The organism is Massilia sp. Root133 (assembly GCF_001426525.1).
Taxonomy (GTDB): Bacteria; Pseudomonadota; Gammaproteobacteria; order Burkholderiales; family Burkholderiaceae_D; genus Telluria; species Telluria orientalis.
Map to the genome: position 1 here is coordinate 114,518 of NZ_LMEW01000034.1, position 230,686 is coordinate 345,203.

Sequence of the window (230,686 nt, forward strand, 5' to 3'; positions counted from 1 at the left end):
GCCCTGCCCGATCGGCAGCGCGGCCACCACCTTGCCCGTCGCCGGATCGAGCGCGACGAATACCGGGTGCGCGCCGCGGCAGCCGACGAACACGCGACGGCTCGCCTCGTCGTAATGGACGGCGACCGGCTGCTCGCACGGCCCGAGCGGCCAGGTCTGCTCGACCCGCAGGTCGGCGGCCGCCAGCTTCATGAGTACGTTGCGGTCGCGCAGCGGCGCGAAGACGGCACCCGCGCCATCCGCGGCGGGACGGTCCATCCTGCTGCCGTCGAAGACCGTACGGCCAATGACCTTCCCCGTCCGCGGATCGAGCGCGATCAGCGTCGACGATTGCCGGGCCGATCCCGCGACCGCGATCACGCGATCGGTGGACGGCTCGTGGAAGATGGCGTTCACGCGCGCAGAGGCGATCTGTTCCCACTTGACCAGCGTGAGGGTGGAGAGCGCGACCGTCGTCAGGGTGCCGTCGGTACCGGCGACGTACGCGCGGTCGTACCGGGGCACCAGCGCGACGCTGTCGGCGCCCGCCGTGCCCGCGACGTCGGCCACCACCTTGCGGGTGCGCACGTCGAAGACCGTCATGCCGTCGCCGTGGCGCGCCATGAACAGCCAGGAGCGGGCGGCGTCGAACGCGAGGGCGCCCCAGCCGGTGTCGGTTCCCGGCAACACCGTCGCCGCTTCCTGCCGGTACGGGTCCAGGGGCGCAGCCGCATGTGCGATGGAGCAGGCCAGGCCGGCCGCCAGCGCGATCTTGAGGTACGAACGCAACATGTCGCCCCTATGTATTTTTGATTTATAAAGTGCAATATACTCGAATCGGCGGGCCGGCACAACGGCATGTCGTGCACGCCGGTGTTTTGTACTCTCCAAATTGAGAGTGCAAGGCAGACGACGCGGCGCCAGGCCTTGCATGACCATGGATCCACTGCACCGCAATATTTCGGGATACATCGAGACAAAATACACAACAGTTCAAAAACAATCACAAGATTGTATTTGACAGACAAAAAAGACATCACTATTCTTACCTCAAGGAATGCGAAAAGAAGCAGATGCGCATTCTCCGGCGCCAGCGGCCACGTCGGCCGTCGCCGGCACCACGACTCGAACGCTTCAAATCCAGGGGACACCGCACCATGCAAACAGACTTCAAACGCAATTCACTTTCACTCAGCATCAGCCTCGCGCTGGTCTGCATGACCGGCCACGCCGCCGACGAGGCCGCGCCGCAACCGGGAGACACGCCAACGGCGGGCAAGCCGGTCCTGCAGATCGTTACCGTCAACGGAGAAAAGGACAAAGGCCTGAAGTCGAAATACGTGCAGGTGGGCGCGTTCCGCGACCAGGCGCTGATCGACGCGCCGTTCACCGTCAACATCATTCCGCGCGTGATGCTCGAAGCCCAGGATGCGCAGGGCGTGTTCGACGCGCTGAAGAATTCGGCCGGCGTGGCGCGTTCGCAGACCAGCGGCAGCGTCAACGACTCGCTGGCGATCCGCGGCATCTCGGTCGACGCGCGCACCAACTACCGCCTGAACGGCTCGCTGCCGGTCATCAACCTGATCGACCTGCCGATGGAGAACAAGGAGCGCGTCGAAGCGCTCAAGGGGTCGTCCGCGCTGTACTACGGCTTCTCGACGCCGGCCGGCATCATCAACCTCGTGACCAAGCGCGCCACCGCGGCGCCGGTGACCAGCTTCTCGGTCAGCGGCAACGAGTACGGACAACTGGTCGGCGCCGTGGACCTCGGCCGCAAGTTCGGCGACAAGGGCAAATTCGGCATCCGCGTCAACGCCGCCGGCGGCCGCCTGCGCAACGCCATCGAAGGCGGCAACGGCAACCGCACGTTCGGCAGCGTCGCCCTCGACTGGAAGGCGACCGAGGACCTGGCATTCCGCTTCGACGCCGAGAACATCCACAAGAACATCGTCGAGAACGCCGGCATCGGCCTGCTGCCCGCGGTGAAGGGCGTCATTGCCCTGCCGCCGGTGCAGGATCCGACCAAGCTGCTGTCGGGCCCGTGGTCGCACTACGACGCCAAGTCGCAGAACTACCTGCTGCGCACCGACTACACGATCAACGACGCCTGGGCCCTGACGGCGGAAATCGGGCGCGCCGAGACGGACCGCACCCGCCGCAGCTTCGGCCAGCTGTTGAACTACAACATCGCCACCGGCGAGGGCACGCTGCGCACGCAGTTCGTGCACGGCCAGGTCTACGTCAACAAGAATGCGCGCCTGGAACTGACCGGCCGCACCGAACTGCTCGTCGATCACGAGCTCACCATCGGCACGATGCAGAACAAGCGTTCGCAGAATGCGCCGAACCTGCAGACGGTGCTGTTCAAGCAGAACATGTACGAGCCGCGCGAGCTGGTGCCGCCGCCGCTGAACACCGACCTTACGTACAACCCGCAGGCGATCGACGACAAGGGCATCTACCTGTTCGACAAGATGCGCTTCACGCAGGCCTGGAGCTTCCTGGTCGGCGCCCGCTACAGCGACTACAGCAACGCCACCACCACCACGACCTACAAGGTCAAGAAGACGTCGCCGTCGGCGGGCCTGGTCTACAAGGTGCGCCCGGACACGACCCTGTACGCGACCTATCTCGAAGGCGTGGAGGAAACCGGCATCGCGCCGGCATCGACGGTGAATGCATTCGAAGCGATGCCGCCGGCGGTGAGCAAGACGCGCGAACTGGGCTTCCGCACCGAGGCGTTCGCGGGACTGATGGCGTCGGCCGCCTACTTCCAGATCGACCGTGCCTCCGCGTACACGAACGCGGCCAACCGTTTCGTCGTCGACGGCCAGTCGCACTACGACGGCCTGGAATTCTCGCTGAACGGCGCGATCACCCCGCAACTGCAGACGTACATCAGCGGCATGCTGCTGGACGCCGAGCAGCGCAACGCCGTCAATGCGAACGTCATCGGCAAGATTCCGGAAAACACGGCCAAGCGCACGGGCAGCGTCTTCCTGGAATACAAGACGCGCTTCCTGGAAGGGCTGAGCGTGAATGCGGGCGCGTACTACACCGGCCCGCGTGCCGTGAACAACGAGAACAATGCCTTCATTCCGGGCTATACGATCTACACGGCCGGCGTGCGCTACGCCACCCGGATCGGCGGCTATCCGACCAGCTTCCAGGTGAACGCGGAAAACCTCGGCGACAAGCGTTACTGGTCGGCCGCCGGCGGCGCCCTGCTGGCCTCGGGCATGCCGCGCATGTTCAAGGCGACCGCCAAGATCGACTTCTGATCGCAGCACCATCCAGGGATGCGCGAGACCCCGGTCTCGCGCCCTGCCCGCCGCACGGCACCCATGTCTCCTCCAGCTGGTCTTCGCGGCCGCCGTGGCCTGCCGGCGCGGGCGCACTCGAATTCGTCACCGGAAGAGGAAACAACATGAATGCAACACTGGACAAGGACGCCGCCCGGCGGCCCGTCACGCGCCGGACGTTCGACGACGTACTCGTCCCGACCTACGCGCCGGCCGCCATGGTCCCGGTCTGCGCGGCGGGCCTGGACGTGTGGGACCAGGACGGCAAACGCTACCTGGACTTCACCTCCGGCATCGCCACGCTCGGCCTGGGGCACTGCAACCCGGCGGTCGTCGCTGCCCTGACCCGCCAGGCCAACACGCTCTGGCACGTGGGCAACGGCTACACGAACGAGCCGGTGCTGCGCCTCGCGTCCGCGCTCACGGCGGCGACGTTCGCCGACCGCGCGTTCTTCTGCAACTCCGGCGCGGAAGCCAACGAAGCGGCGCTGAAGCTGGCGCGCAAGTACGCGCACGAGGCGTTCGGCGCGCACAAGTCGCGCATCGTGTCGTGCCATGCGTCGTTCCACGGCCGCACGCTGTTCACCGTGTCCGTCGGCGGCCAGGCCAAGTACACTGAAGGCTTCGCGCCGCTGCCGCCGGGGATCAGCCATATCCACTACAACGACATCGCGTCCGCCCGCGAGGCCATCACCGACGATGTCGCCGCGGTGATCGTCGAGCCGATCCAGGGCGAAGGCGGCGTGGTCCCGGGCGAGGCGGCATTCCTGCAGGCGCTGCGCGATCTGTGCGACAGCACCGGCGCGCTGCTCGTGTTCGATGAAGTCCAGTCGGGCATGGGCCGCACCGGCGCGCTGTACGACTACATGAACGTGGGCGTCACCCCGGACATCCTGACGTCGGCCAAGGCGCTGGGCAACGGCTATCCGATCGGCGCGATGCTGACGACGGACCGGATCGGCCGCCATTTCAGCGCCGGCTCGCACGGCACCACGTACGGCGGCAATCCGCTGGCGGCGACCGTCGCGCTGAGCGTGCTCGAACAGATCGACCGGCCGGCATTCCTGGCCCGCGTGCGTACCGCCGGCGCGGCGCTCATGGCGAACCTAGAACGGCTCGCGGCCGACTACCCGCAGCTGTTCGCGCGGCCGCGCGGCAAGGGTCTGCTGCTCGGTCTTCCGCTGGCACACGGCTACCGCGGACGTTCCAAAGACTTCACGAAGGCGGCGGAGCAGCTGGGCCTGATGCTGCTGATCGCCGGCCCGGACGTCGTCCGGCTGGCCCCCGCACTGGTCGTGTCGGACGACCAGATCGCGCAGGCCGACCGCATCATGCGCCGGGCGGCCAACGCCCTCCTCGCCGCCCGCTGATCCGGCCTCCGGCCAACCCGCCGCGCTCCGGCGCGGCATCCTCCTTTTTACCGAAGACACAGTCATGAATACCCGATTCAACACCACCCTGTCCAACCACATCGACGGCGCCTGGCAGGCCGGCGGCGGCGTGCCGCTCGTGACCATCGATCCCGCCACCGGCCGCGAAACCTGGGCCGGCACCGCCTCCTCGGCCGACGACGTCGACCGTGCCGTCCGTGCCGCGCGCGCCGCCTTCGAGGACTGGGCGATGACGCCGCCGGCCGAGCGCAGCGCCGTGTGCCTGCGCTTCCGCGACCTGCTGCGCGCGCATGGCGACGAACTCGCCGCGCTCATCGCCGAGGAAGTCGGCAAGCCGATGTGGGAAGCGCGCACGGAGGTGGCGACGATGGCGAACAAGATCGACATCTCGATCCAGGCGCACGCGGCCCGGACCGGCGCGACGGCAGCGAAGGTCGCCGACGGCCACGCCGTGCTGCGCCACCGGCCGCACGGCGTGTTCGGCGTGTTCGGGCCCTATAACTTCCCCGGCCACCTGCCGAACGGCCATATCGTCCCGGCCCTCATCGCCGGCAACACGCTCGTGTTCAAGCCGAGCGAATACGCGCCGCGTACCGCCATGCGCACGGTGCAGTTCTGGGTCGAGGCAGGACTGCCCGACGGTGTGCTGAACCTCGTGAACGGCGGCCGCGAAACGGGCGTCGCCCTGGCGCGGCATCCGGACCTGGACGGCATCCTGTTCACGGGCAGCAGCCGGACGGGCATCGCGCTGCACCGCCAGCTGGCGGGCCGCCCGGACAAGATGCTGGCGCTGGAAATGGGCGGCAACAATCCGCTGGTCGTGTGGGACCTGGCGCCGGGCGACATCGACGCGGCGGTGCACCACACGGTCATGTCGGCATTCGTCTCGGCGGGCCAGCGCTGCACGTGCGCGCGCCGCCTGATCGTCCAGGACGGCCCGGCGGCGCAGGCGTTCCTCGACCGCCTCGTCGCCGTCGCCCGCGGGCTGCGCGTGGGGCCGCCGCACGCCCAGCCGGAGCCGTTCATGGGTCCCGTCGTATCGGCCGCCGTCGCCTGGAACCTGCTGGAAGCGCAGGCCATGCTGGAAGCGCGCGGCGGCAACGTCCTGCTGCGCATGCGCCAGGCCGATGCGGACACCGGTTTCCTCACGGCCGGCATCGTCGACGTCACCGACGCGCAGACGATCCCGGACGAGGAGTGGTTCGGGCCGCTGCTGCAGGTCGTCCGGGTCGCCACGTTCGACGAGGCGCTGCGCGCCGCCAACGCCACCGAATTCGGCCTGGCCGCCGCCCTGTTCTCTCCCTCGCCCGCGTTGTGGCAACGCTTCGCCGTGAAGGTGCGCGCCGGCGTCGTCAACTGGAACCGTCCGACCACGGGCGCGGCCAGCTCGGCGCCGTTCGGCGGCATCGGCAAGTCGGGCAACCATCGCCCGAGCGCCTATTACGCCGCCGACTATTGCGCCTGGCCGGTGGCGTCGATCGAGACGCCGGACCTTGCGGTACCGGCCGTGCTGCCGCCCGGCCTGTCGCTCGACCGGCCATGACGGCGCCGTCGTTCGACACCCTGCCGGCGCCGCTGCGCGCGCTGGCCACGGGTGACGTAGGCGCGTTCGCCGCGCCCTTCGCCGCCGCCGGTTTCGTGGTGGCCACGCCGGCGCGCGGCGTACTGACGGTCCGCGCGCCCGAGGCGCACACGGGCCGGCCCGGCGTCCTGCTGTCGGTCGGCGTGCACGGCGACGAAACGGGGCCGGTCGAGATGGTCGCCGGCATACTGGACGCGCTGGCGCGGGCGCCGCACGAGCTGGCGGTCGACCTCATGCTGTGCGTGGCCCACGTCGACGCGATCGCGGCCGGCAGGCGCTTCATCGACGCGGACCTGAACCGCATGTTCCGCACCACGCGCCACGACCTCGTGAACACGCTCGAAGCGGCCCGCGCCGACGAACTGGTCGCCGCCACCTCGGCCTTCTTCGATGCGTGCGGTCCCGTGCGTTGGCACCTCGACCTGCATACGGCGATCCGCGCGTCGCGTTACCCCGCATTCGCGATCGTACCCGCGCTTGTCGCGGGGGCGGCACGCGATGCGCTCGTCGCCTGGCTGGGCACGGCGGGTGCCGAGGCCGTCATCCTGAACCGGGTTCCCGGCGGCACCTACAGCTACTGGACGGCGGAACGGCACGGCGCGGCGGCGAGCACCGTCGAGCTGGGGCGCGTCGGCGCGCTGGGCGGCAACGACCTCGCCCGGTTCGACGCGGCGCACCGCGCGGTCGCGGCACTGCTGCGCGGCCGCACCGTGACGGGCGCAGCGCCGCCCCTCGTCTTCGACACCGTCCGGACGATCACCAAGCTGTCGGAAAGCTTCTCGATGCGGGTCGGACGCGACACCGCCAATTTCACGCCGCTGGCACGGGGCGACGTCATCGCGACGGATGGCGGGACCGTGTACACCGTCGAGCAGGATGGGGAATACATCGTGTTCCCGAATCCCGACGTGCGCGTGGGCCTGCGCGCCGGGATCGTCGTGCGGCGCTGCGACGGCTGAGCCGTCGCGGCGCGTCAGTAGACGTCGCGGCGGTAACGCCCCGTCTCCGCCAGCGCGTCGAGCACCGGCGCGCCGAGGATGGCCGCGAGCGCGTCGTGCACGCCCTGCGCCATCGCCATGCCGCCGCAGACCAGCACCGTGGCGCCGTCGTCGACGATCCAGCGCCGCACGTCGGCCGCGTGCGCCGCGAGCAGATCCTGCACGTAGCGCGCCTGCGATCCGCCCTGTTCCCCGTCCGGGCGCGAGAACGCCAGGTCGACCCGCTGCAGCGTGCCGTCCGCCCGCCAGGCGTCGATCTGCTCCGTGTACCAGCGGTCCGAGCGCGCGCAGCGCTCGCCGAACACGAGCCAGGCCGGCGCCGCGGTGTCGCGGTGCGCGCCGCGGTGCCGCAGGTGGGCGAGCAGCCCGGCGAGGCCGGTGCCCGCGCCGATCAGGATGACCGGTTGTTCCAGCGCGGGCGGGTGGAAGCCGGTGTTGCGGCGGATGCGCAGCGGCATCGTATCGCCGACGGGGGCATGATGCGTCAGCCAGCCGGAGCCGAGGCCCAGTCCGCCGCCGGGCAGCACGGTCTTGCGCACGAGGAGCGCCAGCCTGCCGTCTCCCGGCAGCGACGCGATCGAATAACTGCGCACGGGCGGTTCGGCGGGACTCGCGTGCGCATGGCCCGGCACGATTTCCGCGATGTCGCCCGCGTGCCACGCCGGCGCGTGCCGGTCGGACGAATCCGGCGGATCGAGCACCACCTCCCACGCCTCGCCGCCGGGGCTGCCGGGATTGAGCAGGCGCCGTCCGGCCAGGCGCCAGTGCGCGAATGCGCGCTGCCAGCCTTCGTCGTCGCCGTGGGCAGCGCCCAGCGCGGCGAGCTGTGTACGCCAGGCCTGCAGCGCCGCCGCATCCTCGCGGTCCACGCTCAGGCAGGGGAACAGCGCTTGCGCCCCGCTGGCGGCGAGCCAGCGGTCCAGCGCCCGGCCGAAGCCGCAGAAGTCGGGATAGCTGCGGTCGCCCAGCGCCAGCACGGCGTAGCGCACCGCGCCCAGGTCCGCCGGCGCCGCCATCGCCGTCCGGGCGAAGCCGCGCGCCGCGTCCGGCGCTTCGCCGGCGCCGTACGTGGCCGCGACCACCAGCAGCATGCCGGTTTGCCGCAGTTCGTCCACCGTCAGGGCCGCCAGCGGGACGACGCGCGCCTGGCGCCCGCCCGCGATCAGCGCGGCCGCCGACCGCCAGGCCAGCTGCTCGGCGGTGCCGCCCTGGCTGGCGTAGGCGACCGGGATGGCGTCGCCGGCATCCTGCCGCCCGGCGCCCGCGCCGGCCTGCGTCGCCGCGGCCAGGTCGCGCGCGACGCGCTGCTGGCGGCGCCGGCCCAGGTACAGCAGCAGGCCGGTGACGGGGAACAGCACCAGCGACGCCGAGGCGAGCATGAACACGATCGCGCCCGGCAGGCCAAAGAAGGCACCGCGGTGCACCGCCAGCTTGGCGGTCACGATGCGCTGGCCCAGCGGCAGGTCGTCATACCGCGCCGCCTTCAGGATCGCACCGCTCTTGCCGTCGACCAGCAGCAGGTTGTAGGCCACGTCGTTGGGCGAGTCGTGGTTCAGGTAACGCAACCGGACCGGCTTGCCGCTGGTCTTGGGGATGGTGATGAGGACACTGTCGAGGTGCGCGCCGTCGTGCGCCAGCAGCGTTTTCCACGCGGTGTCGAGCTGCGGCAGTCGGCGCGGTCCGGCCGCTTTCGGCGCCGGGGCCGCGGCCGTCTCCAGCGGCGGCGCCTGCCCGGTCAACAGGGTGGTGGCGCCGCGCAGGTACCAGTCGTAGGCCCAGGTCAGCCCCGTCAGCGGCGCGATCAGGTAGATCACGCAGAACCAGGTGCCGGCCACCGCATGCAGCGACCAGTACAGGCTGCGGCCGCGCCGGGTCAGGTCCGGCTTGAGCCAGACCTTCCAGTCCAGCGCCCGGCGCGGCCAGCGCAGGTACAGGCCGGACAGCACGAACAGCATCAGGCACACGGCCGCTGCCGCCGTGATGTGCTTGCCCGGCCCCTGCTTCTCGTCGCCCAGCAACAGGAAGCGGTGCAGCCGGCGCACGTCGGCGAAGAACGCCTGGCCGTTGGCCATGCCCAGCATGCGGCCGGTGTAGGGGTCGAGGTAGCTGATGCCGGCTTCGGCGGTTTGCCGTCCCGGTACGCGGAAGGTCAGGCGCGCGGCGCCGCCGGGCTTCGGCGCCATGATCAGGAGGGTCGGCACGGCGCCGGGCTGCTGCGCCGCGAAGCGCGCCAGCAGCTGGTCCGGCGTCAGCGCCGGCAGCGGCCGCGGCGCGACGTCGACGATGCCGGGACTGAGCGCCTCCATGATGGGATCCTCGAATGCCATGATGGCGCCGGTGATGCCGATGACCGGCAGCACCATGCCGATCGTGATGCCGAGCAGCCAGTGGGTCTGGCGGATGAACGATTTGATCATGACGGCCATGGATCAGCGTTTTGCCGGCGCCGGCGTCACGCAGGCGAAGCTGGTCGCGGCGTCCTGCGGTCCGCCCACGTAGCGCGGCACGGCCGGATAGACGCAGACGGGCCGCTGGAACACGATCTTGCGCCGCGTCTTCGGGTCGTCGAAACGGGTCGCGACGAGTGCCTCCGGCGCCTTGCCCCGTTCGACCCATTCCTGGAGCGCCACCGCCATGTCGTGCCGTGCATCCTTCACCGGCGGCGCCGAATCGCGCGTGGCGCTGGAAAAATGGGTGGCGCCCGGGCCGCCCGCGCAGTGCGCCATGCCGGCGACCATGTACAGGCGCAGGAAGCTCTGCGTGGCGGCGCCGGAGACCGCCTCCACGTCGTTGTAGTAATTGATGGCTTCGGCCGGTGCGCCCACCGGATCCTCCCAGCCCATGAACATGATCATCCTGCCACCCCGCGCCCTGAAGCGGCCCAGGTCCGGATTGGTGGCGTTGAACAGCGCGCCGATCCTGGCGTCGACGGCGTCGATGTCCGAGCCCCAGTTGAACGACTTCCAGTTCCAGTCCGGCTGGTCGTAGACCCAGTACCGGAAGAAGTCCAGGCGCAGCGGCTCGTCCGGCTTCTTGTGGTTGGCCCAGTAGCCGCTCCAGCCCGGATAGGTGGCGTCCGCGCCGCCGACGATGCCCTCGCTGCCGATCGTGTAGCCGGGATAGATGTTCCTGCCGGTGCGGACGTCGACCGGCCCCGCGTACAGCTTGCGTACCACCTCGACCTGCTCGCCCGTCAGGCAGTCGGCCTGGTCGCCGGCCTTGCACAGCAGGACCGCCGGATCGAAACGGCATTCGCGCGGATCGTTGATCACGCCGTCCCCGACGCCGTCGGCCGCGTCGCAGGTCCGGGTCGCGGCCGCGGTGATCAGCGGCAGCTTGGATTGCGGCAGGATCGGATTCAGGTCGTCGCCCGGCCGGTGGTTCGCCTTGAAGTTCCACAGGAAGGCCAGGGTCAGGTTGACGCGGTTGTTGCCGGGCGCGCCGGCGATGATGCCGTCGAAATCGTCCGGATAGCGTTGCGCTTCCATCAGGCCCTGGTAGCCGCCGGTCGAACAGCCGCTGAAGTACGACCAGGACGGCGCCGCGCTGTAGAACGCCTTCGTCACCGCCTTCGCCGCCACCACCGACTCGTGCACGGCGCGGTGTGCGAAGTCGGCGATCGATTCCGGCTTGCCGATGGCGAAGGTCAGTTCGCTTCCCTTGTGGCCCGTGTTGGTCGCGACGGCCACGTCGCCGGTGCGCAGGCGCTCCACCATCTGCGCATACGAGATATTGGACGTATAGGCGCCATTGCCGATCATGTGCAGGCGCCTGGTCCAGCCGGCGGCCGGCAGCCAGACTTCGAACTCGATCTCCGATCCCTTGACCGGCCGCGCGATCCCGCGCACACGGCAGAACGCCGGCAGGTCCCGGTAGATCCGGCCGGCGCGCCCGATCGCCGTGTCCTCGTGAAAGACGCCGTCGCGCAGCCAGGCAGCCGTCGTGATCTCGACGTGGTCGATGGCGAGTTTCGCCAGGTCCGCGCATTCGTCGGCGCGGGCGGTACCGCCCAGTGTGAGGCCGGCGGCGAGCGCCACTGGCAAAAAGGTGCGGCGGAACCGGATGGCGTTTGGAATGGGCATGATGATCCTGATGGTTGACAATGGTGGCGCGGGCGCTTGGCCAAGCTGTGCCGCTCAGGATAAAATTGTCTTTTGTATTTGTCAAATACAATAACAGGGCTGCATTGTATCCGGACCGGGTCTGCCGCCATGGGCCGGGCCCGCCGGGCTACAATCTGCTGTCTGATCGGGAGCCGACCATGCCGACTGTTTTCATCCTTGCCTTCCCCGGTGTCCAGGCGCTCGACGTGACGGGCCCGCTGGACGTGTTCGCGGAGGCCAACAACTATCTCGAGCCGCCCCGCCAGTACCGCCTGACCGTACTCGGCACCGAGCCGGGCGCGCTGGCCTGCACGAATGGGATGCAGCTCCAGCCGCATGCCTGTTACCGCGACGTGGACGAGGCACCCGACCTGCTCCTGGTGCCGGGTGGACGCGGCGTGGCGCGCCAGCCGCCCGACGACGAGTTGTCCGCCTGGCTGCGGCGCATGGGCGAACGCGCCGCCCGCGTCGCGTCCATCTGCAACGGCGCCTTCCTGCTCGCGCATGCCGGGCTGCTCGACCGCCGGCGCGCCACCACCCACTGGCACGACGTGCAGAACCTGGCGGCGCGCTTCCCGCTCGTGACCGTGCAGCCCGACCGGATTTTCGTGCGCGACGGCCACGTCTACACGTCCGCCGGCGTCACCGCGGGGATCGACCTGGCCCTGCACCTCGTCTATGAGGACTGCGGCGCGGACGTGTCGCTGAACGTCGCCAAGCGGCTGGTCGTGTTCACCCAGCGCAGCGGCGGCCAGTCGCAGTTCAGTCCTTATCTCGCGCCGCATGCCGGCGAGACCTCCGCCGTACAGGAGGTCCAGCTCTACGTGCACGGCCACCTTTGCGAAGACTTGAGCGTGGAGCGGCTCGCCCGCGTGGCGGCCATGAGCGAGCGTAACTTCGCCCGCGTGTTCGTGCGCGAGACCCGCGTGACGCCGGCGGAATTCGTCGAACGGGCCCGGGTCGACGCCGCCCGCGTGCTGCTGGAGACGAGCGCGGCCCCGCTGAAGACCGTCGCGCACCGCTGCGGCTTCGGCAGTCCGGCCAGCATGCGGATGGCCTTCGTCAAGCATCTCGGCGTGACGGGGAGCCAGTACCGCCAGCATTTCGGTGCCTATATCGGACAGGCAAGCGAGCATGCCTGAAGGCGTCAGAACCGGTACGATTCGCCATCCCGCGGCACCAGCACGCGCCCGGGCGCCATGCCTGTTGCACCGATGTAGTCGCGCAGGTCCTGGCGCGTCTGCGTGCAATGGGCCAGCGACTCCATGTGGCTGGCCACGATCGTCGCGTCCGGCAGCGCCTGGTAGGCGCGATAGAGGTCTTCCTTGCCCATGATGAAGGAACCGTCGTAGCCGACGAGGCGCCCATAGCAGGCGTTCAGGATCATGACGTCCGGCCGGTAGCGCGCCACGGCCTCCTCCACGAACCGGTTCCACGTGGTGTCGCCCGCGACGTACACGGTCTTGTAGCCGGGCCGCTGGAACACGACGCCCGACACCTTGCCGAGCCGCTTGCCGCGTCCGGCGACCATCGCGTCGCTGCCGTGCTGGCCCTCGGTCCTGTTCAACATCGTGCCGCGGAAGTCGACCGGCCCCGCCAGCACACGCACGTCCTTGAAGCCGTCCTTGCGGATGCTGTCGGCATCCTCCTCGCTCTGGACGAAGATCGGGATATCCTTCGGCAGGCTGCGCCTGGCCTCGTCGTCCCAGTGGTCATAGTGCTGGGCATGCGTGACGATGACGGCATCCGCCCTGATCGCCTCGCTCAACGGCACGGGCAGGTCGACGAGCGGATTCCTCAGCTGGCTGTTGACGGTGCCGGGAAAGCCGGGGTAGGCGCCCTTCGGGGCCAGCATGGGATCGACGAGGAACGTCGTGCCGGCATACTCGACCTTGATGGCGGCGCTGCGGATTTGCGTGAACCTCACGGCGCCGGTGTGCGCGGGAACGGGCGTCGCCGTGCAGCCGGCCAGCAGGATGGCACAGGCCGCGAGTTGCAGGCGGTTCTGGATGTTCATGATGTCCTTTCGCGTAAATGCAATGGAACGATTATGAAATCGTGGCTGCATCATGAGCGGGAAATGCGGAGCGGATCCTGCCAGATGGCGTCGGGTTTCGGCCAGCGCCTGGAAACGATGCTGCATGCCGACCACGAGGCCGCGCTGGGTATCGGCGAAGCCCGGATCGTCCCGCGAGATGCTCACCTTCTGGCCATGCTGCGCCTTCGCGTCGGCCCTGACGCACCGGTCATCGACGGGCCGCCGGGCGCCGGATCTTCATCATTTGCTGAAGCCGCCCTCATGAAATGGTGAAGTTCGCCCGCGCGGCATCTGTGGCACTATTTGCCGATAACATCGATAAACACGCTGGAGACGTCGTCGTGGAGAACCCGCAGTTACCTTCCAACGAGGATCTGCTCGCGCAGATCCGTTTTGACCCTGACCAGGGCACCATCTGGCTCGCCGAGCAGCGCGTCATGCTGAACCAGGCCGCCGCGTGGGGCGCCCTGCGTGACGAACTGGTGGGGAGCATCGGCATCCAGCGCGCCCGCGCCCTCTTGATGCGCTTCGGCTACCAGACCGGCTTGCGCGACGCGGAACTGGCCCGCAAGTTGCGGCCGGACTTGCCGGCCGAGCAGGCGTTCATGGTGGGGCCGCAATTGCACAGTATCCGCGGCCTCGTGCACGTGCGGCCGCTGGAACTGGACTTCGACCTCGCCAAGGGCACCTTCTTCGGCCGGTTCGAATGGCGCAACTCGTTCGAGGCGCAGGTCTTCCTGCAGCACCACGACGTCAGTGCCGAACCGGTATGCTGGAGCCAGCTGGGCTATGCCAGCGGCTACACGACCTACTTCATCGGACGTCCCATCATCTACAAGGAAGTGGCATGCGCCGGCTGCGGCGACGTGCATTGCGAAATCGTCGGCAAGCCCGCGGAGGAATGGGACGACCACGCCGAAACGGAGCGGCTGCTGCTGCGCGACTCCATGGCCGAGGAATTGTTCTCGCTGCAAAGCCAGTTGAGCGAGCTGCAGGAGACGATACGGGCGCGCGACCAGGATACGCTGGCCAATTCGGTGGGCCGCTCGCGCGCGTTCCGCGAGGCCAGCCAGTTGATCCGCCGTGCGGCCGCGAGCAAGGCCAACGTCCTGCTGCTGGGCGAGACGGGCGTAGGCAAGGAAGTGTTCGCGCGCGGCCTGCACGCGAGCTCGCCGCGCGCGGACCGGCCGTTCGTCGCCGTCAACTGCGCCTCCATTCCGCCGGACCTGATCGAAGCTGAACTGTTCGGCGTGGAGAAAGGCGCCTACACGGGCGCCACCGTCAGCCGGCCGGGCAAATTCGAACGCGCCAACCACGGCACGATCTTCCTCGACGAAGTGGTCGAGCTGTCCGCGCGCGCCCAGGCCTCGCTGCTGCGTGTCATCCAGGAAGGCGAAGTGGAACGCGTCGGCGGCACGCACAGCCACCGGATCGACGTGCGCATCGTGGCCGCCACCAACGAAGACCTGAAGCTGGCCGTGACGAACGGGAAGTTCCGTGCCGACCTGTACTATCGGCTGAACGTCTATCCCGTCGCCATTCCACCGTTGCGCGAGCGGACGGAAGACATCGCCCTGCTGACGGAACACTTTATCGGCAAGTACAACACGCTGTACGCGAAGCGCATCCTCGGCGTGTCGGACAAGGCCATGCAGGCGCTGATGCATTACCAGTGGCCGGGCAATATCCGCGAACTGGAAAACATGATGGAGCGTGGCGTCATCCTCACGGACAACGGCCGGATGATCGATGTCCATACGCTGTTCCCGACGCTCACCGAGCCCGGCGGCATGAAAGCCATCGCTCCGTCCGGCCGCCTGCACACGCCGCCCGTGCGCGATGCCGGTCCTGGCCCGGACGCCCTGTGCGAGCAACTGCTCAACGAGGGCTTCAAGCTGGACCAGTTCGAAGCGCGCCTGATCCACACGGCGATGGCCAAGGCCGAAGGCAATGTCACGCAGGCCGCGCGGCTGCTCGGCATCACCCGTCCGCAACTCGCGTACCGGCTCGACAAACTCAAGGGCGTCAAGTAACCATACGCGCACGCCGCACTGCGTATTTGCTGAACCCCTCCTCCGGCACTTCATGAAATGGTGAAGTGCCGCTGCCGCCGGCGCCTCGCGGCGGCATGGCTTCTCCCTTCAAATCAACGACTTGGCCTCCTGGCATAGCCATTGCTATACCTCTGTTGCAGCAACAGAAAAAGGAGGAGACATGAATCCATTACCCGCCACGCCCAGCCGCTTCGTGCGCGTGACCTCGCGTGACGCCGACTGGGTCCAGTTCGAATTTTCGATCGGCGACCCGGACCTGTGCGTGGAGCTGACGATGCGTCCCGCGCAGTACGACGCCTTTCGCCGCGCACAGCGCGCCATCGTGCTGGCCCACCTCCCGATCGACCAGCTCGACCGCGCGCGGCGCCATTGGCACGACAGCGTGCCGGGCGCGCATCCCCACGACTAAAACAACCAGGAGACACACCATGCAAATCGACATACGGACCGATGGCGTCAAGCCGATCCGGCAGACGTTCGCCAACATCGCCCGCCGCCTGGGCGCGGACAAGCCGGCCACCCGCTACCAGGAAGCGATGTACGACCTGCAGCCGGAGACGAGTTTCCACTACCGTCCGCTGTGGCAGCCGCAATACGAGCTGTACGACAAGCGCCGCACGGCCGTCGTCATGGCCGACTGGTACGCGCTGAAGGATCCGCGCCAGTTCTACTACGGCACCTGGGTGAACACCCGCGCGCGCCAGCAGGAGTCGATGGAAAAGAACCTGGAATTCCTCGAGCAGCGCGCATTGCTGGCGAGCCTGCCGGCGGACACGAAGGCACTGCTCGCCGCGACGGTCGTCGTGCTGCGCCATGTGGAATGGGCCGCCAATATGAACAACGCGTCCGTCACCGCGTACGGTTACGGCTCCGCGATCACGGAAGCGGCCATGTTCCAGACGATGGACCGGCTGGCGCTGGCCCAGTACCTGACCCGCATCGGCCTGCTCATCGGCGGCAAGCCGGCGGTCGAAGCGGCCCGTAACGCGTGGCTGCACGACGCCACGTGGCAGCCCGCCCGCCGCGCCGTGGAGGACCTGCTGGTGCGCCAGGACTGGTTCGAGCTGTTCGTCGCGCAGAACCTGGTGCTCGACGGTCTCGTGTATCCGCTGTTCTACCAAAAGCTGGATGCGCAACTGGCGATCACCCATGGTCCCGCGTTTGCGCTGGCGACCGACTTCATGCAGGCCTGGTATGCCGAAACCGGCCGCTGGGTCGATGCAGTGGTGAAGACCGCCGTCCAGGAAAGCGCGGCGAACGCCGCCGTGATCGGCCGCTTCGCCTTCGCATGGCTGGACCGCTTCGAGGATGCGCTCGGCCCCGTCGCGAGCCGGCTGTTCGGCGCGGATGGCGGCGACGTGCTGGCGGCGGTCGCCGCGCCGCTGGAAAAACGCCTGGCCGCGCTCGGGCTGACGCGCGAAGGAGTGCCATCGTGAGCAACCAGCTCGTCTTCATCGCCTTGCAGTCCACCGACGACAACCGTCCCGTGATCGATGCGATCGAGGCGGACAACCCGCACGCCACCGTCCACCGTTATCCCGCGATGGTGAAGATCGACGCGCCGGGGCGTCTCGAGATCAACCGCGCCACGATCGAAGACCTGATCGGGCGCACCTGGGACATGCAGGAACTCCAGCTCGGCCTGATTTCACTGGCCGGCAATATCGAAGAAACCGAAGACCAGTTCGTCCTCGCCTGGCGCTGAACACAACAAGGAGACACGCAATGAACACTGCAACCAAGCCCGCACAGGGACAGGCGACGGGCAAGCCCGCGCCCAAGATGTCCATCAAGGAGAAATACGCCCTGCTGACGCGCGACCTCGGATGGGAAACCACCTACCAGTCGATGGACGCGGTCTTTCCCCAGGACCGGTTCGAGGGCATCGTCATCCACGACTGGGACGGCTGGGAAGATCCGTTCCGGATGACGATGGACGCGTACTGGAAATTCCAGTCCGAGAAAGAACGCAAGCTGTACGCCATCATCGACGCCTTCCAGCAGAACAATGGTCAGCTGAACGTGACGGATGCCCGCTACGTCAACGCCTTGAAACTGTTCCTGACCGGGGTCTCGCCGCTCGAATATGCGGCCCATCGCGGCTTCGCGATGGCCGGGCGTAACCTGCGCGGCGCGGGCGCCCGTGTCGCTTGCCAGATGCAATCCGTGGACGAACTGCGGCACTGCCAGACCCAGGTCCACACGATCAGCCAGTACAACAAGTTCTTCAACGGCTTCGCCGACTGGACGCACATGCACGACCGGCTGTGGTACCTGTCCGTGCCGAAGTCGTACTTCGAGGACGCGATGACGGCGGGGCCCTTCGAGTTCATCACCGCGATCTCGTTCTCGTTCGAATATGTGCTGACGAACCTGCTGTTCATGCCGTTCATGTCCGGCGCGGCCTTCAACGGGGACATGGCCACCGTGACCTTCGGGTTCTCCGCCCAGTCCGACGAATCGCGCCACATGACGCTCGGCCTCGAAGTCGTGAAGTTCATGCTGGAGCAGGACCCCGCCAACCTGCCCATCATCCAGAAGTGGGTCGACAAATGGTTCTGGCGCGGCTACCGCCTGCTCACGCTGGTGGCCATGATGATGGACTACATGCTGCCGAAGCGCGTGATGAGCTGGAAGGAGGCGTGGGAAATCTATTTCGAGCAGAACGGCGGCGCGCTGTTCGCCGACCTGGCCCGCTACGGCGTGCGCATGCCCAAGTACCACGAACAGGCGGCGCAGGAGAAAGACCACCTGTCGCACATCGCCTGGTCGATCTTCTACAACTTCAACCATGCCGCCGCGATCCACACCTGGGTGCCGGAAGAGCATGAACTGCAATGGCTGAAGGAACAGTATCCCGACACGTTCGAGCAATACCACCTGCCCCGCCTGCGCTACTGGCAAGAGCAGCACAAGGCCGGCAAGCGCTGGACCAATCCGGGGCTGCCGATGCTGTGCCAGATCTGCCAGATCCCGATGGCCTTCCCCGAGCCGGGCGACCCGACGCAGATCTGCTACCGCCAGGTCGAGCACAAGGGCGACACGTATCACTTTTGCTCGGACGGCTGCTGCGACATCTTCAAGGGCGAGCCGGAGAAGTACGTGCAAGCCTGGCTGCCCGTGCACCAGATCTTCCAGGGCAACTGTGGCGGCGCCACGCTCCCCGAGGTGCTCGACTGGTACCACCTGAAGCCCGAGGACAGCGGCGACTATGCCGACTCCGCCGACCGCGCCAACTGGGAGCGCTGGACCAACAACCATGACGCCGCCTGAGCGGCACGCGAGGAGACCGACATGCCTGTCATCGCATTAGCACCCAACTACGAGGGCGACGTTCGCGACCGCGTGGAGAACTTCCATGGCAACCAGCTCGTGTATTTCGGCTGGGATCGCCACATGCTGTTCTGCAGCCCGTTCACCCTGCCGCTGCCGCCGGATATGCCGTTCCGGACACTGGTGGGCGACGTACTGGCGCCGCTGCTGGCCGCGCATCCCGAAGGCGCCGCCATCGACTGGAGCGCGGCTGCCTGGCTGCGCGCCGGCGAACCGTTCGTCCCCGATCCGGATGGCAGCCTCGCCGCCAACGGCATCGGACACAAGACCGTACTGCGCCTGCAAACGCCCCAGCTCGCCGGCATCGGCGGCAGCGGCAATTGATGGAGGAAACGCCATGTGCTACCAACTGACGATCGAGCCCCTGGGCCAGACGGTCGACGTGGCCGAGGGCCAGACCATCCTCGACGCCTGCCTGCGCGCGGGCGTGTGGCTGCCCCACGCCTGCGGGCACGGCCTGTGCGGGACGTGCAAGGTCCAGGCGTCCGGCGGCGAACTGGATCACGGCGAGGCCTCGCCGTTCGCCCTGATGGACTTCGAGCGCGACGAGGGCAAATGCCTTGCCTGCTGTGCCACCGTGCAGTCCGACATCACCATCGAAGCCGACATCGACCCGGACCCGGACGCGCAATGCCTGCCGCTGATGGACTACCAGGCGCGCGTGTCCCGCATCGAAACGCTGACCCCGACCATCAAGGGGGTGTTCCTCGACATCGAGCATGGGGATGCCCTGCCCTTCCAGCCGGGCCAATACGTGAACGCCTGGTTCGGCGGCGACGCCGCGCCACGTGCATTTTCCATCGCGTCCGCGCCGTCGTCGCGTGAAATCGAACTGAACATCCGGCTCGTGCCGGACGGGAAAGTGACGCCTTATGTGCACGACCAATTGCAGGTCGGCGAACAGGTCATGCTGTCCGGCCCGCTGGGGCGGTTTTTCGTGCGCAAGAGCGACCCGCGTCCGCTGCTGTTCATCGCCGGCGGCTCGGGGCTGTCCAGCCCACGTTCGATGGTGCTGGACCTGCTCGAATCCGGCGACACCCGCCCGATCCGCCTGATCCAGGGTGCGCGCAGACTGGACGAGCTGTACTACCGGACCGAGTTCGAGCAGCTGGCCGCGCGCCATCCGAACTTCGAATACCTGCCCGTGCTGTCCAGCGAACCTGCCGATTCGCCGTGGACCGGCGCGCGCGGCTTCGTGCACGAACTCGCAGTACGCCGGTTCGAACACGATTTCCGCGGCTGGCGCGCCTACCTGTGCGGACCGCCGCCGATGATCGAGGCGAGCATCGCGGCCCTGATGCAGGGCCGGTTGTTCGAGAAGGACATCTTCACCGAAAAATTCCTGTCCGCGGCCGACGCCGGGCAAGCCGCGCGCAGCCCGCTGTTCCGTTCACTGTGAGGATGCCATGACCTACCCTGAAAGCAGGATCGAGCGTGTCGAGGTGCTGATCCTCGACGTGCCGACGATCCGGCCACACCAGCTGTCCGTGGCCACCATGCGGCAGCAAAACATGGTGCTCGTGCGCATACGCTGCGGCGACGGCATCGTCGGCTGGGGCGAAGCGAGCACGATCGGCGGCCTGGCCTACGGCGAGGAAAGCCCGGAGAGCATGCGTGCCAACATCGAGACGTACATGGTGCCGATCCTCGCCGGCGCCGACGCGGCCAATCCCGCGGCGCGCATGAACGACCTGCGCAGCCGCCTGCAGGGCAATCGCTTCGCGCTGTGCGCGCTCGAGACGGCGCTGTTCGACGCCCAGGCGCGCCGCCTCGGCGTGCCCTTGTCGGCGCTGTTCGGCGGCCGCGTGCGCGACAGCCTGCCCATCGCCTGGACACTGGCGAGCGGCGATACCGCGCGTGACATCGACGAGGCCGAACGGATGCTCGACCTGCGCCGCCACAACGTGTTCAAGCTGAAGATCGGCAAACGCCCCGTGCGCGCCGACGCCGCCCACGTGGCCGCCATCAAGCGCGCCCTCGGCGACCGTGCCAGCGTGCGCGTGGACGTGAACCAGGCGTGGAGCGAGACGGACGCCGTGCTGGGCATGCGCCTGCTGCACGACGCGGGCGCCGACCTGGTCGAGCAGCCCATCGCCGCCGCCAACCATGACGGCATGCGCCGGCTGCGCGCCATGAATCTCGTGCCGCTGATGGCGGACGAGGCGCTGCATGGCCCGCTCGATGCGTTCCGCCTGGCGGCGGGGCGCGCGGCCGACGTCTTCGCCGTCAAGATCACGCAATCGGGCGGCCTGACTGGCGCGCAGCACGTGGCGGCCATCGCGCAGGCGGCCGACGTCGCCCTGTACGGCGGCACCATGCTGGAAGGCGCCATCGGCACGATCGCGTCCGCGCAGCTCTTTGCCACGTTCCCGTCGCTGGCGTGGGGCACGGAACTGTTCGGTCCGCTGCTGCTGACCGAGGAAATCCTCGCCACGCCGCTGGAATACGCCGACTTCGCGCTGCGCCTGCCGGCCGGCCCCGGGCTCGGCATCGAACTCGACGACGACAAGATCGCCCGGCTGCGCCGGCGCACCTGACCATCGAGGAGACACCATGCTGTTCAAGGTAGCCATGACGGTCCGCCTCCCGCAAGACATGCCGCGGGCACAGGCGGACGAACTGAAATCGACCGAACGCGCCGTCGCGCAGCAACTGCAGCGCGACGGCACCTGGCGCCACCTGTGGCGCGTGGCGGGACGCTACGCCAACGTCAGCATCTTCGACGTGGCCGACGCGGATGAGCTGCACGCACTGCTGACCGCCCTCCCCCTTTTTCCCTACATGGACATCGAGGTGGAGGCCTTGTGCCGCCACCCTTCGTCGATCCATGACGACGACCGCTGAACCATTCACGACAACAAGGAGACAGACATGAACAAGCAAGCCATGGCCGCACTGCTGGACAAGATCGAGAGCACGGAAACCGCGAGCGGCAATCCCCGCGTACAGGCGGTGGTGAACCGCATCGTACGCGACCTGTTCGTCACGATCGAGGAGATGGACGTCCAACCCGACGAATTCTGGAGCGCCGTCGGTTACCTGACCGAAGCGGGCCGCAACGGCGAATGGGGCCTGATCGCCGCGGGCCTGGGTTTCGAACACTTCCTCGACCTGCGCATGGACGAGGCGGAAGCGCGCGCCGGCGCCGGCGGCGGCACGCCGCGCACGATCGAAGGTCCGCTGTACGTCGCCGGCGCCCCCGAATCGCTGGGCAGCGCGCGCCTCGACCAGGACGAGCAACCCGGCGAGGTCCTGTTCATGCAGGGCCAGGTCCGCGGCGCGGACGGCACACCGGTGCCGGGCGCCCTGGTCGAGGTATGGCACGCGAACCACCTGGGCGGGTATTCGTTCTTCGACCCGAGCCAGAGCCCGTACAACCTGCGCCGCACGATCCGCACGGACGCCGACGGGCGCTACCGGTTCCGCAGCAAGGTCCCCGTCGGCTACAGCGTGCCGCCGGGCGGCTCCACCGACAAGCTGCTGAAACTGCTGGGCCGCCACGGCACGCGCCCGGCGCACATCCACTTCTTCGTCACCGCGCCCGGCCACCGCAAGCTGACCACGCAGATCAACATCGACGGCGACCCTTACCTGTGGGACGATTTCGCCTTCGCCACCCGCGAAGGCCTGGTGCCGCCGATGCGCAGGATCGACGATCCGGCGTCGCTGCGCGCGCGCGAAGTCGCCGCGCCCTGCTATGAGATCGACTTCGACTTCGACCTGCTGGCCGCGCGCGACGGCCTGCCGGCCGACCGGATACTGCGCGCGCACTTCGAGGCGTGAGGGGAGCGGCCGATGCGACTACTGAACCCGGGCCCGCGCCAGCTGGCCTATGCGCTCGACGGTCCGGCAGGCGCACCGGTCGTGATGTTCTCGAACTCTCTCGGCACACGCCTGTCGTCATGGGAGGCGCAGGCCGAGGCCCTGTCGGGACGTTTCCGCGTACTGCGCTACGACAGCCGCGGGCACGGGATGAGCGGCCTGTTCGGCGTGGACGAGCCGGGCCGGCGCGGCGAGGGTTATACGCTCGCGCAGCTCGGCGGGGACGTGCTGGACCTGCTCGATGCCCTCGACATCGAGACCGTCGATTTCTGCGGCATCTCGATGGGTGGGCTGACGGGGCTGTGGCTGGCGATCCACGCGGAGCACCGGTTGCGTCGGCTCGTCGTCGCCAACAGCGCGGCGCGCATCGGCTCGGCCGGTGCCTGGACGGAGCGTGCCGAACTGGTGCTGGTCGAAGGGATGGCATCCGTCGCAGCAGGAGCGGCTGGACGATGGTTTACGCCGGACTTCATCGCACGCGCCCCCGCGACCGTCGCACGCCTGATCGAGGGCCTGCGGACCTGCGAGCGACGTGGATACGCGGCGTGCTGTCTCGCGTTGGCGGAAGCGGACCTGCGCTCGGAGATTGCTGCCATCACGGTACCGACGTTGTTGATGGCCGGCGCCCAGGATCCGGTTACCACTGTCGAGCATGGCCGCATGATGCACGAGCACATCAGCGGCGCTTCCTATGTCGAGCTTCCGGCATCGCATTTGTCCAACATTGAAGCGGAAACGGCATTCAACCGGCACCTGCTGCGGTTTCTCGACAGTTGATTGGTTCGATGCGCCGATTCCACGCGGCGTCGGCCGGCCGGCGGTGGCACGCCGTTCCTCGGGCAGGCGGGCAAACTGCCACCGCCGAATTGCAATAAAAAAGAGCTCGCCGAAGCGAGCTCTACAGTCCTAAACAAAAACAGTGCCGAAAAGGAAACTCACTCCCATTCGATGGTCAATGGCTGAGCTAAGCCTATGAAGTGACTAGCGTTTTTACGGCATTTTCGGCTCGGTACCATCCGCGATACCACGCAAAATTCATTGATCCGCAACTGGCAATAACAGGCATTCGGAGATTGGAGTTCCCGACCGTGTTCGCCGCCCCGCTTCGGACCATTACGTACATGGTACCGTAAATGGGATATGCCGAAGGCCCGCAAACGCTGCATGCAAGACGAGTTCGGTAGATGCCCGCCACACACAAACCCTGCGGTAACCGGTTCCTGAGCGGCGTTGTATCTTTCGATTTTCAGGCAGGCACAATCCCATCCGAGTTCAGCGACATGGCAAACAGCCTGACCCATTTACAGACCCTGGCATGACTACGACAGTCGAGTTCGAAGCGTTTCTTCGCCCGTTCCGGTCTCCACCAGGCCTCGTGGCGCAAACGAGACCCTACCACGTCCACTATCTTTTGATGCGTAAAGAACAGCATCTGCCACTGCCTTGAGTGACTCGATATCCAGACCGTTCTCGGGGCCTGCGCGACACCAATACTGGCGCCTACAGCACCATCAGGAAGGCCTTCATACGTAAGCGGCCAATCGTCCCACCTATGATTTCCTGATCGCCAAGGCGACTGGTGGTGGCAAACTACGATCGTGAACAGTTACCAGCTTAAGCGCGATCTGTATTGCGCTTAAGCTGGTAACGGGGCTCTTTTAACCGGCGCAGGTGAAGCGCCCGCGGCTAAACCGCACCGGCCGGAGGCGCCCGGATTATTTAACGTAGGTGCCGAGCTTCACTTTCAGCACCTGCGCCCTGTCGGTGAAATTCAATCCATCAACGGCCTGGTCGCCGTTCCACACGCGCAGCATGATCCATTTGCCATTCTCGAAACGCCCTTCTTCGACGCGGTTCAAAATCATGCCGCGATCTTTCAGATCGTAGGTCCCCAATTCTTCGCGCCCAGCGGGTAATTCGCATAACCGGCGTAATCGAAACCGAAGGGATCGAAGCCGATCGCCTGCTGGCCCAGCGCGCTGAAAATATAGCGTGCATAGATCTCCTTGTTCCCGCTCTCTGCTCGTCGGCGTATATGCCCGCGACGGTATATTCGTTCTCACGAAGCGCTTGCGCGGGAGGCGCTTACTCCTCCAGAGCGACCACCATCACGGCCTTGGCAGGCACCTTGACCGACAGCTTGCCGCCTGCGGCACGCGCGCTGAACGCCGCCGGCTTGATGGCCAGCGGATTCTGGAACGTATTGTGCGCATCCATGGCGGCCGAGGTCAGCACCTTGCCGGCCGCAGCATTGACCTTCGCGCCGGCAACGTCGACGGCGACTTCGACCGCCTGGTGCGGATCGGTGTTGACCAAAGCCAGGTATACCTTGCCGTCCCTGGCGCGTGCCGCCGAAGCACTCACGCCCGGAATGGTCGTTGCGCCCAGGGTGTAGCTGGTGTTGCCCTTGATTGCCAGTGGCAGCGACCTGGCATCCTGGAACGGCACATACATCTGGAACACGTAGTAGGTCGGGGTCAGGACCATCTTCTCCTTCTCGGTCAGGATCATCGCCTGCAGGACGTTGACCATCTGGGCGATGGTGGTCATGGGGATCCGCTCCGCGTGATCATGGAAGATGTGGAAGTTGAGGGCCGCCACGAGCGCGTCGCGCAGGGAGTTCTGCTGGTACAGGGCGCTACTACTGGCATCCGCATCGGCATACCAGGTGCCCCACTCGTCGACCATCAGCCCGATCTTCTTCTCGGGATCGTTCTTGTCCAGTACGGCCAGGTGATCTTTGATTATCCGATCCATTTTCAAGGTATTGGCGAGGGTCGAGATCCACTCGCCTTCCTTGAAGCCGAGGGCCGCCCCCTTGGTCTCCCAAGTCGCGCCCGCGATGGTGTACTGGTGGATGCTGATGCCGGTCGTGCGGCCCTTCAGTTCCCTGCTCAGGACGTCGGTCCACGTGGAGTCGCCGCCGCTGGCGATTATTTTCGGCTTGTTGTGCTTGGGCGCCCTCAGGAAGTTCTCGTAATTACTGTACAGGTTCGCGTAGTAGTCGGGCTTCAAGTTGCCGCCGCAGCCCCACAACTCATTGCCGATACCGAAGTAGGCGACTTTGAANGTTCTCGTAATTACTGTACAGGTTCGCGTAGTAGTCGGGCTTCAAGTTGCCGCCGCAGCCCCACAACTCATTGCCGATACCGAAGTAGGCGACTTTGAACGGCTTTTCGTGCCCGTTCCGGGCGCGCAGCCTGGCCAGGGGCGAGCCGCCGTCCGATGTCATGTACTCGACCCAATCGGCCATCTCCTGCACGCTGCCGGTACCGACGTTGCCGTTGACGTAGGCATCGGCGCCCAGCATCTCGATCAGGTCGAAGAATTCGTGGGTGCCGACGGCGTTGATCTCGTCTACGCTGTCCCCGTTGACGTTGTGCGGGCGCTGGTCCTGCGGGCCTATGCCGTCGCGCCAATGGTAGGTATCGGCGAAGCAGCCGCCCGGCCAGCGCACCAGCGGCACATGCAACGCCTTGAGCGCACCGACGACGTCATTGCGCCAGCCCCTGGTGTTGGGGATGTTCGACTTCGCACCGACCCATAGGCCTCCGTAGACGCCGGTGCCGAGGTGTTCGGCGAACTGGCCGTACACGTATTTGTTGATAACCGGGCCGGGTTTGCCGGCGTCGATGCTGATACTGACCTGGCTGGCGGCAAAAGCCGGTGCCGCGATCATGCCGAGAACGACGAGACTGTGTTTGATGATGTTCATGCAGACGTATTCAGACAGTAATTATTTAGAATGCAGCAAAGCCGCCATGGCCGGAACGAATCCCGGCGGAATGACGCGCCGGGTCAACGAAAGAGTGCACTTATTGGATTTTTCACTCTTCGCGGTGATGACGTCCAAGCGGTACGGAATTTTGATGTAATCGTCCGCACCAGTTCACCGTGGGAAATCCCTTCCGACCAATCTGTTCAACATTATCGCGAGCCGCGACAGCGTTCATTGGCGCGGAAGAGAAGGACTTCCACGCTACGCAAGGGAATCGTCGGATAAGGACTCCCTGCGCGCCGCGCGGCCGGCGCGCCCTATGGTTTCGCAGGGCCGGTCAGGAGCAGCATCAGCACGCTGTGCGGCGCCAGCCGCGCTTCCAGTTTGGCGCTGGTGTCGCCCGTCTTCTTGCTCCACAGGTCGGACCAGCGGTAGACGGTCTGCTTGAAATCGACCGACCGGTTGCTCAGGTCATCGATCAGGACTTGCTTCTTCCAGTCGTGGTGAACGTCGGCAGCCTGGTTGGAGCGGTTCAGGAACATCAGTGCCCACTGGCCGCCGTCGAGCGGCTTGGCATAGACCTCCAGTGGCCCGTCGGCCAGGACGCGCAGCGCCTGCACACCCAGCTTGTCCTGGTTCACCGCGATCACGCCGGGGTTGGTCAGGATGCGGCGGGTCGACTCGGACATCGAACGCAGATCGTTGCCCAGGATGAGGGGCGAGGCCATCATGGCCCAGATCGACAGATGGGCGCGGTCTTCATCCTCGCTCATGCCGTTCCCCACTTCGAGCATGTCCATATCATTCCAGTGGCCGGGCCCTGCGAACTTGCGCAGGTCTTTCTGCTTGTCGAGGATGCGCAGCACGCCCAGACCTGTCGAGAAACCGGGACTGAACTCACAGTCGAAGCAATTATAGATATCCGGCGTGGTGCGCCACGAATGGCCGACTTGGCCGGCCCACTCCCACGGCTTGCTCATGCCCCATTCGCATATGCTGAACACCATCGGACGGCCCGACTTGGCGATCGCGTCGCGCATCGTGGTGTAGGCCGGTTCAGCGTTCATGCCCGGGGTGTTGCACCAGTCGTACTTGACGTAATCGATGCCCCAGCTGGCATAGGTCCGCGCATCCTGGTATTCGTGGCCACGGCTGCCGGGACGGCCGCCGCAGGTGGTCGCGCCGGCGTCCGAATAGATGCCCAGCTTGAGTCCCTTGCCATGCACATAGTCCGCCAGCGCCTTGATGCCGGATGGGAAGCGCTTGGGGTCGGGCTGGATGGTGCCGTCGGCGTCGCGCTGGCCTTGCCAGCAATCGTCGATGTTCACGTACTGGAAGCCAGCGTCCTTCAAGCCCGACTTGACCATGGCGTCGGCCGTCTCGCGGATCAGACGCTCGTCGATTTCGCAGGCAAATTTGTTCCAGCTGTTCCAGCCCATTTGCGGGGTGCTGGCCAGGCCTTCCGCCTTTTGAGCCCAGCAATTGCCTGTCGCGCCAATGAATACGCTCAACGCCGTAGCGGCCGCCATCATTGCCGAACTCGAGAACAGCGGCTTGTGTGTTATGTGCTTTGTTTTCATTTCTAAATCACTCGCAAAAATGTGGGGAACATCGTACAAATCCATGACGCAAAAACATGCAAAAGTTTCAAATCATTAAGTCCAGCGGATTGTCTGGCTCCAGGTGCAATAGAGGCTGCGGATTGCGCTTATCTGACTTGAATTACGATTCAGTGCATTTTTCAGTGCGTTTTCTCGACGACGGACGTCGACCGACAGCCCGAGCATAGGTAGAGGGGCCAAGAGAATCTAACGATACAAGCGAAACCTCTATAAAACTGTAGAAATTGCGATCGGTCCTGTCAGGAGTGGAAGAGGGTCAGGGCGGACTGAATATCTCGCACGTCAGCCAGACGATGGATATCGGTGTGACGGCGATCCGCCGTTGGTTGACGCAGTACGAGGCCGAGCAAAGTGGGAAGCCCGGAGTCGGCAAGCCACTCACGCCCGAGCAGCAACGCATCCGCCGACTGGAGCAGGAAAACTGTCAGCTTCGTAGCGATGTGGGAAGATTAAAAGAGGCGTCGGCCTTCTTTGCCCGCGAGCTCGAGTGACCCATCCGCCCCATCGACGACGTGCACAAGAAGGCCTTTCCTGTCGCTCCGGATTTTATGAAGCCAGGCGGCGCGCTGAAGAACCGGCGATTTGCAAAGCAAGCGTACAAGGACGTGCCGCCTTTGGTCGTGGCCGGAATTACTCGACCGCTACAAGTCCGCCGCTGACTTCACCGCGAAATCCTCGACGGGCGCCGATTGTTGCGCCGAAATCGATCGAAACACTTTCGGGGTGCAGCCGTATTCTTCCTTGAACAACTTATTGAAGTAGGAAACATTGGCATAACCGACAGAATACGCAATCTCCAGGATCGCGGCGCTGCTGTGTTCGGACAGTAAGCGCGCCGCTTCCGTCAGCCGCAATTTATTCAGGTAGCCGGTGAAAGTCATGCCCAGTTCTGATTTCAATAGATCATTGACTTTGGTTCGGTTGATCCCGGTCGCGGTAACCACCGACTCCAAGACTAGGTTGGTATCGGTGTAATTGGTGGCAATATATTTCAGAAGCGCCGCCTTTTCCTTATCCTTATACGGTTCCAGGGTTAGTTGACGGTACGCAGACAAGGGAACATCTTTTCTCAGGCTGGTCGCCACGCTGGCAACCAGCGCGCGCGAATGGGCCCGGAAAAACCAGACCGCAAATACGGCCCAACTGGCCAACAGCGCCACGGCCAGCCATGCGAAAGAGTGATAGTCGCGACCATGCAGCACGAGTTCGCTGATTTCCACTTGGGAATCGACGTCCGGGGGACTATTCAAATTGGCGCCGAAGGAAACCTTTGCCACCTTGTCGAGGGCATAACCCTGGCTCGACAAGTCCAGCTTCATCTTCTTGAGCCACCAGTCAGGCAGGGCGAGCCGGGTAAGGTCCAGGGAAACGGGCACCCCGTTCTTATTGCAGGAAAAATAGGTGGCCGGAACTCGGTAGGTTTGGAAGTCGCCCTTCTTCGAGATCTTCTCGTCGAAGGTGGTCAGGGAAAATACCATCGAATTCGAGGGGGAGCATTTGGCCAGGAAGGTGATGCTGGTGTACTTCGACCAGTCCTCCAGCACCTGCTGTCCTTTCGCGTCGATGAGCATCAGGTCGGCAATAGCTGAAGGGAATGCCACCGCTTTCGTCAGTTTCATGTCGAAACGCAGTTTATCCGGCTGGTCATCGTAGATGCGGACGATCGAGGTGCCGCCCATCCCGCTATCCGTCCAACCGACCGCCTCCAGGCGAACCCCGCTTCCAGCCAAAGGCAACAGGGAAAGGGAGCGATAGCTCTGATAAGTAAAAAAAGACACCATCAGCGCATTCGCGGCCACGAGTAGGATAAATGCCAGCAGCGCCTTCTTATATATCTCTTGCATTATGCAATGTTGACTGAACTATCATGAAGCCCCGACGCCTGCCAAGCGCCCTGTCCGCATCATAGCAAAGTTTCATGCCGCCAAGTGCTGGATCGCGCCGACGATGCTAACCGCGATGGGCTCGACAGCATCCCGCCCGGGTCTTCGTCAGGATGCGTGACTGGCGCCAACAGCCTATTCCCATCAAGAAAAAAAAGCCCTGTAAAAACAGGGCCTTATGTCTGGCTCACAAGGTTCGGAGAAGTATTTCCAACGGAAAACTCACTCCCATTCGATGATCAATGGCTGAGCTAAGGCCATGAATTGCTTGGCATTTTAGTAGCGCTCCTGGCTCAGTACCATTCACGATACCATGCCGAGGTCATCGATCCTTGACCCGGCAACAGCGGGCACTACGTCAGTTTTACCCCTACCCGACCACGATCCCCGCCGTTGAGCCCTCCGCTCATGGTATCGCGAAGGTTCAGCGGTTGCTCTTACTGGGCATTGCAGTTATCCGGCAGCACACACAACCGCAGTAACTGCGAACGAATTGCAGATGGCGACGCCATTAGGTCGACGGTCGCGAAACGTATCGAATGGCCCTGGATCTCGACCTCCTCGTCAACCATCGTCCCAACCGCAGGGTGTAGCAGAATACCCGAAGCACTGTCCGCCAGAGGATCGCCAAGTCCGACCTGGGACTGAAGGTATGCGTACATCTGGTAAATGTAGCCGCTATCGAGCGTCCATTCGCGATGCCAGCCAGGAATGACGATAGATGTGAACTTGGTATCAATGACGATACGCCGCCCGGCTCCGGCGTGCTCGAGGACCACATCAGATTCCATGTTCGGAAGGATGGCTTCCAGCCCGTTCGTCTTCGGCGTCGCCTGCCAGAACCAGCGCCGCTTGCTGACTCTCCAGCCTTCCGGCTTCAGTACTACCTCATAGAATCCACGCACGGCCTTCTCGAACAAGTTGCGCACCCACGTGCCTTCTCTATCCGGCTGCGGCAACTCTCTGGTGCCGTCCTCGGTCGGGAGCGCCAATTCGAGCGCGAGCTTGGCCGATTCGACCATCACCCTGTCCTGGGCGTCGTTGCGCCCAAAACGCTCGGCCGCGATTTGTGTGCGCGTCGGCGGTTCGACGGAAACACCCATCGCCCGCATCGTGCCGGCCAAGCCGCGACAACGGCATCGCAGGTCCCGGTCCTTCACAAGTCGCGAGACTGACTCGAGTGCCGTGTGCACGAGTCGGTTTCGTGGCGTGTTCACCGTCAGTTCCTCAAAACGGCAGGCGACCATTCCGCGTTCCAGCAACCGTTGCCGGACGGTTTTAAGGACATCGATTCGTCCACGAACACGGTTCAGCACGGCATGACGCGGCTGGTATCCTTGGGTGAGATGGCGGCGAATCCTCTGTTCCACCGAATGCGCGAGGATCTCGGCCACGAGGTGCGGCAAGTCGTCCGGAGCCTCGTCGATGCCGCCCGGCCCCGCGCCCCGTACCTTGAAGAGGTCCGAAGCATAGAACATAAGCAGCCACAGGTTTCGAACCGGCACTCGTCCGATCCGGTAGCCGTCCGCCGGCGTGCCGTCTGGCGCATTGGGCAGACTGTCGCGGTCTTCGCTTACCATCCTTTCAGCAACTGCTCACACGCCTTCTGCGCTCGGCCCGGCGTATCAAACCAGTATTCGTCGAGCAGCGGACCAATTTCGGTCTCGACCACCTGCTGGAACCACTTGCGCGTGCCGCCCTCCTCCAATCGCGAAACCGGAGTCACGTAACTGTGGCCGATCCGGAATTGCTTGCCCAGGTTGTGATCCGCTTCGATTTCTTCGTTCAGTTTCATGAATCGCCGCTCGATTTCCTCGGCGAGCGGCTGCGCCATGTTGCATTTCCCGACTACCCAGTCACGCCACGCTTGCCCCAGCCGCGGCTCGAGCCCGACAAATGCGAATCGGCGGCGCAGCGCCAGGTCGACCAAGGCCAGCGAGCGATCAGCGACGTTCATAGTCCCGACGACGTAGACGTTTTCAGGTACGTACACCGGGCGTCGTTTACCATCCCTGTCCGGATAACACAGCTCGAGGGCTTCGCTTGGCGTACGCTTTCCCTTCTCCAACAGCGTCAACAGTTCACCGAAAATCTGCGCAGGGTTGCCGCGGTTGATTTCCTCGACCACGACGACAAATTTTTCGGCCGGGTGCAACTTGGCAGTTTCGACCACTTCCATGAACGTGCCGTTCGCAATCGACAGCTTGCCATCGGCCGTCGGGCGCCAGCCGCGCACGAAGTCCTCGTAAGACAGCGTGGGATGGAACTGAACTGGGCGAACTTTGCTCTCGTCTTTTTTCCCGATCAGTGCGAAGGCAAGCCGCTTGGCGAGCCAAGTCTTGCCGGTTCCAGGCGGGCCTTGCAGCACCAAATTTTTATTGTCGTGCAGGCGGTTCAGCAGCGCCACAATCTCATCCCGGCCGAGGAAGCAGCCCTGCTCGATAATGTCGTCAACGTTGTACGGTTCAAAAGCCTTGGCCACCACGATTTCCGTTACAGCGCTCGATTCCGGATCCGTCTCGGCCTCTCCGTCGTTGCTCAGGATCTGGACCAGATCATAATTCCATGCATCAACAGAAAGCTCTGGATACGAGTGCACGGGATAAGAGGATTCCTGAAAGTTGCGTTCCAGAACGTCCATCAACGCTAAGTAGTCGGCCGCGTTACAGCGTTTATTCGGTCCATGCAATCCGATAGGGATACCGAGTTTGTCTTGAATATATAGCTTCGAGTTGGAATCCAGGCTGATGAAAGACCACGGCCTCGCCCAGTAAAGACCCATGGTCAGGTTCCATCCGACCGAGGGCCGGCCATTGGCGTTGTCGAATGCCTTGGCAAACATAAATCGGCCGTCCTCGTTATCGGCGTCGGCGTACACCAGCGCCGCGGCGAACACCTCCCAAAGCGACTCGATATGGTCCGGTGTACGCTTCGCATCGTACGGAAAGAACCAAGACTTCAGGTTGTTCAGCAAGGGAATGCCTTCGAAAGTGTCAGGCACTGGTTCCTCGACCTGAAGGAACTTCGCGAGCTCGCGCGCGATGGCTTTGCGGTTTGCGTCGGTGACGCCTCTGTTAAACATGCCCATGACGGTAAAAGGACAGATATCCCGCAAAGCCCCGGTTGCGCCGTCCGCATACTGGTCCTCCTCCAGGTAACCGAGCCCGCTAACCCGCTCGGCCATCTGGCGAATGGCCGCGAGCAGCGCGGGCCGGTTGCCCCGATATTCGAGCAACGCATCGGCTATCGCCTCATAAAAGCTAGTCCAGGCGAAACGCTGGTCCTTCGCCTCGACAGTGCCGAAGCGTTCCCGCCAGTACGGTGCATTACGAAAACGGTCGATATCCTGCGGCGCCCCATCAAAGGCGAAGGCGATTAGATCCTGGTTCCTCCAGTCATCCGGCACCACTCGCCAGATCGTCGCTCGATAGGTGTAGAAGTACCACTCGCGCACCAACCGCTCCGGCCGCCACTCGACAATAACGCGTTCGCCGTTCTGCGGATTCGACACGATCGTTCCCACTGCTTTGATAGCAAGCACGGAAACATGAATTCCACGGTTGTCGAATGGCAGATCGCGCCGGCGCTTGCGGACATAGCTCGACTTAATGGCGATGCGGTCGCCCGGTTTCATCGAGCGTACCAGGGAGATTTCGTGCGGCGTCGGGTTCCTGAGCTCCCAGATACCTTCATCCAGAAAACGCTGTGTCTGATCGGACGAGCCGCCAAAACTGGCGCCGACAAACCACGCCACATCCGTTCTGCCTACGTCCCGTTGAATTTCCATCGTGCCTTTCTGTGTGCTGGATACGCTCGCAGCACCGTGCCGTTTCTAAAGTTTTCTTTAATGATCTTAACTTCGTCTTCCATTTTTGCCTAGAAACTATTACTCCTCCGCCACTAATTGAGCCCTCGTACGCGAGCCGCGCAGCGCCGGCTGATTCCTGACTCTCTGCGACGCATCCCGGGCAAGTACCGCCTTGGTCTCGCTGCTGACGTTCCGGTTCGCCGCGAGCTGTTGGCGCACCAGTTCGCAGGCGTCGCCAGCCAAGGTACACTGTGCCTCGCCTAACCGGCCTGCTCAGTCGTCGCCGCCAGTCGGCATCGGCGCCTGCCTCAAACCTGTATAGGCTGCTTTGCAGGCCGTTTTGGCTCTTACGAATCAAAGGATTAGCTCTGCACCCTACGTTACACTGCATGGGTTCGCTGGAGGATATCCGACGAAATCCAACTAGCGAACTTTGTAGTTGGTCCCGCTTGTTGAGTGCAGCCCGCTTTCGACCCGATGCGAACATTCGCGCTTTGAGGTTCGTTCATTGATGCACGAGGCGATGAGAGTTCGCGCCAAGCAGTTCAACGCCTTACACGCAGCTAATGGTCACTATTCATGTTTTGACATTAACATCGTCATGGACTTCGATGCCATGCTAGATCAGCTCAATCATGTCCATTGTGGTCTGCTCAGATCGCCTACCGCACAGCACAGTGATCAAGCAACATCAACGCCGAAGCGCTTGCACAACCCATAAATACCGTCCTCGAATGTTTCGGACGAGCGGTGCAATTTCCAGTCCGAGCCATGCCGCTGCAACATCAGCATCACCCGTCCACGGCTACCGACAGCGCCGTGCCCCGATTGCCAAGCGACCAGAACCTCGCCGCGCGCGGTATCGATCAGCTCGGTTGTAGAATCGACCGCTGGTAGACAGTGCTGCCGTGCAGCGTCGACGTTCATGCTCACCGTGACGGCGATCTTGTCGATCTCCGACGGCACTTGGTCAAGATCAATCTCCAGACTTTCGTTAGCGTGCCGCTCGCTGTCCTTGTTAATGCCACTGTTTCGCACCGAACCACAGGGCGAATGCCGCAATATTGCGTTGGTGTCGGGATCGGTTGCCCAGCTTGAGATGAAGTCTGCATCGCCACGCACTTGACCTGCAGGCGTCAACAGAAACGCACAGGTGTCGATGCCATACGGCGCCGCTGCACCGATCACAGACCAGCGGGTCCGCACGACCAGACGTGGGGGCATAAACGCTGCCAATTTAGCTTTCGCACGTTCTGCGTAAGCACCGTCGGAATGAGCGATCATGAAGGCAGTCCAACTTGCTTTGCTATCGGCACCGCATGCAGCGCGCCAAGCTAACTCCTCCGAGTCGACCGAGCGCGCTGCGGGCGCCAGCCGTGCAAGCGCAGAGCGGGCTTCATCAGCATGTCTACTGGACGGATGTGCAGCGAGAAAGGCCGAATAGGCCTCGCGTGAATCAAGTGCCTGCGCAGTCTGCCACGCTATATCGGCACGTGCTTCCGAAATGCCGGGGTCACGTTCCACTGCTGCAGGCGCAATAGCGGCTGGTGGCTTGTTAACGGGAGCACGCGCAGCGCTGGACATGGACCAGCGCACACCCTGTTGGACAGATCCGCCGCCCAGCGGATCGAGCTTAACGAGGTAGTTACTATTCTCGTCGAAATGTCTGGCCAGCGCTGACGGCAGCGGCAAGGTGAGCTGATCTTGGCCAGTGATATGGCCCTGCAGTTCAATCCAGTTATCAGCGACATCCCAGCCGTGCAAGTGCAGATAAGGACGGGGGTAACCCCAGCGCTTAAAGCATGCCCGTACTACGCCATTGACCAGGTTCGGCCCCGTAACGACGAGACCGACGCTTTGTTCTCCAAATTCGGTCTCTGACAACCTAATCCTATACATCACCATCGGCTCCCCGCTATGCGTGCGCACGCAGCGCAGTCAGGATGTCGCCTAAGCGCGCATTGGCCTCGACATTGCCTGAGACGCCGGCCAGATAGTCAGCGTTGGTGCGGACCGTTGCCTGAAGGCCTTGCAGCCAATCCATAAGATAGGGCTTTTCGTAGTCAGCCGAGGTTTCCGTTAGCGCTGCCATCGGCGTGGCCGTCTCAGGGCTCGCGAAAATGACTTGCCGGGTCCCTTGCAGCGTGTCGATGCCAACGCCGCCCGGATTGCATGGATAGTGCCCGGCAAGGTCAACAAAATGGTTCCAGCGATTGGTCACAGGGGCAATCTGGCGCCAGCGCCAGGTCCCGGTCTCGGCTCGGAAACTGCGATTCTTACGCACGTCTTCAGCAAGTTCGTCCACAAGGCCCGTCTTGCGCGCAGAGACTTCCAACTCGCGCGCAATGTCGAGTAAGTGCTGTGCCGCGACGCCGTAGTATTTCAACACTTGCGGTGCACGGGTCAGATCGGCAACCCCCGCCTGCCACGCAGCAATTACAGTCTCAACAAAAATATGCCCAAAATGGCGCTCTACTGCCACGGGACGCGGCGCTGCCTCGACCGGGGCGAGCCCAAGCAATGCCGCTGTTTCGGCATCGAGCTCGTCAGGTTCGGGGGGCGCTTGCGCCTTGTCGGTAGCGCGGTCTGGTATTGCAGCTTGCTCGGACTGATAGAACGCAGCACGCGCCGCCTCGTCGTCCAATTTAAGAGAGCCGATGAGTTCGCCCAGACGCTCACGCTTGAGCAATGGGGCAAGCGCAAGCAACAGGGTTTTGGCCAAAGTAGCCTTTTCGCTACGCAGTTCGCTGACGTCAGCGCTGATGTAATGGCGGCCCAACGCATTGGCGACTCTGCGCGCCAGCAGCGCCAATTGCTGCCGTACCTGATTTACTTTGACTTGTGGATGGCAGATGGGAACCAGCGCCATCACGATGCGCATAATGCCACCATCGTTGAGCAACATGGCCTCGTCCCAGGCTGCGGCTGGCTCGGCAAAATGCTCGTGCACAAGCGGATTGTCGAGGAACGCAGTGCGCAAAGTCGCGATGAACTCTTGCTTATCAGGTCGCAGCGAGGTTTCCTGTGCGTTCCCTGGGCCGCCATAGGCAAACAAGGCGTCTTGACGGAAGTTCGGGTTGCGCAGCCAGAAGGTATTCTTGAACTGGCCCCTGTTATCCCACTTTTTCACCCAGTCGGTACGGTGTGCATGCGCAGCGAAGGGTTTAAGAAGCGAGGCTTCGAGTCGCGTTGCCCAGCGCGTGCCATCCACGCCCTTGCCTGCGCTCTGCTCAAAGGCAGTATCAAATTTCGTCAGCACGAACAGCAGGGTGGAAGGTACTTGGCTGCGGTCTGCAGCAGTGGCCCCATGGGTCAATTCGATCCAGTTCTCGATGAGTTCACCTAAGCCGACCACTTCCTGATTCGACGGCCCGACGCAAAGCAACATCGCGGAGAGTTCACGCTCTTCGGCATACCGTTCGAACAGGTATGCGACTTTACCCCGAAGGAAATTCTCGGCGCGAATGTCGCGCTCACCTAAGCGCTGACGCGGCTGCGGCTGGCGCGAGCGTGCGCCAGGGAAGTCGAGTAGATCGGTGTGGGCGAAAAATGGGTGCGGACAATGCGCCAAGTTGATGCGCAGTTCCGACACAAGTGCCGCGAGCTCGGCGCGCTCCAACTGGACCGCGGTGCCGTTGGGTGCGACCACGTTCACCAAATCACCGGCTGCCTCCCCGAGCATGCTCAGGGTCGCGACATCGATAATGCTTTGGGTCGAGCGCTGCCAGTTGTCACCGCGCACATCGAACAACACCGCGGGTTCGCACGACGCCGAGCGCGCACCACCGAGTTGCATCAAGCGGCCTTGCAATCGTCGGTAAATATCCGTATAGCTGGGCAGTTGTTCCCACAGGGTCGAGAACAAAGCGACGCGCGCTTCTGGCCCAAGGGCAGGCCCAAGCTCGATCGCTTGCTGCCAGAACCCAAAGCGTCGCAGCGCCTTCATGCGTGTGTTGCTGCCCAGATGGCCGTTCACGTACGCTTCCAGGTCGTACACCGCTTCAATCGCGATGCCCGCCCCAGCCCGAACATGACCGCGCGCAGCAGCGATGGCCTGATCGATCTCGGCCTGATGCTGCTCAGGCTCACTATCGTCGGGATGTTGGACATCGGCGGCGAACGAGTTGGCGAGAATCTTGACGACATCGATCTCGGTCAGCAACCCAACCTGCACCGGAAAGGCTGGCGTTCCCAACACGCCTGGCTGGTAAGTAAAACGCGTGACCAAGCCAGTCGATTCCTTACCGCCTTCTGGATTGATCTTTGCGAGGAAGTCTTCTTGCCGGTCGCCAAACAAGGACAAGACGCTACCTTCTCGATCCCGTGCAAGTGCCGAGATCAAGTACGATTTGCCGGCCTGGCTTGGGCCAAACACCCCGACTGCCATTTTGGCGCCTGCGGCATACTGCAGCCGTTCGGCGCTGACCACGGCCATCCGCAGTTCGCGCGTCAGCAGCGCGTCAGCGCGGACTGCGTCATCGCCCGACTCGCTGCACCATGCAAGCGCTTGCTGGCAGGCGCGTGCCACCGAGGCGGCGGCATCCTTGAGATTGTCGTTGTACTCCAAGTGTGCTCCCGCTGTCATTGGCGCTCGAACAGACCGGTATCGATCCAGTGGCCGTGTTCGTCTTTAAGTGTCTTCAGTTGTAGTGTCAGGTCGCGTGCCGGGACCATATGGCCGTCGGCGGCGTTGATCTCCTCGATCTTGAACACGCCTTCATCAAACGTCGCGTTGTCCTCTTCGGTCACGGTGCCGGCTCGATTGCGCCGGTAGCTGAGTGTGACCCGGTAAGGTACGCCATGACGGATCGCCGTCTCTTTCGCACTTTGGCTTGCAAAGCTTAAGTAATAAAACGGCGTAGCCGTCCAACGCTCGAGAGGAAGCTGTCGAAAGCCGATAAAGATCGGGCCAACAAAGTCGAAGGTATGCTCCTGCTCCTGATCGGCCTGCGCGTCTAAGTCGATACCCGAAAAAAAGCGATCGGCGGCCAAAATCTGCCCACTTTTCTGCATGAGCCCGACGTGGCGTACGGTCGAGACTGGCTTGAGCTTCGATGTCGTGCAATGGAAGTTCAGCAGATCGCCTTCGGACAGTGCACACAGCATTGCTCCGACCACGCCGGTCGTCTTCGGGTCGGCAATGACGCCACCCGGGCTCCAGAACGGATACCAACGCTCGACCTGATAAGTGTTCATCGGCACGATGCGCGAAGCCGGCAATGGCGGGCGTCTCTGGACCACCGCCTTCACGGCGGGCAGACACGACGGCCGTCCCGACAGCAGTAGCACGTCACACGACCAAGCCGCAACGACCTCGCACAGGTCGCGCAGCACGGGCGTTACGACGTTTTCAATGGTGCGCGCCACCTCGGCCAAGTTGATTGGATTCTCCCAGTCGCGCAGCGGGAAGCCGGATAGGCCATGCTGCATGATCGGTTCGTCCAGATAGCGCAAGACTTCCGCGCGCGGCTGATTACTCCCGGCAAACACGTCGGCAAAACGAAGCGTAAACGGCGTCGTTGCTGCCTCGGCCAATGGCGTTTGTTCAGCTTGGCGCAAGATCGCAAGGCCCATCGGAACCGCATACTGCTGGGCAAATTGGCTACGCAGGTTACGGTCCTGTTCAGACAGTCCAGCGTAGTCACGGCACAGGCGCGACGTTAACACGGTCGCGGCATCGGCTAACCCACGCTCCGCCAGCGCCGCCTCCAGGGGCGCGAGCAAATGGTGCTCAATCACTGCTTTTAAAATATTGTCGCCGGCCAGATTAAACCCTTCGCGGAATTCTTGAACCGGTTCCAGCAGCGCGGCTGCACCGGCCGACTTATCGACGTAGGTTGTCACGATCAAGTCAGTCGTACCACCACCAATATCGATGCTGGCCACGCGGAAGCACGGCCGCTCACCGTGCGCGACGCGGCGCTGGCCAAACACGCTGAAATAAGCGCTGGCGTCACCTGCGTATTTTTCGGCGACTTCGTTATACACGTAGACCATCTGCGTCGTGCTGGCCTCGTCCCATTGGCAGCGCACTACAGGCGGCGCTTGGTACGCAAAGCGCACGTCGTGCGCCCCGTCTTCGTCAATCCAACCGAGCGCGCGCCACAAGGTTCCCACCGCCCAGTTGGCTGAGCGCTCAAAAATCTGCCGTTCGGCGATCGTCATCGCCGATGGCACCGTCAAAATCACGGTACGCAGACGACGTGCTAGGTCGCTGTTCTGCTTGATCGCGCGCTGGGCAGGCGAATTGATCTGCACGAGTGCGTGCGCCAGGATTTCACAGAGCAGAAAGCACATCAGCGAACTGCGCGAAAACATGGGCTCGGTAACCGGATAGGGCTCCTGGTCGCGTAGCAGAGGATCGCGCTGCGCGCGCGGATCCTCTAGCACATGCAGCGGGGTGCCCTGGTTATTGACGAAGCCAGCCAGCAAGCCGCTATTCACCGGGGGTTCCTCCCCGTTCGGCTCGTCGGGGTCAGGACAGTAACGCCACTCCTGCAGACGCGCGCCGCGGTCCCAAAGATAGCGCTTGGGGCTCGACATAGTGGTCTGACCCTCGTCACGCCGCGAACCCAATGCGACCCGCGCTGCCTCAGGCCCGACCCGCACCATCGATGGCCATTCGAAAGCGGCGCGCCGCCGCCCGCTGCCGCGCGCATGCCCATGCGGATCACCAAAGCGCATCTTAACGAACGCGAGGTTCGAGCCAAACGGTTCCGTATGGCGCCGCAGCGGATCAGACAGATCGCGCAACTGCAGCACCGCACTGTTCGACAGTGCCAATCCTTGTTCGGGACGGCGTTCGAGCAACATGCCAGCGGTACGCGAATTTCCGATATCGAGCACAAGGTCGACGTCAATCGGTTCGTTGCGGTCGGGATCAATCAGGCGCACCGAGGGAATCGAGCCAGCGTTGTGCAACAGGTCGACGAAGGTGATGTAGCGCGCGAGATGTTCCAGCTGATAATCGAACTCTTCAGTGCGTATCGGTCTGCCGGGGCGACGCCGCCGTAGCAGCGCGTAGTGCAAGTCGCGCAGCCATTCATGAACCCAGTCCTGTGCCAGGAACCAAGCACTCTGGCTGACATCAGCCACCAAGGCAAACTCGGCGCCGTCGCGCACGTCGCGCTCGCGCGGCGCTGGATACGTCTGTTCATCGCTGCCCTCGTGAGCGGCTTCCAGGTTGGTATCGAAGGCAATCGTCAGCTGGTGGGTGTAACGCCCCTCGGGATCGTCCCATGTGCAAAGACGAGCCCGTACCCAATTGCTCGGACCGTTGCGGAAGCGCGGGGTCTCGGCCCCTGCCATCACTTCGCGTCGGAAGAATGGCAGGGGTACCCATTGGTTCAGGAAGGGTTCAACGGCCTTCTCTGCACTGGTTGCGTAGGCTGGCTGGATCGGTTTGTCGCCTTGCCCAGGCCGTGGATCGGTTGCCGGCACACCTCTCGCTAGGTCGATGTAGCGACCATCTTCCTCTTTCAAGCACATCAAATGCCAGCGCCGCTCATCGCCAGACAACCCGTCGTGGTACTCCCAAAACTGGATCTGGCTCTTCGGGATGGCCTTCAGGTTCAGCCCAATGTCCAGAAATTGAAGCGTGCCACCTGGGATCAGCGCGACGCTGCCGCGATACTCCGGTAAATGATGTTTTTTCATTGTTTATTTTCCGTCGACGCGCAACGCGCCGCAATCTGGCCAGCCTGATCTCGCAGTGCCGCAATCTCGGTGCGCAACTGCTGCTCTTCGTTGTCGCCGGACAGGGCGAGGCTAGCCGGCACAGTGCTGCAGGCCCGCACCAAAAAACCAATCAGCAGGAGCGCAAGTATGAGTAGCAGCAGGTACCTCAGCAGGCTCCATAGACCGCCATCCCAATGGCCGTGCCAGCGTACGTCCCGATGGGCCGACATCTTGTACGCTGCATCTGCCGCAGTCGGCCTCCTCACTGTGGGAACCACGGGTGAAACCGGTGGCGTCACACGTACGGTCGGCTTGCGCGGCGGCGCCACTTCGAACACCTTGCTCGGCTCGGGCTGGGCTTGTGCAATCGGTTCATCTTGACGCACCGGGAGTGGCTCGCTGGCAGTCACAGGCTGCGGCTCAGGCGCCGGTTCGGGAGCGGCGGCCGGCACGGCAGGCTCGGTCGCCACCACAGGCGACGGCGCGTCTTCCGTGGGCTGCATCGGTTCGCTTTCTGCGCGGGCCGATCCTATTGTCCACAGATCGACGGACCGTTCGTCGCCTGTCACGAGACTGCAGCCCCACTCCGCCAGAACCGGCTGGCCACCGACCGAAAACAGGCAACGCGCCGGATCGGTCACAGTGAGCATCGCGCGGAAGGTGTCAGCACGCGTACCTGCAGTCTGTGCACCGCTCGAGATATAGCGTTCCGCCACACTTTTAATTTGCGCACGAAGCTGATCCAGCTGGTGCCACAACGCTTGCTGGACGTCGGGCGGCAGTTGCGCGACTGGCACGATTGGCCCGTCTGCCACCGTGTACCACGCGATTTCGCCGCGTACAGGATTGAGCTGCGGCTCGGCGAATACGTCACCGACCGCGCGACTGCCTGTATGTTGGACAAGCAAGCGCCGCATCTGCCCATACAGGTCGAGCACGGACTGCCCATACACGCCTCGGATATCAACTGCGGCGCGCGCTGTTACAAGGGGAAGTTTTCTCATCGCAGTGCTCTAGCAGAACAATGTTCGCTGGCTTCAGCAAAGCGTGCGCCGTGGGCGCGCAAGAATGTACTTAGGTCTGCCGCGCTCAGCGCGTAGAGGACGCGTCCGGCAAACTCGCTCGACTTGCTCACAAACGTGTTGACGCCTACGACACGCGCGCAGCGGTCCACGAGCGGGCCACCGGAGTTACCGGGAGAGATGTCGGCCGTGTGAATCACCAGTTTGACGCCATTGTCTTGGGGTTGGGTGACGCTGACTTCGCCAGGCGATAGCACCGTCTCCGGCGCTTCTCCGCCCTGCCCCTGTAACAAATTTGCCAAGCGCGGATCCGTGCGCATCACGAGACCTGGATAACCCGCTGCCACAACCGGCGCGAGCCGACTGGCATCATCAGCGATGGCCAACGGCATCGCGGCCACGGGCGCTGAAAGACGCAGTAAGGCGAAGTCAGGAGAACCTACCTTGCTCGTCGGCGTGGTTGCGACCACACGCGCCGGCAGCACCTTACCCAATGTGCGGCTGGTTACCCAGACGCCATCTGGGCCAGCGCTCTCAACCACATGACTATTCGTGACGATCAGCTCGGGCGTTACGAAGAATCCGCTCCCATGGGCATGCTTACTAATGATGAGCACAACTGCGGCGTCAAGCATGGCAGTCAGCTGTTCCGGCGAACGAGGCTGTCCATCCGTAGGGTTCACGGGCACCGTACCGCTCTGCGGGGGGATCGCGCGGTAGGCGTTATATTCTCTGCCCTGTGCACGCAAGTCGGCCGAGGTACAGCCGGCCGCAACAAGCGCACTAAGGCGATCGCGCTCGCTACGCAGCGATGCCAGAAGCAAGCCACGTTGTGTCGCCGCGGGACCCGACACACTGGCGCTTGCGCTGGCGCGCGTGAGCAGCAACACGGCCGCGAGCGCAGTGACCAGCGCAACGACGGTGAACCACCATACGCGCGAGCTCATTGCCGGGACACCCTTGGGTAGCAACTACCACTTCTGCCCATACACTTCACTTAGGTGAAAGCGAACTGGTACGCTCATTGTTGGCAACCAAGCCAAGCGCGAGTTCTTTTTCACGAATCACTTCCGATTCCGCGTTGAACAGCTTAGCCCGGTCAATCCATTTACGGGCAGCGACCGTGTCTTTCTGGGCAGCAGCATGGTCAGTCAGCGTCATGTATTGGCTGACGATGTTGGACACCAGCTCCTTGACTTCGCCGCCACGATAGGTACCGGCCGGGTCGACACGGTGGATCGCATCGAGGCACGCTTTGGCCGATTTTTCCGGCGGGTCAGTGAATTGCGCAGCCTCGGCGTACGAGCGTGCACGCCGGAGCTGATCGTCGATCTCAGCGCGATCATCTGCGCTCAGCTTCACATCCGTGGTGGCGCTCACAGTACGCAAGGCCGTGTCACCAAACTTAGCTTTAGACTCGCCTTTTGGCAACATGACGAATGCCCCAATTGCTACGACCGCGACCACGCTTGCTACCACGAGCGGCATCTTGAGCTTATTGCTTTCGGTGCTGCGGCGAATGCCATTCGCTTTACAAAAACTGGACACATAGTCCTCTGCCACGCGCGGGTCCAGGGCCGCCTTCTTACCCGGCGCTGTAATTACCACCTGATCAAGGCAATCTTTTTCTTCTTTCTTGTCGAGTACTTTGTCGTTATCAGTGGATTGGTGCAGCCATTTATCGAGGGTGGCGATCAGTTGCCGTTCCGAGACGGCACCGTACTGATCAAGCACTTTACGCAAAGTCAATTCGATTTCAGACACCGCGAAGCCACGCGCTGCAGCCTCCTCTTTGATGCCTTTCTCTTCGTCTCGATCTAAATAAAAGTCGTCTGCAACCGAGGCAGCGATGCGATTTTCGAGCCAAGCCTGTTCATTGTCGTTCATAGGATCCCTAATTAGCGGTAGTAGTGCGTGCAAAGACAGGGTCAGGGCACGGCCCAGGAAAATAGCCCAACCTTTTGTTTGACGTTATGGGCGCGGCAATAAGCCAAAATCGCCGCCTCTGCAACCTCTGTACGAAGCCCAGAGCGAAAGCCCGGGCGCGACTTGCAAACCAGTTGCAGAGCGTCCATTTTTTCTTTGGAATCGAGTTTGCGGTCGCTGGCGGTGAAGCGATGTAGCGCACCATCAAGCTCGGCAAGTAGTCGCAACTCATTGGCCGCCCCCATGCGCTCGAGCTCAAGGTCCACAGCGTGTTCGATGGTCGTCATATCTTGCCCGGTCGAGGTAACCCCGTGCTCAACAAAGGCGCGGTACTGCTCGACCGGGCAATAGTTATCAAAGACCCGCGCCGCGATATAGGCGCTGAAAGTAGCTAAGGTCTCTTGCGCTTTGGCAGGATCGTTCGGACGGGATAAATTAACGGCCATGAATTACACACTACATAAAATAGAATTGACGATCGACGTTGCGCGGTAACGTCGGGTCAGCTTGGCAAGGCCGCTGCCGCTTCCTGTCGTTTATGGACGATCGATGCCCACAGTGCTGCGCCGACAAAAGCGATGCCGATGAGCCCGGTGAACAGGTCTGGAATGTGATAACGCGCGCTGACCAGCATGATTACGGCTAGCAACCCGATCGCATAATGAGCGCCGTGTTCGAGATAGACGAACTCTTCGAGCGCACCTTGTCGGACCAAGTACACGGTCAGTGAGCGCACAAACATCGCGCCAATCGCCAGGCCGAGCATGATCAGGACAATGTCACTGGTGATCGCGAATGCCCCGATCACGCCGTCGAAAGAAAACGATGCGTCGAGCACTTCAATATAAAGGAAGGCGCCAATGCTGCCTTGTTTGACGAGCGCAACAGCACTTCCAGCGTTGGACTCGCCCTCTTCAGCATCATCGTTCTCAAGCAGGCCACCGAAAACGTCAACCGCAACATAGACAATGACACCCCATATGCCAGCGGCCATCACCGACGCACTTTGGTCAGGCTCGACCATCGCGCGGGCGGCCATCACAGCCGCCAAAGCCAACAAGGTCGGTACGGCACCGATGCTGCCAAGCGCGCTCAGCGGCCGCTCAATGTGACCGAGCCAATGCACATCTTTTTCGTCATCTATAGCGAAATTCAAGAACACGAGTAACAAGAATGCGCCGCCAAACGCTGCAATTTGGGGATGGTGACTAGCCAGCTGCGCTGCATATTGATCAGGCTGGTTCAGAGCCATCGCCCATACTTCTGCAATGTTCAAGTGTCCAGCCGTAGCGACGATAACTAACGGAAAGAGAAGGCGCATGCCAAAGACGGCAATTAAGACACCTAGGCTTAGGAACAGCCGCTGCCAGAAGGTATTCCATGTGCGCAAGATCGAGGCGTTAACAACCGCGTTGTCGAATGACAGCGACACTTCCATGATGCCGAGTACAGCAGCAACATAAATGGCTGCGACGGCGCCAGCTAATCCAGTGTGTGCAAAGCCCCATGCTGCTGCACAGGCTAGGCAAATAGCGGTGACGAAGAAGGATGTTGTGAAGTGTTTCACGGTGCCCAAGAGTAGAGGGGTGGATAGCCCGGCGCAAAACGCCTGAATTCTCACGAAAAATCACAATTCACATGTGCGAATTACGACCCTTGCATGAAAGATTTTATTATATATTTCTAGCAACAACGAGGATTATTGTTCCGAAATTTGTAGTGGTGCACAAAAGCAACATGAGATAGAATGCGCGACCAGTTTCGTCAGATAGCGATCCACTGTCGCGTCACCCCATCTCTCCCATGACATCGACACCAACCCGTGAGCACGCTTTCGAATCCGCTATCACAGCGGCCACCCGCGCCTTGAACGGCCAGTTGCCCCGTCCCTGGATGACGGATCTTACCGATCCCTTAGGCGCGCAAGTCTTCGTTGTCGGGCGTAACCAAGCGCGCGGCTATGACGCTACGACACTCGATCACACGCGTCACCTTGACGCGCTTTTCAACCGAAATGGGCAGTCCTGCCGTGCGCTTTACGACGAGCTCGTCGGCGCGCCCTCTCCAACCCGCCGCAACATCGACCTACTTCGCACCCTTCTATTGGATGCCGGGGTCGACCGGGTGCTCGAAACGAACGTCATCTGCTACTCGAGCCCGATGAGCGCCGACCTCGCCAAGCCGGCGCATACCGGTGGGCGCGAAGTGGGTACTGCCATCTTTCGTCTCGTACTGGAGCATGTGCAGCCCCGCGTCCTCATCGCGCACGGTGCCGGCACCATACGCGACGTTGCGGCAATTGTCGGCGCCGCCCTGCCGCCTGCGAGAAATGAGCCCGGCACTCCGGTCCACGTGGACGTCTCTGGCATGAAGTTGATACTCCTGCCTAGCTTGGCGCCGCCGGCTTGGAACCGCTGGCAAGGATGGGCGCGAGCGCACTTGGAGGCGACGGCAGAGATGGTGGCAGACACCCTTCGATAACGCGCTGGTCGATGTTACTTCTTTTGCAAAAACCTTCGACCACGACGCCCAGCCAATATGCCAGTTCGAGGTTGGGATGGCTGGGCACAAATACGTCGTTGCCCGCTCACGCATGCGCCATCCAGTCCCCTCGTCAGCTGAAGCGCAAGCCAGCCGCTTTCGTCGCTAGGTCCGGCTCGATATCGCTAATGCTCGTCGTTTCAATCGCGTTGGACGGTACCGCTAGTTGCCTGTCGCCGATAAGAAGCGCACCACCTGCGGGCTATCCACTCAGAGTGCGGAACCATGCCAAGGTCCACCGGCGTCACCCTCGCCCGCTATAACGAGCGCGACGATTATTTACGTACACCAATATATTGGCCCTCACGACCATGATATTTCCAACTGTTACGAGTTAAAATAACAACACAACTTACTCTATCGCCATACCGCTGAAGACCCGATGACCAATGAAGAACTGAAATCCGCGATCGCAGCGTGCGACTGCCCCGAGTGCCGCGCGCTAACGGGACTGCTCAACGAAGCCGGCGCGAAACTTCAGATTTCGACAGTCCGGGGCGGACGATTCTGTGAAATGGCTGTTGTCGCCGCCGCAGGTGAGCGTGGCCTCCCGGCCGGGGACATCGTGCCGCGACGACGTCGCTACGCAGAGCATCTTGGCATCCAGTTAAGTGGCAACACGCAAAACGACGACAAGCCCAATCACATCATGTGGGCGACAAAACATTCGAATCACCATCCGGACGCCAGCGACCCCGGCGGACGAATCAACCTTGGTCTCGCCCGGGCGGTCGAAAGGGATGGCAGTTTTTTCCTCACGTGGACGTCGAGCGACAAACCGCGCTTCGTCAAGGTGCCCTTCTATGTTGAGCAGGATGGCGGCAAGACCCTTTTTCTTCCCTCTTTGGCAACTACAAGCGGATTTTGGATCGGTCCCAAAGGCGAAGAGCGATGCGTGCCTAACTACTGGGACGCCCTGAACGAAGTCAGCGCAATGTCGACGCCGCGTTTTCGCCGGGAGAACGCGGCAGGCAACCGCGGCATTGTCGCCTGCAAAGCCGGCGACGTGGAAGAGGTCAAGGCCAGCTATATCGAACGCTTGATTGGACAACTGGGCAATGACTGACTCGGCGCTCTCCTGGCAAGACGCGGTCGGCCTGCTAGACGACCTGTTCGATTTCCGCAGCCCGGTGACATCCACCGATGGCGAGCGCACATACCGCGCCCGTCCGAACGGTCCGGCGTGCCGCCTATTTCGAACAAACGAGGGGCACATACAGATCGAGCGTGCTGGCGGGGCCGCAATCTCGATCGCGACGCTTGACCAACTCCAACGTGTGGTCCTTGGCATGGGTTCCAGCGTTTCCATCGCCACGACACCGACTGCTCCAGTCGAAACATCTAGCGCCATGACGAACCATCCTCTCAACACCATCCTCTACGGCCCTCCCGGAACCGGCAAGACCATCTCGACCTTCGCCCGCGCGGTCCGAATCTGCGATGGCAGCGTCCCTTCGACAGAGGCCGAAATCTTCCGACGTTACGAAGCGCTTCGCGACGATAACCGCATCGTGTTTGTCACGTTCCACCAGTCCTACGGTTACGAAGAGTTTGTCGAGGGGTATCGCCCGACCCGCGACGCGAACGGGCAAGTCGCATTCGAACTCAAACCGGGCCCGTTTCGCTTGGCATGCGAGGCGGCCAAACGCAAGCGTTGGCAAACGCCCGGATTGTCCGGCAAGCCGCTCGAGGATCGCGCGGTTTTCAAAATGTCGCTCGGTGCCCGGGGCAGCGAGCAAGGACGTGAAGTGTTTCAATATTGCCTGGAGCACGGCTGCGTTCTGCTGGGCTGGGGCGACGACATCGACTTCACCGAGTGCTCCGACGGCCAAGCGGTCCATGATCGCGCTGCGTCTGCGGAAAAAGACATCGGCCATCCCGATTCCGTGACCGAATACGTCGGCCGGTTTAAGCACGTGGTCAAGATCGGCGACATCATGATAGTCTCCGACGGCGCACAAGCCTTCCGCGGCATCGCCGAGGTAACCGGCGACTACGAATTCCTCGACGACGAGACGGTCGACTTCCATCAAATGCGGCGTGTCCGTTGGTTGGCGGTCTACGAGAAGGGCCGCGACCGCAGGCAAATCTACGAAAAACAGTTCGCGATGGCTGCGCTAGTCAAACTCAACGCCGAGTTACTGAACTATCCCGCCCTGAACGGCTTGCTGAACGAGGCTCGCCAGGAGGACAAGGCGCAACCCCATGTGCTCATCATCGACGAAATCAACCGCGCCAACATCTCAAAAGTCTTTGGCGAACTGATCACGTTGCTCGAGCCAGACAAACGCGAGCAAGCCAAGTATCCCGTCACCTTAAAGCTGGCGCATTCGGGCCACGATTTTTCCGTGCCCGGCAACTTGTATTTGATTGGAACGATGAACACGGCGGACCGTTCGATCGCCATGCTCGATACCGCGCTCAGGCGACGCTTTGATTTCGAGGAATTGATGCCGGATCCTATCCAGCTGCGAGGGCGCTTCATCGACGGGATCGACATGGAAGCACTGCTGGAGGCGCTCAACGAGCGTGTTGAGGCGCTCTACGATCGCGATCACACGATCGGCCATGGCTTTCTCATGCATGTGCGCTCCCTGCCCGACCTTGAGCACATATTCCGCCATAAGGTACTGCCGCTACTACAAGAGTATTTTCACGACAACTGGGCCAGCATTGTCCGTGTATTGAACGACTCGCGGCACCAAGATTTCGTGCGACGCCGGACATTGACGGTGCCCGCGTCCGATGCTGACGAGGAGGCGGAAGTCGAACGTTACGCGTACCGCGTCAATGACAAGCCGTTCCCGCCCGGCGCGTTCACGCGCCTGTACACGAAGGTGTAAGGGTGGGCGTACTCGTCCTGCGAGAATATGAGCGTCTCCGTAAGGGAGACCGCGCGGACTTCGCGAACCGTGTGGTCAGTCCGGCGCAGTACGCGGCGCTAGAATGTCTAGCGGAGGACTACACGAGGCGCTTCGGTGTACGGGTGCTGCAATACGGTCCGCGCAATACCCTAGTGGCCCAGAACTATGTCGGCGTGCTCAACTTGGGCGCCGACCAGGTGGAAATCCTGCCGAAGATCGATAGTCCGGAACACACGCTGCGGCAAAACTTCATGCGGATGCTAGCAGTGGCGCTGGAACTCGACCTGCACGGCAGTGACGTCAGCGCCGTGCAGCACAACGACGACAGCATCCTGGAGGCCGTAATCAGCTTGTTTTGCCTCTCGCTGCAACGCGAACTGCGCCGCGGCGTATTGCGCCAATACGTGCGCCGGGAGGCACAACTGTCGACCTTAAAGGGTCGCATGTTGTTCAGCCAGCACCTGCAAAAGAACATCGCGCGTCCCGATCGGGTTGTCTGCGAATTCGACGAGTTCACTGAAGACAATCCTGTCAACCGCATCCTACGCGCGGCGCTACGGATTCTTCGCCGGGCGTCGAAGCGGCCCGCGAACCAATCACGTATCGCGGAAATGCTATCGAATTTTCAAGACGTCGCCGACGTTCCGCTGGCCCGACTGCGCTGGCACGAGGCGTCGATCGACCGTAACGCGGCGCGTTATCAACCGGTCCTCACGTTGGCGCAGTTGATTATCCAGGGGTTAGCACCCGACATCTTGGCCGGGGCGCACAGCGGTTTTGCACTCTTGTTCGACATGAACGAGATGTTCGAGATGTACATTGGCGCGATGGTCCGTAGAATCGTCCGCGCCGAGGGTGTCAAAGTTCACCTGCAAGGTCCTTCCCTGCATCTGGCCCGCAAGGATGATGACCGTCCAGCGTTCCGGCTGAAGCCAGATATCGTGATCAAAGAAGCGGGCCGGGTCGCGCACATCTTGGACACAAAGTGGAAAAGACTCAATCCGGATCAACCCAACGACGGCGTCGCTTCGGCGGACGTATACCAGATGAATGCGTACGCCTCCCGCTACGAGGCGTCGGACGTCATCCTGCTCTATCCCCATCACGCCAACCTGGGTGAACACCCGGGAAGGCGCAACCAATACTGGCTGGCGTACCTCAACGAAGACACGAATCGACGTGGGATCGCGGTGGGTACGATCGATCTCACGGACCTTGGCACGGTCCCTCGTCAACTCGAAGCCTTGCTAGATGTACAGCGACCAATATCCGTAGCCGGTCGGACAGCGTTAGGTGCGTGAGCAGATTGCGGAGTGTGCCGGAGAAAGGAGCCACGCATCGTAGACGACAGTGAAGTGCGAACTCATCCGCTCATTACCATTCTTCGGATGCTACGGACTATTCGCTTCTCATCATAAAAATCGATCTGCTGGGTTTCGGTGCGCATCTGAAGCACCGTCGAAAGCACACGCCCGGGCTCCCGTGCAAGCGCGGTGTCCTCTTCCAAGGAAAAGTTTTAGGTAACTGGGGATTTAAGAAGGTCGTCTCGGGTGTCGACAGCTGGTCTGACGTTCACGGAACGTCCGCCTTGTGGCGTAAAATCCCGAAATGCAAATTGATAAGGAATGGCTTATAGCATGAGAGATCTGGGGGGATTGGGAGAAAGTGTTTTTAGCCAATGGTGCGCTAGCGCCGGACTTACCGCCAACGGTTCCAACGTTGATAAAACAGGTTGGGACTTCCTCGTCGAATTCGACTACCACTCGAAGCCTAGCTTGGAACTATCCACCGTCCACGAAGCGGCCTTCGAATGCAAAGTCCAAGTCAAAGCCACGGACAAGCAAGCGCGCAAGCTCTCGATTAAATTATCTAATTTGAAGCGCTTAGTAACCGCATCCATGCCGGCCTTCATTATCTTCATCGAATTCGACGGCAAAGAATCCCCGCAGCGCGCATTTTTGGTCCACGTGGACGAAGCAATGTCCCTCGAAATTCTCCGAAGATTGCACGACGCCGAGCACAGTGGCGAAACGCATCTGCTGCACAAAAAGACGATGACGGTAAAGTACGGCGAGTCTCACTTACTTGACAGTCCTTCTGGGGTATGTTTGAAGGGCGCAATGCTTGCACACATGGGCCCAAACATGTCGGCGTATGTAGCGAAAAAGAACGCCCATCTAAACGCGGCGGGTTTTGATGAGGGCTTCGCACAGTTGACGATATCGGCAGTGGGAACCGAGCAGATCTCGAAACTCATAGACATGTCGCTTGGACTCGCCGTGAACGCGGACATCTCGAGCATGGTGGCTGTCAAACAGCGGTTTGGCAAGAAAAATCGCATCCCCTTTGTCAGCGAAGAAAACGTCAAATTAGGAATGCCCGACCTCAAGCCAAAGCTTGAGGGATTTATCAAATTTAAGGCGGACAAGCTCGGACCTTCCTTGACCTTCCCCGCAAAGTTATATATTTCGCCCTTCAACACCATGGTTCCAGAGTCAATGCGAAGGGGACGGATCGCCGTCGAATTCTTAGATCTCGTTTTTAATCCGTTCGCGAACGAGTCGACTTACACTTTTTCATTCGATGACAAATCCTTGAGTTTACCAATACTACGGGATGGCTTGAAGTTAATGAAACTGTTATCAATTCCTGGGCAAACCATCTTCTCAGAACTAATAGTGAACCACACACCAGCGATGCAGTTTCAGATCGCTAGCCCCGGCACGCCGTTCCGGCTGAGTTCCGAGCTCGAGGCCGTTGAGGCCGGCGCAAATATACTTTCACTGCTCGACATTTCCAGCAGCATAATGATGTCCTTAGCGCAAGCATCGCGCAATGCCTCTCGGCTGATTGAAATGGACAATGTGCTTCGCGCAGAAGCCAACCAGTTCAAGCTCGACATCCCTCTCGACAACGCTCCTATCCCAAATGGCAAACGGTTGGCCTGCCTGTCATTCTTCAGCACCCCGATAGGAGATATTAACGTGGGTGTATTCGTAACCATGATTGGAAGGCCATTGCCAACTGACAGTGGATACACGCTCCTGTCAGAAGAAAAGAATATCGAACGTGTTGTTATACAAGAGCGTGGAGAAAAAATTGACAGCAGCGAACTTGTGAGCGCTGCCATCGCGATCGAACAGAAATACGCCGCAGAATATGAAGTAAGAACTCTCTTTGACAAAGCCGATTTCTAGGCTTTATGGGCAACGTACGCCAACATGACACCGTCAAAGCGCCCATGTCCGCAACAAAAATGACTGTCGGACGGCATGCATAACGAAGCGGCCCATTCGCGTCTTCAAACGCTTCGCAGCTCAGATTCAGTTCAAACGTGGGTCGCAGCTCGTCTATAAGCTAGAGCCATAACCTCCTAGTTAGCCCGACAATTGCCAGAACATCTGTGATGGCCGAGCTTGAGTAATCGCAGCAATTGTGGCTTCAACATCGTATAGACTGAAAAAGCTCGCCGAAGCGAGCCTTTTCAATTCCAAGATAACAATTTCCAGCAGAAAACCTCACTCCCATTCGATCGTCGCCGGCGGTTTCCCCGAAATGTCATACACGACACGGTTAATTCCGCGCACCTCGTTGATGATCCGGTTGGAGACCTTGCCCATCAACTCATGCGGCAGATGCGCCCACTGCGCCGTCATGAAGTCCAGCGTCTGCACCGCACGCAGCGCGACGACGTATTCATAGGTGCGGCCATCGCCCATCACGCCCACCGATTTCACCGGCAGAAACACGGCGAATGCCTGCGACGTCGCCTCATACCAGTTGGTCGGCGCCTTGCCGGCGTCGATGCCCGGCACGTGCGGCACTTCGAACGGGGTCTTGCGCAGTTCTTCGATGAAGATCGCGTCCGCTTCGCGCAGCAGGTCGGCGTATTCGCGCTTCACTTCGCCGAGGATGCGCACACCCAGGCCCGGGCCCGGGAACGGGTGGCGGTAGACCATGTCATGCGGCAGGCCCAGGGCGACGCCCAGCTTGCGCACCTCATCCTTGAACAGTTCGCGCAGCGGTTCCAGCAACTTGAGGTTCAGCGTTTCCGGCAGGCCGCCCACGTTGTGGTGGCTCTTGATCGTCTGGCCCTTCTTGCCCTTGCCGGCCGATTCGATCACGTCCGGGTAGATCGTGCCCTGCGCCAGCCAGCGCGCGGCCGTCAGCTGCTTGGCCTGTTCCTGGAACACTTCGACGAATTCGCGGCCGATGATCTTGCGCTTCTGCTCCGGATCGTTCACGCCGGCCAGGTGGCCCATGAACTGGTCGGATGCGTCGATGCGCAGCACCTTCACGCCAAGGTTCTTCGAGAACATGTCCATGACCATCTTGCCCTCGTCCTTGCGGAGCAGGCCGTGGTCGACGAAGACGCAGGTCAGCTGGTCGCCGATGGCGCGGTGGATCAGCGCGGCGGCCACGCTCGAGTCGACGCCGCCCGACAGGCCCAGGATCACTTCATCGCTGCCGACTTGCGCGCGGATCTTCTCGACGGCCTCGCTGATGTAGTCCGGCATGTTCCAGTCGCTCTTGCAGCCGCAGATCTCGTGCACGAAGCGGCCGATGATGGCTTCGCCCTGCGTCGTGTGCGTGACCTCCGGGTGGAATTGCAGCGCGTAGAAGCCGCGCTCCTCGTCGGCCATGGCGGCGATCGGGCAGCTCGGCGTCGAGCCCATCAGCTTGAAGCCCTGCGGCATGTCGAGGACCTTGTCGCCGTGGCTCATCCAGACCTTCAGCATGCCGTGGCCTTCGTCCGTGACGAAGTCGTTGATGCCGTTCAGCAGTTTCGTATGGCCGCGGGCGCGCACCTCGGCGTAGCCGAATTCGCGGACTTTGCCGTTCTCGACCTTGCCGCCCAGTTGCGCGGCCATCGTCTGCATGCCGTAGCAGATGCCCAGCACGGGCACGCCCAGTTCGAACACGGCCTGCGGGGCGCGCGGCGAATCGCCTTCCAGCGTGGAGTTGTGGCTGCCGGACAGGATCACGCCCGAGGCGCCGTAGTTGCGGACGAAATCGTCGCCGATGTCGTAGGGATAGACCTCGGAGAACACGCCGGCGTCGCGCACGCGGCGGGCGATCAGTTGGGTGACCTGGGAACCGAAGTCGAGGATGAGGATTTTCGAGTGCATGTAATTTGACGTTGTATGCAAAAACGCGGCCCGCAGGCCGCGTTGAAGGAACTTATTCGGTACGGTAGTTCGGCGCTTCTTTGGTGATCTGCACGTCGTGCACGTGCGATTCACGCATGCCGGCCGACGTGATCTCGACGAACTCCGCCTTCTCGCGCAGTTCTTCGATCGTCGCGCAACCGCAGTAGCCCATCGACTGGCGCACGCCGCCGACCAGCTGGTAGATGATCGCCAGCACGCTGCCCTTGTAAGCGACGCGGCCTTCGATGCCTTCCGGCACGAACTTGTCGGCCTTGCTCGACGCTTCCTGGAAGTAGCGGTCGGCGGAACCTTCGGCCATCGCGCCCAGCGAACCCATGCCGCGGTAGCCCTTGTAGCTGCGGCCCTGGTACAGGATCACTTCGCCCGGCGCTTCTTCCGTGCCGGCGAACATCGAACCCATCATGACGGTGTGCGCGCCGGCGGCCAGCGCCTTCGAGATGTCGCCCGAGTAGCGGATGCCGCCGTCGGCGATGCACGGCACGCCCGTGCCGGCCAGCGCTTCGGCCACATTCGAGATCGCGGTGATCTGCGGCACGCCCACGCCGGCCACGATACGCGTCGTGCAGATGGAGCCCGGGCCGATGCCGACTTTCACTGCATCGGCGCCCGCTTCCACCAGCGCGCGTGCGGCGGCGGCCGTCGCGATGTTGCCGCCGATGACGTCCACGTGCGGGTACGTCGTCTTGATCCATTTCACGCGGTCGAGGATGCCTTGCGAGTGGCCGTGCGCCGTGTCGACCACCAGCACGTCGACGCCGGCTTTCACCAGCAGGTCCACGCGTTCCTTGTCCTTGTCGCCCACGCCGACGGCCGCGCCGACGATCAGCTTGCCCTGCGCATCCTTCGACGCGTTCGGGTGCTCGTGCGACTTCAGGATGTCCTTGACGGTGATGAGGCCGCGCAGTTCGAACTCGTCGTTGACGACCAGCACGCGTTCCAGGCGGAACTTGTTCATCAGGCGCTTGGCCTCGTCCGTGCCGGCGTCTTCCTTGACGTACACGAGCTTGTCGCGCGGGGTCATCTTGGCGCGCGCCTCGGCGTCCAGGTCCTCTTCGAAACGCAGGTCACGGTTGGTGATGATGCCGACCACCTGCTTGCCCTCCACCACCGGGAACCCGCTGATGCCATGCTGCTGGGCCAGGGCCAGGACTTCGCGGATCTTCATCGTCGGCGGAATCGTGATCGGGTCGCGCAGCACGCCGGCTTCGAAACGCTTCACACGCGCCACTTCGCGCGCCTGGTCGGCCGGTCGCAGGTTCTTGTGGATGATGCCGATACCACCTTCCTGGGCCATCGCGATCGCGAGGCGGGCTTCAGTCACGGTGTCCATGGCGGCGGACAGCAGCGGAATGTTCAGCGAGATATTCCGGGTCAGCTTGGTGCGCAGTGACGTGTTGGCCGGGAGGACGTTGGAGTAGGCCGGGACGAGCAGCACGTCATCGAACGTGAGTGCTTTCTGGAGGAGACGCATAGTTTATTTCCTATAGGCGCAAAAGCGAATTATACAGAAACTCCAGGAAAACGTCGCAAGCTTGGCAAAAAACGACTGAAATCACCCATGACCGGCGATTGACAGTGGCCGTCCGGCATGGCGAAATCGGACCATGAACCGTTACTCTCTCCTGCTGCTGGCGGCCGTCGCCGTGTCCGCGCCCGCCCTCGCCCAGTACTCCTGGATCGACGACCACGGCACCCGCGTGTTTTCGGACCGCCCGCCGCCGCCCGGCACGCCGCCGGCGCGCATCCTGAAAACGCCGCGCGGCGCGGCGTCGACCGAGGCCACGCCAGCCGAGGCCACCAGGCCCACGGCCCCCACCCTGGCCGACCGCGACGCCGACTTCCGCAAGCGCGCGGCCGAGCGCGAAGCGGACGAGCGCAAGGTCGAGCAGGACGCGCAGCGCAAGGCCGACAACGACGCGCAATGCGCCGCGGCCCGCCGCAGCGAGGTCGTGCTGACGTCGGGCGTGCGCATCGCGGACATGGATGACAAAGGGGAGCGCGTCTTCGTGACGGACGAAGAAAAGGCGCGCCGGCTGGTGCAGGTCCGGCGCGTGCTGGCCGGATGCCGTTGACGCGTCAGGCAGCCGCCTGCTTCTTGGCCGCGCGCTTGCGCCGCGAATCCTTCGGGTCGGCCACGAGCGGGCGATAGATTTCCACGCGGTCACGGTCGCGCAGCGCGGTCTCCAGCGTCTTCTTCTTGCCGTAGATGCCCACCGGCTGAGTCACGAGATTGATGTCCGGGAACGCCGCCAGCACGCCGCTCTGCTCGATCGCCTGCCCGACCGTCGTGCCGGGTGCGACACGCAGCGGCCGGATGAACTCGTTCTGCGGCAGCGCGTACATGACGTAGACTTGCAATTCCGCCTGCTCAGCCATAGATCACCTCGGCACGCTTGCAGAACGAATCGACCATCGTGTTGGCGATCATGCCGAACACGGGTCCGACGAGCTGCTCGAGGATAATGCTCGAGAACTCGTACTGCATGTCGAAGTCGATCTTGCAGGCGTCGGCGCGCAGGGGCTTGAAGCTCCACGTGGCCTCCAGCATCTTGAAAGGGCCGTCGACGAGATGCATCTTCATCTGGCCCGGACGCTGGTTGTGATTCGATGTGGTGAAGCTCTGCTTGACCCCGTGGAAGTTGATTTGCAGGCAGGCCACCAGCTTCTCGTCGCTGTGTTCGAGCACTTTGACGCCGCTACACCAGGGAAGGAATTTCGGATAGTCCTCGACTTTTGCGACCAGATCGAACATCTGTTCCGCGCTGTACCCGAGGAAAACTGATTTGTGCACTACTGCCATTGGTCAACCGTTTGTTATGATGTTGGTTACGTTGCGTCGCGCTCGACATTTCAGAAGCGCGACGACGGTAGTTTAACCGACGCGCGGAAATTAGCGATTTCATGAGTATTATTGACAATAAAAAAGCCTTTTTCGACTACTTCATCGAGGACCGCTACGAGGCCGGCCTCGTACTGGAAGGGTGGGAAGTGAAGGCGATCCGCGACGGCCGCGTGCAGATCAAGGAAGCGTACGTCGTCGTGCGCAACGGCGAACTGTACCTGTTCGGCGCGCACATCAGCGCCCTCACGACCGCCTCCGCCTGGAGCCATCCGGAAGCCCTGCGCACGCGCAAGCTGTTGCTGCACAAGGCCGAGATCGACAAGCTGGTCGGCAAGGTCGAGCGGTCCGGCTACACCCTCGTCCCGCTCAACCTGCACTTCAAGGGCGGCCGTGTGAAATGCGAAGTCGGCCTCGCCAAGGGCAAGAAACAGCACGACAAGCGCGACACGGAGAAAGACCGCGACGCCAAGCGCGAGGTCGAGAAGGCGATGAAGCAGCATCGCCGCTGAGGCTGGCGCCGCGTGGCGCCGTCGCCCGGCCCACGCGTGCGTGCATTAGTAGTTCCGCCTGATATTGACGTTCGGCTCTGGCGTCGCGTCTACCCCGATCGATGTATCGTCGTCGGTCTTCAAGCGGCGGTCGTGTGACTTGTCCCGCATGATTTCGTTCTGCTCCTCACGCTTCTGCGCCTCATACCCTTTTTGCGCTTCTCTTTGGTTCCGGTCCTGTTCCTGCTGAGAGTAGGTTCTTTCATCCTTTGGAAAAATGTCGATTTTCGATCCGGACTGGGTCGATCCGGAGTCGCTGGATCCAGACTGGGCTGAATCGGAATTCGATGATCCAGACTGGGCCGGCTCGGACTGAGCCGGCTCGGACTGCGTACCTGATTCTGTCTGCGCGTTTGCAATACCCATCATTGCGAGCGACAAGACGAACACACCCCGTTTTTCGAGCATCATGACGTCCTCCTGTGATTGACCCGAATTAGACAGGCGCCGGTAATCCGCGTTCCCGACGGCGTCCTGGCCCGCGATCCCGGCCTTGAAAGGCCACCATGTCGTCGATATCGGAGCAGGTACGAGGGTTTGCCAGGCGCTGTTTAGTGCGGCGTTGCCTCCGGCATGGCCGACGAATGGTGGCTCGTGATCAGCCATTTCCCGCCTTCCCACCGATACGTGAACGTGTAGCGGGCATGGACCACCTGCCCCGTCGCGCCGAACGTGAACGTGTACAGGCCGGCGTCCACCGCCGTGTCGCAGGCGATGTCGACGAAGCGCAGGTCGATGACGCCGGACGGCCGGCTCTCCAGGAAGTGCCTGAAGTAGTCTTCCTTGTCGGCCGGCGTCAGGCGCGGCACGTTCGACACGGTCGGCAACAGGATCGAACGTGCAGCGTAATTGGCAACGACCTGGTGCGGATCGCCCGTCTTGAGCGATGCGTTCCAGCGGTCGAACAGCGCGATGATCTCCTGTTCGCTGGCACGCCGGCAGTGCCCGGGTTGCGCGTCCGGCGCGACCGCCGATCCAGCACAGCCCGCCAAGAAGCAACAGATCGCGGTCGGGATGCCGAGTCCAAAGACCCCGGACGCAAGCGCTTGGCGTGCGCAGACACGCATTGGATGCTCCTTTCGGCGACCATGCCGGTGCATGACAACCGTTGGACAGCACCGATGCTGATCCGTTCCGCGCCCGCGCAGGGCTTTACCGATAACTCTGCAATTCCCGCGATCCCGTCACCAGCGAGCCCGCGGCCGGCGTACCGCCGCTGTAGGCGATTGCCCGCACCATCTTGAGGGTGCGCGTGTCGCCGCCGGACGCATCGCGCCAACGCGTGGCGCTTTCCGTCCGCGTGATGCCGTTGACGGTCCAGGTCGTCGTCGACACGAACTTGTAGGCGCTGAACGTGCCCGCGGCGATCGTGATCGTCTCGATGCCGGACAGCGTGCCGCTCTGCGTGTAAGTCACACCGGCGCCGCCGTTGCAGGTCTCGGTGTATTGCGTGGCCCAGCCGGCGCCGACGGCCAGCGTTGCCGGTGCTCCCTGGTTGCCCTGGTACGTGCAGTGCGTGACGGCCGGGCCGTTATCGATCGTCATCGCGGCCACCTGTCCGGCCGCGTCGTACTGGAAGTCCGTCGGGTACAGGGTCTGGTCGACCGCGCCGGACACGACGCGGTTGTGCGATGGATCTTCTTCGTGCACGGCGAACGTGCCATCGGGATTGACCGCCGTGACGTCGTCGTCCGCCGTGCGGTGCAACGTGTTGTCCAGGGTGTCGGCCAGCTGGTCGGCATAGACGAGATGGGCGCCCGCTTTCGGCGGCACGAAACGGTAAGTGACCGTTGCCGCCGCCTGCGCCGCGGCGCCGCCGCTACTTCCTCCGCCCCCGCAGGCGCTCAACAGCGTCGCCGCAACCAGACCCGCCAATATCGTTCGCTGCATCGTTTCCTCATTCCACCAAGTCGAATGAGGGATTATTGCCGTGATGATCCCCGCCTGGCCACTTACGGATTGGTAACGTTGGTCAGGCCGCCGCCACGCGCTCCCGCGCCATCGCATTGCCCAGCTGGCACGCGCAGAAGCTGGCCACGAGCCCCACCGCCACGCCGCACGCGAGCTTGAAGGCGCTGTCGAACAGCAGCGGCGCGACGAGGCCGGACACGAGCGCGAACGACATCATCTGGATGAACGCCAGCATCGACGACGCGAGGCCGCGGTTGTCGGGGAACAGTCCGAGCGCACTCACCTGGATCGCGGGCATCGCGACGGCGAGACCGAACGTGTAGACCATCAGCGGCAGCACGGCCCACGGGATCGTCACCGTGCCGCCGGCGGCCGCCGTGTAGCCGACGTTCAGCACGCACGCGAGGAGCATCGTGCCGAAGCCGATGGCGCGCATGCGCGGCGCCGGGATGCGCGCGGCGCGCTTGCCGCCCCACGCGGAGCCGATCACCATGCCGCTGATCAGCGGGATGAACATCCACGCGAACGCCGTCTCGGGCAGGTGCAGGATCTCCATCACGAAGTTGGCGGCGGAGCCGATGTACAGCGACAGCCCGCCGAACGCGAGGCCCACGGACAGCGACAGCAGCACGAATTGCGGATGCCCCAGCACCTTCAGGTAGTTGCGCGCGATCGCCACGCCGTGGAACGCGTGGCGCTTCTCGCGCGGCAGGCTCTCGGGCAGCAACTTCCAGGTCGCGAGCAGCATGACGGTGCCGAACAGCGCGAGGAACACGAAGGTCGCGCGCCAGCCGAACGTCACGTGCAGCCAGCCGCCCAGCACCGGCGCGATCGCGGGCGCGAGGCCGAACACCATCATGATGTGCGACATGATGCGCTGGGCCTCGGCGCCCGTGAAGCGGTCCTGCACGATGGCCTGGCCGATGACGGAGCCGGCGCCCGCCGACATGCCCTGCAGCGCGCGGAACAGCAGCAGCCAGCCGAAGGTGGGCGCGAGCGCGGCGCCCGCGGAAGCCAGCGTGTAGACCGTCAGCGCGACCATGATCACGGGACGGCGGCCGAACGAATCGGACAGCGTCCCGTAGAACAGCATCATGAACGCGAACATGAAGAGAAAGACCGACAGCGTCTGCTGCACGGCCACGGGGCCGACGTCGAATGCCCGGCCGATGGCGGGAATCGACGGCAGATAGGTGTCGATGGCGAGGGCGCCGACCATGCCGAGGCAGGCGAGGATGACGGTGAGGAGTCTTTGCATATGCATGCCTTGAATAAAACATCGGCTCTGCAGGATGCGAGCGTCCGAAGGACGAAATTGTAGCGGGATTTACATCAACCGTGCAGCGCGCCGCCGTTCACGAGGCGGCGCGCCGGAACACCGAGGGCACGCAGGCGCAGCCAGTGCCGCCTGCGCGCACGCGATCAGTCGGGATGGTACAGCGACATGCCGAAACGCTCGGTGCGCGGCATCCAGTTGCCCTGGTAGTCGGCCGAGACGAGCACGCGTTCGGCGCGGCCCACGAGCAGCTTGCGCGGCACGAGGCCGATCACGCGCGAGTCGGCGCTGTTGTCGCGGTTATCGCCCAGCATCAGGTATTCGCCCCGCGGCACCGTGACGGGACCGAAGGTGCGCGGCGCCAGCACGTCCGGCATGATCTGGATGTGGCGCGGTCCGCGCGCGGCCTTGTCGCCCCACGTCTCGGCCAGCTGCAGCGCGCGCATCGCGGTGCCGCCGACGGAGTCGAGCGAGTGTTCGACGACGCGGTAGTCGGCACCCTTCCCGTTGATGTACAAACGTTCGTTGCGCATCTCGACGACGTCGCCCGGCAGCGCGACGACGCGCTTGATCAAGAGGGTGTTGTCGCGCGGGGAGCGGAACGTGACGATGTCGCCGCGCTGCGGCTCGCCCAGGTGCGCGAGCACGACGTTCGTCAGCGGCACCTTGAGGTCGAACGCGAGGCGGTTCACGAGCACCACGTCGCCTTCCAGCAGGTTCGGATGCATCGACGCGGACGGGATCGGGTTCCAGTCCGCGACCGCCGTGCGGAACACGCCGAACAGGACGAGAAACGCCAGAAAGCCCTTGTTGTTGCGCGCCCAGTTCTTCATTCAGGTCTCCCGCTCGTGGAATGTTCTTGTCGCTCTGCCGATGTTATACGCGCCTTGCCTTAACCGAGAATTAAGCCGCCCGTATGCATGCGCGCCGCGTCACCTGGATTTCGTGCGGAAGAAGCGCCACGCCTCGTCGGCGGTGTCGACGTCGTGATTCATGGGGCCGAGGATTTTCTTCAACAGCCAGGGCAGCTCCTCCTCCGTCGAGGCGCTGATATGGCCGCCGCCGTCGACGCGCAGGAACTCGACCTGCACGCCGGCAGGGTCCGGACCCCACACCATGCGCGTGGCCGTCGTCGGGTCGTCGGTGCGCAGATGCGGGAAGCGGAAGGTGGCCGGCGCGTCGGACAGGCCGTCCGCCTGCCGCCATGCCGCCACCGTCGCCTCCGCGCCGAGGCCCGAGCCGCGCCCGCGCGTGAGCCAGTTGCCGACCTCGCCCCCGCCGTACGGCGCGATCGGATCGCCCGTCCCGTGCAGGATGAACACGGAGACCGGCCGGGCCGGCGCCGCGCAGCGGCTCCTGGCCGGCATCAGGGCGCTCTGCACGCCGATGGCCGCGAGGCGCGGCGCGAGTTCGATGCCGAGCCGGTACGCCATGCCGCCGCCGTTCGAAAAGCCGAACACGTAGACGCGGCGCGGATCGACCTTGAAGTCCGTCACGGCCTTGTCGATCAGCGCGCCGATGAAGCCGACGTCGTCGGTCGTGGCATTGGTCGCGGCATCGCCGCGGCAGTCGTTCCATGCGACCTTGCCGTCGCTGCCTTTCACGCCCTCCGGTGCGATCAGGAGCAGGTGCTCGCGTTCGGCCAGCTTCGCCCAGTCGCGCGGCGTGTAGCCGCCGAAGCTTGCGCGGCCGAGGACCGCGGCCGCCGCTTCGCCGTGGCCATGCAGCAGGATCACAACGGGACGCTTGCCCGACGCGTCCGGCGCGCCCGGGTCGAGCACGAGGTAGCGGCGCTCGCCTTCCGGCCGCGCCAGCGTGTGCGCCGCGTACTCGGCGGCATGCGCCGCCGTTGCGGTGATCAGCGCAATGCATGCCGCCAGCCGTGGAATCGAACCTGCCATCTGCCACCTCCTCGTCGAATCGGAACGGCGATGGTCGCACGGGCCGGCGCGGCCGTCACCTCGCCGGATCGACAGGTCGCGCGGGGCGGAACGCGTACCAGGCCCCGACCAGCACCGGCAGCGCCAGCGCGGCCGCGGCGATCACGTCCCACACGCCGTCTTCCAGCAGCCCGGCGACGAGGCCGAACACCGTCGCCGCGCCCAGCAGCAGCGGCATGCCCCACAGGCGGCGAAACGACGCCGTCATCGCACCTCTCCTTCACGTGCGAGCGCGGGCGCGACGTCCGCCTGCGCGCGTGCGGTCCGCGCCGCCGCGCGCCTGCGCCGCAGCCACAGATACAGGCCGCTGCCCAGCACGATGATCGTCGCCACGTCCAGCAAGGCCCACACGAATTTCAAGCCGGCGCCGCCGTAGTCGCCGAAGTGCAGCGGCTGCGACAGCAGCAAGGTCTTGAGGTACCACGGCAGCTCCCTGCGGTCCGTCACGGCGGCCGTCTGCGCGTCGACCAGCACCGGCTGGTACAGGCGCGACGTCAGCGCCGCGTCGCCATGCATGTACACGCCGTAGTGGTGCGGCGTCGCGAACGGCGTGCCGGGGAACGCGATGAAGCCGACGCGCATGCCGGGCGCCACCGCTTCCGCATGGCGCACCGAGGTTGCCATCGACGCCAGCGTCGCGGGCGCGGCCTGCCCCGCGTACGGCTTCGTCATCCCGGCGATCTCCGTCACCTGCCATACCTTCAGCAGCACGTCGGCCAGCGTGTTCACGACACCCGTCGCGCCCACGACGAGCGCCCACGCGAGCGTGACGATGCCCAGCAGGTTGTGCAGGTCGAGCCATTTCAGGCGCGCCGTGCGGCCCTGGCGGACGGTCCCGAATTCCAGCTTGCGCATGAACGGCGCGTACAGCACGACGCCGGACACGATGGCCACCAGCAGCAACAATCCCATGAAGCCGAGGAACAGCTTGCCCCACACGCCCGCGAACAGGTCGACGTGCAGGTGGAAGAGGAATTGCATCACGCCGCCGCCCTCGATCGGCGGCTCGCCGGCGAATTGCGCGGTGCGCGCATCGATGGCGATGCTCTTGAAGTCCGGGTCGTTCGCGTGGGCGCCCATCGTCAGGAACCACAGCGACGGTTCATCCGGCTCCTGCGACATGTACATCATGACCTTGTCGGGATAGCGCGCCTGGCCGGCCGCGATCACGCGGTCGAGGCTCGCCGGCGCCTGCGGGGCCGCCAGCCGCAGCGCTTCGATGTCGTTGCCGAGCAGGTGGCCGATCTCGTGGCGATAGATCAGCGGCAGGCCCGTCAGGCACAGCAGCAGCATGAAGACGGTGCAAACGAGGCTGCTCCAGGTGTGGATCCAGGACCAGCGGCGAAGGTGTACGGGAGACATGGGAGAGAATGTTGCGGCTGAGCCTAGATAATAATAGTTCTCATTTACGAATGCAAGAACGCTCCGTATAATGAGAATTATTCTCATTAATCAAACAATATTGCCATGAAGCGCGTACCGTTCCCCCGCACCCTCCTCACGCCGATCGCCCTCGGCGCCCTCCTCCTCGCCGCCTCCGCCTCGGCCCAGACGGCTGACGACAACATCGCCACGGTCGTCGTCACCGCGTCCGCCGACGCGTCGGCGCAGGGCCTGCCGTCCGCCTATGCCGGCGGCCAGGTGGCGCGCGGCGGGCGCCTCGGCCTGCTGGGGAACGTGGACATCATGGACGCGCCGTTCAACGCCACCAATTACACGCACGCGCTGATCCAGGACCAGCAGGCACGCAGCGTCGCGGACGTCGTGCAGAACGACCCGTCCGTGCGCGTGGCGCGCGGCTTCGGCAACTACCAGGAGCTGTACGTGATCCGCGGCTTCGCGGTGAACTCGGACGACCTCGCGTATAACGGTTTATACGGTTTATTGCCGCGCCAGTTCGTGGCCAGCGAACTGCTGGAGCGCGTGGAAGTGCTGCGCGGCGCGAACAGCTTCATCAACGGCGCGGCGCCGGGCGGCGGCGGCATCGGCGGCATGATCAACCTGCTGCCCAAGCGCGCGCCGAACGCCCCGCTGAATGAAGTGACGGTCGGCGTCGAATCGGGCGGCCAGGCTTACGTCGCGGCCGACGTGGCGCGCCGCTTCGGCCCGAACAACCGGGCCGGCATCCGCGTCAACGCCGTCCGCCGCGACGGCGACACGGCCGTCGACCGCGAGCGGCGCGAACTGTCCGTATTCTCCGTCGGCCTGGACTACCGCGGCGACAACTACCGCGTGTCGGCGGACGTCGGCTACCAGGATCATCGACTGCGCAACGGCCGCCCCAGCGTGACCGTGGGTGCCGGCCTCGCGATCCCGGCCGCGCCGGATGCGGACAGCAACTTCGCCCAGCCGTGGACGCACTCGAACGAACGCGACACGTTCGGCACGCTGCGCGGCGAAGTCGACCTGGCGCCGCATGTCGTCGCATGGGCGGCGCTGGGGGCGCGCGAAGGCCGCGAATCGAACGTGATCTCGTCGCCGACGACGACCGACAACGACGGCGGCACCGTGATGACGCGCTTCGACAACGAGCGCAAGGACAACGTGCGTACGGGCGAGATCGGCGTGCGCGGCGACTTCGCGACCGGCGCCGTCAAGCACACGGTCAGCGCCACCGCGTCCGCGTTCGAATCGAAGTCGGACAATGCATATGCGTTCGGCGACTTCGCCGGCTGGCGCTCGAATCTGTACCGCCCTGTCGACGTCGCGGCGCCGGCCGCCAATGCCTTCGTCGGCGGCGCGCTCGCGAATCCGCTGCTGACCGCCAAGAGCATCCTGTCCAGCTATGCGGTGGCGGACACGCTGTCCTTCCTGGACGACACCGTGCGCGTCACGGCCGGCGTGCGCCACCAGCGCATCAAGGCCTACGGCTACGACTACAACACGGGCGCGCAGAACAGCGCATACGACGAAAGCGCCAACACGCCGGTCGCGGGCATCGTCTACAAGCCCTTGAAGAACGTGTCGATCTACGCGAACTACATCGAGGCGCTGCAGCAGGGCCCGACCGCATCGGGCGTCAACGTCGTCAACCAGGGCCAGATCTTCGCGCCATACACGTCGCGCCAGAAGGAAGTGGGCGTGAAGTACGACAGCGGCAAGCTGGGGATGAGCGCCGCGCTGTTCTCGACGGCGCAGCCGCTGGGCTATATCGAGAACGGCGTGTTCGGCGTATTCGGCGAACAGCGCAACCAGGGCCTGGAACTGTCCGTGTTCGGCCTGCCGATGCACGGCCTGCGCGTGCTCGGCGGCCTCACGCTGCTGGACGCCGAACAGCGCCGCACGGCGGGCGCAATCAACGAGGGCAAGGACGCGATCGGCGTGCCCGGCACGCAGCTGAACCTCGGCGCCGGCTGGGACGTGCCGCAGGTGGCCGGCCTGTCGCTGAACGCGCGCGCCGTTTACACGTCGCACCAGTACGCGGATGCGGCCAACACGCAGAAGCTGCCGTCGTGGACGCGCCTCGACCTCGGCGCCACCTATGCGACACGCTTGCTCGATCGCGACGTGACCATGCGGGCGCGCGTGGACAATGCGTTCGGGCGGCATTACTGGGCGTCGGCGGGCGGCTATCCGGGCTACGGCTATCTGGTGCTCGGCGCGCCGCGCACGTTCACCGTGTCGGCGACGGTCGACCTCTAACCCAGGCCGACGTGGATGGCCATGCCCACCCCCGTGGCGTGGGGCAGCTTGCGGAAGCGGCTGAAGTTGCCGTTGATCATCATCACGCCTTCTGCGACTTCACGATCGTCAGCGCCGACGCGATCAGGCCGCTCATGTCGCCCATGTCGGCCGGAACGATGATCGAGTTGTTCGTCTTGGCCAGGTTGCCGAAGGCGTGCACATACTCTTCGGCCACGCGCAGGTTGACGGCATCGATGCCGCCCGGCGAGCGGATCGCCTCGCCGACCTGGCGCAGCGCGCTGGCGCTGGCCTCCGCCAGCGCGATGATGGCCGCGGCTTCGCCCTGCGCGCGGTTGATGGCGGCCTGCTTCTCGCCTTCCGAGCGGGCGATGGCCGCTTCGCGCTCGCCGCTCGCGATGTTGATGGCTTCCTGGCGCCGGCCCTCCGACGCGGCGATCAACGCACGCTTCTCGCGCTCGGCCGTGATCTGGCGCTGCATCGAGTGCAGGATCTCGGCCGGTGGCGTGAGATCCTTGATCTCGTAGCGCAGCACCTTGACGCCCCAGTTGGCGGCCGATTCGTCGATCGCGTTGACGATCGTCGTGTTGATGTGGTCGCGCTCCTCGAACGTCTTGTCCAGTTCCATGCGGCCGATCACGGAACGCAAGGTCGTCTGCGCCAGCTGGGTGATGGCCTGGATGTAGTTCGACGCGCCGTACGACGCGCGCATGGCGTCCGTCACCTGGAAATACAGGATGCCGTCGACTTGCAGCTGCGTGTTGTCCTTCGTGATGCAGACCTGCGGCGGCACGTCGAGCGGGATCTCCTTCAGGCTGTGTTTATAGGCGATGCGGTCGACGAAGGGCACGACGATGTTCAGGCCCGGCGCCAGGGTAGCGTGGTACTTGCCGAGCCGCTCCACCACCCATGCGTGCTGCTGCGGGACGACGTTGATGGTCTTGATGACGAACACGATGGCGACGATGAAGATCACCAGCGCGACGGTTCCGAACGTGAATTCCATGGGTTTCCTTCCTTGAAAAGGTGGGTCAGGCGAGCAGTTCGTAGGCGACGCTGCCCAGCCCCGCCGCGACGACGAGCACGAGGCAGAAGCCGGCCAGGCGCAGCAGCGCGCGGCCCTTCTGCCCGGCCGGACGGCTGCGCACGAGGTAATAAGGCACGGCGACGATCGCGAGCATCACGACGCCCACGTTCAGCAGGGCCGTGCGGCGGTATTGGTGGGCGTCGCTGTCGAGCCGGTACCAGCAGAAACTCAGGAAGCTGAACAGCACCGTCGACAGGACGGCCCAGCCGTTCGACTGGACGCCCAGCGCCATCTCGCGCGCGTCGACGACGCCGAACACGAGGGTCAACGCCACCAGCAGGGTCAGGACGTGCTTCTTGGTCATGGATTGCCCACCACGAGCCGGCTGCCGTGCACCTCGACGATGCGGAATTCGCCCGCATGCGGCGCGACACCCTGCCCGAGCTCCACGTCCCACAGCGCGCCGCGGTACATGACGCGCGCGCGGCCGTTGTCCCAGGCGGGCACGGTCACGCGCTGGCCGATGTCCAGGTTGACGTTGCGGTCGCGCTGGGCATCCGCCCGCGCCGGATGGCCGAAGCGCGAGCGGTGCAGCAGCCCCGTCGCGAGCACGCCGACCACGGCGGCGGCGATCGCCTGCCCGGGACCGCCGGCGCCGGCGAGCGCGACGACGCCGCCGACCGCGAGACCGATGGCGATCATCAGCAGGTAAAACGTCCCGGTGAACAGCTCCAGGATCACGAGCACGCCGGCCGCTACCAGCCAGCCCATCCAGTCAGCCATGGTTCCCTCCGTGGTCGGATCGACAGATAAAAAACCCCCGCCGCCCGCTACGGGTGACGAGGGTCGCGTGATTGATATCGGGTTCAATGATCGTGTCGGTGATCAAATCGTTATCGCCAGTCTAGCGCGTCTGTGCGCGGAGTCAACGGTCCTGCTTCGGCTTGACGAGTCCGGCGTCGGCCGGCGCGGCGCAGGCGCGGGTGCAGCGCAGGTAGGCGTCGTCGCAATTGCCCGCCTTGCCGATCCGGCGCGATTGCGTGCCCGCATTGCCGAGCGCCCGCGCCGCTTCCGAAGGCACCTGCTCCTGTGCCGCGCGCGCCATCGGGTTTTTCTCGGGCAGGTCGAGCAGCGAGCCGCCGTCTTCCCGGGCCAGCTCCTCCGCATTCGCCCGGCATTCGCGCTTCTCGGCGCTGCACATCGACTTGCACAGGCTGGCATCGGCGGCATGACCCGCCCCTGCCCACAGTGCTCCCATCATGATTGTCAACCAGGCCAGGCGCTTCATTCACATCCTCGACAAAACTATTTGCCAAAGTGTAACGTTTTTCCGTAACAAGTCAACAACTTGTTGCTTCAGGCTCAACATCGTGCCCGCGTTGATGCATATCGCGTCGTGACCCGCTTGCCGCGGAAAATCAATTGCCATGCGGAAATCAACGCCAATAATGCGATGCATCGCCTTCTGGAGATCCGCCATGTTCCGACGCCTGCTCGCCGCCTTCCGCACCCGCACGACCGCCGCCGCCCCGGCGCCCGCCATCGACGATGTCATCACGGCCTGTGACGAACACGGCCGCCAGGTGGTCATGTCGCGCGAGGAATGGCGCGACAAGGTGCTGCATCCGCAACTCAAGCAGCATTGGGACACGGCGGACGCGTTGTACGACACCATCCTTACCGCGCTGTCCGACGGCTTCGCGCCCGAGTTGCTGACGGCGGCCGCGCGCCTCGTCGAGATCGACGGCCTGCCGGAACGCAGCCATGTCGCGCACGGTATCGTGCTGCTGGAAAGCGGCAGGCACGACGAGGCCGAGGCCGTGCTGCAGGCCGGCATCCGGACCTGCGGCGAGACGGCCGCGCTGCTCACCAACCTGGCCAAGGTGAAGCACGACCGGGAAGACTCGGCCGGCGCGTCCGACCTGTTGCGGCGTGCCATCCGGCTCGACCCGAACTTCGAGCACGGGTTGAACGGCTGGCTGGCCGTCGAGCGCGCGCGCGCGGGCGAAGCGGGCTTCCTGCAGGCGCTGCAGGAGGCGTGCGCCCTCCCCCGCAGCTGGCGCGCGCGGCTCCTGCTGGCCCGGCACCATCTCGCCGCCGGCGACCTCCCGGCGGCGCGCGAGCAGTACACGGCCGTGCTGGCCGAGGAGGACGTGGACGGCAGCGCCCTGATGACGATGGCGGCCGACCTGGGGCAGTATGGCCACACGGGCCTGATCGTCACGCTCGTCGGCCCCGTCTACGACCCCACCCGGCACGGTCCGCAGGCCGCTTTCCACCTGCTGCGCGCCTGCCTGGAAACGGAGCGCGTGGCCGAAGGCGAGGCGCTGCTGGGGCGCCTGCGCGCCGTTTCGCCGCCGCCTCTTGCACGCCACCTGGATGAGTTTGAACGCGCGTTCCACCAATTGCACGGATCGGAAGCCCACGCATGAAAAAAGCCGCTGCAAGGTGACCAGCACCTCGCAGCGGCTTTTCATAGGCAGCCGGCGACGCTTACTTCATCGACGCCAGCTTCTGCCACGTATCGATCACCGAGTCCGGATTCAGCGACATCGACTCGATCCCCTGCTCCATCAGCCACACGGCGAAGTCCAGGTTGTCCGACGGGCCCTGGCCGCAGATGCCCACGTACTTGCCCTTCGCGCGGCAGGCCTTGATCGCCAGGGTCAGCATGGCTTTCACGGCCGGGTCGCGCTCGTCGAAGTCCTTGGCCAGCAGTTCCATGCCGGAGTCGCGGTCCAGGCCCAGCGTGAGCTGCGTGAGGTCGTTCGAACCGATCGAGAAGCCGTCGAAGTACTCCAGGAACTGCTCGGCCAGGATGGCGTTCGACGGCACTTCGCACATCATGATGACGCGCAGGCCGTTCTCGCCGCGCTTCAGGCCGTACTTCGCCAGCAGCGCGATGACCTTTTCGGCCTGGCCCAGCGTGCGCACGAACGGGATCATGATCTCGACGTTGGTGAGGCCCATCTCGTCGCGCACGCGCTTCATGGCCATGCATTCCATCTCGAACGACTCGGCGAAGTCCTCGGCCAGGTAGCGCGCGGCGCCGCGGAAGCCCAGCATCGGATTTTCCTCGTCCGGCTCGTAGCGCGAACCGCCGATCAGCTTCTTGTACTCGTTCGACTTGAAGTCGGACAGGCGCACGATGACGGGCTTCGGCCAGAACGCGGCGGCGATCGTCGCGACGCCTTCGGCCAGCTTGTCGACGTAGAACGCGCGCGGCGACGCGTGGCCGCGGGCGACCGACTCGACGGCCTTTTTCAGGTCGTTGTCGATGTTCGGGTACTCGAGGATCGCCTTCGGGTGCACGCCGATGTTGTTGTTGATGATGAACTCCAGGCGGGCCAGGCCCACGCCGCTGTTCGGGATCGACTGGAAGTCGAACGCGAGCTGCGGGTTACCGACGTTCATCATGATCTTGGTCGGGATGGCCGGCAGGTCGCCGCGCGCCGATTCCGTCACTTCCGTTTCCAGCAGGCCGTCGTAGATCCGGCCCTCGTCGCCTTCGGCGCAGGACACGGTCACGAACGTGCCGTCCTTCAGCGTTTCCGTCGCGTCGCCGCAGCCGACGACGGCCGGCACGCCCAGTTCACGGGCGATGATCGCCGCGTGGCACGTGCGGCCGCCACGGTTCGTCACGATGGCGGAGGCGCGCTTCATCACGGGCTCCCAGTTCGGGTCCGTCATGTCGGCGACCAGCACGTCCCCCGGCTGCACTCTTTCCATCTCGGACGGGTCGTTGATGACGCGCACCGGACCGGCGCCGATCTTCTGGCCGATGGCGCGGCCCGAGGTCAGCACGGTGCCCGTGCCCTTCAGCTTGAAGCGCTGCTGGGAATCCGTCGCCTTCTGCTGCGACTTCACGGTTTCCGGCCTGGCCTGCAGGATGTACAGCTTGCCGTCGCGGCCATCCTTGCCCCACTCGATGTCCATCGGGCGCTGGTAGTGCTTCTCGATGATGACGGCATATTTCGCCAGCTCGACGACTTCCTCGTCGGTCAGCGAATAGCGGTTGCGCTGCTCGATGGGCACGTCGACGGTCTGCACGGAGCGGCCGGCCTTGGCTTCCTTCGTGAACTCCATCTTGATCAGCTTGGAACCGATGTTCTTGCGGATGACGGGCTTCTTGCCCTGTTCCAGCATCGGCTTGTGCACGTAGAACTCGTCCGGGTTGACGGCGCCCTGCACGACGGTCTCGCCCAGGCCGTAGCTCGACGTGACGAACACGACGTCCTTGAAGCCGGATTCCGTGTCGATCGTGAACATGACGCCGGCGGCGCCCGTGTCGGAACGGACCATGCGCTGCACGCCGGCCGACAGCGCGACTTCGGCGTGGGTGAAGCCTTTATGGACGCGGTACGAGATCGCGCGATCGTTGTACAGCGACGCGAACACGTGCTTCATCGCTTCCAGCACGTTGTCGATGCCGACGACGTTCAGGAACGTCTCCTGCTGGCCCGCGAACGAGGCGTCCGGCAGGTCTTCCGCGGTGGCGGACGAGCGCACGGCGAACGACACTTCCGTGTCCGAATCGGCCACGAGGCGGTCGTAGAAGGCTTCGATTTCGGCCTGCAGGCGCGGCTGGAACGGGGTGTCGATGATCCACTGGCGGATCTCTGCACCCGCGGTGGCCAGTGAACGTACGTCGTCGATGTCCAGGCCTTCCAGGCGCCGGGCAATGCGGTCACCGAGAGAGGGACCGCCGTCGACCGAGTGGTTCAGGAAGTCGCGGAAGGCCTGGGCCGTGGTGGCGAAGCCGCCCGGCACGCGCACGCCGGCCTCGGCCAGCTGGCTGATCATCTCGCCGAGCGACGCGTTCTTGCCGCCGACCGACTCGACGTCGGTCATGCGCAGGGTCTCGAACGAGGCGACGTAGACCGCTTCGCTCGCGCCGGCCGCTGTGGGATCGGGCGCCTTCAATACTGCATTCGACAGGTTAGTCATGGTAAAACACCTTTTTGATGATGGAAATCTGTACGGCGGATGCGCCGACGGCCGGATGACGGACGAGCCTGGCTAGGCAGCGGCGGCGCGCCGAGCAATCGTTGCTCAAGGCGGGCTTCGCGCGGCAGGCTGGTCGAGTTTCCGGGGGATTTCTTGTTATTCTTGGCGTCGTAAAGCACAATCCAACAACCCGTTCCCGAGCATTTTACCGCGCGCGCCCGGGTTTCACAGCCCAACCAGCTGCAACTTTGTCATTATCTGTCTAAAAAACATCATGTCTTTCGCTAACACCCCAGGCAGTCCGGGCGCCGCGCGCACCGTTTTCTTCGTTTCCGACGGCACGGGCATCACGGCGGAAACCTTCGGCCACGCGGTGCTGAGCCAGTTCGAGATGCGCTTCCGGCAGATCCGCCTGCCCTTCATCGACACGATCGACAAAGCCTACGCGGCCGCCCGCCGCATCAACGACGCGGCGATCGCCGACAACCAGCGCCCGATCGTGTTTTCCACGCTCGTGAAACACGACCTGTCGGCCGTGATCCGCGCGGCCCAGGGCATGCACATGGACCTGTTCCAGACGTTCGTCGCCCCGCTCGAGCAGGAATTGCGGGTGAAGTCGACGCACACGATCGGCCGCATCCACAACGTCGTCGACACGGAGGAGTACAAAAACCGCATCGAGGCCATCAACTTCTCGCTGGCGCACGACGACGGCCAGTCGCACAAGAACCTGGCGGACGCGGACGTGATCCTCGTGGGCGTGTCGCGCTCGGGCAAGACGCCGACCAGCCTGTACCTGGCGATGCAGTACGGAATCAAGGCGGCGAACTACCCGCTGATCCCGGACGATTTCGAACGCAACAAGCTGCCGTCGGCGCTGCCGCAGTTCAAGCACAAGATCTTCGGCCTGACGATCACGCCGGAACGCCTGTCCGAGATCCGCAACGAGCGGCGCGCGGGCAGCAAGTATGCGTCGCTGGAGAATTGCCGCTACGAGGTGAACGAGGCGGAGCAGCTGATGCGGCGCGAGGGGATCCGGTGGCTGTCGTCGACCACCAAGTCGATCGAAGAGATCGCGACGACCATCCTCCAGGAGATCAAGCCGGACCGCCGCGAATACTAGTAACGCAGGGGTCAGCGCAGGGGTCAGCGCAGGGGTCAGCGCAGGGGTCAGAGCCCGGTGTTTCTTTTGGGGCTCTGACCCCGGTTCAAACCCGCGGCGCGTCCGAACACCGGGATCAGAGCCCAACCAGCAACACCGGGCTCTGACCCCTCTTCGGGCTCTGACCCCTCTTCTAGAAGAAGTGGCGCCAGTCTTCCAGCCAGCCGGGAAATTCGTCGGCCGGCATCGGATTGGCGATGTGGTAGCCCTGCGCATACGTGCACCCGAGCCCCTGCAGGAAATCCCAGTCCTGCCGCGTCTCCACGCCGACGGCGACGGACATGCGATCGAGGCTGTGCGCCAGCCCGAGGCACGATTTCAGCACGGTGCCCAGCTGGCGCTTCTTCGACGCGCCGTCCACGAACGAACGGTCGATCTTGAGTTCCGAGAACGGGATGCGCGCCAGGATCTGCAGGTTCGAGCGCCCCGTGCCGTAGTCGTCGACCGCGAGGCCGAAGCCCATCATGCGCAGGCGCACGAGGCGTTCGATGAAGTCGGCGTCGAAGCTGAGGATAGCGGTTTCCGTCATCTCGAACGTCAGATAGTCCGGCAGCACGCCGTGGCGCTGCATCGTCGACGTCACCTGGCGGACGAAATGCGGATGCGCCAGCGTCTCCGGCGCCAGGTTCAGGGAAATCGAGATCGGGATGCCCTGGTCATGGTAGCGGCGGCACCGTTCCACCGACATTTCCAGCATCGTCCAGTCGAGGAAGTCGACGCGGTTGTTCGCTTCCAGCGCGCCGATGAAGGACGACGGCCCGAGCACGCCGTGCTCGGGATGGCGCCAGCGGGCGAACGTCTCCAGGCCTTTCACCTGGCCCGTCGCCAGTTCGATCTTGGGCTGGAAGAACGGCTCGAACTGGCGCTTCTGCAGGCCCATGCCCACTTCCGCGAACGTGAAGCTGGGGCCGGGCGCTGCCGCCGGCGCGCGCCGCGGCGCCTGGTAATTGTCCAGCAAGGCCTTGAGTTTCGTGCTCGTGACGGGCTTGGCGGCGGTGCCCAGCAGGTCGACGCCATGCGCCTGCGCGAGGCTCTCGACGGAGAACAGCACGCTTGCCGGCTGGGCGCCGACGACGATCAGCCGCACTTCGGACTTCAGCGCGGCGATCGCGCGCAGCAGCTCCAGGCCGTCCATGCCGCCCAGGTCGAGGTCGATGACGGCGACGTCGATCTTCGGGGTAAAACCCGCCTGCAGGGTGCGCAGCGCCATCGGGCCGTCCGGCACGTCGGTGACGCGCGTGGCGCCCACCTGGCCGAGCGCCTCGATCAGCGCGCGGCGCTGCACCGGGTCCGCTTCCGCGACCAGGAAGTGCAAAGAGTGCAACTGCGTTTGCCCCATGTCCATCATGACTCCGTCTTGACCTGCACGAAGCGTAACCGAACGGGCTTGTCGCGTCTATGCCCGCTGGAGTTTCGTCGTTTGCTGGCGCAGCTGCTCGAAGAAACACACGGCCGCGCACGCGGCGACGTTCAGCGATTCCACGGCGCCCGCATGCGGGATGACGACGCGGTGCGTGGCCAGGTTCAGCAGCGCATCCGACACGCCCTGCCCTTCATGGCCCAGCAGCCAGGCGGCGGGGCGGGACAGGTCGACGTCGTAGATCCGCTCGCTGGCATAGCCGCTCGTCGCCAGCACCGGCACCCCTGCCTTCCGGATCAGGTCCGCCAGGTCGACGTTCTCGAAGATCTCCAGCACGAAATGGGCGCCCATCGCGGCGCGCAGCACCTTCGGCGACCAGCACGACGCGGTGCCGGGGCTGCAATACACCTGCCTGATGCCCGCCGCGCCGGCACTCCTGAGGATGGAGCCGGCATTGCCCGGGTCCTGCACGCCGTCCAGCAGCACGGCCGATTGCACCAGGGCGTCCGGACGAACCGGCCGCGGCGTCTCGACGAGGAACAGCAGATGGATGCCGTGTTCGACCTGCGACAGCGCGCCGAACAGCGCGTCCGGCAGCGACGTGGCCGGCGCCGTCACGCGGTCGACGATGGCGGCCACTTCGGGATTCGCCAGCGCGCCTTCGGACACGATGCAGTGCACGGGCTGCCCGACGAGGTCGAGGTAGGCCTGGCACAGGTGCACGCCGTCCAGCAGCGAACGGCCGGCCTTGCGCAGGGCCTGGCTGCTGCCCGCGAGGTGTTTCAGCTCTTTATAAAACGGGTTGTCGCGGGAGGTCACGCTCTTCATGTTGCTCTCCATGCGGAGAGCTCCCCGAACAGGTCGGGTTCGAGCAACGCACGCACGGGCGTGAAGGTGCGCCGGTGCACCGGGCTCGGACCGTGCTCGCGCAGGCGCGCGAGGTGCAGCGCCGTCGAGTAGCCCTTGTGCTGGTCGAACGCATACTGCGGATACGTGTCATGCAGCGCGACGAGCGCCGCATCGCGCGCCGTCTTCGCGAGGATCGACGCGGCGGAAATCGCATGCACCTTGTCGTCGCCCTCCACCACCGCGTGCGCGCGGATGTGCGGCGCGAATTGCGGGCAGCGGTTGCCGTCGATGAGGGCGATGGTCGGCACGGTCGCCAGCTGTTCGACGGCGCGGCGCATCGCCAGCATCGTCGCCTGCAGGATGTTCAGCGTGTCGATTTCCGCGTGCGAGCACTCGGCGATGGCCCACGCCAGCGCGTGCTCCCTGATCAGCGGCGCCAGCTCGTCGCGCCGTGCTTCCGTCAGTTTTTTCGAGTCGCGCAAGCCTTCGATCGGACGGGCCGGATCGAGGATCACGGCGGCCGCGAACACGGGGCCGGCCAGCGGGCCGCGTCCGGCCTCGTCCACGCCGCAGACGATGTCGTCCAGCGTGAACGGCCGGTTCTTCTTCGCCAGGCCTGGGTAGAAATCGAAGGTCTTCTTTCTCATGCTTTGCCTATCACCTCGAGCACGGCGCGGGCGCTTTCGCGCGCGCTGTCGCGCAGCAGGCTGTGATGCATTTCGGTGAAGCGTTGCTGCAGCCTCACCCGGTTGTTCTCGTCCGTCAGCTGGAACCAGACGGCCTCCGCCAGCGCTTCCGGCGTGGCCGCGTGCTGCAGGAATTCCGGCACGACGAAGTCGCGCGCCAGGATGTTCGGCAGCCCGATCCACGGCAGATAGCCCATGTTCCGGATGAGCAGCCACTCGGCCTGCAAGACCTTGTAGGCGATCACCATCGGCTTCTTGTACAGCGCCACTTCCAGGGTCGCGGTGCCCGAGGCGGCCAGCACGGCGTCGGCCGCCGCGATGCACGCATGCGATTCGCCGTCGACGAGCTGTAGCGGCACCTCATTGAGCAAATTCGGCAGACCGGCCTTCGCCACCAGCTCCATAAAATACGCTTTTTGCCGTTCGCCCGCCATCGGCGCGATGAAGCGCACGGACGGATCCCGCGCCGCCAGCAGTTGGACTGTCCGGACGTAGGGCTCCGTCAGGTACTTGATTTCCGACATGCGGCTGCCCGGCATGACGGTCACGACGCGCGCGTTCTCCGGCAGGCCGAGCTGGCGGCGCGCGGCAAGCACGTCGGGCACCAGCGGGATCGTCTCCGCCAGCGGATGGCCGATGTACGTGACGGGCACGCCGGCCTTTTGATAGATCTCTTCCTCGAACGGGAAGATCACGAGCATGTGCGAGACGGCGCGCCGGATTTTCTTGATGCGCCCGCCGCGCCACGCCCAGATCTGCGGGCCGACGAAGTGCACGGTCGGGATGCCGGCCGCGCGCAACTGCTCTTCCAGGCCGAGATTGAAGCCGGGGTAGTCGGCGCCGATGAACGCGGCCGGACGCTCGGCCAGCAGGCGGTCGCGCAGGCGGTTCTGGATGCCCTTCAGTTCGCGGTAGCGCAGCAGCACGGGCAGCAGGCCGCGCACGGTGAGCGTGTCCATCGGGACGTCCGACGCCAGGCCCTGCTCCAGCATGCGCGGACCGCCGATGCCGGAAAAGCTGACGTCCGGCAGATGCGGCTTGAGGCCCGCCATCAGGCGCGCCGCGAGCAGGTCGCCGGAGACTTCGCCGGCGACCAGCGCGAGCTTCGTGACTTCAGCGGACGATGCCACGGCTCGCGTTGTCGAGGAAGTCGCGCAGCGCGCGGATGTGCTGTGCGGCGTCGCCGGCGGCGGCTTCCTCTTCCGCCAGCCTGGCCTTGGCTTCTTCCAGCGTGAGGCCGGAACGGTAGATGGTCTTGTACGCGGTGCGGATCGCGTTGATCTGCTCGCGCGTGAAGCCGCGGCGCTTGAGCCCTTCGATGTTCACGCCGTGCGCCTCGGCCGGGTTGCCGGAGACGAGGACGAACGGCGGCACGTCCTGCGTGAGGCTCGTGTACATGCCGATGAACGCGTGCGCGCCGATCTTGCAGAACTGGTGCACGCCGCAGTAGCCCGACAGGATCGCCCAGTCGCCCACGTGCACGTGGCCCGCGAGCTGCGCATTGTTCGAGAAGATCGTGTTGCTGCCGACCTGGCAGTCGTGCGCCAGGTGCGTGTACGCGGACATCCAGTTGTCGTCGCCGAGGCGCGTCACGCCGGCATCCTGCACGGTACCGAGGTTGAACGTGCAGAATTCGCGGATCGTGTTGCGGTCACCGATTTCCAGGCGGGTCGGTTCGCCGGCCCACTTCTTGTCCTGCGGGGCGGCGCCCAGCGACGCGAACTGGAAGATGCGGTTGTCGCGGCCGATCGTCGTGTGGCCTTCGATGACGACGTGCGGGCCCACGACGGTGCCCGCGCCGATGCGCACGTCCGGCCCGATGATCGAATACGGGCCGACTTCGACGGTGGAATCCAGCTCCGCCTTCGGATCGACGATCGCGCTCGGGTGGACCTTGCTCATCACTGTCCTGCCTTCTCGTTCGCGCGGATGGTGCACATCAGCTCAGCTTCGACGGCGACCTTGCCGTCGACGCTGGCGACAGCCTTGTACTTCCAGATGCCGCGCGAGGTGCGCAGGATCTCGATGTCCATCTTGAGCTGGTCGCCCGGCTCGACCGGACGCTTGAAGCGCGCGTTGTCGATGCCGACGAAGTACACGACGGAGTTCTCGTCCGGCTTGACGTTCATGGTCATGAACGACAGGATCGCTGCGGTCTGCGCCAGCGCCTCGATCATCAGCACGCCCGGCATCACGGGCTTGTGCGGGAAGTGGCCGTTGAAGAATTCTTCGTTGGCGGTCACGTTCTTGATGGCGGTGATGGTCTTGCCGATCTCGTAGTCGACCACGCGGTCCACCAGCAGCATCGGGTAGCGGTGCGGCAGGTATTCCTTGATCTCGTTGATCCCCAGGGTCTTGTTGGTCGCGGTGGTGGCTTCAGTCGTCATTTTTGTTCTGATGGTTCCGTCAATTGTTTGATCTGTTTTTCCAGGCTGCGCATCTTCTCGCGCAGCGAGGACAGGTTGCGCACGATGGCGGCGCTCTTTTCCCATTCGGCGTTCTTGGCGAGCGGATAAAAGCCCGTGTACTGCCCCGGCTCGAGCACGGAGCGCGACACCATGCTGCCCGAGGAGATATGGACGTTGTCCGCGATTTCCAGGTGCCCCAGCACCATCGCCGCGCCGCCGAACGTGCAATTCTTGCCGATCTTCGCGCTGCCGGCTACCCCCACGCAGCCGGCCATGGCAGTATTCGCCCCGATGCGGCAGTTATGGCCGATCTGGATCTGGTTGTCGAGCTTCACGCCGTCTTCGATGATCGTGTCGTCCAGCGCGCCGCGGTCGATGGTCGTGTTGGCGCCGACGTCGACGTCGTCGCCCAGCAGCACGCGGCCCGTCTGCGGGATCTTGATGTACACGCCGTTCTCGCGCGCGAAGCCGAAACCGTCGGTGCCGATCACGGCGCCCGAGTGCAGGATGCCGCGCTTGCCGATCCTGCAGCGCGCGTGGAAGGTCACGTTCGCGAACAAATGCGTGTCTGCCCCGATCTCCGCCTCGCGGCCTACGAAGCAGCCGGCGTCGATCCGCACGCCGGCGTCGATCGCGGCGCCCTCTTCGATCGTCACGTTCGGGCCGATATGCGCGGTCGGGGCGATGCGCGCCGTCTCGTGCACGACGGCGCTGGGGTGGATGCCCGGCGGCGGCACGACTTCCTCGAGCGCCACGAAGTACTGCGCGACGCGGGCGAAATAGGCGTACGGGTTGGTGGTGACGATGCGCGCGCCGGCATAGGTCGTGGCGACGGTGGCGTCGTCCAGCGGCGAGACGATCAGCGCCGCGGCGCCGCTTTGCGCGGCCAGGGCGCGCAGTTTGCTGTTGCTGAGAAAGCTGATGTGCGAAGCGCCGGCGCCGTCGAGCGGTGCGATGCCCTGGACCTCGAGGTCCGGGTCACCTACCAGCTGGCCACCGAAGCGTTCGACCAAATCACCCAGTCGAGTGCCCATCGTGGTCGTTCCGTAAAAGAAGTGAAAACTGCCGGCCGCTCAACGAGCCGGCCGGCATCCGGGAAGCGTGTTGGCTCACATGCTCACATGCTTACTTGTCGAGCAGTTTGAGGATCCGGTCGGTGATGTCGATGCGCGGACTGGTCCAGATGGCTTCCTGCAGCACGACGTCGAGGTGTTCCTGCTCGGCCACCTGTTCGATCAGTTTATAGGCTTTCTGCGCGATGGCGGCGCGCTCCTCGTTCTTGCGCTGGAACAGGTCCTCGTTGTACTCGCGCTGCATGCGCTGCACGTCCTTCTCCATGTCGAGCAGCTCGCGCGTGCGCTTGGTGCGGTCGACGTCGGAGAGTTTCGGCGCTTCGTCGTCGAATTTCTCGCGGCTCACCTTGTACTTCTGCACTGCGTCGTCGAGCTGTTTCTGGCGCTTGGAGAATTCCGACTGCAGCTTCGCGTCCGCCGCCTTGGCCAGCTTGGACTCGGTCATCAGGCGCTCGGTGTAGACGAAGCCGATGCGGCTCATCCCGCTCTGCGCGGACGCCTGCGCCATCGCACCGGCGCACAGCAGCGCCAGCACCAGGCTACGCGGCAGCGCGGCTAACGATTTTTTCAACATATTCTTCGCAATCCTTGTTTCGACGACAGGCCCGGTCAGAAACCGGTACCCATCTGGAACTGGAAGCGCTCAAGGCGGTCGCCCTCCTTCGCGTTCAAGGGCTTAGCATAACTCAACTTGAGCGGGCCCACCGGGGAAATCCACGACAGGCCGATACCCGCCGAGTAGCGCAGCTGCGACGTGCGGATCGGTTCGTGCTCCTGGTAGATCTGGCCGCCGTCAGCAAAGGTGAACCAGCGCAGCGAGCGATCCTGGCCGCTGCCCGGGAACGGGAACTGCAGCTCGGCGTTGCCGATCACGCGCTTGGCGCCGCCCAGGGCGTCGTACGTGCGCGGATCGACGATACCGAGCGACGAGCTCTCGTAGCCGCGCACCGAACCGATGCCGCCGCCGTAGAAGTTCTTGAAGACCGGGTACGCGTGGCCGCCGAGGCCCGCGCCGTAGTCCAGCTCACCCTTCAGCGCGAGGGTCATCCAGCGCGTGATCGGGCGGTACCACTGGTGCTCGTACACCACGCGGTAGTACTTGGAGTCGCCGAGGAGGTCGACTTCCAGGTTGGCGCGCTGGTAGCGGCCGCGCGTCGGCGTGATGGCGGAGTCGCGCGAATCGCGGCCCCAGGCCACGGTCAGCGGGATCGCATTCGTCGTCGCCTCGCCCACGCCCGTCGCCTTCGCGATAGGGTCCTTCGAGTTCTGCATCACGAACTGCTGGTACAGCGTCGGCGAGCTCTCGTCCGTCTCGAGGCGGGTCTTTTCCAGGCCGGCGCCGAAGTAGACGGTGTCGATTTCCGAGAACGGCACGCCGAACGTGAGGTTGCCGCCCTGCTGGCGCACGGTGTACGAACCGATGTTCAGCGCCGGCGGACGCGACGTGCGCAGGTACAGCTGGAACGCGCGCGAGATGCCGTCGTCGGTGAAGTACGGGTTCGTCTGCGCGAACGAGATCGTGCGGTTGTAGCGGCTGGTGTTCAGTTCGATGCCGACCGTGTTGCCGCTGCCGGCGAAGTTGGCCTGCGTGACGGACGCGGTGAAGGTGAATTTCTCCGCCTGCGAGAACGCGCCGCCGACCATGAAGTTACCGGTCGGCTTTTCGACGACCGCGATGTTCACGTCCACGGCGTCGTTGGTGCCCTGCGCTTCCGGCGTCTCGACCGTCACGTCCTTGAAATAACCCATGCGGTCGACGCGGTCGCGCGACAGCTTCACCCGGTTCGGGTCGTACCACGAGCTCTCGAACTGGCGGAATTCGCGGCGGATCACTTCGTCGCGGGTGATCGTGTTGCCCGAGATGGTCATGTGGCGCACGTACGCGCGCTTGCCCGGATCGACGAAGAACGTGAAGGCGACTTCGCGCTTCTCGCGGTTGATCTCCGGGTTCGCGGTGACGTTCGCGAACGCGTAGCCGAAGCTCGCGAGACGGTCGGCGATGCGCTTGTTCGATGCTTCCTGCAGGTCGCCGGAATACGTCTGGCCCGGCTTCAGCAGGATCAGGTTCTTGAGTTCTTCCCCGCGGCCGAACAGTTCGCCATCCATCTTGACGCCGGAGACGGTGTACTTCTCGCCTTCCGTGATGTTGATGGTGAGGTAGATGTCCTTCTTGTCCGGGGTGATCGAGACCTGCGTGGACTCGACGTTCACTTCCAGGTAGCCGTGATTCAGGTACCACGACTTGATGGTCTCCAGGTCGCCCGTCAGCTTCTGCTTCGAGTACTGGTCGGCCTTGGAATACCACGTGAACCAGCCGGAGGTGTTCAGCTGCAGCAACTGGCGCAGTTCCTTGTCGGAGAACGCCTTGTTGCCGACGATGTTGATCTGCTTGATCTTGGCGACGTCGCCCTCGTCCACATTGAACATGACGTTCACGCGGTTACGTTCGATCGGGGTGACGGTCGTGGTGATCTTGACGCCGTACAGGCCGTGCGACAGGTACTGGCGCTTGAGCTCCTGCTCGGCGCGGTCGACGGAGGCCTTGTCGAAGATCTTGGTCTCGCCGACGCCGATGTCCTTCAGCGCCTTGACGAGCATGTCCTTTTCGAATTCCTTGGTGCCGGTGAAGTCGACGGCGGCGATGGCCGGACGTTCCTCGACCAGGACCACGAGCACGCCGTTTTCTTCTTCCAGGCGGATGTCCTTGAAGAAGCCGGTGGCATACAGCGCCTTGATCGCCGCCGTGCCTTTTTCGTCGTCGAAGGTCTCGCCCACGCGCACCGGCAGGTAGCTGAACACCGTGCCTGCCTCGGTCCGCTGGATGCCTTCGACCCGGATGTCCTTCACGACGAAGGGAGCGACGGCGGCGGCGTGACCGGCACAGAAGGCCAGCACGGCTGCGCCGATCATGCTGCGACGGGAGGGCAAGGCAAAACGCGGCTGGGCAAAACGTTCGGGTTGTAAATTCATCGGTTAGATCAATGGGTCAGTCATTGGACAACGTTACTTGTTCTTCGCCGGTGCATGGTCTGCTCGAGCCGAACATCTGCTTAAGCCGGACACTCCGGTGCACGCCGCAGGCGCAGCGTGCATATCGGAGTGCCGTGTGTTCAGAGCAGTCGCACCAGGTCGTTGAAGACGGCAAGCGCCATCAGCATGAACAGCAGGCCGACCCCGGCACGCTGCGCGATCTCGCCGATCCGCGCGGGCAAGGGGCGCCCGGTCAAAACTTCCAGCGAATAATACAGCAAATGGCCACCGTCCAGAACGGGAATTGGTAACAGATTCATTACACCCAGGCTGATGGAGATGAAGGCGATGAACTCCAGGAACGGCTCCAGGCCAGAGCGGGCGGTCTGTCCGGCCACGTCCGCGATCGTGATCGGGCCGGTTACATTTTTCAGCGAGACCTCGCCCACGATCATCTTCGCGATCATCTTGACGGTCATCGCGCTCGTCTCCCACGTGCGCTGCGCACCCTTCGCGAACGCCTCCAGCGGCCCCGCCTTCACGGTCACCATCTCCGGCGCCTGCGCGATCATCAGCTTCACCAGGCCCTTGCCCGACTGCGGATCGCGGTCCGGCGTGAGGGGCAGCACGAGCGACGCAGTGCTTCCTTCCGCGCCGCGCTGTACGCCGACCAGCAGGGTCTTGCCGGCGGCGCCGCGCACGGCTTCGATGAAGTCGATGCCGTCGGCGATGTTCTTGCCGTCGATCGAGGTCACGAGGTCGCCCTGGCGCAGGCCCGCGCGCGCGGCGGCGCCGTCCGGCAGCACCTTGTCGACGCTGGGCCGCGGGCGCCACAGCTGCATGCCGAGGACGCCCAGCACGTCGCTGTCGACGTCCAGGCTGGCCATGCGGTCCGCGGGCAGTACGGCGCGGTACGGCGCCGAGTTCGGGCCCGGCCCGCGCAAGGTCAGTTCGGCCGCATGCTTGTCGATGGCGGCGCGCACGATCTCCCAGCGCAGCTCCGTCCACGACTGCACGGGCCTGCCGTTGACGGCCGTGACGACGTCGCCGCCGCGCACGCCCGCCTTGTACACGGCCGACGCCTCCGGCATCGCGCGCAGGCGCGTGCCCGGCTCCTCTTTCCCGTGCATGAACAGCGCCGCCATCACGACGATGGCGAGGATGAAGTTGGCGATCGGGCCCGCCGCCACGATGGCGATGCGCTTCCACACGTTCTGGCGCGTGAATTCGCGCGGCAGGTCCGCGTCGTTGGTCGGCGCGGTCGAGGGATCGCGCGCGTCGAGCATCTTCACGTAGCCGCCGATGGGCAGCGCCGAGATCGCCCATTCCGTCTGGTCCGGACCGAAGCGGCGCGACCACACGATGCGCCCCATGCCGATCGAGAAGCGCAGCACCTTGACGCCGCACAGGCGCGCGACGACGTAGTGGCCCAGTTCGTGAAAGACGATCAGCGGTCCCAGCGCCAGCAGGAATGCCAGCAGGGTGTGGATCAGGTTCATGACACTCTCCCGTCAGGGCCCGCGTTGTTCAAGTGCGCAGCGCATGCACGATGCGTCCGGCCGCGTCGCGGGCACGCGCGTCCTGGGCCATCACGGCCTCGATGCTGGTCGCCTCGCCATGCGGGTTCTCGTCCATCACGCGGCGTACGACGCGGTCGATGTCGCGGAAGCCGATGCGGCGCTCCAGGAAGGCTTGGACCGCGATTTCGTTCGCCGCGTTCAGCAATGCGGGCGCGGTGCCGCCCGCGCGCAAGGCGTCGAAGGCGAGCGCCAGGCACGGGAAGCGGTCGAAATCCGGCTTGTGGAATTGCAGCGCGGCGAACGTCGTCAGGTCGAGCTGGTCGACGCCCGACGCGATGCGTTCCGGGTACGCGAGCGCGTGGGCGATCGGCGTGCGCATGTCCGGGTTGCCGAGCTGGGCCAGCACGGAGCCGTCCACGTACGACACCATCGAGTGGATCACGCTTTGCGGGTGGATCACCACGTCGATCCTGTCGGCCGGCGCGCCGAACAGCCAGTGCGCCTCGATCACTTCGAGGCCCTTGTTCATCATCGTGGCGGAGTCGACGGAGATCTTGCGGCCCATCGACCAGTTCGGATGCTTGCAGGCTTCTTCTGGCGTGACATGTTCCAGCGTCTCGACGGCACGCTGCAGGAACGGGCCGCCGGACGCCGTCAACAGGATCCTGGCGACGCCGGCCACGTCCGGCGAACGTGCATACGTGCCCGGCAGCGACTGGAAGATGGCGTTGTGCTCGGAGTCGATCGGCAGGAGTGTCGCCTTGTGCTCCTTGACGGCGTCCATGAACAGCTGGCCGGACATCACGAGCGCTTCCTTGTTCGCCAGCAGGATCTTCTTGCCCGCGCGCGCGGCCGCGAGCGTGGGCGCGAGGCCGGCGGCGCCGACGATGGCGGCCATCACCGTGTCCGTGTCGGGGCTGGCTGCGATCTCGCACAGCGCCGCTTCGCCGTAAGCGACGTCGATCGGGAGGCCGGCCAGCAGGTCGCGCAGGCGCGTGGCCGCGTCAAGCGTGCCGACGACGGCGCGCTGCGGACGGAACACGCGGCATTGCGCGGCAAGCGCATCCACGCGCTCGTGCGCGGACAGCGCGTACACACGGTATTTGTCGGGATGACGTGCCAGCACGTCGAGGGTCGAGACGCCGATCGAACCGGTGGCGCCAAGGATAGTGATGCTTTGCATGTTGCGTTCCATTGTCAAGGTCGTTCCAACATGTGCAGGCAGAAAGGATGACCAGCGCTGAGTCATTCTGGCACGGCGCGCGTCAAGACGGCGCGCCGCCCGCGTTGGAACGGCCTGTGTCTTACAGCCGCGAGCCGATCAGCGCGGCGAGCGGCAGCACGGGGATCAGTGCGTCGATGCGGTCCAGCACGCCGCCATGGCCGGGCAGCAGGTTGCTGCTGTCCTTCATGCCGGCGCGCCGCTTGAGCTGGGACTCGAACAGGTCGCCGACGATGCTGGCGGCCGTCATCAGCACGAGCACGACGGCAAGCACGGGCCAGCCGTACGTGTGCTGGACGCGCACGGCGAAGGTGTGCGCGAAGGCGTCGCCGCCGAACTGGACCGACAGGCCGCCCAGCACGAGCACGGCGATGCCGCCGCCGATCGCGCCTTCCCACGATTTACCGGGCGAAATCGATGGCGCCAGCTTGTGCTTGCCGAACGCCTTCCCGGAAAAGTAGGCGCCGATGTCGGCCACCCACACGATCGCGAGCACGGACAGCAGGAACAGCGGCGAGTGCGAATACAGGTCGACGATGGCCGCGAAACAGCCGACCACGGCGAACGCGTAGACGAGCGACAGCACCGTGTTCGCGGGCGTGCCCAGCGGCGGCAGGCCGATCTTCAGCGACGGCGCGAACCGGGCGATCCACAACGCGACGCTCAGCGCCGCCCAGAACGACAGGTTCGTGTGCCCCGTGAACACGGACATCGCGAACACGGCGGACCACACGAGCGCGATCACGTGGGCGTTGTGCGTCTCCGGATTGAACAGCCGGAAGCATTCCCAGATGGCGGCGCCGAAGAACACCGTCGCCACGACCGCGAACGCCGTGTAGTTGTTGAAGTAAAGGACTGGCAGCAAAATTGCCAGCAGCACGACGGCGGTAATGACGCGGGTTCTGAGCATCAGCTGTGTAGCCTTATTTAGCCTTGTTGGCGACCTGTTCGCCGGTGCGGCCGAAGCGGCGTTCCCGGCTCTGGTAGGACGCGATCGCCGTGTCGAGCGAGTCGGGCGAAAAGTCCGGCCAGAAGGTGTCGGTGAAGTACAGCTCCGAATACGCGAGCTGCCACAGGAGGAAGTTCGAGATGCGCTCTTCGCCGCCGGTGCGGATGAACAGGTCCGGCTCCGGCGCATAGGCCATCGCCAGGTGCTCGGCCAGCATCTCTTCGGTGTACTCGGTCACGCCCGGGTTGGCCGCGACCATCTTGCCCGTCGCCTGCATGATGTCCCAGCGGCCGCCGTAGTTGGCGCACACGGTGACGGTCAGGCGGGCGTTGTTGGCGGTGCGGCGCTCGGCATTGGCGATCATGTCCTGCAGCTTCGCATCGAAGCGCGACAGGTCGCCCACGACCTTCAGGCGGATGTTATTCGCATGCATTTTCGACACTTCGCGCTCGAGCGCGGTGACGAACAGGCCCATCAGGTAGGACACTTCGTCGGCCGGACGGCGCCAGTTTTCCGACGAAAACGCGAACAGCGTCAGGTATTCCACGCCACGATCCACGCAGGCTTCGACGATCTTGCGCACGGCGTCCACGCCCTTGACGTGGCCGGCCACGCGGGGCAGCAGGCGTTTGGTCGCCCAGCGGCCGTTGCCGTCCATGATGATGGCGATATGGCGCGGCACCGTCGGCGCTTCGGGGACTGCGGTGGTCGAACTTTTGAAAATCATAAATCTGGCCAAATGGCGGCTACAACAAAAGGCGGAACGGACCGGTCAAGCCTGGCCTGCCGGTCCGACGTCCACGACGATATGCGGCATATCATGCCGCAATACGGATCACACCGTCATCACTTCTTTTTCTTTCTCGGCAACCAGCTTGTCGATGTCGACGACGGCCTTGTCGGTCATCTTCTGGACATCGTCCTGGGCGCGGCGCTCGTCGTCTTCCGAGATCGCCTTGTCCTTGACCAGCTTCTTCAGCTGTTCGTTGGCGTCGCGGCGCACGTTGCGGACGGCGATCTTCGCGTCTTCCGCTTCCGACTTGCACAGCTTGACCATTTCCTTGCGGCGCTCTTCGGTCAGCGCCGGGGTCGGCACGCGGACGAGCTCGCCGAACGTCGACGGGTTCAGGCCCAGGTCGGATTCGCGGATCGCCTTTTCGATGACGTTCAGCATCTTCTTCTCATACGGCTGGACCCCGATGGTGCGGGCGTCGATCAGCGTCAGGTTGGCGACCATCGGCAGCGCGGTCGGCGAACCGTAGTAGTCGACCATCACATGGTCCAGGATGCCGGTGTGGGCGCGGCCGGTGCGAACCTTGGCCAGGTTGCCTCTCAGGGTCTCGATGGATTTCGCCATCTTGTCCTGGGCACTTTTTTTAACGTCAGCTACGGACATGCTGCTCTCCTGTATTTCTAACTATTGATTAAACGTGTACGAGTGTACCCTCGTCCTCGCCCATGATCACGCGCTTGAGCGCACCCGGCTTGACGATCGAGAACACCTTGATCGGCAGCTTCTGGTCGCGGCACAGGGCGAACGCGGTGGCGTCCATCACCTGCAGGTGCTTCGCGATCGCTTCGTCGAACGAAATCTGTTCGTAGCGGGTCGCGTGCGGATCCTTTTTCGGATCGGCAGTATATACGCCATCGACCTTGGTTGCCTTCAATACAATTTCGGCCGAGATTTCCGAACCGCGCAGTGCGGCGGCGGTGTCGGTGGTGAAGAAGGGGTTGCCGGTACCGGCTGCGAACACGACGACCTTGCCCTCTTCCAGGTATTGCAGCGCCTTCGGGCGCACGTACGGCTCGACCACCTGCTCGATGCCGATCGCCGACATCACGCGGGCGGTGATGCCCTGCTGGCGCATGGCGTCGGCCAGCGCGAGCGCATTCATCACGGTGGCCAGCATCCCCATATAGTCGGCCGTCGCGCGGTCCATGCCCTGCGCACCCGGCGCGACGCCGCGGAAGATATTGCCGCCGCCAATCACCACTGCCAGTTCCACACCCAGCTTCGACACCTCCGCGACGTCGGCGACCATGCGCTCGATGGTGGCGCGGTTGATGCCGAACGGATCGTCGCCCATCAGCGCTTCGCCAGACAGTTTGAGGAGGACTCGTTGGTAGGCTGGTTTTGTCATGAATGGGACTCCTGTGGTCATTGATGTTCAAATTCGGTACTGCACCGGACGGGATCGCCGCCCGGTTGTAAAAACGGGCCTTGCGGCCCGTTCTCTTTTATTACTGCTTGGCAGCAGCCATCTGGGCTGCCACTTCCGCTGCGAAGTCGTCGACTTTCTTCTCGATGCCTTCGCCGACCACGTACATCGTGAATGCTTTCACGGTGGTGTTGGCGGCCTTCAGCATCTGCTCGACGCTTTGCTTGTCGTTCTTCACGAAAGCCTGGTTGAACAGCGACACTTCTTTCAGGTACTTCTGCACCGAACCGTCGATACGCTTGGCGACGATCTCGGCCGATTGCGGCTGCTTGCCTTCGGCGACGGCCTTGTCGGCGTCTTCCTTGGCTTTCAGCTGAGCAACCGAACGCTCTTTCTCGATCAGCTCGGCCGGCACTTGCTCTGCCGACAGGGAGACCGGCTTCATCGCGGCGATGTGCATCGCGACGTCCTTGCCGACCTGCTCGTCGGCGCCGTCGTAGTCGACGATCACGCCGATGCGGTTGCCGTGCAGGTAAGATGCCAGCTTGCCGGTGGTTTCGAAGCGCTGGAAGCGGCGAACGGTCATATTCTCGCCGATTTTGCCGATCAGTGCCGTACGCACGTCGTCGAAGGTCTTGCCGTCGACCGGCAGGGCGGCCAGGGCGGCGACGTCGGCCGGGTTGTTCTCGGCGACCAGCTTGGCAGCCAGGTTGGCCATGGCCATGAACTCGTCGTTCTTGGCGACGAAGTCGGTTTCGCTATTGATTTCGACCAGCGCGCCGACGTTGCCGGCAACATAAGCCGTCACGACACCTTCAGCCGTGATGCGAGCTGCCGCTTTCGATGCCTTGCCGCCCAGCTTGACGCGCAGGATCTCTTCGGCACGCGCCATGTCGCCTTCGGCTTCGTTCAGTGCCTTCTTGCATTCCATCATCGGTGCGTCGGTCTTGGCGCGCAGTTCGCCAACCATCGCTGCAGTAATCGCTGCCATGTTCATTCTCCTAAAAGTAGGAGCAAGCCGTCGTCTGCGACGTCTTGCATATTATTAATCTGTTCAGGAATTGCTTACAAAAAGGGGCGCTCGAATCTTAGGCTCGGCGCCCCTTTACAGCTCAGCGGGCCTTGACCCGCGGGCAATTAAGCTTGCTCGGAAACTTCGACGAAGTCGTCAGCCGACTTGACCATCTCGGCGACTTCGTTGGTCGCGTTGGCGCGGCCTTCCAGGATCGCATCGGCGACGCCGCGTGCGTACAGGGTGATGGCCTTCGACGAGTCGTCGTTACCCGGGATCACGTGCGACACGCCTTCCGGCGAGTGGTTGGTATCGACCACGCCGATGACCGGGATGCCCAGCTTGCCGGCTTCGGTGACGGCGCCCTTGTGGTAGCCGACGTCCACGACGAAGATCGCGTCCGGCACGCCCTGCAGGTCCTTGATGCCGCCGATCGACTTCTGCAGCTTTTCCAGTTCGCGCGAGAACATCAGCGCTTCTTTCTTGCTCATCTTCTCGACTTCACCCGACTCGATGGCAGCTTCCATGTCCTTCAGGCGCTTGATCGAGGTCTTGATGGTCTTGAAGTTGGTCAGCATGCCGCCCAGCCAGCGCTGGTCGACGTACGGCACACCGGCGCGCTGTGCTTCGGCGGCGATGATGTCGCGGGCCTGGCGCTTCGTGCCCACCAGCAGGATCGTGCCGCGGTTGGCGGCGATCTGCTTGATGGTCTTCATCGCATCCTGGTACATCGCCATGGTTTTTTCCAGGTTGATGATGTGGATCTTGTTGCGATGACCGAAGATGAACGGGGCCATTTTCGGGTTCCAGAAACGGGTCTGGTGGCCGAAGTGAACACCGGCTTCCAGCATTTCGCGCATAGTGACAGACATTGTATTCTCCAGGGTTGGGTCTTGAATGACGGCCGGTACACCCGTTTTCGGGCACCCTTGTCGGCCGCATTCGCGATTTACATTCACAAATTGCTCGATACGGACACGAGCAACCCGAGATTCTAGCGGGATTTGACACGAATTTCAAGCTTGCGCACGCATCCGGCTCTCAAAAAGCGGCGGCGGCCGCCGGCCCGGCGGCGTTATGAATCACATATAATGACCGGTACAGAACTTATCGCAGAACGGATTAATATGGCAATTTCCATCAAGACCCCGGAAGACATCGAGGGCATGCGCATCGCCGGCCGCCTCGGCGCCGAGGTGCTCGACTACATCACGCCCTTCGTCAAACCGGGTGTGACCACCGGCGAACTGGACCGCCTGTGCCATGAATACATGGTCAACGTGCAAGGCACCGTCCCCGCCCCGCTGAACTATGCGCCGCCGGGCTACCCGCCGTTCCCGAAAGCCGTCTGCACCTCCGTCAACGACGTGATCTGCCACGGGATTCCGGGCGACAAGGTCCTCAAGAATGGCGACGTAGTGAACATCGACGTCACCGTCATCACGAAGGATGGTTATCACGGCGACAACAGCCGCATGTTCTTCATCGGCGAACCGTCGAAGCTGGCACGCCGCCTGACGGACATCACCTACGAATGCATGTGGCTGGGCATCAGCAAGGTGAAACCGGGCGCGCACCTGGGCGACATCGGCCACGTGATCCAGCAGCATGCGGAAAACGCGGGCTATTCCGTCGTGCGCGAATTCTGCGGCCACGGCATCGGCAAGGTGTTCCACGAAGAACCGCAGGTGCTGCACTACGGCCGGCCGGGCACGGGCGAGGAACTGAAAGCCGGCATGATCTTCACGATCGAGCCGATGATCAACGCGGGCCGCCGCGAGATCCGCGAAATGCCGGACGGCTGGACGATCAAGACGAAGGACCGCAGCCTGTCGGCCCAGTGGGAACACATGATCCTGGTGACGGAGACGGGCTATCAAGTGCTGACGACGTCGGCCGGCACCCCGCCGCCTCCCGCCATCGTCCAGCCGAAAGACACCGTCGCCGCCTGACCCGCTCCCATGTCCACTGCCACCATCGCCCCGACACAACCCCTGCAGCCGCTGCAATTGAAACAGCGCCTGAAAGCCGAGCGCCAGCTCGTCATCGCCGAGTTCCGCGAGAACGGCAAGCCGGAAAAACTGTTGCGCGGCCTGCGCCACAGCGTCGACGGCGTGCTGGCGGATGCGTGGCACGCGGCCGGTCTCCCGGCGGACGCGGCGCTCGTGGGCGTGGGCGGCTACGGCCGCGGCGAGCTGTTCCCGAATTCCGACGTCGACCTGCTGATCCTGCTGGGCAACCCGCCCGACGCGATCGCACAGGCGAAGCTGGAAAACTTCGTGCAGCTGCTGTGGGACCTGGGCCTGGAAATCGGCCACAGCATCCGCACCGTGGACGAGTGCATGACGGAGTCGGCCGCCGACATCACCGTGCAGACGAGCCTGCTGGAAGCCCGCCTCGTGACGGGCAATGAAACCGTGCTCAACGAGTTGCTGCGCCGCTACGACGAGGCGATGGACCCGCAGGCCTTCTTCCAGGCCAAGACGGCCGAGATGCGCCTGCGTCACGCGAAATACGAATTCACGCCGTTCTCGCTGGAGCCGAACGTCAAGGAAAGTCCGGGCGCGCTGCGCGACCTGCAGGTGATCCTGTGGGTGGCCAAGGCGGCCGGCCTCGCGAATTCCTGGAGCCAGCTCGCGATCCGCGGCCTGATCACGCGCGAGGAAGCGCGCCAGCTGATGGAAAAGGAGCGTGCCTTCAAGGACATCCGCATCCGCCTGCACCTGCAGACGAACCGGCGGGAAGACCGCCTCGTGTTCGACGTGCAGACGGCCATCGCGGAAACGTTCGGCCTCACGTCGACCGGCGAAGGCCTCGATGCACGCCGCGCCAGCGAATTCCTGATGCAGAGATATTACTGGGCCGCGAAGACCGTGACCCAGCTGAACACGATCCTGCTGCAGAACATCGAAGCCTACCTGTTCCCCACGCCGTCGCAGCCGGTGCCGATCAACCCGCGCTTCAACGAAGTGGGCGGCTTCATCGACATCGCCGCGGACGACACCTTCGAATCCACGCCTTCCGCCGTGCTGGAAATCTTCGTGCTGATGACGGAGCGCCCCGACATCAAGGGCATGACCGCACGCACGATGCGCGCCCTGTGGCACGCCCGCACCCTCATCGACGACGCGTTCCGCGCGAAGCCGCAGCACCGCGCCCTGTTCCTGCGCGTGCTGCAGGCGCCCGTGGGCCTCGTGCACGCGCTGCGCCGCATGAACGACATGGGCATCCTGGGCCGCTACCTGCCGAACTTCCGGCGCATCATCGGCCAGATGCAGCACGACCTGTTCCACGTGTACACGGTCGACCAGCACATCATGATGGTCGTGCGGAACATGCGCCGCTTCACGATGACGGAGCACGCGCACGAATACCCGTTCTGCAGCCAGCTGATCGCCAATTTCCGCGACCGCTGGCTGCTGTACGTGGCCGCCCTCTTCCACGACATCGCCAAGGGCCGCGGCGGCGACCACTCGGAACTGGGCAAGGTCGATGCGCGCGAATTCTGCCGCGACCACGCGCTGTCCGAGGAAGACACGGAACTGGTCGTGTTCCTCGTCGAGCACCACCTGACGATGTCCGTCGTCGCGCAAAAGCAGGACTTGTCCGACCCGGACGTGATCCAGTCCTTCGCCCGCCTCGTGCGCGACGAGCGCCACCTGACCGCGCTGTACCTGCTGACGGTGGCCGACATCCGCGGCACGAGCCCGAAAGTGTGGAATGCGTGGAAGGCGAAGCTGCTGGAAGACCTGTACAAGATGACGCTGCGCGTGCTGGGCGGCGAGCCGCCCTCCGCCGACCGCGAACTGCGCGCGCGCCAGCAGGAAGCGCTGGCCACGCTGCGCCTGTTCGGCCTGCCGTCCGATGCGCACGAGGCGCTGTGGAAGCAGCTCGACATGGCCTACTTCCTGCGCCACGACGCGTCCGACATCGCGTGGCAGACGCGCTGCCTGGTCGATAGGCTGGGCCGCGACAAGCCCGTCGTGAAATCGCGCCTGGCGCCGATCGGCGAAGGCCTGCAGGTGACGGTGTACGTGAAGGACCAGCCCGACCTGTTCGCGCGCATCTGCAGCTATTTCGACCGCAAGAATTTCTCCATCCTCGACGCCAAGATCCACACGACGAAGGATGGCTACGCGCTCGACACGTTCCTCATCACGGACGAGAATTTCGCCAACAGCTACCGCGACATCATCAACCTGATCGAGCACGAACTGTGCGAGGTGCTCGTGCACCAGGAACCGTTGTGCCCGCCGCTGCGTGGCCGGCTGTCGCGCATGTCGCGCAACTTCCCCATCACGCCGACCGTGGACATGCGCCCGGACGAGCGCGGCCAGTTCTGGGTGCTGTCCATCGGCGCCAACGACCGCAACGGGCTGCTGTACGCGATCGCGAGCGTGCTGGCGCGTTATCGCATCAACCTGCATACGGCCAAGATCATGACCCTGGGCGAACGGGTCGAGGACGTGTTCCTCATCGATGGCCAGGCGCTCAATAACCAGCGGGTGCAGGTGCAGCTGGAGACCGAGTTGCTGGATGCCGTAAAAATCTAAGTTAAAGCGTCATTCCCGCGAAAGCGGGAATCCATGCTGAGCCACAGAATTCTGTCATTCGGAAACGACTGCAGTCTGTCACCGGAGTGACTTCGACGCTTCAGCATGGGTTCCCGCCTCCGCGGGAACGACGGTGTTTTCGTTTTCGTATTTATTCGTAATCATGACCGAACCCGTACGCCTCTCCAAACGCATGTCCGAACTTGGCCTCTCCTCCCGCCGCGAGGCCGACGAGTGGATCGCAAAAGGATGGGTGAGAGTCGACGGCCAGGTGGTCTCCGAGCTCGGCAGCAAAGTGCTGCCGCACCAGAAGATCACCGTCGAGCGCCAGGCCGCCGCCCAGCAGGCGAAGCGCGTCACCGTGCTGCTGAACAAGCCGGTCGGCTACGTCAGCGGCCAGGCCGAAGACGGCTACAAGCCCGCCGTCGTGCTCGTGAAGCCGGAAAACCGCTGGGCGGACGATCCGTCGCCCGAGCAATTCCACCCGACGCAGCTGAAATCCCTCGTGCCGGCCGGACGACTGGACATCGATTCCGTCGGCCTGCTCGTGCTCACGCAGGACGGCCGTATCGCCAAGCAATTGATCGGCGAAGACACGTCCATCGAAAAGGAATACCTCGTGCGCGTGCTGTACACGAAGCCGGGACGCCTGCCGGACGCCGACCTCAAGAAGCTGAACCATGGCCTGTGGATGGACGGCAAACCGCTGCTGCCCGCGAAGGTGCGCTGGCAGAACGACGACCAGCTCAGCTTCACCCTGAGGGAAGGCCGCAAGCGCCAGATCCGCCGCATGTGCGACATGGTCGGCCTGAAAGTCATCGGCCTCAAGCGCGTGCGTATCGGGCGCGTGAAGCTCGGCGAACTGCCGCCCGGGCAGTGGCGGTATTTATGCGCTGACGAGCGCTTCTGACCGTCAATGCGCGGGCCGCATCTGCATCCACGGATCGAGCACGCGCAGTTCATCGAGCACGGCCCGCGGCGCCTCGACGGTGCCGCCGCTGTCCTGGTCCCACTCCAGCCTCAGCTTCGACCGGCCCCGGCGCAAGTCCACGCGGACGTAATCGACCCACGCATCTTCGGCATCGTATTCGAACGTCTTCATCCAGCCGGTCCGCAGCAGCGCTTCGAGCGTCTGGCGCAGTGCAAACGGTGGGAGGTCCGAAATCGTTTCGGGGTGTAACTGGGGGTCGTTGAAGACACCCAGGTATCTGACGAATTGTGAAATCCACGCCATCGCTGCCTCCCAACATCGGTTGACGTTGATTTCAGTCTACTTAGGCGGCAGGCACATTGACGTTCGCTAACGCACATAGCGGAACCAAATGCAGTTCACATATGTCACAATTTTGTAACTTATTGTTTCAACAACGTCGTATGATGAGTTTCAGACAAGAATCTGGTGCAACTCCTCGAGACTGACGGGTTTCGTCAGATGGTGGGAAAACCCCCGGGTGTGCGTCTGGCGCCGGTCGGCGTCCTGCCCCCAGCCAGTCAGCGCGGCGATCCGCACGCCGGCGAAGCGTTCGTCCTGGCGCAGGCGGCGCGCGACTTCGTAACCGTCCATGCCGGGCATGCCCAGGTCGAGCAGGACACTGGTGGGCTGGAACGAGTCGGCCATCGCCAGCGCGGCGCGGCCGTCGTACACGACGCGGACCTCGGCGCCGTCCGCTTCGAGCAGTAACCCGAGCGTATCGGCGGCATCGCGGTTGTCGTCCACGACGAGGATGCGCTGGCCGTGGAATGGTGCGGCGGGACGCGCCTGGCCCAAGGGTGGCGCGTCGTCGTCGACGTCGCGCTCGGGCGCGAGCGGCAGCCGCACGATGAATTCGCTGCCCTGGCCCGGCCCCGCGCTGCGCGCCTCGACGGTGCCGTGGTGCATCTCGACGAGGCTGCGCACCATCGTCAGGCCGATGCCGAGGCCGCCCTGCCCTTTCCCCGCGGACCGGTGGGCCTGGGCGAACATGTCGAACACGCAGGGCAGCGCATCAGCCGGAATGCCGATGCCCGTGTCGCGCACGGTGGCGACGACCTGGCCGTCCTCGCGCCGCGCGTCGAGCCAGATGCGCCCGCCCGTGTCCGTGTACTTGGCGGCGTTGTTGAGCAGGTTCGCAAACACCTGCGTCAGGCGCACGCGGTCGGCCTCGAGGACGAGCGGCTGCTCCGGCAGCGCGACGGCGAGCTGGTGGCCGGCCCGGTCGATCATCGGCTGGCTCGTCTCGACGGCGCCGTGGACGATCTCGGCGAACGGCACCCGCTCCAGCTTCAGCTCGATCTTGCCGCGCGTAATGCGCGACACTTCCAGCAGGTCGTCGACGAGGCGCGCCATCTGCTTCACCTGCCGCCCCACCATCTCGACCACGCGGTCGGCCTGGCGCCGGCCGTCGGGACGGCTCATCAGCTGCACCGCGTTGCTGATCGGGGCCAGGGGATTGCGCAGTTCGTGGGCCAGCGTCGCAAGGAACTCGTCCTTGCGACGATCGGCCTCCTTTAGGGCCTCCTCGGCCTGCACGGCCCCCGTGATGTCGAGCGAGATGCCGACATAGCCACGGTGTTCGCCATCGCCCGAATGCCAGGGCGACGCATGGGATTCGAACCAGTGCCGGCTGCCGTCCTTCACGACCGTCTGGACACGCTGGGTGTAGGCACCGCGCGTGCGGATCCCGTCGTACACGTCGCGCAGGTACGCGTCCATGTCGGCCGGCCGTGTGATGCTCTTCCAGCCGGTCTTGCCGTCCTCCGCAATCACGGCGTCCGTCACGCAGCGCTGGTTCAGGTAGATGACATTGCCGTCCGTGTCGAACTGGTACACGAGCGCGGGCGACGCGTCGGCCAGCGCGCGGAACCGCCCCTCGCTCTCGCGCAGCGCATCCTCTGCGCGCCTGCGCACGGTGATGTCGTGGAACAGGATCGCCACGCGCGGCACCTGGCGCCCGCCGACCGGGTACACGAAGAAGTCGTACCAGCTGGCCAGCGGCTGCGAGAAGCATTGCGAGCGGCTGGAGACGCCGGTGCGCACGACCTGGGCGCAGGCGTCCAGCCAGCACGGCTCGTGCTCGGGGCGCATGCGCAGCTGGCCCGGCCCCACGTAGGCGATGTTGGCCATGCGCACGGCGGCCGGATTCGCTTCCGCGTAATCGAGGCCGGCGGGCCGGCCCGTGTCGTCGAAGCGGACGGTCGCGAGGAGAAAACCTTCGTCCATGGCCTCGAACAGCATGCGGTAGCGCCGCTCGCTCTCCGCCAGCGCGGCCTGCGTGCGGCGGCGCTCGTCGACGTCGATGTGCATGCCGACCCATTTGCGCACGCTCCCGTCGCGGTTGAACAGCGGCGCCGCGCGCGCATTCGTCCAGCGCCACCCGCCGGACGCCATCTGCACGCGGAACTCGGCGTTCAGGATGCGGCGCGTACCGACGGCCGCGCGCCATTCGCGCAGCGCGTAGGCGCGGTCGTCCGGATGCACGGCCTCGATCCAGCCCACGCCCAGCGACGCCGATTCCGCCTGGCCCGTATAGGTCGTCCAGGTGGGCGAACCGGTGACGACGCGGCCATGGGCATCCGTCTCCCACACGGTCTGCGCGAAGCCCTCGACCATCGCGCGGAACCGTTCCTCGCTCTCGGCGAGGCGCGCCTCCGTCTCCTTGTTCTCGGTAACGTCGATCACGAACAGCACGCAGCGCGCGTTCGCGCCGTCGCCCGAGATGCGCGCGGGCGCGAACAGGCCCCACCAGCGGCTGCCGTCCTTGCGCTTCATCTGCTTCGTGTACGGCAGCGTCACCCCCTTGTCGATGAGGTCGCGCAGCGCGCGCGCCGACACGTCCCAGAACTCGGACGGCGTCATGTCGCGCCAGTTCGGCATCGTGCGCAATTCGGCGCGCGTGTAGCCCGTCATGCGCTCGAACGCGGCGTTGACGTCGTGCACGGTGCCGTCGATGTCGAAATACAGCACGCCGACGGTGCTGATGCTGAGGGTGGCGTCGATGAGGGCCTTGTGTTCGCGCAGCAGGCGCTCGGCCGCGCGGCTTTCCTCGACCTCGCGCTCCAGGTGCTCCTTGGTTGCCAGGACGGGCCGCAGGCGTTCCTCGACCTTGCGCTCGATGTCGCCGCCGCTCGCCTGGTGCGCGGCCGCGGCGAACGCGGCGCAGGTGCGCAGCCGGCGCAGGTCCTCGGCATCGAAATGCGCGCCGTCATCGGCCAGCACGGCCGCCAGCGCACCCGCGGCACCGCCGTGGAGATGCCACGGTACGCCGAGAAACTCGGCCACCGGCACCCCGCAGGCACGCAGCGAAGGCACCGTGTCGGCCGGCTGTTCCAGCAGCACGGCGCCGTCGGCGCGGATGACGGTGCCGCACGCGCACTCGTCCAGGCCCCAGCGCTCGCCCTCGTGCCCGGCGAGCGCGCCGGAGACGACGCACCAGCGCACGGTGCCGCCGTCGCTGCCGTCCGTTCCATCGCGCACCGCCACGACGACCGCATCGGCCCCGCACAGCGCACGCACGGCATCGGCCAGGAGCTGCAGCACATGCTCCGGCGTGTCGGCCAGCGCCTGCGCCAGCCGCGCCAGCACGGCGCTCTCGGCCGCGCCATCGCGCGCGGGCAGGTGCGCCGCGCGTTCGCGCAATACCGCTTCGACGACCTCGTCGTCGCGGGCTCCGGTCGCTGCGTCAAATGTCGAGTCGGCCATGGTCGTCGAGTCTTGGTTGCCCACACCCTGCAACCCCAGATTACTTGACAATCCGATCAGCGCCAATCGAATTTCAATCGTGCCCGCCATGTTTAACAATATTTAACGAATTCCGGGGCACGGACGAATGAAATGGTGGTGCGCCTGCCAAATCAAGGTATTTGAACGGCCAGCTTCCCGCTACACGATATAAAGAAGATAGCGATAACAGGCACCGCGAAAATTTTCATTTGACCTGCAATGATTACGAACGATCAGCGCACCGGGTCGGGTACACCCGGCGCGCGCTCCAGTTCGTCCAGCCGCACGGGCTTGTTCAGGTGCAGGTCGAACCGGGCCGCCAGCGCCCGGCGATCGCCGATCCCAGGATCACGGGCAGGAAACCGACAGCCGTATGCACATCATGATTTCCGATCACGAAAATCCGAATCTTCTGATTGCAACTTCTGCAAGTTTGAAACAGCTCGCGCGCACGCAAAAAAACGCATAACGCCTGTCAGTACAGGCGATACGCGTGTTGCATCATGCCTGGCTCTGGCGTAGCATCCACGCTTTGCCGGACCCTTTCCATGAAAACAGAAATCCTTCCCCTCCCCACGCAATCCCGTTCCTTCCTCACCATCGCCCTGATAGAGATGTGGGAACGCTTCGGGTACTACGGCATGCAGGCGCTGATCGTGTACTTCATGGTCCAGCGCCTCGGCTTCGACGACAGCCGCGCCAACCTCGTCTGGAGCGCCGCCGCGGCGCTGATCTACGTCTCGCCCGCGATCGGCGGCTGGATCGGCGACAAAGTCCTCGGCACCAAGCGCTCGATGGTGCTGGGCGCCCTCGTCCTCACGGTCGGCTATGCGCTGATGGCCGTCCCCACCGAGAACACGTGGTTCCTGTTCTGCGCGCTGGGCGTCGTCGTCGTCGGCAACGGCCTGTTCAAGCCGAACACGGCGAACCTCGTGCGCAAGATCTACGAAGGCGACGATTCGAAGATCGACAGCGCGTTCACGCTGTACTACATGGCCGTGAACGTCGGCTCGACGATCTCGATGCTGGCCACGCCGTGGATCAAGGACTACGTCAACGCGACGTACGGCGGCGAGGTGGGCTGGCACATCGCGTTCGGCGCGTGCAGCGTCGGCCTCGTCGTCGGCCTGTTCAATGTGTTCCTCATGCGCGCGACGATCGCCCACGTGGGCTCGCTGCCGGACGAACGCCCGCTCGACGTGGGCAAGCTGGCCGCCGTGCTGGCGGGCGGCGTCGTGATGGTCGGCGTGTCGGCCGTGATCCTCGAATACCGGACGCTGGCCCGCATCTTCGTCTACCTGGCCGGCCTCGTCGTGCTGGGCATCTTCATCCACCTGATCCGCAGAAGCGCGCCGAACGAGCGCGCCGGCCTGACGGCGGCCCTCGTGCTCACCCTGCAGTCCGTGTTCTTCTTCATCTTCTACCAGCAGATGTCGACGTCGCTGTCGCTGTTCGCGCTGCGCAACGTCGACCTGGAATTCAACCTGCTCGGCGCGCACCTGTTCGACTGGTCGCCGGCCCAGTTCCAGGCGCTGAACGCCATCTGGATCATGGTGCTGTCGCCCGTGCTCGCCTGGGCCTACAACACGGCCGGGCGCAGCGGCCGGGACTTGTCGATCGCCGGCAAGTTCGCGCTGGGCTTCTTCGCCGTGGCGCTCGGCTTCTTCGCGTACGGCGTGGCGGGCGCGTTCGCCGTCGGCGGCAAGACGTCGTCGTGGGTGATGGTCGCCGGCTACGGCCTGTATTCGCTGGGCGAGCTGCTCGTCTCCGGCCTCGGTCTCGCGATGGTGGCGCGCTACGTGCCGGCGCGCATGAGCGGCTTCATGATGGGCGCCTACTATGTCGCCACCGGCATCTCGCAATACCTGGGCGGCGTCGTCGCCAACCTGGCCAGCGTGCCGAGCGACGTCACGGACCCCTTGCAGACCCTGCCCATCTACACGAGCCTGTTCAACAAGCTTGGCGTGGGTGCGCTCGTCTGCACGGCGATCGCGCTGGCCGTGCTGCCCCTGATGCGCAAGCTGTCGGCCACGCACCACGCGCACAACTGACCGCATGGAGGCGCCGACCGGCGCCTCCCGGGCTCAAGCGCCGCATCTTTCATGAGAAGGGTGTCAATACGACATGGCGCCAACTTGGCAAAACGTTTCGGCTTGTTGCAAAATGGAAATATGTTATATTCGCAACATGCCGGCCGACACCTCCGCCGGCGCCACGTCAACGAGCCATGTATCGTCCTTACTTCGTCCGCCCTCTCCTGGCCGTCGTGGCCTGCCTGTCCGCCGCCGGCGCCGTCCATGCCGCGCCGCCGGCCTACGATTTTTCGCCGGTCAACCAGTACAACCTGCAGGTGTCGGCCAGCTTCTGGAACCCGATCATCCGCTACGTGTCGCAGAAAAGCGGCGTCCGGCTGAATCTCAAGCTGGGCCGCACATCGGCCGATACGACGAGCTACGTGCTCACGCGCGAAGTCGACTTTGCGTTCACGAATCACCTGTTCAGCCCCGGCCGCGCCAGAATGGGTTGGACCGTGTTCGGCCGCCGCGACGCGCCGCCCGTGCGGGCGCAAATCGTCGTGCCGGCCGATTCGAACGTGATGACCCTGGCGCAACTGGCCGGCGAGTCCGTCGCCTTCCCGGGGCCGGAAGCGATGATCGCGTACAAGGTGGCGTATGCCCAGTTGCAGCGCCGGAACATCCCCGTCGACGTCGTCTTTGCGGGCAACATGGATGCCGCCTTTGCACAGATGTTCGCGGGCAAGGCGGTGGCGGCCGGCGCCAATTCGCAACTCGTGCAGAACTACCAGCGGCGCGAGCATAAATCGTTCCGCGTGCTGTGGAGTTCGGAACCGTTCAACGATCTCGCGCTGATGGCGTCGCCGCGCGTGCCGGCCGACCAGGTGCGCGCCGTCGCCCAGGCCTTCATCGGCATGGACAAGGACCCGGAAGGCCGCCGCATCCTCGCGGCCGCCACCGAACTCGTGCATGCCGAGGCGCCGCTCGCCTTCGTCGCGGCCAGCGACGCCGACTATGCCGGCTACCGCGCGTTCTACGCGGATGCGCCGCCGAACGTGCGCTGACGCGATGACATTCTCCCCGCTCCTGCGCGTCATGCGCATCATTCCGGCGCTGCCGCGCTCCCTCGTCGGCCGCGTGTTCACCGTGTTCAGCCTCACCCTGCTGCTGTCGATGGGGACGGGCCTGGGCCTGTTCTACCGCTACCAGTTCCTGCAGCACATCGAGGAAACACAGGACACCGCGCTGACGCTCGTCGAGGTGGCGACGCAGACGATCGAGGACAGCGTCGTGATCGGCGACTACGACACCGTCAAGCGCACCCTGGGCAAGATGCTGTTCCAGTCGCCGTTCAAGCGCGCCGAATTCATCGACGTGGGCGGCGGCACGATCCGCGTGGACGCACCGCGCGTGACGCGCGCGCTGGCGCCGCGCTGGCTGACTGCGCGCATCGCCGCCAAGCTGTACGACGTCAACCGCATCGCCAATCTGGGCGGCAAGGACTACGGCGTCGTGCGCCTGCAGTTCGACGAGGAAAAGCTGGCGGCCCAGGTATGGAGCCTCGTGCTGGAGACCGCCGGCGTGGCGTTCGTCGTGTTCGTCGCGAGCCTCGTCCTGATGCGCACCCTCGTGCGCCGCTGGCTCGACAACCTGGGCCGCCTGCGCTCGTTCGAGCACGACGTGGCCGCGGGCCGCGTCACGGCCGAGGCGGCGCTGCTGGCCGACGCGCCGACCGAGATCCAGGAAGCGATCCGCGCCGTCAACCGCAGCGCGGCGAGCCTGCGCGACCAGTTCGGCCAGCGCATCGATTCGCTGATGAACTCCCTCATGCAGCACAAGAGCGCGATGGACCAGGCCGCGATCGTGTGCGAGGCCGACGCGGCCGGCGCGATCACCGGCGTCAACGACCTGTTCGTGACGAGCAGCGGCTTCACCCGCCCGGATGTCGTGGGGCAGCGCCTGGCCGACGTGGGCCGCCCGGCCGGCGCGCGCCTGCCGTGGCAGCCGTCGGACCGCGTGTGGAACGGCGAGGTCGTGATCGCGGGACGCCACGGCCGGCGCCACTGGTACCGCACCATCGTACCGATGTTCGCGGCGCCCGGCACGGTCGAGCGCTACATCTGCATCGACATCGACATCACGGAACGCAAGGAATTCGAGCGCACGATCGTCGAGAACGCGCAGCGCCAGACCCTGATCGCGGAGCTCGGGCGCAAGGCGCTGGCCGCGAACGGCCTCGACGACCTGTTCGCGGATGCCGCCGACGCCGCCGCGCGCGGCCTCGGCGCGGCCTGCGCCGCGCTGTTCGAAACGGGACCGGACGGCATGCGGGTGCGCGCGGGCGCGGGCCGGCTGGCGCAGTCGACGGGCCTGCAGCTGGCGGGCCCGCACGGCGACGCGCACGTTGCCGCGCATGGCACCGATGCGGCGCTGCGCCCCTGGTTCGCGCCGCTGGCGGCCCTGCACGGGATCGACACGGGCATCGACACGGCCATCGTGTGCGGCGAGCGCACCTTCGGCCTGCTGGGCGTGTACGCCGCGCGCCCGCGCCGCTTCGGGGCCGACGACGCCAACTTCCTGCACGGCGTGGCCAACATCGTCGCCACCGCCGTCGAGCGCCAGGAAGCGCGCAACCGCCTGACTTACCTGGCGCAGTACGACCCGCTCACGAGCCTGCCGAACCGGCGCCGTCTCGCGCACAGCCTGGAAGACGCGATCGCCGCCGCCGCGCGTGCACAAGGCCGCGCGGCCGTCATGTTCATCGACCTCGACCGCTTCAAGAACGTCAACGACATGCTCGGCCACGGCGTCGGCGACCAGCTGCTCGTGCAGGCGGCGAAACGGCTGTCGGCCTGCGCGCGCGCCGACGACGTCGTGGCGCGCCTGGGCGGCGACGAATTCGCGCTCGTGCTGCCCGCGCTGGACGACGACGGCATCGCCGCCGGCATCGGCGCCCGCGTCATCGAGGCGCTGGCGCAGCCGTTCTATCTGGCAGGGCAGCAGCTGTTCGTGTCGGCCAGCGTGGGCATCGCCACGTATCCCGAGAACGGCCGCGACGCCGAGACCCTGCTGAAGAACGCCGACACGGCGATGTACGGGGCCAAGAACGGCGGCCGCAACAACTACCAGTTCTACGTCGCGGAGATGCACGAGAACGCGACGCAGCGCCTGCAGACGGAAACGCAGTTGCGCCAGGCGCTGGAGCGCGGCGAATTCCTGCTGCACTACCAGCCGAAGCTCGACCTGGCGACCGGCACCATCAGCGGCTTCGAGGCGCTGCTGCGCTGGAACCATCCGCAGCGCGGCCTCGTGCCGCCGCTGGAATTCATCGCCATCCTCGAGGACACGGGCCTGATCCTGCCGGTCGGCGAATGGGTGATCGGCGAAGTGTGCCGCCAGCTGAAGGCATGGCAGGCGCAGGGCATGGCCGTGCGGCCGGTGGCGATCAACCTGTCCGCGCGCCAGCTGCAGCAGGCGGATCTCGCGGGTGCCGTCGAGCGCATCGTCGCGCGCGCCGGCGTCGACCCGGCGCTGCTGGAATTCGAACTGACGGAATCGATGCTGATGGCGAACCCGGAGGCTGCTGTCGAGATCCTCGCGCGCATCAAGGCCCTCGGCATGCGCCTGTCCGTGGACGATTTCGGCACCGGCTATTCGAGCCTCGCCTACCTGAAGCGGTTCCCGCTGGACGCGCTCAAGATCGACCGCACCTTCGTGCGCGACCTGCCGGACGATCCGGACGACGCCGCCATCACGAAGGCCGTGATCCGGCTCGCGCACAGCCTCAGCCTGAAGGTCGTGGCCGAGGGCGTCGAGAACGTGGACCAGCTGCGCGAGCTGGAACAGTACGGGTGCGACCAGATCCAGGGCTATTACGTCAGCCGACCCGTGCCGGCCCAGGCGTGCGAAGCGCTGCTGGCCGGGACCGCGATGGCCTAGTTTCGGCTACACTGGAGGGATTCCTCCGTTTCGACAATCCCACGATGTCTCACAATCCACTCCAGGTGGCGCGCCGCGTCGACGCCATCGAACCCTTCCGCGTGATGGAAATGGTCAAGGCCGCGGCCAGCATGGTGCGCGCCGGCCAGGACGTCATCAGCATGAGCGTCGGCGAACCCGATTTCACGGCACCCGACGTGGTCGCCCGCGCCGCCATGGACGCGATCCAGCGCGGCGCCACGCAGTACACCGAATCGCTGGGCCTGCCCGCCCTGCGCGACGCCATCTCCGCGCACTATGCCCGCGCCTACGGCCTCGACATCTCGCCGCAGCGCATCGTCGTGACGGCGGGCGCGTCGGCCGGCCTGCTGCTGGCCTGCGCCGCGCTCGTGGCGGACGGCGACGAGATCCTGATGCCCGACCCGAGCTATCCGTGCAACCGCCATTTCGTCAGCGCGTTCGGCGGCCGGGCCGTCCTCGTGCCGTCCGGCCCCGCCGAACGCTACCAGCTGACGGCGGCCCAGGTGGCCGGGCGCTGGACGGAACGCACGCGCGGCGTGATCGTCGCGTCGCCGTCGAACCCGACCGGCACGTCGATGACGCCGGCGCAGACGCGCGACGTGGTCGCGGCCGTCCGCGCGCGCGGCGGCTTCTCCATCGTCGACGAGATCTACCAGGGTCTCTATTACGGTGAAAAAGAAGGCGACCGCGCGACGAGCGCCCTGTCCTTCGGCGACGACGTCATCACCGTCAACAGCTTCTCGAAATACTTCAGCATGACGGGCTGGCGCCTGGGCTGGCTCGTGCTGCCGGAGTCGCTCGTGCCGGCCGTCGAAAAACTGGCGCAGAACCTGTTCATCTGCGCCCCCGCCATCGCCCAGCACGCGGCGCTGGCCGCCTTCCACGACGACGCCATCGCCATCTTCGAGGAGCGCCGCCGGGAATTCCGCCGCCGCCGCGACTTCCTCGTGCCGGCGCTGCGCGACCTCGGTTTCCAGGTGCCCGTGCTGCCGGACGGCGCCTTCTACGTGTATGCCGACATCACGCAGGTGAACCACCCGCTCGCGCACGACAGCAGCGCGTTCGGCATGGCCGTGCTGCGCGACGCGCTGGTCGCGCTCGTGCCGGGCGACGACTTCGGGTTCGCCGCGCCGAAGCAGCACGTGCGCTTTTCCTACGCGACGAAGTACGAGCGGATCGAGCAGGCGGTCGACCGCCTGGCGACACTGATCAGGCGCTGACCGCGGCCGGGGCGTCGGCGACGACGGCGAGCAGCGCCGCGGCGCCCACCGGCTTGACGAGATAGCGGTCGAATCCGGCCGCGAAGCCGCGCGCCTCGTCGTCCGGCTGGCCGTAGCCCGTCAGCGCGATCGCATACGGACGGGCGCCTGCCTGTTGCGCGCGCAGGGCCTGCATCAGCCTGAGGCCGTCGAGTTCGGGCAGGCCGATGTCGCACACGATCACGTCCCACCGCTCCGCGAGCGCGCGCGCCAGGCCTGCCCGGCCGTCGCCGGCACAGACGACGTCATGTCCTTCCGCCGCGAGGATGTCGGCCAGCGTGGCGCTGGCATCCGCATTGTCTTCCACGAGCAGGATGCGGCGGCGCGGCGTGGCCCGGGGCGGCTCGGACCGGACCGGCGCCGCGGGCAGGCCGGCGGCGCGCGGCAGGCGCACCGTGAAGCGGCTGCCGCGGCCGGGACCGTCGCTGTGGGCCTCCACCGTCCCGCGGTGCATGCCCACGAGGTTGCGCACGACGTTCAGGCCCACGCCAAGCCCGCCCTCGGACCGGGCCAGCGAGCGCGGGCCCTGCGTGAACAGGTCGAAGATATAGGGCAGCACCTCGGGCGCGATGCCCGTGCCGTCGTCGGAGATGGTCACCACGATCTGGTCGGGATCGGCGTGCGCGGCGAGCCGCAGCCGGCCGCCGTCGCCCGTGTACTTCGACGCATTGCCGAGCAGGTTCGTGAACACCTGCGCGAGGCGCACCTTGTCGCCTTCCACCGCGACCGCCGCCGCCGGCAGTTCGACGTCCAGCGCCTGGCCGCGCTCCAGGATGCGCGGCTGCACTGTTTCGACGGCGTGGCGCAGCACGTCGGCCAGCGCCAGCGTCTCGACCGCCAGCCTGATCTTGCCGCTGCTGAGCCGGGCCGCGTCGAGCAGGTCGTCGAGCAGGCGCGCCATGTGGTCGACCTGGCGCGTGATGACGCTCGCCAGGCGCAGCTGCTGCGGCGCGGCGCCCGCGTCGCGTTCGAGCAGCGATGCGGCCATCGCGAGCGGCGACAGCGGGTTGCGCAGCTCGTGCGCCAGCATCGCGAGGAATTCGTTCTGGCGGCGGTTGACGGCTTCCGCGTCTTCGCGCTGGTCCTCGGCGTTGAAGGTGGCGAGGACGAGGTTCTCGTTCGCTTCGCGCAGCCGGGCCACGTCCTCTTCCAGCGCGCGGATGCGGTCCAGCAGCAGCGCCTCGCCGGGTGAGGCGCCCACGCTCTGGTGCGAGAGTGCTTGCAGGGAACGCTGTTCCGAAACAGGGGGCTGTTGCTGGTACGTTCCCATCGTCGTCCTCAGTTGTGCGGCGGGCGCCGCGTCGGAAAGCCCGACATCAGGGCATCGAGTTCCGTCGCCTGCGGATCGACTTCGATGCCCTTGTCGGTGATGCGGTATTCGCGCAGCTCGTTGCTGTGGTCCGTGCCGCGCACCTTCACCACCGTCATGAACTTGCAGATGTGTCCCTCGATTTCGGCGAAGCGCATCGACAGCACCGCGTCGGCCAGGAAGCACAGGTTGTCGATCGAGAAGCGCCAGTTCGGCGTGTTGTCCTCATAGCCGACGGTGATGAGGGCAGTGACGCCGCGCCGCGCCAGCAGCGACAGCGTGCGCAGCACGGACACGCGCAGGTCGTAGCGGAATTCCGGCGCGAGATACAGGCCGATCTCCGACAGCGAATCGATCACGACGCGCGTCGCGCCGGTGCGGTCGATCGCCTCCGTCAGCTGGTCCAGCAATTCCTCGACCGTGAGCGACAGCGACAGCGATTGCAGCACCGTCACCTGGCCTCCCTGCACCATCTTGACCAGTTCCGCGTTGTGCAGGCGCGCCGTGTGTTTTTCGAAGAACACGGCGACGCCCTTCTCGCCCTGCTCCGCCCCGGCCTGCAGGAAGCGCGTGCCGAGGATCGTCTTGCCGATCCCCGTGGGGCCGGAGACGAGCATCGTGTGGCCCAGGGGCAGGCCGCCGTGCAGCATGTCGTCCAGGCCCGCGACGCCGGTCGGAATGCGGGCCGGATCGGCGGCGATGGTCAGGTAGGCCTCGGGCTGCGGCGTGAGCAGGCGCGGGTAGACGCGGATGCCGTCGTCCGTGATGCGCAAGGTGTGCGCGCCCGCCATGTGGGCCTGGCCGCGCATCTTGATGATGCGGATCTTGCGCACCACCGCGTCCTCGTCCAGGTTGTGCGACAGCGCGATCATGCCGTCGGCCACTGTGATGATCGGGTTGGCCTCGACGTCGGCCTGGCTGTATTCGCCGATCAGGAACGTGGTCGCCTGCCACGTGGCCATGCGCGAGCCCAGCTCCTGGATGAAGTGCTGCAGGTCCCACAGGCCCTCGTTGCCGCTGCGCGCCGTCTGCACGACGGAGCGGAACGAATCGACGAACACGAGGCTCGGGCCGAAGTCCTCCACTTCGCGCATGATCCGTTCCAGCACGCCGCTGAAGTCGCCGGCGCGCAGGTCGTCGGCCAGGTTGACGTAGCGGACGGCGGGTCCGACCTTGTCCATGTCGAAGAACGAGAACTGCTGCTGGTAGCGCAGCATCTTCAGCGGCGGTTCGCCCAGCACCGTGAAGAACAGCGCGCGCCGCTGTTCGCTCGCGAGCGCAAACATGATCTGGTGCGCGAGCGTCGTCTTGCCGCTGCCGGGCGCACCCGCGATCAGCGTGAACGAAAACTCGGTCAGGCCGCCGCCCAGAAGCACATCGAGCCCTGGCACACCGGTGCTCAGTTTCTCCAGGGTTACTTTTCCGCTCATTGCTTGTGCTCCTCCTGATTCTTTTGCGGCGTGCCGTCCGCACCGGTTTCGGACAGCAGCCGTGCCGTCAACGCGGGGCCGATGAGGGTCCCCAGCTGCCGCACGAACAGACCCATCAATTCATCGTGTGTCGCGGCCGCTTCCCGGGGGTCCGCCGCCGCCAGGTCTTGCTCGAGAGCGGTCAGCAGCAGCGTGCTCGTGCGGCGCGTGGCGTCGACGCTGAGCCACGCCCGCGGCGGCGCCAGCAGCCGCGCCGAGCGCGTGAACAACGCGACGAAACCGCCTTCGCCAATCAGCGGCACCAACTGCCGGCCCAGGCGCGACCAGGGCCGGATCAGCGGCGCGGCATGATCGGCGGGAGCCGGTTGCGCTCTGTTTTCGTCTTTATCCATGCAGGGGTGGTGTCGGGGTTGTCATGCCATGCGGCGTGGCCTCGGCTTGGCACGTCCGTTCTACCGATTATAACGTGAATGCATGGTTAATTTTTTTAATAGAGTGTCAATACGGACAACGTGCGACGCCCGGTGCTACCATCGCGCTTTGTATCGATCATGAGCCGTTCACCATGCTTTTCCGTACCAGTGTCGCTTCCTTGCTCCTCGCCGCCGCAGGCGCCGCGCATGCCCAGTCCGCCCCTCCCGTGGCCGAGGCACCGCTGCGCGCCCACCTGTCCTTTCTCGCCGACGACCTGCTGGAAGGCCGCGGCACGGGCCAGCGCGGCGGCGAACTGACCGTGCGCTACCTCGAGACCCAGGCCGCCGTGCTGGGCCTGAAGCCGCTGGCGGACGGCGGCTACCGCCAGAAGGTCGAACTGATCGGCCAGAAGACGCTGCCCGCCAGCCAGCTGCGCTTCGTGGCCGGCGGCCGCGTGCTGTTGGCCACGTTCGGCCAGGACGTGGTGTTCGGCAACGCCAACGGCAACGCGGCCACGCGCGTGTCGGCGCCCCTCGTGTTCGTCGGCTACGGCATCGACGCGCCCGACGAACGCTGGAACGATTTCCTCGGCGCCGACGTGAAGGGCAAGGTGCTCGTCGCGATGGTCAACGATCCGCAGCCGACCGGCGCGGAGCCGGACCGCTTCGGCGGCAAGTCGCTCACGTGGTACGGCCGCTGGACGTACAAGTTCGAGGAAGCCGTGCGCCAGGGCGCGGCGGGCATCCTGCTGATCCACACGACGCCGTCCGCGTCGTATCCGTGGAGCGTCCCGGCCAACAGCTTCTCGCACGAGCAGTTCCACCTGGCGGGCAAAGGCAACGCGCTGCAGGGCTGGATCAGCGAAGACATGGCGCGGACGCTCCTCGCGGCCAGCGGCCAGGACCTCGACCGCCTGCGCGCCGCGGCCGAGGTGCGCGGCTTCAGGCCGGTGCCGCTCGCGGCCAGCGTCGAGGCCGACGTGAAGAGTGCCGTGCGCACCGTCGTCGAGTACAACGTGGCCGGCATCGTGCCCGGCACCGATCCGAAGCTGCGCGACCAGGCCGTGATCTATTCCGCGCACTGGGACCACCTGGGGATCGATCCGGACAACGGCAAGCCGGACCACATCTGGAACGGCGCCATCGACAACGGCTCCGGCACGGCCGCCCTGCTCGCGATGGCGCAGGCCGCCGTCAAGCGTCCGGCCAGGCGCACGCAGATCTTCCTGTGGCCCTGCGCGGAAGAACAAGGCCTGCTGGGCAGCCTGGCGTATGTGCGCCATCCCGTGTGGCCGCTGGCAAAGACGGCCGCGGACCTGAACCTGGACAGCATGAACTTCGTCGGCCGCACGCGCGACATGGGCGTGGCCGGCGCCGAACGCAGCTCGCTGTACGCGACGTCCGCCACGGTCGCGAAGGCGATGGGCCTGGGCCTGGCCGCACCGGTGCCGGACCTCGGCGGCGCCTACTTCCGCGCCGACCACTTCAACTTCGCCAAGGCCGGCGTCCCCGCGTTCAACGTCGGCTCGGCCGTGTTCTCCGGCGACGGCCATTTCGACTTCGAGCATGACCAGTCCGCGGAAGGCGCGAAGATGCGCGCATTCACCGAGGACTACCACCAGGTCAGCGACCAGTACGACCCGTCCTGGGATTTGTCCGGCATGGTGCAGCAGGCGCAGTTCACCCTGAATCTCGGCTATGCGGTCGCGAATGCGCCGACGATGCCGACCTGGAAGGCGGGCGAGGCGTACGGCAAAGTCAAGCGTTGAAGGGTTACCAAAATGCGACTGGCTTCGGCCCGGTCCGGCGGGTAATATCGTGAGTCGAGGCAATACCCTGCCTCGCTCACGACACCTCGACCACAGGACCACCATGAAGCAGACCTTGCTCGCCGCCGCCCTTTCCCTCGCCCTGTCCGCGCAGTTCGCGCCTGTCGACGCCCTCGCCGCGCCCGTTGCCGCCAAGGCGGCCGCAAAGGCCGACGCGCGTTTCCAGGCCATCTACAAGGCAGAGTGGCAGTGGCGTGTCAAGCAGCGGCTCGCGTGGGACGAGGACGAGCCGCGCGACGTCCGCGACGCGCTGCCGAAGGTCGACGCGCGCACGCAGGCCGCGCGCCTGGCGATGTGGGAAGGCGTGCTGCGCCAGCTGGACGGCATCCGCGCGGCGGACCTCTCGCGCGCCGAGCAGATCAACCATGCCGTGTACCGCGCGCAGATCGCCGCGTTCGTCGCGGCGCAGCGCTTCCGCGAATACGAGCAGCCCGTGAATGCGGACAGCGCGTTCTGGTCCGACATCGCCTACATCGCGCGCCGCCCGCTGAAGAACGCGGAAGAATACCGCGCCTACCTCGCCCAGTTGGCCGACCTGCCCCGCTACTTCGGCCAGGAACTGGACAATATGCGCGCCGGTCTCGCGCGCGGGTTCACGCCGCCGCAGGTGACCCTGGCCGGGCGCGACGCGCCGCTCCTCAATATCGTGAACGCGAAGGCGCCGGAAGACACGGTGTGGTACACGCCGTTCAAGGAGATGCCGGCGACGATTTCGATGGACGAGCAGGCGCGCCTGCGCGCGCAAGGCATCGCGCTGATCGGCAGTGCCGTGAAGCCCGCGTACGCGCAAGCCCTGCAGTTCTTCCGCGACGAGTACGTGCCGAAGGCGCGCACGACGCTCGCCGCCGAGCGCCTGCCGGACGGGAAGGCGTATTACCAGTCGAAGATCGTCGAGTACACGACCACGGACATGACGGCGCAGCAGATCCACCAGATCGGGCTGTCCGAGATGGCGAAGATCCGCGCCGACATGCAGCAGACGATGGTCAAGGCGGGGTTCAAGGGCGACCTGCCCGCCTTCCTCGCTTTCCTGCGCAGCGACCCGCAGTTCTACGCGAAGACGCCGGAAGAACTGCTGATGCGCGCCGCGTGGATTTCCAAGAAATTCGACGGCAAGGCCGACCAGTACTTCGGCTACCTGCCGCGCCGCCGCTTCGCCATCGTGCCCGTCCCGCCGGACCAGGCGCCGTACTACACGTCGGCGCGCGGCGGTCCGGGCATCTACCTCGTCAACACGTACAACCTGCCGGCGCGCGCGCTGTACAGCCTCCCCGCGCTGACCCTGCACGAATCGGCGCCGGGCCACGCGTTCCAGATGCCGGTGGCGCTGGAACAGCAGGGCGTGCCGCCGTTCCGCCGCGCCTACATTTCGGCGTACGGCGAAGGCTGGGCGCTGTATTGCGAGCGCCTGGGCAGCGAGATGGGGATGTACGAGACGCCCTACGAAACGTTCGGCATGCTGAGCTACCAGGCCTGGCGCGCGAGCCGCCTCGTCGTCGACACGGGCATCCACGCGCTGGGCTGGACGCGCGAACAGGCGCAGGCCTACCTGCACGACAACACGGCGCTGTCCGACCACGAGATCGAGACGGAGGTCGACCGCTACATCTCCTGGCCGGGGCAGGCGCTGTCGTACTACCTGGGCGAGATGGCGATCGTCGAATCACGCCGGAAGGCCGAGGCGGCGCTGGGCGACAGGTTCGACATCCGCGCGTTCCACGACACGGTGCTGCAGCTCGGGGCCGTGCCGCTGCCCGTGCTGAAGGCGCGGATCGATACGTTCATCGCGGACGGCGGGAAGTCGCCGTATGAAGACGTCAAGCGGCCGGCATCAAAATAATTTGACCTTCAGCTGCACCGAGATGCCGCCGTACAGGCGATCCTTGTACGACGGGATCACGCCGACATTCACGCCCACGCGTCGATACTCGTACGTGAACGTGGGCACGACGGCCGGGAACCAGCCGCGGTCGCGCATCTTCGGATACCCGTCGAACAGCGCGATCGCCGCGCCGAGGCGCACGGGACCCAGCGCATACGGCTGCCAGAGAACACCCGCGTAATTCGAGTAATAGCGGTCGCTGTTGACGAAGCGCCCGGCGGCGGCCGCCATCGTGCCGGAGAAGCGGTATTCGACGCCGACGCCGCGGTTGCCGCCGTTGAGGTTCTTGTCGCGGTCGAAGTGGTAGGTCGCGAAGCCGCTGTCGATCCACAGCTCGCTCTTCGGGTCGGCGTCGATCTTCGTGAACAGGTCGTCGGCGTGCGCGCCGGTGCCGAGCAACGCCAGCAAGGCGAAAAGAGTGTGCGGCTTCAATCGTCGGCCTTCGGATCGAGATCGGGGAACATCACTTCCGTGAAGCCGAAGCGGGTGAAGTCGCGGATCCGCATCGGGTACAGGATGCCCAGCAGGTGATCCACTTCGTGCTGCACGACGCGCGCGTGAAAGCCGTCGACGTCGCGGCTGATCGGGTTGCCGTACTGGTCGACGCCCTCGTAATGCAGGCGCGTGTAGCGCGGCACGCTGCCGCGCAGGCCCGGCACGGACAGACAGCCTTCGACACCCTCTTCCATCTCTTCCGACAACGGCTTGAGCACCGGGTTGATCAGCACCGTCTCCGGCACGGCGGGCGCGTCCGGGTAGCGCTGGTTCTTGCCGAAGCCGAAGATCACCAGCTGCAGGTTGACGCCGATCTGGGGCGCGGCCAGGCCGGCGCCGTCGACGGCGTGCATCGTCTCGAACATGTCCCGGACCAGCGCATGCAGCTCGGGCGTGTCGAACCCGCGCACGGGCTCCGCCACGCGCAGCAGGCGCGGGTCGCCCATCTTGAGGATCTCGCGGATCGTCATTTCGGCAGGTCCGCGCACAGGTGCGTGAGGAATTCGCGGTAGCCCTCGGCCGTCTCCGGATGCTTCATGCCGATGGCGGCCGTCGCCTTCAGGTAGCCCAGCTTGGAGCCGCAGTCGTAGCGCGTGCCGGCATAGCGGTACGCGAGCACGCGTTCGCGCGACATCAGCGACGCGATGCCGTCGGTCAGCTGGATCTCGCCGCCGGCACCGGTACCCAGGTTTTCCAGGTGTTCGAAGATGGCGCCGGACAGCACGTAGCGGCCCACGACGGCCAGGGTCGACGGCGCGTCCTCGGGCTTCGGTTTCTCGACGATGCCGGAGACCAGTTCCAGGTCCGGACGGTAGGCGCGCGCGCTGACGATGCCGTACTGGCGCGTGTTTGCGCGCGGCACGTCCTGCACGGCGAGCACGCTGCACTTCTCGTAGCCATACAGGTCCGTCATCTGCGCCAGCACCGGCTTGTGGCCTTCGGCCGTGTCCATGAAGTCGTCCGCGAGCAGCACGGCGAACGGCTCGTTGCCGATCACGGGACGGGCGCACAGCACGGCGTGGCCCAGGCCCAGCGCGGCGGGCTGGCGGATGTAGATGCAGTTGACGTTCTTCGGAATGACCTGCTGCACGAGCTTCAGCAGTTCCTTCTTGCCGGCCGCTTCCAGCTCCGATTCCAGCTCGTAGGCCTTGTCGAAATGGTCTTCGATGGCGCGCTTGTTGCGGCCGGTGATGAACACCAGTTCCGTGATGCCGGCGGCCACCGCTTCCTCGACCGCGTACTGGATCAGCGGCTTGTCGACGATGGGCAGCATTTCCTTCGGCTGGGCCTTGGTGGCCGGCAGGAAGCGGCTACCGAGGCCAGCGACCGGGAATACGGCTTTCTTGATTGCGGTCATTGTGAAGCTCCTATTTTATTGAATTCTGTGCACCCAGCAGGGCCAGCAGGCCCGCCTCGTCCAGCACGGTCACGCCGAGCTGCTCGGCCTTTTCCAGCTTGCTGCCCGCTTCCGCACCGGCGACGACGTACGAGGTCTTTTTCGACACCGAGCCGGACACCTTGCCGCCCGCCTGTTCGATCAGCGCGCCCGCGGCATCGCGCGACATCGTCGGCAGGGTGCCCGTCAGCACGAAGGTCTTGCCGCTCAGCGGACCGGCCGCGTCGACGGCATCCTGCGGCAACTGCGCCAGCAGCTCGGTGCGCAGCGCCGCCAGCGCGGCCAGCATGGCGCGGTTGCCCGGCACCGCCATCCACTGCTCCAGCGCCGTGACGACGCCTTCCGGCAGGCCGAACACGCTGAAGATCTTCAGGTGCGCGAGGTCGTCCAGGGTGCGGCCGTCGGCCAGCAGCTGGCGTGCGCGCGGCTCCGTCAGTTTCGGGATCCCGAGCGCGGCCAGCAGGCCCACGTCGTCCAGCTTTTCGCGCAGCTGCGCGCGCGGCGCATGCTCGCCCTGCGGCGCGACGCCTGCCGCCAGCAGATCGTTCAGCGCCTGCTGGTTCTTCTCTTCCGCGAAGAAGTCGGCGATCGCTTCCGCGACCGTGCCGCCGATGTCGGGCAGCACGCGCAGCAGAGGGGCCGGCGCGCGCCGCACCAGCGCCAGGCTGCCGAGCCAGTCGGCCAGTGTCTTGGCCGTCGACTCGCCCACATGGCGGATGCCCAGCGCGAACAGCAGCCGCTCCAGCGGCGGGTGCTTGCTGGCGGCGATGGCGGCCAGCAGGTTGTCCGCCCACTTCGTCGCGACCTTGCCCTGCTTGACCGTCTCCGGCGTCGTGCCGTCGCGTTCATCGGCGAGGCGTTTCATCTTGAGCAGGTCGTCCAGGGTGAGGCGATACAGGTCCGCCACGCCGTGGATCAGGTTCGCTTCGACGAGGCTGTCGATGTAGCGGTCGCCCAGGCCCTCGATGTCCATCATCCGGCGGCCCGCGAAATGGCGGATCGCCTCTTTGCGCTGCGCGGCGCACGTCAGGCCGCCGGAGCAGCGCGCGATGGCCTCGCCCTCTTCGCGCACGACGTGCGAGCCGCACACGGGGCACGTCTTCGGCAGTTCGTACACGGGCGGCACCGGCGTGGGGCGGCGCTCCAGCACGACGGACAGCACCTCGGGGATGACGTCGCCCGCGCGGCGCACGACGACCGTGTCGCCCACGCGCACGTCCTTGCGCCGCACCTCGTCCTCGTTGTGTAGCGTGGCATTCGTGACGGTCACGCCGCCGACCGAGACGGGCACGAGGCGCGCCACGGGCGTGATCGCGCCCGTGCGGCCTACCTGCACGTCGATGGCGGACACCGTCGTCAGCGCTTCCTCGGCCGGGAATTTATGAGCGAGCGCGAAACGGGGCGCGCGCGACACGAAGCCCAGCTCGCGCTGGTCCGCCAGGCGGTCGACCTTGTAGACGACGCCGTCGATCTCGTACGGCAGCGACTTGCGGCGCGCGCCGATGTCGTGGAAGTAGCCCAGCAGGCCTTCGCATCCGGCGACCACCGCGCGTTCCTTCGCCACGGGAAGACCAAGCTGGTCGAGCCAGTCCAGTGCCTTCGAATGCGATTCCGGCAGCGGCGCGCCTTCGAGCAGGCCGATGCCATAGGCGAAGAAGCGCAGGCGGCGCTGCGCCGTGATGCGCGCATCGAGCTGGCGCAGGCTGCCCGCGGCCGCGTTGCGCGGATTCGCGAATTCCTTCTGGCCCGCGTCGCGCTGGCGCTGGTTCAGGCGTTCGAAGTCTTCCTTGAACATCAGGACTTCGCCGCGCACTTCCAGCACGGCCGGAATATCGTCGCCACGGAGGCGCAGCGGGATCACTTTCACGGTGCGGATGTTGGCGGTGACGTCCTCGCCCGTGTAGCCGTCGCCGCGCGTGGCGGCCTGCACGAACACGCCGTTCTCGTAGCGCAGGCTCATCGCGAGACCGTCGAATTTCAGCTCGGCCGCATACTGCACCTGCGCACGGCCGAGGCCATCGCGCACGCGGCGGTCGAAGTTGTCGATGTCTTCATCGGAAAAGCCGTTGTTCAACGACAGCATGGGCACGGCATGCGTGACCTGCTTGAACTCGGGGATCGGCGCGGCGCCCACGCGCGACGTCGGCGAATCCACCGACACGGCTTCGGGATGCTGCGTTTCCAGCGCCTGCAGTTCGCGGAACAGCTTGTCGTATTCGGCGTCGGGAATCGTCGGCGCGTCGAGCACGTGGTAGTTGTAGATGTGGTGGTTCAGCTCCTTGACGAGCCACGCCATCCGTTCCAGCGCATTCTCGCTCATCGTCACCTCAGCTGAACAGGCGCAGCGCGCGGGTGGAACCGGCGGCGATGTCGGCCGCGTCCATCTCCTGGTAGAACTCGCGCACCTGGCCCGCGATCTCTTCCAGCGCCGCATCCGTCAGCGGCTGGTCGAAGTCGTCGACGATGGCGGCGTCCAGGCGCTGCTCGAGGTCTTTCGCGCACGCGACCATCTTGCCGAAGCCGTCGCGGGCCGGGGCCACGCACGGTACGTCCAAAAGGAGCGTCAGGCGCGACGTCGTATCGGCGCCCAGCGTGACGTTCGTGGACAGCGTGAACAGGGTGCCGCCGCCCTCCTCTTTATCCAGCATGACGAACTTGCCGTCCGGGCGCACGTCGAAGCCCGCGTTTTCCAGCGCGCCGATCAACGTGGCCATCGCCCACGGCGCGCCTTTGGACGCGAGGTTCACGCCGAGTTGCGCATCGTGGCCCGCGACGAAGCGGTGCAAGGTCTTCGCTTCGCTCATCACTTCGATCATGTCCGGCACTTCCGGCTCTGCTTGAATCTCGTCGGCGACGGCGCGCAGGCGCGTGACCATCTCCGAGTATTCCAGCTCGTTCAGCGCGGTCGTGCGCGTGGCCAGCTGGACGCCGGCCTGCAGCTTCGTGTACACGCCGCCGTGCACGATCGGTTCCCAGTCGCCGTTCACCGCGAGGCCGACGAAGTGCACGGGCTTGTTGCCGACGCGGCGCAGTTTCAGCAGCGCGGGCAGGATGCGGTCGCCGCGCAGCGGGCCTTCCGAATTCAGCGGGATCAGGCAGTCGATCAGCGGGTCGACGAGGTTCTCGGCCAGTTGCGCGGGCGGCGTGTCCGGCTTCACGGCCGGCAGCTCCGCGGCCGGATCGAGCGCAGCCGCGGCCGCGGGCACCGGCGCGGCGGCCGGTGTGGGGCCCGGCGCGGCGTGCTGGAACGGCTCGGCGACGATGCCCGGCTCGATCAGCACGTCGTGGTCCGGCACGGGCGCGCCGTCCAGCACGGGCTCGTGACGCTGGACGTGCGGTTCCGCGCGCTCGTTCGCGCCGCCCTTCATCAGCACGTCGTCGTGGTCGTGCGAAAACGCGCGCTCGACGCTCTTGCGGGCCTTGTACTCCTGCCACTTGTTGTAACTAATGACGCCGACGACGAAGACGCCGCCGGCCGCGATCAGGCTCATTTGAAAGTCTGTCATGCTGCTTGTGCCTCAGTAGCGAAATTCGCGGCGGACTCCATGTCCACCGCCACGATGCGCGACACGCCCTGCTCCTGCATCGTCACACCGATCAGTTGGTTGGCCATCTCCATCGCGATCTTGTTGTGCGAGATGAAGAGGAATTGGGTATGGTCCGACATGCGCTTCACCATGCGGCAGAAGCGCTCGGTATTGGCGTCGTCCAGCGGCGCGTCGACCTCGTCGAGGAGGCAGAACGGCGCCGGGTTCAAACGGAACATCGAGAACACGAGGGCCGTCGCCGTCAGCGCCTTCTCGCCGCCGGACAGCAAATGGATCGTCGCGTTCTTCTTGCCGGGCGGCTGGGCCATCACCTGCACGCCCGAGTCGAGGATTTCGTCCCCCGTCATCACGAGCTTCGCCTGGCCGCCGCCGAACAGGATCGGGAACAGTTCCGAGAAATGCTCGTTGACGCGGTCGAACGTGTCCTGCAGCAGGTCGCGCGATTCGCGGTCGATCCGCTGGATCGCGCCTTCCAGCGTGCCGATCGCCTCCAGCAAGTCGTTGTTCTGCGCGTCGAGGAAGCGTTTTCTTTCCGTCGCCTGCGCCAGCTCTTCCACCGCCGCGAGGTTGACGGCGCCGAGCGACGCGATGGCGTTCGTCAGGCGCGTGACCTCGCCCTGCAGGTAGGACGGTTTCAGCTCCGGATCGAGTTTTTCCGCCAGCGCCGCCTCGTCGGCGCCGGTGGCGGCCAGCGCTTCCGCGAACTGTTCCTGGTTCAGGCGCGCGGCCTGTTCCTTCAGCTGCATCTCGGTGATGCGCTCGCGCTGCGGCTGCAGGCCGCGCTCCGCCGCCATGCGCGCTTCTTCCGCCGCGCGCAGCTGCTGCGTGAGCTGGTCCAGTTCGTGGCGCGCATCGGCCAGCGCTTTTTCCTGTTCCGTGCGGCGCGCGAGCAGGCCTTGCAAGCCCTCGGCCGCGGCGCCGGATTCCAGCGCTTCCAGTTCCAGCTTGCCGGCGGCGATGCTTTCCAGGACTTGCTGCGCCTGCTGCTGGGCGGTGGCGATCGTACGGCGCAGCTCCTCGATGCGCGTGCGCTGCGTCTTTTCCGCGAACACGGCTTCCTGCGCCGCGCGCTCCAGGTCGCGCAGGCGGTTGCGCGCTTCGGCGAGGATGCGTTCCTGTTCCTGGAACTCGACCTGGCCATCCTCGTGCGCGCCCTGCAGCTCGGCCAGTTCCATGTCCAGCTCTTCGAACTGCGCTTCCGCCTCGGCCTTCGCCTGGCGCTGCTCCGCTTCCTGCGCGGCGATCTCGTCGAGGTCCGCCGCGATCTGGCCGCTGCGCTGGTTGAAGCGCGCCTCGACCTCGGCCTGCTTGACGACGTCGATCTGCAGCGCATGCACGTCGCGCTGCAACGTGGCGACCTTCTGGCGGCCATCCTGCAGGCGGCGCTGCAGGTCGGAGACTGCCGCGTCGGCGCGCGTGGCGCGCGTGCGGGCCTCGTCCAGCAGCAGCGCCTGCGCGCGCAACTGCTTGCCGATGTTGTCGATCTCGTGCTGGCGTGCGAGCACGCCGTCCTGCTCGGCGTCGGCCGCGTAGAAACGCACACTCGATGCCGTCACCATATGGCCCTGCGGCGTGACGAAGCACCCGCCCGGGGGGAGTTTCCCTCGCTGCGCGAGCGCGGTGCCCGGATCGTCGGCCACGTAGACGCCGGTCAGCCAGTCGTCCAGCAGGCCGCGCAGGCCCGGGTCGTTCAGCTTGAGGAGGCTCGCGAACGGCTTCAGGCCGTGATGATCCTGCGCGCCCGCGCTGCCCGGCGCCGGCGAATACAGCGCCAGGCGGGCCGGAGGCGCATCGCCGAAGAAGCCGCGCGCCCAGTCGAGGTTCGACACCTCCAGCGCGCCCGTGCGCTCGCGCAGCACGGATTCCAGCGCCGTTTCCCAGCCGGTCTCGATGTCGAGCTTCTGCCACAGGCGCGGCAGTTTATCCAGTTCGTGCTTCTGCAGCCACGGCTGGACTTTACCTTGCGTCTGCACGCGTTCCTGCAGCTGCCGCAGCGCGGTCGAGCGCGCTTCCAGCCTGGCGTTGGACGCGGTCTCCTGCTGGACGTGCGCATGCGCGTCGCGCCGCTCCTGCTCGACGGCTTCCTGGCGGCTGGTGGCCTCTTCCAGCATCAGGTTCTGTTCTTCCAGCTGCAGCTGCTTTTCTTCCAGCTGCATGCGCAGGTTGTCGAGGTGGCCGGCGTCCGGCAGGTTCAGCCCACCGCGCTCCTGCTGCAGGCGCTCGCGCCGCGTAGCGAGATTCGCGAGGATGTTCGACGCGTTGCGCTGGTGCGCGGACGACAGCTCGATGCGCTGCTGGATCTGCATGATGCGGGCACGCGATTCGGTCGACTTGTTCTGCGCGTCGCGCCACGCGGCTTCCAGGTCTGGCAAGCGTTCGTTCTGCGCCTCGGCAGCGATCTGCGCGCCTTCCACGCGCGCGGCCAGTTCTTCCAGGCGGAACTCCGCTTCCTCGATCTGCTCCTGCGTCTCGCCCGCCTGGTTCAGCCATTGCTCGCGCTGTGCCGTGAGCGTGCCGATCTGGTTCTGCAGGCGCGTGCGCGACTCGACGACGAACTTGATCTGCGCTTCCAGGCTGCCGATCTCGGAATTGGTCTGGTACAGCGCGCCCTGCGCCACGTGCAGGCGGTCGCCCGTCTCGTAGTGCGCCTGGCGCATGCGTTCCAGCTCGAGCTCCAGGTTGCGCAGCTGCGCGTTCTGGGATTCGAGTCCGGTCTGCGCCTGCTCCATCTCCTGGAACCAGCGCAGCTGCTCGGCCCTGGCCTCGTTGCGGCGCAGGAGCCACAGCAGTTTCTGCTTCTCTTCCTGGTCGGCCTGCAGCTGGTGGAAGCGGTTGGCGACGGCGGCCTGCGCTTCCAGCTTTTCCAGGTTGGCGTTCAGCTCGCGCAGGATGTCTTCCACGCGCAGCAGGTTCTCGCGCGTGTCGGACAGCCGGTTTTCCGTCTCGCGCCGGCGCTCCTTGTACTTCGAGACGCCCGCCGCTTCCTCGAGGAACACGCGCAGCTCTTCCGGGCGCGATTCGATGATGCGCGAGATCATGCCCTGGCCGATGATGGCGTAGGCGCGGGGCCCCAGGCCCGTGCCGAGGAAGATGTCCTGGATGTCGCGCCGGCGCACGGGCTGGCCGTTGATGTAATAGGTCGACGTGCCGTCGCGCGTGAGCGTGCGCTTGACGGCGATCTCGGCGTACTGGCCCCACTGCCCGGCCGCCTTGCCGGCGCTGTTGTCGAACACGAGTTCGACGGATGCGCGCCCGGCCGGCTTGCGGTTGGTGGAACCGTTGAAGATCACGTCCTGCATCGACTCGCCGCGCAGCTCGGACGCTTTCGATTCGCCCAGCACCCACCGTACGGCATCGATGATGTTCGATTTGCCGCATCCGTTCGGGCCGACCACGCCGACCAGCTGCCCCGGCACCTGGAAATTGGTGGGATCGACGAAAGACTTAAATCCCGACAATTTGATGGAGGATAGACGCACGTTCGCTTACGGTAGGGGGAGAAGTCGATAAAGGCTGCATCATACCATCTGCGCCTTGCTTTTCGGCCAAGTTTTAGCCGTCGTGCGCGCGGGTTCAGGTGCAGAGGACGGCAAAACGGAGCCGGTCCGGGGCGCATGGCGGGACGTACGGCCCCTGCGCCGGCTGCCAGTCGTTGCGCAGGTAGACCCGGTCGCGTCCGGACAGTTTCAGCGCGACGGCCGTCAGCCACTGGTGGGAGTAGGCGGGATCGGCGCGCGGCAGCAGGATCGTCGCGGCGAGCAGCGCCAGCAGCAGCGGCTGCGGCGAGCAATCCTGCGCGGCGCGGGCGCGCGCGAGGAACAGCGCGGCCGCCCCCAGGCCGAGCACGCAACCGGACAGGGCTTCGCTGGCGGAATGGGCGCCGACCTGCACCCGGGCCAGCGCCACCGTGACGGCGAGCAGGCCGCCCACGGCCATCGCACCCCGGCGCAGGCGCGGCGAACCGCGCTCCACCAGCAGGAACAAGGCGACGGGAAACACGGCCGCGGCTCGCGCCGCATGGCCGGAAAAGCCGGTGAACGACAGCGCCCGGATCCCGATGCCCCAGCCGATGAACGCCACCTGGCTCGCGGCCGCCACGAGCATGGCGCCGCCGAACACGGCGCACCAGACGAGCGCCAGCCGCCAGCAGCGCGCGCCGACGAGCCAGGCCGCCACGCCGACGGCGAGCAGCGCCGTGACGTTGAGACCGCCCAGCGCGGAAAGATGGGACCACCAGAGCATGTGTCGGGATGCGGGATCGGAACGGCTCGACTATAACCCGGCGGCCGGATGCGCACCAACACGGACGGGCGCCGCGATCGACGCGTCGTTGACGGCCCCCTGCGCCATCGCGTCGGAGAGCACCTGCCCCACGACGCCGTCGATGGCGAGCACGCGCGCGCCGCCGTCGTTCAGGGCGGCGGCCAGCTTGTCGGCCGGCAGCGAGAACGCTTCGCGCCGCCCCGCCCCGGAGAAGATGAACAGCGTGCGCAGCGGGCTCACCCACGCCAACTTGACCTTGCGCGCGCCGTCGGCGACACGGAATTCGAGCCACATGCCGCGCTCCAGGCCGTCGACGGCGGACACCTCGGCCGCCCGCGCCGCCGCCTGTTCCGCTGCCGCGTTTTCCATCTCGACCTTGCGCAGTGCATCCTGCCGGGCCGCCTGCGCGGCCAGTTCCAGCTGGCGCTCGGGCGACAGCTCGATGGGGGCGCGCACGATGGCCGCATGGTATTCGGCCAGGCGGGCGAAGAATTGCAGGCGCTCGGCGTCCTGCCACTTGATCGCATCGAGCCACTTGTTCAGCGTCTGCAGCAGGCGCGGCAGACGCGCGATCAAGGCCTTGCGCTGCTCCGGCGTGGCCTTCGGCTTGACGCTCCAGATCAGGTCGTCCATGGCCCGCGTGGCGTTGTCGACGGCGCCCGGGCGCGCATCCTCGATCGTCCAGGCGAAGGTCAGCACGGTCGTCCAGCGCTGCTCGAGGAAGCCGCTGACGACCTCGCCGACGTCGCCGGCCAGTACCCGCAGGGCGACGGCGTCACGGGCCTGGCGCGCCGCGACCTCGTGCCGTTCCCGTTTCAGGGCGCTGGCGACCGGTGCGGCGAGCGCGGCTTCCTGGACCGACTCGTCGGCCGCGATGCCCGCTTCCAGCTCGGCAACGGCGCTGGCGAACGCCTCTGGCCGCGCCTCGCCCACGCGCGCGACGCTGCGCCGCATCGCCTGGAACAACGGGTCGTCCGCATCGGCTCTCTGCTCCCAGCCGACGCGCGACATCAGGTCGACGAGACGGCGCGCCGGATGGTCTTGCTCGAAGAAGAAATTCTTGTCGAGCAGCGCGGCCTTCAGCACGGGCACCTGCAGGAGTTGCAGCAGTTCGCGCGTGCGCGGCGGGATACTGTCGTCCAGCAACACGGTCTCGAACACGCGCGACAGCAGGTCCAGCGTACGTTCGTCGCGGCGCGGCAGGCTGCCCTGGGGCAGGCTCTGCTTCAGGCGCGGCAGGTAGAACACGTTCTGCGGCGTGGCGGCCGCTTGCGTTCCTTGCGCCAGCGCTGGTTCGATGCGCGCCAGCAGGTCCAGCAGCGGCGCCGTGCCGCCGGCTTGCGCCAGCATGCCTTGCAGCGCGGCCGACCAGCCGGACTCGGCCTGCCCCGTTGCCGCTGCGAAGCCGGCGCCGGGCCGGGCTGCCGCACCGGACGGGGCGATGAAGCCGGCCGCCGGTTGTGCAGCCGGGTCCTTGACCGGCGTCGTCGCGAACGTCCCCGCCCCGCTCGGCCGCCAGCCGCCGCCGCTGGACGGCAAGGTGGGCAGGTCGGGAATCAGCGGGACGCCATCCTCGCCACCATCGTCGCCGAACAGCTTGCGCAACTGCTCGGCAAGCGCGGCGCGCTGGCCGGCGCGGGCCGCCTTCGCGGCGGCGCCGTCATCCGTTTTCTGGATGCGGTAGGCGTCCACGGAACCCGGCTGGCCCTCCTTGCGCAGCGCGGCGACGAGGGATTCATACAGCGGGGCGAGGTCGAACACGATGTCCGGCCGCAACAGGGGCTGGATGAGGCCATGGGCATCCGTTTCCGGTTCGAATTCACGCCACGCCTCGTCGATGGCGCCGAGGAAGATTTCGGGACGGAAGGGATTGCTGTCCGCGCGCAGCACGCCGCGTCCGAGCAGCATGCCGAGGCGGACGGCCAGGGTGGCGAGCGGGTCGGCGTACCGGATGTCGAAGGGCTGGGCCAGCGCGCCCAGCGCGAGGCGGCTGTCCACCTCTTCCAGCGGCACGAGGTCCAGCGACGCCGCCTTCATGCGCGCCGGCGCGGCCTGCGGCGCCAGGCGGTCGAGCTCGCGCCGCACTGCCAGGGCGATCGCGCCGGATGCCAGGTGGAAGAAGGCGTACGCATTGTCCTTCAGCAGGCGGGCCGCCTTCACGCGCCGCTGGACGTCCAGAGGGTCGCCATTGTGACGGGTCAGGTCGCCCAGCGCCGCGGCCATGCGGGCCGTCGTCGCGGTCAGTTGCTCCTTGACCCAGGTGTCTGCGATACCGGCGAGCGCATCCAGCGTCGCCTGCTGCGACGACGCGGCCTTGCGGGCGGCCGGGGTCTGGACGGGGCTGGAAGACATGGTGCTTCTATTGTGGCACATAATTTCCAAGTGGCAATGAAAATCGAGCGGCCAGCGCCACAGCCCGGAAAATACTTATGCTATTGAAGAGACCATCGAACGACCAAAAACGCTATGTTGCGTCGCAAGATGCGGTTGCCGGCGAATAATAATATGAAAAATACGTGTTATCGGAGAAAATTATTGCTAGCGTAATGCCTGTAGTCCTACAAGTGGTCAAGAGATGATCCGATACCCGTTCAATTGTCGCGCTCGCATCATTGCAATACCGAAATCGCTTCGGTAAGCAGGACATCTCCACTATCGAAAGGAATGATCATGGCTTCGAACAAGAATTCTTCGCGCTCGGGTAACCAGGGCGGCTCCCACGAACAACACGTCAAGGCTGGCCAGCAAAGCCACAAGAACGACGGCAACAAGCAGTCGGGCTCCGGTTCGGGCTCGCGCTCGGGCGGCTCGGGCGGCACCCGCGGCGGCACCCCGGAGCAGCATGCCGAGGCTGGCCGTCAAAGCCACAAGAACGACAACAAGCGCTGATCGCAGCGCTTTGCGGAAGTCGAAAGAGCCTGGCGCGGGACGACCGCGACGGGCTCTTTGTTTATCAGATGTTGCGCAGGTACGAGCCCTTGGGCGGCGCGAAGTCGCGCACGTCGTGGATCATGCCCGCCGCCTTGGCGTCGCGCGCGTTCAGGTGCAGGTCGCCGTACTGGTGGATGCCCCACTGTTCGGGCGTCAGCTCGATGTGCTTGCGCAGGATGGATTCCGTGCGCGCATCGTCGGCGCGCAGGCCCTCGACGATGATGTTCAGCGCATCCGGACGCGACCCCGGCGACGCTGTCGCATGCGACTTGTGGATCATGAAGCGCGCCGTCTCGCTCGCAAAGCGCTGCTTTCCCGCCAGGAACAGGATCACCGCGATCGACGCGACGGCGCCGCCGTTGTACATGACGCAATTGACGGGTGCATTGGCCAGGAAGTTGTACAGGCACAGGCCGTCGCTCACATATCCCCCGTTCGATTGCAGGAGGATGTGCGCCGTCTCGATGCCGTCGTCGTTCATGCCGGCCACCGCTTCGAAGACACGATGCACCATGTCGCTGTTCACGTCGCCGGACAGGGTGAACCACCCTTCCTTCTGTTTTCCTAGATCTTCGCTCATAGTGGGTCTCTTCCGTCACAAAGGTCGTAGAGCAAGTGTAACAAAACACGTCCGCAGGCCCGTATAGCCTCATGGCAATCGTGTGGCCCTCCCCCAGTCGATTGACTTCCCGTCACCACTGACATAGACTTCGCAGTCTTGACCGGGAGAGCGCAGCGCAGGCTGCCGCCGAAGGGGCATTACCCAAAAACTCTCAGGCAACCGGACCGGTCAGGGGCTGCTGCGCGACGCGCGGCGGACCAACTCTGGAGAGCGGCCTTCACAGGCCCACCGAAGGGGCAGGCGACAACACCTTGTCGCTATCTCTCAGGTACCGAGGACAGAGGGGTGCGAGAGCATGCGGACATCCGCGTGCGCGACCCCATTTTCTGCCGAGGAACCACCCATGACGCTCAAAGCGACCCCGCTCAATTCCGTACACCGTGCCGCCGGCGCCAAGATGGTCGACTTCGGGGGCTGGGACATGCCCGTCAACTACGGCTCCCAGATCGAAGAACACAATGCCGTGCGCGGCGATGCCGGCATGTTCGACGTGTCCCACATGTGCGTGGTCGACCTGAAAGGCGCGAACGTGCGCGCCTTCCTGCGCGGCCTGCTGGCCAATAACGTCGACAAGCTGCAGGCACCGGGCAAGGCCCTGTACTCATGCATGCTGAATCCGCAGGGCGGCGTCATCGACGACCTGATCGTCTACTACTTCGCCGAAGACTGGTTCCGCCTCGTCGTCAACGCCGGCACGGCCGAGAAGGACATCGCCTGGATCCGCCAGCAGAACGACGCCACCGACAGCGGCCTCGCCATCACCCCCCGCCGCTCGGACCTGAGCGCCGACGGCATCGCCCTCGTCGCCGTGCAGGGCCCGAACGCCCGCGCGAAAGTGTGGCAGGTCGTGCCGCAGACGCAAAGCGCTTCGGAAGCCCTGAAGCCGTTCAACGCCGTGATCGTGCACGACACCCCGTTCGGCGAACTGATGGTCGCGCGCACCGGCTACACGGGCGAAGACGGCTTCGAGATCGGCGTGCCGGCCAGCCAGGTCGAGGCGCTGTGGAACGCCCTCGCCGCCGCTGGCGTCAAGCCGGCCGGCCTGGGCGCGCGCGACACGCTGCGCCTGGAAGCGGGCATGAATCTGTACGGCCAGGACATGGACGACAACGTCTCGCCGCTGGACGCCGGCCTCGCCTGGACGGTCGACCTCAACGCCGAGCGCGACTTCATCGGCAAATCCGCCCTGCAGAAAAACGGCCAGGCGCAGCAATTCGTCGGCCTGATCCTGCGCGAAAAAGGCGGCATCCTGCGCGCCCACCAGAAAGTCGTGGCCGCATCGGGCGATGCCGGCGAAATCACGAGCGGCACGTTCAGCCCGTCGATGCAGCAGGCGATCGCGCTGGCGCGCGTCCCGGTCGACGTCGCGATCGGCGACACGGTCCACGTGGAAATCCGCGACAAGAAACTGGCGGCGTCCGTCGTCAAACTGCCGTTCGTGCGTAACGGCACGATCCTCGCTTCCTGAACAAACAACACTATACTTACCGCACCATCCATCACTACGGAGTTACGCACATGAACATCCCAGCCGACCTGAAGTACACCGAGTCCCACGAGTGGGTCCGCCAGGAGGCCGACGGCACCCTGACTGTGGGCATCACCGAATATGCGCAGGACGCCCTGGGCGACATCGTGTTCGTCGAACTGCCGCAGGTCGGCAAGGCTTTCACCGCCGGCGATGACGCCGCCGTCGTGGAGTCCGTCAAGGCCGCCAGCGACATCTACGCCCCGGTCTCGGGCACCGTCACCGCGGTGAACCAGGCCACGGCCGACGCGCCGGACTCGATCAACGCGAACGCCTACGATGCATGGCTGTTCAAGCTGCAGCCGTCGGATCCGGCCGCCGTCAACGGCCTGCTCGACGCGGCTGCCTACGGCAAGGCCACCGAGGGCTGATTTGAATGAACGTCGTTCCCGCGGAGGCGGGAACCCAATCTTGAGCAGCCGCGCACGCTGAATTGGGCCCCCGCCTGCGCGGGGGCGACGGAGTGGTATCTCACGCGCCGACTATTTTCTCGCTCCCATCATGACCCGCACCAGCCTGACCCAACTCGAAGCACGCGATGGCTTCATCCCGCGCCACATCGGCCCGTCCGCATCCGAACAGGCGGCCATGCTGTCCGCCCTCGGCTACGCCTCGCGCGCCGAGCTGATCGACGCCGTCGTTCCCGCCAACATCCGCCGCAAGGACAAGCTGGACCTGGGCCAGTTCTTCGAGCCGCTGCCCGAGCAGGCCGCGCTCGCGAAGCTGAAAGGCATCGCGGCGCAGAACAAGGTCATGAAGTCGCTGATCGGCCAGGGCTACTACGGCACCCACACGCCGCCCGTCATCCTGCGCAACATCTTCGAAAACCCGGCCTGGTACACCGCGTACACGCCGTACCAGCCGGAGATCTCGCAGGGCCGCCTGGAAGCCATCCTGAACTTCCAGCAGGTCATCACCGACCTCACCGGCATGGGCATCGCCAACGCGTCAATGCTGGACGAAGGCACGGCCGCCGCCGAGGCGATGACGCTGATCCAGCGCGTTGGCAAGTCGCAATCGAAAGTGTTCTACGTCGCCGACGACGTGTTGCCGCAGACGCTGGAAGTCGTGCAGACGCGCGCACTGCCGATCGGCGTCGAAGTGCGCACCGTCGCCGCCGCCGACATCGAAAACCTGACTGAATCGTGCTTCGGCGTCCTGCTGCAATACCCGGGCGTGAACGGCGACGTGCGCGACTACCGCGCGGCCGTCGAGAAACTGCATGCCGCAGGCGCCATGGTCGTCGTCGCGGCCGACCTGCTGGCGCTGACCGTCCTCACGCCGCCGGGCGAATGGGGCGCCGACGTCGTCGTCGGCAACAGCCAGCGCTTCGGCGTGCCGCTCGGCTTCGGCGGCCCGCACGCGGGCTACCTGGCCACGCGCGACGAGTACAAGCGCAGCATGGCGGGCCGCCTGGCCGGCGTCACCATCGACGCCCAGGGCAACCCGGCATTCCGCCTCGCGCTGCAGACGCGCGAACAGCACATCCGCCGCGAAAAAGCGACGTCGAACATCTGCACGGCGCAGGTCCTGCTGGCCGTGATGGCGTCGATGTACGCCGTCTACCACGGCCCGAAAGGCCTGGAACAGATCGCGCGCCGCGTGCACCGCTACACGGGCATCCTCGCCACCGCGCTGAAGGGCCTGGGCTTCCAGCTGGCCAATGAATCGTATTTCGACACGATCACCGTCATCGCCGACAACGCCGACGAGATCCACCGCGTCGCGAACGACCACGGCGTCAACCTGCGCCGCATCGATGCGCGCCACGTGGGCATCTCGCTGGACGAGACCATCGGCCGCGACGACATCGCCCTGCTGGTGAAGATCTTCGGCGGCGCCGACGTCGATTTCGACACGCTGGACAAGGACGCGCAGGACGCCTACCCGTCCGCGCTGGCCCGCACGAGCGCCTACCTGACGCACCCGACGTTCAACCGCTACCACGCCGAGCACGAGATGCTGCGCTACCTGCGCGCACTGGCCGACAAGGACCTGGCGCTCGACCGCACGATGATCCCGCTGGGTTCGTGCACGATGAAGCTGAACGCGACTTCCGAGATGATCCCGGTGACGTGGCCGGAATTCTCGAACATCCACCCGTTCGCCCCTAGCGACCAGACGGTCGGCTACACGGAGATGATCGGCCAGCTGGAAGCGATGCTGTGCGCCGTCACGGGCTACGCCGGCGTGTCGCTGCAGCCGAACGCCGGTTCGCAGGGCGAGTACGCGGGCCTGCTGGTCATCCAGAAGTACCACCAGTCGCGCGGCGAAGGCCACCGCAACATCTGCCTGATTCCGTCGTCGGCGCACGGCACCAATCCGGCCTCCGCCAACATGGTGGGCATGAAGGTCGTCGTGACCGCGTGCGACGCCAACGGCAACGTGGACCTCGCCGACCTGAAGAAGAAGGCCGAGGAACACAGCGCCAACCTGGCGTGCGTGATGGTCACCTATCCGTCCACGCACGGCGTGTTCGAGGAAGGCATCAAGGAACTGTGCGAGATCGTGCACGCGCACGGCGGCCAGGTGTATGTCGACGGCGCCAACATGAACGCGCTGGTCGGCGTGGCCGGCCCGGGCCTGTTCGGCGGCGACGTCAGCCACCTGAACCTGCACAAGACCTTCTGCATCCCGCACGGCGGCGGCGGTCCCGGCGTCGGTCCGGTAGCCGTGGCCGAACACCTCGTGCCGTTCCTGCCGAACCAGGCATCGACGGGTTACCAGCGGAACGAAGCCGGCATCGGCGCCGTCAGCTCGGCAGCCTACGGCTCGGCCTCGATCCTGCCGATCTCGTGGATGTACATCGCGATGATGGGCGCGGAAGGCCTGACCGCCGCGACGGAAATGGCGATCCTGAACGCCAACTACATCGCACGCCGCCTGGCGCCCCACTACCCGGTGCTGTACACGGGCCACGACGGCCTCGTCGCGCACGAATGCATCATCGACCTGCGCCCGCTGCAGGACGCCACCGGCATCAGCAACGAGGACGTGGCCAAGCGCCTGATGGACTTCGGCTTCCACGCGCCGACCATGAGCTTCCCGGTCCCGGGCACGCTGATGATCGAGCCGACCGAGTCGGAATCGAAGGCGGAGCTGGACCGCTTCATCGAAGCGATGATCTGCATCCATGCGGAGATCGTGAAAGTGGAGCGCGGCGAGTACGACCGCATGGACAACCCGCTGAAGGGCGCGCCGCACACCGCGGAAGTCGTCACGTCGGACGACTGGCAGCACACCTATTCGCGCGAAGTGGCCGCCTTCCCGGTGCCGTCGCTGCGCAAGAAGAAGTACTGGCCGCCGGTCGGCCGCGCGGACAACGCGTATGGCGACCGTAACCTGTTCTGCGGCTGCGCTCCGATCGAAGACTACGAGTAAGGACCGTCGGTAAACCTACTGCGCGTTGCAGTTTCGGCGGGGACGCCGAGTCCTGCGATGCTCACCGTACTCACGTACGGCTGCGCTTCTCGGCCGAAACTGCGGCCGCTCGCTACGGTTTCCCGAGGGTCCTTAATGAGTTCTAGAACCACTCTTGCCCCGGCTGGACGCCAGCCGGAGGTAAGGTCTCCCGGCCCTGCCCGGACGCAGCGTATGCGTTCCCGGCGGGGCCGTTTCATTGGAGCCCTGCGCGGCCTCGTCGAGCCGGAACACGGCCACCGTGCGCGCCAGGCCCAGCGCCTGCTGCTGCAGCGCGCGCGCGGCCAGCGCCGCTTCTTCCACCATGCGCGAACCCTGTTGCGTGAGCTCGTCCATGCGCACGATCGCCTGGGCCGCGCCGGCCAGCTCGCGCGCCCGTTCCGTTCCCGTGCTGCCGATCGTGTCGACGATGCCGGCCATGTCTTCCACGGCGCCCGCCAGGTTCGCCATCGTCGCCCCGGCTTCGACCGCGCAGGCGCCGCCATCGTCGAGCGCGGCCACGGTCTCGCGCGCGAGCGTGCGCGCCTCGCGTGCCGCGCGCTGGGCGCGCCGGGCCAGGGCGTGCGCTTCGCGGGCACCGCCGTCGGCGTCGCCCGCACGCGCCAGCGTGGTCTCGATGGCCGCGCCGATGCGGTCCATGCGCACGGCCGCGCGCCGCACCTGTTCCATCGTCGTCACCAGGCGGTGCGCGAGCGCGCCGCCCTCGTCCGCCGCGGCACCTGCACGCACCGCCAGTTCGCCCGCGGCGTGCGCGCCGGCGGCGCTGTCGTCGAGGGCCGTCGCCAGTGCCTGCATCGACGCCGTCGTGCGGTCCAGCGCGTCGCGCACGTGCGCGCGCGGCGGCATGCCCGCGCGGCCCAGCGTGATCTCGCGCGACGCTTCGCCGATCGCGCGGGCCGACTCGAGCACGGTGCGCAACTGGCGGTTCAGGCCGCGGATGCCGGCGTCGAGCAGCCGTGCCGTCTGGCCGATTTCGTCGTCCGCATAGGTCCGCGCGCGGATCGTCAGGTCGCCGCTGGCGAGACCGTGGGCGGCCGCGCCGATCGCACCGATATCGGCCAGCAGCGCGCGCCGCACCGCCATCGTGATCGCCAGCGAGGCCGCGATCGACAGGACGATCACCACCGGCATCAGCACCGCGATCAGGCGGAAATCGTCGGCCGCATCGCGCGACGCCTGCTCGGACAGGGCCTGTTCGCACCGCGACAGCGCCGTCAGGCGCTGGGCGACGACGGCGAACGCGCGCTCCGCCTTGACCATCGCATTGGCGCTGATCGACTGGTCGATGCGCGCGATCTCGATCACGTCGCGCACGGCCGGCACGTATTGCGCCCAGGCGGCACGGGCCTGTTCGACGTAGCGCTGTTCTTCCGGGCTGTCGGCCGTCAGGCGCGCCAGCCGGGCGAGGTCGCGCTCGACCCCGCCGTGCCGGGCCTGCAGGTCGAGTGCGAGCGGATCGACGCGGAAGTGCGGAAAGCTGCCGCTGATCCAGGTCAGGACCTGGTACGCCTGGGCATGCGCGCTGCGCGCCGACGCGGACAGCTCCGCCGCCGCGCGCATGTTGCCCGCCCGGCGCTGCACGATGCTGTCGAGCGACGCATTCTGGCGTACCATCGCGTAGTAGCTGCCGCAGGACAGCAGCACGAGCAGCAGCAGCACGACGCCGGGCGCCAGCAGCAGCTTGGGACCGATGCGCAGACGGGCCAGCATGTCAGGACGTCGTCCGATTGAACAGGTCGAGGGGGAATGAATGGGTCATGGTCTCCTCCTGGCTGGCAGTATTTCCGGCGTGCATTAAATGAATGTACGCCGACAGCGGGGTTGGCCATTGTGTTGGCTCAAGCCCGCCAACGTGAGAGGAACAGGATGAGACGTAAGAGTGTGGGCGCATTGCTGTCGGCCCTGGTGTTTCCCGGCGTGGGCCAGTACTACCTGGGGCGGCGCACGCGCGCGCTGCTGTTCCTGGCGCCGGCCGCCATCGCCGCGATCCTGTATTTCAATTTCGCGCTGGACCAGGCGAACACGGTCGCCGACCAGCTGTTGAGCGGGAAGATGGCGATGGATCCGGCGGCGATCGAGGCGCAGCTGGCGCATGCGCCCACGCCGTTCAGCGTGACGCTGGCCGGGATCGTGTTCGCCGTGTGCTACGTGGGGAGTATCGTGGAAGCGTTGATCGCCAGGCCGGAGGCGTGACGATCAACGCATGCCGCATCAGTCCAGCTTCGCGGCGTGCTCGCGCGTCGCGTGAAACTGCAGCTTCGGCCAGCGCTCCTGCGTGAGGCGCAGGTTGACGCCGGACGTGGCGAGATAGGCCAGGTTGCCGGCCGCGTCGTAGGCGACGTTGTGCGCCAGCTGCGTCTCGAAGTCGGACAGGGCCTTCTTGTCGTCGCTCGACACCCAGCGCGCGCTGCTGATGCTCGCGCCCTCGAACACGGCGTCGACGCCGTATTCGTTCAGCAGGCGGCTCGCGACGACCTCGAACTGCAGCACGCCGACGGCGCCGAGAATCAGATCGCTGCCCATCACCGGCTTGAACACCTGCACGGCACCCTCTTCGCCCAGCTGCTGCAAGCCTTTGTGCAGCTGCTTGGTCTTGAGCGGATTGCGGATGCGCACCGTGCGGAACAGCTCCGGCGCGAAGTACGGGATCCCGGTGAACGTCAGCAGCTCGCCTTCCGAGAAGCTGTCACCGATCTGCATGTTGCCGTGGTTCGGCAGGCCGATGATGTCGCCCGCGTAGGCCTCTTCGACCTGTTCGCGACTCGACGCCATGAACGTCACGACGGACGACAGTTTCACTTCGCGGCCCAGGCGCAGGTGCTTGACCTTCATGCCCTTCTCGAAACGGCCGGAACACACGCGCAGGAACGCGATGCGGTCGCGATGTGCCGGGTCCATGTTGGCCTGGATCTTGAAGACGAAACCCGAGAACGGCTGCTCGTCCGGCCGCACGGCGCGCACGGTCGCATCGCGGTCGCGCGGGCCCGGCGCCCATTCGACGAGGGCCGACAGGATCTCGCGCACGCCGAAGTTGTTGATGGCGGAGCCGAAGAACACGGGGGTCTGCACGCCGGACAGGAAGCGCTCCAGGTCGAACGGATGCGAGGCGCCGTGCACCAGCTCCACTTCCATCTTGAGCTGCTCCATCTCGAGCGGGAACATCTCGGTCAGGCGCGGGTTGTCGATGCCCTTGATGATCTCATAGGCGCCGTCGGCCTTCTCTTCGCCTGCCTTGAACAGCATGACTTCGTCGTTCAGCAGGTGGTACACGCCGCGGAAGTTCTTGCCCATGCCGATCGGCCAGGTCACCGGCGCGCATTCGATCTTCAGCACCGATTCCACTTCGTCGAGCAGCTCGAGCGGGTCGCGGGTTTCGCGGTCGAGCTTGTTCATGAAGGTGACGATCGGCGTGTCGCGCATGCGGCACACGTCCAGCAGCTTGATCGTCTGTTCTTCCACGCCCTTCGCGGCGTCGATCACCATCAGCGCGGAGTCGACGGCCGTCAGCACGCGGTACGTGTCTTCCGAAAAGTCCTGGTGGCCCGGCGTGTCGAGCAGGTTGATGACGTGGTCGCGGAACTCGAACTGCATCACCGACGACGCGACCGAGATGCCGCGCTGCTTCTCGATGTCCATCCAGTCCGACGTCGCATGGCGGCCGCTCTTGCGGCCCTTGACGGTACCGGCGAGCTGAATGGCGCCCGAGAACAGCAGCAGCTTTTCGGTCAGCGTCGTTTTACCGGCGTCGGGGTGGGAAATGATGCCGAAGGTGCGGCGGCGTGCGACTTCGCGCGCGATCGTGGCGGCGGGCTTGCCGGTTACCGCGGCGTCATGGATGTCGGTGGTGGTTGCGTCGATTTCGTTGGACATGGTCTCGCCCTGGGGCGCTTGCAAAACTCTCGATTTTACCGGGTCCAGCGTACCTTGTGTGAACCAATTCCCGGCGCACCGCACGCGTCCCATGTAGGAACAGTCGGGCGCGGATTGTGATGAGGTGCAAGTTTAGCGGCCTCGACGGGCGTATGGATGTGGCCGGAATGGCAAAAAAGGGCGGCCATCGAAACGTTTTAATGCCGCCAAACCATTGTCGAAGTTACAAAAAAAGCCCTCTACTGAAAGTTTCTCTCTAGTAGGACTGGGCTTACATAACATCATGCATAGAGCCTACATGGGGGCGACAGCTAGTCTTATGTTCGGCAAGAGACTATGGCATTAATGTACACACATCGCGATGAGGAAACCCATCCAAGCAATCGCCCCAGTGATGTATGTCAGAGATAACGAGGACAAAATGAATAACGCCCAACTCGGTAACGCCGCCCAGAAAAAGGCGCAATCGGTGAATCAGATCCCCTCGACCAGCGAAGAAATCAAACTGGCCGCCCGCCCGGTTGTCAGCTACAGCGGCACCCAACAAAACGAGTTGCTCGCGGCCCTGCCGCGCCAAGACCTGGAAACCCTGTTCGAGCACCTGGAACTGGTTCCGCTGCCCTTCGGCAAGGAACTGTTCGAATACGGCAGCAAGCTGGAATACGTGTACTTCCCCACCACCGCCATCGTCTCCCTCCTGTACGTGATGGAAGACGGCGCCACGACGGAAATCGCCGTGGTCGGCCATGAAGGCGCCGTCGGCGTGTCGCTGTTCATGGGCGAGCGCGCCACCTGCAGCGCCGTCGTCCAGAGCGCCGGCTACGGCTACCGCCTGAAGACCCAATTCCTGCGCGACGCCTTCAACAAGGGCGGCGCCCTGCCCCAGCTGCTGATGCGCTACACGAACGCGCTGTTCGCCCAGATGGCCCAGAACGCCGTCGGCGGCCGCCACAGCTCGATCGAACAGAAACTGTGCCGCTGGCTGCTGGACCGCTTGGACCGTTCGCCGAGCAATGAATTGAAAGTTACCCAGGAACTCATCTCGATCATGCTGGGCGTGCGCCGCGAAAGCATCACCGCCGCCGCCGGCAAGCTGCAGGACGAAGGCCTGATCCAGTACCGCCGCGGCAACATCACCGTGCTGAACCGCCAGGGCCTGGAAGACTACGCCGGCGAGTGCTACAAGGTCGCTAAAAGCGAGTATGACCGTTTGCTGATGGACGTGTCGCGCGCATGAGCGGCACCGTGTCCCGGCCCGACGTCGCCAGCGGCGACTGGGCCTGGGCGGCACGTAGATGATTGTGTAGTTGATGTTCGGCCAGGTCGGCCGCTTCCGCTGGCGCTTGACCCGCCCGATCTGCCGAAGGCGCCACGGCCAGCGCCGAGATATCCAGGGCACCGCCTGACGCGGTCCCGCCGGCGTCGGTCTCCCCTGGCGCCGTCACCGGAACGATGGCGTGCACCGAGGTCCCGATCCCGTTCACGCCGCGATCCACCCGCAACGTCCCTCCCAGCAGCAACGCCCGTTCGCGCATCCCCAGCAGGCCGTGCGATTTCGGACGGCGCATCGCGTCCGGCGGAATCCCGACGCCATCGTCGCTGACCTCGAGCGTGTACGCTTCGCCTTCGCGCGCCAGGTGCACGATGACGTGGCGCGCCTGGGCATACTTCGCGACATTGTTCAGCGACTCCTGCGCGATGCGGAACAGCGCGATCGACTGCGCGGAACCGGCACTGTCGATGTCGCCCTCGATGAGCGCTTCGCAATCGACGCCCGTCGTGCGGCCGAAATCTTCGCAATAACTCTCCAGGGCGGCGGACAGGCCGAGGTTGTCGAGCAGGCTCGGACGCAGGTCTTCCACGATGCGGCGCTTCAGTTCGACCGTCTCGACGAGCACGCCACGGGCGCGGCCCAGCGTCTCCGCATGGTCCGGATGCGTGGTCCTGATTTGGTCCATGACCGACGCGAGGTGCATGCCGATGGCCGTCAGGTTGGCGCCCATCTCGTCGTGCAGTTCGCGCGCCAGCTTCGCCTTTTCTTCTTCCGACACGCGGATCAGGTGACGCGACAGCACGGACAACTGCTCCGTGCGTTCCGCGACGAGCGATTCCAGGTGGTCATTGGTTTGTTGCAGGGCCCGCTCGGCATTCAGGCGCGCGCGGAAGCTGCGGCGGATCAGGTTGTAGAACAGGACGAGGGTGACGAGTGCCGCCACGTTGATGCCGAGGCCGCGCAGCGCGGCCAGGCGGTAGCGGTCGTAGAAGACGGCGCTGCGCGCAGCCAGCGTTTCGTTCTGTTCGCCCGTCATGATCACCACCTGCAGGCGGATCTCGTCCATATGGGTCTTGTCTTCCTGCGTCTGCGCGATGGCGACGATGTCGGAGAGGCCGCCGTGGCGGTAGACTTCCAGGCCCTGGTTCATCAGGTTGATGCGGCGGACGACGAGATTCTGCAGCTGGGTGAGGTTCTTCAGCTGGGAAGAATTGTCGGCCAGCAGCGTCTTGAGGCTGTCGAACTGGCCGTCCAGTTCACGCTCGGCCGTGCGCAGCGGGCCCAGATAGGTATCGGAACCGGACAGGTAATAGCCGCGCAGACCGCTTTCCGCATCGGTCACGAGCAGGTTCAGGTACTGCAGTTTGGCCGTCACACGATCGGCCTGCGCCTGACGCGCGTTGGCAGTCTTGAGCCCGTCCAGGTTACGGACCAGGCTTACGCCGTTGAGAACCAGGATCAGAACGCACACGACACACAGCAGGGTCTGGTACAACGGAAGGCTGCGAACCGGCCTGAACTTGGGGTCGGTGGTGAAAAACATCCTCGGTCGTTCCTTTCGCGCAGCTTGGCCTGTCCGAGTCATTATAGACCGGGAAAAGTTGCCATGGAGCTCGATTAGGCGTGCGGACGAAGAAATGTGGCGCGATGACGACGCGCAATTAACAATTCTGCATAGCAAATGACAAAATGCTAAAACAGTTGCGGGCCGAAAGACCGGGAATCCCTTCTTTCGGCCTACCCTGCTCAGTCGAGCAGGTTGTTCTTCATGGCGTAGTACGTCAGGTCGCTGTTCGACTGCAGACCCATCTTTTCCATGATGCGAGTACGGTAAGTCGAGACCGTCTTGATCGACAGCGACAGCGCATTGCCGATGTCGGACACGGTCGCGCCCTTGGCCAGGCGGAGGAACACCTGAAATTCACGGTCCGACAATTCCGTATGCAGCGCGGTGTTCGGATCGCGATCGAAACTCTGGGCCAGCAATTCGCCGACCTGCGAGCTGACGTAGCGGCGCCCCTGGTACACGGTACGGACGGCCGTCTTGAGTTCGTCCGCGTCGCATTCCTTGTTCAGGTACCCGTTGGCACCCATCTTGAACAGGTTCAGCGCATACTGCTGGGCAGGATAGCCGGACAGGATCAGGACCGGCAGATTGGGCTGGCCCTGTCGAATGGTGCGCAGGATATCGATGCCGCTCTGGTCCGGCATGGCGATATCCAGCAACAGCACGTCGCAGATCTCGCGGCGTGCGATGTCGAGGGCCTCGCGTCCCGTCGCGCCTTCGGCCACGACTTCGAACTCGCCCGACGACGAAAAAATCTGTTTGAAACCTGCTCGAACTATCTGGTGATCGTCACAAATGGCAACGCGTATCATTGTCTTCCCTTAAGTTTTCCCGATACAGGAAAGAGCCGAGGCTGGCCCCTCACGCCTCCGGTCAGGTCATGCGTTTGAGTCAGCAAACTGCAAGTGACATTTTAGCACCTCCGGGGTGCAGAACAACAGGCGCGCACGCCTGAGCTGGCTGCGTCGGCCGTTGCGCCCTCGGCGGGGCTTCAGGCTGCCGGCGAACCGTGCTTGAGCAGTGCGAGAATTGCGTGCAGCTCGGCACGCAATGCTTCCGGTTCGATGGTCGGCATGGCCGGTGGTGGTGGCGTTTCCGGCAACGCGTCGACGTCGTGCTGGCCGCGCCCATCGAGGCGGTTGCGTGCCCCGCTGATGGTAAAGCCCTGCTCGTACAGCAGTTCGCGTATACGCCGGATCAACAGCACTTCGTGATGCTGGTAATAACGGCGATTTCCGCGGCGTTTGACCGGTTTAAGCTGAGTAAATTCCTGCTCCCAGTAGCGGAGCACATGCGGCTTGACCCCGCACAATTCGCTGACTTCGCCAATCGTGAAATAGCGCTTCGCCGGGATCGGCGGCAGCACGGTCGGTTCCATCTTGTTCGGTCGGTCGTTCATCGCTCACAAGCCGTGTCGGCTTTATCAGGCTGCACGCGCCAGGGAAGGATGGTCGGGGCCGTCGGGGCTGTCCGGATTGCGCGGGCTGCCCGGATTGGCCTCTTCGACCATCGCCTTCAGCTTCTGGCTGGCGTGAAACGTCACGACGCGGCGCGCCGTGATGGGGATTTCTTCCCCGGTTTTCGGATTGCGGCCGGGCCGCTGCGGCTTGTCGCGCAACTGGAAGTTGCCGAAGCCGGACAGCTTGACCGCCTCGCCGCGCTCGAGCGCATTGCGGATCTCGTCGAAGAACGTCTCGACCATGTCCTTGGCCTCGCGTTTGTTCAGACCGACCTGCTCGAACAGCAGTTCGGCCAGCTCCGCCTTGGTCAGGGTCGGCAACTCCTTTTCCGCTTCCTTCCGTACCCGGGCCACCAGCATCGCACGATGCAGGTCGGCGGCCAGCGCTTCCTGGAGCACGGCGGAATCAACGTCGTTGTTGTTAATTTTAAGCCCTACCTTCAGTTCTGGATGTTTGGTGGGGGCTCGATCAACCTGCTGCGCGTTGCAGTGACGGCCTGCGATGCTCGCCGTACCGTAAGTACGGCTGCGCTTCTCGACCACCATTGCTGCCGCGCGCGACGGTTGCTCGATACCCCTTCGAGGCACGTAGCCTTCTTTTTAACCGCGCAGTTTTGCGCCGTGTTTTTGTTGCGCCGCAGATGCCAGCGCGGCCATGATGGCCTCGACCGCATCGTCCTGCAGCGTCGATTGAGTATCTTGCAAGCCAAAGCGGAAAGCAAGACTTTTTTCATCTTGTTCCAAACCTTTGCCGCGGTATTCATCAAATAAAACAACGGCTTGCACGAGTTTGCCGAGCGCGTTCGACGCCAGTTCCGACTGGAAAGCGTCGAGCAGCGCCTGGGCCGGCACGTCCTGTTTCACCACCAGTGCGAGGTCGCGCGTGGCGCCCGGGAACTTGGAAATCTCGGCGTAGCGCGGCACGTCGCGCGCGCGCAGCGCGTCGGCATCCACCTCGAACAGCACCGGGGCCTGCGGCAGGTCGTACTTCTGCAGCCAGCGCGGATGCAGCTCGCCGATGACGCCGACGACCTTGCCGTCCACTTCCACCGTGGCCGAGCGGCCCGGGTGCAGCGCCGGGTGTTCGGTCTTGCTGAAACGTACGGCGCGCGGTGCGAACAGCGCTTCCAGGTCGCCCTTGACGTCGAAGTAATCGACGGCACGGGTCGGCTGGCCCCACTGCTCGTCCGCGGCCGGGCCGTAGGCGATGGCGGCGACGCGCTTGGGCTGGTCGAAGCCGGCGACGGCCAGCGGACCGTCCTGCGCGTCCGCATTGCGCAGGAACACGCCACCCACTTCGAACACGCGCACGCGGCCGGCCTTGCGGTTCAGGTTGTAGCGCACGTTGGCGACGAGGCTGCCGATCAGCGATGAACGCATCACGCTCAGCTGGCTGGCGATCGGGTTCTGCAGGCGGATCGGGTCGGTATTGTTCGCGAAATCCGTTTCCCACTGCTGCTCGACGAAGCTCATGTTCACGACTTCCTGGTAACCCAGGTCGGCCAGTTCGTGGCGGATCGCAAACAGCGAGCGGGTGTCTTCCGGCTCGATCAGCATCGCCGACGGGGCCACCGGCGGCAGCGTGGGAATGTTTTCGAAGCCATACACGCGCGCGACTTCCTCGATCAGGTCTTCCTCGATCTCGATGTCGAAACGGTACGACGGCGCCGTCACGTGGAAGAGACCCTCCTCGCGCTCGAACGGCAGGTGCAGGCGCGTGAAGATGTCGGCGACCATGTCGTCCGTGACGGGCACGCCGATGACCTTCGCGGCGCGCGCGGTACGCAGGGTGACCGGCTTGCGCTGCGGGACGTTCGGCGCCTGGTCGTCGATCGGGCCGACTTTCGTCTCGCCCGTGCCGCAGATCTCCACGATCAGCGACGTGATGCGCTCGATGTGCTCGACGGTCGTCGCGTAGTCGACGCCGCGCTCGAAGCGGTGCGCGGCATCCGTCGAGAAGTTGTAGCGGCGCGCGCGGCCCTGGATGGCGTTCGGCCACCAGAACGCGGCTTCCAGGTAGATGTTGGTCGTGTCCAGGGTGACGGCCGTGGAATCGCCCCCCATGATGCCGGCCAGCGACTCGATCTCCTTCTCGTCGGAGATCACGCCGACCCACTCGTCGACCTCGACCGTGTTGCCGTTCAGGAGCTTCAGCGATTCGCCCTTGCGGCCCCAGCGCACGTCCATGCCGCCGTGGATCTTGTCCAGGTCAAACACGTGCGACGGACGGCCCACTTCCAGCATGACGTAGTTCGAGATGTCGACGAGCGCCGACACCGAACGCTGGCCACTGCGCTCGAGGCGGCGCTTCATCCATTCCGGCGTCGCCGCTTTCGCGTTCAGGCCGCGGATGACGCGGCCGGAGAAACGGCCGCACAGATCCGGCGCCGAAATCTTCACCGGCAGCTTTTCATCCGTATTCACGACGGCCGGACGGAACGCCGGCAGCGCCAGCGGCACGCCGGTCAGCGCCGACACTTCGCGCGCCACGCCCAGCACGGACAGGCAGTCCGCCTTGTTCGGCGTGAGCTTGATCGTGAATTTCAGGTCGTTCAGGGCCAGGTAGTCGCGGATGTTCTGGCCGACGGGCGCGTCTTCCGGCAACTCCATCAGGCCGCTGCTCTCTTCCGAGAGCTTCAGTTCTTTCGCCGAGCACATCATGCCCTGCGATTCCACGCCGCGCAGCTTGCCGACCTTGATTTCGAACGGCTTGCCGTCCGGACCCGGCGGCAGTACGGCGCCGGCCATCGCGCAGATGGCCTTCATGCCCGCGCGCACGTTCGGCGCGCCGCAGACGATGTTCAGCAGGGTGCCGGTGCCGACGTCGACCTGGCACACGTTCAGGCGGTCCGCGTTCGGGTGCTTGGCGACTTCCTTGACTTCCGCCACGACGACGTTCGAGAACGGCGGCGCGACCGGTTCGACCTCTTCCACTTCGAGGCCGGACATCGTGAGCAGGTGCGCGAGTTCGTCCGAATTGATCTTCGGATCGACCATGGAACGGAGCCAGTTTTCAGAGAATTGCATATTCGTTTGCCTTGGTATTGATCGGACGTGTTCTTAGTTGAACTGCTTCAGGAAACGGAGGTCACCTTCGTAGAAGAGACGCAGGTCGTTGATCCCGTAACGCAGCATGGTCAGGCGCTCCAGGCCCGAACCGAACGCGAAACCGATGAATTTTTCCGGATCCAGTCCGAAATTGCGGACGACCGTCGGATGCACCTGGCCGGCGCCCGACACTTCCAGCCAGCGGCCCTTCAGCGGACCGGAGCCGAACGCGATGTCGATCTCGGCCGACGGTTCCGTGAACGGGAAGTACGACGGCCGGAAGCGGACCTGCAGGTCGTCCGTCTCGAAGAATGCCTTCACGAAGTTCAGGTAGACGCCCTTCAGGTCGGCAAAGCTGATGTCTTCGCCGATCCACAGGCCTTCGACCTGGTGGAACATCGGCGAGTGCGTGGCGTCGCTGTCGACGCGGTACGTGCGGCCCGGCGCGATCACCTTGATCGGCGGCGTGTGCGTGCGGGCATAGCGCACCTGCATCGGGCTCGTGTGGGTGCGCAGCAGCAGCGGCTTGCCCGTGCTGTCGTTGCCTTCGATGTAGAACGTGTCCTGCATCGAGCGTGCCGGGTGGTTTTCCGGGCTGTTCAGCGCGGTGAAATTGGTCCAGTCGGTCTCGATCTCGGGGCCGTCGGCCACGTCGAAACCGATCGAGCGGAAAATCTGTTCGACCCGTTCCCAGGTCCGCATGACAGGGTGGATGCCGCCCTTGGCGCGGCCGCGGCCCGGCAGGGTGACGTCGATCGCTTCCGCATTCAGGCGCGCCATCAATTGCGCGTTGGCGAGATCCTCGCGGCGGGCCGTCAACGCCTGTTCGATTTTTTCTTTGGCGGCGTTGATCAGGGCGCCCTGCGCCTTGCGCTGTTCGGGATCGAGCTTGCCGAGGCCCTTCATCAGGTCGGTCACCTGGCCGGTCTTGCCCAGGTATTTCGCTTTTGCGTTTTCCAGCGCGGCTACGTCTTGTGCGCCACCAAAGTCAGTCTGGGCCGAAGTAACGAGTTCTTGAAGCGCGAGTTCTTCCAGCGAGTTCATGCGTATTCTTTTCCTGTTTTGATGGCGGGAGACGCCAGAAACAAAAACAGGGCATCGGTCGTGAAACCTTTGCCCCGTCCTTTGCGCGCCGTGCTTCGACAAGCGCGGCGCTGTACTTCTATCGCAGACTGATGATCAAGCAGCCAGCTTTGCCTTGACGGTGTTCACGATAGCGGCAAAAGCCGGCTTGTCGTTGACAGCCATGTCGGCCAGGACTTTACGGTCCAGTTCAATCGCGGCTTTCTTCAGGCCGTTCATGAATGCGCTGTAGGTCATGCCGTGCGAACGCGAAGCCGCGTTGATACGGGTGATCCACAGTGCGCGGAAAACGCGCTTCTTGTTGCGGCGGTCGCGGTATGCGTACTGGCCAGCGCGCATGACTGCTTGCTTGGCAATACGGAATACTTTGCTGCGGCGGCCACGATAACCTTTGGCAAGCGCAAGAACCTTCTTGTGACGGGCACGTGCAGTAACCCCACGTTTTACTCGAGGCATATTAGCTCCTTAGTGTGAGATTAAGCAGACGGCATCATGCGGTAGACGCTCTGGACGTCGGACGCATTGATGTTGCGGGTGCCACGCAGCTGGCGCTTGTTCTTGGTGGTTTTCTTGGTCAGGATGTGACGCTTGAACGCCATACCCGATTTGACGGTACCACCCGGGCGCACGCGAAAACGCTTTTTCGCGGAGCTTTTGGTTTTCATTTTCGGCATAGTCTTCTGCCCTCTTACAGGCAGCCTCATATGTGACAGGATTGCAGGTGGCAGCAACGCTGCTCTTGGATGCCTACTTTCACTTGTCTCTGCAGCGGAAGCGGGTCCACTACAGTCTTGCTTCCCCGTCCTTGCGAACATGGGAACCGCAGATTCTAGCACAGTTTTACGCCCGTGCACATCCGAGCCATGCACACGAGAAACCAGAAAGTGGAATAGGCCAAGCCCAGGCCGCGGGACGCACCCGGGGCCCGGGCCTGGCCCGGCTTGACTGCACGAAGAATTACTTCTTCTTCTTCGGCGCGACCACCATGATCATCTGGCGACCTTCCAGCTTCGGAAACTGCTCGACCTGGCCGTACGGCTCGAGGTCGCCGCGCAGACGCTCCAGCATGCGCTGGCCGATATCCTGGTGAGCCATCTCGCGGCCACGGAAGCGCAGCGTAATCTTGGTCTTGTCGCCTTCTTCCAGGAACTTGATCAGGTTACGCAGCTTGATGCTGTAATCACCCTCGTCCGTACCTGGACGGAACTTGATTTCCTTGACCTGGATGATCTTCTGCTTCAGCTTCGCTTCGTGCGCCTTCTTCTGCTCCGAATACTTGAACTTGCCGTAGTCCATCAGGCGGCAGACCGGGGGAACCGCGTTCGGCGCGATTTCCACCAGGTCCACGTTCGCTTCTTCAGCCAGACGAAACGCCTCGGCCAGGCTCACAATGCCCAGCGGCTCGTTGTCTATCCCGTTCAGACGCATTTCCGGGTAGTTGATTTCGCCATTGATGCGATGTGACGACTTGTCAGTAGCTATGTTGTTTCCTTTGAAAGTAAGATGGATAGGGCCGTCTCAAGGCGCGTGCTTGATTACTTCGCCTTGGATGCTACCTCGCCTTGGAGGCGTTCCAGCAGCGCATCGACCGACATGACGCCAAGGTCGATATTGCCACGGGCGCGAACGGCCACAGTGTTGGCATCCCGCTCTTTATCACCGACAACTAGGATGTACGGCAGTTTTTGGACGGAATGCTCCCGAATTTTATAGGTAATCTTCTCGTTCCGCAAATCAGCGTGAACGCGCAGGCCCGCCGCCTTCAGCTTCGCCTCGACCTGCTTGACGTAATCGGCCTGCGCATCGGAGATGTTCAAGATGGCAACCTGGACCGGCGCCAGCCACAGCGGCAGCGCGCCCGCGTAGTTTTCGATCAGGATGCCGATGAAGCGCTCCATCGAGCCGACGATCGCGCGGTGCAGCATCACGGGCACCTTGCGGGAATTGTCTTCTGCGACATATTCCGCGCCGAGACGGCCCGGCATCGAGAAGTCGACCTGCATCGTGCCGACCTGCCACGGACGGCCGAGGCTATCCTTCAGGTGGTATTCGATCTTCGGACCGTAGAACGCGCCCTCGCCCGGCAGCTCCGTCCAGGTCACGCCGCAGCCGCGCAGCGCGGAACGCAGCGCTTCTTCGGCCTGGTCCCACACCTCGTCGGAACCGATGCGGTTTTCCGGACGCAGCGCGATCTTGACGTCGATGTTGTCGAAGCCGAAGTCCTCGTACACCTTCATCGCCTGGGCGTGGAAGGCCACGACTTCCGGCGCGATCTGCTCTTCCGTGCAGAACACGTGGCCGTCGTCCTGGGTGAAGCCGCGCACGCGCATCAGGCCGTGCAGCGCGCCCGACGATTCGTTGCGGTGGCACTGGCCGAACTCGCCGTAGCGCAGCGGCAGGTCGCGGTACGAACGCAGGCCCGCGTTATAGATCTGCACGTGGCCCGGGCAGTTCATCGGCTTCAGCGCATAGGTGCGATTTTCCGACTCGGTCGTGAACATGTTTTCACGATAATTGTCCCAGTGACCGGTCTTCTGCCACAGGCTGACATCGATGATCTGCGGCGCCTTCACCTCGTTGTAGCCGGTGACCTGGTAGGTCTTGCGCATGTATTGCTCGATCTGCTGCCAGATGGTCCAGCCCTTCGGGTGCCAGAAGATCAGGCCCGGCGCCTCGTCCTGGAAGTGGAAGAAATCCAGTTGCTTGCCCAGCTTGCGGTGATCGCGCTTCTCGGCTTCTTCCAGCATGTGCAGGTATTGCTCCTGGTCTTCCTTCTTCGCCCAGGCGGTGCCGTAGACACGCTGCAGCATCTCGTTCTTCGAGTCGCCGCGCCAGTACGCGCCCGCGAGCTTCATCAGCTTGAACACTTTCAGCTTGCCGGTCGACGGCACGTGCGGACCGCGGCACAGGTCGGTGAACTTGCCTTCGGTGTACAGCGACACGTCTTCGTTTGCCGGGATCGACGCGATGATCTCGGCCTTGTAGTCTTCGCCGATCGATTTGAAGTACGCCACGGCTTCGTCGCGCGGCAGCACCTTGCGGGTGACCGGCTCATCCTTCTTGGCGAGCTCGGCCATCTTCTTTTCGATGGCTTGCAGGTCGTCCGGGGTGAACGGGCGCTTGTACGAGAAGTCGTAGTAGAAACCGTTGTCGATCACGGGGCCGATGGTGACCTGCGCTTCCGGGAACAATTCCTTGACAGCATACGCCAGCAGGTGGGCGGTCGAGTGGCGGATGACGTCCAGGCCTTCCGGATCCTTGTCCGTGACGATGGCCAGGTCGGCATCCTTCTCGATCAGGAACGACGTGTCGACGACCTTGCCGTCGACCTTGCCGGCCAGCGCGGCCTTGGCCAGGCTCGGTGCGATGCTGGACGCCACCTGGGCGACCGTCACCGGACCTTCGAATTGACGGCTCGAGCCGTCCGGGAGGCGAACATTCAACATTGTGAGCTCCATCGGCGCCATGCGCCCGTTCAGGTTAATAAGTTTGAAACTGGAAAGTTTTGGACGAAAAAAAACGCGCACCAGGCGCGTTTTCTTCAGTGTCGTCGAGTTGCTGCGAAAGACAATATGACACCCTACCGCGTCTAGCGATTCCCCCACAACGTCGTTGTAGTTCGCGGTGTCATAACCGTTCGTGCCTTTCTCGCTCTTACTGACGACAAGAGCGGAAAACCGAAGTTCCCCGCGCTTGTCTTGGTGTTCTGGTGGGCGGTGCAGAATTCGAATCTGCGACCCCTTGGATGTCGACCAAGTATTCTAACCAGCTGAACTAACCGCCCGTATGCCGCTATTATAAGGGGATCGGACACTATTCTGCAAGGACGCCGGGTATACTGCCGCCTGTTTTCCGATTCCCTCACTTTCATGTCCGACCAAGCCGGCTCCTCCGCCCACCTCCACGCCCACCTCGACGGCGATGCCCGCCACGCCCACACGATCGAAGGCCGCAGCCAATGGGCGATGGCCATCGCGCTCGGGCTGACCCTGCTGTATGCGCTGGTGGAGGCCGTCAGCGGCTTCCTGTCGAATTCGCTCGCACTGATCTCGGACGCCGGCCACATGGTCACAGATGCCGCCGCCCTCGGCCTCGCGCTGCTGGCCCAGCTGATCGCACGGCGGCCGCCGTCCGCGCGCCATTCGTTCGGCTTCGTGCGCGCGGAGGCGCTCGCCGCCTTCGTGAACAGCCTTGCCATGCTGCTGCTCGTCGGCTGGATCGTCTACGAAGCCGTCCAGCGCCTCGCGCATCCCGAGCACGTGGGCGGCAAGACCGTGCTGATCGTCGCCGCGATCGGCGCGTGCATCAACATCGCCGTCGCGTGGGTGCTGTCGCGCGACGAGCAGAGCATCAACACGCGCGCCGCCCTCGTCAACGTGCTGGGCGACCTGCTCGGCTCCATCGCCGCCATCGCCGCGGGCGCCGTCATTCATTTCACCGGCTGGGTGCGCATCGACCCGATCCTGTCGATCTTCGTGTCGCTGCTGATCCTCAAGTCGACCGTGAGCGTGCTGCGCGAGTCCTACCACTTCCTGATGGAAGGCGTGCCGCACCAGATCGACTACTTGAAAATCGGCGCCGACCTCGCTGGCATCCCGGGCGTGCGCTCCGTGCACGACCTGCACGTATGGGACATGTCGCCGGGCGAGCCCGCGCTGATCGGCCACCTGGAAATCGACGACCTGAACGCCTGGCCCGACGTGCTGCGCGCGGTGAAATACATGCTGCTCGACAAGCACGGCATCGACCACGTCACCTTGCAGCCTGAACTGCGCGACTGCTCCGACACGCTGTAAGCCAGTTCCGACCCGGCCTCGGGACACGCGCCGATAGCCCAGCCGCAGGCCGCCTGCGGATAATCGGCACATGCCTACCTCCTCCGAACTCGCCACCGCACATGTCTACGACACGCTGATCGTGGGCGGCGGCCCGGGCGGCCTGACCGCCGCCATCTACCTGCGCCGCTTCACGCGCAACGTCGCCCTCGTCGACAAGGGCAACAGCCGCCTGCGCCTGATCCCCGTCTCGCACAACTATCCCGGCTTTCCCGAAGGCGTGCCCGGCCACATCCTGCTGGGCAACCTCGCGTCGCAGCTGCAGCGCTACGGCGGCAGCGTGATGCCGGGCGAGATCGTCGACCTGCGCATCGAGGACGGCCTGTTCGTCGGCGACTACCAGCCCGAAGGCATCGATGACATCGTGCAGGTCCGCGCCCACACGGTGCTGCTGGCGACGGGCGTCGCGGACGCGGGCCTCCCGATCGAAAACTGGCGCGAGGCCGTCGCGTTCGGGTCCGTGCGCCTGTGCCCCGTGTGCGACGGCTTCGACGTGATCGACAAGCGCATTGCCGTCGCCACGTCCGACGTGAACCCGGTCGGCCACGCGCTGTTCATGCGTACGTTCAGCGCGGACGTCACCCTGTTCGAACGGGGCGCGCCGTCGATGCTGAGCGCAGACGACCGGCGCCGCCTCGACGCGGCCGGCGTACGCATCGTCGATTCGCCGCTGCTGTCCGTCACGCTCGACGCATCGATGAAACCCGTGCTGCACACGGACGACGGCCAGGATCACGAAGCGGACGTGTTCTACCCGATGCTGGGCGAGAACGCCAGATCGGGCCTCGCCGCGAAGCTGGGCGCGCGCACGGCGCAGTGCGACGAGATCGTCGTCGACGACCACCAGCAGACGGCCGTGCCCGGCCTGTACGCGATCGGCGACGTCGTCGTGGGCCTGAACCAGATCGCCGTGGCGGCCGGCCAGGCGGCGCGCGCGGCCGTGCGCATCCACAACCAGTTGCCGCCCGCGCTGCGGCCCGCTCGTCCGCACCTGGAGGCGGCGCCGGGGACCAGCGCGTAGCTATAATGCGGGGATGAGAACGCTCGCCCTCCTCCTGCTGTGCGCGTCCGGCGCCGCCTGCGCCGTCGACGACGCCCTCGTGCTGCGCTGCCGCGCCCTCCCCGATACGGCGAGCCGGCTGGCCTGCTACGAAGCGCTGCCCGTGGCACCGCCGGCCGAGCAGCGCTTCGGCGGAAAACGCCTGGAACAGAAGGTCGACGACGAGCCGGCGGCGATCCGCAGCACCGTGCGCGGCAACGTGGATGGCTGGCGCTACGGCACCCAGCTCACCCTCGCCAACGGCCAGGTGTGGCGCGTCGTGGACGACGTCGATGCCGTCCTGCCGGACCTCGTGGACCCGGCCGTGCGGATCGAACGGGGCGCGCTCGGCGCCTATTACCTGCAGCTGGAAGCCAACAACAGCGCGGCGCGCGTCGTTCGCGTGAAGTAATCAGCGTTGCGCAGCCAGTTCGATGCGGCGGCGGATGCGTTCCACCGAGGCCGTGTCGCCTGCCGCGCGGGCACGCTGTTCCTGCACGCCCAGCCACGCCAGCAGCGGCCGGCGCCAGCCCTGGCTGGATGCCGTGTCGACGGCGGCGCCGATGTCGGCCGGCGTGATGCGTCCCGCCTTCAGCAGCGCCCCGGCCGCGACGAGCCGGGCCAGCGGATCGGCGACGCCGGCCAGCGAGCCGCTCGCGACGACGGCGCGGTGCTGTTCCGGCAGCAGATTCACGTCGAGCCCCTGCCAGCGGCCGTCCAGGTAGGCGGCATACGCGCGCTGGGCCGGCGTCGACTCGTTCGCGAGCGCCGCGAAGCCGGGGCATTCGTAGTCGAGCGCCGCCGCCTTCACGCCGCAGCGCACCAGTTCCGCCTGGGCGACGATGTCGAACCGTCCCGTGCTGGCGCTCGCGCGGCGGGCGCGCGCGAACTCGGCGTCGGCGGCGCCAGAGTCCCCGCGCAGGAAATCGTCCGTGTAACCGTCCAGGGAACTCTTCGCATCGCCTTCCCAGGCGGGCGGCTGCGGCTTGCTGGCGCAGCCGGACAATACGATGAGCGCGGCGGCAATGAGGGATCGGGTCATCATGGCAGCTTCACCTCCGTATCCTGCCTGAACGGCCATTTGCGGTTGATCTCGTCGACGAGGCGGTTCACCTTGCGCAGGCTCGCATCGACCTCGCCGCGCAGGCGGCCCAGGTCGTCGGTGGCGGTGTGCGCGTTCTTCGCGACGGCCTGCGCCTCGGCCAGCACGCCGTCGGCCTTCTGCAAGGTGCCACGCGCGTCGGCCAGCAAGCCGTTCAATTCGCGGATCGCACTCTGCGCATCGTCCATCACGCCCTTCTTGCCGAACACGCGCTGGTCGGTCTTCGCGAGCAGCGCGTCGACGCGGTGCAGGGTCTGCAGCAGCTTTTCCGCCTCGGCGTCGCCGCCCAGCGCGGTGCCCAGCACGCCGTAGCGGCCGGACAGGCGGCCGGACAGCGCGTCGACGTTGGCCAGCGTGTTGCCGATGTGGGAATCGGCGCGCGTCATCGTCTCCAGGTTTTCCAGCAGCGTGCGCGCCGTGGCCATCAGGCGCGGGATCTCGGCCGCCGCGTCGCCCCGCAGCACGGGCCGCTGGGCGTGGTCCGGCAGCGGCGGATCCGTCAGCACGCCGCTGTACGCGCGCAGCCGGGTCTCGCCGACGACGCTGCTCTCGAGCGTGAACACGCTGGTCGTGCGCAGCCATTTCGCATCGTTCTTCGCGATGTCGACCAGGATGTTGACCTTGCCGTCCTTGCCCAGCTCCACCTGGCGCACGCGCCCGATGGGGAAGCCGGCGAACGTCATGTCCATGCCCGGGATGACGCCGGAGGAATCGTCGGCGACGAGCACCAGTTCCTGCGTCTTCTCGAACACGCCGCGGGCATACATCACGTACAGGAAGAACGCGACGATCAGCGCGCCGATCAGGACGAGCAGGAACAGCGCCTTCGCTTCCACGTGTTTCGGTTCGTCGGGAGGGGTGTCTTTGTCGCTCATCGTTTGAATGTCGTTAGATGTATTTGACGGCCAGCGAACTGGCCTCGATCAGCAGCAGCACGAACAGCAGCCGCAGCGCGCCCGGCTGCACGTTCGTGCGCAGGCGGCGCGGGCGGCGCAGCAGTTCCAGGATGGCGGCGCTCGGGATCACGGCCACCGCGAGCCCGAACAGCACCGTCTTGAACACGAAGCCGAGGGTCACGGTCGGATCGAACACGCGGCCCACCGTGCGCGTGTAGTCCGGCAGGCCCCATGGCGACAGGCCGTACACGTTGAGGTACGCGAACACGAGCACGATGACGCTGCTGACCATCGCGAGGCTCAGCACGGAAAATGCGTTGGCGATCACCTGCGGCACGAGGTCGCGGCGCAGGCGGCGCAAGGTCTCGGCCGTCGCTTCGCCGGCGGGCATGCCGCTGCGCGCGAGGCCCATGGCACCGGCATCGAACGCCATGCCGGCCCGCAGCGCGGCGAACATCGCGGCCGACAGCGGCAGCAGTTCCAGCACGAGCACGCGCACGACCATCTCCAGCGCATAGCGCGACAGGCCATAGCTCTGCGCCGTGACGAGCACGATGCGGATGATGACGAGACTGACGAGGGCCGTCAGCACCGTGAACCAGGGCAGCACCTGCCACGTGCTCGCGTAGATGTAGCGCGACGTGGCGAGGCGGTTGGCGCGGTGGTACGTGGACGGCGTCAGCGCCATCACGAGCGCCACGGCGCCCAGGTGCAGCATCGACCACCAGCTGGCGACGTAGCGCGCGGCCAGGTGGCCCCAGAGGCGCGGTTTGACGTACAGGAGGGAGGTGATGGGCACCTATGTCCTCCGGGCTTGCTGGACACCCTTCACCTCGGCGATCGCCGCGAGCGCCTTCTGCAGCTGCCCGGTCGAGCTGATCTCCGCCGTGAACACCATCTTCGCGGTCCCCTTGCTGCTCTGCGTGTTCACGCCGATCACGTTGATCTTCGAGATCGCGAGCACTTCCGAGATGTCGCGCAGCAGGCCCTGGCGGTCGGCCGCGAGGATGAAGATATCGACCGGGAACACGGTCTCCAGGCCCGTCGTGCCCCATTCCGTCTCGAGCACGCGTTCCGGGTTGCGGGCCGCCATCTCGGCGAAGTTCTTGCAGCTCGCGCGGTGGATCGACACGCCCTTGCCGCGCGTGACGAAGCCCATGATCGGATCCGGCGGCGCCGGCTTGCAGCAGCGCGCCAGCTGCGTCATGAGGCCTTCCGTGCCGACGACGAGCACGCCCGACTTGGCGCCCTGCTCCACGCTCGACGCGCGGCTCTTGTTGACGACCGCTTCGTCCGGCACCGGGGCCGCCGGCGCCGCGTCGTGCAGTGCGGCTTCCACGTGGCGCAGGCTGAATTTCTCCTTGCCCACCGCGATGAACAGGTCGTCGACCTTGGCAAACCCCAGCTTGTGCGCCAGCGTATCCAGATTGACCGCGGTCTTGCCTTCGCGCTGCAGCGACTTTTCGACGAGCGCGCGGCCGTGCGCCAGCGTCTCCGCCAGTTCCAGCGCGTGGAACCAGGCGCGGATCTTCGACCGCGTGCGGCTGCTGACCGTATAGCCGGGGCTCAGCCAGTCGCGCGACGGCCCCTGGCTGCCGGCCGGGCCCTTTGCCGTGATGATCTCGCACGTCTGGCCATTCTTCAGCGGCGTGTTCAGCGGCACCATCACGTTGTCGATCTTGGCGCCGCGGCAGCGGTTGCCCACCTCGCTGTGCAGGTGGTAGGCGAAGTCGATCGGGGTCGCGCCGACCGGCAGCTCGAGCACGCGCGCCTGCGGCGTCAGCACGAAGATGCGGTCGTCGAGGGTCGTCGATTTCAGCTTCTCGACCCACTCGCGCTGCAGCTCTTCCTGCCCCGTGACGGCACTCGCGACTTCCGTCTTCCACGCCAGCAGCTGGCGCAGCCACGCGATCTTTTCGTCGTATTCCTGGCTCTTGAAATTCGAGCCGCCTTCTTCCTTGTAGCGCCAGTGCGCGGCGACGCCGTACTCGGCGAAGTTGTGCATCTCCTGGGTACGGATCTGCACTTCCAGCGGCCGTCCATCCTCCGCCGTGACGACCGTGTGCAGCGACTGGTAGCCGTTCGCCTTCGGGCGCGAGATGTAGTCGTCGAATTCCTTCGGGATCGGCGTCCAGATGTTGTGGACGACGCCCAGCACCGTGTAGCACGTCTTGATGTCGTCGACGATCACGCGGAACGCGCGCACGTCGTACAGCTCGGAGAAATCGAGCTCCTTGCCGCGCATCTTCTTCCAGATGCTGTAGATGTGCTTCGGCCGGCCGAACACTTCGGCCTTGATGCCCGCCGCCGCGAGCTCCTTCTGCAGGCGCTCGATCGACGACGCCACGAAGCTCTCGCGCAGCATGCGCTTCTCTTCGAGCATCTTGGCGATGCGTTTATACGTGTCCGGCTCCATCATCCGGAACGACAGGTCTTCCAGTTCCCATTTCAGCTGGAAGATGCCGAGACGGTTGGCGAGCGGTGCGTACAGGTCGAGCACTTCGCGGCCGTAGTTGCGCGTGACGTCGTCGAAACGCTTGTGCTCCGCGAAGTAGCGCAGCGTGGTCACGCACGAGGCGAGGCGGATCAGCACGACGCGCATGTCGCTGGCCATCGCCAGCAGCATCTTGCGCAGGGTTTCGACCTGCGCCATGGCCTCCTGGGCCGCATTCTTGCCGCGCCCGACGGGGGCCTGGGCCGCCGTCAGGTCGCGCAGGCGGATCAGCTGGTGCACGCCGCGCACCATGTCCGCCACTTCCTTGCCGAAGCGCTCCTCGAGCGCCTCGGACACGCCCGGATCCACGATCGCCAGCTCGAACAGCAGGCCGGCGATGCGGGTCTCGGCATCGCTGCGCAACAACGCAAGCGTGCCGGCCACGCCCAGCGAGAACTCGAACGCGCTCTGGCCGGTGCCGGCCGTGCGTTCGACATAGCGCTCGGCCGCGAAGTCGAGCGCGCCCTTCACGCGCGCGCAGTCGTCGGGGCCGAGGCCGTGGACCAGCTGGGTGGTGGCGTCGCCGAGCGCGACAATCGATACCATCGCGTGTGCTTACGCCTGGGCGGCCACGACGACGATTTCGACCAGGCCGGCCGGATCGGCCAGCTTGGCTTCGACGGTGGCGCGCGGCGGCGTCTGGCCCGGCACGACCCACGCTTCCCATACGGTGTTCATGGCCGGGAAGTTGGCCATGTCGGTGATGTAGATCTGGGTCGAGATGATGCGGCTCTTGTCGCTGCCGGCTTCCGCCAGCAGGCGGTCGATGTGACCCAGCACTTCGCGCGTCTGGCCGAGGATGTCCTGCGTCGTGTCGCTGGCGACCTGGCCGGCCAGGTACACCGTGCCATTGTGGATGGCGACTTCGGACAGTCGTTTGCCTACGTGCAGTCGTTTGATTTCCATGCTTTTCTCTAGTAATAAAACCAGGCCTTGCGGCCGTTTCGCCCGGCCGTGGAGCCGAACACCTCCGGCTTGCTCAGCCGGTCAAAAATTCCCGTGCGATCGCGATCTGCTCCGGCTGCAGGAACGTGGGCGCATGGCCCACGCCGGCGATCTCCCGCAAGGCCGGCTTCGGACCGCGCCGCGTCATCTCGTCCGCCGTCGCGCGCGACAGCAGGTCGGAGTGCTCGCCCCGCACGAGCAGCGTGGGGCAGCGGATCGCGTCGTATGCCGCCCACAGCCGCGCCTCGTCCTGCGCCACCTTCGCCGGCGTCATGGCCTTGAACGGCTGCGCGAGACCGAGGTCGTAGTGCAGCGCCCATTGCCCGTCCGGCTGCTGCACGAGCACGTCGCGCGCCAGCTTGTCCCACTGGGCGTCGCTGTGCGGCCCGAACGGCGTCGAGACCATCCGCACGTACGCGGCCCCTTCTGCGAAGGTCGCGAAGCGGATGGCCTGGCCGATGTAGTCGCCGATGCGCGCCAGCGCCACCGGGTCCAGCACGGGCCCGATGTCGTTCAGCACCATGCGCCGGATCGGACTGTCCGGCAGCGACGCGAGGGCAATGCCGATCAGGCCGCCCATCGACGTGCCGAACCACGCGACGCCTTCATCCCCGGCCGTGACGCGGGCGATCAGCGTCACCATGTCGGCCACGTATTGCGGAATGACGTACAGCGCAGGGTCGCGCAGCCGGTCGGACCGGCCGCGGCCGACGACGTCCGGACAGACGACGCGGTAGCGGTCGCTCATGGCCCGCGCCAGCGCGTCGAAATCGTCCGCCACGCGCGTCACCCCGTGCACGCAGACGAGCACGTTCGTATTGGCGGGGTCGCCCCACTCCTTGTATGCCATGCGGTGCAGGCCGGCGGGCGAACTGCACAGCACGGATTTCAGCTTCGGTTCGCTCATTTTCAAAAGTTCCGACGATCACCATGCATCCGCCGGAACATCAAGGACCAGGCGGCCGCCAACATTTTACCCGGTGGAGCGATTAGAATTCTACCAAGTCTGGCCCGGGACCACCCGGCTCTCATAGAAACTGTCCACGAGAAAGAGGAACGAATGAAATCCACCATGTTAAGCGGCAAGACTGCACTCGTCACCGGCTCGACCTCGGGCATCGGCCTCGGCATCGCCCGCGCGCTGGCCGAGCAAGGCGCCAACATCGTCTTCAACGGCTTCGGCGACGCGCAGCAGATCGAAAAGCTGTACACCGACATCGGCCAGGAATTCGGCGTACAGACCGCTTACCACAACGCCGACATGTCGAAGCCCGACCAGATCCAGGCCATGATGACGTTCGCGCTTGAGAAATTCGGCGGCGTCGACATCCTCGTCAACAACGCCGGCATCCAGTACGTCGCGAACGTCGAGGATTTCCCCGTCGAGAAATGGGATGCGATCATCGCCATCAACCTCAGCTCGGCCTTCCACACGACCCGCCTCGCGCTGCCCTACATGAAGCAGAAGAACTGGGGCCGCATCATCAACCTCGCGTCGGCCCACGGCCTCGTCGCATCGGCACAGAAGTCGGCGTATGTCGCCGCCAAGCACGGCCTCGTCGGCCTGACGAAATCGACGGCGCTGGAGACGGCCCCGACCGGCGTCACCGCCAACGCGATCTGCCCGGGCTGGGTGCTGACCCCGCTCGTGCAGAAGCAGGTCGACGACCGCGCCGCGCGCGAGGGCATCAGCAACGAGCAGGCGAAGAAAAACCTGCTGCTGGAAAAACAGCCGTCGGGCGAATTCGTCACGCCGGAAGAACTGGGCGCGCTGGCCGTGTTCTTCTGCAGCCCGGCCGCGAACCAGGTGCGCGGCGTCGCGTGGAACATGGACGGCGGCTGGGTCGCGCAATAAATGTCCATTGACGAACCCCTGGAGATTCCGGGCCTGCACGACGCCTGCCTGGAACTCGCGCACGTCGTGCTCGCGTCAGGCCAGCCGCAGGTGTCGCGCGACATCCTCGAAACGCTGGCCGACCGCTTCGAACGCGAAGCGGCCGACTTCGCGCTGCTCGTCGCCAGTGCCGGCCGCGACACCGCGCTGCTGGCCCGCGCCGTGCACTACCTCGTCGACGCCCACGCGCTGCCGCTGATGGGCACCGACATGGAATGGTTCCGGCAGGCGCTCGCCTGCCTCGTCGAACTGGCCGTGCCCGGCATCGCGCTGTCGGCCAGGGGCGCGGCGTCCCTGCATGACGTCGAGACCGGCATCGCGCAGGCGATGCAGGATCTCGAATGATACTGTCCGGTCAGGGCCGCGTCTGCGGCTCGGTCGCGTGCAGGTCGTCGATCGCCTTCCGGTATTCCCGCGACGCCTTCAGGCGGTCCAGGTAGCGGATCGGGCGGCGCTTGTCCAGGCCAATCGAATACTCCAGGCTGCCGCGCACGCCGCAATACGCCCGGCAGCTCGAGACGGCGTCGGGCCCGGCGCGATCGGTGAGCGTCAGCTGGCCGTGCTCCACGCTCACCCGCAATGCGCATTGCGGCGCTTCCGGCAGCGGCGACGGCGCCGGATCGTGGTAGACGAACGCACCCCGTCATACCGGCCCATGCCGGCGATGTCGCACGTGTGGCCGTTGTAGAAATCCAGGTGGGCGCGCACGTACACGTGATCGGCATCGTAGGGAACGATCTCGATGACGTCCTCGGCCTGGTAAGGCACATCCGCCTCGCCGGGCGCCTTGCCGGGCGTGATCGTGGCGCTCATGAAGCGGTGCTTGTACACGCCCGCGATCTTCTGCGTCAATTGCGCGGGTTCTTGCGCGGATGCGGTGCACGCGCACAGCGCAGCCAGCAGGGCGATGAGGATTTTCGGCGTCATCCGTCCATGATAAGCCATCCGCCTCTTGCTCGGCTATGATCGCCTTTTCGATTCACACGACGAGAAAGGACACATGATGCGAGCACTCCTGGCGACGCTGGCCCTGCTGGGCTGCACGCTGTCCGGCGCACACGCCGCCGACCAGCGTCCTGCGCTGCTCACGCCGGATCAAGTCTGGACCGGCGACGGCGCGCCGCACGCCGGCTGGAGCGTGCTCGTCGCGCAGGGCCGCATCCAGGGCGTGGGCCCGACCGCGACCCTGCCCGTCCCCGCCGACGTCGACCGCATCGCGCTGCCTGGCAAGACACTAATCCCGGGGCTCATCGACCTGCACTCGCACGTGCTGCTCCATCCCTACAACGAAACGACGTGGGACGACCAGGTGCTGAAGGAAGCGCCGGCCTACCGCGTCGCGCTGGCCGTGCGCCACGCGGCCGACACCCTGCAGGCCGGCTTCACGACATTGCGCGACCTCGGCACGGAAGGCGCGGGCTATGCGGACGTTGGCATCAAGCGCGCCATCGAAGAAGGACAGGTCCCCGGCCCGCGCCTGCTCGTCGCCACGCGCGCCATCGTCGCCACGGCGAGCTACGGACCGGCCGAACGCAGCTATCGTCCGGACATGGACATCCCGTACGGCGCCCAGCAGGCGACGGGCGCGGACGAGGCGACGAAGGCCGTGCGCGAGCAGGCCGCCCGCGGCGCCGACTGGATCAAGTTCTATGCCGACTACCGCACGGGCCCGGACGGCGGCACGCGCCCCACGTTCACGCTGGAGGAAATGAAGGCGATCGTCGCGGCCGCGCACGCAAGCGGCCGCAAGGTCGCCGCGCATGCCAGCAGCGACGACGCGATCCGCCTGGCCGTGCTGGCCGGCGTCGACACGATCGAATACGGCTATGGCGCCAGCGAAGCGACGTTCAGGCTGATGCTGGAACGCAAGGTGGCGTACGTGCCCACGTTGACGGCGCCGGAAGCGATCGGCGAATACTTCCAGCGCCACGTCCGCGGCGGCGCGCCCACGCCCGCGATGCAGCAGGCCGAGCGCGCCTTCCGCATCGCCCGCAAGCTGGGCGTGACCATCGGCAACGGCAGCGACGTCGGCGTGTTTGCGCACGGCACGAACGAGCGCGAACTGGAGTGGATGGTCCGCCTGGGCATGAGCCCGACGGAAGCGCTGCGCGCCGCGACGGTCGTCGCCGCCGGCATCCTCGACAGCAAGGACCTGGGCGCGATCCGCAACGGCATGCTGGCGGACGTCGTCGCGGTCGACGGCGATCCGACGGCGGATATTGCTGCGCTGCGCAAGGTGGACTTCGTGATGAAGGGCGGAATGGTGTACCGGAATCAGCCAGGAATTCGATGAGCGTTATTCACCGATCGGCATGCCTGATATCCGCTACGGCGTTGCGGTTTTCCACAATAGCCGATGCAGATATTTTGCGTGATGATGACGGTGTTACCAATAGCGCATGAAGCCTAGCCATGAAAAAACCATTCTATAAAGTCCTTTATGTCCAGGTATTGTTTGCGATTATCGTGGGCGTCCTGCTGGGTATCTACGATCCGGGCATCGCAACCGCGATGAAGCCTTTGGGAGACGGCTTCGTCAAACTGATCAAGATGATCATCGCCCCGGTGATTTTCTGTACCGTCGTCGCCGGTATCGCCGGCATGCAGGACATGAAAAAGGTCGGCCGCGTCGGCGGCAAGGCCCTGCTCTACTTCGAGATCGTGTCGACGTTCGCATTGGCCATCGGCCTGCTCGTCGCCAACGTGATCAAGCCGGGCGCCGGCTTCAACGTCAACCCGGCCACGCTGGACACGCACTCGATCGCCCAGTACACCGAGAAGACCAAGGCGCTGACCACCACCGACTTCCTCATGAACATCATCCCGAACACGTTCGTGGATGCGTTCGCCAAAGGGGAAATCCTGCAAGTCCTGCTGATCGCGATCCTGTTCGGCTTCGCGCTGTCGATGCTGGGTGAACGCGGCCGTCCGCTGACCCGCTTCATCGACGACATGTCGCACGCCATCTTCGGCGTCGTGAACATCATCATGAAAGTCGCCCCAATCGGTGCATTCGGCGCCATGGCCTTCACCATCGGCAAATACGGCGTCAAGTCGCTGATCCCGCTGGCCTCGCTCGTCGGTTCGTTCTACCTGACCTGCTTCCTGTTCGTCGCCATCGTCCTCGGCACCATCGCCCGCCTGACCGGCTTCTCGATCTTCCGCTTCCTCGCCTACATCAAGGAAGAGCTGCTGATCGTCCTCGGTACGAGCTCGTCGGAAAGCGCCCTGCCGGCCCTGATGCGCAAGCTGGAAAAAATGGGTTGCCCGAAATCGGTCGTGGGCCTCGTCGTGCCGACCGGCTACTCGTTCAACCTGGACGGCACCAACATCTACATGACGATGGCCGCCCTGTTCGTCGCCCAGGCCACGAACACGGAACTGACCCTGACGCAGGAACTGACGATCCTGGGCGTGGCGATGCTGACCTCGAAAGGTGCCTCGGGCATCACCGGCGCCGGCTTCATCACGCTGGCCGCCACGCTGGCCGTCGTCCCGACCATTCCGGTGGCCGGCATGACCCTGATCCTCGGCATCGACAAGTTCATGAGCGAATGCCGCGCGCTGACCAACATCATCGGCAACGGTGTCGCCACGGTCGTCGTGTCGAAATGGGAAGGCGAGCTGGACAAAGAGCGCCTGACCGCCGAGCTGAAGAATCCGAGCCCGGACGACGCCACCGGCGACCTGCACCCGGTGCGCGAAGCCGCGTAAGCCAGGACAGGGAACGATTCCTCGTTCAGACGCCGGGTTCGCCCGGCGTTTTTTTTTTGCAACAGCCACAACCGCGCATACACGCCGCTCCTCCGCAACAGTTCCTCGTGCGTGCGAACGTCTTGCCCGCATACGCCGAGACCGTGCTCAGCGTCACGCGCGCGAACAGCAGGTCGCGCCATTCGTTGAACAGCGTGCTCGCGAAGCGCAGCAGCGCATAGCCCACCAGCAGATACCAGGGCAGCAGCGCCGGCAGCGTCGGCTGCGAAAACACGTCGATGATGCGCTTGAGCAGCAGCGGCACGGCCACCGTCGCCACTTTCGCGGCCAGCAGCAGGACGACGGACACCGCCACGCGCCCGCGGTTGGCGCGCATCACGCCCCACAGCTCGGCCGCGAAGCGGCGGCGGGCGGCAAGGTCGGCGGCGGCGCTGTCGGCGGTCATGCCGGGTTTGACCGTCGCGGCGGCGCAAGGCTCCCGTCCAGCGCCTGCGCTGCCTCAAGCGTTCCTGTCGTCAGCGTGTGCGTTTCGGCAGGTTTTCCAGGCGGAAGATGACATCGACGGGTTGGCGCAGCTTCAGCGCCGGCACGGCCAGCAATTGCTCGCGATCGACGTCCTGCGCGCGCGCCCGGTCCGTGCCGCGGTCGCGCCGGAAGTCGCTGCGTTCCAGGCCCATCGCCGTGCTGAGGTTCTTCAGCGCTTCCGGCGTGGCGCCCATGAGGCCGCCGACGCGCCGTCCGCCCGCGGCCGCCATCACCTCGGCCTGGCGGCGCGCGTCCTGGATGGCCCGGGTCACGAGTTCGTCGTGGATGGTGTCCATGTCGGTGCGGTCGAAAGCGGACGCGAAGCCGTCGAGGTTCGGTTTGCCGAGCAACCCGCCGGCCAGCGCGGCCCAGTTGGCGACATTCCGCACATTGATGTGGACGTCGCAGCGCAGCTCGTACAACGGCCCGCCGTTCGCGCCCTTTTCCTCTTTGCGGATGCCTTGCCGCACCTCGCGCACGACGACATCGTCGGCCTCGATGCCGAGCTGCCGCGCCAGGTCGCGTACCTCGCCCACGCGCGCCTCGATGACGGCGCGCGCCGCGGCCGGGTCGGCGTCGGGCGCGACGATCTCGAAATCGAGGCTGGCGAGGTCGGGCACGACGGCCTGGAACGAATTCCCGGTGACGTGCACGAACGGATAATCGGGGACGGACGACGCACCGGCGCCACTCGACGCCAGCAGGAGGACGAGGGCGCTCGCGCGCACACGGGTTTTCAGCATGGACACTTCCTTTTATTGTAGACAGTGATGTCTATGTTAGTGCCGGACCATCTGCGTAGACAAGCCAGCGCGCCAAAAATAAACTTGTAGACAACTCGATCTAGACGAGTTAGTCTAGATTTATCGACCACGTTCCGAGAAACCGCCATGGCCAAATCCCCCACCCCGCCCAAGCCGACGCCCGCCGAACTCGACCTGCTGCAGGCACTGTGGCCGCTGGGCGCGGCCACGGCGCGCCGGGTCCACGAAGAGATCGTCAAGGAACGTCCGGAGGTGACGTACGCGACCGTGCTCCGCCTGATGCAGATCATGCACGGTAAAGGTTTGCTGATCCGCGACGAGAGCGAACGGTCTCACGTGTACGCACCGGCCCACGCGCAGGAATCGCTGCAGACGAATTTGCTGAAGGACCTGATGCAGCGCGCCTTCGCCGGGTCGGCCAAGGCGCTGGTGCTGGCCGCACTCAAGAGCGGCATCTCGAAAAAGGAGCGCGATGAGATCGAACAACTGCTGAAAGATGGAGACGAACAATGAGCGCCGGGCTCGTCACCGGGCTGTTGTCCGTATTGCTGCCGACGAGTCCGCTCGCGCCGCTACCGTCGCACCTGCCTGACGTGCTGACCGGGCTGCTGTCCGCGCTGTCCCAGTCGTTCGTGCCCAGCCTCGGATGGGCGTTGCTGGACTTCGTGTGGCAAGGCGCGCTGATCGGGTGCACGACGGCGGTGCTGCTCGTGGCGCTGCGCAATGCGCGGCCGGAACGCCGTTATGCCGTCGCATGCGGCGCACTGCTGCTGTGCTTCGCGTGGCCGGCCGCCGACTTCGTCATGATGCTGCAGGCCGGGCAAGACGCGCAGGCCGCGCACGCCTTGCCCCTGGCGCAGGCATCGGCGGCGGTGCTGCGCGACGCGGCTGGCCTGCTCGGCTGGCTGCAGCGGCATCTCGACTGGATCGTCGGCGGATGGGCGGCCTGCGCGGCCGCGCTCGGGCTGCGCATGGCGATGGGCCTGGTGTGGGTGCGACGCGCCACGGGTGGACGCGCCGCATCGGCACAGGCCGGCAGCGCCGCGGAACGCGCCTGGCAATCGAGGCTGGCCCAACTGGCCGCCCGCTGCGGCATCGACCGCACCGTGCGCCTGCGCATCGTCGACAGCCTGGCGAGTCCGGTCACGGCCGGCTTCTGGCGGCCCGTCGTGCTCGTGCCGGCCGCCCTCGTGACGGGCATGCCGCCGCACTTGCTGGAAGCACTGCTGGCGCACGAGCTGGGCCATGTCCGGCGCCACGACTACCTCGTCAACCTTGTGCAGAACGTGATCGAGACCCTGCTGTTCTACCACCCGGCCGTGTGGTGGATCTCGCGCCGCATCCGGCACGAGCGCGAGCAGATCGCCGACGATTTCGCCGCACGCCGGCTGGGCGAACCGCGCCGCCTGGCCCGGGCACTGTCGGAACTGGAGCGCCTGCAGTTTTCAGGCCACCATCTGGCCCAGGCCGCGGCCGGCGGCGACCTGACGGCGCGCATCCGTCGCCTGGTCCGTCCGGATCCGCAGGCGCTGGACTGGCGCGCCGCGATTCCCGTGCTCGCCCTCGTCCTGGCGTGCGCGGCGAGCGCCCACGCGCTGTCGACCCGCGATAGTCCGATTGCCAGCGCGACGGCCGGCCTGACACGGCCCGCGGTCGCGGATTTCTCGAGCTGCAAGAAACCGCAATACCCGCAGGCCGACATCGCGGCGGGCCACGAGGGCACGGTCACGGTGAGCTTCCGCGTGGACGCCTCCGGCTTCGTCACGGACTCGACCATCCTGCGCTCCAGCGGCTACGCCAGCATGGACGAGGCGGCCCGCGATGCCCTGTACCGCTGCCGGTTTGCACCGGCACTGCGCGATGGCAAGCCTGTTTCGAGCTGGCAACCGGTCCAATATGTCTGGACCCTCGCTTGACGTGACGCCGCTGCGCTGAGCAGCCGGGCGGTCACGCCCCATCATCAACGAAGCATTCGCGCAAGACGGCGCGCGGCGCCGTCACGTCCTCATGAACTGAAGGTCATCAGTTCCCATCAAAAGGAGATCACCATGTCCCGCATCATCCGCACGACCCTGCACTGCCTGTTCCTCGCCCTCGCCTGCGCGGCGTCCGCCCATGCGGCACCGCAAGGCAGCAGCAGAGCCAAGCTCGACTTCGACAGCTGCGCCAAGCCGAAGTACCCGGCCGCGGACGTGCAGGCCAGTCACGAGGGCAAGGTCACGCTCGGCTTTCTCGTCAACGAGAACGGCAAGGTGAAGGGTTCGAAGGTGATAAAGTCGAGCGGGTTCACGACACTGGACGAGGCGGCGCGCTCGGCGCTGGCGCAGTGCAGCTTCCAGCCGGCAGTCGAACAAGGCAAGGCCGTACAGGGATGGACCAAGGTCCAGTACGTGTGGAAGCTGCGCTGAAGTAAGAAGATAGCGGGCGGCACCGCGGCGCCGCCCGGAAGGACATCACACGCTGGCGACGTCCAGCTCGGCCGACGTGGCGGCCACGACTTCATCCTTGGTGACGCCCGGCGCCAACTCGACGAGCTTGAGGCCGGTGTCGGTGACGTCGATGACGCCCAGGTCGGTGATGATGCGGTCGACGACGCCGACGCCCGTCAGCGGCAGGTCGCATTTTTTCAGGATCTTGTGGCTCGTCGAGCCATCCTTGCTTGTGGCCACGTGTTCCATCACGACGACGACGCGCTTGACGCCGGCCACGAGGTCCATCGCGCCGCCCATGCCCTTGACCATCTTGCCCGGGATCATCCAGTTGGCGAGGTCGCCCTTTTCCGACACCTGCATCGCGCCGAGGATCGCCAGGTTGATCTTGCCGCCGCGGATCATGCCGAACGAATCGGCCGAGCTGAAGTAGGCGGCGCCCGGCAGCGCGGTCACGGTCTGCTTGCCGGCGTTGATCAGGTCGGCGTCCACTTCCGCATCGGTCGGGAACGGGCCGATGCCCAGCAAGCCGTTTTCCGACTGCAGGAACACTTCGATATCGTTCGGGACGTAGTTGGCCACCAGCGTGGGCAGGCCGATGCCCAGGTTCACGTAAAAACCGTCCTGCAGTTCCTTGGCCGCGCGCGCGGCCATTTCATCACGAGTCCATGCCATGTCTGTCTCCCCTGGTCTTATGCTTGACGCACGGTGCGCTGTTCGATGCGCTTTTCCGGCGTCGGGTTGTGAACGATGCGGTGCACGAAGATGCTCGGGGTATGCACCTGGTCGGGGTCGATCTCGCCGATCTCGGCCAGCTGCTCGACTTCCACGATGCAGACCTTGCCTGCGGTGGCCACGTTCGGGTTGAAGTTGCGGGCCGTCTTGCGGAACACGAGGTTGCCGGCGCGGTCGGCCTTCCAGGCTTTCACGAGCGAGACGTCCGGAACGAGCGAGCGCTCCATCACATACATCTCGCCGTCGAATTCACGGGTTTCCTTGCCTTCCGCGACGATCGTGCCATAGCCCGTCTTGGTGAAGAAGGCGGGGATGCCGGCGCCGCCGGCGCGCAGCTTCTCGGCCAGCGTGCCCTGCGGCGTGAATTCCAGTTCCAGTTCGCCGGCCAGGTACTGGCGCGCGAATTCCTTGTTCTCGCCCACGTAGGACGAGATCATCTTCCTGATCTGGCGCGTGCTGAGCAGCTGGCCCAGGCCGAAGTCGTCGACGCCGGCGTTGTTCGAGATGGCCGTCAGGTTCTTGACGCCGGAATCGCGCAGCGCGGCGATGAGCGCCTCGGGAATACCGCACAGGCCGAAACCGCCCACGGCAATGGTCTGGCCGTCCGCAACCACCCCTTCGAGCGCCGAGCGCGCATCAGGATACACTTTGTTCATACCCGTCCCTTTAATAATGAGGTTCTATACAGCAGAGTAGAATTGCAGAATAAAATAGCGCCCTCCGAAGCACAATACCGTAGAAATACCGGCAAGCCCTCCTGTGGGGACAGTCGACTACCATCAAATGAACGCATCATACGCCATCGATTACGAGATGATTTTCCAGCACGCGCCCGTCGGCATGTGCATTTCGGTGAACCGCGTGATCCAGTCGTGCAACCACGCCCTGGCGGCGATGTTCGGCTACCAGCGGACACAGCTCGACGGCCAGTCGTTCTCGGTACTCTACCCGACCATGGACGAGTTCCTGCGCACGGGCGACCGCATCATTCCGATCATGAACGCGAAGGGCCGCTACTCGGACGAGCGCATCATGCGGCGAGGAAATGGGGAATTGTTCTGGTGCCACGTGACGGGCCGCGCGCTCGACCCGGCCGAGCCGCTGGGCGCCGGCGTCTGGACGTTCGAGGACGTGAGCGAGAAGCGCCCCGTGACGGCCGAGCTGACGCCGCGCGAGCGCGAGATCGCGGCGCTGCTCGTCGAAGGCAAGACGAGCAAGGTGATCGCGCGCGAGACCGATCTGTCGCCGCGCACGGTGGAGATGCACCGCGCCAAGCTCATGCGCAAGTTCTCGGCGTCGACGTCGTCGGAACTCGTGCACAAGCTGGTCGGGATGTCGCGGTAATCAGCCGACGGGCAGCATCTCCCGCACCCGCGCCGGCAACGGCACGGACTTCTCGGCCGCGAAGTCGATCCAGACGACCTTGCCGCCGCCCTCCGCGGCCACGACGTCGGCATTGCCGTCCGCATCGACCATGCGGATCTCGTGGGTCACCTCGAAACTGGACCGGCCCGCCGGACCGGCGAACGTGCGGATCTCGATCTCGCCCGGATACTTCAGCTGCCTGATGAAGTTGCAGTACGCCGTGACGATCACGGGGCCTTCGCCCTTGATCTCGAGGTCGCCCGCCGCCTGTTCGAGGAAGGCGATGCGCCCGCTCTCCATGTACCGGAAATACACCGTGTTGTTCACGTGGCCGAATGCATCCATGTCGCCCCAGCGGATGGCCTGGCGCATCGTGTGAACCTGTTTCTTGTTGCTCATCGTTGCTCTACGTCGTTGCCAAAAGCCGGCATGATACGGCCTCAGGTGCCGGAAAGGCAGCCCTCGTCGTAGAGGATGGACTCGACGATCCGGCAAAAATTCCCCGGATCTTCCAGCATCATCATGTGCCCCGTCTTCGGCTGCACGCACACGCGGCGCGCCTGCGACAGCACCCAGTCGGGCACGTCCCACCCCGCGCTGGACTGCTCGCCGCCGACAAGGTACAGGGGCGTCGCGCGCGCCAGCACGCGGCCGACGCAGCCCAGGTAGTCCGGCGCGCCGGTCGTGTCGAGCACGGACTGCGCCATCTTTTGCACGGTCGTGTACGGCTGATTCGCGAGGATGTCGCGGGCCCATGCGACGCGCTCGTCGCTCGCCTCGATCCCGCTCTTTTCCAGCCACGCGGCCGGCGCCGCTTCCATCGCGCCGTATTCCGCGGCCCACTCGGCGTCGGGCAAGGCGGCGATGCGGCCCGTCCAGAACGCGTCCTTCAAGGTGAAATTACCCTCGACATTGATGACGCCACGCACGAGCTCCGGCACGAGGTCGGCCAGCAGCATCGCGGCGATCCCGCCCACGCTGTGGCCCAGCACCCAGGCGGGACCGCCGATCTCGTCGTGCAGGAAGCGGGCCAGCATGGCGGCCTGGTCGGCCAGGGTGATGTGGGCGTCTTCGCTGCGCCGCTGGCCGTAGCCGATCAGGTCGGGCGTGAAGAGGTCGACGCCCGGCAGGTAGCGCCGCGGCTCGAAGTAATCCAGCGAGCCCAGCAGGCCGTGGACCAGCAGGAGCCGCGGCCGGGACGCCCTCATTGCGCCGTCATGCCATCGTCGGCCGTGATGATGGCGCCGTTGATGAAATGGGCTTCCTCCGCGGCGAGCAGCAGCAGCAGGCCGTCGAGGTCTTCCGGCTTGCCCGTGCGGCGGCGCGGCAGCATCTCGATCAGCTTCTTGCCCTGCTCCGTGTCGAAATAATCCTCGTTCATCTCGGTGGCGATGTAGCCCGGGCAGATGGCGTTCACATTGATGCCGTAGCGGCCCCACTCGACGGCCATCGCCTTCGTCATCTGCACGACGCCGGCCTTGCTCATGCAGTACACGCCGATCTGCGGCAGCACGCGCAGCCCCGCGACGGACGCGATGTTGACGATGCGGTGCTGCTTCTTCGGATCGCCCTTCGCGCGCTGGATCATCCGCTTCGCGGTCTGCTGGGCCATGAAGAAGGCGCCGCGCAAATTCGTGTCCATGACGTAGCCGTAGTCTTCCTCGCTCACGTCGAGCAGGCGCTGTGTCGTCGACACGCCCGAGTTGTTGACGAGGATGTCGATCGGACCCGCTTCCGTCTCGGCGTGGGCGATCGCGGCCTTGATGCTCGCGAGGTCCGTCACGTCCAGCGCCACGACGTGGGCGGCGCCGCCGTCCGCTTCGATCTCGGCACGCAATTCCTTCAGGCGTTCGATGCGGCGCGATGCGAGCACGACCTGGGCCCCGGCACCGGCCAGCGCCTTGGCGAACCGCGCACCCAACCCGCTGGATGCACCCGTGACCATCGCGATCTTTCCTTCGAAATTGACTTCAATCCCCACGTTACGCCCCCTATGCCCAAACTAAATTCTGTTGCGAAGTCATAATGATTACACACTTCACCTATTTCGCACCGATTAGATTGCCGCGCCTAATAGTTGCCCTACAATGGCGCTCGACGTTGCCAACGAGCGCAAAAAAGTGCACACTCGTGCTTAAATTTTTATAACTCACATAAGACATGACTCAGACCAACACCCTCCTCGAAGAATATGGCCCGCGCGAAGCAATGGAATACGACGTGGTCATCGTCGGCGGCGGCCCCGCAGGCCTGTCGGCCGCGATCCGCCTGAAGCAATTGGCGGCCGAAAAGGGCCAGGACGTGTCGGTCTGCGTGCTGGAAAAAGGCGGCGAGCTGGGCGCGCACATCCTGTCGGGCGCCGTGATGGACCCGCGCGCTCTGGACGAACTGTTCCCGAACTGGAAGGAACTTGGCGCACCGCTGAACACGTCGGTGACGGAAGACCGCATGCTGTTCCTCTCCGAAACGAAGGCTTACCAGACGCCGTCGTTCATGATGCCGAAGATGTTGACGAATCACGGCAACTACGTGATCTCGCTGGCCAACGTCGTGCGCTGGCTGGGCCAGCAGGCGGAAGCGCTGGGCGTCGAGATCTTCCCCGGCTTCCCGGCCGCGGAAATCCTGTACAACGACGACGGCTCGGTGAAGGGCGTCGCGACGGGCAATATGGGGGTCAACCGCCACGGCCAGCCGACCGACGCATTCCAGCTGGGCATGGAACTGCACGCGAAATACACGCTGTTCGCCGAGGGGTCGCGCGGCCACCTCGGCAAGCAGCTGATGGCGAAATACGACCTGAACAAGGGCAAGGATCCGCAGACCTACGGCATCGGCATCAAGGAACTGTGGGAAATCGATCCGGCCAAGCACCAGCCGGGCCTCGTGGTCCACACGGCCGGCTGGCCGCTGGACAACGACACCTATGGCGGTTCCTTCCTGTACCACCTGGAAAACAACCAGGTCGCCGTCGGCTTCATCGTCGGCTTGTCGTACCAGAACCCGTACCTGTCGCCGTACGAGGAATTCCAGCGTTATAAAACGCACCCGGCGATCCGCCACTTCTTCGAAGGCGGCAAGCGCATCTCGTATGGCGCGCGCGCGATCACGGCGGGCGGCCTGCAGTCGCTGCCGAAGACCGTGTTCCCGGGCGGTGCGCTGATCGGCTGCGACGCGGGCTTCCTCAACACGAGCCGCATCAAGGGCAGCCACGCCGCCATCAAGACGGGCATGCTCGCAGCCGACGCCGCCTACGCCGCACTGGGCGCGGGCCGCCAGCACGACGAGCTGCTGAGCTATCCGGTCGCGTTCGAACAGTCGTGGCTGCACGAGGAACTGCACGTCGCGCGCAACTTCAAGCCGTGGATGAGCAAGGGCCTCGTCGTCGGCACGATCATGACCGGCATCGACCAGATCCTGTTCAAGGGCAAGGCGCCGTGGACGCTGCACCACAACCATGCGGACCACGAATGCCTGCGCCCGGCGTCCGACTTCAAGCCCATCGCCTATCCGAAGCCGGACGGCAAGCTGACGTTCGACCGCCTGTCGTCCGTGTTCATCTCGAACACGAACCACGCGGAAGACCAGCCCGTGCACCTCACGCTCAAGAACCCGAACGTGCCGGTCGAGATCAACCTGGCCAAGTTCGCGGGTCCGGAACAGCGCTACTGCCCGGCCGGCGTGTACGAATTCGTGAAGACGGACGAAGGCAAGGATCGCCTGCAGATCAACGCGCAGAACTGCGTGCACTGCAAGACCTGCGACATCAAGGACCCGACGCAGAACATCGTGTGGGTCACGCCGGAAGGCGGCGGCGGGCCGAACTACCCGAACATGTAACGAACAAACGGCGCTGCGGCGCCGTTGCTACTTGTGAGCGCGGTTGAAATGCCGCTCCGCGCGCCGCTGCACGGCTTCGAAAAACAGACTCAGCAGCCAATACACGACGGCCGCCGCCACGTACAGCGGCAACGGCCGGAACGTCACCGAGATCAGTTCCTTCGTCACGAGCATCAATTCGGTCACGGTAATGACCGAGACGAGGGCCGTGTCCTTGATCAGGCTGATCAATGTATTGCTCATCGCGGGCACGGCCGTGCGCAGCGCTTGTGGCAGGATCACCAGGCCCAGCGTCTGCGGATACGTGAGGCCGAGGCTGAAGCCCGCATTCCACTGCCCCTTGGCGATGCCGAGGATGGCCCCGCGCAGGCTCTCGGAGAGGTACGCGCCCGCATTCAGCGACAGCGCCAGGATGCCCGCCGTGACGGGAGTGAATTCGATACCGATGCCGGGCAGGCCGTAATAGATCACGAATAACTGGACGAGCAGCGGCGTGCCGCGAAAGACGCTCACGTACAGCGCGGCCGGCCAGCGCAGCGGCGCCCACGGCGCCAGGCGCAGGATCGCGGTGGGAAAGCCGAGCACGAGTCCGCCGATCATCGCCGCCACGGCGAACGCGAGCGTATAACCCGCCCCTTTCGCCATCACGGGTGCGGCCTCGCGCAGCAGGTCGAGCAGTTCGGTCACGGTGCGCGGGTCGCGTCGACGCCGAACCACTTGAGCGACGCCTGCCTCAGGCTGCCGTCGGCACGCGCGTCATCGAGGGCCTTGTCGACGGCCGCATGGAATGTCGGATTGCCCTTGCGGAATGCGATGCCCATGCGCTCGACGTCGCCCACGCGCGCGCCGGCGCGGATGGGCAATTGCGAACTCTTGAGCAGGTAGGCCACCATCAGGCTGTCGTTGAGGGCCGCGTCGATGCGGCCGAACGCGAGGTCCTGCAGGTTTTCCGGCGCGGCCGGGTAACTCTTGACCTCGATACCGGGCATCGCGCGCGCCTGCTGCTCGAACACGCTGCCCTGCCCCACGCCGACCTTGCGGCCCTTCAGGTCGGCAAGGCTGCGATACGCCGTGGTCTCGTTGCGGCGCACGATCAGTTGCGGCGCCGAATACGTGTAAGGCCGGGAAAAATCGAACGCCTGCTGGCGCCGCGGCGTGATGCCGACCTGGCTGACGATGACGTCGTACTTGCCCGCACCCAGGCCCGCGAGGATGGCGGCCCACTCCGTCGTCACGAATTCCGGTTTCACGCCCAGCCTGGCGCAGACGAGTTTCGCGACGTCGACGTCGTAACCGGCCAGTTGGCCCGTCTTCGGATCCTTGAAATTGAACGGAGGATAGGTGCCTTCCACTGCGATGCGCAAGCTGCCGCGCGTCTTGACGGTGTCGAGCAAGTCAGCCGCGCGTGCCGGCAGCGCGGCGGCCGCGAGAACCATGGACAACAGCAGCGCGCGCCGCGTGGCGGTCGGGAATCGAGTAGGCATCGGCTCAGCTCATCGTACGAGAGAGCTGATTTAACACCGAATCTTGACTACGCGCAAAGGAAATATTGTCGTAAATATATGTTAAAACTGTCGCCGGCCATGCCTGCCGAAGTTGTGTCCCGTGACGATCAGCGAGCTCTCGACCAGCGTCGACAGGCCCAGCAGCAATTGCACCAGCTTGTCGTCCGGCAGCACCCAGATCGACCCGGCCGGCTGCTCCGCGCCCGTCGCGGCCATGATGAGGGGGGCGATCCAGCCGGCGTCCGGCTCGACGTCGAGGATGACGGCATCCGCCGCCGTGTGCATGTAGACGTCGCCGCCCGGCGCGAGGCGGAAGCGCACGCCGACGCCCGTCTCCTGCGGCTTGACCAGCTCCTGCATCGTGCGGTTGTGGTCCTCGATCCACAGTTCGACGTCCTGCGGGGTTTCCAGCGACGTCCACGGGACGGGGCGGAAACGGGGGCGTTCGCTATCGTTGTTCTCGTTATTCTGGTTGGTGTCAGGCGTCATGGCGGCAATCGATCAGGCTTGAGGACGGCGCGTATGCTACGGCATTTCGCGGAGCGTCACCAGCTTTACTGCGACGGCATCGCCCTCGATGATCAGCTCGGCGGCCGCGATCGGCAGGCTGAACCGGCGCCGCCCGGCGCTGCCCGGGTTTACGTACAGCACGCCGTCGCGCTCGGTGCATGCGGGCTTGTGCGAGTGGCCCGACACGACGACGCGCACGCCGGCCGCGCGCGGGTCGATGTCGAGTTCCTTCAGGTCGTGGATCGCGTACAGCGCCACCGTCCCGAAGTCGACGCGGGCCGTCGCCGGAATCGCGCGCGCCCACGGCGCCGTGTCGTTGTTGCCGCGGACCACCGTCAGTGGCGCAATGGCCGCCAGGCGCACAAGGATCTCCGGGTTGCCGATGTCGCCGCCGTGGACGATGTGGTCGGACCCCGCGAGAAAATCGAGCGCCTCGGGCCGCAGCAGGCCGTGTGTGTCGGAAATCAGGCCGACCCGCATCGGTTCAGTGGGGATGGTGGCGGCTCATCTTGATCGCCGTGTAGATCGAATACAGGGCCGCGAGGCCGACGACGACATACACGACGCGGCTGGCCGGGCTGCCCGGACCGAACAGCGTGGCGACGACGTCGACGTCGAACAGGCCCACCATCGCCCAGTTCAGGCCGCCGATGATCAGGAGCGCCATCGCGGCGTAGTCGATCCCGGACATCGCGGTCGCGCCTTCGCGCACGGCAGCGCGTCGTTCGGGCAGATGCCGGCGTTCCATTGTCGGTGCGTTCATGGTTGCCATCATGTCCTCCTTGGGGAAAGGTTGGTACAACCACGATAGCAAAAACGCGCGAACGCGTGCGCCGCCTATCCGTTCGGGAATCCGGCGGCTCAGCCTTTCCAGGTACGGTTGAGGCCCGTGTCCGTGTGGATCCAGCCGCCTTTCGGGCCGGAGCGGTAGTAGAAGCCGACGCCGCCCTTGCGGAAGCTCTTCACGAGCCCGCCCAGCACTTCCTCGGTGAGGCCGGCGATACGTACGTCCGCCGCCTTGCCCGACATGTGCAGCGACTGGCGCGCGGCCGGCACGCCCTGTTCGATCAGGCGGTTGTTGGACGCGGGGGTGCGGTAGCCGGACAGGATCTCCAGCGGCCGTTCGAGGCCGTAGCGCGCAACAAACGCCTGCGACGCCCACAGCGTTTCGATCAGCTTCGGGTCGATGGCGATCGACGCCTTGCCGTTCACGTCGCGCAGCAGATGGCACAGTTCCTGGTAGGCGGAATCGATTACCTCGCCGTCCTTCCAGTACAGGACATTGGCGCGTTCACCGCTTTGCGGACGAATCACGGACAACGTGCGCGGCTTGACCCAGAAGTCGATGTCGACGACCTGGGCATCGAACAGATCGGGAGGCGGCTCCAGGTCCGTGCCGGGGGCCTCGGTCTGTGAACGGGCTGCCTGCGCATCGACCAGCGGGACGGCGACGAGCCCCAGCGCGGTCAGGCGCAAGCCGTGGTGAAGAAAATCTCTACGGGAAGCCATAACGAACTCATCATTGAAACCCGACTACTATAGCGCAAGCGCCAGCAGGAAAAAAGATGAGTTCACGTTGCGTAATGTTACACAACGATCAAAGCGGGCCTACGCTCATTGGCTGCAATTGCAAAATCTCTTGCGCGCCGGCACAGTTTCGGCGTCCAGATGCTTCCACAGGAAGTCACATTCGAGGCCGAAACAGGCCTTGTCCTTGCCCGCGTTGACATAGCCCTCGCGCTCGAAAAAGCCGCTCGCCGACTCCGGGCTCTGCATGTGCACCTTGCTGATGTTCCACGCGCGCGCCTGCGTTTCCAGCGCCCGCAGCAGCGCGCGCCCTACGCCCTGGCGCAACAGGTCCGGGCGGACATAACACAGGGGCACCTTGCCGGCCTGGTTCAGGAGTGCGAAGCCAACCACGTCCCCATCACGCTCCGCCACGACGGCGAAGTTGCTGGGCGACGACAGCCAGCCCAGCACGTTCTGGGTCGTCTTGTTGCCGAGCCAGGCTTGCAGGACGTCGGGACGGCCGCCGTGGTCGGGCACGCAGCCCTCTTCGATCGAACGGCGCAGCAGGCGGCATGCGGCCGGCGCGTCATTCGGTGTTGCGTGGCGAATTTCGATACCCATTGTTTTCAGCATCAACCCGGAAAAAACGATGTTTCGGCGAAGGCCGGACTATACCCCAAACGGGACATGGCTGCTTTGTGGCGGCCCGTAGCGTATGCATGCCACATACGCCGTCTAAGCATATGATAAAAATGTTCTTTTGTTTTGCTATTTTTTAACGGATCATCGACCGTCCCTAGAGAGTCTTTATAAGGAAAAACAATATGGCGATCCCATCCGTTTCCTCGCTGCGCCGCGCGTTGCTGGCGCTGGCGCTCGGCAGTGCCGTGGTGCCGTTTGCCGCACAGGCCGCCGACGTGGAACTGCTGAACGTGTCCTACGACGTGGCACGCGAGCTGTACAAGGACATCAACCCGGCCTTCGTCGCCGAATGGAAAAAGTCGACGGGCGACACCGTCACGATCAAGCAATCGCATGGGGGCTCCAGCAAGCAGGCCCGCGCCGTCGCCGACGGCCTCGAAGCGTCCGTCGTGACGATGAACCAGGCCAACGACATCGACATGCTGGCCGACCGCGGCCTCGTCGCGAAGGACTGGGCCAAGAAATTTCCGGACAATGCGGCGCCCTATTACTCGACCATGGTGTTCCTGGTCCGCAAGGGCAACCCGAAAGGCATCAAGGACTGGACCGACCTCGCCAAGCCGGGCGTGAAAGTCGTCATTCCGAATCCGAAAACCGCCGGCAACGGCCGCTATACCTACCTGGCGGCCTGGGGCTCGGTGATCAAGAAAGGCGGCAATGAAGCGCAGGCGCGCGACCTCGTCGGCAAGATCTTCAAGAACGTGCCCGTGCTGGACGCCGGCGGCCGCGCCGCCACCACCACTTTCACGCAGCGCCAGATCGGCGACGCCCTCGTCACCTTCGAGAACGAAGTGAACCTCGTGCGCGCCGAGTTCGGCAACGACTTCGAAGTCGTGTACCCGTCCATCTCCGTGCTGGCCGAGTCGCCGGTGGCCGTCGTGGACAAGGTCGTCGACCGCAAGGGCATCCGCAAGCAGGCGACGGGCTACCTCAACTTCCTGTATTCGGAAACGGGCCAGACGATCGGCGCCAAGCACTATATGCGCGTGCGCAACGAGAAAGTCATGAAGCAGTTCGCCGCGAACTACAAGCCGATCAAGCTGTTCACGGTGGATGATGTATTCGGTGGATGGCGTGCCGCGCAGAAACGTCACTTCGACGATGGTGGAGAATTCGATAAGATTTACACGTCGAAATAAGACATTTCACAAAAATCTGTTCAAAAAGAAGGCCCTGCGGAAACGCGGGGCCTTTTTTCTTGTAGAATCTTGCCGTTGGACTCGATATTTCACTGAATGACATAGACATATGTCAATCTTTGGTGCTATCGTTCAATTTTGTTGCTGTATAGCATGTCGCTATCTGCCAACCCGACGTTTTGATGCTCCGCCGCCGTCCGGCGCCCGACCATTAACCGTACCCAGACAACCATCCATGATCAAAAAATTCCTCGCTGCCGTAGTGATGACGATCTCCAGTGCAGCGGCCTTCGCCGTGCCGTTCGGATCGCAATCAGTGCTGGTGGTCGAAGACGACACCGGCAAGGTGCTGTTCGAAAAGAACGCCAGCACCGTCGCGCCGATCGCTTCGCTGACCAAACTCATGACCGCCATGGTCGTGCTCGATGCCCACCAGGACATGAACGAGCCGATCGAGATCGAAAAGCAGGACGTCGACATGCTGAAGCACAGCACGTCGCGCGTGCCCGTCGGCGCCACCATTCCGCGCCGCGACGTGCTGCAGCTGGCCCTGATGTCGTCGGATAACCGCGCCGCCGCCGCGCTGGCCCGCACGTATCCGGGCGGCATCGACGCCTTCCGCGCCGCCGTCAAGCGCAAGATCGCCGCGCTGGGCATGACGCAAACCGTCATCGAGGAACCGACGGGCCTCTCGCCGAGCAACCGCTCGACCGCCGCCGACCTCGTCAAGATGGCGACCGCGGCATCGAACTACGCGGAGATCACCCGCATCACGACGTCGTCGAAGGACCTGATCAACATCAAGGGGCGCGACGTTGAATACCACAACACCAACCGCCTCGTCGGCGCCAAGGGCTGGGACATCGGCCTGTCGAAGACGGGCTACACGCAGGAAGCGGGCCGCTGCCTGATCATGCGCGTGAAGGCGGCCGGCAAGAACGCGACGATGGTGCTGCTGAACGCGGGCGCCTCGTCCGTCCGCATCCTGGACGCCCTGAACATCCGCCGCCACGTGCTGGGCGACGCCGGCCCCGTGGCCACGCGCGCCGTGGCGACGGCCGACGGGTCCCCGCGCGTGCGCGCTTCCGCACGCGGCCCGCGCATCCGCGCCAGCGCGGGCGGTCCGCGCATCCGCGCAAGCGCCGGCGGCACCACGCGCCGCAGCCACAAGCACGTGACCGTCACGCGTCACCGCCGCCATCGCTGAGCCGGCGACTCATATCGATACCGATGGCCGGGACGGGCGACCGTTCCGGCCTTGTCATTTGCGATGCCGATGAACCGTACCCGAAACCTCACCGCCGGCGCCGTCGGCACCCTCCTCGTCGTGGCCGCCACGAGTTTCGCCAGCCCCTGGTGGACACTGAACCGGCTGCGTGCGGCAGTGGAACGCCATGATGCCGAGGGCGTCTCCGCCGAGGTCGACTTCCCTGCGCTGCGCGACAGCGTGAAGAGCCAGCTGCTCGGGTCGATCGCCCGCGACGCAGGCACCAATGCCTTCGCTGCGATCGGCCAGGCCTTCGCACGGGCCGTCGCGGATCCGCTCGTGGACGCGATCGTGTCGCCGGCCGGTGTCGCGGCCATGGTCGAACACGGCAAGGTATCGATCGCCAAACCCACCCGGGACGCCGGGACGCCCGACGCCGAGCCGCCACGGGACAAGCCGCCGCAGCACAAGCCGCCGCAGCACAAGCCGCATTATGCGCTGCACTACCGCGGCTGGCGCCATTTCGCCGTGACGGCGGAGGACGGCGGCAGCTTCGTGTTCAGGCGCGCCGGCCTGTGGAGCTGGAAGCTGGCGGGGATCGAGCTGCCGCGCAACTGAGAACTCAGCGCGACTTCAACTGGCGCACATGGCCTTCCAGTTCGGCGAAGGTCGGGCGCTCCGTGGCCGAGATGACCTTGCGGCCGAATTCCACGGCGATCGTCGGCGCATAGCTGTTCATCGAGGCCAGCAGCGTCACCTTCACGCATTGCAGCGCCTTCACGACTTCCTGGTGGCGCCGGTGCAGCAGGCTGCCGAGCGGCGCGACGAGGCCGTACGACAGCAGGATGCCGAGGAACGTCCCGACGAGCGCGGCCGCGATCAGGCCACCCAGCTCCGCCGGCGGCCGGCCGATGGACCCCATCGTGTGCACGACACCCATCACCGCCGCGACGATGCCGAACGCGGGCATGCCGTCGGCCAGCTTGTGGATCGCCTGCACGGGGATGTCGGCGTCTTCCTGGTACGTGGCGATCTCGTTGTCCATCAGGTTTTCCAGCTGGTAGCTGTTCATCGTGCCGGACACCATCAGGCGCAGGTAGTCCGTGATGAAATCCATCAGGTGATCGTCGAGCAGGATGATGCGGTACTTCGTGAAGATGGGGCTTTCGTACGGCGCGTCGATCTCGTTCTCGAGCGCCATCAGCCCTTCCCGGCGCACCTTCGTCAACAGGTCGAACATCAGCGCCATCAACGCCATGTACAGTTCGCGGGTGTAGCGCGAGCCATGGAACAGCATCGGCAGGCTCCGCCACGTGAGGCCGATCGCCTTGCGGTCGTTGGCGATGACGAAGGCGCCCAGCGCGCCGCCGAAGATCATCAGGAGTTCGTAGGGTTGGAACAGCGCGGCCAGGTGCCCGTCCTGCAGCACGAAGCCGCCGAACACTGCCAGCAGCACGATGACGAAACCCACGACGATCAGCATGATACTGCTCCGATAACTATTCCCAGAGCGCAACTTTAACATTGTTGCCACATAGAAAGCAAAGGATGTACGTGAAAGTTGGTCGATGTATTGCGATATAGCAGGTATCGAAGTACGCTCACGTTTTGGTGACGCCGACATGCCGATGAAATTTGCCGCGTTCTTTCGCAATCTCAACCTGGGTCGTCCGCCCGCGCCGACCCGGTCCGTGCTCGAAGCGGCCTTCGCGGCGGCCGGCGCCGTCAACCCCTGCTCGTTCCTGACGAACGGCACGGTGGTGTTCGAAGCAGGGTCGCCGGCCAGTGCCGCGCGCATCCTGACAACCGCGCAGGCCACGTTGCGGCGCGACGGCTTCGACGAACCCGCCGCGCTGCGCGACGTCGCTGGATTGGCTGCGCTGATCGCCAGCGATCCGCTGGCGGGCGTGGCGTTGGACGACGTCTACGCGCCCTGCGCCACGTTCGTGATCGGGACGCCGGCGGATGGCGCGTCCCTGCCAGCGGCCAACCCGAAAGGCGACGTGCGGGTGGTGAGCTGGCATGACGGGATGCTGCTGTCGCTCACCTACAAGCTCGGGACCAGTGCGGGCAGTCCGAACGCGTTCGTCGAACGCACCCTGGACGTGCCGGCGACGACCCGCGTATGGAACACGGTCGTCCGGCTCGTCCGCAAGCATGGGCCTGGGGCGGCTTCGTGACCGATGGTCGGGCGCCGAGCCAGGACGGCAGCCGCGCGGCCGGTCGACACCGATCGACCTGCGGCAGCCCGCGGCCACCGCGATCGACATCACGGCGTCTGAATTCGGCATCCTTGCGCCGTCACTCCCCCAGCAGGCTGGCCGCGGCCACGCCGAGCAGGGGCGCGACGTCGATCCGGTTGCTTGCATGCGCGATGGTATTCGTGCAGGCCACCCCGGCGACACCGGCCGCCTGCAGTTCGGCGTACGCGTCGGCAGCGAACAGCGCGTGGACGGCGATGCAGACGGGTGGGTCCATGCCCGCCTCGCGCACGCGCGCGACGGCGGCGATCATCGTCCGCGCCGTGGAAGCGATATCGTCCACGAGCACGGGCGTACGGCCGCGCCACTGCGCGAGCGCCGGAACGGACAGGGTCACGTCGCGGTCGCCGCGCCGTTCCTTGCGCAGCGTGGTGTACGGACAGCCGACCAACCGCGCCACGTCACCCACCCACTGGTCGCTCTCCTCGTCCGGCCCGATCAGCAGGGGATTGCACACATGGGCGCCGACCCAGGCCGCAATGGCGGGCGCGGCGGCGACCACGCGCGTCGGAATGGCGTAGATCTCGTCCAGGCTGTGGATCCGGTGCAGGTGGGGATCGACGGTCACGAGCCAGTCGCCCGCCATGCCGAGCAGGCGCGCGAAATGCTGCGCAGTGACGCCCTCGCCACCGTGGAAGCGGGCATCCTGGCGCATATAGGCGAGATAGGGGACGACGAGGCCGATGCGTGCCGCGCCCAGTTCGCGGGCCACGCACGCGGTCAGGTAGAGCGGGACGGTCTTGTCGTTCGGACGATCGAGGCTGCACACGAGAACCAGGTCCCTGCCCGCCACGTCGGACAGGAACCGCACATGGCTTTCCCCATCCGGGAACGCGCGCAGTTCCCAGCGCCCCTGTTCCCAGCCGCGCAGCCGGCACAGGTCGGCGCCCAGCGTCTCGTTGCCGGGCAAGGCAAACAGCAGGGGCGTCATTCGTCCTCCACGATGGCGATGATGTCGGGGTGCGTGGCGGCATAGGCCACGGCTTCGGACAGCGTCCCCGCCGAGGCGGCGTGGATGGTGTACAGCGGTCCGCCCGCCTTCACGGTGCGGCCGACGGGCGCGAGGAACAGTACGCCGGCCCCGGCATCCTTCGGCGCGCCGGCCAGCTTGGCCACGCGCGCCAGGCGCCGGTTGTCGATCGCCGCGACATAGCCCGCGCGCCGCGCGAGGACATCATGCCGGAACGCGCCGACCTCCGGCACGCGCATGCCGCCCTGGGCCGCGCAGATGGCTTCGAACTTGCGCAGGGCGGCGCCGCTCTCGAGCGTGGCACGCGCCAGCGCAAACCCTTCGCCGGCCGCGGCTTTGCCGCCCAGCTCCAGCACATGGCCGGCCAGCGTAAGTGCCCGTGTGCGCAAGTCTGCGGGAGCATCGCGCTCGTTGCGCAGGACGGCGAGCGCATCAAGCGCCTCCAGCGCCGGCCCGATGCCGCGCCCGACCGGCTGGCTGCCGTCGCTGATCACGGTCCGGATCGTGAGGCCATAGGCCTGGCCGACCGCCTGGAACAGCCGGACGAGGGACTCGGCGGCCGCCTGCGAGCGCACCTTCGCGCTCGGCCCGACCGGGATGTCGATCAGCACGTGGGTGGAACCGGCCGCCAGCTTCTTCGACAGGACGGATGCCACCATCGCGGCTTCGCCGTCGAAGTCCAGCGGGCGCGAAATGCGGATAAGGACGTCGTCGGCGGGGCTCAGGTTGACGGCGCCGCCCCACACGATGCAACCGCCCTCCTGCTCGACCACGCGGCGCATGCGCTCGGTGTCCAGGTCCACCGGCGCCAGCGTTTCCATGGCGTCTGCCGTGCCGGCCGGCGACGTGATCGAACGGGACGACGTCTTGGGGATCGTCAGGCCGCACGCGGCCACGATCGGCACGATCAGGAGCGTCGTGCGATTCCCGGGCAGGCCGCCGACGCAATGCTTGTCCACGACCGGCGCCGCTGGCCACTCCAGCCGGGTGCCGGCCTGCACCATCGCACCGGTCAGCGCGAACGTCTCCTCCACTTTCAGCGGCCGGCCGGCGCAGGCGGTGATGAAGGCGGCGATCTCGATGTCGGAATACAGGCCGGCGGCGATGTCGCCGACGATCGCGTTCGCGGCCTCGACGGAGAGGTCGGCCCCGAAGATCCGCGAACGCACGAACGCGAACGAACGGGCGGGCGGCGCGAGGCGCACGCGCACCGGTTCGCCTTCGGACGCGCCGAGCCGCTGCCAGGTGAGGTCGGACAGCCCGACCTCGCCGTCGGGCACGATGTCGGCGCGGACGAGGTGCACCAGCGCCGTGACGGTGCGGCGCGCCGTGCTGACCCGCACGCGGGCGCCGGCGGGATATCTCCCCGTCCGGCATGCGCCGCCGCCTGCGGCGAGATACAGGACCGCCGCATTGCCGCTGTCGATGCCCAGCCGGCGCGCGCCCGCGACGAACGACGAAGCGAAGGCTTGCGCGTCGTCCTTCACAGCTGTTCCTCCTGCAGGTGCTCCGGCACGAGGCAGTTCCACCGGAGCTCGTGTTTGATCCGCACGCGCAACGCCTCGGAGGCGGCCGGCTCACCGTGCGTGATGAACGTGCAGCGCGGCGCCGTCTTCAACGCCGCCAGCCACGCCACGATCTGGTTGCTGTCGGCATGCGCCGACATGTTCTGCACGTTGACCACCTGCGCCCGCACGCTTACCTGCTGCCCGTGGATGCGTACCGAGTCCGCGCCTTCGACGAGCGCCGCCCCGCGCGTGCCGCCCGCCTGGAACCCGGCGAACAGGATGGTGTTGCGCGGATCCTCCGCGAACGCCTTGATGTGGTGCAGCACGCGTCCGCCGGTCGCCATGCCGCTGGCGGAAATGATGACCTTGGGCGTGTTCCTGACGTCGAGCGCCTTCGATTCGTCCACGGTGTTGATGATGGTGGCCGCGTGGCACATGGCCTCGCACTGGTCGCGCGTCAGCCTGTGGTCGTCGTGGTGCCGGTGGTAGATCGCAGTGGCATCCTTCGCCATCGGGCTGTCCAGGAAGACGGGCAGGAACCCGGGGATCGCCCCGGACGCCTTCAACTGGTGCACGTAGTACATGAGTTCCTGCGCGCGGCCCACGGCGAACGCCGGAATCACGACGACGCCGCCGCGCGCCGCCGTGTCACGAATCGCCTGGCCCAGCTCGACCAGCGGATCGGTCGGTTCATGCACGCGGTTGCCGTAGGTGGATTCGACGACCAGGTAATCGGTCGGCTCGAGCGGGGCGGGTGGCGGCATGACGGGATCGTCCGGGCGCCCCAGGTCGCCGGAAAACGTGATGCTGCGACTGCCGTCGTCGAGCGCGACGGACGCCGCGCCGAGGATGTGGCCAGCCCGGCGCCAGGTTGCGGCCAGTCCGGACGCCACGACGGTATGGACGCCGAACGGCACGGCGACGAACTGGCGCAACGCGACGCGCGCATCCTCTTCCGTGTACAGCGGCATGGCCGGACTGTGCTGCGTATAGCCATGACGGTTGGCCGCCGCCGCGTCTTCCTCCTGCAGGTGGCCGCTATCGGGCAACAGGATCTTGCACAGGTCGAACGTCGCTCCCGTGCAAAAAATCTTCCCTTTGAAGCCGCCCTTGACGAGGAGGGGCAGGTAGCCGCTGTGGTCGAGATGCGCATGAGTCAGCACGACGGCGTCGAGCTTCGCCGGCTCGATAGGCAGCCGGGCCCAGTTGCGCAACCGGAGTTGTTTGTAACCCTGGAACAGTCCGCAATCGACAAGGATCCTGGCACGACCGGACGTCAGCAGGTACTTGGAGCCCGTGACGGTTCCGGTGCCGCCGAGAAACTGGATTCGCATGATGCCACCTATTGTTGAGCGAGCACATCGTACAGCTCGCTTTCACAATAGTAAGTCGTGGCAAAGAACGCAATCCTTGATTTACATCAAGCCACTCTCTATCAGACCGGGTCCTTGACGACCCGGTCGACGTAGCACCAGCCCCACGTCTCCCCGTGCTCCTTCGAGCGGATCACGGGGTGTCCGGTCGCATGGAAGTGCTTCGTGGCGTGCTTGTTCTTCGACTGGTCGCAGCAGCCGACGTGGCCGCACGTCAGGCACACGCGCAGGTGCACCCACGTGTCGCCCGTTCGAAGGCACTCCTCGCAGCCGTCGGTATTGCCCTCGCGGGTCACGATGTGATGAAAGTGCGTGCAGTCGTTGCTCATGCCAACCTCCCGGTGTTATTTCTCGACCATCCCCCGCAACCCGCTGGCCCGGTGCGTACGGCGCAGGATCGCCTCGCCCAGCACGGCCGGCGCCGGCGTCGTCAGGGTGAACTGGCGGCTCGCGCGCGTGATGCCCGTATAGACTAGCTCGCGCGCGAGCACGGCGCCCCCCTCTTTCGGCAGGGCCAGCACCGTGTGCGCGAATTCCGAGCCCTGCGATTTGTGGACCGTCATCGCGTACGCCGTCTCCACGTGGCGCAGGCGCGTGGCCAGCACGCTGCGCACGTTGTCGCCTTCCAGGAACCACACGCGCAGCGAACCGGGACGCGCCGGGTCCGGCAACGCGAGGCCGATGTCGCCGTTGAACGTGCCCGTCGGGTAGTCGTTGCGGGTGACCATGACGGGGCGGCCCACGTACCAGTCGCCGCGCACGATCAGGCCCGCGTGCGCGAGGCGCAGTTCGATGGCCTCGTTCAGGCCTTCGACGCCCCACTCGCCTTCGCGCACGGCGCACAGCACGCGGAACGCTTCGAAGCGCTGCAGCACGGCGCGCACCCAGTCTTCGTGGCTGCCATGGCCTCCGCTGCCGGCGCGCAGCAGTTCGAGATATGGACGATAACCCTCGTTCGCCAGCTGGATCACATGGTGCTGGTGCGCGTGCTCGATCCAGCGCAGCACGCCGGCCGCGTCGGGTGCGCGCAGCGCGGCGGCGGCGCCGTCGACGTCGCCCGCGTTGACGGCCAGCGCCAGCTTGCCGATCGGGCCGCCGAAGCGGCGGCTGTGGCGCAGCATCACCGTCTGCTGGGCGAGCGGGCCGCCCTGCCCTTCATATTCGGCGGGGATCGTCTCGCCGCTCGCGGCCCGCACGTACGCGCGCGTGTCGGCGTCGTAGCGCCCGGCCTGCGCATCGTGGCACAGGTCGCCCAGCACGGCGCCCGCTTCCACCGACGCCAACTGGTCCTTGTCGCCCAGCAGGACCAGCGTGGCGCCCGCGGGCAGCGCGTCCAGCAGCGACGCCATCATTTCCAGGTGCACCATCGACGCCTCGTCGACGATCAGCACGTCGACGTCGAGCGGATTGCCGCGATGATGCGCGAAGCTGCGCGTGTCCGGACGCGCGCCCAGGAGGCTGTGCAAGGTGCGCGCGGCGCCCATGCGCGTCGTCAGTTCGCGCAGCGGCAAGGCGCCGCCGACGCGGTCGGCCAGGTCGGTCAGCGCCTTGTCGATCGACTGCTTCAGGCGCGCCGCCGCCTTGCCCGTCGGGGCGGCCAGTGCGATGCGCTGGCGCGCGGCGTCCGGCGCCGTCGCAAACAACAGCGCCAGCAGGCGCGCCACCGTGTACGTTTTACCGGTGCCCGGACCGCCCGTGATGATGGCGAACGCGCCCCGCAGGGCGACGGCGCAGGCGATGCGCTGCCAGTCGGGCGCCTCGCCCGCGCGCTGGGCGCCGAACAGTGCTTCCAGCCACGTATGCGCCTGGTCGATGTCGACGTCGCGGCGCTCCTGCGCGCGCGCGCGCACGCACGTGGCGACGAGGGTCTCGTCGCGCCAGTAGCGGCGCAGGTACAGGCGCGTGTCGTCCAGCACGAGCGGCTGGTCGTAATCGAGGTCGCCCACGCGCCACACCTGGTCGCACGTGGCCAGTTGCGACATCCACCCCTTCACGCCGCGCGGCAGCGGTTTCGCCGCCTTCGCGAGCGCCTTCCAGTCCTCGTCGGCCCAGCCGAGCAGCGCGGCCGGATCGCCCGCCAGGTCGTCCAGCAGCAGGCAGCTGTGGCCTCGCCCTTCCAGTTCGGACAGCACGAGGGCCGCGAGCAGCAGCGGCGTCGACTTGGCGCACGCGGCCTCGCCCAGGCTCGCGACGAAGCGGGCGAACACGCCGGACAGGCGGCGCAACCCGCCCGCCTCGGTCAGGCGTTCGACCTCGGCCCAGAAGGCGCCGGTATCGATGACGTCAGGCTTCATGCGCGTCCTTTCCCAGCAGGCGATCGAGGCCGTCCAGCAGTTCCACGTCCGGCTCGATCAGGTAGCAGCCGTGCGTGGCCGGGTTGCCGATCCCGCGCAGGAACAGGAACACGGCGCCGCCCAGGTGCTCGCGCGGCGAATAGTCTGCCCCGAGGCGCGCGCGCAGCAGCCGGTGCACGGCCAGCATGTAGATGGCGCCCTGGATGTCGTAGCGGTGCCCGGCCATGCCGGCCGCCATCGCGGCCTGCGTGTACGCGGTGTCGCCCGGTCCCAGCGCATTCGATTTGTAGTCCAGCACCCAGTAGCGGCCGTGGCATTCGAACACGAGGTCCGTGAAGCCCTTCAGCATGCCGTGCAGCTGACGCTCCGGCAGGATCGGGCGCGGCGTGTTCCCCAGCATGCGCTGGCGGCACAGGCGGTCGAGCGCGGCCACGTCCAGCTGGCGGCTGGGGAACCAGAATTCCATCTCGGCCAGCGGCGCATCGATGTCCGCCAGCGCGCAGCCGACGGGCGGCAGCGGCGTGACGGCGACCATGCGCAGCCAGGCCAGCGCGTCGTCGAGGCGGTTGCCCCAGCCGGCGCGCTGGATGCGCTGCGCGAGGCGGACGCGGAACGCTTCATCGTCGACCTGGCCGAAGCCTTCCCTGGCCATCCACTCGAGTTGCTCGTGCAGGAAGTTGCCGGGACCGGCGCCGCGCGGGAAGCGGTGCCACGGCGCGTCCTCGCTGTGCGTGACCGGCACGACGCCCGGGTCTTCTTCCTCCAGCAGATTCTCTTCCTGCGGCCGCGTCGGCGGCGCGACGGCCACCGTGTTTTTCGTCAGCGACGTGAACGAGCCCACCGCCCAGTTGCGCTCGAAGCGCGCATCGAACTGCGGCGGCTCGACGAGCTCCGGCCGCACGTCCTGCCTTGCCAGCCGCGTGCAGCCGTCCGGGCTCGCCAGCGCATGCAGCTCGATGCCGTCGACGTCGCCGCGCAGGTGTTCCCAGCGCTCGCGCACGGCGGCCGCGGGCACGGGTGCGCCGCCCGTCAGCAGATAGCCCAGCGCCGATTCGTGCAGCTGGTTCTCGCCCTTCTTGCGCGCGGCGACGGCGGCGACACCGAGCCACAGGAAATGGCGCGCCCGCGTCAACGCGACGTACAGCAGGCGCAGGTCTTCTTCCAGGCGCGCGCGGTCGACGGCTTCCAGCGCCGCGTCGGACAGCCCGAGGTCGATGCGGCGCGCGCCATCGTCTTCCACGTATTCGAAGAACGCACGGTTGCGGCGGTCGGTCTTGCGCGCGGTGACGGCGAACGGCAGGTACACGAGCGGATATTCCAGGCCCTTCGATTTGTGCACCGTGACGACTTTCACCAGTTCCGCGTCCGACTCCAGTCGCAGCACCCGTTCGTCGCCGCCCTCGCCCACACCTTCGACCTGTTCCGCGAACCAGCGGATCAGCGCCTGTTCGCCATCCAGTTCGCGGCTCGCTTCCTGCAACAGTTCCGCGAGGTGCAGCAAATTCGTCAGACGGCGCTCGCCGCCCGGCGCCGCCAGCAGCTTGGCGGGCAGGCCCAGTTCGTGGATGAAGCGGCGCAGCATCGCCAGCACGCCCTGCCGCTGCCACGCCTGGTGCAGCGATTTCAGTTGTTCGACGCGGACTTCCCACGCCAGTTCGTCGCTGGCGAGCTGCGCCAGTTCCGCCAGCGGCAGCGCGCACGTCGCGGTCGCGAACGCGGCGCGCGCGAGCGTGACGTCCAGCGGGTTCGCCACCGCCTGCAGCCAGCGCAGCACGTCGCGCGCCTCGTCGGTCTCGACGACGGAATCCTGGTCGGACAGGTACACGCTCGCGACCTTGCGCTGCACGAGCGCGCGCCGCACGGCCGCCGCCTCGCGCCGGTCGCGCACGAGGATCGCGATATCCGCCGGCATCAGGCGTGTCAACGTCCCGGCTTCGTCTTCGAAGCCGACGCGCGCATCGTTCAGCAGCCGGACGATGTGCTCGGCGCAGTGCTGGGCGAAGAATTCGCGGTAGTCGTCCGCGCGCAGGTCGTCGATGTCCGCCAGGCCGACGGCCAGCGCCTGGAACGGTCCGTCGACGCCGACCAGCTGCTGCTTGCGCCCCGCCGCGTCGACCGCGTCGAACGGCAGCGGATTCTCGTCGCCCTTGCGGAAGCGGAAGGCGCCCGCCGCGTAATTCCCTTCCGCGTGGCGGAACAGCTGGTTGACGGCGGCGACGAGCTGGCGCGTCGAGCGGTAGTTCGTGCCCAGCTGGTAGTGGCGGCCGTGCGTGGCCCGGCGCGCCGACAGGTAGCTGTGGATGTCGGCGCCGCGGAAGCCGTAGATCGACTGCTTCGGGTCGCCGATGAGGAACAGGCCGCGCGCCGGATCGTTGTCGGCCACGCGGTACAGCAGGTCGAAAATGCGGTACTGGTCGGGCGACGTGTCCTGGAATTCGTCGACCATCGCCACCGGATACTGGTCGAGGATGCGGCGGCGCAGCGCCTCGCCGTTCGGCCCCTCCAACGCATCCTTCAGGCGCGCCAGCATGTCGGCGAAACCGAACTGGCGGTTGCGGCGCTTCAGTTCCGCCATGCGGTGCGCGATGGCGCAGGCGGCGTGGCGCAGCAGCGCGTGCGCTACCAGCGCGATCGCATCGAGTCCTTCCTTGAGCGCGGACGTGTGCTCGAAACATTCGGGAATCGGCGCGGCGTGATCCTTGCTGAACGCATCGAGGATGCCGTCGGGCGTCAGGCGGGTCCACAGGGCGTCGGTGAGTTGCGGATAGTGGGCTTGCGGGTCGTCCGCCCAGCGGCGCAGCGCATCGAACGCTTTCGCCAGCGAATCCGGACGCATCTTGTTGCCGTTGAACGCTTTCGGATTCACGCTGCGCTGCGCCGCGATCCACGATTCCATCGCGTCGGCGCGCGCCTGCCAGCCGTCCTTCAGCCGCTTCAACGCATCGCGCTGCTCGCGTTCCGCCTCGGCGATGACGGCGCCCAGCGGCCGCTCGCCCAGGTTGCCGATGCGGTCGTCGATGCGGCCCGCGCGCTGCACCAGCTCGCGCACGGAGCGCTTCAGCGCGTCGACGTCGCTCCAGCAGGACAGGAGACTCGTGAGCGCCGCGCCGGACAGCGGGTACACGTGCTGGCGCCAGTAATCGTGCGCGGCATCCTCGAACAGCGCGCGCTCGTCGCTGACGAGTTCTTCGTCGAACAGGCTGCCGCTGTCGAACGCGTGCTCGCGCAGCATGCGCTGGCACCACGCATCGATGGTGAAGATCGCCGCCTCGTCCATCGTCTCGGCCGCGAGGACCAGCCGGTGCGCGGCGACGAGCCGCGACGCCTCGTCGTCATACGCGTCGGCCAGCGCTTCGAGATAGGGATCGTCCGGCTCGATCTCGCCGCGGAAGCATGCCGCCGCCTGCACGAGACGCTCGCGCACGCGGTTCGACAGCTCGCGCGTGGCCGCGCGGGTGAAGGTCATGACGAGGATCTCGGGCGGCATCAGCGGACGGGTAAAACCGTCGTCGCCGCCGTGGCCCAGCACGAGGCGCAGGTACAGCGCGGCGATGGTCCACGTCTTACCCGTGCCCGCGCTGGCCTCGATGAGGCGCGAGCCGTGCAGCGGGAAGCTCAGGGCGTCGAGCAGCTGGCTCATTGTTCGCCTCCCTCGAAGCGGGTCACCGTCACGCTGTCCTTCAGCCATGCGACCAGCGGACCGTACAACGCTTCCGCCACGAGCGGCCAGCCGCCGGCGGCGCGCAACAATGCGAATTCGGGCCACAGGCGCGCGAGGCACGGGTCGGTGACTTCGCCGTCGATTTCGAAGCCGCCGTCATACGTCTCGCGCGCGTCGCCGCCGGAGAAGTGCGCGAGCGCCGTCTTGCACGCGACGGGCAGCGGCCGGTCGAGGTTCGAACGCCACAGCGCCACCAGCGTCTCCAGTTGCGCGAGCGCCGCGCCACGTTCCAGCGGCGCCATCGCGAGGCTCGCGTCGCGCGCGACGAGCACGCCGCCCACGCGCTCGCCCATCGCGGCGGCGGCCAGCTGGCGCAGCCACGGGCCGATCAATTTGTCGCCGCGCGGCTCGCCCTTGCGGTCCAGCACCTTGGACGACATCTGCAGCAGCCACACGGTGTCCTCGTCGTTGCTGCGCAGGCGGTCGATCCAGTCGTCGATACGCACGCCGCCCGCCTCCACGCTGACGACGAGTTTCGGCGCCGGTGTCGGATAACGCGCGCCCAGCGCGAGCCAGGCGCGGCGCACGGGCACGAGGTCGTCGACGAGCTGCTGCTGCCATTGCCTGCCCACGAGGCCGATCGGCAGCACGCCTTCGCGCGCGAGCCGCGCGGCGCGCGTCTCCAGCACCTGGCGCACGTCGTCCGGCGCTTCCGGCGTGCCGCTGTCGTCCAGCAGCGTGTCTTCCAGGAAGTAGCGCTCGAGCGCATCGAGCGAGAACGGTTCCTCGTCCTCGCCGACGACTTCCAGGTCCGTGAACGTCACGCCGAGGCGGCGGCGGAAGAAGAAGCGTGCGGGCTGGCGCAGGAAGCTCGCCAGCTCGCCCAGGGTGAGACGGTAGTCGGCATCCAGTTCGAACGGCGGCAGCACGTCGTCACCGACGCCTGCAGCTTCGGCACCGTGCGCCGACCGCCATTCGCCCGCATACGTGAGCAGGCCGCCGCGCTCGAAATAGCGGCGCGAGAACGGCTGCAGCGCGTGCACGGTCGTGCGCTCGGCGAGGTCGAGGTCCCAGCCGGCGGCGAGATAATCGCGCAGTTGCGACACGAGCACGGACGCCGGCTGCTCCGTGTTGTCGCGCACGTTGCGGCCCACCCAGCTCACGTACAGCTTGTCGCGCGCGGCCAGCACCGCTTCGAGCATCAGGTAGCGGTCGTCGTCGCGGCGCGAGCGGTCGCCCGGGCGGCTCAAACCCGGCAGCGCCAGCAGGTCGAAATCGGACTGGTGGCCGCGGCGCGGGAAATCGCCGTCGTTCATGCCGAGCAGGCAGACGACGCGGAACGGCACGGCGCGCATCGGCATCAGCGTGCAGAACGTGACGCCGCCGGATACGAACTGGTGCGACAGCGCCGGCTGGTCGAGCTGGCCGAGCCACGCCTCGCGCATCACGGCGAGCGGCACGGGTTCGTCGAACAGCGCGTTCTCGCAGATCTCCAGCCAGCATTGCAGCGCTTCTTCCAGCTGGTGCAGCATCAGGCGGTCTTCCTCGTTCGTCGCGCGGAAGAACCTCGCCAGCAGCGCGCGGGCGCAATCGCCCCAGGCCATCGGGGTTTGCACCCTGTCGAGGTCTTCGCGCCATGCGAGCAGCGCTTCGACCAGTTCCGCCAGCGAGCCCGCGAGCGCGGCATCGAGGCCGCCCACTTCCGGATACGGTTCGATATCGCGGAAGCTGGCGCCGTTGCCGGTCGCATAGCCGAGCAGCATGCGGCGCACGCCGAACAGCCAGGAATTCTGTTCGCCGGCCGAGCCGAGGCCGAGTCCCGCGCGGTGGCGCTGGTCCAGGCCCCAGCGCACGCTGGCACCCTCGATCCAGTGGCCGAGGATCGGCAGATCGGCTTCTTCCAGGCCGAAGCGGGCGGCCAGCGCGGGCACGTCGAGCAGGTCGCGCACCTCGCTCTGGCGGCAGCGCTGCTGCGGCAGGCGCAGCAGCCATTCGAGTGCGACCAATAAAGGATTGACGCTGCGGTCCTTGACGTCGCCGATCTCGAACGGGATGTAGCGCGGGTCGCTGCGCTTGTGCTGGTCGAACACGGCGTGGACGGCGGCCGAGAAGGTCTCGATGTCCGGCACCATCACGACGACGTCGCGCGGACGCAAGGGATCGTCCCGCTCTTGCGCGAACCACGACAGCAGCTGGTCGTGCAGTACCTCGACTTCCCGCTGCGCGCTATGGGCGATGTGGAACTCGATCGACCGGTCGTCGAGCGGAGGCGGCGTGTGCGGATGCTCCGACAGCGGCAGCAAATCGCGTACGGCGGCCTGCACCTGGCCCAGCAAGGTCTCGCCTTCCTCGTCGGAGAACAGGTCGATGCGCAGGTTGCCGAATTGCGCGCCCTCGCCGTTGTCGAATTCGTCGAGCATGCGCACGAAGTCGCGGCCCTGCCGTCCCCAGCTCGCGAGCAGCGGGTGGCTGTGCGCGTGCAGCTGCTCGACGGGGATGTCGGACAGGTCGCTGCCGTTGCGGTGCTGTTGCCGTTTATAGGCCGCGCGCAGCAGTTCACGGCCTTCGATGATGTCGCCCCAGTAGAACCGGCACGGATTCGGCACGGCCAGCAGCACCTGCGTGTGGCGCGACAGGCCCGCCATCGCCTGGATCGTCTGGTACGGCAGGGTCGACATGCCGAACAGGATCACGCGGCGCGGCAGGCGCAGCACGGGTTCGCGGTCTTCCATCACCGCCGCCATGAATTGCTGGTGGATCGTCGCGCGGCCGGACCAGCGGCGCTCCGGCGGCAGGCTCGCGTGGATCTCGCGCCAGAGTTGCGCCTGCCAGCACTGGTCCGGCGCCAGCGGGATCGGCTCGCCTCCGGGGCGGCGCAGCTGGTCACGGTCTTCCGCCCAGTCGGTGAGCCAGTCGGCGCGGTAGACCTGGTACTGGTCGTACAAATCCGCGAGACGTTCGGCCAGCTGCAGGCGGCGCTCGGCGTCGCCGTCGGAGAGAAAATGGCGCAGCGGTTCGAATTTATCCTTTTCCAGCAGCTCGGGCAGCAGGCGCATGAGGCGCCACGTGAGCGCGTCCTTGTCGAACGGCGAGCGGCGCGGCACCCGCTCCGGACCCAGCATGCCGCGGTACGCCTCCCACTGGAAGCGCGCCGGCAGCGCCACGCGCGTGGCCGCGCACACGCCCAGCTCTTCCGCCAGCGCGATCTTGAGCCACTCGGCGACGCCGTTGGACTGGACGAGCATGATCTCTTCTTCCAGCGGACCGAGCGGATTGTCGCGCAGCCAGTCGAAGACGGCGGCGCGCAACAGCTCCATCTGGTTGCCGTGCAGGATGAGGAGGCCGGGGCGGATCGGGGATGGCATGACGGGACGTGGAGAAGCGACTCGCGCAGCATACTACTTCCGGGGCTCCAGCGGTAGAGCTGACCGGCGCTCAGGCCTGGTGATCCTGCTGGCGCGTGTCCATGCGGCCGAGCGCGCGCGCGATCGTCGCGATCAAGGCCTCGGGCGCCGCCGGCTTCGTCAGGAATTCATCCATGCCGGCCGCGAGGCAACGGGCCTGGTCTTCGACCCCGGCATTCGCCGTCATCGCGATCACTTTCAGGCCGGCCAGCCGCGCATCCGCACGGATGCGGCGCGTGGCCTCGTAGCCATCCATCACGGGCATCTGCACGTCCATCAGGACGCAGTCGACAGGCCCTTCCGCCAGCCGGTCCAGCGCCTGGGCGCCATCGTCCGCGACGACGACGCGCGCGCCGGCATCCTCCAGCAGTTCACGCGCCACCAGCTGGTTGAACGCATTGTCCTCGACGAGCAGGATCGTGCAGCCCGCGAGCGCCGCCGGTTCCGACTGCGGGGCCGGCACCGCGGGTCGCGGGGCCGTCAACGGCCGCAGGCGCGCCGTGAACCAGAACGTGCTCCCCTGCCCCGGCACGCTCGTCGCACCGGCCTCGCCGCCCATCAGCTCCGCCAGCTGCTTGCTGATGACGAGGCCCAGGCCCGTGCCGCCGTGCACGCGCGTCGACGACGGGTCGGCCTGGTGGAACGGCGTGAACAGCTGCGCCAGGTCGTCCGCGGCGATGCCGATGCCGCGGTCCTCGACCTCGAAGCGCACGAGCACGTCGGTCCCCACCGTCCGTTCGACGCGGGCCCGCACGTGAATGGTGCCCTGGTCGGAGAACTTGATGGCGTTGCCGACGAAGTTCAGCAGCACCTGTTCCAGCCGCAGCGGATCGCCGCGGACGGGCCACTTCAGCTCGGACGCCACGTCGAACACGAGTTCCAGGCCCCGCGCCGACGCCTGCGCGCCCAACTGGCTCTCGACGTTGCGCTTCAGCGCGTCGAACGTGAAGTCGCGCAGTTCCAGCTCGACCTTGCCGGCTTCGATCTTGGAAAAGTCGAGGATGTGGTTGATGATGCCCAGCAGGTGCTGCGCCGAATGCTGGATCTTGCCCAGGTAGTCGCGCTGCTTCGGGTCTTCCGCGCGCTTGCCCGCCAGGTAGGCCATGCCGATGATGCTGTTCATCGGCGTGCGGATCTCGTGGCTCATGTTGGACAGGAAGTCGCTCTTGGCGCGGCTCGCCGCGTCGGCTTGCGCCTTCAGCGCGTGCAGTTCGGTCACGTCCGTCGACACGCACAGCACCGCCCCGGCGTCGCCATCGCCGGCGAAGCGCACGGGCACCTTCACGCTCCACACCTGGCGCGCGACGCCGTCGCTGCCGGCAAAGGCGTTCTGCACCGCGCGTTTTTCGCCCAGTTCCAGCACGGGCTGGTCCAGCGCCCACAGCGCGTCGGCCTGCGCGGGCGGCATCACCTCGCGGTCGCGCCGCCCCACGATCTCGTGCGCCGGCAGGCCGCAGGCGGCGGCCATCTTCGCGTTGACGTAGCGGTAGCGGCGGTCGCGGTCCTTCAGGTAGACGTAGGCGTCGACGTTGTCCAGCACGAGGTCGAGCAGCCGGCGCTGGTCCACGGCCGTCTTGCGCGAGCGGGCCAGGTTGAGGAACAGCGCAAACGCAAGGAATGTCGCGCCGAAGCCGCCGGCGCCGGCCAGCCAGGGGAAAACGCGGCCGAAACCGTCGACGAGGTCGGCGCGGCGGGCGACGAAGCGGGCTTTCCACAGGTTGTCGTCGAAACGTACGGGCAGCACGGTTTCCATCAGATCGCCGGCATTGTTCAGCGCCGCGCCGGCGCCGTCGTACAGCAGGTTGTCCGCCTCGTTGACGTGCAGCGGGCCGGCCGCCCGGCTGTCGGCGGCCGCATACAGCTGCAGCGCGACCGGTTGGTCGCCGCCCGGCAGCGCGCCGCGCACGAGGGCCGGCACGGAAAAGCCGATGCCGACCGAGCCCGCGTACGCGGCGCGCCGGCCTTCGACATCGGGCGGAACGGCGCCGTCCGTGCGGTACACGGGCATGCGCAGGCCCAGGCCGAGATGGCGCACGGGGTGCTCCACGACGATCGGCTTGCCGGATGCCGTCATGCGGCCGCTGTCGCGCGCCCGCTCGAGCGCCTGCGCGACCGCGGGCGCGCCGCCCGCAAGGTCCGCACCGGCCTTCTCGGCCAGCCACGGCTCCAGGTAAGTCAGCACGGTGTGCGCGGGACGCCGCACGGCGGGCCGGATCGTGAAGTCGGGATAACCGGCCGGGTCGAGGCTGCGGTCCGCGCGCACGCCCGCGACGAACGCGTCGCGCGCGCCGGCCTCCACGTACGCTGCGTAGTTGACCGATTCGAGCGCCGGATAGTGCTCGGCCACGCCCAGCGTCTGGACGTAGCGGTGGAATTCCAGCCGCGTGACGGTGCCGCTTGCCTGGAACAGGCCGGCCAGGCCCCGCACGACGTCCGCATAGGAGTGCACGGCGCCGGCCAGTTGCTGGCGGCCGGTGCGCGCCAGGTGGTCGAAGCGGGCCTGGGTCTCGATGTCGACCGCGTGCGCCGCGCCCAGATACAGCCCGGCGCCGGCCAGCAGGGCCAATGCGGCCCCGCCGGCCCAAAGCGCGGCCGTCTTTCCCGTGTTGCGCGTCGTGATGTCAGCCATAAGGAAATTACTGCGAAATTTCCGTGCGGAAATTTTTCGATGTTTGTTAGTATGTCCGAATCGGACGGAAATTGCGAGCTTAACAATAAGGAATGCATATGCGTGAAGCGGATAATGGACACTTTGACCACTGGTTGTGGCTGGAAGACGTCGATTCCGGCCGCGCGCTCGGCTGGGTGGCCGAACGCAACGCGGAGACGGAGCGCGAACTCACCGCCCTGCCCGGCTACGCGGCCTTGCGCACGCGGCTGAAGACGATCCTCGATGCGCGCGACCGCATCCCCTACGCCGGCCACCACGACGGCCGCTTCTACAATTTCTGGCGCGACGCCGACCACGAACGCGGGATCTGGCGCCGCACGACGCTGGCCGAATACCGCAAGCCGGCGCCCGCCTGGGAAACGGTGCTGGACCTCGATGCCCTCGCCCGCCTCGAAAACGAGAACTGGGTGTGGGCGGGCGTGACCTTCCTGGAACCGCACGGCACGCGCTGCCTCGTCTCGTTGTCGCGCGGCGGCGGCGATGCCCACGTCGTGCGCGAGTTCGACGTGGCGACACTGTCCTTCGTCGACGGCGGCTTCACCTTGCCGGAAGCGAAGTCGAGCGTCGGCTGGGTCGACGCGGACACCCTGTTCGTCGCGACGGACTTCGGGCCGGACTCGATGACGGAATCGGGCTATCCGCGCATCGTCAAGGCGTGGAAGCGCGGCACGCGCCTGGAAGACGCCGCGCTCGTCTACGAAGCGCAGGAAGACGACTTGTCCGTCTCCGCCTGGCACGACCCGACCCCGGGCCACGAGCGCCAGTTCGTGCTGCGCCAGATCGATTTCTACAGCAGCGAGCTGTTCCTGCGCGATCCCGCGAGCGGGCAGCTCGAGCCCATCGACAAACCGCTGGACGCGAACGCGTTCGCGCTGCGCGACCAGTTCATCGTCGAACTGCGCTCGGACTGGACGCTTGGGGACCGCACGTGGCCGCAGGGCGCCCTGCTCGCCATTGCCTTCGACCGCTTCCTGGAAGGCAGCCGCGATTTCGACGTGTTGTTCGAACCCTCGCCGACGACGTCGCTGGACGGCATCGCGGCGACGCGGGGCGCGCTGTTCCTCACGATCCTCGACAACGTCAAGAACCGGATCATCGAATGGCAGCGCGCGGATGGCCGCTGGCAACGCCGCGACGTGGACGCACCCGGCATGGGCGCGCTGCACGTCGCCGCGGTCGACGAGTACGACGCCGACCATGTGTTTCTCACCGTGACCGACTTCCTCACGCCGAGCAGCCTGTATCTGATGGAGGCCGGCCGCGACGGGCGCGAACTGTTGAAGTCGATGCCGGCGTTCTTCGACGCGTCGCCGTATGCCGTCAGCCAGTTCACGGCGCAATCGCCCGACGGCACGCACGTGCCGTATTTCGTCGTGATGCGCAAGGACGCGCCGCTGGACGGCACGCATCCGACCCTGCTGTACGGCTACGGCGGCTTCGAAGTGTCGCTGACGCCGTTTTACAGCGGCACGACGGGCGAGGCGTGGCTGGCGCAGGGCGGCGTGTATGTGCTCGCGAACATCCGCGGCGGTGGCGAGTTCGGGCCGCGCTGGCACCAGGCGGCGCTGAAGGAAAACCGGCAAAAGGCGTTCGACGATTTCCTCGCGGTCGCCGAGGACGTCATCCGCCGCGGCATCACGACCCCGCCCCACCTGGGCATCATGGGCGGCAGCAATGGCGGCCTGCTCGTGGGCGCGGCATTGACGCAGCGGCCGGACCTGTTCGGCGCCGTCGCCTGCCAGGTGCCGCTGCTGGACATGCGCCGCTATCACGAGCTGCTGGCCGGCGCGTCATGGATCGGCGAGTACGGCGACCCGGACGATCCCGACGAATGGGACTACATCGCCCGCTACTCGCCGTACCACAACGTTTCGCCGGACAGGCAGTATCCGCGCGTGCTGTTCACGACGTCGACCCGCGACGACCGCGTCCACCCGGGCCACGCGCGCAAGATGGCGGCGCTGATGCGCGACCAGGGGCACGACGTACTGTACTGGGAAAACACGGAGGGCGGCCATGCCGGCGCGGCGAACAACGAGCAGACGGCGACGATGTGGGCGTTGACGTATGCATTCCTGTTGAGGCAACTCAAGTAATTGCACTTGGAAAACTCTGGACATGACCCGTTCCGCCGGTAACCATCAGTTAGCAAGCTAACGCAACCGGCACATTCGATATGAAACTAGCAGGGTTGCTAGGACGCTAAATGAATGTTGCATGGAATACTTGTTTCTCACACATCTTTCCATGGAGGAGCGGCGATGGCTAATGATTTCGTTACCGAAGCAAGCCTGCGGGAACCGTCGGCAGGCACCCTGATGATGAAAACGCCCGCATCCCTGGCGCCCTCCGTCAGCGACCTGAAAAAATACCGGATCAGCAAGCGCGAAAGCCAGGAAAAATTCTGGGGCAGATTTGGCGTCACGCAATCCAGCGGCAGCCGCTTCGAAACGGGCCTGGCCATTCCGGCCCCGGTCGCGCTGCTATTGAAACTCTATGTCAACGGCAAGCTCAACGATGGTGATCTTCTGGGGTAATCAACCCCAGCGAGATGGCCCGCACGACCGCCTGTTGCCGGGTGTTGACGTTGAACTTCTGGCGAATATTGCCCATATGGAAGTTCACCGTCGCCTCGGAACAGCCGGTGATTTTTGAAATTTCCCACGACGATTTGCCCACCATGACCCAGTTGAGCACCTCCAGCTCGCGCGGGGTCAGGCGCGGCGCCGCCTCCTGCGCGGGCGGCGGACAGAAACGCACGCCCGACGCGTACGCATAATCCCGCACCAGTGCCAGATCGGCCAGCATGCTCGACACGTCGCGCAGGAAGGCGCCATCCGCCGCCGTGTCGACGGCAAAACTCAGCAGGCCGAACTCCCCGTTCGGACCATGGATCGGAAACGTCACGCCGGCGCGGATACCGTACGTGCAGGCCTCTTCATACAGCGCGCGCTGGGCCGGGCTGCGGAAGATTTCCGGCTGCCAGATCAGCGGCAAGGTGGTGGCGAGGCAATGGCTGACGACCGGATCGACATAGGCGAACCGCTCGGCGTCATAACGTTCACGCCATTTTGTCGGGTAATTACTCTGTATAAATGCGTTCTCGAGCCGCGCGTGGCGCGAGCCCGACATGCCGAACAAGACCTTCTCGAACCCATAGTGGCGGCCGAGGGCGAACAGCGCTTCGCCCCAACTGGACGCGGTGTCGGTATGTAACAACTCGTCCAAATCGACGGTCTTCATGGATGCCTCGCGCTGTTTGAATGGGGTGTAATGACACCCCGCTATGCTAGTTGAGTTGTAACCAAAAAGCACGAAAAATTGGTCTTTTATTCATTATGGCAGAGCCCTGACATTGGATCAGTTGTCGTTCCGATACATGTTGAACATCGTCCGCCATCGAATCGTGCGCCAGTCTTTACGATTTTCGAATATCCTCGCGCGAATTGTCCATTTAAAATTTCAAAAATGCAAGTTTATGGTGGATTTGAAACAATCCTGTCGGCCTGGCCATATGCATGCTTGACTCGACCGAACACGGGTGTATCGTTGCGTTTCCTTAGCATTTAACAATGCGCGCTGCCTGAAAACCATGCGCCAGCCCCCTTCCGCTTTCTCTTCGAGGATCTTTAGTCAATGAATAACATGACCGACATGGCTGAACAGCTCGATGTCAAGCTGCTGCTGTCCACGCTGATGGCGCTGAAAAAAGGCGACTTCTCGGTACGCATGCCGTCCGACTGGACCGGCGTGTCCGGCAAGATCGCCGATACCTTGAACGACATCATCGAGACCAAGGAAAAAATGGTCGAGGCGGTCACCGAAGTGTCGCGCGTGGTGGGCCGTGAAGGCCATCTGACGCAGCGCGCCTCCGTGCCCGGCGTCGTCGGCGGCTGGTCCACCATCATCAGCTCGGTCAACACGCTGATCGACGACCTCGTGCGCCCGACGACGGAAATGGCGCGCGTCATCGGCGCCGTCGCGAAGGGCGATTTGTCGCAGACGATGGCGCTGGAAGTGGACGGCCACCCGCTGAAGGGCCAGTACCTGCGCGCGGCGACCACCGCGAACACGATGGTGGAACAGCTGTCGTCGTTCTCGTCCGAGGTGACGCGCGTGGCGCGGGAGGTCGGTACCGAGGGCAAGCTGGGCGGCCAGGCCTACGTCCCCGGCGTCGCAGGCACGTGGAAGGACTTGACGGACTCCGTGAACTCGATGGCGGGCAACCTCACGTCGCAGGTGCGTAACATCGCGGAGGTGACCACCGCGGTGGCGAACGGCGACTTGTCGAAGAAGATCACGGTGGACGTGCGCGGCGAGATCCTGCAGCTGAAGGACACCATCAACGTGATGGTGGACCAGCTGCGCTCCTTCGCTTCCGAGGTGACCCGCGTGGCGCGGGAGGTCGGTACGGAAGGCAAGCTCGGTGGCCAGGCGTACGTGCCCGGCGTCGCGGGCACGTGGAAGGACTTGACCGACAACGTGAACTTCATGGCGTCCAACCTCACGGGCCAGGTGCGTAACATCGCGGCCGTGACGACCGCGGTGGCGAACGGCGACCTCGGTAAAAAGATTACCGTGGACGTGAAAGGCGAGATCCTCGAGCTGAAGAACACCATCAACGTGATGGTGGACCAGCTGTCCTCGTTCGCATCGGAGGTGACCCGCGTCGCAAGGGAGGTCGGTACGGAAGGTAAGCTCGGCGGCCAGGCAATGGTGAAAGGCGTCGCGGGCACGTGGAAGGACTTGACGGACTCCGTGAACTCGATGGCAGGCAACCTCACGGGCCAGGTGCGCAACATCGCGGACGTGACCACCGCCGTGGCGAACGGCGACTTGTCGAAGAAGATCACGGTGGACGTGAAGGGCGAGATTCTCGAACTGAAGAACACCATCAACGTCATGGTGGACCAGCTGAACTCCTTCGCGTCCGAAGTGACGCGCGTGGCCCGCGAAGTGGGTACGGAGGGCAAGCTGGGCGGCCAGGCGAACGTGCCGGGTGTCGCGGGTACGTGGAAGGACCTGACGGACGGCGTGAACTCGATGGCGGGCAACCTGACGGCGCAGGTGCGTAACATCGCCGACGTGACCACCGCCGTGGCGAACGGCGACCTGTCGAAGAAGATCACGGTGGACGTGAAGGGCGAGATCCTGGAACTGAAGAACACCATCAACGTGATGGTGGACCAGCTGTCCTCGTTCGCTTCCGAGGTGACCCGCGTGGCGCGCGAGGTGGGTACCGAGGGCAAGCTGGGCGGCCAGGCGTACGTGCCGGGCGTCGGCGGTACCTGGAAAGACCTCACCGACAACGTGAACTTCATGGCGTCGAACCTGACGGGCCAGGTGCGTAACATCGCGGCGGTGACCACCGCCGTGGCGCGCGGCGACCTGTCGAAGAAGATCACCGTGGACGTGAAGGGCGAGATTCTCGAACTGAAGGACACCATCAACGTGATGGTGGACCAGCTGTCGTCGTTCGCGTCCGAGGTGACCCGCGTCGCGCGCGAGGTGGGTACCGAGGGCAAGCTGGGCGGCCAGGCGAACGTGTCCGGTGTCGCGGGCACGTGGAAGGACTTGACGGAGAACGTCAACCAGCTCGCGGCCAACCTGACGAACCAGATGCGCGCGATCGGTGAAGTGGCGACGGCGGTGACGCGCGGCGACTTGTCGCGTTCCATCCAGGTGGAAGCGCGCGGCGAGGTGTCCTACCTGAAGGACAACATCAACGAGATGATCCGCAACCTGAAGGAGACGACGCAGAAGAACGCACAGCAGGACTGGCTGAAGACCAACCTGGCGCGCTTCACGCGACTGCTGCAGGGCCAGCGCGACCTGCAGGCCGTGACGAAGCTGATCCTGTCCGAACTGGCACCGCTGGTCTCCGCGCACCACGGCGTGTTCTACATGATGGATTCGCAGGAAGCCGATGCGCGCCTGCGCATGATCGCGTCGTACGGCTACCGTTCGAGCAGGAAACTGCCGACGTCGTTCCTGCCGGGCGAGGGCCTCGTGGGCCAGTGCGCGCTGGAGAAGACCCGCATCTGGCTGACGGACGTCCCGCGCGACTACATCGTCGTGTCGTCCGGTCTCGGTTCCGCGCCGCCGACCAACATCGTCGTGCTGCCGATCCTGTTCGAACAACAGGTCAAGGCCGTCATCGAGATCGCGTCGCTGGACCGCTTCACGGAGACCCACCTCTCCTTCCTCGACCAGCTGATGGAATCGATCGGCGTCGTGCTGAACACCATCGAGGCGAACAGCCGGACGGAATCGCTGCTGACCCAGTCGCAGTCGCTGGCGCAGGAACTGCAGCAGACGAACCAGGAGCTGGCGGAAAAGGCGCGCCTGCTGTCCGAGCAGAACATCGAGGTGGAACGCAAGAACCGCGAAGTGGAACAGGCGAAGCTGGCGCTGGAAGAAAAGGCCACGCAGCTGGCGCTGTCGTCGAAATATAAATCCGAGTTCCTGGCCAATATGTCGCACGAGCTGCGCACGCCCTTGAACTCGCTGTTGATCCTCGCGCAGCAGCTGTCCGACAACCCGGAGGGCAACCTGTCGTCCAAGCAGGTGGAGTTCGCGAAGACGATCCACGGCTCCGGCTCCGACCTGCTGACCCTCATTAACGACATTCTCGACCTGTCGAAGATCGAGTCGGGCACCGTCACGCTGGACGTGTCGGAATACCGCTTCTCGAACCTGCGCAACTACGTGGACCGCACGTTCCGCCACATGGCCGAGGCGAAGCACCTCGGCTTCTCGGTGGAGCTGGCGGAGAACCTGCCGACTGCCGTCATGACCGACACGACGCGCCTGCAGCAGGTCCTGAAAAACCTGCTGTCGAACGCGTTCAAGTTCACCAGCCACGGCAACGTGTCGCTGACGATCAGCCTCGTGACGAGCGGCTGGACGGCCGACCACCCGCACCTGCTGCATGCGGACGCCGTGCTGGCGTTCTCCGTGCGCGATACGGGCGTCGGCATCCCGGCCGACAAGCTGCAGCTGATCTTCGAAGCATTCCAGCAGGCCGACGGCTCCACCGCCCGCAAGTACGGCGGCACGGGCCTGGGCCTGTCGATCTCGCGTGAACTGGCGCGCTTGCTCGGCGGCGAAATCAGAGTCGAATCCACAGTCAACATCGGTTCCACGTTCACGCTGTACCTGCCGTACAACCGCGCGGGCTTCATCAACTACGAGCAGACCCGCCAGCCGCAACCGGCGCGCCTCGCGCCGCCGCAGCCGCAACCGTCGGCCCTGCCGGCGCCGACGATGCTGCTCGAAGCGGAACCCGAAGCGGTGACCAGCGTCGCCCTGCCCGACCCGTCGGCCAGCCTGGTCGAATACGCGGCCATGCTCGACGACCGCGGCCTGATCGTGCCGGGCGACCCGTCCGTGCTGATCGTCGAGGACGACGAGCGCTTCGCCAAGACGCTGCTCGAATTCGCGCGCGAAAAGAACTTCAAGGGCATCGTCACGCACCGCGGCGATTCCGCGCTGTCGCTGGCGCGCGACTACCTGCCGTCCGCGATCCTGCTCGACATCGACCTGCCGGACATCGACGGCTTCACGGTGCTCGACCGCCTGAAACGCGACCCGAGCACGCGCCACATCCCGGTGCACGTGATGTCGTCGCTGCGCGAGCGCGAGCGCGCGCTGCGCCAGGGCGCGATCTCGTACATCAACAAGCCCGTGAGCCGCGAGATGCTGCAGGAAGAATTCAAGCGCATCCAGAAATTCCTGATGGGCGGCAAGCGTTCGCTGCTCGTCGTCGAGGACGACATGGCGCAGCGCGAATCGATCGTCGGCCTGATCGGCGATTCCGACGTGCGCATCGTGACGGCGGAAGACGGCAAGGCCGCGCTGGAAGCGCTGGCGCAGCAGCACTTCGATTGCATGGTGCTGGACCTCACGCTGCCCGACATCTCCGGCTTCGACCTGCTCGACCAGATCGGCAAGCAGCAGGCGTTGCGCGACCTGCCGATCGTGATCTACACGGCGCAGGAACTGTCGCGCAAGGAGGTCACGAAGCTGAAGCGCTACGCCAAGACCATCGTCGTCAAGGATGCGCGCTCGCCCGAACGCCTGCTCGACGAGACTGCGCTGTTCCTGCACCGCTCGCAGGCCAGCCTGCCGGAGACGCAGCGCCGCATGCTGGAAGAGATCCACGCGGCGGACGGCGGCCTCGCGGGCCGCAAGGTCCTCATCGTCGACGATGACCTGCGCAACATCTTCGCGCTGTCGTCGCTGCTGGAGCGCCAGCAGATGCAGGTGCTGTTCGCCGAGAACGGCCGCGACGGCATCGATGTGCTGGAAAAGGACCCGGCCATCGAGATCGTCCTCATGGACATCATGATGCCGGAGATGGACGGCTACGACACGATGCGCGCCATCCGCCGCATCCCGAAGTTCAAGTCGCTGCCGATCATCACGCTGACCGCGAAGGCGATGAAGGGTGACCGCGACAAGTGCATCGCCGCCGGCGCGTCCGACTACATCACCAAGCCGGTCGACGTCGCCCAGCTTTTGTCGATGATGCGGGTGTGGTTGCACTGATGGTGTCTGCGACAAATACCTGGACCGGCCTCGCGGCCGGGCTGGCGGTCGAGGAGCTGGAAACGGAGCTGCTGCTGGAGGCACTGTTCCAGCGCTACGGCCACGAGTTCCGCGGCTACGACCGGGCGTACCTGCGCCGGCGGCTGGGCGACGCCATGCGCGGTCATGGCGCCGCCACCTTGTCCGGCCTGCAGGAAAAGGTATTGCACGCCCCGGCCGCGGCGTCCGCGCTGCTGCGCATGCTGGCGCCGCAGCCCGTCGACCTGTTCGAGAACACGGGCCACACGCAGCGCCTGCGCACGGTGCTGGCGCCGTCGCTGCGCGCGTGGCCACTGCCCCGCGTCTGGCTGGCGGAATGCGCGGGCGTCGGCGAAGCGTGGGGCCTGGCCATCGTGCTGGCGGAAGAAGGCGTGCTGGGCAAGCTGGACATCCACGCGACGCTCGCCAACGAGGAACTCGTGGCCGAGATGCAGGACGCGTGGCTGCCCGTGGCCGCGCTGGACGCCGCGCAGACCCGCTACGCCGCGAGTGGCGGCCATGCCGCGCTGTCGACGTACTTCGAAGTGCGCGACGGCCAGGCGCGCCTGCAGCCGCAGCTGCGCCGGCGCATCACGTGGTCGCAGTACAGCCTCGTGACGGATGCGTCGTTCAACGAATTCCAGGCGATCCTGTGCTGCGGCGCGCTGTCGGACTTTGGCCCCGTGCTGCGCCAGCGCGTGCTGCGGCTGTTCCACGACAGCCTGGCGCGCTTCGGCGTGCTGTGCCTGGACCGGCCGCTGGCCGTGTCGGATGCGTATGCGGGGAGGTACCAGGCGATCGAGGGGGATCGGCCCTGGTACAAGCGGGTAGGATAGCATTTGAACGTCGCCCCTGCGAAGGCAGGGGCCCAAGTCGCACGCGCCATCGCTACGCATGCAAGATTGGGTCCCCGCCTTCGCAGGGACGACGATGCTTGCTGTACCGGTTACGTCACCTGCGCGCTCGGACGCTCGGCAATCCTGTCCCGCCACGCCTGCAAATTCGTCAGACCCTCGTCCGACGGCCTGAACTTCATCAACCCGCGCGCAAACTCCAGCGCGCAGAACCCCGTGATGTCGGCGATCGTGAAGCGCTCGCCCGCCAGGAAATCGCGGTCCGCCAGCACGCCGTCGAGCCAGCGCGCCGTCTCGCGCACCCTGGCGCCCTGCGCCGCGCCGAAGTCGGGAAACTGCGGCTGTTCCAGCGGCGCGAGGCCCGGATGGGTGTGGCGCACGCAGTTGGCGATGCGCAGGAACAGCTGCAGCTCGCAGCGGCGGTCCATCATCTCGATGAACGCGCGCTCCTCGAAGTCCTCGCCCATCAGGTTCGGGTTCGGATACATCCCCTCCAGGTACGTACAGATGGCGCGCGTCTCGGCCAAGGTGCGGCCGTCGGGCAGTTCCAGCACGGGCACCTGCGCCATCGGATTGAGCTGGGCAAACGCCTCGCTGCGGTGCTCGGCCTTGCCCAGGTCGATCTGCACGGTGGTGATGTCCGCGATGCCCTTCTCGGCCATGAACATCAGGACGCGGCGCGGGTTCGGCGCGCGGGTGCTCGTGTACAGTTTCATCCAGCGTCTCCTCGGTCGTTGGTCGACGCCGATCATAGCGCATCCTCTCCTTTTGCTCATTTGACAGCGCGCGCAGGTTGGCCGTAGATTGCCGGATTGGCCGCGCGCGTCCATCCGACATCACGCGCGGGTCCGACATACATACACGATAGGATTTCCATGCACCGCAAGCTGCTTTCCGCCGCCGTCGCCCCAGCTTTTACCCTTGCTCTGGCGACTGCGCCCTTTCACGTCAGCGCCGCGCCTACCCGCGCAAGCGCGACGGCGAACGCCGACACCACCACGCAACTGCCGCGCGGCGTCGTCCCGACGCATTACCAGATCGCGCTGACGCCGGACGCCGCGACCGCCTCGTTCGGCGCCCACGCCGTCGTCACGATCAACGTGGCCAAGGCCACCAGCACGATCACGCTGAACGCGGCCGAGCTGAAATTCTCGAAAGTGACGCTGGCCCCGGCGGCCGGCGGCGCCGAACGCGACGCCTCGGTCGCCGTCGACAACGATGCGCAGACCGCCACGTTCACGTTCGCCCAGCCCATCGCACCGGGCATGTACCGCCTGGCGATGGACTACACGGGCGTGATCGGCACGCAGGCGGTCGGCCTGTTCTCGCTGGACTATCCCGGCGCGGACGGCAAGCGGCAGCGCGCGCTGTACACGCAGTTCGAGAACTCGGACGCGCGCCGCATGATCCCGTCCTGGGACGAGCCCGCGTACAAGGCGAGCTTCGCGCTGGACGTCGTCGTACCGGCCGCGCAGATGGCGGTCAGTAACATGCCGGCGACGAAAACGGAAACCCTGCCGGACGGCCGCAAGCGCGTGAGTTTCGCGACCACGCCGAAGATGTCGACCTACCTGCTGTTCTTCGCGCTCGGCGACTTCGAACGCGCCGCCGCGAAGGTACACGGCACGGAAGTCGGCGTCGTCACGCGCCGCGGCGCGCTGCCGCAGGCGAAGTTCGCGCTCGATGCCTCGCAGGCCATCCTGCGCGAATACAACGATTACTTCGGCGTGCGCTACCCGCTGCCGAAGCTGGACAACGTGGCCGGCGCGGGCCGCAGCCAGTTCTTCAGCGCGATGGAAAACTGGGGCGCGATCTTCACGTTCGAATACGCGCTGCTGCTCGACCCCGCGATCGCCACGCAGCACGACCGCGAAGAGATCTTCGCCACCGCCGCGCACGAGATGGCGCACCAGTGGTTCGGCGACCTCGTGACGATGCGCTGGTGGGACGACCTGTGGCTCAACGAAGGCTTCGCGTCGTGGATGGAGAGCCGCACGACCGCGCGCCTGCATCCGGAATGGAACACGCACCTGGGCGCCGTCGGCGTGCGCGAAAGCGCGATGCGGCGCGACGCCATCGCCGGCACGCACCCCGTCGTGCAGCACGTGGAGACGGTCGAACAGGCCAACCAGGCCTTCGACGAGATCACGTATTCGAAAGGCGAATCCGTCATCCGCATGCTGGAAGCCTATGTGGGCGCGAACGCGTGGCGCAACGGCGTGCGCGCGTACATGCAGGCGCACGCGTACGGCAACACGGTGTCGGACGATTTGTGGAAGCAGATCGAGAAGGCGGCCGGCAAGCCCGTCACCGCGATCGCCCACGATTTCACCTTGCAGCCGGGCGTCCCGCTGATCAAGGTGGGCGAGCCGGCGTGCCGGAACAATGCGACCACGGTAGCGCTGACCCAGGCCGAATTCACGCGCGACCGCGCCGGCAAGGCGCCGCTGGCCTGGCGCGTGCCCGTGATCGCGCAGATCGCCGGCAGCAAGAACCAGGCGAGCACGCTCGTCACGGGCGGCAAGGGCACGATCACGATCCCCGGCTGCGGCGCCGTCATCGTCAACGCGGGCCAGAGCGGCTATTACCGCACCCTGTACGCCTCGGCCGATTTCGCCCAACTGGCCACGCGCTTCGCCAGCCTGGCGCCCATCGACCAGATCGGCCTGCTGGCCGACAGCAGCGCCCTGGGCCTGGCCGGCCTGCAGCCCGCGTCCGACGTGCTGGACCTCGTGAAGGCGACGCCGGCCGGCGCCGATCCGGCCGTGTGGACGCGCATCGCAGTGCTGCTCGACGGCGTCCACAACCGCTATCGCGAACAGGCCCGCGGCGGCGACGCGACCCGCCAGAAGCGTTTCGACACGTTCGCGATCGCGCGCCTGGCGCCGCTGATGGCGCAGGTCGGCTGGGCTGCGCGGCCGGGCGAGGCGTCGTCCGTCGCCAACCTGCGCGAAGAACTGGTCAATGTGCTGAGCAATCTCGGCGACGCCAACGTCATCGCCGAAGCGCGCCGCCGCTACGCCGCGCTGGCGACGGACGCCAGCGCCGTGCCGGGACCGCTGCGCAAGACCGTGATGGGCGTCGTCGCCCAGCACGCGGACGCCGCCACGTGGGACCAGTTGCACCTGGCCGCGCGCAACGAGACGACGCCGCTCGTGCGCGACCAGCGCTACACCCTGCTGGCCGCGACCGAAGACCGCGCCCTCGCCATGCGCGCGCTGCAGCTCGCGCTGACGGACGAACCGGGCCTCACGATCAGCGCCGCGATGATCTCGGAAGTGGCGCTGCGTTATCCGGACATGGCGTTCGACTTCGCGATCGCCCACCTCGCGCAGATCAACGAACGCGTGGACGCGAGCTCGCGCAGCCGCTACCTGGCGCGCCTTGCGACGGGATCGTCGGATCCGGCGATGGTCGACAAGCTGGGCGCGTACGCACAGGCGAACCTGGCACCGAGCTCGCGCGGCGACGTCGAGGCGGCCAGCGCGGCCATCAAGGACCGCATCCAGGTGAACGCGGCGCGCCTGCCCGAGATCGACGCCTGGCTGGCGCAGAACGCGCAGTAAAAAAGCGCTCTATTGCGCGGCGACCGTGCTGCGGCGCCGCGCCGTCAGCCACGCATCGAGGCGCTGGGCCGCGCCCGGCGCCACGTGCAGGCCCAGCTTCGTGCGGCGCCACAGGATGTCGTCGGCCGCCGTCGCCCATTCCTGGCGCACGAGGTAGTCCGCCTCGACCTCGTACAGGCCGGCCACGATTTCCTCGCCCAGGTCGGCACGCGCGCGGCAATGCGCCAGCAGCGTGGCCAGGCGCGTACCGTAGCTGCGGGCATAGCGTGCCAGCAGGCCGTCGGGCAGCCAGGCGAACTGCTGGCGGCGCGTGCGCACCCACGCGTCGTACTCGAGCACCGCGCGCGCGACCGGCTCCTTGCCATACAGGTCGCCGCCCGGCAGGCAGGCATGCGCCGTCCACGCCGGCACCTGGCGGCCCAGCACGGGCCCGATCCAGTCGACGGCCTGTTCCGCCAGCTTGCGGAACGTCGTCACCTTCCCGCCGAACACGGACAGCAGCGGCGCGCCGCCGGCCGTGTCGTGCTCGAAGCGGTAGTCGCGGCTGACGGACGACGCGCTGCCGCCATCGTCCGCGATCAGCGGCCGCACGCCCGCATAACTCCACACCACGTCGTCCGGCCCGATGCGCCGCTCGAAGCAGCGGTTCACGGCGTCGCACAGGTACGCCGTCTCGGCGGGGCTGATGGCGATGCGGTCGACGTCCTGCGCGTCGCAGTCGACGTCGGTCGTGCCGACCAGGGTGAACGCGCCCTCGTACGGCAGCGCGAACACGATGCGGCCGTCCGGCTGCTGCAGCAGGAACGCCTGGTCGCCGTCGAACAGGCGCGGCACGACGATGTGACTGCCCTTCACGAGCCGCAGCGGACGCGCCGGGCCGGCACCCGTCGCCTGCAGGAAGCTGCCCGCCCACGGCCCGGCCGCGTTGACGAGGCAGCGCGCGTGCACGTGGACGGTGCCGTCCGCACCCTCCAGGTCGGCCTCCCACCGCTTGGCATCGCGCCGCACCCGTGCGCAGCGCGCGCGCGTGAGGATCGTCGCGCCCCGTTCGCGCGCATCGAGCGCCGCCAGCACGACGAGGCGCGCGTCGTCGACCCACGCATCCGAATACGCGAACGCCTGCGTGAAGCGGCGCTGCAGCGCGGCGCCGGCCGGATGGTTACGCAACGCGACCGTGCCTGACGCCGGCAGGAAGTCGCGCCGGGCCAGGTGGTCGTACAGGAACAGGCCGGCGCGGATCATCCAGGCGGGACGCTGCCCCGGCGCATGGGGCATCAGGAAACGCAGCGGGCGGATGATGTGCGGCGCGCTCTTGAGCAACACTTCGCGCTCCGCCAGTGCCTTGCGCACGAGCCCGAAATGGTATTGCTCCAGATAGCGCAGGCCGCCGTGGATCAGCTTGCTCGACGCGGACGACGTGTGCTGCGCGAGGTCGTCCTTTTCACACAGCACGACGCGCAGGCCGCGCCCGGCCGCGTCGCGCGCGATGCCGGCGCCGTTGATGCCGCCGCCCACGACGAGGACGTCGCACTCGATTCGTTTGCCGTGTTCACCCATGAAGCCGCACTCCGGATTGCCGGGCCCCCGCCCGGCCGCAGCCTACTCTACACCGCGAACGGGGCCCTGTGTTCGGCCATGTCAATCCGGCCGGGGTCGGCCGGCGCGGCCGTGTAGAATCGGTCCATGCCCACCGTTTCATACCACTGCTGACATGGCGCCCGACATGCGCGCCTGGGTCCGCATGCCATCCGGCAAGCGTCTCGACCTGCTGAATCCGACACCGTTCGACTGGGACGACAGCGACCTCGCCCTCGGCCTCGCGCGCACCTACCGCTGGGGCGGGCACTCCGCGTGGCCGCTGCCGCTGTCCGTGGCCCAGCATTCGATCGCCGTGATGCTGCTGCGGCGCGCGGCGTCGCTGGCGCCGCTCGCCCCCGTCGTCGAACTGCGCGAACTGTTGCACGACGCGGAGGAAGGCCTGCTCGGCTTCGACGCCGTCGCGCCGATCAAGCCATTCCTCGGCGAGGGCTTTCGCGCCCTCACGCGGCGGCTGGAACAAGCCGTGTTTCTGCGCTACCGCCTGCCCGCGTGGACGCCGGCCGAGCACCAGCTCCACAAACGCGCCGACCGCCTGGCCGCCGCCAGCGAAGCCGTGCACGTGGCGGGCTGGTCGGCGCAGGAAGTGCGCACGACGTTGAAGATCCGGTCCGCCGTGCTGGCGCACGATCCGCTGGTCGACGTGTATGACTGCGCGCCGTGGGAACCGTGGCCGCCTGGCCTCGCCGCCGAACGCTTCCTGGATGCACTGGAGCATTTGCAGCGCCGCATAGACGAAGGAGACGGCGCGTGAGCGCCGCCGAACTTTCCCGGGCCGCCGCGCTGCTGCGCGCTGCCGACGGTCTCCTGATCGGCGCCGGCGCCGGCATTGGCGTCGATTCCGGCCTGCCCGACTTTCGCGGCGACCACGGCTTCTGGCGCGCCTATCCACCGCTGGCCGCGCTGGGCATCCGCTTCGTCGAGATCGCCAATCCGCACAGCTTCGACGCGAACCCGGAACTGGCCTGGGGCTTCTACGGCCACCGCCTCGCCCTGTACCGCGCCACGGTCCCGCATGCGGGCTTCGCGATCCTGCGCGACCTCGGTGCGCGCCTGGAGCACGGCGCCTTCGTTTTCACCAGCAACGTCGACGGGCAGTTCCAGCGCGCCGGTTTTGGCGACGACCGCCTCGTCGAATGCCACGGTTCCATTCATCACCTGCAATGCACGCGCCCGTGCAGCGATGCGATCTGGCCTGCCGATGGCGTCGATCCCCGCATCGATCCCACGACCTGCCTGATGACGCCGCCGCTGCCGCGCTGTCCACGCTGCGGTGCGCTGGCGCGGCCCAACATCCTGATGTTCGGCGACGGCCGCTGGCTGGACGCCCGCACGGAAGCGCAGTACGCCCGACTCGAGCGCTGGCGCGCGCAGGTGTCGAACCTCGTCGTCATCGAACTGGGGGCCGGCACGGACGTGCCCTCCGTGCGGCGCATGTGCGAAGCGCAGGGTGCGCCGCTCGTCCGCATCAATCCGCGCGAGCCCGACGTACGTACCGGCCGGGGTGTCGGGGTGCCGCTGGGTGCGCTGGACGCCTTGGCGGCGCTCCGTGCATCGCTCGGTTGACTTGATCCTTATCGACACGAAAATGCTCGATGCGGCATCAAGTCCGCGACCTAAGGCATTGATTCGACGGGATTAATTTTAATATCCACAAGAAATGTGGATAACTGTGTGGACAAGCGCCTCTTGACAAGCCGGAAGCCCAGTATTGATGCGGGTTTCAACAAACTGCCCATTGAACGGGCAAAATCAAAAACCAATGAAATCAAAGACTTACTGTTGCTCGTGTTTTAAGCAAGCACTGGAAATGCGGCAAATTCCTACAAAATCGACCCAGCGTGGATAACTTTGTCACAGTGTTCCGATTCTGCCCACTTTTGCCGTCATCTTGCCGTTATTTTCATTTCCAGGCGTTGCGGGCGCGTTCGCGCACCATCATCCGCACGCTGTCCGGCATGGGCTTGCGCACCTGCAACGTTTCGGCATTCGTCCAGACGCATTCCTCGAAGTGCTTGAGCATGACGGGCGTGACGAAGCGCGTGCGCTGCGCATAGACGTGGCGGTCGCCCATCTGCGCCTGCTGCTTGATGAAGAAACGGTTCGGGACGATGAGGTGCAGGTGTTCCTTGGCGCGCGTCATGGCCACGTAGAGCAGGCGCCGCTCTTCCTCGATGTCCTCGGCACTGCCGGTCGCCATGTCGGACGGGATGCACCCGTCGACGACGTTCAGCACGTGCACGGCCTTCCACTCCTGCCCTTTGGACGAGTGGATCGTCGACAGGATCAGATAATCCTCGTCCAGCAGCGGCGGGCCCGCGCGGTCGCTCGTCGCTTCCGGCGGGTCGAGCGTCAGTTCGGTGAGGAAGTTTTCGCGCGAGCCATAGCCGCCGGCCAGCGCCACCAGCTGGTCGAGGTCGGCCGCGCGGACCGGTGCGTCGTCATGCAGGCGCTCGAGGTGCGGCAGATACCAGTCGCGGACGAGCTCGATTTCCAGCGGCCAGCGCAGGCCCGTCGTGCGCAGGGTGCGGAACAGCGCGGTAAATTGCTCCCACTCCCCTTGCGCGCGTGGAGGCGCGGGAAACGCGTCGACGGCCGCAACGGGGTCGAGCGCCTCGGCCACCGCATCGAGCAGGCGGGCCGCCGTCGCCGGGCCGATTCCGGGAATCAGTTGCACGACGCGGAAGCCGGCCACGCGGCCCGCCGGATTCTGGGCGAAGCGCAGCATGGCGAGCACGTCCTTGATATGCGCCGCTTCCAGGAATTTGAGGCCGCCGAATTTCACGAACGGGATGTTGCGCCGCACGAGTTCCAACTCCAGCGCCGCGCTATGGCTGGCGGCGCGGAACAGCACGGCCTGCTGTGTCAGCTTGATGCCCGCCTCGCGCTGTTCCAGCACACGGTTGCACACCCAGCGCGCCTGCTCGGCCTCGTCCGGGATCAGCACGAGCTGCGGCTTGCCGGTGGCGACCTTATCGGTCCACAAGGTCTTCGCGTGGCGCTCCAGCGCGGCGGCGATGACGGCGTTCGACGCGTCGAGGATGGGCTGCGTCGAGCGGTAGTTGCGGTCCAGCGTGATCAGGCGCGTGTGCTCGCCGAACTGCTTCGGGAAGTCGAGGATGTTGCGCACCGTCGCGCCGCGGAACGAATAAATGGATTGCGCATCGTCGCCGACGACCATCACGCCCCGCCCGTCCGGCTTCATGCCTTGCAGGATCGCGGCCTGCAGGCGGTTCGTGTCCTGGTATTCGTCGACGAGCACATGGTCGAACAGCGCGCCCAGTTCCGGACCGAGTTCCGGATCGGACGCCATCTCGGCCCAGAACAGCAGCAGGTCGTCGTAGTCGAGGACGTTCTGTTCCTGCTTGGCGTCGACGTAGGCGCCGAACAGGCGCTTGAGCTGTTCTTCCCATTCGCTGCACCACGGGAACGTCGACTGCAGCACGTCGGCCAGCGGCTCGCGGGCATTGACGACGCGCGAGTAGATCGCGAGGCACGTGCCCTTCAGCGGAAAGCGTTTCTGGCCAGTGGAGGCGCCCAGGCCCACGTCTTGGCGCACGAGGCCCATCAAGTCTTCGGAATCGGCGCGGTCGTGGATCGTGAACGAGGCTTCCAGCCCGATCCGGCCCGCGTACTCGCGCAGCAGGCGGGCGCCGATGCTGTGGAACGTGCCGGCCCAGGGCAGGCTGCCCACCGCGGTCGACGTGCCCAGCACGCGCTGCAGCACGCCGGCGGCGCGCTGGCCCATCTCGTTGGCCGCGCGGCGCGAAAACGTCAGCAGCAGGATGCGTTGCGGATCGCTCCCGGCCAGGATCAGCTTCGCGACCCGGTGCGCCAGCGTATTCGTCTTGCCCGAGCCGGCGCCCGCGACCACCAGCAGCGGCCGGACCATCCGCGCGCCCACGTCGTGCTCGACGGCGGCGCGCTGCTCGGGATTCAGGCCGGCGAACGGATCGGCGGGTGCGGCGGGCCGGGAAACGGGGGTGGCGGTGGCGACGGACATGGCGGTTGAGGATAGATGCTCAACTGTACATTTGTCCAGTATCTTTATGCAAGCGCAGATAGCAATGTCGCAAACCAGCGTCAACGGGCGCGGACGCTCACGGCCCCTGCCCGCCTCGCTTGCCTCTTCAACAAGGCTTGATCAGATATCCACAAAAACTGTGTATAAGGTTGTGGAAAAACACCCTCTTGACATGCCAAAACCAAGCAGGAATGCGGGTTTCAACAATTTGCCCGTTGTGTGGGCAAAACTCAACCTTCACAAAATCAATGAGTTACCAGGACAAGTGACGCACGAATCGAAAAAATAAGCAACATGCAGTCGAGCAAGATTGTGCACAACTGTCGAGCTTGTCGCTCATCGCACCCTTACCTGCACCAGGAGCGCCTGCGCCCCGGCTCCGTCAGCACGCGTTCGATGACGTCGTTGCCGACGTTCTGCGAACGCAGGTATTCCACGGCCGACATCGTATTGCTGCGCTGCTGGAGCGCAATACCCAGGTCGACGATATCCTTCTGGTCGGTATCGCGCCGCTGGTAAGGGACGGACAACTGACCGTCTTCGAGCTCGAGGGTGTCTTGGTTCATCGCAGTTCCTGACTTTGATGGATTGAAGGGATTGCTGCCTAACGAGTATTTCCCACCTTTGGCCAAAGTCAAGATTAATTTTTATCCAATGTGGCATCCGTTTGTGAATTCCTCATGACAAACCCCCGCCGCATGCGCGCGCCGCGCCGTTTTCGCTGCGCCTAGAATGGCCTCGTCGATCCAACCACCACGAGGACTCCATGAGCGCAATGCCCGATCCCGACCTGAAACCCGGCGACGAAGCCGAACCCGGCACGCCAGGCGCCGGCGAAGACCTGTGCGAAACCTGCGGCGGCAGCGGCAAGCTGGCCGACGGCAAGACCTGTCCCGAATGCGAAGGCACGGGACGCGTGATGCGGGGCATCGGCGGCGGCTGACAGCCCCCCCCACATGGACAGGATGCCGGGCGCGGCGCGATAATCGGTGCATGAATGCCCCGCCCAGCTCCCCGCCGTCCGGCACGTCCGCACCGTCCGCAAGCGCCAACCGCCCCCGCTCCCTCGCCGACCTGTTCATTTCCTTCACCTTGCTGGCCCTGCAGGGGTTCGGCGGCGTGCTGGCCATCGTCCAGCGTGAAATCGTCGACCGCAAGCGCTGGCTGACCCAGGAAGAATTCATCGAAGACTGGGCCGTCGCCCAGATCATGCCCGGACCGAACGTCGTCAACCTGTCGCTGATGATCGGCGGCCGCCATTTCGGCGTCGCCGGCGCGCTCGCCGCACTGGCCGGCTTGCTGACCGTGCCCCTGATCCTCGTCATCGGGCTGGCCGTGCTGCACGACCGCTTCGCCGACAACCCTGTCGTCGCCGGCGCACTGCACGGCATGGCCGCCGTCTGTGCCGGCCTGATCGGCGCGGCCGGCCTGCGCCTGGCCAGCGCGCTGAAGAAAAGCCCGATGCCCCTGTCCTGGTGCCTGGCCATCGCGGCGGCCGGCTTCATCCTCGTCGCGTTCCTCAAATGTCCGCTCCCCTGGGTGCTGTTCGGCCTCGGCGGCCTGGGCTGCGTCCTCACGTACCGCCGGCTCGCAACATGACGGCGCCCCTGCACCTCACGCTGGACTGGGCCGACTGGCTCGACTTGCTCGGCCACTTCCTCCAGATGTCGCTGATGTCGGTCGGCGGGGCCATCTCGACGTCGTCCGAGATGCACCGCTTCCTCGTCGAGCAGCACCACTGGCTGACCCAGGAACAGTTCAACCAGTCCATCGCGCTGGCGCAAGCCGCCCCGGGGCCGAACGTCCTGTTCGTCGCCCTGATGGGGTGGTACGTCGGCATGAACGCCGGCAGCACGGCGGCCGCTCTGTTCGGCGTGCTCGTGACGATGGTCGGCATCATGACGCCGTCCACCATCATCACCTACACGGCCGCCCGCTGGGGCCACCGCAACCGCGACCTGCGCGCCGTCCGGGCCTTCAAGCAGGGCATGGCGCCCATCGTGATCGCGCTGCTGCTGTCCACCGCCTGGATCATGGCCAGTTCCGCCGGCGCCGGTGTCAGTGCCGGCGCCAGTGTCAGTGCCGGTGCCGGCGCAGCTGCCCCGATCGCGTCCGCCGTCCTGGCGAACTGGCCCCTGTGGCTCGCCGCGATCGTCAGCGGCCTGATCATCTGGCGCACGCGCATCCATCTGCTGTGGCTGCTCGCGGCCGGCGCCGTGCTGGGGGCGCTCGGGCTGATCTGAAGCGCAGTAGCGGCCCGCCTGCGGACCGGGCATACTTGCGCTTTCGATCAGCCAACCATCCGATGGACCGAGCCATGCCCGAACTCCTCAGCGAACACGTTTGTTTCGACGGCGTCCAGCGCTTCTATAAATACGATTCCGCCGCCATCGGCCTGCCGATGCGTTTTTCCGTGTACCTCCCTCCCGGCGCGCACGGCAAGCGCCTGCCCGTCCTGTTCTACCTCGCCGGCCTGACGTGCACCGAAGAGACCTTCATGATCAAGGCCGGCGCCCAGCGCGTGGCGGCGCAGGAAGGCCTGATCCTGGTCGCGCCCGACACGAGCCCGCGCGGCGCCGGCGTGCCGGGCGAGACCGACAGCTGGGACTTCGGCGCCGGCGCCGGTTTCTATGTGGATGCCACCCGCGAACCGTGGTCGACCCACTACCGCATGTACAGCCACATCCTCGAACTGCGCGCGCTGGTGCTCGCCACCTTGCCGGCCGATCCGGCGCGCGTGGGTATCTTCGGCCACTCCATGGGCGGCCACGGCGCGCTGATGCTGGCGCTGCGCAACCCCGACCTGTTCCGCTCCGTGTCGGCCTTCGCCCCCATCGCCGCGCCGTCCCGCTGCCCGTGGGGCGAAAAGGCGTTCGGCGGCTATCTCGGCACCGATCGCGACGCGTGGCGCGTCTACGATGCGACCGAGCTGATGGCCTGCGCCGACGCCCCGCCCTTCCCCAAGGGGATCCTGATCGACCAGGGCCTGGGCGACAAGTTCCTGGCCGAACAGCTGTACCCGGAGGCGTTCGAGGAAGCCTGCCGCGCCGTCGGCCAGCCGCTCGAACTGCGCCGCCACCCCGGTTACGACCACGGCTATTACTTCATCTCCACCTTCGTCGAGGACCACTTGCGCTTCCACCGGCGCAACCTCGGCTGACGCCCGCATCCGCCCCGGTCCACACACTGTCGTTGACCGGGGCGGTTGCGCAAGAATTCCCCGCTTTCGTTCGCCTGCTGTCCTGCCTCAAAGGTCCGACCCGGCCCCCGCGCACGGTACGAGACGACGCTTGCAAACCCGATTCGACCGCCCTATAAATGGTGTTGCGGCGCCCTGCGCGCCGCGGGACATCATTCTTGAAAGGGAGGTCTATCATGAACCTGATCAGAAGAGGCACGACGCCGCTTTCCACATTCCGTCCCGGCGCCATGGAAGACCAGTTCGGACGCATGGTCGAGAACATGTTCCAGGACTTCTTCGCGCCGCTCGCCCAGGGGCGCTGGGCCGGCGAGGACGTCGGCATGCCGCGCCTGGACGTCAGCGAGACGGACAAGACCTTCGAGGTGAAGGCCGAGCTGCCGGGCGTCAAGAAGGAGGACGTGCACGTCTCGATCGACGGCCAGCGCATCACCATCGAGGGCGAGTGCCAGCAGGCAAACGAACAGCGCCAGGGTGAACAGGTGGTGTATTCTGAGCGCTCGACGCGCAAGTACCAGCGCAGCTTCACGCTGCCCTCCGAAGTCGACGATGCCAGCGCGCAGGCGCGGCTCGAGGACGGCGTCCTGATGCTCTCGCTGCCCAAGAAACAGGGCGGCACGGCGCGCCAGCTGACGATCCAGTAGGGTCGATGAGCCGCACGGCGCGGCTCGCGAGCGGACGGCCTGCGGGCCGCCCGCGACCGCGCTCACGCCGTGCCCGGTTCGAGATCAGGGAAGGACTCTGAAAGCGTGCGCATCATGGCCGACATCCGTCATTTCAAGAATCGCACCGAAGCGGGCCGGCTGCTGGCGCAGCGGCTCGCCGCCTATACCCGGCATCCGGACGCCATCGTGCTGGCACTCCCGCGCGGCGGCGTCCCGGTCGGGTTCGCCGTCGCACAGCGGCTCGGCATCGCGCTCGACGTCCTGCTCGTGCGCAAGCTCGGCATGCCACGCCACGAGGAATTCGCAATGGGCGCCGTGGGCAGCGGCGGCGTCCGCGTGCTCCAGCCCGGCGTGCCCGGCCTGATGGGCGTCACCGCGCAGGACGTGGAAGCGGTGACGGCGCGCGAGCTGGCCGAACTGCAGCGGCGCGAGCGCGCCTACCGCGGCGGCCGGCCGCCGCTCGACCTCGCCGGACGCAGCGCGATCCTCGTCGACGACGGCGTCGCCACGGGTTCCACGATGCTGGCCGCCATCGAAGTGGCGCGCCGGCTGGGTCCGCGCGAGCTGGTGCTGGCAATCCCCGTCGCGCCGCCCGACACGGCGGCCGCGCTCGAGGCACGCGTCGACGAACTCGTCTGCCTGTCGACCCCGCCCCACTTCCGCGCCGTCGGCCAGTGGTACGGCGCCTTCGAACAGACCAGCGACGAGGAAGTGCAGGATTTGCTGGCCACCGCCTGGCATGACGAGGCGGCGGCCAGGGCCAGACCAACCGGAGGAGCCAATCATGAAAAACACGACGGACACAGGCTATGAAATCGCGAAGTGGATCGGCGGTGCCGCTGCCGGCGCGCTGCTGATGTACATGCTCGACCCGGACCGCGGCGGGGCGCGGCGCGCGCAATCGGCCGCGGCCGTGCGCAATGCGGGCGCGCGCACGTCCAGCGCGCTGGGCAACGTCTGGCGCGGCGCGGGCGAACGCATCGGCGCCGCCGGCGACGAGCTGCGCGACCGCGCGGCCGGCATGGCAGACGGTGCCGGAGCCAGGTCGGGCTCGGCGCTGGAGCGCATGGGGCACGCGGCGAGCGAAGCGTTCGACGCCGGCATCGACAGGGCGAAGGACGCACTGGCCAAGGCAGGCGACGCCGTCGGCGGCGGCATGGACAAGGCGCGGCATGCGCTGGGCAGTGCGGCCGACGGGGACGGACATGCAGTCGGCAACGGCATGGACAAGGCCCGCGCCATGGCGCATGACGTCCGCACCCGTGTGCGCGATACCCTGCAGGCGGGCCCGGGCGGCGAATGGACACCCACCGCGCGCAATTCCGCCCTGGCCGGCGGCGGCCTGCTGGCCCTGTATGCGCTGAGCCGGCGTTCGCCGCTGGCATGGATGCTGGGCCTGGCCGGCGCCGCGCTGCTGGCCAGGGGCGCCACCAACCAGCCGCTGCTGGGCATGCTGCGCGGCCGCGGCATCGGCATGGACCAGACCATCGACTTCAGCAAGGCGATCCATATCGACGCCGCGCCTGAAGACGTCTACGACCTGTGGACCCATTACGAGAACTTCCCGCACTTCATGTCCCACGTCGTCGAGGTGCGCGACCTCGGCCGCGGCCGCTCGCACTGGGTCGTGCGCGGCCCCGGCGGCAGCGAGTTCGAATGGAATGCCGTGCTCACCGAGCAGACCCGGCCGCACCGCCTGGCGTGGCGCAGCGAAGCGGGCGCCGACATCCCGCAGAGCGGCTCCATCGAGTTCGAGCCGCATCGCGGCGGCACCCGCGTCACCGTGCACATGTCGTACACGCCGCCGGCGGGCGTCGTCGGCCACGGTCTCGCGACCCTGCTCGGGTCCGATCCGAAGTCGCAGATGGACGACGACCTCGCGCGCATGAAGGCGTTCATCGAACGGGGCGCCGTGCCGCGCGATGCCGCGCGTCCGCGCACCAGCAGCCGCTGGCTGCACTGAGGTGGTCATGGCGACGCCGCAGACCCCGCAGCACACCATCTCGGCGCTGCGCAACGCCGCGCGTCCTTTGACGGGCGGCGACCGCGACTACGACGCCCTGCTCGACCTCGTGGGCGATGCCCGTTTCGTGCTGCTGGGCGAAGCGACGCACGGCACCCACGAGTTCTACGAGGAACGGGCGCGCATCACCCAGCGCCTGATCGAGGACAAGGGTTTCCACGCCGTGGCCGTCGAGGCGGACTGGCCGGACGCCTACCGCGTCAACCGCTATGTGCGCGGCCGCGGCGATGACCGCAATGCCGACGAAGCCCTGTCCGGCTTCCAGCGCTTTCCGAACTGGATGTGGCGCAACACGGACGTCGCCGCGTTCGTCCAATGGCTGCGGCACCATAACGAGAAAACGGCCGGACCACGGGTCGGCTTCTACGGCCTCGACCTGTACAGCCTGTTCACGTCGATGGAGGAAGTGCTGCGCTACCTCGACCAGGTCGACCCGAACGCGGCACGCCAGGCGCGCGAGCGTTACGCCTGCTTCGACCATTACCACGAGGACACCCAGCACTACGGCTATACGGCGAGCCTGGACCTGTCCGCGTCGTGCGAACAAGGCGTCCTCGAGCAGTTGCGCCAGCTACAGCAACGGGCCGCCGACTACATGTACCGGGACGGCGACGAGGAAGCGTTTTTCTACGCCGAGCAGAACGCGCGCCTCGTCAAGAATGCCGAGGAATATTATCGGACCATGTTTCGGGGCCGCGTGTCGTCATGGAATTTACGCGACAGCCACATGGCGGAGACGCTGGCTGCGCTCGCCCACCATCTGTCGAAGGATGGCGAGCCATCCAGGATCGTCGTCTGGGAACACAATTCCCACATCGGCGACGCGCGCGCGACGGAAATGGGAGAAATGGGCGAGTGGAACGTCGGCGAACTGGCGCGCAAGGAATACGATGGGCAGGCCCGGCTGATCGGGTTTTCCACGTACGACGGCTTTGTCACGGCCGCCTCGGAATGGGATGCGCCGGCCGAGCACAAGCGCGTCCGGCCGGGTATGCCGGGCAGCTATGAGGCGTTGCTGCACGAGACCGGCATCCCCCGCTTCCTGCTGCCCCTGCGCGATGGAATCGACCAGGACGTACGCGCCACGATGGAGGAACGGCGGCTGGAACGGGCCATCGGCGTCATCTACCTGCCGCGCACGGAGCGCCACAGCCATTATTTCGCTGCCCGCATGGCGCCCCAGTTCGATGCCGTGATCCACATCGACCACACGACGGCCGTGCATCCGCTCGATCAGGGCGGCGGCTGGCATGCGGAGGAACCGCCGGAAACCTATCCTACCGGTATTTGAAACGCGACCGAGGTGTCTGAAAAGTCGGGAAATGTGAAAATTGGCGAGATTGCAACCCTGTACAGACTTGTAAAATGAACAAAGGTGCAAGGCACGCTCCGCGTGCTTTCCTTCTCACTGTTCATTTACAAGGATCATGAAGCCAATCCGGATTTCGATCATCGCCGCCCTGCTCGCGGGCGCCACCTCCCTGCACGCCCAGGAAACCACGTCCAAGGTCGAGCGCTGCGACCGCCCGCTCGGCACCATCGCCGTCACGGAAGCGCAAAGTGAGAGCGCCCACGCGCTGCAGAGTTACGGGCTCGGCTCGCCAGTCGCGCTGCTGCGCATCATGATCCAGCAATCGAACTGCTTCCAGGTGGTCGAGCGCGGGGCGGCGATGGCCAATCTGCAGCAGGAACGCGCACTCGCCGCGAATGGCGAGACGCTGTCCGGCAGCAACGTCGGCAAAGGCCAGCTGCAGGCGGCCGACTTCGTGATGACGCCGAACGTGCAGTTCGCGGCCGCGAACACGGGCGGCATCGGCGGCGCGATCTCGGATTACGGCGGACGCCTGCTGGGCGGCCTGGGCCGGATCGCGGGCGGCATCGCGGGCAACCTCAAGTTCAAGGAAGCGCAGACGAGCCTGTTGATCGCGGACGTCCGGTCCGGCATCCAGGTGGCGGCGGAAGAAGGCGTCGCGACCAAGACGGACTTCGGTATTTCCGGCTGGAGCTGGGGCGGCGGCGATTATTCGCGCCTGGGCGGCTACACGAACACGCCGGAAGGCAAGATGGTCGCGGCCAGCCTGCTCGACAACTACAACCGCATCGTGGCGCGCATCCGCAACGAGCCGAGCCTCGTGCGCACCAGCAGCGCGGCCAGCAAGGTGAATGCGCAGGCGTCTACCCGCGAGGGCGTGCCCGTGACGGCCGGCGCCAGCGTGTATGCGCGCCTCGCGACCGTCAAGGTGTACACGGAACCGCGTTCCGGCAGCAAGGTGATGGGGACGTTGAAGCGGTCGGAAGAAGCGATCGCCACCGGCGAAGAGCGCGACGGTTTCGTCAGGATCGACGGCGAGAACGTCTCCGGCGGCTGGGTGCAGCGCACGCTGGTGGCCACGCAGCCCGCGCCGCAGTAACTACTTCATCGACACGCCGGCCGCCTCCTCCGCCACGCGCACGACGCAGCGGTTGCGGCCGCCGTGCTTGGCGGCATACAGCGCCGTGTCGGCCCAGCCCAGCACCTCGTCCTGCGTGGGCAGCGGGCCGTCCATGCCGTGCACGAGCGCGACGCCCACGCTGGCCGTGACGTCCAGCGGACCGGCGCCGGTCGCGATGGGCTTCCGGATGGCATCCACGATCTTGGCGCCGATCCGCTCCGCCTCGTCGACGCCCTTGACGTCTTCCAGCAGGACGACGAATTCGTCGCCGGCCAGGCGCGCGGGCGTGTCCGTGACGCGCACGCAGGCGGCCAGGCGCTGCGCGAATTCCTTCAGCACCTCGTCGCCGACACCGTGGCCCCACGTGTCGTTGATGGCCTTGAAATGGTCGATGTCCAGGTAGGCCAGGCCCATCACCTGCCGCTGGCGGCGCACGCGTTCCAGTGCCTGGCCCAGCAGTTCGCCGAACAGCCGGCGGTTGGCGATGCCGGTCAGGCTGTCGAAGCGCGCCATCTGCACGAGCCGGCTTTCCGCCTCCTTCACCCGCGTCATGTCGTGCGCAAGCGCATACACCCCCGCGACGGCGACGTTCACCCGACCCTGCGCCTGCACGTCCGGCACGAACGTCCATTCCAGGATGCGGTGCCGGCCCTGCGCCTGCAGCGGCATCTCGAACGTGGCGCCGACGCCTTCGAACGCCTGCTTCAGGCGCGGTCGCGCCGCGTCGTAGGCCGGCTTGCCCAGTACGTCCTGCAAATGCATGCCGGGCAGGCGGACCGGTTCCAGGCCCAGCCACGCCTGGAACGTCGCATTGCCGAAGCCCAGGCGGTGGTTGCGGTCGATGTAGCAGATCAGCACAGGCAGGTTGTCGGCGATCAGGCGCAGGCGCTGCTCGCTGGCGGCCTGCGCCAGTTCCGCTTCCTTGCGCTCGCTGATGTCCATCGCCATCACGAAGAAGCCGACGACGCGGCCGTCGGCATCGATGTCGGGAATCGTGTCGATCATCTGGTGGCGCCTGGCATCGTCGCTGCGCACGTCTTCCACGTGGCCATGCTCGCCGCGCAGCGCGGCACGGATCAGCGGTTCCAGGCGCGCATAGCCGGCTTCGCCCAGCGCTTCGCGCACCGTGCGCCCGATGAACACGTCCGGCGCGGATCCGATCATGCGGTCGAAGCCGGCGTTGGTGAATTCGAAGCGCTCGTCGCGGTCGACGTAGGCGATCACGGCCGGGACATTGTCGGCGATCGCGCGCATGCGGGCGGCCGCGCGCCCGCGCGCCTGCACGAGGTCGTGGAAGGCGCGGCCCAGTTCGCCGACCTCGTCGTCGCGGGCGAGCGCCAGCACCGCGCTGTCGACGCCCTCGTGGCGCACGGCGGCCACGTTGCGGCGCAACTCGGCCAGCGGGCGCAGGCCGCGGCGCACGAGCCACCACGCAAGCAGGCCCGCGACCAGCGCGAGGATGCCCGCCACGACCAGCACCGTGCGCCGCACCCGGGCGAGCGGCGCGAACGCCTCTTCCTCGGGATAGCGGGCGCCGAGGATCCAGCCGGTCGTCGCCAGGCGCTTATAGGTGACGATGGCGGGACCCGCGCGGTCGCCGCCGATCAGCCAGCCCTCGAAGCCGTGCAGGGCGCGCGCGAGGCCCGGCTGGTCGGCGGGCGGCGCCGTCTGGCGTTCCCTCGCGGGCGAATCGATCAGCGTGCCGTCGGCCGACATCAGGAACAGGTAGCCGGTGCTGCCCGGCCGCAGGGCGTCGACCTGGCGCAGGAAGCGGGCATGCTGCAGGTCGATGCGGCCCGCGAGCACGTAGACGATCTCGCCGTGGTCGTCGAACACGGGCGCCGTCACCAGCACCATGTTCGCGCCCGACAGGCGGCTCTGGAACGGATCGGACACGATGCCGCGGCCGCGCAATAGCGTTTCTTCGAAGTACGGACGGCCCGTGGCCGTCAGCGGCTGGGCGGTCGGCATGGAAGTGCCCGACGCCACCAGTTCGCCGTTACGGGCAAAGGCGGCGATGTTGACGAACTCGTCGCCCACGTCGGCCGTGCGGATCGCGAGCCAGGCCTGCAGGCGGCGCGGATCGTGGCGGGCCTCGAGCGGCATGGCCGCGGCCAGCGCGGCCATCTGGCGCAGGCGCGCTTCCAGCAGGTCGTCGAGGAAGGCGGCCGCCCCGGACAGCGACGCATACTGCTGCGCGCCCAGCACGGCGCGCAGGTCGTGTTCGGCCACGTCCACGGCCAGCGGGCCCGCCAGCATGGTGGCGCCCAGCACGAGCACGCCGACGGCACCGGCGAGGCGGCTGCGCAGGTTGGTCGGAAAAGTGATCGGTCGTCGCATGTAAGTGGGGCGTGCGATGCTGCGCATCGGGCCGCTCCAGTATGTCATAGCCCCCGGGTTTCTACTATTGCCACGTAAAAGATCAAATCCCTTGGTCTTGACGGGGCAGTTTGGTTTAGCATTGCACAGTTCAGCTTTGGCAATCCCAACCCATCCCACGAGGACATGAGTAAATACACACTGAACGTCAACGGCAAGGCCCGGGCCGTCGACGTCGAAGCGGATACCCCGCTGCTGTGGGCGCTGCGCGATACCCTCGGCCTCGTCGGCACGAAATACGGTTGCGGCATCGGCGCCTGCGGCGCCTGCACCGTGCACGTGGACGGCCAGCCTGCCCGCGCCTGCCAATTGCCGGTGAGCAGCATCGGCAAGCGCCGCATCACCACGATCGAGGGCCTCGATGCCCGCGCGATGCATCCGCTGCAGCAGGCCTGGACCGAGCTGGACGTGCCGCAGTGCGGCTACTGCCAGGCCGGCCAGATCATGACGGCGTGCGCCCTCCTCAAACAGCATCCGAAGCCGACCGACGCCCAGATCGACGACGCGATGGCCGGCAACCTGTGCCGCTGCGCGACCTACGTCCGCATCCGCGCGGGCATCCACCGGGCCGCGGACATTGCCGCGACCGGCGACAAGGGGAAAGCATGAGCCGCCCCGCCTCCTCCTCGCGCCGCCGCTTCCTCGGCCAGTCGGCAGGTGTTGCCCTGCTGCTGGGCGTGCAGGCGAGCGGCGCCATCGCGGCGCTGGCCGACAACGGCGCGCAAGAGCCCGCGGCGGGCGACTTCGTCCCGAACGCGTTCATCCGCATCGGCACGGACGGCCGCGTGACGCTCGTCTCCAAGCAGCCGGAAATCGGCCAGGGCATCAAGACGTCGCTGCCGATGGTGCTGGCCGAAGAACTCGAGGTCGACTGGAAATCGGTCCGCGTCGTGCAGGGCGACCTGAACCCGATCTATGGATCGCAGGGCGCCGGCGGCTCGACGTCGACGCCGACCAACTACGACAACTTCCACCGCCTCGGCGCCACCGCGCGCACGATGCTCGTACGCGCCGCCGCGCAGACGTGGAACGTGCCGGCAGCGGAATGCCGGGCCGCGGACGGCGCCGTCGTGCACGGCGCCAGCGGCCGCAAGCTGGGCTACGGCGCGCTCGTGCGCACGGCGTCCGCGCTGCCTGTGCCGGATGCGAAAGAGGTCGTGCCGAAGGACCCGGCGACCTATCGCCTGCTCGGCACGCGCGTGGGCGGCGTGGACAACGCGCTCGTCGTCAGCGGCGAGCCGCTGTTCGGCATCGACACGCACCTGCCCGGCATGTTGTACGCGACGTACGTGAAATGCCCCGTGCCGGGCGGCCGTCCCGTCGAGGCGAACCTGGACGCCATCAAGCGCATGCCCGGCGTGAAGGCCGCGTTCCTCGTCGAGGGCACGGAAAACCTGAACGGCCTGCGGCCCGGCGTCGCGATCGTCGCCGACTCGACGTGGAACGCGTTCCGCGCCCGCAAGAACCTGAAAGTGACGTGGGACGAAGGCGAAGGCGCGCGCCACAGCTGGGCCGGCTTCCTCGCCGCAGCCCAGGCCGCGAGCGGGCAGCCCGGTGCCGCCGTGATGCGCAAGGACGGCGACGTCGATGCGGCCCTCGCGGGCGCCGCGCGCACGGTGGAGGCGAACTACGTCTACCCATTCATCTCGCACGCGAGCATGGAACCGCAGAACTGCACGGCATGGTTCAAGCCGGCCGACGGCACCCTCGAACTGTGGGCGCCGACGCAGAATCCGGGCGCGGGCCAGGCCCTCGTCTCCACGACCTTCAACATCCCGAAAGACAAGATCCTGCTCCACATCACGCGCAGCGGCGGCGGCTTCGGGCGCCGCCTGTCGTCCGACTTCATCGTCGAGGCGGCCGCGATCGCGCAGAAGGTGAAAGCGCCCGTCAAGCTGACGTGGATGCGCGAGGACGACCTGCAGCACGACCATTTCCGCGCCGGCGGCTTCCACTTCCTGCGCGGCGGCGTGGACGAGCAAGGCAAGGTCGTCGCCTGGCACGACCATTTCGTCACGTTCGCCAACCGCATCGAGAAGAAGGAAAGCGACGGCGGCAGCGCGAGCGTGCTGCAGCCGGGCAGCGGCGGCAACCTGTCTGGCGACGAATTCCCCGGCCGCTGGCTCGCCAACTGCCTGATCGAGCAGACGCCGCTCGAATGCCGCATCCCGATGGGGCCGTGGCGCGCGCCGGGCAGCAACGTGTTCGCGTGGGTGTTCCACAGCTTCATCGACGAACTGGCCCATGCGGCCGGGCGCGATCCCCTCGCCTTCCGCCTGGACCTCCTCGGCGACAAGGACCTCGTGGCCGGCACGGGAGAACGCGGCGTGCCGTACAACGTGGGCCGCATGCGCAACGTGCTGAAGGCCGTCGCGGAAAAATCCGGCTGGGGCCAGCGCAAGTTCGCGCGCGGCCAGGGCGCCGGCATCGCCTTCCACTTCAGCCACCGCGGCTATGTCGCTGAGGTGGCGGAGGTGACGGTGTCGAAGGAAGGCCGGCTGCGCGTGGACCGCGTCGTCGTCGTCGCCGACATCGGCGCGCAGATCGTCAACCTGTCCGGCGCCGAGAACCAGGTGCAGGGCTCCGTCATCGACGGCCTGTCCACGCTGATGTATCCGGCGCTCGACATCGACAAGGGCCGCATCGTGCAGAGCAACTTCCACGACTACGCCCTGCTGCGCATGCCGGACACGCCTTCGAAGATCGAGACGCACTTCCTCAAGACGGACTACCCCGTCACGGGCCTGGGCGAACCCGTGTTCCCGCCGCTGGCGCCGGCCGTCTGCAACGCGATCTTCGCCGCCACCGGCAAGCGCGTGCGCGAGCTGCCGCTGTCGAAGGCGGACCTGTCCTGGAGCTGACCGGGTGACGGTGGAAGACGCGTCCAACCTGCTGGGCCAGGCCGTCCGCCTGCACCAGCAGGGCCGGCTCGAGCAGGCGCAGGCCCTGTACCGGCGCGTGCTGGACCTCGACCCGCGCCAGTTCGACGCGCTGCACCTGCTGGGCGTGATCGAGCGCCAGCGCGGGCATCCCGGCCGTGCCGTGGAACTGATCGAGGAAGCGCTGCGGATCGACCCGCAGCAGGCGCGCGCCCATTGCAACCTGGGCGCCGCGCTGCAGGACCTCGGCCGCACCGATGCCGCGCTCGCCAACTACGAAGCGGCGCTGCGCCTCGATCCGGGCTATGCGCTCGCCTGGGACAACCGCGGCAACACGCTGCGCCGGCTCGGCCGCCTGGCCGACGCGCTGGACAGCTACGAACGCGCCCTCGGCATCGCCCCGGCGCTGGCCGACGCATGGTGCCACCGCGCCATCGCACTGCACGACCTGGGACGCCATGCGGATGCCGTCGCAAGCGCCGAACAAGCGCTCGCCATGCGGCCCGCGTATGCGGAGGCCTTCGTCGCACTGGGCCACGCACTGCAGGCGCTGGACCGCCACGCGGACAGCGTCGATGCGTACGACAGCGCGCTCGCGCTGGCCCCGCAGGCCGACACCTGGTGCGCGCGCGGCGCGGCGCTGAAGAAATCGGGCGACCTTGCGGCCGCCCTGCACAGCTACGAACGGGCGCTGGCCGTGCGGCCCGACTACGCGCTGGCCGAGCACTATCGGGCGAACACGCTGCGCGGACTGGGGCAGCGCGACGCGGCCGTGGCGTCGTACCGGCGCGCGCTCGACCTGGGCGCGGATGCGGACGAGATCCGGTTTTCACTGGCGGCGCTGGGCGAGGCGGAGCAGCCGGATGCGGCGCCGGCCGACTACGTGAAACACCTGTTCGACCAGTATGCGGGCCGGTTCGACCGCCACCTCGTCGACGTCCTCGGCTACCGCACGCCGGCGCTGCTGGACGCCCTGCTCCGTCCGCACCTGGCGGCGCTGCCGCTGGATGCCGCGTTGGACCTCGGCTGCGGCACGGGACTGTGCGCGACTTTCCTGCGGCCGCTGGCGCGCCACGTCACCGGCGTCGACCTGTCGCAGCGCATGCTGGACAAGGCGGCGGAACTGGACCTGTACGATGACCTGGCCTGTGCCGACATCGCCGACTGGCTGGCGGAGCGTCCCGCCTCGTGCGACCTCGCCGTCGCGGCCGACGTGCTGGTGTACCTCGGCGACCTCGCGCCGCTGTTCGCGCGGGTGCGGCGCGCGCTGCGTCCGGGCGGCCTGTTCGCGTTGTCGTGCGAAGCGCTCGGCGAGGACGATCGCGGTTTCGCGCTCCAGCCGTCGAACCGGTTCGCGCATGCGCTCGATTACGTGCGGCGGACTGCGCAGGCGGCCGGCTTCGAGGTCCTCGCGACGGCGCACGCGGTATTGCGCGAGGATCACGGCCGCGGCATCGCCGGCCACCTCGTGCTGCTGCGCGCGGCGTAATCAGGCGGCCGCCACGCCCGGGCCGCTGTCGCTCACGCCCAGCCGCACCACGCCGTCCACGCGCACCGGCGTCCGAATCAGGCGACGGAGAGTGCGACCATCCCGATCTCGCCCAGCCGCACCGGCACCGCTCCGCGCGCGACCATGCGGTCGAGCGCGCGGCGGCCGTCGCCCGGGTTCACGTCGACGGCGCGCATTGCTTCCGGCACGAGAAGCGTATCGAAGCCTTCTTCCAGCGCATCCGTGACGGTGTTCAGCACGCAGTAATCGGTGGCGAGACCCACCACCGTCACGCGCTCCACACCGCGCGCGCGCAGCTGCGCCGCGAGGTCGGTGCCGCCGAACGCGGAATAGGCGTCCACGGCCGCCGTGTCGGCTTTCGAAATCACGATGGCATCGTCGGGCAGCGCCAGCTCGGCCGCGAATGCGGCGCCCGGCGTGCCGGCCACGCAATGCGGCGGCCACGGTCCGCCCTGCGCCGCGAACGAGCAGTGGTCCTGCGGGTGCCAGTCGCGCGACGCGAAGATCGGCAGGCCTTGTGCCTGGTACAGCTCGATCAGGTGGTTGATCGGCGCGACCACTTCATGGCCGCCCGCCACGCCGAGCGCCCCGCCGGGCAGGAAGTCGACCTGCATGTCGATGATCAGCAGGGCATCCTGCTTGTCGAGGTGGATGGCACTCATTCGTCTCTCCTGGAAGCGGTCGCGGACCGCGATGCCTTATTGTCGCGCAAACTCAATGGCGCGTCTCGCGGGCAGCAATGGCGGCGGCATGGGCCGGATCGGGATCGTGCCCACCGTGCCGGTCGAGGATCGCGGCGGCCCGCTCGGCCAGCGCGGCGTCGGCGGCGTTCACGGTGACCTGGCAGTCGCGCACGTCGTCCTGCGCCACCGGCGCGTACGTGTGCGAATAGGCCGTCTTGCCCGTCACTGCGGGCGAATCGCCGACGGTGAAATTGCCCTGCACGGGGCCGGTCTCGTCGATGCGGACGTCGATCGCGACGTCGTCGGCCGCAATGCCCGCGGCCAGCAGTTCGGCGCGCGCCTGTTCGGCGGCCGTCACGTGCTTGAAGGTGCGTACGATGGGTTGCTGCATGGCGTCCTCCCGCAATGGTTCACTTTGCAATCACCGTACCAGAATCCCGCGCCGCGCGGCGCCCGCCGCTCCTCCATTTCCCGCGCGCTATTTTCCACCAGTGCGGCATCGTTCTGCCGATTTAGTACAATCAGGCAACACCCAGCCGTTGCACCGTGCGTCATGACTTTTCAACAACACCATCCCAAGAGAACAACAAAATGAAAATTTCTGCCCGGATCGCTTCCTCCCGCCCCCTCGCCACCACCGCCATGCACGGCCGCGTGGAAACGTTGCGCAGCCAGGGCGAGTCCGTGATCGACTTCTCGATCGCCATTTCGCACTTTCCCGCGCCGCGGCCGGTACTGGACGCGGTGGCGGCGGCGATCGAGCGCGAGCGGATCATGCCGTACACGAGCGTGGTCGGCGCACTGGACGTGCGGACGCGGCTGGCGGCCAAG

Annotated in this window: 197 protein-coding genes, 1 tRNA gene and 2 riboswitches (2 of these 200 cut by a window edge); of the genes, 79 read left to right on the forward strand and 119 right to left on the reverse strand. The window is 65.8% G+C overall.

All coding sequences use genetic code 11. The features are described 5' to 3' along the window. A protein-coding gene (locus ASD28_RS25035) for a hypothetical protein (RefSeq protein ID WP_056135086.1) crosses the window boundary here: on the reverse strand, positions 1–771 show its 5' portion. 336 nt of this gene lie to the left of the window's left edge; the window shows 771 of its 1,107 coding nt (coding positions 1–771); it begins with the start codon at positions 769–771; its stop codon lies beyond the left edge, outside the window. 365 nt (positions 772–1,136) lie between these two features. Between ASD28_RS25035 and ASD28_RS25040 the strand changes: the two genes are divergently transcribed. From ASD28_RS25040 to ASD28_RS25055, 4 genes are all read left to right on the forward strand, one after another. Beyond that, positions 1,137–3,260: a TonB-dependent siderophore receptor gene (locus tag ASD28_RS25040; protein ID WP_056135088.1), complete on the forward strand. Its 2,124-nt coding sequence runs from the start codon at positions 1,137–1,139 to the stop codon at positions 3,258–3,260. 146 nt (positions 3,261–3,406) lie between these two features. Further along, entirely contained in the window at positions 3,407–4,651 is a 1,245-nt protein-coding gene (locus tag ASD28_RS25045) for an acetylornithine/succinyldiaminopimelate transaminase (protein ID WP_056135091.1), read from the forward strand. A 64-nt stretch (positions 4,652–4,715) separates the two neighbouring features. Then, positions 4,716–6,215 carry a succinylglutamate-semialdehyde dehydrogenase gene (astD, locus tag ASD28_RS25050; RefSeq protein WP_056135095.1) on the forward strand — a complete coding sequence of 500 codons (1,500 nt, stop codon included), beginning with the start codon at positions 4,716–4,718 and terminating at the stop codon, positions 6,213–6,215. Next, positions 6,212–7,213, forward strand: coding sequence for a succinylglutamate desuccinylase (locus ASD28_RS25055; protein WP_056135098.1), 1,002 nt, complete (start codon positions 6,212–6,214; stop codon positions 7,211–7,213). The genes astD and ASD28_RS25055 overlap by 4 nt, the downstream gene beginning before the upstream one ends. Positions 7,214–7,227: 14 nt before the next feature. Here ASD28_RS25055 and ASD28_RS25060 read toward each other — a convergent pair whose 3' ends face one another. Both ASD28_RS25060 and ASD28_RS25065 read right to left on the reverse strand, forming a co-directional pair. Next, positions 7,228–9,678, reverse strand: a complete 2,451-nt coding sequence (locus ASD28_RS25060) for a sulfite reductase flavoprotein subunit alpha (protein WP_056135100.1) — start codon at positions 9,676–9,678, stop codon at positions 7,228–7,230. A 3-nt stretch (positions 9,679–9,681) separates the two neighbouring features. Further along, complete coding sequence (locus ASD28_RS25065) at positions 9,682–11,334, reverse strand: tannase/feruloyl esterase family alpha/beta hydrolase (RefSeq protein ID WP_056135103.1); 1,653 nt, start codon at positions 11,332–11,334, stop codon at positions 9,682–9,684. Positions 11,335–11,513: 179 nt separating this feature from the next. Between ASD28_RS25065 and ASD28_RS25070 the strand changes: the two genes are divergently transcribed. Next, entirely contained in the window at positions 11,514–12,497 is a 984-nt protein-coding gene (locus tag ASD28_RS25070) for a GlxA family transcriptional regulator (protein ID WP_056135106.1), read from the forward strand. A gap of 5 nt (positions 12,498–12,502) precedes the next feature. On the opposite strand, the gene ASD28_RS25075 is transcribed toward ASD28_RS25070, so the two are convergent. Further along, positions 12,503–13,372 carry an MBL fold metallo-hydrolase gene (locus ASD28_RS25075; protein WP_082579192.1) on the reverse strand — a complete coding sequence of 290 codons (870 nt, stop codon included), beginning with the start codon at positions 13,370–13,372 and terminating at the stop codon, positions 12,503–12,505. A 33-nt stretch (positions 13,373–13,405) separates the two neighbouring features. Between ASD28_RS25075 and ASD28_RS25080 the strand changes: the two genes are divergently transcribed. The 12 genes from ASD28_RS25080 to pcaD all read left to right on the forward strand — a co-directional run bounded on the left by ASD28_RS25080 (position 13,406) and on the right by pcaD (position 23,379). After that, positions 13,406–13,666, forward strand: coding sequence for a hypothetical protein (locus tag ASD28_RS25080; protein WP_056135109.1), 261 nt, complete (start codon positions 13,406–13,408; stop codon positions 13,664–13,666). A gap of 68 nt (positions 13,667–13,734) precedes the next feature. Next, a complete protein-coding gene (locus ASD28_RS25085; protein WP_056135931.1) occupies positions 13,735–15,426 on the forward strand; it encodes a sigma-54-dependent Fis family transcriptional regulator in 1,692 nt (563 codons plus the stop codon). Between the two features lie 181 nt (positions 15,427–15,607). Then, a complete protein-coding gene (locus tag ASD28_RS25090) occupies positions 15,608–15,856 on the forward strand; it encodes a phenol hydroxylase subunit (RefSeq protein ID WP_056135111.1) in 249 nt (82 codons plus the stop codon). Between the two features lie 19 nt (positions 15,857–15,875). Next, entirely contained in the window at positions 15,876–16,883 is a 1,008-nt protein-coding gene (locus tag ASD28_RS25095) for an aromatic/alkene monooxygenase hydroxylase subunit beta (protein ID WP_056135114.1), read from the forward strand. Beyond that, positions 16,880–17,152 (forward strand): MmoB/DmpM family protein, encoded by a 273-nt coding sequence (locus tag ASD28_RS25100; protein ID WP_056135117.1) that lies wholly within the window; start codon positions 16,880–16,882, stop codon positions 17,150–17,152. Before ASD28_RS25095 ends, ASD28_RS25100 begins: the two co-directional genes overlap by 4 nt. Positions 17,153–17,172: 20 nt before the next feature. Further along, on the forward strand, positions 17,173–18,720 hold the full coding sequence (locus ASD28_RS25105; RefSeq protein WP_056135119.1) for an aromatic/alkene/methane monooxygenase hydroxylase/oxygenase subunit alpha: 1,548 nt from the start codon (positions 17,173–17,175) through the stop codon (positions 18,718–18,720). 21 nt (positions 18,721–18,741) lie between these two features. Next, positions 18,742–19,104 carry a phenol hydroxylase subunit P4 gene (locus ASD28_RS25110; protein WP_056135121.1) on the forward strand — a complete coding sequence of 121 codons (363 nt, stop codon included), beginning with the start codon at positions 18,742–18,744 and terminating at the stop codon, positions 19,102–19,104. Between the two features lie 13 nt (positions 19,105–19,117). Next, complete coding sequence (locus tag ASD28_RS25115) at positions 19,118–20,179, forward strand: NADH:ubiquinone reductase (Na(+)-transporting) subunit F (protein WP_056135123.1); 1,062 nt, start codon at positions 19,118–19,120, stop codon at positions 20,177–20,179. 7 nt (positions 20,180–20,186) lie between these two features. Next, complete coding sequence (locus ASD28_RS25120) at positions 20,187–21,317, forward strand: muconate/chloromuconate family cycloisomerase (RefSeq protein WP_056135126.1); 1,131 nt, start codon at positions 20,187–20,189, stop codon at positions 21,315–21,317. A gap of 16 nt (positions 21,318–21,333) precedes the next feature. Then, the gene (gene catC / locus ASD28_RS25125; RefSeq protein WP_056135129.1) at positions 21,334–21,624 is read left to right on the forward strand and encodes a muconolactone Delta-isomerase; all 291 of its coding nucleotides are present in this window, start codon (positions 21,334–21,336) and stop codon (positions 21,622–21,624) included. Between the two features lie 27 nt (positions 21,625–21,651). Further along, complete coding sequence (gene catA / locus ASD28_RS25130) at positions 21,652–22,563, forward strand: catechol 1,2-dioxygenase (protein WP_056135133.1); 912 nt, start codon at positions 21,652–21,654, stop codon at positions 22,561–22,563. A gap of 12 nt (positions 22,564–22,575) precedes the next feature. Continuing rightward, entirely contained in the window at positions 22,576–23,379 is an 804-nt protein-coding gene (gene pcaD, locus ASD28_RS25135) for a 3-oxoadipate enol-lactonase (protein WP_056135136.1), read from the forward strand. Positions 23,380–24,317: 938 nt separating this feature from the next. On the opposite strand, the gene ASD28_RS32540 is transcribed toward pcaD, so the two are convergent. The 3 genes from ASD28_RS32540 to ASD28_RS25145 all read right to left on the reverse strand — a co-directional run bounded on the left by ASD28_RS32540 (position 24,318) and on the right by ASD28_RS25145 (position 27,852). After that, positions 24,318–24,467: a DUF5597 domain-containing protein gene (locus ASD28_RS32540; RefSeq protein WP_156403838.1), complete on the reverse strand. Its 150-nt coding sequence runs from the start codon at positions 24,465–24,467 to the stop codon at positions 24,318–24,320. A gap of 220 nt (positions 24,468–24,687) precedes the next feature. Continuing rightward, positions 24,688–25,671, reverse strand: a 984-nt coding sequence (locus ASD28_RS32965) for an alpha-L-arabinofuranosidase C-terminal domain-containing protein (protein ID WP_307169318.1), incomplete at its 5' end; no start/stop codon positions are given. Between the two features lie 966 nt (positions 25,672–26,637). Further along, the gene (locus ASD28_RS25145; RefSeq protein WP_156403839.1) at positions 26,638–27,852 is read right to left on the reverse strand and encodes a glycoside hydrolase family 27 protein; all 1,215 of its coding nucleotides are present in this window, start codon (positions 27,850–27,852) and stop codon (positions 26,638–26,640) included. 335 nt (positions 27,853–28,187) lie between these two features. On the opposite strand from ASD28_RS25145, the gene ASD28_RS25150 reads away from it, so the two are divergent. After that, positions 28,188–28,433 carry a transposase gene (locus tag ASD28_RS25150; protein WP_082577383.1) on the forward strand — a complete coding sequence of 82 codons (246 nt, stop codon included), beginning with the start codon at positions 28,188–28,190 and terminating at the stop codon, positions 28,431–28,433. A 150-nt stretch (positions 28,434–28,583) separates the two neighbouring features. On the opposite strand, the gene ASD28_RS25155 is transcribed toward ASD28_RS25150, so the two are convergent. From ASD28_RS25155 to ASD28_RS25205, 11 genes are all read right to left on the reverse strand, one after another. Continuing rightward, positions 28,584–29,786, reverse strand: coding sequence for an AraC family transcriptional regulator (locus ASD28_RS25155; protein ID WP_156403840.1), 1,203 nt, complete (start codon positions 29,784–29,786; stop codon positions 28,584–28,586). 476 nt (positions 29,787–30,262) lie between these two features. Further along, positions 30,263–31,405, reverse strand: a complete 1,143-nt coding sequence (gene mcrC / locus ASD28_RS25160; RefSeq protein ID WP_082577384.1) for a 5-methylcytosine-specific restriction endonuclease system specificity protein McrC — start codon at positions 31,403–31,405, stop codon at positions 30,263–30,265. Further along, positions 31,399–33,612 carry an AAA family ATPase gene (locus tag ASD28_RS25165; protein WP_056135140.1) on the reverse strand — a complete coding sequence of 738 codons (2,214 nt, stop codon included), beginning with the start codon at positions 33,610–33,612 and terminating at the stop codon, positions 31,399–31,401. Before ASD28_RS25165 ends, mcrC begins: the two co-directional genes overlap by 7 nt. 702 nt (positions 33,613–34,314) lie before the next feature. Next, on the reverse strand, positions 34,315–35,517 hold the full coding sequence (locus ASD28_RS31400; protein ID WP_162252964.1) for a TerD family protein: 1,203 nt from the start codon (positions 35,515–35,517) through the stop codon (positions 34,315–34,317). Positions 35,518–35,548: 31 nt separating this feature from the next. After that, positions 35,549–38,200: a virulence factor SrfC family protein gene (locus tag ASD28_RS25175; RefSeq protein ID WP_162252965.1), complete on the reverse strand. Its 2,652-nt coding sequence runs from the start codon at positions 38,198–38,200 to the stop codon at positions 35,549–35,551. Between the two features lie 14 nt (positions 38,201–38,214). Further along, entirely contained in the window at positions 38,215–41,289 is a 3,075-nt protein-coding gene (locus tag ASD28_RS25180; protein ID WP_056135149.1) for a virulence factor SrfB, read from the reverse strand. Next, positions 41,286–42,314: a hypothetical protein gene (locus ASD28_RS32350; RefSeq protein ID WP_162252961.1), complete on the reverse strand. Its 1,029-nt coding sequence runs from the start codon at positions 42,312–42,314 to the stop codon at positions 41,286–41,288. Before ASD28_RS32350 ends, ASD28_RS25180 begins: the two co-directional genes overlap by 4 nt. After that, positions 42,311–43,279, reverse strand: coding sequence for a S1C family serine protease (locus ASD28_RS25190; protein WP_082577386.1), 969 nt, complete (start codon positions 43,277–43,279; stop codon positions 42,311–42,313). The genes ASD28_RS32350 and ASD28_RS25190 overlap by 4 nt, the downstream gene beginning before the upstream one ends. A 46-nt stretch (positions 43,280–43,325) precedes the next feature. Beyond that, the gene (locus ASD28_RS25195) at positions 43,326–44,219 is read right to left on the reverse strand and encodes a hypothetical protein (protein ID WP_056135158.1); all 894 of its coding nucleotides are present in this window, start codon (positions 44,217–44,219) and stop codon (positions 43,326–43,328) included. Positions 44,220–44,260: 41 nt separating this feature from the next. Beyond that, a complete protein-coding gene (locus ASD28_RS25200; protein WP_056135163.1) occupies positions 44,261–44,704 on the reverse strand; it encodes a hypothetical protein in 444 nt (147 codons plus the stop codon). A 56-nt stretch (positions 44,705–44,760) separates the two neighbouring features. Next, positions 44,761–45,825, reverse strand: coding sequence for a DUF475 domain-containing protein (locus ASD28_RS25205; protein WP_056135944.1), 1,065 nt, complete (start codon positions 45,823–45,825; stop codon positions 44,761–44,763). A gap of 236 nt (positions 45,826–46,061) precedes the next feature. Here ASD28_RS25205 and ASD28_RS25210 point away from each other — a divergent pair, with 236 nt between their 5' ends. From ASD28_RS25210 to ASD28_RS25225, 5 genes are all read left to right on the forward strand, one after another. Then, the gene (locus ASD28_RS25210) at positions 46,062–46,739 is read left to right on the forward strand and encodes a hypothetical protein (RefSeq protein WP_156403842.1); all 678 of its coding nucleotides are present in this window, start codon (positions 46,062–46,064) and stop codon (positions 46,737–46,739) included. A 442-nt stretch (positions 46,740–47,181) separates the two neighbouring features. Further along, the gene (locus ASD28_RS32100; RefSeq protein ID WP_156403843.1) at positions 47,182–47,865 is read left to right on the forward strand and encodes a hypothetical protein; all 684 of its coding nucleotides are present in this window, start codon (positions 47,182–47,184) and stop codon (positions 47,863–47,865) included. Beyond that, complete coding sequence (locus ASD28_RS25215) at positions 47,858–49,642, forward strand: AAA family ATPase (RefSeq protein WP_056135169.1); 1,785 nt, start codon at positions 47,858–47,860, stop codon at positions 49,640–49,642. Before ASD28_RS32100 ends, ASD28_RS25215 begins: the two co-directional genes overlap by 8 nt. 2 nt (positions 49,643–49,644) lie before the next feature. Further along, positions 49,645–50,964, forward strand: a complete 1,320-nt coding sequence (locus ASD28_RS25220) for an McrC family protein (RefSeq protein WP_056135170.1) — start codon at positions 49,645–49,647, stop codon at positions 50,962–50,964. Positions 50,965–51,300: 336 nt separating this feature from the next. Beyond that, the gene (locus ASD28_RS25225) at positions 51,301–52,860 is read left to right on the forward strand and encodes a hypothetical protein (protein ID WP_156403844.1); all 1,560 of its coding nucleotides are present in this window, start codon (positions 51,301–51,303) and stop codon (positions 52,858–52,860) included. A gap of 321 nt (positions 52,861–53,181) precedes the next feature. On the opposite strand, the gene guaA is transcribed toward ASD28_RS25225, so the two are convergent. Further along, positions 53,182–54,792 carry a glutamine-hydrolyzing GMP synthase gene (guaA, locus tag ASD28_RS25230; protein ID WP_056135177.1) on the reverse strand — a complete coding sequence of 537 codons (1,611 nt, stop codon included), beginning with the start codon at positions 54,790–54,792 and terminating at the stop codon, positions 53,182–53,184. 52 nt (positions 54,793–54,844) lie between these two features. After that, a complete protein-coding gene (guaB, locus tag ASD28_RS25235; protein WP_056135180.1) occupies positions 54,845–56,305 on the reverse strand; it encodes an IMP dehydrogenase in 1,461 nt (486 codons plus the stop codon). Between the two features lie 133 nt (positions 56,306–56,438). Here guaB and ASD28_RS25240 point away from each other — a divergent pair, with 133 nt between their 5' ends. Continuing rightward, the gene (locus ASD28_RS25240) at positions 56,439–56,906 is read left to right on the forward strand and encodes a DUF4124 domain-containing protein (RefSeq protein ID WP_056135182.1); all 468 of its coding nucleotides are present in this window, start codon (positions 56,439–56,441) and stop codon (positions 56,904–56,906) included. A 4-nt stretch (positions 56,907–56,910) separates the two neighbouring features. Here ASD28_RS25240 and ASD28_RS25245 read toward each other — a convergent pair whose 3' ends face one another. Beyond that, positions 56,911–57,210 carry an RnfH family protein gene (locus tag ASD28_RS25245; RefSeq protein WP_056135185.1) on the reverse strand — a complete coding sequence of 100 codons (300 nt, stop codon included), beginning with the start codon at positions 57,208–57,210 and terminating at the stop codon, positions 56,911–56,913. Further along, positions 57,203–57,634, reverse strand: a complete 432-nt coding sequence (locus ASD28_RS25250; RefSeq protein ID WP_056135187.1) for a type II toxin-antitoxin system RatA family toxin — start codon at positions 57,632–57,634, stop codon at positions 57,203–57,205. The genes ASD28_RS25245 and ASD28_RS25250 overlap by 8 nt, the downstream gene beginning before the upstream one ends. A 101-nt stretch (positions 57,635–57,735) precedes the next feature. On the opposite strand from ASD28_RS25250, the gene smpB reads away from it, so the two are divergent. Then, positions 57,736–58,185, forward strand: coding sequence for an SsrA-binding protein SmpB (gene smpB / locus ASD28_RS25255; protein WP_036228601.1), 450 nt, complete (start codon positions 57,736–57,738; stop codon positions 58,183–58,185). Positions 58,186–58,230: 45 nt separating this feature from the next. On the opposite strand, the gene ASD28_RS25260 is transcribed toward smpB, so the two are convergent. From ASD28_RS25260 to ASD28_RS25295, 8 genes are all read right to left on the reverse strand, one after another. Continuing rightward, positions 58,231–58,635, reverse strand: a complete 405-nt coding sequence (locus ASD28_RS25260; RefSeq protein ID WP_056135190.1) for a hypothetical protein — start codon at positions 58,633–58,635, stop codon at positions 58,231–58,233. Between the two features lie 140 nt (positions 58,636–58,775). Next, the gene (locus ASD28_RS25265; RefSeq protein WP_082577387.1) at positions 58,776–59,291 is read right to left on the reverse strand and encodes an SgcJ/EcaC family oxidoreductase; all 516 of its coding nucleotides are present in this window, start codon (positions 59,289–59,291) and stop codon (positions 58,776–58,778) included. An 85-nt stretch (positions 59,292–59,376) separates the two neighbouring features. Then, positions 59,377–60,114, reverse strand: a complete 738-nt coding sequence (locus ASD28_RS25270; RefSeq protein WP_156403845.1) for a hypothetical protein — start codon at positions 60,112–60,114, stop codon at positions 59,377–59,379. Between the two features lie 82 nt (positions 60,115–60,196). Next, positions 60,197–61,393, reverse strand: coding sequence for a multidrug effflux MFS transporter (locus ASD28_RS25275; RefSeq protein WP_056135195.1), 1,197 nt, complete (start codon positions 61,391–61,393; stop codon positions 60,197–60,199). 164 nt (positions 61,394–61,557) lie between these two features. After that, positions 61,558–62,244, reverse strand: a complete 687-nt coding sequence (gene lepB, locus ASD28_RS25280; protein WP_056135197.1) for a signal peptidase I — start codon at positions 62,242–62,244, stop codon at positions 61,558–61,560. 99 nt (positions 62,245–62,343) lie between these two features. Continuing rightward, positions 62,344–63,312 carry a PHB depolymerase family esterase gene (locus ASD28_RS25285; protein ID WP_082577388.1) on the reverse strand — a complete coding sequence of 323 codons (969 nt, stop codon included), beginning with the start codon at positions 63,310–63,312 and terminating at the stop codon, positions 62,344–62,346. A 55-nt stretch (positions 63,313–63,367) separates the two neighbouring features. Continuing rightward, positions 63,368–63,559 carry a hypothetical protein gene (locus ASD28_RS25290; RefSeq protein WP_056135200.1) on the reverse strand — a complete coding sequence of 64 codons (192 nt, stop codon included), beginning with the start codon at positions 63,557–63,559 and terminating at the stop codon, positions 63,368–63,370. After that, positions 63,556–64,713 carry a PepSY domain-containing protein gene (locus tag ASD28_RS25295; RefSeq protein WP_056135204.1) on the reverse strand — a complete coding sequence of 386 codons (1,158 nt, stop codon included), beginning with the start codon at positions 64,711–64,713 and terminating at the stop codon, positions 63,556–63,558. The genes ASD28_RS25290 and ASD28_RS25295 overlap by 4 nt, the downstream gene beginning before the upstream one ends. A gap of 105 nt (positions 64,714–64,818) precedes the next feature. On the opposite strand from ASD28_RS25295, the gene ASD28_RS25300 reads away from it, so the two are divergent. After that, positions 64,819–66,993: a TonB-dependent siderophore receptor gene (locus ASD28_RS25300; RefSeq protein ID WP_056135206.1), complete on the forward strand. Its 2,175-nt coding sequence runs from the start codon at positions 64,819–64,821 to the stop codon at positions 66,991–66,993. 82 nt (positions 66,994–67,075) lie between these two features. Here the strand turns inward: ASD28_RS25300 and ASD28_RS25305 are convergent, their stop codons facing one another. The 5 genes from ASD28_RS25305 to ASD28_RS25325 all read right to left on the reverse strand — a co-directional run bounded on the left by ASD28_RS25305 (position 67,076) and on the right by ASD28_RS25325 (position 69,500). Continuing rightward, complete coding sequence (locus tag ASD28_RS25305; RefSeq protein ID WP_056135209.1) at positions 67,076–67,999, reverse strand: SPFH domain-containing protein; 924 nt, start codon at positions 67,997–67,999, stop codon at positions 67,076–67,078. Between the two features lie 25 nt (positions 68,000–68,024). Then, positions 68,025–68,384, reverse strand: a complete 360-nt coding sequence (locus ASD28_RS25310; protein ID WP_056135212.1) for a hypothetical protein — start codon at positions 68,382–68,384, stop codon at positions 68,025–68,027. Further along, complete coding sequence (locus ASD28_RS25315; RefSeq protein ID WP_056135214.1) at positions 68,381–68,803, reverse strand: NfeD family protein; 423 nt, start codon at positions 68,801–68,803, stop codon at positions 68,381–68,383. Before ASD28_RS25315 ends, ASD28_RS25310 begins: the two co-directional genes overlap by 4 nt. A 142-nt stretch (positions 68,804–68,945) precedes the next feature. Next, positions 68,946–69,281, reverse strand: a complete 336-nt coding sequence (locus ASD28_RS25320) for a hypothetical protein (RefSeq protein WP_156403846.1) — start codon at positions 69,279–69,281, stop codon at positions 68,946–68,948. 27 nt (positions 69,282–69,308) lie between these two features. Next, a complete protein-coding gene (locus tag ASD28_RS25325; protein WP_056135220.1) occupies positions 69,309–69,500 on the reverse strand; it encodes a hypothetical protein in 192 nt (63 codons plus the stop codon). Here ASD28_RS25325 and ASD28_RS25330 point away from each other — a divergent pair. Beyond that, entirely contained in the window at positions 69,499–70,452 is a 954-nt protein-coding gene (locus ASD28_RS25330; protein WP_056135223.1) for a hypothetical protein, read from the forward strand. The genes ASD28_RS25325 and ASD28_RS25330 overlap by 2 nt on opposite strands. Positions 70,453–70,513: 61 nt before the next feature. Here ASD28_RS25330 and ppsA read toward each other — a convergent pair whose 3' ends face one another. Continuing rightward, on the reverse strand, positions 70,514–72,871 hold the full coding sequence (gene ppsA, locus ASD28_RS25335; RefSeq protein WP_056135952.1) for a phosphoenolpyruvate synthase: 2,358 nt from the start codon (positions 72,869–72,871) through the stop codon (positions 70,514–70,516). Between the two features lie 370 nt (positions 72,872–73,241). On the opposite strand from ppsA, the gene ASD28_RS25340 reads away from it, so the two are divergent. Further along, positions 73,242–74,090, forward strand: a complete 849-nt coding sequence (locus ASD28_RS25340) for a pyruvate, water dikinase regulatory protein (protein WP_056135226.1) — start codon at positions 73,242–73,244, stop codon at positions 74,088–74,090. Between the two features lie 172 nt (positions 74,091–74,262). On the opposite strand, the gene ASD28_RS25345 is transcribed toward ASD28_RS25340, so the two are convergent. The 17 genes from ASD28_RS25345 to rpsB form a co-directional block, all read right to left on the reverse strand. Further along, positions 74,263–75,474, reverse strand: coding sequence for an EAL domain-containing protein (locus tag ASD28_RS25345; protein WP_056135227.1), 1,212 nt, complete (start codon positions 75,472–75,474; stop codon positions 74,263–74,265). A 51-nt stretch (positions 75,475–75,525) separates the two neighbouring features. Further along, the gene (locus ASD28_RS25350; protein WP_056135230.1) at positions 75,526–76,317 is read right to left on the reverse strand and encodes an RNA methyltransferase; all 792 of its coding nucleotides are present in this window, start codon (positions 76,315–76,317) and stop codon (positions 75,526–75,528) included. Next, positions 76,314–76,985, reverse strand: a complete 672-nt coding sequence (gene rnhB / locus ASD28_RS25355; RefSeq protein ID WP_056135235.1) for a ribonuclease HII — start codon at positions 76,983–76,985, stop codon at positions 76,314–76,316. Before rnhB ends, ASD28_RS25350 begins: the two co-directional genes overlap by 4 nt. After that, positions 76,982–78,154, reverse strand: coding sequence for a lipid-A-disaccharide synthase (lpxB, locus tag ASD28_RS25360; protein WP_056135238.1), 1,173 nt, complete (start codon positions 78,152–78,154; stop codon positions 76,982–76,984). The genes rnhB and lpxB overlap by 4 nt, the downstream gene beginning before the upstream one ends. Continuing rightward, positions 78,138–78,926, reverse strand: coding sequence for an acyl-ACP--UDP-N-acetylglucosamine O-acyltransferase (gene lpxA / locus ASD28_RS25365; RefSeq protein WP_056135241.1), 789 nt, complete (start codon positions 78,924–78,926; stop codon positions 78,138–78,140). The genes lpxB and lpxA overlap by 17 nt, the downstream gene beginning before the upstream one ends. Beyond that, on the reverse strand, positions 78,926–79,411 hold the full coding sequence (gene fabZ / locus ASD28_RS25370) for a 3-hydroxyacyl-ACP dehydratase FabZ (RefSeq protein ID WP_056135243.1): 486 nt from the start codon (positions 79,409–79,411) through the stop codon (positions 78,926–78,928). The genes lpxA and fabZ overlap by 1 nt, the downstream gene beginning before the upstream one ends. Beyond that, positions 79,408–80,466 (reverse strand): UDP-3-O-(3-hydroxymyristoyl)glucosamine N-acyltransferase, encoded by a 1,059-nt coding sequence (lpxD, locus tag ASD28_RS25375; RefSeq protein ID WP_056135245.1) that lies wholly within the window; start codon positions 80,464–80,466, stop codon positions 79,408–79,410. Before lpxD ends, fabZ begins: the two co-directional genes overlap by 4 nt. Positions 80,467–80,557: 91 nt before the next feature. Beyond that, positions 80,558–81,079 (reverse strand): OmpH family outer membrane protein, encoded by a 522-nt coding sequence (locus tag ASD28_RS25380; protein ID WP_082577389.1) that lies wholly within the window; start codon positions 81,077–81,079, stop codon positions 80,558–80,560. Between the two features lie 35 nt (positions 81,080–81,114). Then, the gene (bamA, locus tag ASD28_RS25385; protein ID WP_056135248.1) at positions 81,115–83,475 is read right to left on the reverse strand and encodes an outer membrane protein assembly factor BamA; all 2,361 of its coding nucleotides are present in this window, start codon (positions 83,473–83,475) and stop codon (positions 81,115–81,117) included. Positions 83,476–83,615: 140 nt separating this feature from the next. After that, positions 83,616–84,974 (reverse strand): RIP metalloprotease RseP, encoded by a 1,359-nt coding sequence (gene rseP, locus ASD28_RS25390; protein WP_056135250.1) that lies wholly within the window; start codon positions 84,972–84,974, stop codon positions 83,616–83,618. Between the two features lie 28 nt (positions 84,975–85,002). Further along, on the reverse strand, positions 85,003–86,178 hold the full coding sequence (gene ispC / locus ASD28_RS25395; RefSeq protein ID WP_056135957.1) for a 1-deoxy-D-xylulose-5-phosphate reductoisomerase: 1,176 nt from the start codon (positions 86,176–86,178) through the stop codon (positions 85,003–85,005). A 121-nt stretch (positions 86,179–86,299) separates the two neighbouring features. Further along, positions 86,300–87,127, reverse strand: coding sequence for a phosphatidate cytidylyltransferase (locus ASD28_RS25400; RefSeq protein WP_056135253.1), 828 nt, complete (start codon positions 87,125–87,127; stop codon positions 86,300–86,302). 13 nt (positions 87,128–87,140) lie between these two features. After that, on the reverse strand, positions 87,141–87,893 hold the full coding sequence (uppS, locus tag ASD28_RS25405) for a polyprenyl diphosphate synthase (RefSeq protein WP_056135256.1): 753 nt from the start codon (positions 87,891–87,893) through the stop codon (positions 87,141–87,143). A gap of 108 nt (positions 87,894–88,001) precedes the next feature. Next, on the reverse strand, positions 88,002–88,562 hold the full coding sequence (frr, locus tag ASD28_RS25410) for a ribosome recycling factor (RefSeq protein ID WP_036228560.1): 561 nt from the start codon (positions 88,560–88,562) through the stop codon (positions 88,002–88,004). A gap of 28 nt (positions 88,563–88,590) precedes the next feature. Continuing rightward, the gene (gene pyrH, locus ASD28_RS25415; protein WP_036228558.1) at positions 88,591–89,307 is read right to left on the reverse strand and encodes a UMP kinase; all 717 of its coding nucleotides are present in this window, start codon (positions 89,305–89,307) and stop codon (positions 88,591–88,593) included. A gap of 100 nt (positions 89,308–89,407) precedes the next feature. Further along, a complete protein-coding gene (tsf, locus tag ASD28_RS25420; protein ID WP_056135960.1) occupies positions 89,408–90,316 on the reverse strand; it encodes a translation elongation factor Ts in 909 nt (302 codons plus the stop codon). A gap of 146 nt (positions 90,317–90,462) precedes the next feature. Then, positions 90,463–91,209: a 30S ribosomal protein S2 gene (rpsB, locus tag ASD28_RS25425; RefSeq protein WP_036228556.1), complete on the reverse strand. Its 747-nt coding sequence runs from the start codon at positions 91,207–91,209 to the stop codon at positions 90,463–90,465. A 255-nt stretch (positions 91,210–91,464) separates the two neighbouring features. On the opposite strand from rpsB, the gene map reads away from it, so the two are divergent. The 3 genes from map to ASD28_RS25440 all read left to right on the forward strand — a co-directional run bounded on the left by map (position 91,465) and on the right by ASD28_RS25440 (position 95,800). Further along, a complete protein-coding gene (gene map, locus ASD28_RS25430) occupies positions 91,465–92,289 on the forward strand; it encodes a type I methionyl aminopeptidase (protein ID WP_056135259.1) in 825 nt (274 codons plus the stop codon). Positions 92,290–92,298: 9 nt separating this feature from the next. After that, on the forward strand, positions 92,299–94,890 hold the full coding sequence (locus ASD28_RS25435; protein ID WP_056135260.1) for a [protein-PII] uridylyltransferase: 2,592 nt from the start codon (positions 92,299–92,301) through the stop codon (positions 94,888–94,890). A gap of 163 nt (positions 94,891–95,053) precedes the next feature. Next, a complete protein-coding gene (locus tag ASD28_RS25440; RefSeq protein ID WP_056329411.1) occupies positions 95,054–95,800 on the forward strand; it encodes a pseudouridine synthase in 747 nt (248 codons plus the stop codon). Positions 95,801–95,803: 3 nt separating this feature from the next. On the opposite strand, the gene ASD28_RS25445 is transcribed toward ASD28_RS25440, so the two are convergent. Both ASD28_RS25445 and ASD28_RS25450 read right to left on the reverse strand, forming a co-directional pair. After that, positions 95,804–96,124, reverse strand: coding sequence for a hypothetical protein (locus ASD28_RS25445; protein WP_056135262.1), 321 nt, complete (start codon positions 96,122–96,124; stop codon positions 95,804–95,806). Between the two features lie 150 nt (positions 96,125–96,274). After that, positions 96,275–99,568 (reverse strand): PAS domain S-box protein, encoded by a 3,294-nt coding sequence (locus ASD28_RS25450; RefSeq protein ID WP_056135264.1) that lies wholly within the window; start codon positions 99,566–99,568, stop codon positions 96,275–96,277. 569 nt (positions 99,569–100,137) lie between these two features. On the opposite strand from ASD28_RS25450, the gene ASD28_RS25455 reads away from it, so the two are divergent. From ASD28_RS25455 to ASD28_RS25470, 4 genes are all read left to right on the forward strand, one after another. Next, positions 100,138–101,640 (forward strand): peptide MFS transporter, encoded by a 1,503-nt coding sequence (locus ASD28_RS25455; RefSeq protein WP_056135268.1) that lies wholly within the window; start codon positions 100,138–100,140, stop codon positions 101,638–101,640. Positions 101,641–101,816: 176 nt separating this feature from the next. Beyond that, on the forward strand, positions 101,817–102,668 hold the full coding sequence (locus tag ASD28_RS25460; RefSeq protein ID WP_056135271.1) for a phosphate/phosphite/phosphonate ABC transporter substrate-binding protein: 852 nt from the start codon (positions 101,817–101,819) through the stop codon (positions 102,666–102,668). 4 nt (positions 102,669–102,672) lie between these two features. After that, positions 102,673–105,543, forward strand: a complete 2,871-nt coding sequence (locus ASD28_RS25465; protein ID WP_200948907.1) for an EAL domain-containing protein — start codon at positions 102,673–102,675, stop codon at positions 105,541–105,543. Between the two features lie 44 nt (positions 105,544–105,587). Beyond that, positions 105,588–106,784: a pyridoxal phosphate-dependent aminotransferase gene (locus tag ASD28_RS25470; RefSeq protein WP_056135274.1), complete on the forward strand. Its 1,197-nt coding sequence runs from the start codon at positions 105,588–105,590 to the stop codon at positions 106,782–106,784. Here ASD28_RS25470 and ASD28_RS25475 read toward each other — a convergent pair. The 3 genes from ASD28_RS25475 to ASD28_RS25485 form a co-directional block, all read right to left on the reverse strand. After that, a complete protein-coding gene (locus tag ASD28_RS25475; RefSeq protein ID WP_056135277.1) occupies positions 106,774–108,024 on the reverse strand; it encodes a hybrid sensor histidine kinase/response regulator in 1,251 nt (416 codons plus the stop codon). The two genes, ASD28_RS25470 and ASD28_RS25475, sit on opposite strands and share 11 nt — an antisense overlap. Positions 108,025–108,101: 77 nt before the next feature. Next, positions 108,102–109,562 (reverse strand): ATPase domain-containing protein, encoded by a 1,461-nt coding sequence (locus ASD28_RS25480; RefSeq protein ID WP_056135279.1) that lies wholly within the window; start codon positions 109,560–109,562, stop codon positions 108,102–108,104. After that, positions 109,559–109,954, reverse strand: coding sequence for a hypothetical protein (locus ASD28_RS25485; protein ID WP_056135282.1), 396 nt, complete (start codon positions 109,952–109,954; stop codon positions 109,559–109,561). The genes ASD28_RS25480 and ASD28_RS25485 overlap by 4 nt, the downstream gene beginning before the upstream one ends. Positions 109,955–110,127: 173 nt before the next feature. Here ASD28_RS25485 and ASD28_RS25490 point away from each other — a divergent pair, with 173 nt between their 5' ends. Together ASD28_RS25490 and ASD28_RS25495 are read left to right on the forward strand one after the other, a co-directional pair. Then, entirely contained in the window at positions 110,128–111,744 is a 1,617-nt protein-coding gene (locus ASD28_RS25490) for a M28 family peptidase (RefSeq protein ID WP_056135284.1), read from the forward strand. A 103-nt stretch (positions 111,745–111,847) separates the two neighbouring features. Continuing rightward, on the forward strand, positions 111,848–113,644 hold the full coding sequence (locus ASD28_RS25495; RefSeq protein ID WP_056135288.1) for a DUF885 family protein: 1,797 nt from the start codon (positions 111,848–111,850) through the stop codon (positions 113,642–113,644). Here the strand turns inward: ASD28_RS25495 and ASD28_RS25500 are convergent. From ASD28_RS25500 to ASD28_RS25535, 8 genes are all read right to left on the reverse strand, one after another. Beyond that, a complete protein-coding gene (locus ASD28_RS25500; RefSeq protein WP_056135291.1) occupies positions 113,636–114,118 on the reverse strand; it encodes a hypothetical protein in 483 nt (160 codons plus the stop codon). The two genes, ASD28_RS25495 and ASD28_RS25500, sit on opposite strands and share 9 nt — an antisense overlap. After that, positions 114,115–114,651, reverse strand: a complete 537-nt coding sequence (def, locus tag ASD28_RS25505; RefSeq protein ID WP_056135294.1) for a peptide deformylase — start codon at positions 114,649–114,651, stop codon at positions 114,115–114,117. The genes ASD28_RS25500 and def overlap by 4 nt, the downstream gene beginning before the upstream one ends. Beyond that, positions 114,648–115,538: a UTP--glucose-1-phosphate uridylyltransferase GalU gene (gene galU / locus ASD28_RS25510; protein WP_056135296.1), complete on the reverse strand. Its 891-nt coding sequence runs from the start codon at positions 115,536–115,538 to the stop codon at positions 114,648–114,650. Before galU ends, def begins: the two co-directional genes overlap by 4 nt. A gap of 10 nt (positions 115,539–115,548) precedes the next feature. Then, on the reverse strand, positions 115,549–117,897 hold the full coding sequence (ligA, locus tag ASD28_RS25515) for an NAD-dependent DNA ligase LigA (protein WP_056135299.1): 2,349 nt from the start codon (positions 117,895–117,897) through the stop codon (positions 115,549–115,551). 7 nt (positions 117,898–117,904) lie between these two features. Next, complete coding sequence (locus ASD28_RS25520) at positions 117,905–119,083, reverse strand: cell division protein ZipA C-terminal FtsZ-binding domain-containing protein (protein ID WP_056135301.1); 1,179 nt, start codon at positions 119,081–119,083, stop codon at positions 117,905–117,907. After that, entirely contained in the window at positions 119,080–122,604 is a 3,525-nt protein-coding gene (gene smc / locus ASD28_RS25525; protein WP_082577391.1) for a chromosome segregation protein SMC, read from the reverse strand. The genes ASD28_RS25520 and smc overlap by 4 nt, the downstream gene beginning before the upstream one ends. Positions 122,605–122,698: 94 nt before the next feature. Further along, positions 122,699–123,367 carry a phosphatase PAP2 family protein gene (locus ASD28_RS25530; RefSeq protein ID WP_056135304.1) on the reverse strand — a complete coding sequence of 223 codons (669 nt, stop codon included), beginning with the start codon at positions 123,365–123,367 and terminating at the stop codon, positions 122,699–122,701. 30 nt (positions 123,368–123,397) lie between these two features. Continuing rightward, positions 123,398–125,740: a DUF1631 family protein gene (locus ASD28_RS25535; protein WP_056135307.1), complete on the reverse strand. Its 2,343-nt coding sequence runs from the start codon at positions 125,738–125,740 to the stop codon at positions 123,398–123,400. Between the two features lie 318 nt (positions 125,741–126,058). On the opposite strand from ASD28_RS25535, the gene ASD28_RS25540 reads away from it, so the two are divergent. Then, positions 126,059–126,277, forward strand: a complete 219-nt coding sequence (locus tag ASD28_RS25540; protein ID WP_056135972.1) for a hypothetical protein — start codon at positions 126,059–126,061, stop codon at positions 126,275–126,277. A gap of 64 nt (positions 126,278–126,341) precedes the next feature. On the opposite strand, the gene ASD28_RS25545 is transcribed toward ASD28_RS25540, so the two are convergent. Further along, positions 126,342–126,899 carry an ATP-dependent Clp protease proteolytic subunit gene (locus ASD28_RS25545; protein WP_056135310.1) on the reverse strand — a complete coding sequence of 186 codons (558 nt, stop codon included), beginning with the start codon at positions 126,897–126,899 and terminating at the stop codon, positions 126,342–126,344. Positions 126,900–127,032: 133 nt separating this feature from the next. Then, positions 127,033–127,118: riboswitch (glycine riboswitch) on the forward strand. Between the two features lie 16 nt (positions 127,119–127,134). Further along, positions 127,135–127,232: riboswitch (glycine riboswitch) on the forward strand. A gap of 52 nt (positions 127,233–127,284) precedes the next feature. Between ASD28_RS25545 and gcvT the strand changes: the two genes are divergently transcribed. From gcvT to gcvP, 3 genes are all read left to right on the forward strand, one after another. Then, positions 127,285–128,409: a glycine cleavage system aminomethyltransferase GcvT gene (gene gcvT, locus ASD28_RS25550; RefSeq protein WP_056135313.1), complete on the forward strand. Its 1,125-nt coding sequence runs from the start codon at positions 127,285–127,287 to the stop codon at positions 128,407–128,409. Positions 128,410–128,459: 50 nt separating this feature from the next. Next, the gene (gene gcvH, locus ASD28_RS25555) at positions 128,460–128,840 is read left to right on the forward strand and encodes a glycine cleavage system protein GcvH (RefSeq protein ID WP_036228522.1); all 381 of its coding nucleotides are present in this window, start codon (positions 128,460–128,462) and stop codon (positions 128,838–128,840) included. 130 nt (positions 128,841–128,970) lie between these two features. Continuing rightward, positions 128,971–131,850 carry an aminomethyl-transferring glycine dehydrogenase gene (gene gcvP / locus ASD28_RS25560; protein WP_056135316.1) on the forward strand — a complete coding sequence of 960 codons (2,880 nt, stop codon included), beginning with the start codon at positions 128,971–128,973 and terminating at the stop codon, positions 131,848–131,850. A gap of 132 nt (positions 131,851–131,982) precedes the next feature. Here the strand turns inward: gcvP and ASD28_RS25565 are convergent, their stop codons facing one another. Beyond that, on the reverse strand, positions 131,983–133,599 hold the full coding sequence (locus tag ASD28_RS25565) for an MCP four helix bundle domain-containing protein (RefSeq protein ID WP_056135319.1): 1,617 nt from the start codon (positions 133,597–133,599) through the stop codon (positions 131,983–131,985). Positions 133,600–133,755: 156 nt separating this feature from the next. On the opposite strand from ASD28_RS25565, the gene ASD28_RS25570 reads away from it, so the two are divergent. Then, complete coding sequence (locus ASD28_RS25570; protein WP_156403847.1) at positions 133,756–134,082, forward strand: hypothetical protein; 327 nt, start codon at positions 133,756–133,758, stop codon at positions 134,080–134,082. Positions 134,083–134,100: 18 nt separating this feature from the next. Here ASD28_RS25570 and ASD28_RS25575 read toward each other — a convergent pair whose 3' ends face one another. Further along, a complete protein-coding gene (locus ASD28_RS25575) occupies positions 134,101–135,759 on the reverse strand; it encodes a peptide chain release factor 3 (protein ID WP_056135325.1) in 1,659 nt (552 codons plus the stop codon). Between the two features lie 421 nt (positions 135,760–136,180). Between ASD28_RS25575 and ASD28_RS25580 the strand changes: the two genes are divergently transcribed. Further along, entirely contained in the window at positions 136,181–136,996 is an 816-nt protein-coding gene (locus ASD28_RS25580) for a Crp/Fnr family transcriptional regulator (RefSeq protein WP_056135328.1), read from the forward strand. Here the strand turns inward: ASD28_RS25580 and ASD28_RS25585 are convergent. The 11 genes from ASD28_RS25585 to ASD28_RS25635 all read right to left on the reverse strand — a co-directional run bounded on the left by ASD28_RS25585 (position 136,950) and on the right by ASD28_RS25635 (position 147,973). After that, positions 136,950–138,575, reverse strand: coding sequence for a CHASE3 domain-containing protein (locus ASD28_RS25585; protein ID WP_082577392.1), 1,626 nt, complete (start codon positions 138,573–138,575; stop codon positions 136,950–136,952). The genes ASD28_RS25580 and ASD28_RS25585 overlap by 47 nt on opposite strands. Positions 138,576–138,778: 203 nt before the next feature. Further along, on the reverse strand, positions 138,779–139,411 hold the full coding sequence (locus ASD28_RS25590; RefSeq protein ID WP_036228513.1) for a response regulator transcription factor: 633 nt from the start codon (positions 139,409–139,411) through the stop codon (positions 138,779–138,781). A gap of 179 nt (positions 139,412–139,590) precedes the next feature. Continuing rightward, complete coding sequence (locus ASD28_RS25595) at positions 139,591–139,998, reverse strand: MerR family transcriptional regulator (protein WP_056135330.1); 408 nt, start codon at positions 139,996–139,998, stop codon at positions 139,591–139,593. A gap of 24 nt (positions 139,999–140,022) precedes the next feature. Beyond that, the gene (locus ASD28_RS25600) at positions 140,023–140,418 is read right to left on the reverse strand and encodes an integration host factor subunit alpha (protein WP_056135976.1); all 396 of its coding nucleotides are present in this window, start codon (positions 140,416–140,418) and stop codon (positions 140,023–140,025) included. A 240-nt stretch (positions 140,419–140,658) separates the two neighbouring features. Continuing rightward, the gene (gene pheT / locus ASD28_RS25605) at positions 140,659–143,085 is read right to left on the reverse strand and encodes a phenylalanine--tRNA ligase subunit beta (protein WP_056135333.1); all 2,427 of its coding nucleotides are present in this window, start codon (positions 143,083–143,085) and stop codon (positions 140,659–140,661) included. Between the two features lie 33 nt (positions 143,086–143,118). Continuing rightward, on the reverse strand, positions 143,119–144,150 hold the full coding sequence (gene pheS, locus ASD28_RS25610) for a phenylalanine--tRNA ligase subunit alpha (RefSeq protein WP_056135336.1): 1,032 nt from the start codon (positions 144,148–144,150) through the stop codon (positions 143,119–143,121). 135 nt (positions 144,151–144,285) lie between these two features. Further along, a complete protein-coding gene (rplT, locus tag ASD28_RS25615) occupies positions 144,286–144,645 on the reverse strand; it encodes a 50S ribosomal protein L20 (RefSeq protein ID WP_056135339.1) in 360 nt (119 codons plus the stop codon). Between the two features lie 20 nt (positions 144,646–144,665). Next, complete coding sequence (gene rpmI, locus ASD28_RS25620) at positions 144,666–144,863, reverse strand: 50S ribosomal protein L35 (RefSeq protein WP_056135342.1); 198 nt, start codon at positions 144,861–144,863, stop codon at positions 144,666–144,668. A 283-nt stretch (positions 144,864–145,146) separates the two neighbouring features. Further along, on the reverse strand, positions 145,147–145,698 hold the full coding sequence (infC, locus tag ASD28_RS25625) for a translation initiation factor IF-3 (protein ID WP_267873880.1): 552 nt from the start codon (positions 145,696–145,698) through the stop codon (positions 145,147–145,149). Between the two features lie 26 nt (positions 145,699–145,724). After that, positions 145,725–147,635 carry a threonine--tRNA ligase gene (gene thrS / locus ASD28_RS25630; RefSeq protein WP_056135348.1) on the reverse strand — a complete coding sequence of 637 codons (1,911 nt, stop codon included), beginning with the start codon at positions 147,633–147,635 and terminating at the stop codon, positions 145,725–145,727. Positions 147,636–147,896: 261 nt separating this feature from the next. After that, a tRNA-Val gene (locus ASD28_RS25635) sits at positions 147,897–147,973 on the reverse strand. 85 nt (positions 147,974–148,058) lie between these two features. On the opposite strand from ASD28_RS25635, the gene ASD28_RS25640 reads away from it, so the two are divergent. From ASD28_RS25640 to ASD28_RS25650, 3 genes are all read left to right on the forward strand, one after another. After that, positions 148,059–148,985, forward strand: a complete 927-nt coding sequence (locus ASD28_RS25640; protein WP_056135351.1) for a cation diffusion facilitator family transporter — start codon at positions 148,059–148,061, stop codon at positions 148,983–148,985. Between the two features lie 70 nt (positions 148,986–149,055). After that, positions 149,056–150,045 carry an NAD(P)/FAD-dependent oxidoreductase gene (locus tag ASD28_RS25645; protein WP_056135354.1) on the forward strand — a complete coding sequence of 330 codons (990 nt, stop codon included), beginning with the start codon at positions 149,056–149,058 and terminating at the stop codon, positions 150,043–150,045. A 13-nt stretch (positions 150,046–150,058) separates the two neighbouring features. Beyond that, positions 150,059–150,475: a hypothetical protein gene (locus ASD28_RS25650; protein WP_056135357.1), complete on the forward strand. Its 417-nt coding sequence runs from the start codon at positions 150,059–150,061 to the stop codon at positions 150,473–150,475. On the opposite strand, the gene ASD28_RS25655 is transcribed toward ASD28_RS25650, so the two are convergent. The 6 genes from ASD28_RS25655 to ASD28_RS25680 form a co-directional block, all read right to left on the reverse strand. Beyond that, positions 150,476–151,108, reverse strand: a complete 633-nt coding sequence (locus tag ASD28_RS25655) for a hypothetical protein (RefSeq protein ID WP_056135360.1) — start codon at positions 151,106–151,108, stop codon at positions 150,476–150,478. Then, positions 151,105–152,040 carry an MlaD family protein gene (locus ASD28_RS25660; protein WP_056135363.1) on the reverse strand — a complete coding sequence of 312 codons (936 nt, stop codon included), beginning with the start codon at positions 152,038–152,040 and terminating at the stop codon, positions 151,105–151,107. The genes ASD28_RS25655 and ASD28_RS25660 overlap by 4 nt, the downstream gene beginning before the upstream one ends. 13 nt (positions 152,041–152,053) lie before the next feature. After that, positions 152,054–152,779, reverse strand: coding sequence for an ABC transporter permease (locus tag ASD28_RS25665; RefSeq protein WP_056135981.1), 726 nt, complete (start codon positions 152,777–152,779; stop codon positions 152,054–152,056). 81 nt (positions 152,780–152,860) lie between these two features. After that, a complete protein-coding gene (locus ASD28_RS25670) occupies positions 152,861–155,101 on the reverse strand; it encodes a bifunctional (p)ppGpp synthetase/guanosine-3',5'-bis(diphosphate) 3'-pyrophosphohydrolase (RefSeq protein ID WP_056135367.1) in 2,241 nt (746 codons plus the stop codon). 9 nt (positions 155,102–155,110) lie between these two features. After that, on the reverse strand, positions 155,111–155,461 hold the full coding sequence (locus tag ASD28_RS25675; protein ID WP_036228482.1) for a RidA family protein: 351 nt from the start codon (positions 155,459–155,461) through the stop codon (positions 155,111–155,113). A 73-nt stretch (positions 155,462–155,534) separates the two neighbouring features. Continuing rightward, complete coding sequence (locus ASD28_RS25680) at positions 155,535–156,407, reverse strand: alpha/beta fold hydrolase (RefSeq protein ID WP_056135370.1); 873 nt, start codon at positions 156,405–156,407, stop codon at positions 155,535–155,537. A gap of 153 nt (positions 156,408–156,560) precedes the next feature. Between ASD28_RS25680 and ASD28_RS25685 the strand changes: the two genes are divergently transcribed. Both ASD28_RS25685 and ASD28_RS25690 read left to right on the forward strand, forming a co-directional pair. Then, positions 156,561–157,355: a 3-hydroxybutyrate dehydrogenase gene (locus ASD28_RS25685; protein ID WP_056135375.1), complete on the forward strand. Its 795-nt coding sequence runs from the start codon at positions 156,561–156,563 to the stop codon at positions 157,353–157,355. Further along, positions 157,356–157,739, forward strand: a complete 384-nt coding sequence (locus ASD28_RS25690) for a hypothetical protein (RefSeq protein WP_056135378.1) — start codon at positions 157,356–157,358, stop codon at positions 157,737–157,739. A gap of 10 nt (positions 157,740–157,749) precedes the next feature. Here the strand turns inward: ASD28_RS25690 and ASD28_RS25695 are convergent, their stop codons facing one another. Both ASD28_RS25695 and ASD28_RS25700 read right to left on the reverse strand, forming a co-directional pair. Then, the gene (locus ASD28_RS25695) at positions 157,750–157,968 is read right to left on the reverse strand and encodes a hypothetical protein (protein ID WP_056135381.1); all 219 of its coding nucleotides are present in this window, start codon (positions 157,966–157,968) and stop codon (positions 157,750–157,752) included. Next, positions 157,965–158,321: a hypothetical protein gene (locus ASD28_RS25700; RefSeq protein ID WP_056135383.1), complete on the reverse strand. Its 357-nt coding sequence runs from the start codon at positions 158,319–158,321 to the stop codon at positions 157,965–157,967. Before ASD28_RS25700 ends, ASD28_RS25695 begins: the two co-directional genes overlap by 4 nt. Positions 158,322–158,394: 73 nt before the next feature. Between ASD28_RS25700 and ASD28_RS25705 the strand changes: the two genes are divergently transcribed. Continuing rightward, on the forward strand, positions 158,395–159,687 hold the full coding sequence (locus ASD28_RS25705; protein ID WP_082577394.1) for an amidohydrolase family protein: 1,293 nt from the start codon (positions 158,395–158,397) through the stop codon (positions 159,685–159,687). A 119-nt stretch (positions 159,688–159,806) separates the two neighbouring features. Then, the gene (locus ASD28_RS25710; protein ID WP_056135387.1) at positions 159,807–161,108 is read left to right on the forward strand and encodes a dicarboxylate/amino acid:cation symporter; all 1,302 of its coding nucleotides are present in this window, start codon (positions 159,807–159,809) and stop codon (positions 161,106–161,108) included. 25 nt (positions 161,109–161,133) lie between these two features. Here the strand turns inward: ASD28_RS25710 and ASD28_RS25715 are convergent, their stop codons facing one another. Both ASD28_RS25715 and ASD28_RS25720 read right to left on the reverse strand, forming a co-directional pair. Further along, the gene (locus tag ASD28_RS25715) at positions 161,134–161,553 is read right to left on the reverse strand and encodes an ABC transporter ATP-binding protein (protein ID WP_056135389.1); all 420 of its coding nucleotides are present in this window, start codon (positions 161,551–161,553) and stop codon (positions 161,134–161,136) included. A 70-nt stretch (positions 161,554–161,623) separates the two neighbouring features. After that, positions 161,624–162,376, reverse strand: coding sequence for an SIMPL domain-containing protein (locus ASD28_RS25720; protein WP_056135392.1), 753 nt, complete (start codon positions 162,374–162,376; stop codon positions 161,624–161,626). A 147-nt stretch (positions 162,377–162,523) separates the two neighbouring features. On the opposite strand from ASD28_RS25720, the gene ASD28_RS25725 reads away from it, so the two are divergent. The 3 genes from ASD28_RS25725 (at position 162,524) to ASD28_RS31415 (ending at position 164,805) form a co-directional block, all read left to right on the forward strand. After that, positions 162,524–162,910: a BlaI/MecI/CopY family transcriptional regulator gene (locus ASD28_RS25725; RefSeq protein ID WP_056135395.1), complete on the forward strand. Its 387-nt coding sequence runs from the start codon at positions 162,524–162,526 to the stop codon at positions 162,908–162,910. Further along, entirely contained in the window at positions 162,907–164,313 is a 1,407-nt protein-coding gene (locus tag ASD28_RS25730; RefSeq protein WP_082577395.1) for a M56 family metallopeptidase, read from the forward strand. The genes ASD28_RS25725 and ASD28_RS25730 overlap by 4 nt, the downstream gene beginning before the upstream one ends. A 132-nt stretch (positions 164,314–164,445) precedes the next feature. Then, positions 164,446–164,805 carry an energy transducer TonB gene (locus ASD28_RS31415; RefSeq protein ID WP_082577396.1) on the forward strand — a complete coding sequence of 120 codons (360 nt, stop codon included), beginning with the start codon at positions 164,446–164,448 and terminating at the stop codon, positions 164,803–164,805. A 45-nt stretch (positions 164,806–164,850) separates the two neighbouring features. Here ASD28_RS31415 and ASD28_RS25740 read toward each other — a convergent pair whose 3' ends face one another. Beyond that, positions 164,851–165,501 (reverse strand): 3-oxoacid CoA-transferase subunit B, encoded by a 651-nt coding sequence (locus ASD28_RS25740; RefSeq protein ID WP_056135398.1) that lies wholly within the window; start codon positions 165,499–165,501, stop codon positions 164,851–164,853. Positions 165,502–165,518: 17 nt separating this feature from the next. Further along, complete coding sequence (locus ASD28_RS25745; RefSeq protein WP_056135401.1) at positions 165,519–166,217, reverse strand: CoA transferase subunit A; 699 nt, start codon at positions 166,215–166,217, stop codon at positions 165,519–165,521. 127 nt (positions 166,218–166,344) lie between these two features. On the opposite strand from ASD28_RS25745, the gene ASD28_RS25750 reads away from it, so the two are divergent. Continuing rightward, positions 166,345–166,905, forward strand: coding sequence for a PAS and helix-turn-helix domain-containing protein (locus ASD28_RS25750; protein WP_036228456.1), 561 nt, complete (start codon positions 166,345–166,347; stop codon positions 166,903–166,905). On the opposite strand, the gene ASD28_RS25755 is transcribed toward ASD28_RS25750, so the two are convergent. The 3 genes from ASD28_RS25755 to ASD28_RS25765 are packed head-to-tail and all read right to left on the reverse strand — an operon-like array spanning position 166,906 to position 168,907. Then, complete coding sequence (locus ASD28_RS25755; RefSeq protein ID WP_056135402.1) at positions 166,906–167,325, reverse strand: thioesterase family protein; 420 nt, start codon at positions 167,323–167,325, stop codon at positions 166,906–166,908. It abuts the gene before it with no gap. Positions 167,326–167,366: 41 nt separating this feature from the next. Then, positions 167,367–168,134: an alpha/beta fold hydrolase gene (locus ASD28_RS25760; protein WP_056135406.1), complete on the reverse strand. Its 768-nt coding sequence runs from the start codon at positions 168,132–168,134 to the stop codon at positions 167,367–167,369. Beyond that, complete coding sequence (locus ASD28_RS25765; RefSeq protein ID WP_056135408.1) at positions 168,131–168,907, reverse strand: SDR family oxidoreductase; 777 nt, start codon at positions 168,905–168,907, stop codon at positions 168,131–168,133. Before ASD28_RS25765 ends, ASD28_RS25760 begins: the two co-directional genes overlap by 4 nt. Before the next feature lie 179 nt (positions 168,908–169,086). On the opposite strand from ASD28_RS25765, the gene ASD28_RS25770 reads away from it, so the two are divergent. Continuing rightward, positions 169,087–170,763, forward strand: a complete 1,677-nt coding sequence (locus ASD28_RS25770; protein ID WP_200948909.1) for an electron transfer flavoprotein-ubiquinone oxidoreductase — start codon at positions 169,087–169,089, stop codon at positions 170,761–170,763. Between the two features lie 27 nt (positions 170,764–170,790). Here the strand turns inward: ASD28_RS25770 and ASD28_RS25775 are convergent, their stop codons facing one another. The 7 genes from ASD28_RS25775 to ASD28_RS25805 form a co-directional block, all read right to left on the reverse strand. Then, the gene (locus ASD28_RS25775; RefSeq protein WP_056135992.1) at positions 170,791–171,408 is read right to left on the reverse strand and encodes an amino acid ABC transporter permease; all 618 of its coding nucleotides are present in this window, start codon (positions 171,406–171,408) and stop codon (positions 170,791–170,793) included. A gap of 38 nt (positions 171,409–171,446) precedes the next feature. Continuing rightward, complete coding sequence (locus tag ASD28_RS25780) at positions 171,447–172,247, reverse strand: cystine ABC transporter substrate-binding protein (RefSeq protein WP_056135413.1); 801 nt, start codon at positions 172,245–172,247, stop codon at positions 171,447–171,449. A gap of 81 nt (positions 172,248–172,328) precedes the next feature. Then, positions 172,329–172,757 carry a hypothetical protein gene (locus ASD28_RS25785; protein ID WP_056135417.1) on the reverse strand — a complete coding sequence of 143 codons (429 nt, stop codon included), beginning with the start codon at positions 172,755–172,757 and terminating at the stop codon, positions 172,329–172,331. 36 nt (positions 172,758–172,793) lie between these two features. Then, positions 172,794–173,258 carry a metallophosphoesterase family protein gene (locus ASD28_RS25790; RefSeq protein WP_056135420.1) on the reverse strand — a complete coding sequence of 155 codons (465 nt, stop codon included), beginning with the start codon at positions 173,256–173,258 and terminating at the stop codon, positions 172,794–172,796. A 4-nt stretch (positions 173,259–173,262) separates the two neighbouring features. Beyond that, positions 173,263–173,541, reverse strand: coding sequence for a DUF378 domain-containing protein (locus ASD28_RS25795; RefSeq protein WP_229412161.1), 279 nt, complete (start codon positions 173,539–173,541; stop codon positions 173,263–173,265). A gap of 98 nt (positions 173,542–173,639) precedes the next feature. Beyond that, complete coding sequence (locus tag ASD28_RS25800; protein WP_056135423.1) at positions 173,640–174,287, reverse strand: DUF882 domain-containing protein; 648 nt, start codon at positions 174,285–174,287, stop codon at positions 173,640–173,642. Between the two features lie 105 nt (positions 174,288–174,392). Then, on the reverse strand, positions 174,393–174,908 hold the full coding sequence (locus ASD28_RS25805; protein WP_056135426.1) for a GNAT family N-acetyltransferase: 516 nt from the start codon (positions 174,906–174,908) through the stop codon (positions 174,393–174,395). Between the two features lie 203 nt (positions 174,909–175,111). Between ASD28_RS25805 and ASD28_RS25810 the strand changes: the two genes are divergently transcribed. From ASD28_RS25810 to ASD28_RS25820, 3 genes are all read left to right on the forward strand, one after another. Further along, positions 175,112–176,128 carry a sulfate ABC transporter substrate-binding protein gene (locus ASD28_RS25810; protein ID WP_056135429.1) on the forward strand — a complete coding sequence of 339 codons (1,017 nt, stop codon included), beginning with the start codon at positions 175,112–175,114 and terminating at the stop codon, positions 176,126–176,128. A 235-nt stretch (positions 176,129–176,363) separates the two neighbouring features. Continuing rightward, positions 176,364–177,335: a serine hydrolase gene (locus tag ASD28_RS25815; protein ID WP_056135432.1), complete on the forward strand. Its 972-nt coding sequence runs from the start codon at positions 176,364–176,366 to the stop codon at positions 177,333–177,335. 69 nt (positions 177,336–177,404) lie between these two features. Next, the gene (locus tag ASD28_RS25820) at positions 177,405–177,953 is read left to right on the forward strand and encodes a DUF2939 domain-containing protein (RefSeq protein WP_162252966.1); all 549 of its coding nucleotides are present in this window, start codon (positions 177,405–177,407) and stop codon (positions 177,951–177,953) included. A 4-nt stretch (positions 177,954–177,957) separates the two neighbouring features. Here ASD28_RS25820 and motA read toward each other — a convergent pair whose 3' ends face one another. Then, a complete protein-coding gene (gene motA / locus ASD28_RS25825) occupies positions 177,958–178,818 on the reverse strand; it encodes a flagellar motor stator protein MotA (protein ID WP_056135437.1) in 861 nt (286 codons plus the stop codon). Between the two features lie 139 nt (positions 178,819–178,957). Between motA and ASD28_RS25830 the strand changes: the two genes are divergently transcribed. After that, positions 178,958–179,515, forward strand: coding sequence for a DUF1697 domain-containing protein (locus ASD28_RS25830; RefSeq protein ID WP_229412162.1), 558 nt, complete (start codon positions 178,958–178,960; stop codon positions 179,513–179,515). A gap of 121 nt (positions 179,516–179,636) precedes the next feature. Here ASD28_RS25830 and ASD28_RS25835 read toward each other — a convergent pair whose 3' ends face one another. The 8 genes from ASD28_RS25835 to ASD28_RS25870 all read right to left on the reverse strand — a co-directional run bounded on the left by ASD28_RS25835 (position 179,637) and on the right by ASD28_RS25870 (position 195,435). Further along, a complete protein-coding gene (locus ASD28_RS25835; RefSeq protein WP_056135439.1) occupies positions 179,637–180,527 on the reverse strand; it encodes a ribose-phosphate pyrophosphokinase in 891 nt (296 codons plus the stop codon). Continuing rightward, positions 180,524–182,053 carry a thymidine phosphorylase family protein gene (locus tag ASD28_RS25840; protein WP_056135441.1) on the reverse strand — a complete coding sequence of 510 codons (1,530 nt, stop codon included), beginning with the start codon at positions 182,051–182,053 and terminating at the stop codon, positions 180,524–180,526. The genes ASD28_RS25835 and ASD28_RS25840 overlap by 4 nt, the downstream gene beginning before the upstream one ends. Next, on the reverse strand, positions 182,050–183,408 hold the full coding sequence (locus tag ASD28_RS25845; RefSeq protein ID WP_056135444.1) for an MBL fold metallo-hydrolase RNA specificity domain-containing protein: 1,359 nt from the start codon (positions 183,406–183,408) through the stop codon (positions 182,050–182,052). Before ASD28_RS25845 ends, ASD28_RS25840 begins: the two co-directional genes overlap by 4 nt. 101 nt (positions 183,409–183,509) lie before the next feature. Further along, positions 183,510–183,776, reverse strand: coding sequence for a UBP-type zinc finger domain-containing protein (locus ASD28_RS25850; protein ID WP_056135447.1), 267 nt, complete (start codon positions 183,774–183,776; stop codon positions 183,510–183,512). 15 nt (positions 183,777–183,791) lie between these two features. Next, on the reverse strand, positions 183,792–185,741 hold the full coding sequence (gene recD, locus ASD28_RS25855; RefSeq protein WP_056135450.1) for an exodeoxyribonuclease V subunit alpha: 1,950 nt from the start codon (positions 185,739–185,741) through the stop codon (positions 183,792–183,794). Then, a complete protein-coding gene (gene recB / locus ASD28_RS25860; RefSeq protein WP_056135454.1) occupies positions 185,731–189,381 on the reverse strand; it encodes an exodeoxyribonuclease V subunit beta in 3,651 nt (1,216 codons plus the stop codon). Before recB ends, recD begins: the two co-directional genes overlap by 11 nt. Beyond that, positions 189,378–192,767 (reverse strand): exodeoxyribonuclease V subunit gamma, encoded by a 3,390-nt coding sequence (recC, locus tag ASD28_RS25865; RefSeq protein ID WP_056135459.1) that lies wholly within the window; start codon positions 192,765–192,767, stop codon positions 189,378–189,380. Before recC ends, recB begins: the two co-directional genes overlap by 4 nt. A 70-nt stretch (positions 192,768–192,837) precedes the next feature. Further along, a complete protein-coding gene (locus tag ASD28_RS25870) occupies positions 192,838–195,435 on the reverse strand; it encodes a CHASE domain-containing protein (RefSeq protein ID WP_056135463.1) in 2,598 nt (865 codons plus the stop codon). 98 nt (positions 195,436–195,533) lie between these two features. Between ASD28_RS25870 and ASD28_RS25875 the strand changes: the two genes are divergently transcribed. Next, a complete protein-coding gene (locus tag ASD28_RS25875) occupies positions 195,534–197,573 on the forward strand; it encodes a prolyl oligopeptidase family protein (RefSeq protein ID WP_056135465.1) in 2,040 nt (679 codons plus the stop codon). Between the two features lie 165 nt (positions 197,574–197,738). Beyond that, entirely contained in the window at positions 197,739–198,014 is a 276-nt protein-coding gene (locus ASD28_RS25880; protein WP_056135468.1) for a helix-turn-helix transcriptional regulator, read from the forward strand. Here the strand turns inward: ASD28_RS25880 and ASD28_RS25885 are convergent. Then, positions 197,989–198,720: a LuxR family transcriptional regulator gene (locus ASD28_RS25885; protein WP_082577398.1), complete on the reverse strand. Its 732-nt coding sequence runs from the start codon at positions 198,718–198,720 to the stop codon at positions 197,989–197,991. The two genes, ASD28_RS25880 and ASD28_RS25885, sit on opposite strands and share 26 nt — an antisense overlap. Before the next feature lie 393 nt (positions 198,721–199,113). On the opposite strand from ASD28_RS25885, the gene ASD28_RS25890 reads away from it, so the two are divergent. Beyond that, positions 199,114–204,027 carry a response regulator gene (locus tag ASD28_RS25890; RefSeq protein WP_056135471.1) on the forward strand — a complete coding sequence of 1,638 codons (4,914 nt, stop codon included), beginning with the start codon at positions 199,114–199,116 and terminating at the stop codon, positions 204,025–204,027. Beyond that, the gene (locus ASD28_RS25895; RefSeq protein WP_056135473.1) at positions 204,027–204,881 is read left to right on the forward strand and encodes a protein-glutamate O-methyltransferase CheR; all 855 of its coding nucleotides are present in this window, start codon (positions 204,027–204,029) and stop codon (positions 204,879–204,881) included. Before ASD28_RS25890 ends, ASD28_RS25895 begins: the two co-directional genes overlap by 1 nt. Positions 204,882–204,991: 110 nt before the next feature. Here ASD28_RS25895 and ASD28_RS25900 read toward each other — a convergent pair whose 3' ends face one another. Next, entirely contained in the window at positions 204,992–205,615 is a 624-nt protein-coding gene (locus tag ASD28_RS25900) for a glutathione S-transferase family protein (protein WP_056135475.1), read from the reverse strand. 159 nt (positions 205,616–205,774) lie between these two features. Between ASD28_RS25900 and ASD28_RS25905 the strand changes: the two genes are divergently transcribed. Further along, positions 205,775–208,465, forward strand: coding sequence for a M1 family metallopeptidase (locus tag ASD28_RS25905; protein WP_056135477.1), 2,691 nt, complete (start codon positions 205,775–205,777; stop codon positions 208,463–208,465). 9 nt (positions 208,466–208,474) lie between these two features. On the opposite strand, the gene glpD is transcribed toward ASD28_RS25905, so the two are convergent. Next, on the reverse strand, positions 208,475–210,022 hold the full coding sequence (gene glpD, locus ASD28_RS25910) for a glycerol-3-phosphate dehydrogenase (protein ID WP_056135479.1): 1,548 nt from the start codon (positions 210,020–210,022) through the stop codon (positions 208,475–208,477). Positions 210,023–210,188: 166 nt separating this feature from the next. Between glpD and ASD28_RS25915 the strand changes: the two genes are divergently transcribed. Continuing rightward, positions 210,189–210,815 (forward strand): phosphohydrolase, encoded by a 627-nt coding sequence (locus tag ASD28_RS25915; protein WP_229412163.1) that lies wholly within the window; start codon positions 210,189–210,191, stop codon positions 210,813–210,815. Further along, the gene (locus ASD28_RS25920) at positions 210,812–211,627 is read left to right on the forward strand and encodes a Sir2 family NAD-dependent protein deacetylase (RefSeq protein ID WP_056135489.1); all 816 of its coding nucleotides are present in this window, start codon (positions 210,812–210,814) and stop codon (positions 211,625–211,627) included. The genes ASD28_RS25915 and ASD28_RS25920 overlap by 4 nt, the downstream gene beginning before the upstream one ends. Before the next feature lie 337 nt (positions 211,628–211,964). Here the strand turns inward: ASD28_RS25920 and ASD28_RS25925 are convergent, their stop codons facing one another. Both ASD28_RS25925 and ASD28_RS25930 read right to left on the reverse strand, forming a co-directional pair. Then, positions 211,965–214,064, reverse strand: coding sequence for an ATP-dependent helicase (locus tag ASD28_RS25925; RefSeq protein WP_056135492.1), 2,100 nt, complete (start codon positions 214,062–214,064; stop codon positions 211,965–211,967). A 368-nt stretch (positions 214,065–214,432) separates the two neighbouring features. Continuing rightward, the gene (locus ASD28_RS25930; RefSeq protein ID WP_056135495.1) at positions 214,433–214,651 is read right to left on the reverse strand and encodes a hypothetical protein; all 219 of its coding nucleotides are present in this window, start codon (positions 214,649–214,651) and stop codon (positions 214,433–214,435) included. 200 nt (positions 214,652–214,851) lie between these two features. Between ASD28_RS25930 and ASD28_RS32545 the strand changes: the two genes are divergently transcribed. From ASD28_RS32545 to ASD28_RS31420, 9 genes are all read left to right on the forward strand, one after another. Further along, complete coding sequence (locus ASD28_RS32545; RefSeq protein ID WP_181158672.1) at positions 214,852–215,028, forward strand: hypothetical protein; 177 nt, start codon at positions 214,852–214,854, stop codon at positions 215,026–215,028. 50 nt (positions 215,029–215,078) lie between these two features. Next, positions 215,079–215,684, forward strand: a complete 606-nt coding sequence (locus ASD28_RS25935) for a chromate transporter (RefSeq protein ID WP_056135496.1) — start codon at positions 215,079–215,081, stop codon at positions 215,682–215,684. Beyond that, positions 215,681–216,328: a chromate transporter gene (locus ASD28_RS25940; RefSeq protein WP_056135498.1), complete on the forward strand. Its 648-nt coding sequence runs from the start codon at positions 215,681–215,683 to the stop codon at positions 216,326–216,328. The genes ASD28_RS25935 and ASD28_RS25940 overlap by 4 nt, the downstream gene beginning before the upstream one ends. Before the next feature lie 74 nt (positions 216,329–216,402). Further along, positions 216,403–217,245 carry an S-formylglutathione hydrolase gene (fghA, locus tag ASD28_RS25945; RefSeq protein WP_056135501.1) on the forward strand — a complete coding sequence of 281 codons (843 nt, stop codon included), beginning with the start codon at positions 216,403–216,405 and terminating at the stop codon, positions 217,243–217,245. Positions 217,246–217,460: 215 nt separating this feature from the next. Then, positions 217,461–217,928, forward strand: coding sequence for an Hsp20/alpha crystallin family protein (locus ASD28_RS25950; RefSeq protein WP_082577399.1), 468 nt, complete (start codon positions 217,461–217,463; stop codon positions 217,926–217,928). A 114-nt stretch (positions 217,929–218,042) separates the two neighbouring features. Further along, a complete protein-coding gene (locus ASD28_RS25955) occupies positions 218,043–218,762 on the forward strand; it encodes a phosphoribosyltransferase (RefSeq protein WP_082577431.1) in 720 nt (239 codons plus the stop codon). Next, positions 218,734–219,912 carry an SRPBCC family protein gene (locus ASD28_RS25960; protein WP_056135507.1) on the forward strand — a complete coding sequence of 393 codons (1,179 nt, stop codon included), beginning with the start codon at positions 218,734–218,736 and terminating at the stop codon, positions 219,910–219,912. The genes ASD28_RS25955 and ASD28_RS25960 overlap by 29 nt, the downstream gene beginning before the upstream one ends. A gap of 7 nt (positions 219,913–219,919) precedes the next feature. Further along, entirely contained in the window at positions 219,920–221,263 is a 1,344-nt protein-coding gene (locus ASD28_RS25965) for an erythromycin esterase family protein (RefSeq protein WP_056135510.1), read from the forward strand. 136 nt (positions 221,264–221,399) lie between these two features. Then, positions 221,400–222,383 carry a CsgG/HfaB family protein gene (locus ASD28_RS31420; protein WP_082577400.1) on the forward strand — a complete coding sequence of 328 codons (984 nt, stop codon included), beginning with the start codon at positions 221,400–221,402 and terminating at the stop codon, positions 222,381–222,383. On the opposite strand, the gene ASD28_RS25975 is transcribed toward ASD28_RS31420, so the two are convergent. After that, positions 222,384–224,744 (reverse strand): diguanylate cyclase domain-containing protein, encoded by a 2,361-nt coding sequence (locus ASD28_RS25975; RefSeq protein WP_162252967.1) that lies wholly within the window; start codon positions 224,742–224,744, stop codon positions 222,384–222,386. It lies immediately after the preceding gene. 165 nt (positions 224,745–224,909) lie between these two features. On the opposite strand from ASD28_RS25975, the gene ASD28_RS25980 reads away from it, so the two are divergent. From ASD28_RS25980 to ASD28_RS25990, 3 genes are read left to right on the forward strand one after another with little or no spacing between them, the layout of a single operon-like run. Then, complete coding sequence (locus ASD28_RS25980) at positions 224,910–225,392, forward strand: (2Fe-2S)-binding protein (protein ID WP_056135516.1); 483 nt, start codon at positions 224,910–224,912, stop codon at positions 225,390–225,392. Further along, a complete protein-coding gene (locus ASD28_RS25985; protein WP_056135517.1) occupies positions 225,389–227,644 on the forward strand; it encodes a xanthine dehydrogenase family protein molybdopterin-binding subunit in 2,256 nt (751 codons plus the stop codon). The genes ASD28_RS25980 and ASD28_RS25985 overlap by 4 nt, the downstream gene beginning before the upstream one ends. A gap of 4 nt (positions 227,645–227,648) precedes the next feature. After that, entirely contained in the window at positions 227,649–229,151 is a 1,503-nt protein-coding gene (locus ASD28_RS25990) for a tetratricopeptide repeat protein (protein ID WP_056135520.1), read from the forward strand. Positions 229,152–229,228: 77 nt separating this feature from the next. Here ASD28_RS25990 and ASD28_RS25995 read toward each other — a convergent pair whose 3' ends face one another. Further along, a complete protein-coding gene (locus ASD28_RS25995; RefSeq protein WP_056135522.1) occupies positions 229,229–229,834 on the reverse strand; it encodes an isochorismatase family protein in 606 nt (201 codons plus the stop codon). A 52-nt stretch (positions 229,835–229,886) separates the two neighbouring features. Next, positions 229,887–230,246 (reverse strand): hypothetical protein, encoded by a 360-nt coding sequence (locus ASD28_RS26000; protein ID WP_056135524.1) that lies wholly within the window; start codon positions 230,244–230,246, stop codon positions 229,887–229,889. A 200-nt stretch (positions 230,247–230,446) separates the two neighbouring features. Here ASD28_RS26000 and ASD28_RS26005 point away from each other — a divergent pair, with 200 nt between their 5' ends. After that, positions 230,447–230,686: the 5' portion of a pyridoxal phosphate-dependent aminotransferase gene (locus ASD28_RS26005; protein WP_056135528.1), read on the forward strand. It continues 930 nt past the right edge of the window; 240 of the gene's 1,170 nt are visible here — the first part of the coding sequence; the start codon lies at positions 230,447–230,449; the stop codon falls past the right edge of the window.

What these genes read in the sequence shown, in the direction of transcription:
- ASD28_RS25785 (WP_056135417.1), bottom strand. Translation starts at nt 172,757, where the DNA reads ATGACGCCTGACACCAACCAGAATAACGAGAACAACGATAGCGAACGC.
- ASD28_RS25870 (WP_056135463.1), bottom strand. Translation starts at nt 195,435, where the DNA reads ATGGCTGACATCACGACGCGCAACACGGGAAAGACGGCCGCGCTTTGG.
- ASD28_RS25925 (WP_056135492.1), bottom strand. Translation starts at nt 214,064, where the DNA reads ATGTCCGTCGCCACCGCCACCCCCGTTTCCCGGCCCGCCGCACCCGCC.
- ASD28_RS25155 (WP_156403840.1), bottom strand. Translation starts at nt 29,786, where the DNA reads ATGCAAGAGATATATAAGAAGGCGCTGCTGGCATTTATCCTACTCGTG.
- ASD28_RS25045 (WP_056135091.1), top strand. Translation starts at nt 3,407, where the DNA reads ATGAATGCAACACTGGACAAGGACGCCGCCCGGCGGCCCGTCACGCGC.
- fghA (WP_056135501.1), top strand. Translation starts at nt 216,403, where the DNA reads ATGCCCGAACTCCTCAGCGAACACGTTTGTTTCGACGGCGTCCAGCGC.
- ASD28_RS25955 (WP_082577431.1), top strand. Translation starts at nt 218,043, where the DNA reads ATGGCCGACATCCGTCATTTCAAGAATCGCACCGAAGCGGGCCGGCTG.
- map (WP_056135259.1), top strand. Translation starts at nt 91,465, where the DNA reads ATGGCAATTTCCATCAAGACCCCGGAAGACATCGAGGGCATGCGCATC.
- ASD28_RS25770 (WP_200948909.1), top strand. Translation starts at nt 169,087, where the DNA reads ATGACTCAGACCAACACCCTCCTCGAAGAATATGGCCCGCGCGAAGCA.
- ASD28_RS25110 (WP_056135121.1), top strand. Translation starts at nt 18,742, where the DNA reads ATGCCTGTCATCGCATTAGCACCCAACTACGAGGGCGACGTTCGCGAC.
- ASD28_RS25680 (WP_056135370.1), bottom strand. Translation starts at nt 156,407, where the DNA reads ATGAGCGAACCGAAGCTGAAATCCGTGCTGTGCAGTTCGCCCGCCGGC.
- ASD28_RS25275 (WP_056135195.1), bottom strand. Translation starts at nt 61,393, where the DNA reads ATGCAAAGACTCCTCACCGTCATCCTCGCCTGCCTCGGCATGGTCGGC.
- ASD28_RS32350 (WP_162252961.1), bottom strand. Translation starts at nt 42,314, where the DNA reads ATGAGAAAACTTCCCCTTGTAACAGCGCGCGCCGCAGTTGATATCCGA.
- ASD28_RS25245 (WP_056135185.1), bottom strand. Translation starts at nt 57,210, where the DNA reads ATGGCTGAGCAGGCGGAATTGCAAGTCTACGTCATGTACGCGCTGCCG.
- ASD28_RS25380 (WP_082577389.1), bottom strand. Translation starts at nt 81,079, where the DNA reads ATGTTGAAAAAATCGTTAGCCGCGCTGCCGCGTAGCCTGGTGCTGGCG.
- ASD28_RS25305 (WP_056135209.1), bottom strand. Translation starts at nt 67,999, where the DNA reads ATGGAATTCACGTTCGGAACCGTCGCGCTGGTGATCTTCATCGTCGCC.
- ASD28_RS25320 (WP_156403846.1), bottom strand. Translation starts at nt 69,281, where the DNA reads ATGATGGGAGCACTGTGGGCAGGGGCGGGTCATGCCGCCGATGCCAGC.
- gcvH (WP_036228522.1), top strand. Translation starts at nt 128,460, where the DNA reads ATGAACATCCCAGCCGACCTGAAGTACACCGAGTCCCACGAGTGGGTC.
- ASD28_RS25650 (WP_056135357.1), top strand. Translation starts at nt 150,059, where the DNA reads ATGAGAACGCTCGCCCTCCTCCTGCTGTGCGCGTCCGGCGCCGCCTGC.
- frr (WP_036228560.1), bottom strand. Translation starts at nt 88,562, where the DNA reads ATGTCCGTAGCTGACGTTAAAAAAAGTGCCCAGGACAAGATGGCGAAA.
- pheT (WP_056135333.1), bottom strand. Translation starts at nt 143,085, where the DNA reads ATGCAATTCTCTGAAAACTGGCTCCGTTCCATGGTCGATCCGAAGATC.
- galU (WP_056135296.1), bottom strand. Translation starts at nt 115,538, where the DNA reads ATGACCGCAATCAAGAAAGCCGTATTCCCGGTCGCTGGCCTCGGTAGC.
- ASD28_RS25685 (WP_056135375.1), top strand. Translation starts at nt 156,561, where the DNA reads ATGAAATCCACCATGTTAAGCGGCAAGACTGCACTCGTCACCGGCTCG.
- ASD28_RS25820 (WP_162252966.1), top strand. Translation starts at nt 177,405, where the DNA reads ATGAACCGTACCCGAAACCTCACCGCCGGCGCCGTCGGCACCCTCCTC.
- ASD28_RS25060 (WP_056135100.1), bottom strand. Translation starts at nt 9,678, where the DNA reads ATGGCCGTCATGATCAAATCGTTCATCCGCCAGACCCACTGGCTGCTC.
- ASD28_RS25950 (WP_082577399.1), top strand. Translation starts at nt 217,461, where the DNA reads ATGAACCTGATCAGAAGAGGCACGACGCCGCTTTCCACATTCCGTCCC.
- ligA (WP_056135299.1), bottom strand. Translation starts at nt 117,897, where the DNA reads ATGAGCGAGAATGCGCTGGAACGGATGGCGTGGCTCGTCAAGGAGCTG.
- ASD28_RS25775 (WP_056135992.1), bottom strand. Translation starts at nt 171,408, where the DNA reads ATGGCGAAAGGGGCGGGTTATACGCTCGCGTTCGCCGTGGCGGCGATG.
- smpB (WP_036228601.1), top strand. Translation starts at nt 57,736, where the DNA reads ATGAGTATTATTGACAATAAAAAAGCCTTTTTCGACTACTTCATCGAG.
- rpsB (WP_036228556.1), bottom strand. Translation starts at nt 91,209, where the DNA reads ATGTCTGTCACTATGCGCGAAATGCTGGAAGCCGGTGTTCACTTCGGC.
- ASD28_RS25600 (WP_056135976.1), bottom strand. Translation starts at nt 140,418, where the DNA reads ATGCTGGTGGCCCGGGTACGGAAGGAAGCGGAAAAGGAGTTGCCGACC.
- ASD28_RS25530 (WP_056135304.1), bottom strand. Translation starts at nt 123,367, where the DNA reads ATGCTCTGGTGGTCCCATCTTTCCGCGCTGGGCGGTCTCAACGTCACG.
- ASD28_RS25960 (WP_056135507.1), top strand. Translation starts at nt 218,734, where the DNA reads ATGAAAAACACGACGGACACAGGCTATGAAATCGCGAAGTGGATCGGC.
- ASD28_RS25885 (WP_082577398.1), bottom strand. Translation starts at nt 198,720, where the DNA reads ATGAAGACCGTCGATTTGGACGAGTTGTTACATACCGACACCGCGTCC.
- ASD28_RS25545 (WP_056135310.1), bottom strand. Translation starts at nt 126,899, where the DNA reads ATGAGCGAAGATCTAGGAAAACAGAAGGAAGGGTGGTTCACCCTGTCC.
- ASD28_RS25580 (WP_056135328.1), top strand. Translation starts at nt 136,181, where the DNA reads ATGAATAACGCCCAACTCGGTAACGCCGCCCAGAAAAAGGCGCAATCG.
- ASD28_RS25790 (WP_056135420.1), bottom strand. Translation starts at nt 173,258, where the DNA reads ATGCGGGTCGGCCTGATTTCCGACACACACGGCCTGCTGCGGCCCGAG.
- lpxA (WP_056135241.1), bottom strand. Translation starts at nt 78,926, where the DNA reads ATGAGCAAGGTCCACCCGAGCGCGATCGTCGATCCGAAGGCGGAGCTG.
- ASD28_RS25345 (WP_056135227.1), bottom strand. Translation starts at nt 75,474, where the DNA reads ATGGACATGGGGCAAACGCAGTTGCACTCTTTGCACTTCCTGGTCGCG.
- ASD28_RS25225 (WP_156403844.1), top strand. Translation starts at nt 51,301, where the DNA reads ATGAGAGATCTGGGGGGATTGGGAGAAAGTGTTTTTAGCCAATGGTGC.
- ASD28_RS31420 (WP_082577400.1), top strand. Translation starts at nt 221,400, where the DNA reads ATGAAGCCAATCCGGATTTCGATCATCGCCGCCCTGCTCGCGGGCGCC.
- ASD28_RS25655 (WP_056135360.1), bottom strand. Translation starts at nt 151,108, where the DNA reads ATGATGACCCGATCCCTCATTGCCGCCGCGCTCATCGTATTGTCCGGC.
- bamA (WP_056135248.1), bottom strand. Translation starts at nt 83,475, where the DNA reads ATGAATTTACAACCCGAACGTTTTGCCCAGCCGCGTTTTGCCTTGCCC.
- ASD28_RS25040 (WP_056135088.1), top strand. Translation starts at nt 1,137, where the DNA reads ATGCAAACAGACTTCAAACGCAATTCACTTTCACTCAGCATCAGCCTC.
- ASD28_RS25095 (WP_056135114.1), top strand. Translation starts at nt 15,876, where the DNA reads ATGCAAATCGACATACGGACCGATGGCGTCAAGCCGATCCGGCAGACG.
- ASD28_RS25640 (WP_056135351.1), top strand. Translation starts at nt 148,059, where the DNA reads ATGTCCGACCAAGCCGGCTCCTCCGCCCACCTCCACGCCCACCTCGAC.
- ASD28_RS25330 (WP_056135223.1), top strand. Translation starts at nt 69,499, where the DNA reads ATGTTCCGACGCCTGCTCGCCGCCTTCCGCACCCGCACGACCGCCGCC.
- ASD28_RS25195 (WP_056135158.1), bottom strand. Translation starts at nt 44,219, where the DNA reads ATGAACGACAATGAACAGGCTTGGCTCGAAAATCGCATCGCTGCCTCG.
- ASD28_RS25315 (WP_056135214.1), bottom strand. Translation starts at nt 68,803, where the DNA reads ATGGCTGACTGGATGGGCTGGCTGGTAGCGGCCGGCGTGCTCGTGATC.
- pyrH (WP_036228558.1), bottom strand. Translation starts at nt 89,307, where the DNA reads ATGACAAAACCAGCCTACCAACGAGTCCTCCTCAAACTGTCTGGCGAA.
- ASD28_RS25930 (WP_056135495.1), bottom strand. Translation starts at nt 214,651, where the DNA reads ATGAACCAAGACACCCTCGAGCTCGAAGACGGTCAGTTGTCCGTCCCT.
- ASD28_RS25905 (WP_056135477.1), top strand. Translation starts at nt 205,775, where the DNA reads ATGCACCGCAAGCTGCTTTCCGCCGCCGTCGCCCCAGCTTTTACCCTT.
- ASD28_RS25935 (WP_056135496.1), top strand. Translation starts at nt 215,079, where the DNA reads ATGAATGCCCCGCCCAGCTCCCCGCCGTCCGGCACGTCCGCACCGTCC.
- ASD28_RS25285 (WP_082577388.1), bottom strand. Translation starts at nt 63,312, where the DNA reads ATGGCAGGTTCGATTCCACGGCTGGCGGCATGCATTGCGCTGATCACC.
- ASD28_RS25350 (WP_056135230.1), bottom strand. Translation starts at nt 76,317, where the DNA reads ATGAAGAGCGTGACCTCCCGCGACAACCCGTTTTATAAAGAGCTGAAA.
- recB (WP_056135454.1), bottom strand. Translation starts at nt 189,381, where the DNA reads ATGAGCCAGCTGCTCGACGCCCTGAGCTTCCCGCTGCACGGCTCGCGC.
- ASD28_RS25080 (WP_056135109.1), top strand. Translation starts at nt 13,406, where the DNA reads ATGAAATCGTGGCTGCATCATGAGCGGGAAATGCGGAGCGGATCCTGC.
- ASD28_RS25440 (WP_056329411.1), top strand. Translation starts at nt 95,054, where the DNA reads ATGACCGAACCCGTACGCCTCTCCAAACGCATGTCCGAACTTGGCCTC.
- ASD28_RS25720 (WP_056135392.1), bottom strand. Translation starts at nt 162,376, where the DNA reads ATGCTGAAAACCCGTGTGCGCGCGAGCGCCCTCGTCCTCCTGCTGGCG.
- ASD28_RS25265 (WP_082577387.1), bottom strand. Translation starts at nt 59,291, where the DNA reads ATGCGTGTCTGCGCACGCCAAGCGCTTGCGTCCGGGGTCTTTGGACTC.
- ASD28_RS25995 (WP_056135522.1), bottom strand. Translation starts at nt 229,834, where the DNA reads ATGAGTGCCATCCACCTCGACAAGCAGGATGCCCTGCTGATCATCGAC.
- ASD28_RS25845 (WP_056135444.1), bottom strand. Translation starts at nt 183,408, where the DNA reads ATGCGAATCCAGTTTCTCGGCGGCACCGGAACCGTCACGGGCTCCAAG.
- gcvP (WP_056135316.1), top strand. Translation starts at nt 128,971, where the DNA reads ATGACCCGCACCAGCCTGACCCAACTCGAAGCACGCGATGGCTTCATC.
- lepB (WP_056135197.1), bottom strand. Translation starts at nt 62,244, where the DNA reads ATGAAGAACTGGGCGCGCAACAACAAGGGCTTTCTGGCGTTTCTCGTC.
- ASD28_RS25200 (WP_056135163.1), bottom strand. Translation starts at nt 44,704, where the DNA reads ATGGCCGTTAATTTATCCCGTCCGAACGATCCTGCCAAAGCGCAAGAG.
- ASD28_RS25240 (WP_056135182.1), top strand. Translation starts at nt 56,439, where the DNA reads ATGAACCGTTACTCTCTCCTGCTGCTGGCGGCCGTCGCCGTGTCCGCG.
- ASD28_RS25450 (WP_056135264.1), bottom strand. Translation starts at nt 99,568, where the DNA reads ATGGCCGACTCGACATTTGACGCAGCGACCGGAGCCCGCGACGACGAG.
- ASD28_RS25800 (WP_056135423.1), bottom strand. Translation starts at nt 174,287, where the DNA reads ATGGCTTCCCGTAGAGATTTTCTTCACCACGGCTTGCGCCTGACCGCG.
- ASD28_RS25940 (WP_056135498.1), top strand. Translation starts at nt 215,681, where the DNA reads ATGACGGCGCCCCTGCACCTCACGCTGGACTGGGCCGACTGGCTCGAC.
- def (WP_056135294.1), bottom strand. Translation starts at nt 114,651, where the DNA reads ATGACGATCCGCGAGATCCTCAAGATGGGCGACCCGCGCCTGCTGCGC.
- ppsA (WP_056135952.1), bottom strand. Translation starts at nt 72,871, where the DNA reads ATGACCGACGTCGAGTCGGTCGGCGGCAAGAACGCGTCGCTCGGCGAG.
- ASD28_RS25570 (WP_156403847.1), top strand. Translation starts at nt 133,756, where the DNA reads ATGAGACGTAAGAGTGTGGGCGCATTGCTGTCGGCCCTGGTGTTTCCC.
- ASD28_RS25075 (WP_082579192.1), bottom strand. Translation starts at nt 13,372, where the DNA reads ATGAACATCCAGAACCGCCTGCAACTCGCGGCCTGTGCCATCCTGCTG.
- ASD28_RS25300 (WP_056135206.1), top strand. Translation starts at nt 64,819, where the DNA reads ATGAAGCGCGTACCGTTCCCCCGCACCCTCCTCACGCCGATCGCCCTC.
- ASD28_RS25915 (WP_229412163.1), top strand. Translation starts at nt 210,189, where the DNA reads ATGCGCGCCTGGGTCCGCATGCCATCCGGCAAGCGTCTCGACCTGCTG.
- ASD28_RS25830 (WP_229412162.1), top strand. Translation starts at nt 178,958, where the DNA reads ATGCCGATGAAATTTGCCGCGTTCTTTCGCAATCTCAACCTGGGTCGT.
- lpxD (WP_056135245.1), bottom strand. Translation starts at nt 80,466, where the DNA reads ATGGGCACTCGACTGGGTGATTTGGTCGAACGCTTCGGTGGCCAGCTG.
- ASD28_RS25645 (WP_056135354.1), top strand. Translation starts at nt 149,056, where the DNA reads ATGCCTACCTCCTCCGAACTCGCCACCGCACATGTCTACGACACGCTG.
- ASD28_RS25120 (WP_056135126.1), top strand. Translation starts at nt 20,187, where the DNA reads ATGACCTACCCTGAAAGCAGGATCGAGCGTGTCGAGGTGCTGATCCTC.
- glpD (WP_056135479.1), bottom strand. Translation starts at nt 210,022, where the DNA reads ATGGGTGAACACGGCAAACGAATCGAGTGCGACGTCCTCGTCGTGGGC.
- ASD28_RS25665 (WP_056135981.1), bottom strand. Translation starts at nt 152,779, where the DNA reads ATGCTGCACCTGGGCGCCGTGGCGCTCGTGATGGCGCTGACGCCGTCC.
- rseP (WP_056135250.1), bottom strand. Translation starts at nt 84,974, where the DNA reads ATGAACCTGATCCACACCCTGCTGGCATTCCTGCTGGCGCTGGGACCG.
- ASD28_RS32545 (WP_181158672.1), top strand. Translation starts at nt 214,852, where the DNA reads ATGAGCGCAATGCCCGATCCCGACCTGAAACCCGGCGACGAAGCCGAA.
- astD (WP_056135095.1), top strand. Translation starts at nt 4,716, where the DNA reads ATGAATACCCGATTCAACACCACCCTGTCCAACCACATCGACGGCGCC.
- ASD28_RS25445 (WP_056135262.1), bottom strand. Translation starts at nt 96,124, where the DNA reads ATGGCGTGGATTTCACAATTCGTCAGATACCTGGGTGTCTTCAACGAC.
- ASD28_RS25750 (WP_036228456.1), top strand. Translation starts at nt 166,345, where the DNA reads ATGAACGCATCATACGCCATCGATTACGAGATGATTTTCCAGCACGCG.
- ASD28_RS25805 (WP_056135426.1), bottom strand. Translation starts at nt 174,908, where the DNA reads ATGGGTATCGAAATTCGCCACGCAACACCGAATGACGCGCCGGCCGCA.
- ASD28_RS25165 (WP_056135140.1), bottom strand. Translation starts at nt 33,612, where the DNA reads ATGGAAATTCAACGGGACGTAGGCAGAACGGATGTGGCGTGGTTTGTC.
- ASD28_RS25690 (WP_056135378.1), top strand. Translation starts at nt 157,356, where the DNA reads ATGTCCATTGACGAACCCCTGGAGATTCCGGGCCTGCACGACGCCTGC.
- ASD28_RS25575 (WP_056135325.1), bottom strand. Translation starts at nt 135,759, where the DNA reads ATGTCCAACGAAATCGACGCAACCACCACCGACATCCATGACGCCGCG.
- guaB (WP_056135180.1), bottom strand. Translation starts at nt 56,305, where the DNA reads ATGCGTCTCCTCCAGAAAGCACTCACGTTCGATGACGTGCTGCTCGTC.
- ASD28_RS25535 (WP_056135307.1), bottom strand. Translation starts at nt 125,740, where the DNA reads ATGTCTTCCAGCCCCGTCCAGACCCCGGCCGCCCGCAAGGCCGCGTCG.
- ASD28_RS25460 (WP_056135271.1), top strand. Translation starts at nt 101,817, where the DNA reads ATGTATCGTCCTTACTTCGTCCGCCCTCTCCTGGCCGTCGTGGCCTGC.
- ASD28_RS25190 (WP_082577386.1), bottom strand. Translation starts at nt 43,279, where the DNA reads ATGAGCTCGCGCGTATGGTGGTTCACCGTCGTTGCGCTGGTCACTGCG.
- rpmI (WP_056135342.1), bottom strand. Translation starts at nt 144,863, where the DNA reads ATGCCGAAAATGAAAACCAAAAGCTCCGCGAAAAAGCGTTTTCGCGTG.
- ispC (WP_056135957.1), bottom strand. Translation starts at nt 86,178, where the DNA reads ATGCAAAGCATCACTATCCTTGGCGCCACCGGTTCGATCGGCGTCTCG.
- fabZ (WP_056135243.1), bottom strand. Translation starts at nt 79,411, where the DNA reads ATGACGACTGAAGCCACCACCGCGACCAACAAGACCCTGGGGATCAAC.
- ASD28_RS25435 (WP_056135260.1), top strand. Translation starts at nt 92,299, where the DNA reads ATGTCCACTGCCACCATCGCCCCGACACAACCCCTGCAGCCGCTGCAA.
- tsf (WP_056135960.1), bottom strand. Translation starts at nt 90,316, where the DNA reads ATGGCAGCGATTACTGCAGCGATGGTTGGCGAACTGCGCGCCAAGACC.
- ASD28_RS25105 (WP_056135119.1), top strand. Translation starts at nt 17,173, where the DNA reads ATGAACACTGCAACCAAGCCCGCACAGGGACAGGCGACGGGCAAGCCC.
- ASD28_RS25540 (WP_056135972.1), top strand. Translation starts at nt 126,059, where the DNA reads ATGGCTTCGAACAAGAATTCTTCGCGCTCGGGTAACCAGGGCGGCTCC.
- ASD28_RS25595 (WP_056135330.1), bottom strand. Translation starts at nt 139,998, where the DNA reads ATGAACGACCGACCGAACAAGATGGAACCGACCGTGCTGCCGCCGATC.
- ASD28_RS25585 (WP_082577392.1), bottom strand. Translation starts at nt 138,575, where the DNA reads ATGTTTTTCACCACCGACCCCAAGTTCAGGCCGGTTCGCAGCCTTCCG.
- ASD28_RS25325 (WP_056135220.1), bottom strand. Translation starts at nt 69,500, where the DNA reads ATGGCGGATCTCCAGAAGGCGATGCATCGCATTATTGGCGTTGATTTC.
- ASD28_RS31415 (WP_082577396.1), top strand. Translation starts at nt 164,446, where the DNA reads ATGTCCCGCATCATCCGCACGACCCTGCACTGCCTGTTCCTCGCCCTC.
- ASD28_RS25145 (WP_156403839.1), bottom strand. Translation starts at nt 27,852, where the DNA reads ATGATGGCGGCCGCTACGGCGTTGAGCGTATTCATTGGCGCGACAGGC.
- ASD28_RS25795 (WP_229412161.1), bottom strand. Translation starts at nt 173,541, where the DNA reads ATGAACGCACCGACAATGGAACGCCGGCATCTGCCCGAACGACGCGCT.
- ASD28_RS25480 (WP_056135279.1), bottom strand. Translation starts at nt 109,562, where the DNA reads ATGAGCGGAAAAGTAACCCTGGAGAAACTGAGCACCGGTGTGCCAGGG.
- ASD28_RS25295 (WP_056135204.1), bottom strand. Translation starts at nt 64,713, where the DNA reads ATGTCTCCCGTACACCTTCGCCGCTGGTCCTGGATCCACACCTGGAGC.
- ASD28_RS25760 (WP_056135406.1), bottom strand. Translation starts at nt 168,134, where the DNA reads ATGAGGGCGTCCCGGCCGCGGCTCCTGCTGGTCCACGGCCTGCTGGGC.
- ASD28_RS25290 (WP_056135200.1), bottom strand. Translation starts at nt 63,559, where the DNA reads ATGACGGCGTCGTTTCGCCGCCTGTGGGGCATGCCGCTGCTGCTGGGC.
- gcvT (WP_056135313.1), top strand. Translation starts at nt 127,285, where the DNA reads ATGACGCTCAAAGCGACCCCGCTCAATTCCGTACACCGTGCCGCCGGC.
- ASD28_RS25755 (WP_056135402.1), bottom strand. Translation starts at nt 167,325, where the DNA reads ATGAGCAACAAGAAACAGGTTCACACGATGCGCCAGGCCATCCGCTGG.
- mcrC (WP_082577384.1), bottom strand. Translation starts at nt 31,405, where the DNA reads ATGGTAAGCGAAGACCGCGACAGTCTGCCCAATGCGCCAGACGGCACG.
- ASD28_RS32540 (WP_156403838.1), bottom strand. Translation starts at nt 24,467, where the DNA reads ATGATTTTGAACCGCGTCGAAGAAGGGCGTTTCGAGAATGGCAAATGG.
- ASD28_RS25055 (WP_056135098.1), top strand. Translation starts at nt 6,212, where the DNA reads ATGACGGCGCCGTCGTTCGACACCCTGCCGGCGCCGCTGCGCGCGCTG.
- uppS (WP_056135256.1), bottom strand. Translation starts at nt 87,893, where the DNA reads ATGATTTTCAAAAGTTCGACCACCGCAGTCCCCGAAGCGCCGACGGTG.
- recC (WP_056135459.1), bottom strand. Translation starts at nt 192,767, where the DNA reads ATGCCATCCCCGATCCGCCCCGGCCTCCTCATCCTGCACGGCAACCAG.
- ASD28_RS25065 (WP_056135103.1), bottom strand. Translation starts at nt 11,334, where the DNA reads ATGCCCATTCCAAACGCCATCCGGTTCCGCCGCACCTTTTTGCCAGTG.
- ASD28_RS25675 (WP_036228482.1), bottom strand. Translation starts at nt 155,461, where the DNA reads ATGGAAATCAAACGACTGCACGTAGGCAAACGACTGTCCGAAGTCGCC.
- pheS (WP_056135336.1), bottom strand. Translation starts at nt 144,150, where the DNA reads ATGAACTCGCTGGAAGAACTCGCGCTTCAAGAACTCGTTACTTCGGCC.
- ASD28_RS25890 (WP_056135471.1), top strand. Translation starts at nt 199,114, where the DNA reads ATGAATAACATGACCGACATGGCTGAACAGCTCGATGTCAAGCTGCTG.
- ASD28_RS25400 (WP_056135253.1), bottom strand. Translation starts at nt 87,127, where the DNA reads ATGCTCAGAACCCGCGTCATTACCGCCGTCGTGCTGCTGGCAATTTTG.
- catC (WP_056135129.1), top strand. Translation starts at nt 21,334, where the DNA reads ATGCTGTTCAAGGTAGCCATGACGGTCCGCCTCCCGCAAGACATGCCG.
- ASD28_RS25880 (WP_056135468.1), top strand. Translation starts at nt 197,739, where the DNA reads ATGGCTAATGATTTCGTTACCGAAGCAAGCCTGCGGGAACCGTCGGCA.
- ASD28_RS25975 (WP_162252967.1), bottom strand. Translation starts at nt 224,744, where the DNA reads ATGCGACGACCGATCACTTTTCCGACCAACCTGCGCAGCCGCCTCGCC.
- ASD28_RS25780 (WP_056135413.1), bottom strand. Translation starts at nt 172,247, where the DNA reads ATGCCTACTCGATTCCCGACCGCCACGCGGCGCGCGCTGCTGTTGTCC.
- ASD28_RS25725 (WP_056135395.1), top strand. Translation starts at nt 162,524, where the DNA reads ATGGCCAAATCCCCCACCCCGCCCAAGCCGACGCCCGCCGAACTCGAC.
- catA (WP_056135133.1), top strand. Translation starts at nt 21,652, where the DNA reads ATGAACAAGCAAGCCATGGCCGCACTGCTGGACAAGATCGAGAGCACG.
- ASD28_RS25180 (WP_056135149.1), bottom strand. Translation starts at nt 41,289, where the DNA reads ATGAAAAAACATCATTTACCGGAGTATCGCGGCAGCGTCGCGCTGATC.
- ASD28_RS25270 (WP_156403845.1), bottom strand. Translation starts at nt 60,114, where the DNA reads ATGCAGCGAACGATATTGGCGGGTCTGGTTGCGGCGACGCTGTTGAGC.
- ASD28_RS26000 (WP_056135524.1), bottom strand. Translation starts at nt 230,246, where the DNA reads ATGCAGCAACCCATCGTACGCACCTTCAAGCACGTGACGGCCGCCGAA.
- ASD28_RS25980 (WP_056135516.1), top strand. Translation starts at nt 224,910, where the DNA reads ATGAGTAAATACACACTGAACGTCAACGGCAAGGCCCGGGCCGTCGAC.
- ASD28_RS25810 (WP_056135429.1), top strand. Translation starts at nt 175,112, where the DNA reads ATGGCGATCCCATCCGTTTCCTCGCTGCGCCGCGCGTTGCTGGCGCTG.
- ASD28_RS32100 (WP_156403843.1), top strand. Translation starts at nt 47,182, where the DNA reads ATGACCAATGAAGAACTGAAATCCGCGATCGCAGCGTGCGACTGCCCC.
- ASD28_RS25965 (WP_056135510.1), top strand. Translation starts at nt 219,920, where the DNA reads ATGGCGACGCCGCAGACCCCGCAGCACACCATCTCGGCGCTGCGCAAC.
- ASD28_RS25590 (WP_036228513.1), bottom strand. Translation starts at nt 139,411, where the DNA reads ATGATACGCGTTGCCATTTGTGACGATCACCAGATAGTTCGAGCAGGT.
- ASD28_RS25470 (WP_056135274.1), top strand. Translation starts at nt 105,588, where the DNA reads ATGTCTCACAATCCACTCCAGGTGGCGCGCCGCGTCGACGCCATCGAA.
- motA (WP_056135437.1), bottom strand. Translation starts at nt 178,818, where the DNA reads ATGCTGATCGTCGTGGGTTTCGTCATCGTGCTGCTGGCAGTGTTCGGC.
- ASD28_RS25455 (WP_056135268.1), top strand. Translation starts at nt 100,138, where the DNA reads ATGAAAACAGAAATCCTTCCCCTCCCCACGCAATCCCGTTCCTTCCTC.
- ASD28_RS25900 (WP_056135475.1), bottom strand. Translation starts at nt 205,615, where the DNA reads ATGAAACTGTACACGAGCACCCGCGCGCCGAACCCGCGCCGCGTCCTG.
- ASD28_RS25090 (WP_056135111.1), top strand. Translation starts at nt 15,608, where the DNA reads ATGAATCCATTACCCGCCACGCCCAGCCGCTTCGTGCGCGTGACCTCG.
- ASD28_RS25670 (WP_056135367.1), bottom strand. Translation starts at nt 155,101, where the DNA reads ATGGTATCGATTGTCGCGCTCGGCGACGCCACCACCCAGCTGGTCCAC.
- ASD28_RS25260 (WP_056135190.1), bottom strand. Translation starts at nt 58,635, where the DNA reads ATGATGCTCGAAAAACGGGGTGTGTTCGTCTTGTCGCTCGCAATGATG.
- ASD28_RS25340 (WP_056135226.1), top strand. Translation starts at nt 73,242, where the DNA reads ATGTCTTTCGCTAACACCCCAGGCAGTCCGGGCGCCGCGCGCACCGTT.
- ASD28_RS25520 (WP_056135301.1), bottom strand. Translation starts at nt 119,083, where the DNA reads ATGACAGACTTTCAAATGAGCCTGATCGCGGCCGGCGGCGTCTTCGTC.
- pcaD (WP_056135136.1), top strand. Translation starts at nt 22,576, where the DNA reads ATGCGACTACTGAACCCGGGCCCGCGCCAGCTGGCCTATGCGCTCGAC.
- ASD28_RS25730 (WP_082577395.1), top strand. Translation starts at nt 162,907, where the DNA reads ATGAGCGCCGGGCTCGTCACCGGGCTGTTGTCCGTATTGCTGCCGACG.
- ASD28_RS25465 (WP_200948907.1), top strand. Translation starts at nt 102,673, where the DNA reads ATGACATTCTCCCCGCTCCTGCGCGTCATGCGCATCATTCCGGCGCTG.
- ASD28_RS25875 (WP_056135465.1), top strand. Translation starts at nt 195,534, where the DNA reads ATGCGTGAAGCGGATAATGGACACTTTGACCACTGGTTGTGGCTGGAA.
- ASD28_RS25250 (WP_056135187.1), bottom strand. Translation starts at nt 57,634, where the DNA reads ATGGCAGTAGTGCACAAATCAGTTTTCCTCGGGTACAGCGCGGAACAG.
- ASD28_RS25070 (WP_056135106.1), top strand. Translation starts at nt 11,514, where the DNA reads ATGCCGACTGTTTTCATCCTTGCCTTCCCCGGTGTCCAGGCGCTCGAC.
- rplT (WP_056135339.1), bottom strand. Translation starts at nt 144,645, where the DNA reads ATGCCTCGAGTAAAACGTGGGGTTACTGCACGTGCCCGTCACAAGAAG.
- ASD28_RS25745 (WP_056135401.1), bottom strand. Translation starts at nt 166,217, where the DNA reads ATGAACAAAGTGTATCCTGATGCGCGCTCGGCGCTCGAAGGGGTGGTT.
- ASD28_RS25895 (WP_056135473.1), top strand. Translation starts at nt 204,027, where the DNA reads ATGGTGTCTGCGACAAATACCTGGACCGGCCTCGCGGCCGGGCTGGCG.
- ASD28_RS25710 (WP_056135387.1), top strand. Translation starts at nt 159,807, where the DNA reads ATGAAAAAACCATTCTATAAAGTCCTTTATGTCCAGGTATTGTTTGCG.
- ASD28_RS25490 (WP_056135284.1), top strand. Translation starts at nt 110,128, where the DNA reads ATGCTTTTCCGTACCAGTGTCGCTTCCTTGCTCCTCGCCGCCGCAGGC.
- ASD28_RS25850 (WP_056135447.1), bottom strand. Translation starts at nt 183,776, where the DNA reads ATGAGCAACGACTGCACGCACTTTCATCACATCGTGACCCGCGAGGGC.
- guaA (WP_056135177.1), bottom strand. Translation starts at nt 54,792, where the DNA reads ATGCACTCGAAAATCCTCATCCTCGACTTCGGTTCCCAGGTCACCCAA.
- thrS (WP_056135348.1), bottom strand. Translation starts at nt 147,635, where the DNA reads ATGTTGAATGTTCGCCTCCCGGACGGCTCGAGCCGTCAATTCGAAGGT.
- ASD28_RS25740 (WP_056135398.1), bottom strand. Translation starts at nt 165,501, where the DNA reads ATGGCATGGACTCGTGATGAAATGGCCGCGCGCGCGGCCAAGGAACTG.
- ASD28_RS25660 (WP_056135363.1), bottom strand. Translation starts at nt 152,040, where the DNA reads ATGAGCGACAAAGACACCCCTCCCGACGAACCGAAACACGTGGAAGCG.
- ASD28_RS25495 (WP_056135288.1), top strand. Translation starts at nt 111,848, where the DNA reads ATGAAGCAGACCTTGCTCGCCGCCGCCCTTTCCCTCGCCCTGTCCGCG.
- ASD28_RS25485 (WP_056135282.1), bottom strand. Translation starts at nt 109,954, where the DNA reads ATGGATAAAGACGAAAACAGAGCGCAACCGGCTCCCGCCGATCATGCC.
- ASD28_RS25310 (WP_056135212.1), bottom strand. Translation starts at nt 68,384, where the DNA reads ATGACCAAGAAGCACGTCCTGACCCTGCTGGTGGCGTTGACCCTCGTG.
- rnhB (WP_056135235.1), bottom strand. Translation starts at nt 76,985, where the DNA reads ATGAGAAAGAAGACCTTCGATTTCTACCCAGGCCTGGCGAAGAAGAAC.
- ASD28_RS25565 (WP_056135319.1), bottom strand. Translation starts at nt 133,599, where the DNA reads ATGCTGGCCCGTCTGCGCATCGGTCCCAAGCTGCTGCTGGCGCCCGGC.
- recD (WP_056135450.1), bottom strand. Translation starts at nt 185,741, where the DNA reads ATGAAGCCTGACGTCATCGATACCGGCGCCTTCTGGGCCGAGGTCGAA.
- ASD28_RS25715 (WP_056135389.1), bottom strand. Translation starts at nt 161,553, where the DNA reads ATGACCGCCGACAGCGCCGCCGCCGACCTTGCCGCCCGCCGCCGCTTC.
- ASD28_RS25210 (WP_156403842.1), top strand. Translation starts at nt 46,062, where the DNA reads ATGACATCGACACCAACCCGTGAGCACGCTTTCGAATCCGCTATCACA.
- ASD28_RS25115 (WP_056135123.1), top strand. Translation starts at nt 19,118, where the DNA reads ATGTGCTACCAACTGACGATCGAGCCCCTGGGCCAGACGGTCGACGTG.
- ASD28_RS25835 (WP_056135439.1), bottom strand. Translation starts at nt 180,527, where the DNA reads ATGACGCCCCTGCTGTTTGCCTTGCCCGGCAACGAGACGCTGGGCGCC.
- ASD28_RS25985 (WP_056135517.1), top strand. Translation starts at nt 225,389, where the DNA reads ATGAGCCGCCCCGCCTCCTCCTCGCGCCGCCGCTTCCTCGGCCAGTCG.
- ASD28_RS25705 (WP_082577394.1), top strand. Translation starts at nt 158,395, where the DNA reads ATGATGCGAGCACTCCTGGCGACGCTGGCCCTGCTGGGCTGCACGCTG.
- ASD28_RS25815 (WP_056135432.1), top strand. Translation starts at nt 176,364, where the DNA reads ATGATCAAAAAATTCCTCGCTGCCGTAGTGATGACGATCTCCAGTGCA.
- ASD28_RS25215 (WP_056135169.1), top strand. Translation starts at nt 47,858, where the DNA reads ATGACTGACTCGGCGCTCTCCTGGCAAGACGCGGTCGGCCTGCTAGAC.
- ASD28_RS25700 (WP_056135383.1), bottom strand. Translation starts at nt 158,321, where the DNA reads ATGACGCCGAAAATCCTCATCGCCCTGCTGGCTGCGCTGTGCGCGTGC.